This is a genomic window from Klebsiella sp. LTGPAF-6F (assembly GCF_001753185.1).
In the GTDB taxonomy this organism is placed as follows: domain Bacteria; phylum Pseudomonadota; class Gammaproteobacteria; order Enterobacterales; family Enterobacteriaceae; genus Klebsiella; species Klebsiella michiganensis.
The window spans coordinates 5,051,877-5,277,668 of record NZ_CP017450.1 but is presented as its reverse complement, the minus strand read 5'-3'; the positions used below and the strand labels follow the sequence as shown (position 1 = coordinate 5,277,668).

The 225,792-nt window shown below is 56.1% G+C and carries 222 protein-coding genes, 4 tRNA genes, 2 pseudogenes and 1 riboswitch (2 of these 229 running past the window's edge); of the genes and pseudogenes, 116 read left to right on the top strand and 112 right to left on the bottom strand.

All coding sequences use genetic code 11. The annotated features are described in order from the left end of the window. Positions 1-1,654 carry the 3' portion of an aminomethyl-transferring glycine dehydrogenase gene (gene gcvP, locus BJF97_RS24665; protein ID WP_032693813.1) on the top strand. It extends 1,220 nt beyond the left edge of the window, so the window shows 1,654 of its 2,874 coding nt (coding positions 1,221-2,874); its start codon lies off the left edge, out of view; the stop codon is at positions 1,652-1,654. Between the two features lie 60 nt (positions 1,655-1,714). Next, positions 1,715-2,458 (top strand): SDR family oxidoreductase, encoded by a 744-nt coding sequence (locus tag BJF97_RS24660; protein WP_032693812.1) that lies wholly within the window; start codon positions 1,715-1,717, stop codon positions 2,456-2,458. Between the two features lie 108 nt (positions 2,459-2,566). Here BJF97_RS24660 and BJF97_RS24655 read toward each other — a convergent pair whose 3' ends face one another. From BJF97_RS24655 to BJF97_RS24645, 3 genes are all read right to left on the bottom strand, one after another. Beyond that, positions 2,567-3,058 (bottom strand): protein disulfide oxidoreductase, encoded by a 492-nt coding sequence (locus BJF97_RS24655; protein WP_004854083.1) that lies wholly within the window; start codon positions 3,056-3,058, stop codon positions 2,567-2,569. A 190-nt stretch (positions 3,059-3,248) separates the two neighbouring features. Beyond that, entirely contained in the window at positions 3,249-4,682 is a 1,434-nt protein-coding gene (gene bglA / locus BJF97_RS24650) for a 6-phospho-beta-glucosidase BglA (protein ID WP_025105966.1), read from the bottom strand. A 121-nt stretch (positions 4,683-4,803) separates the two neighbouring features. Beyond that, complete coding sequence (locus tag BJF97_RS24645) at positions 4,804-5,532, bottom strand: MurR/RpiR family transcriptional regulator (protein ID WP_025105967.1); 729 nt, start codon at positions 5,530-5,532, stop codon at positions 4,804-4,806. 50 nt (positions 5,533-5,582) lie between these two features. On the opposite strand from BJF97_RS24645, the gene yqfB reads away from it, so the two are divergent. Together yqfB and trhA are read left to right on the top strand one after the other, a co-directional pair. After that, the gene (gene yqfB, locus BJF97_RS24640; RefSeq protein WP_014839510.1) at positions 5,583-5,894 is read left to right on the top strand and encodes a N(4)-acetylcytidine aminohydrolase; all 312 of its coding nucleotides are present in this window, start codon (positions 5,583-5,585) and stop codon (positions 5,892-5,894) included. A gap of 161 nt (positions 5,895-6,055) precedes the next feature. Then, positions 6,056-6,715, top strand: coding sequence for a PAQR family membrane homeostasis protein TrhA (gene trhA, locus BJF97_RS24635; RefSeq protein WP_014839509.1), 660 nt, complete (start codon positions 6,056-6,058; stop codon positions 6,713-6,715). 159 nt (positions 6,716-6,874) lie between these two features. On the opposite strand, the gene dagF is transcribed toward trhA, so the two are convergent. The 8 genes from dagF to ygfZ form a co-directional block, all read right to left on the bottom strand. Beyond that, positions 6,875-7,618 (bottom strand): 2-dehydro-3-deoxy-phosphogluconate aldolase, encoded by a 744-nt coding sequence (dagF, locus tag BJF97_RS24630; protein ID WP_032693811.1) that lies wholly within the window; start codon positions 7,616-7,618, stop codon positions 6,875-6,877. Beyond that, the gene (gene dgaE / locus BJF97_RS24625; protein ID WP_032693810.1) at positions 7,605-8,714 is read right to left on the bottom strand and encodes a D-glucosaminate-6-phosphate ammonia lyase; all 1,110 of its coding nucleotides are present in this window, start codon (positions 8,712-8,714) and stop codon (positions 7,605-7,607) included. The genes dagF and dgaE overlap by 14 nt, the downstream gene beginning before the upstream one ends. Positions 8,715-8,717: 3 nt before the next feature. After that, the gene (locus BJF97_RS24620; protein ID WP_014839507.1) at positions 8,718-9,578 is read right to left on the bottom strand and encodes a PTS system mannose/fructose/sorbose family transporter subunit IID; all 861 of its coding nucleotides are present in this window, start codon (positions 9,576-9,578) and stop codon (positions 8,718-8,720) included. Then, the gene (locus BJF97_RS24615; RefSeq protein ID WP_032693809.1) at positions 9,575-10,330 is read right to left on the bottom strand and encodes a PTS mannose/fructose/sorbose/N-acetylgalactosamine transporter subunit IIC; all 756 of its coding nucleotides are present in this window, start codon (positions 10,328-10,330) and stop codon (positions 9,575-9,577) included. Before BJF97_RS24615 ends, BJF97_RS24620 begins: the two co-directional genes overlap by 4 nt. Positions 10,331-10,355: 25 nt before the next feature. Next, complete coding sequence (locus tag BJF97_RS24610) at positions 10,356-10,841, bottom strand: PTS system mannose/fructose/N-acetylgalactosamine-transporter subunit IIB (protein WP_032693808.1); 486 nt, start codon at positions 10,839-10,841, stop codon at positions 10,356-10,358. A gap of 12 nt (positions 10,842-10,853) precedes the next feature. Further along, positions 10,854-11,279: a PTS sugar transporter subunit IIA gene (locus BJF97_RS24605; RefSeq protein WP_004854067.1), complete on the bottom strand. Its 426-nt coding sequence runs from the start codon at positions 11,277-11,279 to the stop codon at positions 10,854-10,856. A gap of 120 nt (positions 11,280-11,399) precedes the next feature. Beyond that, positions 11,400-14,198: a transcriptional regulator DagR gene (dagR, locus tag BJF97_RS24600; RefSeq protein WP_014226794.1), complete on the bottom strand. Its 2,799-nt coding sequence runs from the start codon at positions 14,196-14,198 to the stop codon at positions 11,400-11,402. A gap of 193 nt (positions 14,199-14,391) precedes the next feature. Next, positions 14,392-15,375, bottom strand: a complete 984-nt coding sequence (gene ygfZ, locus BJF97_RS24595) for a tRNA-modifying protein YgfZ (protein WP_014226793.1) — start codon at positions 15,373-15,375, stop codon at positions 14,392-14,394. Positions 15,376-15,619: 244 nt separating this feature from the next. Here ygfZ and sdhE point away from each other — a divergent pair, with 244 nt between their 5' ends. Then, complete coding sequence (gene sdhE / locus BJF97_RS24590) at positions 15,620-15,886, top strand: FAD assembly factor SdhE (protein ID WP_004124953.1); 267 nt, start codon at positions 15,620-15,622, stop codon at positions 15,884-15,886. Then, on the top strand, positions 15,867-16,277 hold the full coding sequence (locus tag BJF97_RS24585; protein WP_004854060.1) for a protein YgfX: 411 nt from the start codon (positions 15,867-15,869) through the stop codon (positions 16,275-16,277). Before sdhE ends, BJF97_RS24585 begins: the two co-directional genes overlap by 20 nt. 8 nt (positions 16,278-16,285) lie before the next feature. Here BJF97_RS24585 and fldB read toward each other — a convergent pair whose 3' ends face one another. Further along, a complete protein-coding gene (fldB, locus tag BJF97_RS24580) occupies positions 16,286-16,807 on the bottom strand; it encodes a flavodoxin FldB (RefSeq protein ID WP_014226792.1) in 522 nt (173 codons plus the stop codon). A gap of 121 nt (positions 16,808-16,928) precedes the next feature. Here fldB and xerD point away from each other — a divergent pair, with 121 nt between their 5' ends. The 5 genes from xerD (at position 16,929) to lysS (ending at position 23,011) form a co-directional block, all read left to right on the top strand. Next, positions 16,929-17,825 carry a site-specific tyrosine recombinase XerD gene (gene xerD / locus BJF97_RS24575; protein WP_004105555.1) on the top strand — a complete coding sequence of 299 codons (897 nt, stop codon included), beginning with the start codon at positions 16,929-16,931 and terminating at the stop codon, positions 17,823-17,825. A 22-nt stretch (positions 17,826-17,847) separates the two neighbouring features. Then, on the top strand, positions 17,848-18,561 hold the full coding sequence (gene dsbC / locus BJF97_RS24570) for a bifunctional protein-disulfide isomerase/oxidoreductase DsbC (RefSeq protein WP_032693807.1): 714 nt from the start codon (positions 17,848-17,850) through the stop codon (positions 18,559-18,561). Between the two features lie 5 nt (positions 18,562-18,566). Next, positions 18,567-20,300 carry a single-stranded-DNA-specific exonuclease RecJ gene (recJ, locus tag BJF97_RS24565; RefSeq protein WP_032693806.1) on the top strand — a complete coding sequence of 578 codons (1,734 nt, stop codon included), beginning with the start codon at positions 18,567-18,569 and terminating at the stop codon, positions 20,298-20,300. An 85-nt stretch (positions 20,301-20,385) separates the two neighbouring features. Further along, positions 20,386-21,484 (top strand): peptide chain release factor 2 gene (prfB, locus tag BJF97_RS24560; protein ID WP_100248296.1). Its coding sequence is split into 2 segments (ribosomal slippage): positions 20,386-20,460 and positions 20,462-21,484, totalling 1,098 coding nucleotides; the frame shifts between segments, so codons are not numbered across the junction. Positions 21,485-21,493: 9 nt separating this feature from the next. Next, positions 21,494-23,011: a lysine--tRNA ligase gene (lysS, locus tag BJF97_RS24555; protein ID WP_004134430.1), complete on the top strand. Its 1,518-nt coding sequence runs from the start codon at positions 21,494-21,496 to the stop codon at positions 23,009-23,011. Positions 23,012-23,051: 40 nt separating this feature from the next. Here lysS and idi read toward each other — a convergent pair whose 3' ends face one another. From idi to BJF97_RS24535, 4 genes are read right to left on the bottom strand one after another with little or no spacing between them, the layout of a single operon-like run. Further along, positions 23,052-23,600 carry an isopentenyl-diphosphate Delta-isomerase gene (gene idi / locus BJF97_RS24550; RefSeq protein WP_032693804.1) on the bottom strand — a complete coding sequence of 183 codons (549 nt, stop codon included), beginning with the start codon at positions 23,598-23,600 and terminating at the stop codon, positions 23,052-23,054. Between the two features lie 52 nt (positions 23,601-23,652). Continuing rightward, on the bottom strand, positions 23,653-24,369 hold the full coding sequence (locus tag BJF97_RS24545; protein WP_032693803.1) for a DUF554 domain-containing protein: 717 nt from the start codon (positions 24,367-24,369) through the stop codon (positions 23,653-23,655). A gap of 14 nt (positions 24,370-24,383) precedes the next feature. Then, a complete protein-coding gene (locus BJF97_RS24540; RefSeq protein WP_032693802.1) occupies positions 24,384-24,962 on the bottom strand; it encodes a UbiX family flavin prenyltransferase in 579 nt (192 codons plus the stop codon). 12 nt (positions 24,963-24,974) lie between these two features. Continuing rightward, positions 24,975-26,468 (bottom strand): UbiD family decarboxylase, encoded by a 1,494-nt coding sequence (locus BJF97_RS24535; RefSeq protein WP_032693801.1) that lies wholly within the window; start codon positions 26,466-26,468, stop codon positions 24,975-24,977. 216 nt (positions 26,469-26,684) lie between these two features. Between BJF97_RS24535 and BJF97_RS24530 the strand changes: the two genes are divergently transcribed. From BJF97_RS24530 to BJF97_RS24520, 3 genes are all read left to right on the top strand, one after another. Beyond that, a complete protein-coding gene (locus tag BJF97_RS24530; RefSeq protein WP_032693800.1) occupies positions 26,685-27,581 on the top strand; it encodes a LysR family transcriptional regulator in 897 nt (298 codons plus the stop codon). Positions 27,582-27,669: 88 nt separating this feature from the next. After that, positions 27,670-28,395, top strand: coding sequence for an amidase activator ActS (gene actS, locus BJF97_RS24525; RefSeq protein WP_004854045.1), 726 nt, complete (start codon positions 27,670-27,672; stop codon positions 28,393-28,395). An 80-nt stretch (positions 28,396-28,475) separates the two neighbouring features. Further along, a tRNA-Gly gene (locus BJF97_RS24520) sits at positions 28,476-28,549 on the top strand. Between the two features lie 581 nt (positions 28,550-29,130). Here BJF97_RS24520 and BJF97_RS24515 read toward each other — a convergent pair. Both BJF97_RS24515 and BJF97_RS35235 read right to left on the bottom strand, forming a co-directional pair. After that, a complete protein-coding gene (locus BJF97_RS24515) occupies positions 29,131-29,406 on the bottom strand; it encodes a hypothetical protein (protein ID WP_032693793.1) in 276 nt (91 codons plus the stop codon). Between the two features lie 75 nt (positions 29,407-29,481). Next, positions 29,482-29,724, bottom strand: a complete 243-nt coding sequence (locus BJF97_RS35235) for a hypothetical protein (RefSeq protein ID WP_050595134.1) — start codon at positions 29,722-29,724, stop codon at positions 29,482-29,484. Between the two features lie 1,872 nt (positions 29,725-31,596). On the opposite strand from BJF97_RS35235, the gene BJF97_RS24505 reads away from it, so the two are divergent. The 6 genes from BJF97_RS24505 to BJF97_RS34815 are packed head-to-tail and all read left to right on the top strand — an operon-like array spanning position 31,597 to position 34,074. After that, positions 31,597-31,785, top strand: coding sequence for a hypothetical protein (locus BJF97_RS24505; protein ID WP_032693792.1), 189 nt, complete (start codon positions 31,597-31,599; stop codon positions 31,783-31,785). A gap of 10 nt (positions 31,786-31,795) precedes the next feature. Further along, complete coding sequence (locus tag BJF97_RS34820) at positions 31,796-31,960, top strand: hypothetical protein (protein WP_165456066.1); 165 nt, start codon at positions 31,796-31,798, stop codon at positions 31,958-31,960. Continuing rightward, on the top strand, positions 31,923-33,389 hold the full coding sequence (locus BJF97_RS24500; RefSeq protein ID WP_070083014.1) for a DEAD/DEAH box helicase family protein: 1,467 nt from the start codon (positions 31,923-31,925) through the stop codon (positions 33,387-33,389). Before BJF97_RS34820 ends, BJF97_RS24500 begins: the two co-directional genes overlap by 38 nt. A 10-nt stretch (positions 33,390-33,399) precedes the next feature. Next, positions 33,400-33,717 (top strand): hypothetical protein, encoded by a 318-nt coding sequence (locus BJF97_RS24495; protein WP_070083013.1) that lies wholly within the window; start codon positions 33,400-33,402, stop codon positions 33,715-33,717. Continuing rightward, positions 33,718-33,921, top strand: coding sequence for a hypothetical protein (locus tag BJF97_RS24490; protein ID WP_032694002.1), 204 nt, complete (start codon positions 33,718-33,720; stop codon positions 33,919-33,921). A gap of 3 nt (positions 33,922-33,924) precedes the next feature. Next, entirely contained in the window at positions 33,925-34,074 is a 150-nt protein-coding gene (locus BJF97_RS34815; protein ID WP_187418269.1) for a hypothetical protein, read from the top strand. On the opposite strand, the gene BJF97_RS24485 is transcribed toward BJF97_RS34815, so the two are convergent. Beyond that, positions 34,068-34,765 (bottom strand): IS1-like element IS1B family transposase gene (locus BJF97_RS24485; RefSeq protein ID WP_095033700.1). Its coding sequence is split into 2 segments (ribosomal slippage): positions 34,068-34,516 and positions 34,516-34,765, totalling 699 coding nucleotides; the frame shifts between segments, so codons are not numbered across the junction. The genes BJF97_RS34815 and BJF97_RS24485 overlap by 7 nt on opposite strands. Positions 34,766-34,853: 88 nt before the next feature. On the opposite strand from BJF97_RS24485, the gene BJF97_RS24480 reads away from it, so the two are divergent. From BJF97_RS24480 to BJF97_RS24445, 8 genes are all read left to right on the top strand, one after another. Further along, positions 34,854-35,489 carry a phage baseplate protein gene (locus tag BJF97_RS24480; protein WP_050595140.1) on the top strand — a complete coding sequence of 212 codons (636 nt, stop codon included), beginning with the start codon at positions 34,854-34,856 and terminating at the stop codon, positions 35,487-35,489. 122 nt (positions 35,490-35,611) lie between these two features. Further along, entirely contained in the window at positions 35,612-35,989 is a 378-nt protein-coding gene (locus BJF97_RS24475) for a hypothetical protein (protein WP_032694003.1), read from the top strand. A 278-nt stretch (positions 35,990-36,267) separates the two neighbouring features. Beyond that, positions 36,268-36,714, top strand: coding sequence for a hypothetical protein (locus tag BJF97_RS24470; RefSeq protein WP_032694004.1), 447 nt, complete (start codon positions 36,268-36,270; stop codon positions 36,712-36,714). Positions 36,715-37,591: 877 nt separating this feature from the next. Next, on the top strand, positions 37,592-37,834 hold the full coding sequence (locus tag BJF97_RS24465; RefSeq protein ID WP_032694006.1) for a hypothetical protein: 243 nt from the start codon (positions 37,592-37,594) through the stop codon (positions 37,832-37,834). Further along, positions 37,835-38,206, top strand: coding sequence for a hypothetical protein (locus tag BJF97_RS24460; RefSeq protein WP_050595141.1), 372 nt, complete (start codon positions 37,835-37,837; stop codon positions 38,204-38,206). It abuts the gene before it with no gap. A gap of 18 nt (positions 38,207-38,224) precedes the next feature. Then, the gene (locus tag BJF97_RS24455) at positions 38,225-39,265 is read left to right on the top strand and encodes a hypothetical protein (protein ID WP_032694008.1); all 1,041 of its coding nucleotides are present in this window, start codon (positions 38,225-38,227) and stop codon (positions 39,263-39,265) included. A 102-nt stretch (positions 39,266-39,367) separates the two neighbouring features. Next, positions 39,368-39,556: a hypothetical protein gene (locus BJF97_RS24450; protein WP_032694009.1), complete on the top strand. Its 189-nt coding sequence runs from the start codon at positions 39,368-39,370 to the stop codon at positions 39,554-39,556. 4 nt (positions 39,557-39,560) lie between these two features. Beyond that, positions 39,561-41,348, top strand: coding sequence for a hypothetical protein (locus BJF97_RS24445; protein WP_032694010.1), 1,788 nt, complete (start codon positions 39,561-39,563; stop codon positions 41,346-41,348). A 12-nt stretch (positions 41,349-41,360) separates the two neighbouring features. Here the strand turns inward: BJF97_RS24445 and BJF97_RS24440 are convergent, their stop codons facing one another. Further along, the gene (locus BJF97_RS24440) at positions 41,361-42,566 is read right to left on the bottom strand and encodes a tyrosine-type recombinase/integrase (RefSeq protein WP_032694011.1); all 1,206 of its coding nucleotides are present in this window, start codon (positions 42,564-42,566) and stop codon (positions 41,361-41,363) included. A 282-nt stretch (positions 42,567-42,848) separates the two neighbouring features. Here BJF97_RS24440 and BJF97_RS24435 point away from each other — a divergent pair, with 282 nt between their 5' ends. The 4 genes from BJF97_RS24435 to BJF97_RS35225 all read left to right on the top strand — a co-directional run bounded on the left by BJF97_RS24435 (position 42,849) and on the right by BJF97_RS35225 (position 46,225). Beyond that, on the top strand, positions 42,849-44,033 hold the full coding sequence (locus tag BJF97_RS24435) for a tyrosine-type recombinase/integrase (RefSeq protein WP_032694052.1): 1,185 nt from the start codon (positions 42,849-42,851) through the stop codon (positions 44,031-44,033). A gap of 107 nt (positions 44,034-44,140) precedes the next feature. Next, positions 44,141-45,382 carry a DUF3644 domain-containing protein gene (locus BJF97_RS24430; RefSeq protein ID WP_032694012.1) on the top strand — a complete coding sequence of 414 codons (1,242 nt, stop codon included), beginning with the start codon at positions 44,141-44,143 and terminating at the stop codon, positions 45,380-45,382. A 52-nt stretch (positions 45,383-45,434) separates the two neighbouring features. Beyond that, positions 45,435-45,869: a hypothetical protein gene (locus tag BJF97_RS35230; RefSeq protein ID WP_224255754.1), complete on the top strand. Its 435-nt coding sequence runs from the start codon at positions 45,435-45,437 to the stop codon at positions 45,867-45,869. A gap of 101 nt (positions 45,870-45,970) precedes the next feature. Then, a complete protein-coding gene (locus BJF97_RS35225; RefSeq protein WP_224255753.1) occupies positions 45,971-46,225 on the top strand; it encodes a hypothetical protein in 255 nt (84 codons plus the stop codon). A gap of 8 nt (positions 46,226-46,233) precedes the next feature. Here BJF97_RS35225 and BJF97_RS35730 read toward each other — a convergent pair. From BJF97_RS35730 to BJF97_RS24415, 3 genes and pseudogenes are all read right to left on the bottom strand, one after another. Continuing rightward, positions 46,234-46,376 (bottom strand): annotated as a pseudogene (locus BJF97_RS35730) (DNA-binding transcriptional regulator RamA); the annotation flags it as partial. A gap of 55 nt (positions 46,377-46,431) precedes the next feature. Continuing rightward, positions 46,432-46,683, bottom strand: coding sequence for a DUF1471 domain-containing protein (locus BJF97_RS24420; RefSeq protein WP_032694013.1), 252 nt, complete (start codon positions 46,681-46,683; stop codon positions 46,432-46,434). Positions 46,684-46,807: 124 nt separating this feature from the next. Next, entirely contained in the window at positions 46,808-47,596 is a 789-nt protein-coding gene (locus tag BJF97_RS24415; protein WP_032694014.1) for an SDR family oxidoreductase, read from the bottom strand. Between the two features lie 148 nt (positions 47,597-47,744). On the opposite strand from BJF97_RS24415, the gene BJF97_RS24410 reads away from it, so the two are divergent. Further along, positions 47,745-48,638, top strand: coding sequence for a LysR family transcriptional regulator (locus tag BJF97_RS24410; protein WP_032694015.1), 894 nt, complete (start codon positions 47,745-47,747; stop codon positions 48,636-48,638). 35 nt (positions 48,639-48,673) lie between these two features. Here BJF97_RS24410 and BJF97_RS24405 read toward each other — a convergent pair whose 3' ends face one another. Then, positions 48,674-49,663, bottom strand: a complete 990-nt coding sequence (locus BJF97_RS24405) for an aldo/keto reductase (protein ID WP_032694016.1) — start codon at positions 49,661-49,663, stop codon at positions 48,674-48,676. A 26-nt stretch (positions 49,664-49,689) separates the two neighbouring features. After that, on the bottom strand, positions 49,690-50,541 hold the full coding sequence (locus tag BJF97_RS24400; RefSeq protein WP_032694017.1) for an aldo/keto reductase: 852 nt from the start codon (positions 50,539-50,541) through the stop codon (positions 49,690-49,692). Between the two features lie 598 nt (positions 50,542-51,139). Here BJF97_RS24400 and BJF97_RS24395 point away from each other — a divergent pair. Then, a complete protein-coding gene (locus tag BJF97_RS24395) occupies positions 51,140-52,123 on the top strand; it encodes a DUF6896 domain-containing protein (protein WP_032694018.1) in 984 nt (327 codons plus the stop codon). 201 nt (positions 52,124-52,324) lie between these two features. On the opposite strand, the gene BJF97_RS24390 is transcribed toward BJF97_RS24395, so the two are convergent. From BJF97_RS24390 to BJF97_RS24360, 7 genes are all read right to left on the bottom strand, one after another. After that, positions 52,325-53,389, bottom strand: coding sequence for an alpha/beta hydrolase (locus BJF97_RS24390; protein ID WP_070083012.1), 1,065 nt, complete (start codon positions 53,387-53,389; stop codon positions 52,325-52,327). 107 nt (positions 53,390-53,496) lie between these two features. Beyond that, positions 53,497-54,081: a flavodoxin gene (locus BJF97_RS24385; protein WP_032694020.1), complete on the bottom strand. Its 585-nt coding sequence runs from the start codon at positions 54,079-54,081 to the stop codon at positions 53,497-53,499. Between the two features lie 9 nt (positions 54,082-54,090). Beyond that, a complete protein-coding gene (locus tag BJF97_RS24380; RefSeq protein WP_032694021.1) occupies positions 54,091-54,852 on the bottom strand; it encodes a carboxymuconolactone decarboxylase family protein in 762 nt (253 codons plus the stop codon). Further along, positions 54,830-55,306, bottom strand: a complete 477-nt coding sequence (locus BJF97_RS24375; protein WP_032694022.1) for a (R)-mandelonitrile lyase — start codon at positions 55,304-55,306, stop codon at positions 54,830-54,832. The genes BJF97_RS24380 and BJF97_RS24375 overlap by 23 nt, the downstream gene beginning before the upstream one ends. Positions 55,307-55,370: 64 nt before the next feature. After that, positions 55,371-56,828, bottom strand: a complete 1,458-nt coding sequence (locus BJF97_RS24370) for a heavy metal sensor histidine kinase (RefSeq protein ID WP_032694023.1) — start codon at positions 56,826-56,828, stop codon at positions 55,371-55,373. Between the two features lie 15 nt (positions 56,829-56,843). Beyond that, entirely contained in the window at positions 56,844-57,524 is a 681-nt protein-coding gene (locus BJF97_RS24365; protein WP_032694024.1) for a heavy metal response regulator transcription factor, read from the bottom strand. 14 nt (positions 57,525-57,538) lie between these two features. Further along, positions 57,539-58,705: an aldo/keto reductase gene (locus BJF97_RS24360; RefSeq protein WP_177938858.1), complete on the bottom strand. Its 1,167-nt coding sequence runs from the start codon at positions 58,703-58,705 to the stop codon at positions 57,539-57,541. A gap of 274 nt (positions 58,706-58,979) precedes the next feature. Between BJF97_RS24360 and BJF97_RS24355 the strand changes: the two genes are divergently transcribed. After that, entirely contained in the window at positions 58,980-60,005 is a 1,026-nt protein-coding gene (locus BJF97_RS24355) for an alpha/beta hydrolase (RefSeq protein WP_223163989.1), read from the top strand. A 259-nt stretch (positions 60,006-60,264) separates the two neighbouring features. Further along, the gene (locus tag BJF97_RS24350) at positions 60,265-60,945 is read left to right on the top strand and encodes a nitroreductase (RefSeq protein ID WP_032694025.1); all 681 of its coding nucleotides are present in this window, start codon (positions 60,265-60,267) and stop codon (positions 60,943-60,945) included. 7 nt (positions 60,946-60,952) lie between these two features. Here the strand turns inward: BJF97_RS24350 and BJF97_RS24345 are convergent, their stop codons facing one another. Both BJF97_RS24345 and BJF97_RS33020 read right to left on the bottom strand, forming a co-directional pair. Continuing rightward, positions 60,953-62,155 (bottom strand): multidrug effflux MFS transporter, encoded by a 1,203-nt coding sequence (locus tag BJF97_RS24345; protein WP_070083011.1) that lies wholly within the window; start codon positions 62,153-62,155, stop codon positions 60,953-60,955. 148 nt (positions 62,156-62,303) lie between these two features. After that, entirely contained in the window at positions 62,304-62,588 is a 285-nt protein-coding gene (locus tag BJF97_RS33020) for a zinc-ribbon domain-containing protein (RefSeq protein WP_232393358.1), read from the bottom strand. Positions 62,589-62,814: 226 nt separating this feature from the next. Between BJF97_RS33020 and BJF97_RS24340 the strand changes: the two genes are divergently transcribed. The 3 genes from BJF97_RS24340 to arsC are packed head-to-tail and all read left to right on the top strand — an operon-like array spanning position 62,815 to position 64,949. After that, positions 62,815-63,165 (top strand): transcriptional regulator, encoded by a 351-nt coding sequence (locus BJF97_RS24340; RefSeq protein WP_014839483.1) that lies wholly within the window; start codon positions 62,815-62,817, stop codon positions 63,163-63,165. Between the two features lie 52 nt (positions 63,166-63,217). Then, positions 63,218-64,510 carry an arsenite efflux transporter membrane subunit ArsB gene (arsB, locus tag BJF97_RS24335; RefSeq protein ID WP_014839482.1) on the top strand — a complete coding sequence of 431 codons (1,293 nt, stop codon included), beginning with the start codon at positions 63,218-63,220 and terminating at the stop codon, positions 64,508-64,510. Between the two features lie 13 nt (positions 64,511-64,523). Beyond that, on the top strand, positions 64,524-64,949 hold the full coding sequence (gene arsC, locus BJF97_RS24330; RefSeq protein WP_014839481.1) for a glutaredoxin-dependent arsenate reductase: 426 nt from the start codon (positions 64,524-64,526) through the stop codon (positions 64,947-64,949). A 17-nt stretch (positions 64,950-64,966) separates the two neighbouring features. On the opposite strand, the gene BJF97_RS24325 is transcribed toward arsC, so the two are convergent. Beyond that, the gene (locus tag BJF97_RS24325) at positions 64,967-66,235 is read right to left on the bottom strand and encodes an MFS transporter (protein WP_014839480.1); all 1,269 of its coding nucleotides are present in this window, start codon (positions 66,233-66,235) and stop codon (positions 64,967-64,969) included. 213 nt (positions 66,236-66,448) lie between these two features. On the opposite strand from BJF97_RS24325, the gene BJF97_RS24320 reads away from it, so the two are divergent. Then, positions 66,449-66,979, top strand: a complete 531-nt coding sequence (locus BJF97_RS24320; protein ID WP_014226732.1) for an AAA family ATPase — start codon at positions 66,449-66,451, stop codon at positions 66,977-66,979. Positions 66,980-67,007: 28 nt separating this feature from the next. Here BJF97_RS24320 and BJF97_RS24315 read toward each other — a convergent pair whose 3' ends face one another. The 15 genes from BJF97_RS24315 to BJF97_RS24245 form a co-directional block, all read right to left on the bottom strand. Beyond that, positions 67,008-68,657 (bottom strand): OFA family MFS transporter, encoded by a 1,650-nt coding sequence (locus BJF97_RS24315; RefSeq protein WP_014226731.1) that lies wholly within the window; start codon positions 68,655-68,657, stop codon positions 67,008-67,010. A gap of 280 nt (positions 68,658-68,937) precedes the next feature. Then, the gene (locus BJF97_RS24310) at positions 68,938-70,095 is read right to left on the bottom strand and encodes a CdaR family transcriptional regulator (RefSeq protein WP_032694027.1); all 1,158 of its coding nucleotides are present in this window, start codon (positions 70,093-70,095) and stop codon (positions 68,938-68,940) included. Then, on the bottom strand, positions 70,092-71,267 hold the full coding sequence (locus tag BJF97_RS24305) for a glycerate kinase (RefSeq protein WP_032694028.1): 1,176 nt from the start codon (positions 71,265-71,267) through the stop codon (positions 70,092-70,094). Before BJF97_RS24305 ends, BJF97_RS24310 begins: the two co-directional genes overlap by 4 nt. A gap of 13 nt (positions 71,268-71,280) precedes the next feature. After that, complete coding sequence (locus BJF97_RS24300; RefSeq protein ID WP_023321586.1) at positions 71,281-72,651, bottom strand: MFS transporter; 1,371 nt, start codon at positions 72,649-72,651, stop codon at positions 71,281-71,283. A gap of 76 nt (positions 72,652-72,727) precedes the next feature. Next, entirely contained in the window at positions 72,728-73,606 is an 879-nt protein-coding gene (locus tag BJF97_RS24295; RefSeq protein WP_032694029.1) for an SMP-30/gluconolactonase/LRE family protein, read from the bottom strand. A gap of 13 nt (positions 73,607-73,619) precedes the next feature. Beyond that, positions 73,620-74,957, bottom strand: coding sequence for an MFS transporter (locus BJF97_RS24290; protein ID WP_014226725.1), 1,338 nt, complete (start codon positions 74,955-74,957; stop codon positions 73,620-73,622). Positions 74,958-75,092: 135 nt separating this feature from the next. Further along, positions 75,093-76,283, bottom strand: a complete 1,191-nt coding sequence (locus BJF97_RS24285; protein WP_032694030.1) for a thiolase family protein — start codon at positions 76,281-76,283, stop codon at positions 75,093-75,095. 11 nt (positions 76,284-76,294) lie between these two features. After that, positions 76,295-77,029, bottom strand: coding sequence for a 3-oxoacyl-ACP reductase FabG (gene fabG / locus BJF97_RS24280; RefSeq protein ID WP_032694031.1), 735 nt, complete (start codon positions 77,027-77,029; stop codon positions 76,295-76,297). A gap of 11 nt (positions 77,030-77,040) precedes the next feature. Next, a complete protein-coding gene (locus tag BJF97_RS24275) occupies positions 77,041-78,633 on the bottom strand; it encodes an acyl CoA:acetate/3-ketoacid CoA transferase (protein WP_032694033.1) in 1,593 nt (530 codons plus the stop codon). Next, the gene (locus tag BJF97_RS24270; protein WP_014226721.1) at positions 78,630-80,186 is read right to left on the bottom strand and encodes a class I adenylate-forming enzyme family protein; all 1,557 of its coding nucleotides are present in this window, start codon (positions 80,184-80,186) and stop codon (positions 78,630-78,632) included. Before BJF97_RS24270 ends, BJF97_RS24275 begins: the two co-directional genes overlap by 4 nt. Before the next feature lie 250 nt (positions 80,187-80,436). After that, the gene (locus tag BJF97_RS24265; RefSeq protein WP_032694034.1) at positions 80,437-80,826 is read right to left on the bottom strand and encodes a VOC family protein; all 390 of its coding nucleotides are present in this window, start codon (positions 80,824-80,826) and stop codon (positions 80,437-80,439) included. 1 nt (position 80,827) lies between these two features. Beyond that, complete coding sequence (fucP, locus tag BJF97_RS24260) at positions 80,828-82,162, bottom strand: L-fucose:H+ symporter permease (RefSeq protein ID WP_014839471.1); 1,335 nt, start codon at positions 82,160-82,162, stop codon at positions 80,828-80,830. 36 nt (positions 82,163-82,198) lie between these two features. After that, positions 82,199-83,140 carry a ribokinase gene (locus BJF97_RS24255; RefSeq protein WP_032694035.1) on the bottom strand — a complete coding sequence of 314 codons (942 nt, stop codon included), beginning with the start codon at positions 83,138-83,140 and terminating at the stop codon, positions 82,199-82,201. Between the two features lie 11 nt (positions 83,141-83,151). Beyond that, positions 83,152-83,841, bottom strand: a complete 690-nt coding sequence (gene alsE, locus BJF97_RS24250) for a D-allulose 6-phosphate 3-epimerase (protein WP_032694037.1) — start codon at positions 83,839-83,841, stop codon at positions 83,152-83,154. Between the two features lie 109 nt (positions 83,842-83,950). Then, the gene (locus BJF97_RS24245; RefSeq protein WP_014226717.1) at positions 83,951-84,751 is read right to left on the bottom strand and encodes a DeoR/GlpR family DNA-binding transcription regulator; all 801 of its coding nucleotides are present in this window, start codon (positions 84,749-84,751) and stop codon (positions 83,951-83,953) included. 363 nt (positions 84,752-85,114) lie between these two features. Here BJF97_RS24245 and deoC point away from each other — a divergent pair, with 363 nt between their 5' ends. The 6 genes from deoC (at position 85,115) to BJF97_RS24215 (ending at position 91,331) form a co-directional block, all read left to right on the top strand. Then, positions 85,115-85,864, top strand: a complete 750-nt coding sequence (gene deoC / locus BJF97_RS24240; protein ID WP_014226716.1) for a deoxyribose-phosphate aldolase — start codon at positions 85,115-85,117, stop codon at positions 85,862-85,864. Between the two features lie 53 nt (positions 85,865-85,917). Beyond that, on the top strand, positions 85,918-87,423 hold the full coding sequence (locus BJF97_RS24235; protein ID WP_032694039.1) for a xylulokinase: 1,506 nt from the start codon (positions 85,918-85,920) through the stop codon (positions 87,421-87,423). A gap of 61 nt (positions 87,424-87,484) precedes the next feature. After that, a complete protein-coding gene (locus BJF97_RS24230; protein WP_009654966.1) occupies positions 87,485-88,258 on the top strand; it encodes a DeoR/GlpR family DNA-binding transcription regulator in 774 nt (257 codons plus the stop codon). Further along, a complete protein-coding gene (locus tag BJF97_RS35725; RefSeq protein WP_014839463.1) occupies positions 88,239-88,469 on the top strand; it encodes a hypothetical protein in 231 nt (76 codons plus the stop codon). The genes BJF97_RS24230 and BJF97_RS35725 overlap by 20 nt, the downstream gene beginning before the upstream one ends. A 388-nt stretch (positions 88,470-88,857) precedes the next feature. Continuing rightward, positions 88,858-89,280, top strand: coding sequence for a hypothetical protein (locus BJF97_RS24220; protein ID WP_014226713.1), 423 nt, complete (start codon positions 88,858-88,860; stop codon positions 89,278-89,280). Positions 89,281-89,777: 497 nt separating this feature from the next. Next, complete coding sequence (locus tag BJF97_RS24215) at positions 89,778-91,331, top strand: peptide MFS transporter (protein ID WP_004124798.1); 1,554 nt, start codon at positions 89,778-89,780, stop codon at positions 91,329-91,331. 40 nt (positions 91,332-91,371) lie between these two features. Here BJF97_RS24215 and BJF97_RS24210 read toward each other — a convergent pair whose 3' ends face one another. Continuing rightward, positions 91,372-92,151 carry an acetoin reductase gene (locus BJF97_RS24210; RefSeq protein ID WP_032694041.1) on the bottom strand — a complete coding sequence of 260 codons (780 nt, stop codon included), beginning with the start codon at positions 92,149-92,151 and terminating at the stop codon, positions 91,372-91,374. A 167-nt stretch (positions 92,152-92,318) separates the two neighbouring features. Here BJF97_RS24210 and BJF97_RS24205 point away from each other — a divergent pair, with 167 nt between their 5' ends. Then, positions 92,319-95,030 (top strand): LuxR C-terminal-related transcriptional regulator, encoded by a 2,712-nt coding sequence (locus BJF97_RS24205; RefSeq protein ID WP_032694042.1) that lies wholly within the window; start codon positions 92,319-92,321, stop codon positions 95,028-95,030. On the opposite strand, the gene BJF97_RS24200 is transcribed toward BJF97_RS24205, so the two are convergent. The 4 genes from BJF97_RS24200 to BJF97_RS24185 are packed head-to-tail and all read right to left on the bottom strand — an operon-like array spanning position 95,027 to position 99,756. Continuing rightward, positions 95,027-96,505 carry an MdtP family multidrug efflux transporter outer membrane subunit gene (locus BJF97_RS24200; RefSeq protein WP_032694044.1) on the bottom strand — a complete coding sequence of 493 codons (1,479 nt, stop codon included), beginning with the start codon at positions 96,503-96,505 and terminating at the stop codon, positions 95,027-95,029. The genes BJF97_RS24205 and BJF97_RS24200 overlap by 4 nt on opposite strands. Beyond that, a complete protein-coding gene (locus BJF97_RS24195) occupies positions 96,502-98,439 on the bottom strand; it encodes an FUSC family protein (RefSeq protein WP_032694046.1) in 1,938 nt (645 codons plus the stop codon). The genes BJF97_RS24200 and BJF97_RS24195 overlap by 4 nt, the downstream gene beginning before the upstream one ends. Before the next feature lie 9 nt (positions 98,440-98,448). Next, on the bottom strand, positions 98,449-99,477 hold the full coding sequence (mdtN, locus tag BJF97_RS24190) for a multidrug transporter subunit MdtN (RefSeq protein WP_032694047.1): 1,029 nt from the start codon (positions 99,475-99,477) through the stop codon (positions 98,449-98,451). Between the two features lie 6 nt (positions 99,478-99,483). After that, positions 99,484-99,756, bottom strand: a complete 273-nt coding sequence (locus BJF97_RS24185) for a YtcA family lipoprotein (RefSeq protein WP_014226707.1) — start codon at positions 99,754-99,756, stop codon at positions 99,484-99,486. 269 nt (positions 99,757-100,025) lie between these two features. Between BJF97_RS24185 and yjdI the strand changes: the two genes are divergently transcribed. After that, positions 100,026-100,256: a 4Fe-4S mono-cluster protein YjdI gene (gene yjdI / locus BJF97_RS24180; RefSeq protein WP_004134525.1), complete on the top strand. Its 231-nt coding sequence runs from the start codon at positions 100,026-100,028 to the stop codon at positions 100,254-100,256. Between the two features lie 11 nt (positions 100,257-100,267). Then, complete coding sequence (locus BJF97_RS24175; RefSeq protein WP_014226706.1) at positions 100,268-100,540, top strand: GNAT family N-acetyltransferase; 273 nt, start codon at positions 100,268-100,270, stop codon at positions 100,538-100,540. 113 nt (positions 100,541-100,653) lie between these two features. Here the strand turns inward: BJF97_RS24175 and BJF97_RS24170 are convergent, their stop codons facing one another. Further along, positions 100,654-101,265 (bottom strand): LysE family translocator, encoded by a 612-nt coding sequence (locus BJF97_RS24170; RefSeq protein ID WP_032694048.1) that lies wholly within the window; start codon positions 101,263-101,265, stop codon positions 100,654-100,656. Between the two features lie 149 nt (positions 101,266-101,414). Between BJF97_RS24170 and BJF97_RS24165 the strand changes: the two genes are divergently transcribed. Continuing rightward, positions 101,415-101,876, top strand: a complete 462-nt coding sequence (locus BJF97_RS24165; protein ID WP_014226704.1) for an Lrp/AsnC family transcriptional regulator — start codon at positions 101,415-101,417, stop codon at positions 101,874-101,876. A 299-nt stretch (positions 101,877-102,175) separates the two neighbouring features. Here the strand turns inward: BJF97_RS24165 and BJF97_RS24160 are convergent, their stop codons facing one another. Next, positions 102,176-102,682 (bottom strand): MarR family winged helix-turn-helix transcriptional regulator, encoded by a 507-nt coding sequence (locus BJF97_RS24160; protein WP_014226703.1) that lies wholly within the window; start codon positions 102,680-102,682, stop codon positions 102,176-102,178. An 80-nt stretch (positions 102,683-102,762) separates the two neighbouring features. On the opposite strand from BJF97_RS24160, the gene BJF97_RS24155 reads away from it, so the two are divergent. Both BJF97_RS24155 and BJF97_RS24150 read left to right on the top strand, forming a co-directional pair. Continuing rightward, entirely contained in the window at positions 102,763-103,647 is an 885-nt protein-coding gene (locus BJF97_RS24155; protein ID WP_032694730.1) for an EamA family transporter, read from the top strand. 13 nt (positions 103,648-103,660) lie between these two features. Then, a complete protein-coding gene (locus BJF97_RS24150) occupies positions 103,661-103,852 on the top strand; it encodes a hypothetical protein (RefSeq protein ID WP_032694728.1) in 192 nt (63 codons plus the stop codon). Between the two features lie 244 nt (positions 103,853-104,096). On the opposite strand, the gene BJF97_RS24145 is transcribed toward BJF97_RS24150, so the two are convergent. Continuing rightward, positions 104,097-104,306, bottom strand: coding sequence for a YdgH/BhsA/McbA-like domain containing protein (locus BJF97_RS24145; RefSeq protein WP_014226701.1), 210 nt, complete (start codon positions 104,304-104,306; stop codon positions 104,097-104,099). Between the two features lie 383 nt (positions 104,307-104,689). Between BJF97_RS24145 and BJF97_RS24140 the strand changes: the two genes are divergently transcribed. The 7 genes from BJF97_RS24140 to BJF97_RS24110 all read left to right on the top strand — a co-directional run bounded on the left by BJF97_RS24140 (position 104,690) and on the right by BJF97_RS24110 (position 111,817). Further along, positions 104,690-104,989 (top strand): antibiotic biosynthesis monooxygenase family protein, encoded by a 300-nt coding sequence (locus BJF97_RS24140; protein ID WP_014226700.1) that lies wholly within the window; start codon positions 104,690-104,692, stop codon positions 104,987-104,989. 59 nt (positions 104,990-105,048) lie between these two features. Further along, a complete protein-coding gene (locus BJF97_RS24135) occupies positions 105,049-105,762 on the top strand; it encodes an ArsR/SmtB family transcription factor (RefSeq protein ID WP_014226699.1) in 714 nt (237 codons plus the stop codon). 402 nt (positions 105,763-106,164) lie between these two features. Beyond that, positions 106,165-106,773 carry a type 3 fimbria major subunit MrkA gene (gene mrkA / locus BJF97_RS24130; protein WP_001493056.1) on the top strand — a complete coding sequence of 203 codons (609 nt, stop codon included), beginning with the start codon at positions 106,165-106,167 and terminating at the stop codon, positions 106,771-106,773. Positions 106,774-106,966: 193 nt separating this feature from the next. Beyond that, positions 106,967-107,668: a fimbrial biogenesis chaperone gene (locus BJF97_RS24125; RefSeq protein ID WP_000820820.1), complete on the top strand. Its 702-nt coding sequence runs from the start codon at positions 106,967-106,969 to the stop codon at positions 107,666-107,668. A gap of 11 nt (positions 107,669-107,679) precedes the next feature. Then, positions 107,680-110,166, top strand: a complete 2,487-nt coding sequence (locus BJF97_RS24120) for a fimbria/pilus outer membrane usher protein (RefSeq protein ID WP_032694726.1) — start codon at positions 107,680-107,682, stop codon at positions 110,164-110,166. Further along, complete coding sequence (locus BJF97_RS24115; RefSeq protein WP_004124708.1) at positions 110,157-111,152, top strand: fimbrial protein; 996 nt, start codon at positions 110,157-110,159, stop codon at positions 111,150-111,152. Before BJF97_RS24120 ends, BJF97_RS24115 begins: the two co-directional genes overlap by 10 nt. Before the next feature lie 14 nt (positions 111,153-111,166). Continuing rightward, positions 111,167-111,817 (top strand): fimbrial protein, encoded by a 651-nt coding sequence (locus BJF97_RS24110; RefSeq protein ID WP_014226696.1) that lies wholly within the window; start codon positions 111,167-111,169, stop codon positions 111,815-111,817. Positions 111,818-111,874: 57 nt separating this feature from the next. On the opposite strand, the gene mrkJ is transcribed toward BJF97_RS24110, so the two are convergent. The 6 genes from mrkJ to BJF97_RS24080 form a co-directional block, all read right to left on the bottom strand. After that, positions 111,875-112,591 (bottom strand): cyclic-di-GMP phosphodiesterase MrkJ, encoded by a 717-nt coding sequence (mrkJ, locus tag BJF97_RS24105; RefSeq protein ID WP_032694725.1) that lies wholly within the window; start codon positions 112,589-112,591, stop codon positions 111,875-111,877. A 138-nt stretch (positions 112,592-112,729) separates the two neighbouring features. Then, positions 112,730-113,314 (bottom strand): helix-turn-helix transcriptional regulator, encoded by a 585-nt coding sequence (locus BJF97_RS24100; RefSeq protein WP_032694724.1) that lies wholly within the window; start codon positions 113,312-113,314, stop codon positions 112,730-112,732. A 4-nt stretch (positions 113,315-113,318) separates the two neighbouring features. Next, positions 113,319-114,020, bottom strand: a complete 702-nt coding sequence (locus BJF97_RS24095) for a flagellar brake protein (protein WP_014226694.1) — start codon at positions 114,018-114,020, stop codon at positions 113,319-113,321. A 388-nt stretch (positions 114,021-114,408) separates the two neighbouring features. Beyond that, entirely contained in the window at positions 114,409-115,281 is an 873-nt protein-coding gene (locus BJF97_RS24090; RefSeq protein ID WP_032694723.1) for an aldo/keto reductase family oxidoreductase, read from the bottom strand. Between the two features lie 116 nt (positions 115,282-115,397). Continuing rightward, on the bottom strand, positions 115,398-116,627 hold the full coding sequence (locus tag BJF97_RS24085) for an amino acid permease (RefSeq protein WP_032694722.1): 1,230 nt from the start codon (positions 116,625-116,627) through the stop codon (positions 115,398-115,400). A 136-nt stretch (positions 116,628-116,763) separates the two neighbouring features. Further along, entirely contained in the window at positions 116,764-117,225 is a 462-nt protein-coding gene (locus tag BJF97_RS24080; protein ID WP_009651689.1) for a multidrug/biocide efflux PACE transporter, read from the bottom strand. A 96-nt stretch (positions 117,226-117,321) separates the two neighbouring features. Here BJF97_RS24080 and BJF97_RS24075 point away from each other — a divergent pair, with 96 nt between their 5' ends. From BJF97_RS24075 to BJF97_RS24065, 3 genes are all read left to right on the top strand, one after another. Beyond that, complete coding sequence (locus BJF97_RS24075) at positions 117,322-118,194, top strand: LysR family transcriptional regulator (RefSeq protein WP_032694721.1); 873 nt, start codon at positions 117,322-117,324, stop codon at positions 118,192-118,194. A gap of 130 nt (positions 118,195-118,324) precedes the next feature. Further along, the gene (locus BJF97_RS24070; protein ID WP_014226690.1) at positions 118,325-119,503 is read left to right on the top strand and encodes an acetyl-CoA C-acetyltransferase; all 1,179 of its coding nucleotides are present in this window, start codon (positions 118,325-118,327) and stop codon (positions 119,501-119,503) included. A 242-nt stretch (positions 119,504-119,745) separates the two neighbouring features. Then, positions 119,746-120,441, top strand: coding sequence for a porin (locus BJF97_RS24065; RefSeq protein ID WP_032694720.1), 696 nt, complete (start codon positions 119,746-119,748; stop codon positions 120,439-120,441). A 216-nt stretch (positions 120,442-120,657) separates the two neighbouring features. On the opposite strand, the gene BJF97_RS24060 is transcribed toward BJF97_RS24065, so the two are convergent. Beyond that, on the bottom strand, positions 120,658-121,833 hold the full coding sequence (locus BJF97_RS24060; RefSeq protein WP_032694719.1) for an oligogalacturonate lyase family protein: 1,176 nt from the start codon (positions 121,831-121,833) through the stop codon (positions 120,658-120,660). Positions 121,834-122,375: 542 nt separating this feature from the next. Between BJF97_RS24060 and kduD the strand changes: the two genes are divergently transcribed. Further along, on the top strand, positions 122,376-123,137 hold the full coding sequence (gene kduD / locus BJF97_RS24055) for a 2-dehydro-3-deoxy-D-gluconate 5-dehydrogenase KduD (protein ID WP_004124661.1): 762 nt from the start codon (positions 122,376-122,378) through the stop codon (positions 123,135-123,137). Between the two features lie 311 nt (positions 123,138-123,448). Further along, entirely contained in the window at positions 123,449-124,867 is a 1,419-nt protein-coding gene (araE, locus tag BJF97_RS24050; protein WP_014226687.1) for an arabinose-proton symporter AraE, read from the top strand. Here araE and BJF97_RS24045 read toward each other — a convergent pair whose 3' ends face one another. After that, on the bottom strand, positions 124,868-125,863 hold the full coding sequence (locus BJF97_RS24045; RefSeq protein WP_014226686.1) for a LacI family DNA-binding transcriptional regulator: 996 nt from the start codon (positions 125,861-125,863) through the stop codon (positions 124,868-124,870). 240 nt (positions 125,864-126,103) lie between these two features. Here BJF97_RS24045 and BJF97_RS24040 point away from each other — a divergent pair, with 240 nt between their 5' ends. The 3 genes from BJF97_RS24040 to BJF97_RS24030 all read left to right on the top strand — a co-directional run bounded on the left by BJF97_RS24040 (position 126,104) and on the right by BJF97_RS24030 (position 130,266). Further along, positions 126,104-127,345 carry an MFS transporter gene (locus tag BJF97_RS24040; RefSeq protein WP_014226685.1) on the top strand — a complete coding sequence of 414 codons (1,242 nt, stop codon included), beginning with the start codon at positions 126,104-126,106 and terminating at the stop codon, positions 127,343-127,345. Between the two features lie 18 nt (positions 127,346-127,363). Then, positions 127,364-128,797 (top strand): glycoside hydrolase family 32 protein, encoded by a 1,434-nt coding sequence (locus BJF97_RS24035; RefSeq protein ID WP_032694718.1) that lies wholly within the window; start codon positions 127,364-127,366, stop codon positions 128,795-128,797. Between the two features lie 122 nt (positions 128,798-128,919). Then, positions 128,920-130,266, top strand: coding sequence for a carbohydrate porin (locus tag BJF97_RS24030; protein WP_014226683.1), 1,347 nt, complete (start codon positions 128,920-128,922; stop codon positions 130,264-130,266). 179 nt (positions 130,267-130,445) lie between these two features. Here BJF97_RS24030 and BJF97_RS24025 read toward each other — a convergent pair whose 3' ends face one another. The 6 genes from BJF97_RS24025 to BJF97_RS24000 form a co-directional block, all read right to left on the bottom strand. Continuing rightward, positions 130,446-131,573: an oligogalacturonate lyase family protein gene (locus BJF97_RS24025; protein ID WP_077253372.1), complete on the bottom strand. Its 1,128-nt coding sequence runs from the start codon at positions 131,571-131,573 to the stop codon at positions 130,446-130,448. Between the two features lie 70 nt (positions 131,574-131,643). Next, positions 131,644-132,930 carry an ABC transporter substrate-binding protein gene (locus BJF97_RS24020; RefSeq protein WP_004105307.1) on the bottom strand — a complete coding sequence of 429 codons (1,287 nt, stop codon included), beginning with the start codon at positions 132,928-132,930 and terminating at the stop codon, positions 131,644-131,646. 16 nt (positions 132,931-132,946) lie between these two features. Further along, positions 132,947-134,074 carry an ABC transporter ATP-binding protein gene (locus tag BJF97_RS24015; RefSeq protein WP_014226681.1) on the bottom strand — a complete coding sequence of 376 codons (1,128 nt, stop codon included), beginning with the start codon at positions 134,072-134,074 and terminating at the stop codon, positions 132,947-132,949. 12 nt (positions 134,075-134,086) lie between these two features. After that, positions 134,087-134,989 (bottom strand): carbohydrate ABC transporter permease, encoded by a 903-nt coding sequence (locus tag BJF97_RS24010; protein WP_014226680.1) that lies wholly within the window; start codon positions 134,987-134,989, stop codon positions 134,087-134,089. Further along, positions 134,982-135,872: a carbohydrate ABC transporter permease gene (locus BJF97_RS24005; protein ID WP_014226679.1), complete on the bottom strand. Its 891-nt coding sequence runs from the start codon at positions 135,870-135,872 to the stop codon at positions 134,982-134,984. The genes BJF97_RS24010 and BJF97_RS24005 overlap by 8 nt, the downstream gene beginning before the upstream one ends. Positions 135,873-136,367: 495 nt before the next feature. Then, positions 136,368-136,694: a cupin domain-containing protein gene (locus tag BJF97_RS24000; RefSeq protein WP_004853896.1), complete on the bottom strand. Its 327-nt coding sequence runs from the start codon at positions 136,692-136,694 to the stop codon at positions 136,368-136,370. A 136-nt stretch (positions 136,695-136,830) separates the two neighbouring features. On the opposite strand from BJF97_RS24000, the gene BJF97_RS23995 reads away from it, so the two are divergent. Next, entirely contained in the window at positions 136,831-137,523 is a 693-nt protein-coding gene (locus tag BJF97_RS23995; protein ID WP_014226678.1) for an aspartate/glutamate racemase, read from the top strand. A 100-nt stretch (positions 137,524-137,623) separates the two neighbouring features. On the opposite strand, the gene BJF97_RS23990 is transcribed toward BJF97_RS23995, so the two are convergent. From BJF97_RS23990 to BJF97_RS23965, 6 genes are all read right to left on the bottom strand, one after another. After that, a complete protein-coding gene (locus BJF97_RS23990; RefSeq protein WP_305956135.1) occupies positions 137,624-138,193 on the bottom strand; it encodes a hypothetical protein in 570 nt (189 codons plus the stop codon). Further along, complete coding sequence (locus BJF97_RS23985; protein ID WP_032694715.1) at positions 138,190-140,586, bottom strand: fimbrial biogenesis usher protein; 2,397 nt, start codon at positions 140,584-140,586, stop codon at positions 138,190-138,192. Before BJF97_RS23985 ends, BJF97_RS23990 begins: the two co-directional genes overlap by 4 nt. Before the next feature lie 11 nt (positions 140,587-140,597). After that, entirely contained in the window at positions 140,598-141,275 is a 678-nt protein-coding gene (locus BJF97_RS23980) for a fimbria/pilus chaperone family protein (RefSeq protein WP_032694735.1), read from the bottom strand. A gap of 122 nt (positions 141,276-141,397) precedes the next feature. After that, positions 141,398-142,087 carry a DUF1120 domain-containing protein gene (locus BJF97_RS23975; RefSeq protein ID WP_032694714.1) on the bottom strand — a complete coding sequence of 230 codons (690 nt, stop codon included), beginning with the start codon at positions 142,085-142,087 and terminating at the stop codon, positions 141,398-141,400. A 39-nt stretch (positions 142,088-142,126) separates the two neighbouring features. Beyond that, the gene (locus tag BJF97_RS23970; RefSeq protein ID WP_032694713.1) at positions 142,127-142,798 is read right to left on the bottom strand and encodes a DUF1120 domain-containing protein; all 672 of its coding nucleotides are present in this window, start codon (positions 142,796-142,798) and stop codon (positions 142,127-142,129) included. A 308-nt stretch (positions 142,799-143,106) separates the two neighbouring features. After that, positions 143,107-144,033 (bottom strand): LysR family transcriptional regulator, encoded by a 927-nt coding sequence (locus tag BJF97_RS23965; protein WP_032694712.1) that lies wholly within the window; start codon positions 144,031-144,033, stop codon positions 143,107-143,109. Between the two features lie 133 nt (positions 144,034-144,166). Here BJF97_RS23965 and lysA point away from each other — a divergent pair, with 133 nt between their 5' ends. Then, the gene (gene lysA / locus BJF97_RS23960; RefSeq protein WP_032694711.1) at positions 144,167-145,429 is read left to right on the top strand and encodes a diaminopimelate decarboxylase; all 1,263 of its coding nucleotides are present in this window, start codon (positions 144,167-144,169) and stop codon (positions 145,427-145,429) included. Positions 145,430-145,468: 39 nt separating this feature from the next. Here the strand turns inward: lysA and BJF97_RS23955 are convergent, their stop codons facing one another. After that, positions 145,469-146,470, bottom strand: coding sequence for a LacI family DNA-binding transcriptional regulator (locus BJF97_RS23955; RefSeq protein ID WP_162097180.1), 1,002 nt, complete (start codon positions 146,468-146,470; stop codon positions 145,469-145,471). Between the two features lie 303 nt (positions 146,471-146,773). On the opposite strand from BJF97_RS23955, the gene BJF97_RS23950 reads away from it, so the two are divergent. The 4 genes from BJF97_RS23950 to BJF97_RS23935 all read left to right on the top strand — a co-directional run bounded on the left by BJF97_RS23950 (position 146,774) and on the right by BJF97_RS23935 (position 150,864). Continuing rightward, positions 146,774-148,111: a PTS sugar transporter subunit IIC gene (locus BJF97_RS23950; RefSeq protein WP_032694710.1), complete on the top strand. Its 1,338-nt coding sequence runs from the start codon at positions 146,774-146,776 to the stop codon at positions 148,109-148,111. Positions 148,112-148,118: 7 nt separating this feature from the next. Beyond that, the gene (locus tag BJF97_RS23945; RefSeq protein ID WP_032694709.1) at positions 148,119-149,546 is read left to right on the top strand and encodes a glycoside hydrolase family 1 protein; all 1,428 of its coding nucleotides are present in this window, start codon (positions 148,119-148,121) and stop codon (positions 149,544-149,546) included. Between the two features lie 68 nt (positions 149,547-149,614). Next, the gene (locus BJF97_RS23940) at positions 149,615-150,388 is read left to right on the top strand and encodes a GntR family transcriptional regulator (RefSeq protein ID WP_004105268.1); all 774 of its coding nucleotides are present in this window, start codon (positions 149,615-149,617) and stop codon (positions 150,386-150,388) included. Then, on the top strand, positions 150,385-150,864 hold the full coding sequence (locus BJF97_RS23935; protein ID WP_032694708.1) for a GNAT family N-acetyltransferase: 480 nt from the start codon (positions 150,385-150,387) through the stop codon (positions 150,862-150,864). Before BJF97_RS23940 ends, BJF97_RS23935 begins: the two co-directional genes overlap by 4 nt. Here the strand turns inward: BJF97_RS23935 and galR are convergent. Continuing rightward, complete coding sequence (galR, locus tag BJF97_RS23930) at positions 150,825-151,841, bottom strand: HTH-type transcriptional regulator GalR (RefSeq protein WP_014226665.1); 1,017 nt, start codon at positions 151,839-151,841, stop codon at positions 150,825-150,827. The genes BJF97_RS23935 and galR overlap by 40 nt on opposite strands. 622 nt (positions 151,842-152,463) lie before the next feature. Here galR and aas point away from each other — a divergent pair. Both aas and lplT read left to right on the top strand, forming a co-directional pair. Then, complete coding sequence (aas, locus tag BJF97_RS23925) at positions 152,464-154,623, top strand: bifunctional acyl-ACP--phospholipid O-acyltransferase/long-chain-fatty-acid--ACP ligase (protein ID WP_032694707.1); 2,160 nt, start codon at positions 152,464-152,466, stop codon at positions 154,621-154,623. Next, positions 154,616-155,809 carry a lysophospholipid transporter LplT gene (gene lplT / locus BJF97_RS23920; protein ID WP_032694706.1) on the top strand — a complete coding sequence of 398 codons (1,194 nt, stop codon included), beginning with the start codon at positions 154,616-154,618 and terminating at the stop codon, positions 155,807-155,809. The genes aas and lplT overlap by 8 nt, the downstream gene beginning before the upstream one ends. A gap of 99 nt (positions 155,810-155,908) precedes the next feature. Here the strand turns inward: lplT and BJF97_RS23915 are convergent, their stop codons facing one another. From BJF97_RS23915 to BJF97_RS35545, 5 genes and pseudogenes are all read right to left on the bottom strand, one after another. Continuing rightward, entirely contained in the window at positions 155,909-156,949 is a 1,041-nt protein-coding gene (locus BJF97_RS23915; RefSeq protein ID WP_014226662.1) for an NADP(H)-dependent aldo-keto reductase, read from the bottom strand. 237 nt (positions 156,950-157,186) lie between these two features. Continuing rightward, entirely contained in the window at positions 157,187-157,405 is a 219-nt protein-coding gene (locus tag BJF97_RS23910) for a YgdI/YgdR family lipoprotein (RefSeq protein WP_004105255.1), read from the bottom strand. Between the two features lie 124 nt (positions 157,406-157,529). Beyond that, a complete protein-coding gene (locus BJF97_RS23905) occupies positions 157,530-158,243 on the bottom strand; it encodes a TerC family protein (protein ID WP_004105253.1) in 714 nt (237 codons plus the stop codon). An 81-nt stretch (positions 158,244-158,324) separates the two neighbouring features. Continuing rightward, positions 158,325-159,020: a DNA mismatch repair endonuclease MutH gene (gene mutH / locus BJF97_RS23900; RefSeq protein WP_014226661.1), complete on the bottom strand. Its 696-nt coding sequence runs from the start codon at positions 159,018-159,020 to the stop codon at positions 158,325-158,327. An 88-nt stretch (positions 159,021-159,108) separates the two neighbouring features. Further along, positions 159,109-159,249: pseudogene (locus BJF97_RS35545) on the bottom strand (hypothetical protein); the annotation flags it as partial. A gap of 453 nt (positions 159,250-159,702) precedes the next feature. On the opposite strand from BJF97_RS35545, the gene rppH reads away from it, so the two are divergent. The 12 genes from rppH to recD all read left to right on the top strand — a co-directional run bounded on the left by rppH (position 159,703) and on the right by recD (position 178,198). Further along, entirely contained in the window at positions 159,703-160,233 is a 531-nt protein-coding gene (rppH, locus tag BJF97_RS23895; RefSeq protein ID WP_004124593.1) for an RNA pyrophosphohydrolase, read from the top strand. A 12-nt stretch (positions 160,234-160,245) separates the two neighbouring features. Further along, positions 160,246-162,492 (top strand): phosphoenolpyruvate--protein phosphotransferase, encoded by a 2,247-nt coding sequence (gene ptsP, locus BJF97_RS23890; RefSeq protein ID WP_014226660.1) that lies wholly within the window; start codon positions 160,246-160,248, stop codon positions 162,490-162,492. 295 nt (positions 162,493-162,787) lie between these two features. Then, entirely contained in the window at positions 162,788-163,663 is an 876-nt protein-coding gene (lgt, locus tag BJF97_RS34425; RefSeq protein WP_014226659.1) for a prolipoprotein diacylglyceryl transferase, read from the top strand. 6 nt (positions 163,664-163,669) lie between these two features. After that, the gene (gene thyA / locus BJF97_RS34420; RefSeq protein WP_004124584.1) at positions 163,670-164,464 is read left to right on the top strand and encodes a thymidylate synthase; all 795 of its coding nucleotides are present in this window, start codon (positions 163,670-163,672) and stop codon (positions 164,462-164,464) included. A 220-nt stretch (positions 164,465-164,684) separates the two neighbouring features. Next, on the top strand, positions 164,685-165,152 hold the full coding sequence (locus tag BJF97_RS23870; RefSeq protein WP_032694704.1) for a prepilin peptidase-dependent protein: 468 nt from the start codon (positions 164,685-164,687) through the stop codon (positions 165,150-165,152). Continuing rightward, positions 165,143-165,706 (top strand): prepilin peptidase-dependent protein, encoded by a 564-nt coding sequence (locus BJF97_RS23865; RefSeq protein WP_032694703.1) that lies wholly within the window; start codon positions 165,143-165,145, stop codon positions 165,704-165,706. The genes BJF97_RS23870 and BJF97_RS23865 overlap by 10 nt, the downstream gene beginning before the upstream one ends. Beyond that, positions 165,703-166,116, top strand: a complete 414-nt coding sequence (locus tag BJF97_RS23860) for a DUF2509 family protein (RefSeq protein ID WP_032694702.1) — start codon at positions 165,703-165,705, stop codon at positions 166,114-166,116. Before BJF97_RS23865 ends, BJF97_RS23860 begins: the two co-directional genes overlap by 4 nt. Further along, positions 166,101-166,424, top strand: coding sequence for a prepilin-type N-terminal cleavage/methylation domain-containing protein (locus tag BJF97_RS23855; protein WP_032694701.1), 324 nt, complete (start codon positions 166,101-166,103; stop codon positions 166,422-166,424). The genes BJF97_RS23860 and BJF97_RS23855 overlap by 16 nt, the downstream gene beginning before the upstream one ends. Positions 166,425-166,436: 12 nt before the next feature. Further along, complete coding sequence (recC, locus tag BJF97_RS23850; RefSeq protein WP_032694700.1) at positions 166,437-169,811, top strand: exodeoxyribonuclease V subunit gamma; 3,375 nt, start codon at positions 166,437-166,439, stop codon at positions 169,809-169,811. Positions 169,812-169,938: 127 nt separating this feature from the next. Then, entirely contained in the window at positions 169,939-172,824 is a 2,886-nt protein-coding gene (gene ptrA / locus BJF97_RS23845; RefSeq protein WP_032694699.1) for a pitrilysin, read from the top strand. Then, entirely contained in the window at positions 172,821-176,366 is a 3,546-nt protein-coding gene (gene recB, locus BJF97_RS23840; RefSeq protein WP_064388452.1) for an exodeoxyribonuclease V subunit beta, read from the top strand. The genes ptrA and recB overlap by 4 nt, the downstream gene beginning before the upstream one ends. Further along, positions 176,363-178,198: an exodeoxyribonuclease V subunit alpha gene (gene recD / locus BJF97_RS23835; protein WP_014839419.1), complete on the top strand. Its 1,836-nt coding sequence runs from the start codon at positions 176,363-176,365 to the stop codon at positions 178,196-178,198. Before recB ends, recD begins: the two co-directional genes overlap by 4 nt. Before the next feature lie 41 nt (positions 178,199-178,239). On the opposite strand, the gene argA is transcribed toward recD, so the two are convergent. Continuing rightward, complete coding sequence (argA, locus tag BJF97_RS23830; protein ID WP_004853841.1) at positions 178,240-179,571, bottom strand: amino-acid N-acetyltransferase; 1,332 nt, start codon at positions 179,569-179,571, stop codon at positions 178,240-178,242. Between the two features lie 227 nt (positions 179,572-179,798). Here argA and amiC point away from each other — a divergent pair, with 227 nt between their 5' ends. Beyond that, positions 179,799-181,052, top strand: a complete 1,254-nt coding sequence (gene amiC / locus BJF97_RS23825) for an N-acetylmuramoyl-L-alanine amidase AmiC (RefSeq protein ID WP_014226651.1) — start codon at positions 179,799-179,801, stop codon at positions 181,050-181,052. 17 nt (positions 181,053-181,069) lie between these two features. Further along, positions 181,070-182,149 carry a threonine-phosphate decarboxylase CobD gene (cobD, locus tag BJF97_RS23820; RefSeq protein ID WP_032694697.1) on the top strand — a complete coding sequence of 360 codons (1,080 nt, stop codon included), beginning with the start codon at positions 181,070-181,072 and terminating at the stop codon, positions 182,147-182,149. Between the two features lie 745 nt (positions 182,150-182,894). Here cobD and BJF97_RS23815 read toward each other — a convergent pair. From BJF97_RS23815 to pduA, 21 genes are all read right to left on the bottom strand, one after another. Continuing rightward, positions 182,895-183,761 carry a GHMP family kinase ATP-binding protein gene (locus BJF97_RS23815; protein ID WP_032694696.1) on the bottom strand — a complete coding sequence of 289 codons (867 nt, stop codon included), beginning with the start codon at positions 183,759-183,761 and terminating at the stop codon, positions 182,895-182,897. 350 nt (positions 183,762-184,111) lie between these two features. Then, positions 184,112-185,326 carry an acetate/propionate family kinase gene (locus tag BJF97_RS23810; protein ID WP_004853834.1) on the bottom strand — a complete coding sequence of 405 codons (1,215 nt, stop codon included), beginning with the start codon at positions 185,324-185,326 and terminating at the stop codon, positions 184,112-184,114. Continuing rightward, a complete protein-coding gene (gene pduV, locus BJF97_RS23805; protein WP_032694695.1) occupies positions 185,311-185,763 on the bottom strand; it encodes a propanediol utilization protein PduV in 453 nt (150 codons plus the stop codon). The genes BJF97_RS23810 and pduV overlap by 16 nt, the downstream gene beginning before the upstream one ends. Positions 185,764-185,767: 4 nt before the next feature. After that, on the bottom strand, positions 185,768-186,118 hold the full coding sequence (pduU, locus tag BJF97_RS23800) for a propanediol utilization microcompartment protein PduU (RefSeq protein ID WP_000441103.1): 351 nt from the start codon (positions 186,116-186,118) through the stop codon (positions 185,768-185,770). After that, positions 186,118-186,672 carry a propanediol utilization microcompartment protein PduT gene (gene pduT / locus BJF97_RS23795; protein ID WP_004124543.1) on the bottom strand — a complete coding sequence of 185 codons (555 nt, stop codon included), beginning with the start codon at positions 186,670-186,672 and terminating at the stop codon, positions 186,118-186,120. Before pduT ends, pduU begins: the two co-directional genes overlap by 1 nt. A 2-nt stretch (positions 186,673-186,674) precedes the next feature. Continuing rightward, positions 186,675-188,030, bottom strand: coding sequence for a cobalamin reductase PduS (pduS, locus tag BJF97_RS23790; RefSeq protein WP_032694694.1), 1,356 nt, complete (start codon positions 188,028-188,030; stop codon positions 186,675-186,677). Continuing rightward, positions 188,027-189,139 carry a 1-propanol dehydrogenase PduQ gene (pduQ, locus tag BJF97_RS23785; protein WP_032694693.1) on the bottom strand — a complete coding sequence of 371 codons (1,113 nt, stop codon included), beginning with the start codon at positions 189,137-189,139 and terminating at the stop codon, positions 188,027-188,029. The genes pduS and pduQ overlap by 4 nt, the downstream gene beginning before the upstream one ends. Before the next feature lie 11 nt (positions 189,140-189,150). After that, complete coding sequence (gene pduP, locus BJF97_RS23780) at positions 189,151-190,542, bottom strand: CoA-acylating propionaldehyde dehydrogenase PduP (RefSeq protein ID WP_032694692.1); 1,392 nt, start codon at positions 190,540-190,542, stop codon at positions 189,151-189,153. Beyond that, a complete protein-coding gene (gene pduO, locus BJF97_RS23775; protein ID WP_032694691.1) occupies positions 190,539-191,549 on the bottom strand; it encodes a two-domain cob(I)yrinic acid a,c-diamide adenosyltransferase PduO in 1,011 nt (336 codons plus the stop codon). The genes pduP and pduO overlap by 4 nt, the downstream gene beginning before the upstream one ends. A gap of 9 nt (positions 191,550-191,558) precedes the next feature. Further along, positions 191,559-191,834, bottom strand: a complete 276-nt coding sequence (gene pduN / locus BJF97_RS23770) for a propanediol utilization microcompartment protein PduN (protein ID WP_004133641.1) — start codon at positions 191,832-191,834, stop codon at positions 191,559-191,561. A 3-nt stretch (positions 191,835-191,837) separates the two neighbouring features. Further along, positions 191,838-192,329 (bottom strand): microcompartment protein PduM, encoded by a 492-nt coding sequence (gene pduM / locus BJF97_RS23765; protein ID WP_032694690.1) that lies wholly within the window; start codon positions 192,327-192,329, stop codon positions 191,838-191,840. Continuing rightward, the gene (locus BJF97_RS23760; RefSeq protein WP_032694689.1) at positions 192,326-192,958 is read right to left on the bottom strand and encodes a phosphate propanoyltransferase; all 633 of its coding nucleotides are present in this window, start codon (positions 192,956-192,958) and stop codon (positions 192,326-192,328) included. The genes pduM and BJF97_RS23760 overlap by 4 nt, the downstream gene beginning before the upstream one ends. Beyond that, positions 192,958-193,440 (bottom strand): BMC domain-containing protein, encoded by a 483-nt coding sequence (locus tag BJF97_RS23755; RefSeq protein WP_088167888.1) that lies wholly within the window; start codon positions 193,438-193,440, stop codon positions 192,958-192,960. The genes BJF97_RS23760 and BJF97_RS23755 overlap by 1 nt, the downstream gene beginning before the upstream one ends. 3 nt (positions 193,441-193,443) lie before the next feature. Beyond that, positions 193,444-193,719, bottom strand: coding sequence for a propanediol utilization microcompartment protein PduJ (gene pduJ / locus BJF97_RS23750; protein ID WP_004853788.1), 276 nt, complete (start codon positions 193,717-193,719; stop codon positions 193,444-193,446). Continuing rightward, positions 193,712-194,089 carry a propanediol dehydratase reactivase beta subunit PduH gene (gene pduH, locus BJF97_RS23745; RefSeq protein ID WP_014226639.1) on the bottom strand — a complete coding sequence of 126 codons (378 nt, stop codon included), beginning with the start codon at positions 194,087-194,089 and terminating at the stop codon, positions 193,712-193,714. Before pduH ends, pduJ begins: the two co-directional genes overlap by 8 nt. Next, positions 194,079-195,911 (bottom strand): propanediol dehydratase reactivase alpha subunit PduG, encoded by a 1,833-nt coding sequence (gene pduG / locus BJF97_RS23740; protein ID WP_014226638.1) that lies wholly within the window; start codon positions 195,909-195,911, stop codon positions 194,079-194,081. The genes pduH and pduG overlap by 11 nt, the downstream gene beginning before the upstream one ends. 205 nt (positions 195,912-196,116) lie before the next feature. Next, a complete protein-coding gene (gene pduE / locus BJF97_RS23735) occupies positions 196,117-196,638 on the bottom strand; it encodes a propanediol dehydratase small subunit PduE (RefSeq protein ID WP_004133648.1) in 522 nt (173 codons plus the stop codon). A 14-nt stretch (positions 196,639-196,652) separates the two neighbouring features. Then, positions 196,653-197,327, bottom strand: a complete 675-nt coding sequence (pduD, locus tag BJF97_RS23730; protein WP_004853784.1) for a propanediol dehydratase medium subunit PduD — start codon at positions 197,325-197,327, stop codon at positions 196,653-196,655. A 10-nt stretch (positions 197,328-197,337) separates the two neighbouring features. Continuing rightward, positions 197,338-199,002, bottom strand: a complete 1,665-nt coding sequence (gene pduC / locus BJF97_RS23725) for a propanediol dehydratase large subunit PduC (RefSeq protein ID WP_004105132.1) — start codon at positions 199,000-199,002, stop codon at positions 197,338-197,340. An 18-nt stretch (positions 199,003-199,020) separates the two neighbouring features. Continuing rightward, the gene (gene pduB / locus BJF97_RS23720; protein ID WP_004205485.1) at positions 199,021-199,833 is read right to left on the bottom strand and encodes a propanediol utilization microcompartment protein PduB; all 813 of its coding nucleotides are present in this window, start codon (positions 199,831-199,833) and stop codon (positions 199,021-199,023) included. Beyond that, the gene (gene pduA / locus BJF97_RS23715) at positions 199,830-200,114 is read right to left on the bottom strand and encodes a propanediol utilization microcompartment protein PduA (RefSeq protein ID WP_001183618.1); all 285 of its coding nucleotides are present in this window, start codon (positions 200,112-200,114) and stop codon (positions 199,830-199,832) included. The genes pduB and pduA overlap by 4 nt, the downstream gene beginning before the upstream one ends. A 523-nt stretch (positions 200,115-200,637) precedes the next feature. On the opposite strand from pduA, the gene pduF reads away from it, so the two are divergent. From pduF to cobT, 21 genes are all read left to right on the top strand, one after another. After that, positions 200,638-201,438 (top strand): propanediol diffusion facilitator PduF, encoded by an 801-nt coding sequence (gene pduF, locus BJF97_RS23710; RefSeq protein WP_004105118.1) that lies wholly within the window; start codon positions 200,638-200,640, stop codon positions 201,436-201,438. A gap of 188 nt (positions 201,439-201,626) precedes the next feature. After that, a complete protein-coding gene (gene pocR, locus BJF97_RS23705) occupies positions 201,627-202,538 on the top strand; it encodes a transcriptional regulator PocR (RefSeq protein ID WP_014226637.1) in 912 nt (303 codons plus the stop codon). 300 nt (positions 202,539-202,838) lie between these two features. Next, positions 202,839-203,129: riboswitch (cobalamin riboswitch) on the top strand. Positions 203,130-203,217: 88 nt separating this feature from the next. Next, entirely contained in the window at positions 203,218-204,597 is a 1,380-nt protein-coding gene (locus BJF97_RS23700; protein WP_032694687.1) for a cobyrinate a,c-diamide synthase, read from the top strand. Then, positions 204,594-205,553, top strand: coding sequence for an adenosylcobinamide-phosphate synthase CbiB (gene cbiB / locus BJF97_RS23695; RefSeq protein WP_014839404.1), 960 nt, complete (start codon positions 204,594-204,596; stop codon positions 205,551-205,553). Before BJF97_RS23700 ends, cbiB begins: the two co-directional genes overlap by 4 nt. 10 nt (positions 205,554-205,563) lie before the next feature. Continuing rightward, positions 205,564-206,196: a cobalt-precorrin-8 methylmutase gene (locus tag BJF97_RS23690; protein ID WP_004133657.1), complete on the top strand. Its 633-nt coding sequence runs from the start codon at positions 205,564-205,566 to the stop codon at positions 206,194-206,196. Then, a complete protein-coding gene (cbiD, locus tag BJF97_RS23685) occupies positions 206,193-207,332 on the top strand; it encodes a cobalt-precorrin-5B (C(1))-methyltransferase CbiD (protein ID WP_032694686.1) in 1,140 nt (379 codons plus the stop codon). Before BJF97_RS23690 ends, cbiD begins: the two co-directional genes overlap by 4 nt. Beyond that, complete coding sequence (locus BJF97_RS23680) at positions 207,326-207,931, top strand: cobalt-precorrin-7 (C(5))-methyltransferase (RefSeq protein ID WP_025107434.1); 606 nt, start codon at positions 207,326-207,328, stop codon at positions 207,929-207,931. Before cbiD ends, BJF97_RS23680 begins: the two co-directional genes overlap by 7 nt. After that, positions 207,921-208,490 (top strand): decarboxylating cobalt-precorrin-6B (C(15))-methyltransferase, encoded by a 570-nt coding sequence (locus BJF97_RS23675; protein WP_032694685.1) that lies wholly within the window; start codon positions 207,921-207,923, stop codon positions 208,488-208,490. The genes BJF97_RS23680 and BJF97_RS23675 overlap by 11 nt, the downstream gene beginning before the upstream one ends. After that, positions 208,483-209,256 (top strand): cobalt-precorrin-4 methyltransferase, encoded by a 774-nt coding sequence (locus tag BJF97_RS23670; protein WP_014226631.1) that lies wholly within the window; start codon positions 208,483-208,485, stop codon positions 209,254-209,256. Before BJF97_RS23675 ends, BJF97_RS23670 begins: the two co-directional genes overlap by 8 nt. Beyond that, complete coding sequence (gene cbiG, locus BJF97_RS23665) at positions 209,237-210,292, top strand: cobalt-precorrin 5A hydrolase (protein WP_032694684.1); 1,056 nt, start codon at positions 209,237-209,239, stop codon at positions 210,290-210,292. Before BJF97_RS23670 ends, cbiG begins: the two co-directional genes overlap by 20 nt. After that, a complete protein-coding gene (locus tag BJF97_RS23660) occupies positions 210,292-211,017 on the top strand; it encodes a precorrin-3B C(17)-methyltransferase (RefSeq protein ID WP_004105101.1) in 726 nt (241 codons plus the stop codon). The genes cbiG and BJF97_RS23660 overlap by 1 nt, the downstream gene beginning before the upstream one ends. Further along, on the top strand, positions 211,014-211,799 hold the full coding sequence (locus BJF97_RS23655; protein WP_032694683.1) for a cobalt-precorrin-6A reductase: 786 nt from the start codon (positions 211,014-211,016) through the stop codon (positions 211,797-211,799). Before BJF97_RS23660 ends, BJF97_RS23655 begins: the two co-directional genes overlap by 4 nt. A gap of 10 nt (positions 211,800-211,809) precedes the next feature. Beyond that, positions 211,810-212,604: a sirohydrochlorin cobaltochelatase gene (cbiK, locus tag BJF97_RS23650; protein WP_032694682.1), complete on the top strand. Its 795-nt coding sequence runs from the start codon at positions 211,810-211,812 to the stop codon at positions 212,602-212,604. Beyond that, positions 212,601-213,314: a cobalt-factor II C(20)-methyltransferase gene (locus BJF97_RS23645; protein WP_032694681.1), complete on the top strand. Its 714-nt coding sequence runs from the start codon at positions 212,601-212,603 to the stop codon at positions 213,312-213,314. The genes cbiK and BJF97_RS23645 overlap by 4 nt, the downstream gene beginning before the upstream one ends. Continuing rightward, positions 213,311-214,048 (top strand): cobalt ECF transporter S component CbiM, encoded by a 738-nt coding sequence (gene cbiM / locus BJF97_RS23640; protein WP_004124457.1) that lies wholly within the window; start codon positions 213,311-213,313, stop codon positions 214,046-214,048. The genes BJF97_RS23645 and cbiM overlap by 4 nt, the downstream gene beginning before the upstream one ends. 1 nt (position 214,049) lies before the next feature. Next, entirely contained in the window at positions 214,050-214,331 is a 282-nt protein-coding gene (locus BJF97_RS23635) for an energy-coupling factor ABC transporter substrate-binding protein (protein WP_004133685.1), read from the top strand. Then, entirely contained in the window at positions 214,318-214,995 is a 678-nt protein-coding gene (locus BJF97_RS23630; RefSeq protein WP_014226626.1) for an energy-coupling factor ABC transporter transmembrane protein, read from the top strand. The genes BJF97_RS23635 and BJF97_RS23630 overlap by 14 nt, the downstream gene beginning before the upstream one ends. An 8-nt stretch (positions 214,996-215,003) precedes the next feature. Further along, entirely contained in the window at positions 215,004-215,819 is an 816-nt protein-coding gene (locus BJF97_RS23625; RefSeq protein WP_014226625.1) for an energy-coupling factor ABC transporter ATP-binding protein, read from the top strand. Then, a complete protein-coding gene (locus BJF97_RS23620) occupies positions 215,816-217,339 on the top strand; it encodes a cobyric acid synthase (RefSeq protein ID WP_014226624.1) in 1,524 nt (507 codons plus the stop codon). Before BJF97_RS23625 ends, BJF97_RS23620 begins: the two co-directional genes overlap by 4 nt. Then, positions 217,333-217,878, top strand: coding sequence for a bifunctional adenosylcobinamide kinase/adenosylcobinamide-phosphate guanylyltransferase (gene cobU / locus BJF97_RS23615; protein ID WP_004853703.1), 546 nt, complete (start codon positions 217,333-217,335; stop codon positions 217,876-217,878). Before BJF97_RS23620 ends, cobU begins: the two co-directional genes overlap by 7 nt. A gap of 74 nt (positions 217,879-217,952) precedes the next feature. After that, on the top strand, positions 217,953-219,008 hold the full coding sequence (gene cobT / locus BJF97_RS23610) for a nicotinate-nucleotide--dimethylbenzimidazole phosphoribosyltransferase (RefSeq protein ID WP_032694680.1): 1,056 nt from the start codon (positions 217,953-217,955) through the stop codon (positions 219,006-219,008). Positions 219,009-219,107: 99 nt separating this feature from the next. Here the strand turns inward: cobT and BJF97_RS23605 are convergent. From BJF97_RS23605 to BJF97_RS23595, 3 genes are all read right to left on the bottom strand, one after another. Then, a tRNA-Met gene (locus BJF97_RS23605) sits at positions 219,108-219,184 on the bottom strand. A gap of 44 nt (positions 219,185-219,228) precedes the next feature. Further along, a tRNA-Met gene (locus tag BJF97_RS23600) sits at positions 219,229-219,305 on the bottom strand. A gap of 47 nt (positions 219,306-219,352) precedes the next feature. Then, positions 219,353-219,429: transfer RNA gene (locus tag BJF97_RS23595), tRNA-Met, on the bottom strand. A gap of 211 nt (positions 219,430-219,640) precedes the next feature. Between BJF97_RS23595 and mltA the strand changes: the two genes are divergently transcribed. Beyond that, positions 219,641-220,738 (top strand): murein transglycosylase A, encoded by a 1,098-nt coding sequence (mltA, locus tag BJF97_RS23590; protein ID WP_004124438.1) that lies wholly within the window; start codon positions 219,641-219,643, stop codon positions 220,736-220,738. A 114-nt stretch (positions 220,739-220,852) separates the two neighbouring features. Further along, a complete protein-coding gene (tcdA, locus tag BJF97_RS23585) occupies positions 220,853-221,662 on the top strand; it encodes a tRNA cyclic N6-threonylcarbamoyladenosine(37) synthase TcdA (protein WP_009651598.1) in 810 nt (269 codons plus the stop codon). Positions 221,663-221,784: 122 nt separating this feature from the next. Here the strand turns inward: tcdA and csdE are convergent, their stop codons facing one another. Then, on the bottom strand, positions 221,785-222,222 hold the full coding sequence (gene csdE / locus BJF97_RS23580) for a cysteine desulfurase sulfur acceptor subunit CsdE (protein ID WP_014839393.1): 438 nt from the start codon (positions 222,220-222,222) through the stop codon (positions 221,785-221,787). Further along, the gene (gene csdA, locus BJF97_RS23575; RefSeq protein ID WP_014226621.1) at positions 222,222-223,427 is read right to left on the bottom strand and encodes a cysteine desulfurase CsdA; all 1,206 of its coding nucleotides are present in this window, start codon (positions 223,425-223,427) and stop codon (positions 222,222-222,224) included. The genes csdE and csdA overlap by 1 nt, the downstream gene beginning before the upstream one ends. Before the next feature lie 198 nt (positions 223,428-223,625). Here csdA and BJF97_RS23570 point away from each other — a divergent pair, with 198 nt between their 5' ends. From BJF97_RS23570 to rlmM, 4 genes are all read left to right on the top strand, one after another. Continuing rightward, positions 223,626-223,850: a YgdI/YgdR family lipoprotein gene (locus BJF97_RS23570; RefSeq protein ID WP_014226620.1), complete on the top strand. Its 225-nt coding sequence runs from the start codon at positions 223,626-223,628 to the stop codon at positions 223,848-223,850. 353 nt (positions 223,851-224,203) lie between these two features. Further along, positions 224,204-225,121 carry a glycine cleavage system transcriptional regulator GcvA gene (gene gcvA / locus BJF97_RS23565; RefSeq protein WP_004114967.1) on the top strand — a complete coding sequence of 306 codons (918 nt, stop codon included), beginning with the start codon at positions 224,204-224,206 and terminating at the stop codon, positions 225,119-225,121. Between the two features lie 19 nt (positions 225,122-225,140). Continuing rightward, on the top strand, positions 225,141-225,536 hold the full coding sequence (locus BJF97_RS23560) for a DUF423 domain-containing protein (RefSeq protein ID WP_004853688.1): 396 nt from the start codon (positions 225,141-225,143) through the stop codon (positions 225,534-225,536). Then, positions 225,529-225,792: the beginning of a 23S rRNA (cytidine(2498)-2'-O)-methyltransferase RlmM gene (gene rlmM, locus BJF97_RS23555; protein WP_014226619.1), read on the top strand. It continues 837 nt past the right edge of the window; only the first 264 of its 1,101 coding nucleotides appear in the window; it begins with the start codon at positions 225,529-225,531; its stop codon lies off the right edge, out of view. Before BJF97_RS23560 ends, rlmM begins: the two co-directional genes overlap by 8 nt.

Sequence of the window (225,792 nt, the reverse complement as noted above, 5' to 3'; positions counted from 1 at the left end):
GCTGCAGATCAACCTGCGCAGCGATATTCATCACGCCATCGGGATCACGCTCGATGAAGCCACCACGCGCGAAGACGTCCTGAACCTGTTCCGCGCCATCGTGGGCGACGATCACGGCCTGGATATCGACACGCTGGATAAAGACGTGGCCCTGGACAGCCGTTCGATCCCGGCCAGCATGCTGCGTGACGATGCGATCCTCACTCATCCGGTGTTCAACCGCTACCACAGCGAAACCGAGATGATGCGCTATATGCACGCGCTGGAGCGTAAGGATCTGGCGCTGAATCAGGCGATGATCCCGCTGGGCTCCTGCACCATGAAGCTGAATGCCGCCGCCGAGATGATCCCGATCACCTGGCCGGAATTCGCCGAACTGCATCCGTTCTGCCCGGTTGACCAGGCCGAAGGCTATCATCAGATGATTGCCCAGCTCTCCGACTGGCTGGTTAAGCTGACCGGCTATGATGCGGTCTGCATGCAGCCGAACTCCGGCGCGCAGGGCGAATACGCGGGCCTGCTGGCGATTCGCCATTACCACGAGAGCCGCAACGAAGGGCATCGCGATATCTGCCTGATCCCAAGCTCTGCGCACGGCACCAACCCGGCTTCCGCGCAGATGGCGGGAATGCAGGTGGTGGTGGTCGCCTGCGATAAAAATGGCAACATCGATCTGGCGGATCTGCGGGCGAAAGCCGAGCAGCATGCGGCGAACCTCTCCTGCATTATGGTCACCTATCCGTCCACCCACGGCGTTTATGAAGAGACTATTCGCGAAGTGTGCGAAGTGGTGCATCAGTTTGGCGGCCAGGTTTACCTTGACGGCGCGAACATGAACGCCCAGGTCGGCATTACCTCTCCGGGCTTTATCGGCGCGGACGTCTCGCACCTCAACCTGCATAAAACCTTCTGCATTCCGCACGGCGGCGGCGGCCCGGGTATGGGGCCGATCGGCGTGAAATCGCACCTCGCGCCGTTTGTGCCGGGCCACAGCGTGGTGCAAATTGAAGGCATGCTGACCCGCCAGGGCGCGGTTTCCGCCGCGCCGTTCGGCAGCGCCTCCATTCTGCCGATCAGCTGGATGTATATCCGTATGATGGGCGCAGAGGGGCTGAAACAGGCGAGCCAGATGGCGATTCTGAACGCCAACTACATCGCTACCCGGCTGAAAGACGCGTTCCCGGTGCTGTATACCGGCCGCGACGGTCGCGTGGCGCACGAATGTATTCTGGATATTCGTCCGCTGAAAGAAGAGACCGGCATCAGCGAGCTGGATATTGCCAAGCGACTGATTGATTTTGGTTTCCACGCTCCGACCATGTCCTTCCCGGTTGCCGGCACGCTGATGGTGGAACCGACCGAATCGGAAAGCAAAGTGGAGCTGGACCGCTTTATCGATGCGATGCTGGCGATTCGCGGCGAGATCGACCGCGTGAAAGGCGGTGAATGGCCGCTGGAGGATAACCCGCTGGTGAACGCGCCGCATACTCAGGGTGAACTGGTGAGCGAGTGGAACCATCCGTACACCCGTGAACTGGCGGTCTTCCCGGCGGGGCTGAACAACAAGTACTGGCCGACCGTTAAGCGTCTGGACGATGTTTACGGCGACCGTAACCTGTTCTGCTCCTGCGTGCCGATGAGCGAATACCAGTAATTTGCTGATTAGACTATCTTTTAAAGGCGCTGCGGCGCCTTTATTTTTTGGGAGAATGGCATGACGATAGCTTTGGTGACGGGCGGCAGCCGGGGAATAGGTAAAGCGACGGCGCTGCTGCTGGCGCAGGAAGGCTATACCGTGGCGGTGAATTACCACCAAAATAGCGCTGCCGCGACCGGCGTGGTGAACGAAATTATCGCCAGCGGTGGCAAAGCCGTTGCGCTACGGGCGGACGTCAGCGATGAAGCGCAGGTGATGGCGATGTTTACCGCTATCGATCGCCTCGGCGAACCGCTCGCCGCGCTGGTCAATAACGCCGGCATTTTATTTACCCAGGGGACGATTGAAAGCCTTTGCGCGGAGCGGATTAACCGGGTGCTGGCCACCAACGTGACCGGTTACTTCCTCTGCTGCCGGGAGGCGGTAAAGCGGATGTCGCACAAGCACGGCGGTAATGGCGGGGCGATTGTGAATGTGTCGTCCGCGGCATCGCGCCTCGGGGCGCCGGGGGAGTATGTGGATTATGCCGCGTCAAAGGGCGCGGTTGATACTCTGACCACCGGCCTGTCGCTGGAGGTGGCGGCGCAGGGGATTCGGGTTAACGGCGTGCGTCCCGGCTTAATTTATACCGACATGCACGCCAGCGGCGGTGAGCCGGGACGCGTGGATCGCGTGAAGTCGATGCTGCCCATGCGGCGCGGCGGGCAGCCGGAGGAGGTGGCTCAGGCCATCGTCTGGCTGCTGAGTGAGAAGGCTTCCTACGTGACCGGCAGCTTTCTGGAGCTGGCGGGCGGGAGATAATCGGCAACTCGTTTCCGGGGGGTGGCTAACGCCTTGCCCGGGATACAACATCTGTTTACCTCACCCCATCCCTGGCCCTGCTAAGCGCAGCGCAAGCAGGGAAATGCGCTACGACGCCAGCCACAGCCGCAGGCGCATCCCCCAGCCGCTGGTCCAGCCGGTGGTGACTGACTTCACCTCGCCGCGCGAGATAACGATAAGGGTCGGCGTGACCTGCACCTCCCACCGTTGGGATAGCTGACCGCTGGCGTCATTGATCGTCGGCAGCGCCATTTTTTTATGCGCCAGCCATCGTGCCAGAGCGGCGTTGTCGCCGGAGCGTAGCGCTACCGTCATCACATTGCCGCCATCGTTGGCTAAAGCGGCCACCGACGGGGTGGTATAGCGGCAAACGCCGCACCAGGTGGCCCAGACGTACAGCAGCAAAGGGCGCTCGTGGCTCATTGCCGCCAGATCGACCGTTCGGCCATCAAGCGTTTGCAGCGGCATGCTGGAGAAATTCTGCGGCAGCGCGGGCCTGCGCAGGTAATCCACCGCCAGGCTGACGGCGGCGACAATCAGCAGCCATATCAGGATCTGTCTGAAGACGTTTAGCATCATTTTTCTACATTGTGATGCGCCGGAAAGGCCGGCAGCGTGCGGCGTTGATTCACGAAGTCAGCGTCAGCGACTCAACGATTGATGTGGTTTATCTTATCGGCTGAGCGTGGGTTAGCAATGCTAAAGCTGTAAAGAAGTGTCTGTTTTGTGGGAAGTTTTGCCCCCTTCCGGCTGGAAAGGGGCAAGATGATTACAGTTTCTCGCCGTTGCTGGCGATAACCTCTTTGTACCAGTTAAAGCTCTTCTTGCGCGAGCGGGACATATCGCCGGTACCATCGTCATGTTTGTTGACGTAGATAAAGCCGTAGCGCTTGCTGTACTGACCGGTCGTGAAGGAGACGCAGTCGATGCAGCCCCACGGGGTATAGCCCATTAGCTCAACGCCGTCGTAAGTCACCGCTTTGATCATCTCTTCGACGTGAGCGCGCAGATAGTCGATGCGATAGTCGTCGTTGATGCTGCCGTCTTCCTCGACTTTATCGTACGCGCCGAAGCCGTTTTCGACGATAAACAGCGGCTTCTGGTAGCGCTCATACAGTTCACACAGCGCATAGCGCAGGCCGACCGGGTCAATCTGCCAGCCCCAGTCGGAGGCTTTGACGTGCGGGTTGGGCACGCTGCCTTCAAAGCCGGAGATCGCGTCGCCGGTGCCGCCTTCCGCTTTCACCGCGTTGGTCATGTAGTAGCTGAAGCCGAGATACGCGCAGGTGCCTTCGCGCAGGATTTGCGCATCGCCGTCCTCCATGTTGATATTGAAGCCGCGGCGTTCCCATTCGTTCAGGACGTAGCTCGGGTAGTAGCCGCGCAGCTGGACGTCGGTAAAGACGTAGCGTTCACGCATTGATTCCTGGGCAAACATCACGTCTTCCGGCTTGCAGGAGAACGGATAGAGGGCGACCATTGCCAGCATGCAGCCCACCTGCATCTCCGGATTGATTTGACGCGCTGCCTTCACCGCCAGCGCGCTGGCGACAAACTGATGGTGCAGCACCTGGTACATGGTCTCTTCCGGGTTTTCATGCTCGGTATAGACCACGCCGGAGCAGCAGTAGCCAAACAGCGGCGCGCGCCAGTTACGCTGGTTGTTGATCTCGTTAAAGGTCATCCAGTATTTCACTTTGTGCTTATAGCGCTCGAAGACCACTTCGGCGAAGCGCACAAAGAAATCGACCACTTTGCGGTTGGTCCAGCCGCCGTACTGCTGAACCAGATGCAGCGGCATCTCAAAGTGGGAGAGGGTAATAACCGGTTCGATGTTGTACTTCAGCAGTTCATCGAACATGTCATCGTAGAATTTCAGCCCTTCTTCATTCGGCTGGCTTTCGTCGCCCAGCGGGAAGATGCGCGTCCAGGCGATAGAGGTGCGGAAGCACTTGAAGCCCATCTCGGCGAACAGCTTGATGTCTTCTTTGTAGCGGCCGTGGAAATCGATGGCTTCGTGGTTCGGATAGTACTTGCCCGGCTCTACCTGCTGGGTTATCTCGCGCGGCACGCCGTGCGCGCCGCCGGTAAGCACGTCGCAGATGCTCGGGCCTTTGCCGTCTTTATTCCAGCCGCCTTCAACCTGGTGCGCGGCGACGGCGCCACCCCATAAAAAGTCTTTTGGTAAAGGAATTTTCTTCATCTTTGCTCATCTCGTCTTAATGACTTGTTGGCTGCGAGTCTAACAAAGGGAATATAAATGTCACGATATAACAATTTGCCCGGAATGGAATTTGTTACATCGAAAAAACACCCTGTTATTTTCAGGCGAGTTTGCGCGCTAATTTACGCCCAAGCGTTTCCAGAATATAAATGACCGGGATCTGGGTGGTAATGTCATAGACGCCGCCGATGCGCGTTTGCGGAACGTGCCAGGAGAGATTAAAGTCGGCAAGCTTTGCCAGCCGCGAGTGCTCGTGGCTGGTGATGGACATCACTTTACAGCGATGCAGGCTGAACTGGCTGGCGAAGCGCAGGATCTCTTCGGTTTCGCCGGAGACCGACAGCACGATGGCCAGCGCATTACGCGCCATATCATTGGTCACCGGAAAATAAGGGTCGTCGATATGGTTACTGAATTTTCCGACGTTAGAAAAGAAACGCGCGCCATATTTTGCCAGCGCGCCGGAGGTGCCGGCGCCAACAAAAATAATACGTTCTGAAGACAGAATAATATCGACCGCCTGCTCGAGCAGCTGGTCAAATTCATCGTTATTAACGCTTTTAAAAAAGCTCATTATTTCGCTGGCGCCGATATTTGCCTGTTGAGGCTCATTCTGCTCCAGATATAATTTAAAGCGTACGCGAAACTCCGAGTAGCCTTCGCACTGCAGCTTGCGGCAGAAGCGCAAAACGGTAGTCGTGGAGACTCCGGCCGCTTCCGCCAGCTCGCGGATGGTCATGTACATCACTTTGTCGCGATTTTTAATGACGTAGTGATAGACCATCATCTCAAGGTTATTGAGACTGGCGATAGCGGCGTGGGAGAAGATACTCACAGTGGCGAACTCACAATTCATAATGACCAGGACGGAATGATATCATGCAGCCAAATGACATAACCTTTTTTCAGCGTTTTCAGGACGACATCCTCGCCGGACGCAAAACCATTACCCTCCGCGATGCGGCTGAATCACACTTTAAAGCAGGCGATGTGCTGCGCGTTGGCCGCTATGAAGATGACGGCTATTTTTGCACCATTCGCGTGGTGGCCACCTCAACGGTGACGCTGGATACGCTGAGTGAACTGCACGCGCAGCAGGAGAATATGACCCTGGCGCAGCTGCGTGAGGTGATTGCGGAGATCTATCCTGAAGAAAAGCAGTTTTATGTTATTGAATTCGAAAAGCTTTAATTAAATAGTGAACGTCTGTTAGTTGAAATTTTTATGTAACATATTGATTTTATACTGTTCATAAATATTCATCTTTTTATTTTAGCGAACAGGTGTTCACTGGAATCATTCTCAGTTAACCTAAGTGTGCATTGAAAGCGTACTTGTTTTCGGAGTCAAATATGGTTCGCAAATCGTTAATCACACAGGGATATTCTCTGGCAGAGGAAATTGCCAACAGCGTCAGTCACGGGATTGGGCTGGTGTTTGGTATCGTCGGTCTGGTGCTGCTGCTGGTGCAGGCGGTGGACAGCAACGCCGGCGCCACGGCCATTACCAGCTACAGCCTGTACGGCGGCAGCATGATTTTGCTGTTCCTCGCCTCGACCCTCTATCACGCGATTCCGCATCAGCGGGCTAAGCTGTGGCTGAAAAAATTCGACCACTGCGCCATCTATTTGCTGATTGCCGGGACCTACACGCCGTTTCTGCTGGTGGGGCTAAATTCGCCGCTATCGCGCGGGCTGATGATCGTCATCTGGAGCCTGGCGCTGCTGGGGATCCTGTTTAAGCTGACCATTGCGCATCGTTTTAAGATCCTCTCTTTAGTGACCTACCTGACCATGGGCTGGCTGTCGCTGATCGTCGTTTATCAGCTGGCGATTAAGCTGGCGGTGGGCGGCGTGACGCTGCTTGCCGTGGGTGGCGTGGTCTATTCGCTGGGGGTTATATTCTACGTCTGCAAACGTATTCCGTACAACCACGCTATCTGGCACGGTTTTGTCCTGGGCGGCAGCGTGTGCCACTTCCTGGCCATTTATTTGTACGTCGGGCAGGTTTAAATTTCGCGAAATCTCCCGGCTCGCGCTACGTTTAGCCGGGCTACAGGTTCACCGTCGTCTGAGGGCTGGTAGCCCGGACATGGCGCGCCAGCGCCGCCTCCGGGACATTCTTCGTTGGTGATGGCCTGCCTGCCCGGGCTACGGCCTGGTGTTTTTTATTCAGACCACGGCTTTCACGATATCCATTAATCTGCGGATATCTTCTGGCCGGGTATTGCCGGTTTGCGGGTCGATTATCGAGCTGTAAACATGGGGCATCACGCGAGGTACGCCTGCTTCCAGACAGCTTTGCAAAATAATGCCAAAGTTATCGAGATCGATTCCGCCGGTTGGTTCGATTAACGTCATCCCGTTACGGGCTGCCGTGGTCGCCAGCATATACAGCTCCGGTAGCGACTTTTCGCCGCCCATGGGGAAAAACTTCGCCGCATGGGCCCCCATGTCCTGCATCATGCGTACCGCCGCATCGCAGGAGACGCGGGCCGGCGTGCCCTGACAGCTGCTGACGCCGGTGGAGATAAGAACCTCGCCAGGGGTTCCCGTCGGGCTGACCAGCGCGTTAATGCAGGTCTGCTGCCCCCCCGTAGCCGCCAGCGCCCCTGCGGCAAACCCGCTGCCGGTAAAGGTCTGATTAACGTGCGCCGGGTGAAGCGCTGACGCGATCATCGCCGCTTTGTAATATTGCGCAGGATCGCCGGCGCCCAGGCCTACGGAGATGGAGGGTATCTCCGCCATCCAGCGTTTTACCTCCTGAACACCTTCTTCCACGGAGGCAAACTGTGCCGAGAGGACGCCAATCGCCGCATGGCCTTCGGCGGCATCATAAATGTCCCGGGCGTTGGCGATATCTTTCGCCAGCACGTTAATCGCGACGCGTTGACGGTAAAAATTAATTTGCTGCATGGTTGGCAATCTCCTTTAAGCGCGCCACGATCAGGCTCATTTCACCCTCGGCTACCGTTCGTGGGTCCAGGCTAAAAACCCCCTGATGGAGGTTATAGCGCCGGGCGTAAATGGCGATATCGCCGTTGCGCAGCTGTGCTTCGACTTCGCGGGCATCCAGGCCGAGTTCCTGGGCATTCACCTGAATGCGGATACGCCAGATAGCGCGTCCGGCTTCATCCTGCTCAATATCGGCTTGTAAGCCGTTTATCGCTGAGATCGCTTTCGCGACGGGCAGGAGTTCCTCGGCAGTGACCCCCTTCTGCCCCTGATGATAGTGTTCCAGCGCATAAACCAGACCGACCATATTCTCCTTGCCGATTTTCATCGCCCGGGCAATACCGTGATGCTGCGCCTTACACGCCGCTATCCACTGTTTTTTCCCGGTGATGAATCCGGAGGTGGGCGCGTTAAACGCTTTTGCCCCGCTATAGATAACCATGTCCGCTCCGCTCGCCGCCCAGACGCGTAAATCCTCCTCGGCGGCGGCATCGACAATCAGCGGCAGGTTGTGAGTCTGTGCGACCTGCACGAAATCCTCGATACTCAACATCCCTTTTTGCACGCAGTGGTGTGATTTCACATACAGCAGGGCGGCGGTGCTGGCAGAGATCGCGCTCTCCAGCTGCCAGCGCGCCGCCAGATTGCTTGAACCGACCTCCACAACGCGCCCACCGCCTAAGCGAATCGCGCTGGTGATGGGCGCGCCGTAATCGACGTTATGCCCGCGGAGCATGACGACTTCGTTGGCCATACCGCGACTGTCCGGCATCTGCATCACTCGCGCCTGGTCGCCATGGGTAATCGCGGCGGCCACGGCGATGGCGATTCCCGCCGAGGCGCAGGAGGTGATATAGCTGTCCTCCGCGCCGGTAAAGCGGGAGACCCGCTCGCCGGTTCGGTCTACCAGCCTGTCGATTTCCACAAAGGCCGATGCCGCCCGCGCCGTTGCCTGCATCACCTCCGGCGCCACGCTGGAAACGCCCAGAATCGTCATTTTGCCGCAGGCGTTAATCACCTGTTTTAACCCCAGCTGTTGATAGATATTCTGCGTCATGGTTTACAGCACTCCCAGCAGCGAACAGACCACGCTGAGCGCGACAATTGACAGCAGAATGGTGGTGTAGCGCGGCCCTTTCTTCACCAGATAGAAGTAGATGGCAAACACCGCCGCCAGCGGCAACAGGCCGGGCGCGATAGAGTCGAGGATTTGCTGGACCACCACCTCCGAGCCCTTCAGCGCGCTGAGCTTTAAGGGGGTCGTTATTTTGACGTAGCTTGCGGAGAGCGCGCCCATCATTATCAGGCCCAGCACGTTCGCGCCGTAGATAAGCTCCTTAATTCGCCCTCCCTGGAGCAGGCCGATGATTGAGTCGCGTCCCAGCGTGTAGCCTTTGTGCACCATGCCGTAGCTGATCGCCAGCGTAATGGCCGGATAGAGAATTAAGGGCACAATGCCGCCCATCGCGCTGCCGCTGGCGGCGAACGGGATGAAAATCGCAATCAGCAACGGCATGACGGCCGCCCAGATGATGGAGTCCCCCATTCCGGCCAGCGGCCCCATCAGCCCTGTTTTAATCCCGGTGATAGACGCGTCGCTAATCGGTTCACCGCGCGTTTTCTGCTCCTCCATCGCAATTGAGATCCCCTGAATCACCGCGCCAAAGGTCTGCTCAGAGTTGAAGAAGTTCAGATGGCGTTTTAGCGCCTCCACCTGCTCTTCTTTTTGCGGGTAGAGTTTTTTGATAATCGGCGTCATTGAGGCGCAGAAAATCAGGCTTTGTAAACGCTCATAGGAGCTGGAAACTTCCGCGCCCAGCCAGTAAATAAACCAGGCTTTGGTGATGTCCGCTTTGGTCAGCGTGCCGTTCTCCCGCGCGCGCTCCACCAGTTCATGCTGCATTACATCGCTGCTCATCATGCTGCTCCTTCATTTTTCGCCAGGCCCTTAATCAGGAAGGCCACGCAGGTACCAAAGATTGCCATCGCCATAATGTCCACCTTCAGGTACAGCACCGCAAAGAATCCGCCGATAAACCACGGCAGCAGGCTCTTCTTACCGATCACCATGATGGTGATGGCAAAGCCCAGCGCCGGCAGAATTCCGCCCATAATTTCAAAGGAGTGGGTCAACCAGTGCGGCATCAGCTTAAGGAAGCTCTCTACCACGTCCTGGCCAAAATAGTTGGCAGCAAACACCACCGGGAAACGCAGCACCAGGCCGAGCAACGCCGGGTAGAGGAACGCGCAGCGCATAATACCGCCCATGTTGGCCGTTTCCGCGTGTTTATCCGCCATATGCACATGCACCCACGCGGCGTTCAGCGTGCGTCTGAGCTGGTCAAGGAAAACGCCGATCACGCCAAACGGGATGGCCAGCGCGATGGCCAGGTTCGGGTCCATCCCGGCTTTTACGGCGATAGGAATCGAGATACAGGCCGCCAGCGCCGGATCTGACGGCACGTTACCCCCGGGCGTTGAGGTCACGCCGAGGTAAACCAGCTGCATACCTGCGCCAATAATCATTGCTGTTTCCATATTGCCCAACAGCAGGCCGACAAAAACGGCGATTACAACAGGTTGTAACAGCATGGCGGAGAAGGTGTAGCCAAGGCGTAAGCGGGCAAACCAGTAATACAACCCCATCAGGCTTGCGAAGACTAAAGTATCCATAGTTATTTACCCTGTAATCAGAGGATTAGAATTTTTTCAGGATATCGTCCAGCGACTGCGGCTTATCTTCCGGGATAGTCTGGAAGACCGCCTTAATCCCTCGACTTTTCAGGTCGAGAAGAATGCCAACGTCTTTTTCATCCAACGTGATGTTCTGGAAAACGACCTTGCGGTTCGGCCCGCCGCCTAAGCCGCCAACCTGAATGGCGGAAACATCAAACCCGAGCTGTACGGCTTCCTGAATCGCCGCGAGAGAGGGGAACAGCACCAGCACGCTGCCGTCGCCAAGCTGGTTTTCTTTCCACGATGCGGCAAAGCTCTGATTGCTGTAGCAATCCACTTTGATGTTTGGCGGTGCCGCCATCAGATAGATATTTTTCATAAACGGATCGGCGTCCAGCTCATCACTCACTACCGCAATCCGGTTGGCCTGGGATTGTCCAACCCACTTCGTCACCACTTGTCCATGAATGAGGCGACTGTCGATGCGACATAACACGATGTTAGCCATGATATTTTTTCCTTATTGTGATTGTTGTAATTGCCGAACGTGGGCGACAACGTCCAGACAGCTGCTGCGCGCGGCTTCCACTAATTCAGCTACGCAGGCGGATAGCGGCCCCTGTTCCCGCTTGTCCAGGGCCTCCAGCAGCAGCGAGGCATTCAGTCCGGAAATCACCGCCACCGGATAATCGGCGCTTAGCCGCGCGGCCACGTTAGAGGTGGTCCCGCCAATAAAATCGGTCAGAATAAGCGAGCCTTCGGGCAGGGTTTTCACGACGGCTTCTACGCGCTGATAAAACTCGCCCAATGTATCGACGGGCATCAGGGCGATTTCCGTTACGCCTTTAATTTCGCCCGTCACCATGCACAGGCTGTTGCAGAGCTGTTGTCCCCAGCCGCCATGGGTCAGCAGCAGGATCTGGGACAAAGGTTCAGTGGTAATCAAAATGGCCTCCTGGCGCTATTACGTTGATATACGTAATAAGAGCAAAGGCTGTGCCAGAATTTGTGTCACATGGGGGGCGAAGAGGGGCAGGCGTGGCGTAAAGCCACGCCAGTTAAGGGATCAGCGATACAGCAGTTCGTAGATATAAAAATATTCCGCGTCGGATAAACGAATGGCATAAGCCTCTTCGATCGGCTGGAAGGCGGATTTAATGACACTAAACGCGCGGACGTCCAGCGCGGGCTGGCTCTCCAGCGACATCTGTAACGGTTTCCGGTTAATTACGATACGCTCGACCATGCAACAGCAGTGGATCAGGAAGCGCAGTGTCACCTGGCGACTGGGTTTCAGCGAAAGCGAGGTGGTTAAATGGTTAAACACTCCCTCCATCTCTTTGAGAATGCGCTGGGGATTGAGTACCGAAATATGGTTGATGATGCTTTCCATGGTCAGCGCGCTGATGAAGCGCATCGCGCTGCGCTCCATCTCCAGACGGCGCTCACTGCTTGAGAGGTCCGGCGTGAGCAGGCTGAGCACCAGTTCCGGCCCCTGCTCGGAGAACAGCTCTTCAAGTGAGATAAACGGAATATCCGGCAGCCCCGGCTGGAAGGTGCCGACAATCCCCGCCAGTCGCTCACCGGCCAGCAGCGACTGCTGAACGCGCTCCAGGCTGCGAACCTCGTTGTAATCGAGGATCACCATTCGCGTATCCTGCGACATCAGCTCGCCAAAACTTTCCTCCAGCACTTTTTTGATTTTCTCTGCGGTTCCCATGCCGGTAATGCAGGAGATCACCAGCACCTTACCGCCGTTCTCCTGCTGCGGAGTACAGAGCTGACAGGGGATATTTTTACTCTGCAGTAATTCCGCTAACTGCGGTAGCTCGCTGGTTTCATAGCTTAAATCCAGACCCAGCTCCAGCAGACTGGTCAGCGTAATATTGGGCATTAACAGGACGTCAATCTGGAATAGCTTGCTGATGGTGCTGCCAAAATGCACCAGCGAGCCGATATCCACCATCAGAATCAGCCGCCGGTAGCGTTGGCTCTGGATCCGCTGGGTTAGCGTTTCCAGCGTGTCATGCACCGACTGCTCAAAGGGCATATCGATGGCGCTGAACAGCTCGCGCTCCAGCACCCGGTTGACGTACTGCGCCTGACTGGTCGCCGTCGTCGCGCCGTGGGCGATTAAAATGACGCCGCAGTCGGGGCTGGCGTCGATCCGCTGGCGATAATGGCGGCACTCTTTCAGGAACAGACATAGCCAGACGACCTCCGTCGCCGGGCACTGAATATGCAGCAGCTCGTTGATTTTCCGGCACAGCAGAGTCGCGTTTTCATACTCGTCTTTGCAGCGGTCGAGGATCAGGCTGGAGGAGTAGAGCTGTGGGATCAGCCCGCGCTGCACGTAGCCAATCAGCGCCAGAAAGTGTTTACGCAGCGGATTCATCAGGTTTTCTGGCAGCGTAAAGCCCAGCACCTGTTCCACACAGCCAATTAGCAGGGTCACCCGCTCTTCAATCCGATCGCCATAGCGCGGCGGATGGGCCACGCTGTCGCGGCTGTAGAGACCATATTCAAAGATAGAACTGAGTTTGTTTTTGAGGATCGCCAGCGTCTCAGCCGGTGGGACGTTGCTGTTGCGCAGGTTGACGTATTCGCGGGTCAGGAAGCTGTAAAACAGATCGCTTTCTTCGATCTCCGCTCCTGTCGCCAGAGAGGTTTTCAATGCGGGTAACGTGCGCGCATCGACGCTTAGCCGATCCTGGCCGTCAAACAAGGTATCGACCAGCAGACGCTGTTCCGGGGTGGCGTTGAACGGCACTTCTACCAGCCGTTTATCCAGCTGGAGCGTGTCGTTATGCTCGGTCATTCCCGCGGCCCACGCCTGGGCGCAAAGAAACTGGATATCGCTTTTGAGCTGGCCGATATTGCCTTCCAGCGGTTTATTCAGCAGCCAGAGCAACAGCGTTTTGTCGATACTGACCGTACGCTCAATTTTGCGGCTCTCGCGCTGGAGAAAACCGACAATAAGTTCCACCTGTTCTTCCACCGAGCGCTGACGGATCCCGGGGAGATCGATACAGACCTGGATGCGCCTCTGGAACGTTCGCAGCAGGGCTGAGCTGACCGGTTCGGTGGTGGCGCAAATCAAGCGCACCGTGATGGACCGCGCCGTGGCGCTTGAACCGAGCGGGCGATATTGGCCTTTGTCGAGAATGGAGAAGAGTTTTTCCTGTCCTTCATACGGCAGGCGGTGCACCTCATCAAGCAGCAGATATCCGCCGTCCGCCTGCTCCACCAGACCGGCTTTATTCTCACTGGCGCCGGTAAATGCGCCCTGCCGATGGCCGAACAAATGCGAAGAGAGTAGCTCCGGGTTATGCGCATACTCGGCGCAGTTAAAGTAGACCAGCGGCGGGGGAGAACCCGCCGCATGCTCGCAGGCAAAACGGTGCATCAGCTCGGCAAAGAAAGTTTTACCTACTCCGGAGGGGCCGGTCAGCAATACGTGGAGCCCGTGAGGATAAAGCACCGCTGCGCGGCCTTTTTCCACCGCATCACGGAGGCTGCGATCGTAGCCAATCAGGCCGCTGAAGGGGTCATCCGTTGAGCAACCTTCCTGATGCGGCAGAAGGTCGGCAACCGTGCGCACTTCACATTCGGTATCATTCAGTCTGCGCCCCAGCAGCGTTTCCATTGCCTGGCGGTGCCAAAAGAACACGGGGCGTCCTCTGCTCTTAATCGCCAGGCCGTCGTTCCATAACTGATTGAGGTCTTTGCTGACCGAGTTGCGCGCAAGCCCGAGGTTAAAGCCGATGGCTTCCGCCGTAAATGCCGTTTCCTGTTCCAGATCCGCAAGATTCAGCCCGCGAGTTAACCGCTCCAGCTCTCCCAGTATGACCTCAATCCGTCTCATCTCTTTTACCGCTTAAGAAATAAATGATTGTTCAGAACATACACTATTCTTCTACGCAAGAAAGTGGCCTGGGCCAGAGATGGCGCATTTGCGCAAAGCGCGCGGCCGCGGGTGTTTCGTGGTTTGCGGGTGGGGTAGCCCAGACAGGCGCGGGATTGCCGCCTCCGGGGAGAAGGCGGCAGGGAATATCGCTTTAACTCTCTTCCAGCGAATACGGCAGCGGCTCGATGCTCAGGCTACCGGCATCATCGCGTACGCGAAACACGCTGTCCGGCTCCATATCGTTATTCATCACCACCTGTACCAGCAGGCGACCGTCGTCCAGCTGCACGGCCGCTAAAACGGTGCCGGTTCGGCGCCAGTTTTCACCCATCTTCAGCTCCAGGTCTTCCCCGGCCTCAGGCACGCGGCTGGCTGTTCCCGCCAGATACCACAGGGCGCGCTTGTTGGCGCCGCGGAATTTAGCGCGGGCAACCATCTCCTGGCCGGTATAGCAGCCTTTCTTAAAGCTGATGCCGCCCAGCGCCTGTAGGTTGGTGGCCTGCGGAATAAACTGCGCGCTGTTGGCGCTGTCGATAACCGGCAGCCCGGCTTCAATATTCAGCGCCAGCCACTGCTGGCTGTTGTTGAGCTGCGCTTCACCGCGTAGCGCATCGGTGATGCGGGTGGCGGTTGCCACATCGGTCACCAGCAGGAAACGCTCGGCCGGATGCGCAAACCACAGCACGCTGGTGGCACCTTCGCTGACAACCTGTTTCTCGGCGTTCGGCAGCTCACTAAACAGCGGCGACAGCGCAGCGCGCGCCTGAAACCCGGCAACGCCCAGCAGTACGGATTCATCATCGGCGGCGATGGTCACTTTAGAGAACACCGCGTATTTTTTCAGTTCGGTCAGCTGCGCATCGCGCAGGCTGCGGCGCTCAATCCACGCAAAACCCTCGTTGCGGCGGAAAACGCGCAGATTGCTCCACATCTTGCCCTTGGCGTCACAATGCGCGGCAAGCAGATGCTGCTCGTCGGTCAGGTGGCTGACGTCGGCGGTAATCTGCCCCTGCAGATATTTTTCGCCATCCGGACCGGTAATCGTCGCCAGCGCCCAGTCGTCCAGCGTCATCAGCGTTAACGGCAGACGAGCGGAAGAGGAAGGCTGACGCGGAGGAAAAGGTGTAAAAGCCATAGTCATATCCTGAATAGCTTAACGCAGAGTGTGTGACTAATGGTAAAAGAGCTATGGTGCAATGCAAGCGCTTTTGACAGGCCATTCGTGCCCTCAAAGACGGGGCGCTGAAACCAGCGAAATAATAAATGGCCTGATTATTTTAGGGTTTTCATGGAATAGCGCTCGCGAAACTTGATATTCCAGTGAAGTCAGCGCCGAAAACGGGTTAAACTAAGAGATATTTATAAGCAGGAAGTAAAACATGGACATTAACAATAAAGCCCGCATCCACTGGGCATGCCGTCGAGGTATGCGTGAACTCGATATCTCCATCATGCCGTTTTTCGAGCATGAGTACGACACGCTCAGCGATGGCGATAAAGCGTTATTCATCCGCCTGCTGGAAAACGACGATCCGGATCTGTTCAACTGGTTGATGAATCATGGCGAGCCGGCTGATGCAGAACTGCAGCGGATGGTAAAATTAATTCAGACACGGAATCGGGAACGTGGTCCTGTGGCAATCTGATTTACGCATCTCGTGGCGAGCGCAGTGGTTTTCGCTGCTGATGCACGGCGTGGTGGCGGCGCTTGTGCTGCTGATGCCCTGGCCGCTGAGCTATACCCCGCTGTGGCTGATACTGCTGTCGCTGGTGGTGTTCGACTGCGTGCGCAGCCAGCGGCGGATCCATGCCCGTCAGGGAGAAATCAAGCTGCTGATCGACTCCCGTCTGCGCTGGCAAAAGGCGGAGTGGGATATCATCGGCACCCCGTGGGTGATTAACAGCGGAATGCTGCTGCGCCTGCGGAATACGGAAAACCAACGAACCCAGCATTTGTGGGTCGCGGCGGATAGCATGGACGCGGGAGAATGGCGAGACCTGCGTCGGCTGGTGTTGCTAAAACCGACGCAAGAGTAGGCAAGGACTCAGGAGAACTGCTCAGCCATTTCACCGAGGATTTGCTCGCACCAGTTCTGAATGCGCTCATCGCTCAGGTCGTACTGGTTCGTTTCATCAAGCGCCAGGCCAACGAACAGCTGCCCATCGGCAATGACCGGTTTCGGGCTGGTGAATTCATAGCCTTCAGTAGGCCAGTAGCCGATAAACTTAACCCCTTTGGTCGCCAGCTTATCGTGCAGCATGCCGAGCGCATCAAGGAACCATTCGCCGTAGCCTAGCTGGTCGCCCATGCCGTACAGCGCGACGATTTTACCCTGCAGATCCAGCGTATCGAGCTGCTGCCAGACCGCCTCCCAGTCCTCCTGGATCTCGCCGAAATCCCAGGTTGGAATGCCGAGGATCAGCACATCGTATTGCGTCATCAGGGCAGGGGAATCATCTTTCAGGTTGTGCAGCGTGACCAGTTCAGGGCCGATAATATCGCGGATTTTTTCCGCCGCCATTTCGGTGTAGCAGGTGCTGGAACCGTAAAAAAGACCTATGTTCATCGCGGAAACGTCTCAATTCTTGCTGTGACTTTGCGTTTAGTGTACCAGAAAGGCCGCGCCCGCCTGCAACTCGAATTATTTAGGGTATAATGGCGCCGTTTTAATAAGCAAAGAGGCCAGAGTGGAACAGGATCTCGCACAAATCGAGCAGTTTCTTGATGCCTTATGGCTGGAGCGGAATCTGGCGGAGAACACGCTAAGCGCCTACCGCCGGGACCTGACGATGGTGGTCGAATGGCTGCATCATCGTGGCCTGTCGCTTGCCAGCGTCAGCGGCGAAGATCTCCAGTCGCTGCTGGCGGAGCGGCAAACCGGCGGCTATAAAGCCACCAGCACCGCGCGCCTGCTAAGCGCCGTGCGCCGTTTCTTCCAGCATCTTTACCGGGAGAAAATTCGCCCGGACGATCCCAGCGCGCTGTTGGCCTCGCCAAAGCTGCCGCAGAGGCTGCCGAAGGATCTGAGCGAGGCGCAGGTGGAACGCCTGCTCCAGGCGCCGCTGGTTGAACAACCGCTGGAGCTGCGCGATAAAGCGATGCTGGAAGTGCTGTACGCCACCGGTCTGCGCGTTTCCGAGCTGGTGGGCCTGACCATGAGCGACATTAGCCTGCGACAGGGCGTGCTGCGCGTGATTGGTAAAGGAAATAAAGAACGTCTGGTACCGCTGGGTGAAGAGGCGGTGCTGTGGGTTGAGAATTACCTTGAATACGGGCGCCCCTGGCTGCTGAACGGCGTGGCGTCCGATGTGCTTTTTCCCAGCCAGCGCGCGCAGCAGATGACGCGCCAGACGTTCTGGCATCGAATTAAGCACTATGCCGTACTGGCGGGGATTGACAGCGAAAAGCTCTCCCCGCACGTGTTACGCCATGCGTTCGCGACGCATTTACTTAACCATGGCGCCGACTTACGCGTGGTGCAGATGCTGTTAGGACACAGCGATCTCTCCACGACGCAGATCTACACCCACGTGGCGACCGAGCGTCTGCGACAACTCCATCAACAGCATCACCCGCGTGCGTGAGTGCTGAAAAAAAGGACTGAGTATGAAAAAAGGTTTACTGATGTTCACTCTGCTGGCGACCACCTTATCCGGTGCGGCGCATGCCGATAGCGCGGCGATCAAGCAACTGCTGGCGAAGCTGGGCGTGCAGAGTTCGGACGTGCAACCTTCGCCGATCAAAGGCATCAGCACCGTATTGACGGACAGCGGCGTGATATACGTTACCGATGACGGTAAGCACATTATCCAGGGGCCGATGTACGACGTCAGCGGCGCGCAGCCGGTAAACGTCACCAATACGCTGCTGGCCGGTAAGCTGAACGCGCTGGAAAAAGAGATGATCGTCTATAAAGCGCCGCAGGAAAAACACGTCATCACCGTCTTCACCGATATTACCTGTGGTTATTGCCAGAAATTGCATGAGCAGATGAGCGACTATAACGCGCTGGGTATTACCGTGCGCTATCTGGCCTTCCCGCGCCAGGGGCTGCAAAGCGAAACCGAGCAGAATATGAAGGCTATCTGGTGCGCTAAAGATCGTAACAAAGCGCTGGATGACGCGATGAGCGGTAAGGGCGTGCAGCCGGCCAGCTGCGATGTTGATATCGCTAAACACTACATGCTGGGCGTGCAGCTTGGCGTTAACGGCACGCCGGCGATGGTGCTGAGCGACGGCACGCTGATGCCCGGCTATCGCGATCCTAAAGACCTGAAAGCGCTCCTTGATGAGCATCAAAAACAGACAAGCGGTAACTGATTCGCGTGAAACAACAGATACAACTACGCCGCCGCGAGGCGGCTGACGGCGTCGATTTACCTGCCGATCTCCCACCGCTGCTGCAGCGGCTGTACGCCAGCCGCGGCGTGCGTAGCGCGCAGGAGCTGGAACGCGGCGTGAAAGGCATGCTGCCGTGGTCGCAGCTGACCGGCGTCGAAAAAGCGGTAGAGATGCTCTACGGCGCATTTCAGCAGGGGCTGCATATTGTGGTGGTCGGCGATTTTGACGCCGACGGCGCCACCAGCACCGCGCTGAGCGTTCTGGCCCTGCGGGCGCTGGGCTACGGCAACGTCTCGTACCTGGTGCCAAACCGTTTTGAAGATGGCTACGGCCTGAGCCCGGAAGTGGTCGATCAGGCTCACGCCCGCGGCGCGCAGATGATTATGACCGTGGATAACGGTATTTCTTCGCACGCTGGCGTCGAACGCGCCCATGCGCTGGGTATTCCGGTGCTGGTGACCGATCACCACCTGCCGGGGGATTCGCTGCCCGCGGCGGAAGCGATTATTAACCCGAACCTGCGCGACTGTGAGTTTCCGTCGAAATCGCTGGCCGGGGTGGGCGTGGCCTTTTATCTGATGCTGGCGCTGCGCACTTTTCTGCGCGATAAAGGCTGGTTTGAGGAGCGCGGCATTGCGCCGCCGAATCTGGCTGACCTCCTCGACCTGGTGGCGCTCGGCACCGTGGCGGACGTCGTACCGCTGGATGCCAACAACCGTATTCTGACCTGGCAGGGGCTGAGCCGCATCCGGGCGGGGAAATGCCGTCCGGGCATTAAGGCTCTGCTGGAGATCGCCAACCGCGACCCGCAAAAGCTGGCGGCAAGCGATCTCGGCTTCGCGCTCGGTCCGCGGCTTAACGCGGCTGGGCGGCTGGACGATATGTCCGTCGGCGTGGCGCTGCTGCTGTGCGACAACACCGGCGAAGCGCGGGTGCTGGCCAATGAGCTGGACGCGTTGAACCAGACGCGCAAAGAGATAGAGCAGGGGATGCAGGCGGAAGCCCTGACCCTGTGTGAGAAGCTGGAGCGCAGCGGTGAGACGCTGCCCGGCGGCCTGGCGATGTACCATCCGCAGTGGCACCAGGGCGTCGTTGGCATTCTGGCCTCGCGTATCAAAGAGCGTTTCCATCGTCCGGTTATCGCCTTTGCGCCCACCGGCGACGGTACGCTCAAAGGCTCCGGTCGGTCGATTCAGGGGCTGCATATGCGCGATGCGCTGGAGCGTCTGGATACGCTCTATCCCGGGCTGATTCTGAAGTTTGGCGGCCATGCCATGGCGGCGGGGCTATCGCTGGAAGAGGCGCGCTTTGAAGAGTTCCAGCAGCGCTTCGGCGAGCTGGTGACCGAGTGGCTCGATCCTGCGCTGCTGCAGGGGGAAGTGGTCTCCGACGGTCCGCTGGCGGCGGCAGAAATGAGCATGGAGGTCGCGCAGATGCTGCGCGACGCCGGACCGTGGGGGCAGATGTTCCCGGAGCCGCTGTTTGACGGCCGTTTCCGTCTGCTACAGCAGCGCCTGGTCGGCGAGCGTCATCTGAAGGTGATGGTTGAGCCGGTCGGCGGCGGCCCGCTGCTGGACGGTATCGCGTTCAATGTTGATACTTCCCTTTGGCCGGATAACGGCGTTCGCGAAGTTCAGCTTGCCTATAAGCTTGATATCAATGAGTTCCGCGGCAACCGCAGCCTGCAGCTGATCATTGACCACCTCTGGCCAAATTGAGAACAGTATATTAATGAGGGCGCGAATCCGGTAGAATTCCGCTCTTATCACCGCATTTTGACGAATCCATTAAAAGAAACCGACCATGTTTGAAATAAATCCGGTAAAAAACCGTATTCAGGACCTCACGGAGCGCTCGGACGTTCTTAGGGGGTATCTTTGACTACGATGCTAAGAAAGAGCGTCTCGAAGAAGTAAACGCCGAGCTGGAGCAGCCTGACGTCTGGAACGAACCAGAGCGCGCGCAGGCGCTGGGTAAAGAGCGTTCCTCGCTGGAAGCCATCGTTGATACGCTGGATCAGATGTCTCAGGGGCTGGAGGACGTTTCCGGCCTGCTGGAGCTGGCCGTTGAAGCCGAAGACGAAGAGACCTTCAACGAAGCCGTCGCCGAGCTCGATGTGCTGGAAGAGAAGCTGGCGCAGCTGGAATTCCGCCGGATGTTCTCCGGTGAATACGACAGCGCCGATTGCTACCTCGATATCCAGGCCGGTTCCGGCGGAACGGAAGCGCAGGACTGGGCCAGCATGCTGATGCGCATGTATCTGCGCTGGGCCGAAGCGCGCGGCTTCAAGACCGAGATCATCGAAGAGTCTGAAGGCGAAGTGGCGGGCATTAAGTCTGTGACCATCAAGATTATCGGCGACTACGCCTACGGCTGGCTGCGTACCGAAACCGGCGTTCATCGCCTGGTGCGTAAGAGCCCGTTCGATTCCGGCGGCCGCCGCCACACCTCTTTCAGCTCCGCGTTCGTTTATCCGGAAGTGGATGACGATATTGATATCGACATCAACCCGGCGGATCTGCGCATTGACGTTTATCGCGCATCCGGCGCGGGCGGTCAGCACGTTAACCGTACGGAATCCGCGGTGCGTATTACCCACATTCCGACCGGCTTAGTGACCCAGTGCCAGAACGACCGTTCACAGCACAAGAACAAAGACCAGGCCATGAAGCAGATGAAAGCGAAGCTTTATGAGCTGGAAATGCAGAAGAAAAATGCCGAGAAGCAGGCGATGGAAGATACCAAATCCGACATCGGCTGGGGCAGCCAGATCCGTTCTTACGTGCTGGATGACTCCCGCATTAAAGATCTGCGCACCGGGGTGGAAACCCGCAACACTCAGGCGGTGCTGGACGGCAGCCTGGATCAATTTATCGAAGCAAGTTTGAAAGCAGGGTTATGAGGAACCAACATGTCTGAACAACAAGCACAGGGCGCTGACGCGGCAATTGACCTTAATAATGAACTGAAAGCCCGTCGTGAGAAGCTGGCCGCGCTGCGTGAGCAGGGTATCCCGTTCCCGAATGATTTCCGTCGTGACCATACCTCTGACCAACTGCACGCTGACTTCGATGGCAAAGAAAACGAAGAGCTGGAAGCGCTGAACGTTGAAGTCGCCGTCGCTGGCCGCATGATGACCCGTCGTATCATGGGTAAAGCCTCCTTCGTTACGCTGCAGGACGTTGGCGGCCGCATTCAGCTGTACGTCGCCCGCGACGATCTGGCGGAAGGCGTCTACAACGAGCAGTTCAAAAAATGGGACCTCGGGGACATCATCGCGGCGCGCGGTAAGCTGTTCAAAACCAAGACCGGTGAACTCTCCATCCATTGCACCGAGCTGCGCCTGCTGACCAAAGCCCTGCGCCCGCTGCCGGACAAATTCCACGGCCTGCAGGATCAGGAAGCGCGCTATCGTCAGCGCTACCTGGATCTGATCTCCAACGATGAATCGCGCAACACCTTTAAAGTGCGTTCGCAGATCCTGGCGGGCATTCGCCAGTTCATGGTCGGCCGCGGCTTTATGGAAGTTGAAACCCCGATGATGCAGGTGATCCCCGGCGGCGCGTCCGCGCGTCCGTTCATCACCCATCACAACGCGCTGGATCTGGACATGTACCTGCGTATTGCGCCGGAACTGTACCTGAAGCGTCTGGTGGTTGGCGGCTTTGAGCGCGTGTTCGAAATCAACCGTAACTTCCGTAACGAAGGTATCTCCGTTCGCCACAACCCTGAGTTCACCATGATGGAACTCTATATGGCGTATGCGGATTACAAAGATCTGATCGAACTGACCGAATCCCTGTTCCGCACTCTGGCGCAGGACGTTCTGGGCCATACTGAAGTGCCTTACGGCGATCAGACTTTTGATTTCGGCAAGCCGTTTGAAAAGCTGACCATGCGCGAAGCGATCAAGAAGTATCGTCCGGAAACCGAGATGGCCGATCTGGATAACTTCGATTCTGCAAAAGCCATTGCGGAAAGCATCGGTATCCACGTTGAGAAGAGCTGGGGTCTGGGCCGCATCGTGACCGAGATCTTCGAAGAAGTGGCGGAAGCGCACCTGATTCAGCCGACTTTCATTACCGAATATCCGGCAGAAGTCTCTCCGCTGGCGCGTCGTAACGACGAGAACCCGGAAATCACCGACCGCTTTGAATTCTTCATCGGCGGGCGTGAAATCGGTAACGGCTTTAGCGAGCTGAACGATGCGGAAGACCAGGCGCAGCGTTTCCTCGATCAGGTTAACGCGAAAGCCGCCGGTGACGACGAAGCGATGTTCTATGACGAAGACTACGTTACCGCGCTGGAGCACGGCCTGCCGCCGACCGCGGGCCTGGGTATCGGTATCGACCGTATGGTGATGCTGTTTACCAACAGCCACACCATCCGCGACGTGATCCTGTTCCCGGCGATGCGTCCGGTAAAATAAGCATTACGCGAATAAAAAAACCCAGCAGAGCTGGGTTTTTTTATGCCTGATTGCTAAAGCTGATTAATGCGTTACGCGCATTATCGTCCGCTGCCTGCAGCACCATCCACGGACTAAAAGCCCAGGGCGTCGCGCGAATCCCGCTTAACACATCCGCAAGATTGCTCCACTGAAAATCCATCACTTCGTCAGGATTTATCCGTAACGCGCTGGCTACTCGTGCCGCATAGACCGGACAGACCTCGTTTTCGACAATGCCATTCGGCGCGACGGCCCGGTAACGGAACCCCGGAAAGACCGGGACGATGCGGGTTATCTCGACGCCGAGCTCAAAGCGGCAGCGGCGCTCAACGGCCTGTTCAAAGGTTTCGCCGGTTTGCGGATGCCCGCAGACTGAGTTCGTCCATACGCCTGGCCAGGCTTTTTTGCCCAGCGAGCGGCGCGTGACCAGCAGTTGGCCTTGTTCATTGAACAGCCAGCTGGAAAACGCGAGATGCAGAGGGGTGTTGAGGGTGTGGGCGGCATACTTCTCCAGCATACCTGTAGGCTTATCTTGCTCGTCCAGCAAAATGACATGTTCCCCGGCCATGACAACTCCTGAAATAAAAAATGACCCGGCACAAACCCGCCGGGTCATGTACTCAGGCCACTAGGGTAGCCCATAAATGGGACAAAGGCATTACCAAAACAAGCCCTGGCAGCATGTTGGCTACCGGAAAGAGCTTAATGTTACAGATACGCAATCCGGTCGCCACCATCAGCAGCCCGCCGGCGCAGGAGAAATCCGCCATCATGTCAGGCGAGATCGATGGCAGAATAACCACCGCCAGCATCGCAAGCGCCACCTGAATAATGACCTGCGGGACAGCAATGGTCATTACCGCGTAGCCCAGCAGCGTCGCAAAGATCCCGGAGGTAAATAGATCGAGAATCGTTTTGATATACAGAATCGACGGATCGCCGCTCATGCCTTCGGTCATCGCGCCGAAAATGCCGGTGCCGCTAGCGCAAAAAAGAACCAGGATAGCGACGAATTTCTCGGTAAACTCTTCGTGGCCGAGGCCATTGACCGGCGGCAGCACCTTGTTGATCAAGCCGCGCGTGGAGCCTGCGGCTTTACCGATGCCTTTTTCCAGATGCAGCAGTTCGCCGAGGATGGCGCCAATCACCATGGCCAGCACGACGGCGGGCATATATTTCACTTTGAGCACCAGCGTGATGCCAAGACCAACGGAGCACAGGCCGAAGGTCATCGGCAGCGCCGTTTTTACGCGCTCGGGGAGCTTGCCGCCCGCCGCAGCGCCGATGAGTCCGCCGATAATCACGGCGGCTCCGTTTACATATGGGCCAATTAACATTGAGTCATTTCCGGTTAATTAATACGTAGCTCGCCTTCACCCCAGCGGGGGATGTTGTTGACCTGCAGGTCAAACAGATCGAGCGCGCGATTGACGCTATGGGTAACGATGTCGTCCGCCGTTTGCGGACGCTGGTAAAGCGCCGGGACCGGCGGAAAGATAATTCCGCCCATTTCGGTTACGGCGGCCATATTGCGGATATGGCCAAGGTTCAGCGGTGTTTCCCGGGCCAGCAGCACCAGGCGGCGACGCTCTTTCAGCACCACGTCCGCAGCGCGGGTGAGCAGGTTGTCGGTCAGGCAGTGGGCGATGGCGCCTAAAGAACGCATTGAACACGGCGCGATCAACATTCCCAGCGTTTTAAACGAACCGCTGGAGATAGCCGCCCCAAGATTGGCGATGGGATACACCACGTCGGCCAGCGCCATCACGTCGTCCAGGCGGTAATCCGTCTCCAGCTCGCAGGTTTTTTCCGCGCCTTTAGAGACGACCAGATGGACCTCAACGGGATGCGGGCGCAGCAGCTCCAGCGCCTTAACGCCGTACTGAAACCCGGATGCGCCGCTGATACCAATGATGATGCGTGTCGCCATGGTGTTCTCCTTTTATTCGAAATCCGGCAGGAAGCGCTTCACGTCTACTTCTTTAAATCTGGATCGCTGGAAGTTGTGCTTCAGATGGAACGGCACCGTGCAGTCGAATATCGTTTTGCAGGACATTCCCTGCTGCAGGATGCTCGGGCTGTATTCCGGTACCTGCGACGGATCGAGCGGATGGCAGCGAACGCCGGGAATAGTGATTGTATCGACATCGCCCTGGTAGCGGGTTTGCATGGCCCAAAGTACGTCATCGCTATCGAAAATATCGACGTCTTCATCGACCAGAATCACGTGCTTCAGTTCCGGGAAGGCAGAGAACGCCAGCAGGGCTGCCTGACGCTGACGCCCTTCGTCCGCCGGGGAGGATTTTTTAAACTGCAGCACCGCCAGCAGTTTGCCGCCTCCCGCCGAATGGGCGAAGACGTTCAGCAACTTGCCGGGCATCGCGCGCTCGACCATATCCAGAATGCTGGCTTCGGTCGGGATACCGGCCATATTGACGTGTTCTTCGCCTGGCCCTACGGTGGTGCGCCAGATAGGATTGATACGGTGAGTGACGGCTTTCACTTTGATGACCGGGATCGCCTCTTTAGCTTCGCCGGTGTAGCCCGGAAACTCAGGCATCGCGCGGCCGGTATGGGTGTTCTGATCTTCTCGTACGCGCGCGTTGGGCAGCAGTTCGCCTTCAATCACGATCTCAGCGTGGGCGATCGCTTTCTCGTTAATAGTTTTACACTGCGTCATCTCCACCGCTTTGCCGCGCAGCGCGCCGGCGATGCTTAACTCATTGAAGCCCAGCGGGGTGGTCGGCGGCTCAAAACAGGCGGCAATTTCAATGGCCGGATCGACGCCGATGCTGATTGAAATCGGCAGCGGCTGGCCTGCCGCTTCCGCCTTCATGCGAAAAGCATCGATATGGCGGCCGGGCGTTAGCCACATGGAGAGCTCGTCGCGGCTCTGGACGCACAGGCGATGAATGGTGATATCGGACTCATGGGTTTCTGGATCGGAGGCGTAGCACAGGCCCATCGTAATATAGGGGCCGGCGTCTTCTTCAGTATTCGTCGGCGCCGGCAGCAGCTTGCGCAGATCGAAATCGGCATCGCTCGCCAGGTGGACCACTTGCTGGCAGACCGCTGCGCCCTGGGCCATCACCGGCGCTATCGCATTCTCCACCGAATCCTTCAGCAGATGCCCCAGTTTAGCCGATTCACACTGGAGGAAATGGCTGACGCGCTGGCGGGAGCCATTCAGGCCAATCGCCACGCTGATATCTTTAAAGCCTTTGATTTTGTTGAAGACCATGACCGGGCCATTTTTGCGGGTCGGACGCTGGCAGGTCCCGCCGGCGCCTACGTAACGATAGACGCCGGAGAGTTCAGCATGCGGGTCGACTTCGGTATCGGTTTCAACATACTCGCCGGGAAGCGTTTTCAGCAGTTCCAGCGCGGAGCGTAAATCATGTACCGATGAGGGGGTTTTGTTATCACTATTTGCCATGGGATGTTTCCTTCGGAAAAGAAGTTTTGCTCCCGGCACAATATTTTCCCTGGCGCGGATAAACAAATACCGTTTACCGGATGGTCAGTAGATCAAAAAAGTTTATTTTAACAAGGTGTTAAATAATGATTAATTAATATGAGGAGCAACGCTGCGGCTTTTTATTTCTCCGACTAAGTGTGATACTGGTGATAAATTACACTGCGGATAATGATGATGGATTTAAAGCGCTTACGCTATTTTTGTCGGGTGGTGGAACAAGGTTCGGTGAGCCAGGCGGCGAAGTCGCTGAACATGGCGCAGCCGCCGCTCAGCAAGCGAATTCAGGAGCTGGAAGAGGAGCTTCAGGTATCGCTTTTTGTTCGCCGGGGAAACCGCATTGAGCCTACGGAAGCCGGTTTTTTTCTCTATCGAAAAGCGTGTGAAATATTACGCCAGGTAGAGGATACGGCGCGGGAAACGACGGATATTGCGCACAAAAACAGAACTGAATTGAGAATCGGCTTAACTCATCTCTATCAGAATTATTTTAAAGCGTTGCTGATGGAGGTATATCGACGTCATCCGGATACCTCAATAAATATTTCCGTTACTGACTCCAGCCATCTCGAAACGTTATTAACCGAGGGCGCAATTGATTTCGCCTTAATCCAGCGCCCCTACCGTAGCGAAGGCTTTGATTATGTCTCTTTTGACCCGATTAAGCTGGTCGCGGTGATCAATAAAAGATGCCTGCCGGGGCCGCCGTCTAATCCGTATAGCTACACATCGCTGGCGGCGCTGCCGCTGGTGCTGCTCCATAGAGCAAAGGATTCAGGGACTTATGAGATGCTTATGGAGCTGTTTCGTAAGTCCGGAATCAACGCGAAGGTGATTATGCATATTACGCAGCCGGGCGTGATCCTCGACTGGCTGGAGTCAGGACTTCAGGCGGCGACGCTGCTACCTTCTTCTGAAGTGGAAGCCGATAAACTTAGCCAGTGTTACGTAGTCGATGTTTTCCCCTCGCCGCAAATATTCTACCCGGCGCTGGTCAAATTGCCGTCTATGCCTTATCTGCCCGCGTTGATGGATATTATTACGCATGGCTATCCGTTTAATACTTCTGTATGACGGGTAGCGATTGGGGAATGCCCTGGGGACTGGTATGATAATCGCCCTGGTTTTGAGGTGAATGTTAGTGTTAAGCGCAGGACGCCTGATGAGAAAACGCTTTGTTATTGCAATAATGTTGCTGAGCAGCCTGATCGTCGCGGGGTGTTCCAGCTCATCCGATTCCGGTTCAACCTACACCGTGAAGCGCGGCGATACGCTGTACGCTATCTCACGTTCCACTGGCACCAGCGTCAGGGATCTCGCCCGTCTCAATAATATTTCACCTCCTTATACCATCGAAGTCGGGCAAAAGCTGAAGCTAAACAGCGGTTCCGGGACCACGGCGAAGGCGGGGGCATCCGGCAAGAAATCGTCGACGAAACGTACCGCCGCCGTGACGCCATCTTCGGCGGTGCCGCAATCCTCCTGGCCGCCGGTCGGGCAACGCTGCTGGCGCTGGCCAACCAGCGGTAAAGTAGTGCTGCCATACTCCACCAGCGATGGCGGCAATAAAGGTATCGATATCGCCGGTAAGCGCGGCCAGCCGGTGTATGCGGCAGGGGCGGGCAAAGTGGTCTACGTGGGCAACCAGCTGCGCGGCTACGGCAACCTGATTATGATTAAGCATAATGAGGACTATATCAGCGCCTACGCGCACAACGACAAGCTAATGGTGAATAACGGCCAGAGCGTGAAGATTGGCCAGCAGATTGCCACCATGGGCAGCTCGGATGCGGACTCCGTGCGCCTGCACTTCCAGATTCGCTACCGGGCGACGGCGATCGACCCGCTGCGCTATTTGCCGCCGCAGGGCAGTAAGCCTAAGTGCTAAAAGGTTATTTTATCGACAGTTAGCCTGTTATGGGCTTGTCAGCGGGTGCGTAAGGTCTATAATGGCCCTCGCACCTCTTCGCGGGCGTAGTTCAATGGTAGAACGAGAGCTTCCCAAGCTCTATACGAGGGTTCGATTCCCTTCGCCCGCTCCAGTAATCTCCCCAGGTGGAGAAGCCTTAAAAAGCCTTCTCTTTCAGCATGTTAGACAGATGCCTATCTAAAATGCTTCCTGTGTTCTACCATTGAAACTGCCCTAAGTAACTGCTACGAAATGTTATCAGGCAAGGTGAGATTATAACGCTTCGTTGGCAGTAGTTCCACCGTTCATACTGCGATAGCCCAACATGAACAAGAAGCCTCTCCTGTGGCATAGATACATCTCATCGACAGACTGATCACACGCATTTAAGCCCGATGTGCGGCCCTGTGGCTGCGTAAACAGGTTTATGGTGATATTGGTACTTGCACACCACATGCAAGCTCTATCAGCGTTTCAGCCACGCTCCGAAAGGTACACGGTTATCCTGATAAGGTGTGATCCTTCTGACAACCTGATGAAGTCGCTATGCTCCGCTTGTTGCTGTATCACCAACGGGGCTTTATGGCTCCTATTGTCCAATGCCTCTAAAACGCTCTGTAACGCATTCTGAGAGGTTTTATTGTTAAGCTGTAGGGTAGTTGCTTTAAATAGATAAAGGGGCTTAAAAGCCCCTATGTACCGCTTATATTTGATTTATAGTGTTGCTCTCAGCACTGACAGCCATTCCAGCAATAGTTTTAGCTCTTTCCCGGTTAAACGGGGGATTGTCACCCGGCTATTTGTTCCGGCGTTGCACAGCGCGAGCGCTAACGCCATAATGTGATTGTTCTCCATTTCCTTCTCTCCGTTGGGAATGTTGAATACGGCGGGGGCGGGCTTCTTGGTGGTTGGCTGCCCCTGCCACTTGTTGATCAACTGCTTTTCTAAGATTGGTTGGTAACAGGTGACGCTGTATTGTCGTCCCTGCAAACTTCACTACCTGCGTATAAACGCACACCGTAACCCCACACCACATAAAGCAGGTGATCGGCTCTTCCTCCTTTTTCACTCTTCTGAATCCTCTGTATTGAAGGTTTTCGCATAGGGACATTTCCCCTTAGTTACGTAGGTGAACAGGTAATTGCTGTTCTGATACGTGCATAGCGTTTTCCCGTTCTCCGTCTGTTCCTCCTGTGGGTTGGTTAGGGTTATCTGTCCTGCTTTAGCATTAATGCAATAGAGAACCCCTAGCACAAATACAACTGGTATAAGTAGTTTAAGTAATATGTCTCTCCCGGTTCTTTTCATGACGCCTCCATGTAGCTAATGTTGAGGAATCGTACACTTACGTACAGTTTTCTAAAATGCAAGCTTTTATGAAAATACATTACCGGGGTTAAACACAGAGAATCGACGCCCTTCATTTGAAAATTTCAGAATTTCAAAATATCTGGCATGGATGTTGCATATCGATTGATTGAAATTATCTATTGAACTTTGCATATTGATAGATGAATAAAGAATCTCTTTATAAATCAATCTAATAACATTTATAAACTAGTGTTTGGAAAGTGTTATGTTATGGAGGGATTGAACATAATCATTATAAATCAATGAGTTAAGTGTTTGTTTACTCTTGCACATGAATAGTATTAGGCTGGTACCCTCACAAGAATTTCACTCTTTAATAATCAATAACTTACGTTTAAATAATTCTTGTCATGAAAGATAGTGCACTTAAATCAATAACTTACGTTAATCATCCAATTTAACATAATGAGTCTTCTGCGCACTAGGGTGAGCCTCCTTGCATTCTGTCATGACAACTAGGGCAACGCCCCTCAGATTTCACCAGAATACATCTGTCATAACACTTCAATATGTTAATAGTTTCACTAAGTTATTATTAGAATTTAAATGATGTTTTTATTAAAATTTATTTGATAAATTCAAATTTATTTTATATTGCACAATAATACGTGAAAACTCGTTCAACAACATCCCCACCTGTCATTGCACATTACATACCTCTAAGCCCTGCTACGCCTGGCTTTGTCTCTCTTTGCACATAATACACTATTGCACATTATTCCTTTAAAATAGCTTAAACAGCTATTCTTTTCATTGATTAAAGGGGGTATTAAGAGGGGTATTAATCAGTATTAAACGTTAATTAAATTGTATTTAAATCCGGCTTAACTTGAGAAACATTATTGCACAAAGATATATTGCACGTAATCGTCTTTTATTCAGATAAATTTTATTGTAGGTGATATATAGCGATAGTGCTATGCACTCCCTTCGGGTATCGCTCATTACATTCTCTCTTTTTGCATGTAATCAATTGTAGAGATGTTTCTTTATGCAACTAATGTTATTAACAAAAGACTTTTCTTTTTTAGTGAGAGTGAGAGTTAGTCTGACAGTGGTCAGCCTCCGAACGGAGAATACTTGAGCTTTAGCGATAGTATGACACTAAGTAGAATGTCCTTTATATAGATAGTTGTTATGAGTCAGCGAAGCGTAGAGGTTATCGCAGATTGCCGACACTCATTTGAAACGTGTCATAACACTTCAAGAATCACTATCTACTATGCAAAAGGAAAAAGCACCTTTCACATAGACTCTTCGAGAGATATCCCCCGTTCACTAACGAGGGGAAGCACTAACTCCTACAACTACCACTCAATAAAAGGAAAAAGCCCTTTTATTTCATGCTAGCTGTTTGAGTAAGTCTATCTACACTCATCACTTCCACTCATTAACTCGTGCAAGCTCTTCATTTAGATAGATATTTACTATAACTATTAGTATGCAAAACTAAAAAGGTATCAAAATTTAATTACAAAGGGGCTTATGTAAATATAAAATGATACCTTTATAGAATGTGTCTGATAATATATCAATGCATACTGAAGCCGGATTTCTACCCTTTATCTATATAAATCAACTATGTAACATTTTTAAACCCTGTTGACTTTTCGTAAGCTGCTAAAAATAGTACACTTTTTTGCATTCAGGTCTTGACAATATAGTGATAGCATGTTAGGATGGTTTATATAATGATGAGTTAAAACAAATAAGCATTCACTACAAAGACGTTAACCGCAACGCACTGTGAGCCTTCGGGCGGCACGGTGTTTTTTATATGTAACCATAATAGAAGGAGCCAATATAATAATGGCAAATACAAAATACCCTGATGTTCAAGCAATCCTTGATGCGCTGCTTAGTGGTGAACTCAGTCGAGCACAGGCACAGCGAAGTAAAAATGTTGCAAAATCTTTAGGACATACCGAACGATATGAACGTTACCGCAAAGCGGTCGCACTATACGATCAGATTGTTGCGATTAAGAAAATTAAATAAAGAGGTAATAATGAATATCAATTTTGATTCTGATATGTATAAAAAACTTCAAGCAAAAGCAACTGAACAACACACTACGATTCCTGCTCTTATTAAAGAGTTAGTGATTAAACATGTCCTTGTCGATGAGGAAAAGAATGAAACAAAAAAGACTAAAGCAGTTTCCAGTAATTAAATATGTAGATGCGATTTGCGGTAGCGGTAAAAGTCACAGACTGAAAGAATACATCTTAGGTAATCCTGATAAACTTTCCCTCATTGTCGTTCCTACTCATAACTTAGCAGAACAATTCCAGAACAGTCTAAACGAGATACTCAAAAGAAAAGTATTCCGTGTTATGGGTGAACCAGCAGTCAAAACACTCTCTGATGCTCTCGAAGATACTTTTAAATACAAAGTTATCATTTGCACTCATGAATGCTATAAACAGTATTGTTATAAAGCAGCGTTTGATAATGAGATGCAAGACAAGCTATCACAGTTTGACGTTTATGTAGATGAAATACCAGCGGCCTCATTCGGTGGATGGATTAAAGTAGACTTTAAAAAGAATGCTGATGAAAACTACCCCTTTCTAAACTGGATAGAAGAAAATGAATCACTCTTCTATATAAAGGAAGAGAACAGAGAGGAGTTTGAAAAGTATTACAGAGAGAAGAACGCTAACAGCAGAGATTTAAAACAACTACTATGGGCTATGTTACACGGCGCCGGGTTGATGTTTGATGAAGAGAAACACTTCTTCTGTTATGGAATCTCTCCGATACTCATTAGCGTTAACTGGTGCAAAAGCTTTGTGATTATGGGCGCTGGTGTGAGCCGTAGTGAGTTTTTATGGTGGGCTAAAGAGGTTGCACACTTCATCTGTATACCTGCTCCTGAATACCTACAGCCTCATACAGAGCGTAGACAGCATAAGCTTGTGCCTATTGAGATAAAAGCCCTCACAGATAAGAACGCTACACAGGAATCATTAGCATATACCCTTAACAATTTTAATAAAGAAGTGAGAACATTGTTAGGTGATGGCTACATCTTTGCAACTAATAAAGATAAGTCAGTATGCAACTTTGAATCTTATGGAGATGAAATCTTTGGGGAGTCTAACAGGGTTAGCATGGCAAGTTACGGATTGAACAACTACCAACACACAACAAAAGCTGCTTTCATTGGATGCTCAAACTTCCATCCTTCTGTAACAGGTAAATGGAAATTGTATGCAGAACTAAACGGATGGGATGCAAATGAATTAGCAAGCAGACGTAAAGCCGCAATGAATTATGAGCAATGCTATCAGTTTGTTTCACGGTGTTCTATAAGAGACTTTGAATCTAATAGACCTCAATTATACATTGTTCCTGATTTAGCTACTGCTAACTATCTGCAATCTTATTACTTTCCTGGTGCAAAGATAGAGAGTCTAGGCTTTGACCTTCCAGTGAAAGAAAGGAAAGCGAGAGAAGTAGTTAAACCATACAATACAACAAAAGGGAATGAGACAAGGGAAATGGTCCAAATGTATAAAGCACAAGGGATGAAACAGAAAGATGTAGTGAAACTATTAGATTTAGGTATTGCCACAGTAAAAAGAAATTGGAAATAGGAGGAATAATATGAATAAACAAGTGAACTTTAATATTCTAAGTATTATTATTGAAGAAGTAGGGGTGAAGGGAAAATCTTACATCCGTATAGAAGATTTCATACGTGCAGTGGTAGAATCTCTAGACTATAAAGAGATTACAGCTCGCCGGGCTATAGATAGCTTCTACAAAGATGATATTACATACCCATATGAATGTGGTGGGAGGGTGGTAGTATTACGGCCTTCATTCTACAAAGAGTATTATACGTCAATTACCCCTGAAAGAATCTATAAATATAAACTACAACTTGCTAAAGCTGAGTTGAAACGAAATATAGGAGAATAAATGACGAATATCGATGCTGTATACAGGCATTTATTGTGCTCTCATACACGTAAACTAAAACAGATTCAGGAAGATTTAGGTCTAACACGCGAGGATGTATTATGGAGCATCAAGAGTCTCATTGAAGAGGGCATTCTCCACACTAAATCCCCAGCCTTGAAAGGCTTTAATAAAAACCTAATCAGAGAAATCACTCAGGAGTAAATAATGCAGGAATACGAATATACAGAAAATGAAAAGGCGCTCTTTAGAAGTATAGCTGAAGGCCTTAACCTAACATACGAAGAACTCGAATCTAAAATTATCAAGGAATATCTGGAAAACCTCCTCGATAGGGTAATGACTCCAACTTATTGATAGTGTTTTATGTTCAGATAATGCCCGATGACTTTGTCATGCAGCTCCACCGATTTTGAGAACGACAGCGACTTCCGTCCCAGCCGTGCCAGGTGCTGCCTCAGATTCAGGTTATGCCGCTCAATTCGCTGCGTATATCGCTTGCTGATTACGTGCAGCTTTCCCTTCAGGCGGGATTCATACAGCGGCCAGCCATCCGTCATCCATATCACCACGTCAAAGGGTGACAGCAGGCTCATAAGACGCCCCAGCGTCGCCATAGTGCGTTCACCGAATACGTGCGCAACAACCGTCTTCCGGAGCCTGTCATACGCGTAAAACAGCCAGCGCTGGCGCGATTTAGCCCCGACGTATCCCCACTGTTCGTCCATTTCCGCGCAGACGATGACGTCACTGCCCGGCTGTATGCGCGAGGTTACCGACTGCGGCCTGAGTTTTTTAAATGGCGGAAAATCGTGTTGAGGCCAACGCCCATAATGCGGGCGGTTGCCCGGCATCCAACGCCATTCATGGCCATATCAATGATTTTCTGGTGCGTACCGGGTTGAGAAGCGGTGTAAGTGAACTGCAGTTGCCATGTTTTACGGCAGTGAGAGCAGAGATAGCGCTGATGTCCGGCAGTGCTTTTGCCGTTACGCACCACCCCGTCAGTAGCTGAACAGGAGGGACAGCTGATAGAAACAGAAGCCACTGGAGCACCTCAAAAACACCATCATACACTAAATCAGTAAGTTGGCAGCATCACCCCTCGATAGAATCAAATATAACAGAGGGGAATAATGGCGACAATTAACGACACAACCTCCACCAAATCGACTAGTAAAACTAAATCAGAGAACGGATTTTGCGTAATAGCGAGCATGAGCAACGACTCCTCTGCGAGCTATATTCAGGAATATAGTGCTCTATCATTTGATAGCGTCCCTCAAATTGGTGTAAAGCGTAGAGCAGACGTCTCTAGCTATGCAATAGAATCTGGTAGTGAGGTGAGCGACCATATTCAGATTAAAAACGATTCAATCAATATATCAGGCTGGATTACTGAGTCTCCTATTGAATTACGGGGAGATATCATCTCCTCCAGTGGTGCTAACGGGACAAGGGTAAAACAGGCTATTGATTGGCTTAACGCCACATTCGAAGCACGTAGAACCATCTCGTTAGTCACCCGCGATTCTGTATTAGAGAACGTTGTTTTAACAGGTGTCAGTTATAACTACGATGATGCACTGGATGCAATGCAATTTGATTTGAGTTTTGAGAGAGTGAGGCTAGTGTCCTCTAAAACCGTCGATGTAATCGCCACCAAAACAAAATCTACTACGAATAAAGGAAAAACAGTTAAAACTAAGGCCAATACAGCTACTAAAAAGGACACTACTGTTTCAGATATTTCATCTAAATACAATTCCTAAATAAATACATCGGAGCTACCAATATGCAATATGCAGAAGCTATTATAAGTTTTGCCTTATGGGGCATTTTAATATCAGAAGTAACACATACACTAAAATAAAATATAAAAACTGGAGGAACGTTGAGTAAGAATAGAAATATATTGAATGTTAACAAATTACAGCTTAGAGCAGTAGGCAGAAGTAAAAGAAAATCTAAAGAGAAGAGCGTCCCTAAGTGGGATGCAATACCAGAATATAAAGACTCTCCGCCTCTAACAGAAGAAGAGCAGGAAATAATTGATAGTATTTGTGATAACAATAATGTTTATTTTAATCCTCGTAAGCGAATGACCACTAAATTTAACGATGAGATCGAGAGATGGCAGGCATTAGGATTTAAAAGTGAAGATGAGCACATTGCTTGGAAGAGGCTGAATAACAGGGATGAGGCGTCTAGCACCTATACAGACCTTGCAGACACTATCCTAAAAATTACACAAGGCCAGAAAATTGACTGAATATAATACAATATATGAAATGTGTCAGGCATACGCCGATTGGTGTAATGAGAATGACCATTTGCACGGTAGAACAAATAGCGATGATTACTACTTGTATTTTGTGTCTAAGAAAATTTCTGGAAAAGATACAAAAGACACAGTGACATTTTGCTTCACAGGAGCAACAAGACCCGACGGAAGCCATCCAGGCTACCTGATTCAAACATCATAAACAACAATTCAAATATAAGGCCCCTGTAAGGGGCTACAATCAACTTTAAATAAAAAGAGGTATAATGAGTAATATTAATAGTATGAGCCGTGGCAAGGGCAGAGAAGCATTAGAGGCGTATAATCAACAACAAGCTATCCTGGAAACTCCTGTAGGGACCTCAGAAGAAGCAGAAGCCTATAATCATGTTAAGAATAATAAAATAACTTATCTGGATATCTTTTCTGCATACAACGATGAATTAAATGGAAGTATCTTAATCAACCTCACAACAGCCATTGATAATTTCTATAACACCCCTACAGCTAATAATTTGAATAATGTCAGTGAAGAGATTAAGCTTGCTAACAAATTCATTAAAGAGGCTTCTGGAGTTCTGGAAGTTTGTATTGCTAGCTACCCTGATAATCCAGAATTAGCTACAGAAATTGATATTTATCAAAGTGCTACAGATTGTATTCTGGGTGAAATTGCACAATTAGCAGAGAATATGACAGGAGAGGAGGCTTAAGCCTCTTCTTATTTATGGGGCATCTTCAGGTGCCACTTGAAATAAAACTCGTTACAAGATGATTCTCACTTTAATACAATTTTAATTGTCACTTGAGCGTATTTTATTTCACTTTTCTATTGACAAATATATATTTTCATGTTACTATTATCTTAAGGGTAAGATATTTCAGAGAAGACACTACCTCCTTATAGATTCTTCATTCTTCTGATATTAATATTTTTCGTTTTGTTAATTGGTTATTGACTCCAAATCAGAAACGTTTACTTTCCAAGGGTTTTGTTTCTGATGGGAATTAGGCTGCTTTATATTGCAATCACAGTATAAACGCTTTTAGCCTTCTTCTCTGAACTATTTTTCCCCATCATTTATTAGAATATACTAATAAATACTACCAAACCGCACATCTTTTTATTTATTTATTTTTATCAAAGGTAGGTGAATGGAAGTCCTCTAATTTAAGTGGATGGTAGTATTTTTAGTGTATATCTAGATAGATTGCACATTTTTGTTATTGACAATAGTCAGTAGCTTTTATTTTATTATCTATTACGGATAGATAGTTTAACAACAGGTTAAGAATTAAGCCCTCTGGCATGTTGGGAAGCATTACTTTGTCATTATCAAAAAGCATCATTGGGTAGCTCCGATGAAAAACAGGAGACAGAAAAACTCCTCTTATCAACTGAATTAGGAAGCGGTTGGATAGGTTAATAATGTTGGAACATTTATTTTCTACTCAAAGAAAGGCACCTATTGGTGCCTTCTTTTTTACCTCACTTGAAATAAATCTATTTCAATAAAAATAGCACTTTAAAAGTGACTTTTAAACAATTAGATAGTTACTTTTAAAGACCTATTACATAGAGAATATAATATGAAAACAATCAATAACAAATCTATGTCCCTTTCTGATTTTACCAGCACCTGTGAACAGGTAGCAGAGGTTATGAAATGTGACGTAAATACTGTTATGCGGGAAGCCGCTAAACGACTTCTTGATGAAGAGCAAACTTTAGTGAAGGGGTTAAATTACTCTGAATTAGAAAATCTCTCTCAAGAAGAAAAGACTAATGCATTCATTGAAAAGATGAAGAAACATAAAAACAGGAATAAATAAATGGCAAATTTTGGTAAAGTTTATGGTGGCACTAAGCTAGATAATAGCGTTATTGCATACACCGCTGATCATGTTCTACAAGATATGAAAATTAGCGTCCCTGATGGCATCCCTGCTGATTTGGTAGCTGGCTCTGTTGTCTCCCTGAGTTCAGGCGCAATGGCAACCTCTACAGACAATATTGGCGTAGTCGTCTCTCCCTCTGTAGCAGGTCAGAAATTCCTCCGTGTAGCTCGCACCCCGTTCGCTATGCTGATTAAAGAAGCTCTCGTTATCGATAGCTCTCTTACTCTTGATGAGGTTGTAGCAGCTCTGACAGCACAAGGCTTTGCATTCACTGATTACGACACAGTAGCCCTTCGCACCACCTAATATGGAGAATAATAATAAATGTCTGAACTAATGAATCTATTTACTGGACAAAATGCCAGTTTTGCATCTCCTTTTGAGTTTGCTAATAAACAAAATAAAATCATCACCTCTCTCGGTTTATTCCGTAGTGAAAACCACGATGTGAATAAAATTGCTCTTGACCGTATCGTTGATGAGAAGATGCTAAAAGGTCTGGAACGTGCAATGCATGTTCAATCTGACTGGAACAGTGCAAGCCTTCCAGAATTTGGAACATTCCTCTATCAGATGAAATACTCTAACTCTTTGAATAGTGTTACTTCACGTGAAGTAGAAGAGTATCGCCGCCGTGGGGCTATTGTAGAAGATAGTATTGCTGCTGTTCTCTCAGATTTCTCTGATGCACAATATGATCAGATGGCGAACACTGTAGAAGCTGATTTGATTAGCGCTCTGCTGGCTCTGAAAGTTGAATCTCAGTATGCAGGACAAGGTGATTTAGATTTCCTTGAAATGGCTGGAGCCACTAAAACAGGCTTTGCTCTGGACACCTCCAGCTCTGCTAACGTATTCCAGCAATTGTCTGCAATCAACCGTGTAGTGAATGTGAAGCTGGGAACCAGTCTTGCACAGCAACGCACAGGAACAATTATCCTTGCTGCTGGCACTGCTGCTGATGCTCTCCATTATCACACCAGTATTAAGGACTTCCTTCTTTACACTATGCCAATGGGAAGCGATGCCAATCTGTTTACTCAGGTTCAGGGTGCTAATCCTGCATATGAAAGCTGGATGCTGAAAGGTAATATCGTTATCGATGTCACTGGATATACTCAAATCACTGATGTAATCGGTGAGAATGGATTTGTTGTTATTCCTAAAATGGCTGAAAATTCAAATGCATATGTTCTTCATCAAGGGATTGGCACACGTCATGCCACGCTGGGTAAAGAAAGTGGATTGTATCACCAGTATATCACCACTGACCCACAGTGGAACTATCCAAGTATTGCAACTGAAACGGCCTATCTGCCGATTGTAAATATTCCAGATGCAATCGTATTTGGTGGAGTGGCCTAATAGCTACTGAGTAAAATATAAGCCTGTAGGGGTGAGGGAGACAACCGAAAGCAAATCGGCCCCGCTCCTATGGGCTTTTCTTGTTTTAAGAGGATAGAGAGTATGAAATTTATAATGAAAGCGGCTAATTTAGCATTGAAAGGTGAAGATGCAGAGAAGCTCATTAATGTGTCAGAGTTATGCAGGCAGTTTAATTTAAACGTGAACACATTCAACACAATGAGATTTAGATATGGCTGGAGCATTGAGCAAACTCTGTGCGTAATGTTAGTAGATAATAAAGAGGGATAATATTATGATGGATATCACCGTGTCTCGCGTGAGGAACGTCGTAGATTTTAAAGTCGATCATGAATCATTACGTAAAGCTAAAAACAGCATTAAAGGGATTAAAGAGTTTGCAGAGAGTCAGAAAATAGCAATTAAGCCCTTCGTAGACCAGCGAGCGCTCAATAAGAGTATGAAGCAAGCTATTAAACAAGCAAGAGCTAATAACGTTATTATGCAGAACGCACAGAATAAAGCTAATAATAGGGGGAATGGAACGAACACCCCTAATAATAATACTCAAGCTAAACAACAAGCAAGAGCACAGGCTGCTGCTAATAAAAGACAAGACCAGGCTGATTTAAAAATGAGGGCTACACGCTTACAGCTAGGCGGAATCATTGGAAGAACAGCAGAGGAGGAAGCCAGAGTATTACGAGAAGCACAGGCCATTACAGACCAATATAAAGCTGGCACAATATCAATGGCCAGACAGAACCAATTAATAAAAGAACAAATCACCCTGTTACGTAGAGCAGCCAGAACGAGACAGGCTGGAGCTAATGCACATACTACAGGTGGATTTGGTAAACGCTTAGGAAGCCTCGCCAATGGCGCTACAGGCGGATTAGCTACCGGAGGTGTGTTAGGTATGGCTGGAGGTATGTTAGGGCCTCTTGCTGGCGCTGCGGTCGTTGCAGGTGGCATGGCTGGAGTCGCTAACAGTGCCAGCGAAACACGTATGATTGTTCAAGGTGCTAAGGCTGTAGGGGTCGATCCTAATTTACTCTTAGCAATGTCTCAATGGGGACAGAGTAATGGTGTAGACTCTGCATCACCTGATAAAATTCAGGATAACCTCAAAGATATTAGGGAACGTTTAGGAGACACTGCTGCTAATTCCACATTTGATAAAAAATCAGGAAAATGGAAAGGTGGTGATCAGGGTGTGAATAGCATAATGAATGCTACTGGAATGAGCCTCAATGAAGTGAAACAGTATCAGGATAGTCCTGCTGATTTCTTAAATGTTGCTATTAAGAAGATGCAGACTAAAGGGATGAGTGATGCTGAAATCGGACACCAGATTGAAGATTTAGGGGATGACCTTCTCTACTACCTGCCACTATTTAAGGATAATGCTAAAGCCCTCTCGGACCAGTTTGCACAGATGAAACAAGATGGCTCCCTATTGACAGAAGAACAGAAAAACTCTGCTGTTGTATTAGGAGACGCTCTGAGTAGAGCTAGCGGATCATTAGATGGTGCATGGCGTGAAGCTCTCGTAGGATTTGTTGCCGCTATGGGTGGCCCTGATGGCATGGCTAAAACTATCGAGGGACTCACACCATTATTTAAAGTGCTAGGGGCTGGCCTAGGGCTTCTGGTGAATATAGTCTCTTCTGTAACTCAGGCTATGACAGCATTGGTAACGTGGGTAGCTGATTTATTACATCTTCCTGAACTATCCGCTAATGTGAATAAGCAGACTCAAATAGCAGATTCACAGCCCACTCCTTCATATTGGGGAATTAACAGAGATAGTGGTGATAATAGTGGATATAAGCCTAATGTTCCTGTAGCAAATGACCTTGTATCAGGTGCCAAAGCCAGTATCGTTAATCAGCCTGTCCAGGTGGCATTAGCTCCAGTAATTAATGTTGCTCCTGCTACAGTTCAGCAAACTATCGAACTCAAGCCGGATACATCAAGCATTGGTCCATTCGTAGATTTCCAGGTGACATCAAAGCTTCAACAGCAGGCTAATCAACTAGCAATTGATATTCAAGGCGCTACGAGTGCAAGTGGTAACTAAAAAAAGAGGGGCTTACGCCCCTTTTTCTATTTCTGGATATGACACAAGCTCTACAATCCCTTTTAATTCCTTCATTAATGGCCCAGCGCTATATGTCCTGAATGCCTCTGTTTTAGCCTTTTTCTCAACCTGACCTGTGATAGTGCCGATTCTCGTTTCTTCTATGCCTTTTCTGTCCAGGCACGTGATAAAATGCCCCCTCAAACTATGGAAACATTGCCTGTTAGTTGCAGTAGGGATCACTTTATTCCTCAGTCGTGTAAATGCCTGGGAGTAAAACGGGCCTTTCTTACCGTCCGCACGTTGAATTCTGTTAGCCGTTGGCAGGAGATACTCACCAGATTTTAAAGAGAGCCACCTGTCAACGATGGGAAGCACTTTAGAATGTATAGGAACGCACCTTATGCCAGCCTTCGTCTTTGATTTTGTTACGCTGAACACTCTGATCCCGTCTATCTCTACAATATCGTCCCGCTTGAGGGATGCTATTTCGTCCAGTCTCATTCCACTGTATAGCCCAATCAGGATCACGCCTTGTAATTCATCCTCTGCATTCTCTACAAGAGTTACAAGCTGTTTTGTGGTGAATGGCTGGTAACTCTCTATCGTGCGCCGTGCTTCTAGGTTATGACCGTGGAAGGGGTTTCCCTCCGGTATATTGTCATAACGCCTTTTAGCATATTCATAGAGGGAACCTAAACACGTTAACCAGTTCTGTAGCGTCTGACCTGAAACCCCTCTACCACCTTGCACCTCTAGGAAGTCACTAACAAGCCTTCTCCCTATTTTAGTTATATGTATATCTGTTTTATTAAGGCTCTCCAGAAATATCTCTACAGACCGTGCTGATTTACTCAGAGTGGACAGAGAACGTCTCTCTCTATATGCCTCCGCATACTCCTTACACACTGCACGTAAAGCAGGGGCTGTTCTGGTATGCAATGAAGGAGGGGAATTAACAGCACGTTTATGCAATGACTCAATGGCACTGGTTATATATTTATCAGGATTTGCAGGGCGATATTTCCGTTTAAGCTCCTCCCACTCAAGCAGGAGATGATTTCTAAACCTCCTCGCCTCTGTTATGTCCCGTGTCCCTGTGCTCTTTCTCCACATCCTGTTAGGGTATAGATGTCTCATGTAGAGAGGGACGAATATCTGAAACTGCCAGTATCCGTCCTGCCGCTTAAATAGGTATGAATTATTCTTGATCGACACTGTAATGATCCCCTATTATCTATCCACCAGTTACTAATAACAGATGACAATTTCTATAGGTAATAATTACTTAGAGTGTGTTGATGAAATCTTATTCGATTCCCTTCGCCCGCTCCAAACTCAAGTTTCCTGAAGTCTACCAAACTCAATTTTCCCTTGATAAATCAGCAGTTATAGCATTCTATTAGTCTATTGAACTCAATTGTACTCCCCCAGGGTCAAGCTCAATGTGGGGGTATGGATGGGGGTATAATTGTACCCCCTGCTGAGAGATACCCCCCAATGAAGCTGACTGCTCGTCAGGTTGAAACTGCGAAACCCAAAGAGAAGCCCTACAAACTCGCTGATGGTGGAGGTCTTTACCTGCTGGTTAATCCCAACGGCAAAAGATACTGGCGTCTCAAATACCGTTCACTAGGTAAAGAGAAGCTGCTCGCTATTGGCGTTTACCCCGATGTTTCTTTAGCTGAAGCCAGAAGCAAGCGAGAGGATGCTAAAAGGACATTAGCGGCTGGCAACGATCCTTCTCTTGAACGGAAAATTGAGAAACTTAGTCGTCAACAAGACGCTGAAAACTCGTTTGAGGCTCTCACGCGGGAGTGGTATCAGCGTCGCTATGACCGCTGGTCTGTGTCCTATCGTGAAGAGATGATGAGAACCTTTGAGAAAGATGTATTTCCTTATATCGGTCACCGGCCAATCAAAGATATCAAGCCGATGGAGTTGCTTGCAGTTCTTTCAAAGATAGAAGCACGAGGGGCAACAGAGAAAGTCCGCAAGGTTCGTCAGCGTTGTGGAGAGGTCTGGAAGTATGCCGTTGTGACTGGGAGGGCTGAGTACAATCCAGCTCCTGATCTAGCCAGCGCCGTGACTCCTCATGAGAAAGAGTATTATGCATTTTTAACCCAGGATGAATTGCCTGAGTTTCTTCAAACTCTGAACACCTATGCCGGTAGTGTGCTTGTTAAGATTGCGATGCAATTGCTTATTTTAACGGGAGTAAGGCCTGGAGAGTTGAGGCAAGCGGAGTGGCAGGAGTTTGATTTTGAGAAAAAGGTTTGGAATGTACCAGCGGAACGCATGAAAATGCGCCGCCCTCATCTGGTCCCATTATCAAGCCAGGCAATTGACCTGCTTAATCAGCTTAAGCCCATGACGGGAGCAGGAGCGTTGTTGTTCCCTGGACGTAATGATCCTAAGAAACCGATGAGTGATATGGCATTGACTGTGTTGGTCAGGCGTATCGGCTATGCCGGGCGCGTTACAGGGCATGGATTCCGCCACACGATGAGTACCATTTTGCATGAGCAGGGTTTCAATTCGGCCTGGATTGAGTTACAGCTTGCACATGTCGATAAGAACGCGATTCGTGGGACGTACAACCATGCGCAGTATCTGGACGGGAGGAGGGAGATGATGCAGTGGTATGGCGAGTTGTTATCTTTTATGTGTGATGTAAGTACATAAAAATAATATATTTAGAATGTACAATGTCTTTTTATTTGTCTGCGAAAAAATTTTCGCAGACAAATAAAAAAGGATATTCATCTTTAAGAGTTAAATAGGGATGTTGTATGAAAAAATATGATCAGGTTGATAAGGCTTTTGATTTTTTAGTAGGAAAGGAAAATCGGCAAGAATTTTTTACTATTGCTGATTTAGCAGTGGCTACTGGTTGGAAAGTTCAGACATGTAAAACATATCCAACTAAAAGATGGAGTAAATATATATCAAGGGATGGCGCTCAATATACCACACTTGGATTAAAATACTTAAGTAAGGAAGACTTCAGAAATCTTCATAGTCAGAAGAGCGTTGAACCGGCCAAAAGTGAGCGAAGCATTAATTTAAAAAAAGCAAGAGAGTTCGCTATGCTTGCTGTTTCTGTTTACAATAATCCATTTACAGAGTTTAAAACTCATGGTTTTATAGTTAATGTAGTTATAGCATATACATCATTATTTCATGCTATATTCGCAAAAAGAGGTGTTGATTATTTTTACTTGAATGATGATGGCTCTCATAAAATTGTTGATGGTGACAAAAAAGCGTGGGAACTGAAAACCTGCTGTGAAAAATATTGGCTTGGAAGAAATACCCCAGAAAAATCGAATGTATTTTTTTTAATAGGTTTACGTAATATCATTGAACACCGAGGTCTCCCTGAAATAGATACACTAACTTTTGGTGAGTGCCAGGCTTCAATAAATAACTTTGAAGATATTCTCATTAACGAATTTGGTGATGAAAATGCTTTAATGGTAAACTTATCTCTTGCAATGCAACTTACAAGGATGTCTCAGCAAGCGCAGATCGACGCTTTGAAGAAAGTCCAATCAAAAAATTTCACTATTGTTAAGAAATATATCGAGGATTATAAAAGAGACTTGGAGCAAGAAATATTAGAAAGTCAACAATATCGACTCAGAGCTTTGTTAGTCCCCTTGATTGGTAAAAAGGCATCAAGTTCTGATATTTCTATAGAGTTTATCAACGTTAATAATCTCACCGAAGATGAACTTGAGAAATTTGATACTGGAATTGCTTTCATCAAAGGAGTGGAAAATCAATTTAAGTTGAAACCTAAAAAGGTAGTTGAGTTGGTTCAAAAAAAACATAAGTCTTTTAATCTTAGTACTCATGCAAAGTTTTGGAAGCATTTTGATGTCAGACCATCTCATGTAGATAAAACTCTAAAAGGGAAGTACTGTGGTTATATCGAAGGTTTTGATGGGTATTTATATAATCAGGAATGGGTGCGTAAAATACTAAGTGTTTATTCTGATAGTAAAGAGTTGGATAAGGTTTTAGGCTGACATTAAAATAATATTTTTTTGGATTTTGCATTTAACTTCAGCGAGGCTTTTTATGAAAGATGATTATTATTGGTGGGATCTGGAGGGGACTGCTTTCAAAGGGGTACTTTATGATTCGATTAATACATATTTTCTGTATGATCATTCCTACGCTGATTGGAATGAGTTCTCTAAAGCAGATCCCCATATGGCATATGCGCATTTGACCTATATTAGATTTAACGCATTAGAACAACAATTCGTAGATTTAAGAGTCATCCCTCAAATGCTAGGGGTTAATAATTTGCCATTGGTTTCAAAAGTAAGAGATATAAATCGATATGATTGGCTTAAGGCAATTGTTGATTTGGCATTATTTAGATTTTCAAGCCTTCGCGATATAACCTTTCATTTTGTTAATGAGGTTTTAGAACTTAATATCCCAGATTACTCTTTGAATATTAAACAATTCGTAAGATTATTAAAGACACTCATTCTGATATTTTGAGTAACTTAAAAATAATTGATTCCTCTGGTGGTCCTCTACGTACAGATAGAAATACAAGAGCTCATAAGGGATTCTGTAATTTATACACCGATGATGATGAGATGTTTAAGAATATGTCGTGGATAGAGGGCTATGGTTCACACTTAGAAGGATATGATTTAAATGTAATATATGAAAAATCAAGAGATAAAATATACGATCTTGTAGTTAATGAAATACAAAGCGCTCTCTCTTCTTGTAAAAATATTGTCGATGAGCTTTATTTTTATTATAGAGATAGGCATGAAGAGCTATCTATAAATTCCAGGAGTGGTGTATCTGCACATTTCTATAATTATCATGGAAAGAAGGAGTAAATAAATTATTTCACCTGCACAAAAATCCGCTGAAGATGCCACCTGGAGTATCCTACCCGCGCAGCAACATCCTCTATCTTCAGCGGTTTATGTGTAAGTTTGAATCAATCCATTGAGTTATCTCATCGATGATGTCTTCTGTTCTGAACATAAATCGACGCTCACTATAAGAGGGTTGAGACACATCCTGTCGGGATGCTAATGATTTACTTATAGATTTCAGCAACTCCGTGCAGCCGGTTATTCCCCGTGGTTGACAGAATTTTGAATGATGTTGCTCCTTGCTCATCAGCCTTACGAGAGAGCGCATCCGATAACTCATCAAGTGTATAGGCATTGCTGGCTGAGACTACACCCATCTTTTCTTTCCCATCTGCGTGGTTAATTTCCTGAGCGGCAGATGCGGCATTCATTGCAATAAATCCCATGACCAATGAAGTAATAAGTAGTGATTTCATATCTAATACCTCTTTTAAACTTTATGTTTGAAACTGGACTCGTATCAGGGGAACTACCCCTCTCTGTACATTCAAATATACAGACCTAAGCTGTTATGAGGCTGACCGCTATATGACAAAATTGTCAGGGTTGTAGATTGTTTACTTTTGAATACAGGTTTAGCTCGTTAATAATGCACTCAGGTTCTTCACGCAGAGGCATATTGTCTATGTCCAGAACCCCATCATTTTTTTGTGGATCATCAGACTGCAGGTTTGCAAACAGTGGGGTAAGATCCTGCTGTGCTTCACCTCGTTCAGCCACCAGCTCGAAAGTTTTATTTTTTGCCTCTTCGTTGGTCAGGGCACTGACCAGAACCTGGGCGATTTGCTCCCGGGATATCACACCATCTTCCGGTGTTCCTGCATGGCGACGATCTCCCTGAAGCATAACGATTCTGTGTTCATCATCATTGTTGTAATCAAACCAGCCGGGCCTGACGATGGTATAGGGGTGATCGCTGGCCCTGACCAGACGCTCGGCACGTCTTTTCCAGTCATGAACTTCGGTGCGTTGATTCCAGGTGCTGAGTCGTTCAGTCACACCAATTGTGGTCATTAAGCTGATGCGAACAGGCGTATCTCTGAATAGGCGTAAAATATTACGCACGCCGCCGTAATCAATTGCTCTGGCACCAATACGACCCTGACCATCGGAACCGAGAGTGAAGATGATGGCATCAATATCTTTCGGTAATTCGGTGAGTGTTTCAGGCATTGAAACATCGCCGTAAAAAACATCTGTTCCACGAGGAAGCAATTTTACTTTGCGTTTATTTCTGACCAGCGCTACAGGCTGATGGCCCATTTTGATAGCAGTGTTGACGACATGAAGGCCAATACTTCCTGTCGCCCCTGCAACAAGTATTCTCATGATAAACCTACTGATAATTCAGACTTATTTTTGATACGGTCAGAATATCAATTATCATTAATGTCAGTAATGGGGCTAAAATGATTGTGTCTATGAACACCCTTCATGAGTACGCGATGAAGGGAATGCCCCCATAAGGAAATCGCCGATGCTCAAAGAAAATTTCAACGAACTGCAAATCTTTCTTGTGGTGGCAAGGGAGCGAAGTTTTACCAAAGCAGCGGGTAAACTGGGCGTTTCTCAGTCTGCACTCAGCCACGCGATGAAGTCCCTGGAGGAAAGGCTGAATATTCGCCTTCTGACCCGCACGACCCGAAGCGTTGCCCCCACGGAAGCCGGTGAGAGAATTATTGCCTGCCTTGAACCGCGTATTGCCGATCTTGAGCAGGAACTTGAATCGCTCGTTCAGCTGAACGGCACCGCCTCTGGCAATATTCGTTTATCAGCCGGGGAGCATGCCGCGCGAAGTCTGGTATGGCCGAAGCTAAAACCCTTCCTCAGGGAATATCCGGAAATTAATCTCGAACTGGTGGTGGATAACGGCTTTGTCGATATTGTTGAGGGGCGTTTTGATGCCGGGATCCGTCTAGGCGAAAGCGTGGATAAGGACATGATTGCGGTAAGAATTGGCCCGGACATGAGAATGGCTGTGGTGGGAGCACCGTCTTATTTCTCTACAAACCCTGCACCAGAAACGCCGCACGAGCTACAAAATCATCGGTGTATCAATATGCGCCTGCCGACAGCCGGTGGGCTTTACCACTGGGAGTTTGAGAAGGAAGGGAAACCGTTACGGGTCAGAGTGGAAGGGCAGGTAACGTTTAATCTGCAGGCAGAAAGGATTGATGCTGCTTTATCTGGTTTTGGTATCGCCTGCATACCTGAAGACAGGGTGCAGGATTATATAAAGTCAGGAGAGCTTATTCAGATTTTGCAGGACTGGTGCCCATCTTTCCCCGGGTATTATCTTTACTACCCGAGCCGCAAGCAGCATCCACCCGCTTTTGCACTGATGATCGATGCACTTCGCTACCAGGAATAACGGGTCCCCCCATTCGCAGAGGGCCCGTTCGAGTGTTAACGGCCCACGCGGGCCTGATGTTCAGGGGAGTAACGCTCGCCGACGATTTTAATCGTTTCAAGCGCCTGTGTTATCTGCCGTGAGTCATCCTGCGAAAGAATGATGTCGGCAGCCCCCAGGTTTTCCTCCAGCCGGTGCAGTTTGGTAGTACCAGGGATAGGAACAATCCATGGCTTTTGTGCCAGCAACCATGCCAGCGCGATTTGTGCAGACGTCACACCTTTCTCTGCCGCCAGTTCACCCAGCAATGAGACCAGCTTTTCATTGGCCTCAATCGCTTGCTCGGCGAAACGCGGCACCGTGCTGCGGTAATCATCCTTCCCAAAAGTGGTTCCTGGCTTAATCGAGCCCGTCAGGAAGCCCTTGCCTAATGGGCTGAAGGGCACAAAACCAATACCCAGTTCCTCCAGCAACGGCAGGATCTCCTGCTCAGGCTCGCGCCACCACATTGAATATTCGCTTTGCAGGGCAGTGACAGGTTGTACGGCATGCGCACGACGAATGGTTTGCGCGCCCGCTTCGGACAGACCGAAATGTTTAACTTTACCTTCAGCGATCAGGTCCTTCACTGTTCCCGCAACATCTTCAATCGGGACATCCGGATCGACACGGTGTTGATATAGCAGGTCAATGACACCCGTCTTAAGACGGCGTAATGATCCTTCCACAGCTTCACGGATATGCTCCGGACGGCTGTTTAAAATCTGCTGCTTGTTGTCGTCGCCAAAAGTAAAACCAAACTTAGTGGCAATGACCACACGGTCACGAAATGGTTTTAAGGCTTCGCCGATAACTTCTTCATTGAGGAAGGGGCCATACACTTCAGCGGTATCGAAGAAGGTGACGCCACGTTCAACCGCTGCGCGAATGAGTTCGATAGCCTGACGAGTATCGGTCGCCGGGCCGTAGCCGTGGCTTAACCCCATGCAGCCGAGCCCAAGTGCGGAGACTTCGAGTCGGGATTGGCCCAGATAACGTTTTTGCATTGAATGAATACCTCTTTTATCGCGACTTAAACATCAAGTTTACGGCCTGCCAACCATTCAACTCTGGCTGGATCGCGGTGGGAGAAGAAAGCGCTGGTTGCGGTATCAATAGCTGTAATTTGCAGCATATCGTCAGAGCTGAGATCAAAATCGAGAATGTTGATGTTCTCTTCCATACGTTCTTTTCGCACCGATTTCGCCAGTGAAATGATGCCTCGCTGGAAGATCCAACGCAGCACAACCTGGCCCACGCTTTTGCCGTATTTCTGCCCAATTTCCGTTAACACGGGATGCTGGAAGAGGCCATTTTTACCCTCTGCAAACGGTGCCCAGGCTTCCGGCTGAATGCCACGGCTTTGATTCCATGGAACGGCATGCAGCTGCTGGTTGAAGGGGTTAACTTCAATCTGGTTCACCGCAGGGGCCACGTTGTTAAAGGCGATAAGGTCGGCCAGTCGGTCTGGATGGAAGTTGCTGACGCCAATGGCGCGAATTTTGCCTGCCTTCTGCAGTTCTTCCATGGCACGCCAGGCTCCATGGACATCGCCGTAAGGTTGATGAATCAGATAAAGGTCAACGTAATCAAGTTGCAGCCGATTCAGGGAGCGTTCGAATTGGGCTTTAGCGCCTTCGTAATTCGTATCCTGTAGCCAGAGTTTGGTCGTCACAAAGAGCTCATTACGGGCGATATCGGTCTGTTTCAGGGCATTCCCGACCTGGGTTTCATTCTGGTAAGACGCGGCGGTATCGATTAGGCGGTATCCCGTATCGATGGCATCAATAACGGCTCTTTCGCATTCAGCGGGATCAGACATCTGAAACACACCGAAGCCCAGCAGGGGCATTTCAATACCGTTGTTCAGTTTTACAGTTTGCATGACGTTATCCTTCAGCTGTTGTGTTGGAAAAGCATAACGCAAAGTGATTTATTCGATTAGATGGGGTAATTAGCTAGGGTTTATTAGATGTGTTCATTAATTGAGAGAGACTGATGGTCGGCTTTGTACCAAAAGATGATATTGTTCACATAATAGTCTAGTAGTCGCTATCCACCTCCCATCTGAGCTTGATAATTCCTACTACTCCCCTTATATCCATACTGAGGAATAACCTCGGACATGGCAAAGGAATACGATTATGGGGCTTAAACCTGGTCCAAAACCAATTGCAAAATCAACAGGAAAACCTGATCAACGCAGACGTGATAATAAGGATACCCCCGGCAATACCCCTGGGCTGAAACCAAGCAAATCAACTGGGAAGTAATAGTTCAAGGGTATGGAGAATTTATCCATGCCCTTATCTCGTGAAATCTGTCTGCTCAAGCCCGCTTAGTGCCAGAAATTTAAGTTGAGAATGTGTCATATGAAAATCGTTCATGAGGGGATGGAATGTTCATAATTTGACTATTGTTTTTTTAGGGGAGGGATGGTTTAAGATACTATTATTTTAAATAATGGAATATGGGCTGCTGCGATGAATGAAAAACTTGCTCGTTTGATTTTTGATTTTCAAGAAAAGATCTTGGTCGCGCTAAAAATAATGCATCGTTCTGGTATACCAATGCCATTGAGTTGTAATCATTGGATTGAATTAGATATACCAATTTCTGGTGAGTTAGATGATGGCGTTAAATACCATAAGCATGGTGCTGGTTGTCTGGTAAGGCTTAGTTCTGGGGATATTGATTTTGATTTTGGTGCTCAGGGGGAGGTTGGAGGGTTTAATTTATGGAGGCTAACCCTTTTTGCAGGAGAGAATCTGAGTTCTTATGGCTTCAAGAATAAGGATGAAGTTGCAGACTGTTTGAATAATGCATTAGATAAAGAACAATTGGTTTGTATTGATTATGACCTTTATTATATTGCTAATGCTCCATTTTTCTACGCTGTAGATATAGACAGCAGACATCCTGGAGATAAGCTTCCTAACCGGAATCAAGACCGTGTGTTGGTTCTTCTTACTCATTATTTTCAGTCAGCTGAGCTTATGTTTAAGAATTACGAAAAACTTAGACAAAAATCGCATGTCAATGGTCATTTAAACGAGCGTGATGAAATAGATATAAGAATTTATCTTTCTACCTGGTTGGGTTTTCTGGGAGTGGTTTGCGAGGGTGTTCGTAAGCTAAACCTGCGGATCTTGCTTAACAATGAGCGTCCTGATGATTTTAAGGAATTGCTACCGATTTCAAATAATATAGGGAGGTTAATGAAAGAACACGCGGATTCTCTCAGGACGTTTAGAAATAATGTTTTCCATCTCAGGGAAAATACGGAATATGTATATGATTTTTTTGATGTGAATTTTGAGCGCCTTCCATGGGCACGTGAATTACATATGGCGCTTTCTGATTTTTTTACACAGTATAGAATTTATTGTGAAGTGCATTATGTCATTAATGGACGTAAAGGTGAGAGTAATTTGATAAATAAAAAGGGAGCGCGGCGTAAAAGATAATAGCGAGATAAGGTTGCATATGTATCGCTAAATCTAGCTAGACATTTGACCTAACAGCAACACTCCTCTTCGATTAAGGATAGAGGTGCATCGACCCATTGAAATCGCAGTTCAACGCAGACTGTCAAGTTTCCATTTATTTTTTATAATGCAGATGGTTGTATTGAGCCCTCATTATTGAGGGCTCAATACTGGATCTTTCTACTGCAGATTTTTTTCTTTCAGGAACTGACTCACCAAATCAGCAATCTGCACATTATTGAGATCAGAGAACGGGAAGTGGGTATTCCCTTTGATTCCCACTTCAGGCAGATGCGTCACCGTCACATCCCCGCCATGCTTGTTCACCACATCACGCCATTCGCGAGCCATCGCCAGACGTACGCGCCAGCTGTCCTGCGCGGGCATGGCGACAGGTTTATCCGGTATGTTATCGCCGTAAATAATCAGAATCGGCATTTTGGTCAGAGCCATAAACTGCTCCATCGGCACCGGCTCACCCTTCAGCGTGTCGAACGCGCTTGGCATAGGGGCTGGGAGTTCTTTTTCCGGGAAGACAAAGCTGCTGCCGGGCTCGAAGGCGGCAATGGCTTTGACCTTGTCATTTTTCATCGCCGTGTACCAGCCTGGCCCGCCACCCTGAGAGTGGGTGAAGAGGATAGCGGGGCCGGATTTATCCACTACGGCGGACATCGCATCAGAGATGACATTGATATCAAACGGCCCGGTATTCGGGGTCATCTGACGGAAATACTGATTCAGTGCTTCTTTGTCGTGAGAGAACTGAACACCTTTAAAATACTCTGGCCACACGCCAACGCGGAACTGGTTGAACCACATCTGTTCATCCGGTTTTGGCGTAACAGTACCTTCTACAGTCGTGCGTCCGGCGCTGCCCCGACGCGGCTGATCGACAAGATAAGTTGAGAACCCGCGACGCAGGAATATATTCTGGAACCCTTCGCGCCCATCCGGGGTACTTTCCCAGGTACGGGAGAACTGACCTGCGCCGTGCAGCATGACGATAGGGTATTTATGCGGATTCTCCGGGATTTGGTAGAACACTGAGGCATGATCGCCATGCCAGGTTTGGCCAGCAGAGTCCAGCGGCTTTTTCGCGTCAAATTTTCCTGGTGCGGTGATGATGGTGCCACCAGCAGAAAAGCTTCCCTGTTCCTGAATGACCAGCGGCTCGGCATAGACCGACTGAGCCACCAGACCACCCGCCATTACGCAGATGGCCAGCGTTTTTAAGATTGTCTTCAAGATTACATCCTCTGTTATGTTTGCCGTTCAATCATATCTGAGTTGTCAGCGTTAATTATTTAGTACCGCTGATTGCCCTTATTTGGCAGACTCATGAATGCGGACGATTAAATGCGTATTGTCTCTAACCAGCTGGTGACCGTTTCAGTGGTTCTTCGCTCTTGGTCGCATTCAATGACCAGCGGTTTTTCCCGACGTGCAGTCGGAGCAAGACGGGTAAGGATGTCGTCGCTGTCTCCTTTACCGTAGCCACCGTGAGTAATGAAGGGGATGAGTAATTTGCCCGCAAGGTTGTGGCTGCTGAGAAATGCTTGCACAACAGGCGGCACGCTGGTCCCCCAGATCGGAAAGCCTAAATACAGGGTCTCGTAGCGTGAAATATCTGCGACGCTATTTTTCAATGCGGGTTTGACTCCCCGCTCACGCTCATTTTTCGCCTGTTCAACGGTCTGAAAATAGTCTTCCGGATAAGGCGTAGCCGGTTCGATTTCAAACAGATCGGTATTCAGGCTGCGGTGAATGACGCCCGCAATCACCCGTGTATTTCCGCTGCGGGAAAAGTACGCCACCAGAACACGGCTTTTACCCTGCACGTTTGCGGTTCCGGTCGCAGCTGATGCAAAGGAAACGTTCGCCAGCGTCAGCCCGGCAAGTGCGGTGATTAACATTCTGCGGTTGGGATCATGCTCCATAATCCACTCCTAATTGTTTGCGAGCGCCTGCTGCAGCGCCTTTTCAGCTCGCGTTGCTGCATCATTTTCGCCATGTTCACGCAGAACCTGTGCCAGCTGGCGCAGCTGCGACGCCGTCAGGCCGACCCGCATGCTTGCTCGCGTATGCGACAGCAGTTGTGATTCGACGCCCGGCGTGGCCGCTAATGCGCCAACCGTTGCCAGCTCGCGGCTTTGCCAGTCAATGTTATCGCGGGCGAAAATGTCGCCGAAAAGATGCGTTTGCAGAAACTGGTTAATGACCGGGGCAAAATCAAATAGCGGACCCTGCACGGGAGCTCCTGAGATTTTTGTCTGGTTTGCGGTACCGACACGGCGAAGCTCATCCCCGGCAGGGATCGGGGCAACCGGTTCTTTACCCTCAACGTCTTTGATACCACGTTGTTTACGTGCTTCGACGACTTTCATCAGTTCATTAAGCGCATTCAGGCTACGAGGGAAGCCCGTATAGGCATAAAGCTGGACGAGAATCTCTTTGGCTTCGTTTATCGTGAGTCCGGCGTCAAGACCCTGATTCAGGGCGGCATTCAGCTTATCCATCTGGCTGCTGGCCATCGATGCCGCAATCAACGGGATGGCCTGTTGGCTGGCTGACAGCGTATCTGAAACCCTTTGTTCGTGGTTCATTTCTGAGGCTCCTTTATTGACGGGCGCAGCATGTGCCGCGAGACCAAAACCAAAGGTCAGCAGTACCGCTGCCGCTAATGCTTTAATGGGCGTGGTATTGTTCATCTGTCACTAACTCCTTCCAGTTAACGCTTTTGCCATCCACAATCCCGGTTATCGCCAGATGCGTCATCGCGCTGCCGGGTGCCGCCCCGTGCCAGTGTTTGACGCCCGCCGGGCAAGAGACAATGTCACCGGCGCGGATAACCTGCACCGGCTGGCCTTCTTGCTGGGTGAGCCCAACACCTGAGGTCACAATCAGCCGCTGACCTGCCGGATGCGTATGCCAGGCGGAACGAGCGCCGGGTTCAAACGTGACATAAGCCCCGGAAACACTGATGTCGTTATCCGATTTGAAGAGAGGATCAACCCTGACACGACCGGTAAAGTTCTCGGCTGGCCCGAACACCGCGTTCTGACTTCCTGCTGGGGCGATATGGACAGCGGGATTTTGTTCCGCTGCCCAGGATGAAAATGTAATAGGCAGTAACAGCCCGAGGTAACGTAAATTTCCGATCATGCAAAGCGTCCTTATCAATGAAGAGGGGATTGCCTGCGATGATTTTATCGAGGGGGTAATGACGTCAGGCTGACGCCCCCCTGACAATTCTGTCAGCTAACCCGGGTTCCGGCTCAGCGCCGGAGTGAGCATTGCCCGCCGCTTTATCCGCTTGTAGCGCAAAGGTGAGGCCAAATGTATTGATGCCACCTTCACTACGGGCAAAGACATCTCCCCGGTGCATAATGGCGACGGCACGCACGATCGACAGGCCCAGCCCATGATGGGTATCACTCCTGGCTCGGGAGGTATCAACGCGATAGAACCGCTCGAAAAGCCGGTGTAAGTGCTCTGGCGCTATCGGCTCGCCAGGGTTTGAAACTTCAACACAGGCTTGATTACCGGTTTCGCTTAACCGCACCGTAACCGTGCTGTTGGAGGGGGAGTGTCTTGCGCTGTTTTCCAGTAAATTGGCCAGTGAACGGTGGAACAGTCGTCGGTCGATGTCCGCGGTGACGTCGCCCTGAACATCGAGAGAGAGCTGTTTTTCAGCAAAAGAGGGTTCCACATACTCCGCTGTTTTTAGGGTTTCTTCGCGCAGGGACACCTGCGTAAGCTGGGAAGCATGTTCACCCGCATGGGCATGGGACAGGAACAGCATGTCGTTAACGATAGACGTCATGCGTTCAAGTTCTTCCAGATTGGAACCCAGTAACTCTTCCAGTTCATCCTGCGAGCGTCGGCGCGAAAGCCCCAGCTGCGTCTGGCCGATCAGGTTAGTCAGCGGAGTCCGGAGTTCATGCGCAACATCGGCATTAAAGCTTTCGAGCTGCCGCCAGGCGACCTCCTGCCGTTCCAGCACGCCATTAAAAGATGATGCTAACTGCTGTAATTCGTCAGGTAATGCTTCGGTATTCAGGCGCTGACCATGGTCCCCGGGAGCGAGTTGCCGGGCCTGTTTACTGAGCGCCCCAACGGGACGAAGACCAATCCTTGACACGACGTATCCCAGTAAGGCGACAATCACGACGCCCAGTGCGGTAATGATCAGCAATGTCCGCGTGAACGCATCGAGTGTGCCCATGTACGGCGTGGAGTCGATGGCAACCACATAGCGCAGCTCAGGCCGCTCACCGTTGGCGGGGATCGTTTTCACTAACAGAAACAGCGAGCATGCACCTTCTGATGCGCCGGGCACTTTATTAAAGCCTTCCCGCAAAGAAGACCACTGAACACCTACCGGTGGTGTTCCCCCCATGCTAAAGCGTGGGTTATCGCTCACTATCCAGTAGCGAACGCGTTCACCTTCAGAATTGGTTAATACGGTAAATTTATTGGCAAGCAGTGACCAGCCGTCAGCAGAGGTTCGTGCGGTGATCCACGGACTCATTAATGATTCGCGGAACAGCAGCTCGTTGTGCATCTGCTTTTGCAAAGAGTCATGCAAGGAGCTTCTGAGCAGGATGCCGATAACGGAAACAATCAGTAGCGCGGATAAGGCAAACATCAGCGCCAGGTGAACGGAGATGGAACGCTTAAGCATGCTTATCCCCTTCATTTATTCGGACCGGACTTCGAGGACATACCCCATGCCACGAACGGTATGTAACAGCTTGATATCGAACGGCGCATCCACTTTGGCCCGAAGTCGTTTAATGGCCACTTCAACCACGTTGGCATCGCTGTCGAAATTCATGTCCCATATCTGCTCAGCAATCATCATTTTTGACAGAATCTCTCCCTGATGCCGGGCCAAAAGGCTCAACAGGGAAAACTCTTTCGCGGTCAGCTCCAGCCGTGTTCCGGCGCGAAATACGCGACGAGCCAGCAGGTCGAGATGCAGATCGTGAATTTGCAGCTGGGTGATGTCTGCGCCATCCGTAGCGCGGCGGCGCACCAGTGCCTGAATACGCGCCACCAGCTCAATAAGGGAAAAGGGCTTAGGGAGATAATCATCCGCGCCAAGGCGAAGCCCTTTAACGCGTTCATCGACCGAACCCCGTGCCGAGAGCATCAGCACCGGCGTCTGTTTGGCTGCTCGCACACCCTCGAGCACCCCGTAGCCATCCATCCCCGGCAGCATTACATCCAGTATTATCGCGTCGTAGTCGAACTCCAGCGCGTAATGAAGTCCTTCCGCGCCATCTGCAGAGACATCTACCGTAAACCCGGACTCACCCAGCGCACGGGAGAGATAGGTTGACGTTTTTTCTTCATCTTCGACTAACAACAGGCGCATAACGGGACTTCCTCTTAACTTTTCAACGGTGCTTCAACATCAGAATAAACCTGCACAGCATCCGGCAGACGTTGACCCTGGATAGTGATGGCATCCAGTGAGCGGGTGAGCTCGGTCATCTCAGCGGAAGTCAGCGACACGGTGGTAGCCGCTGTGTTTTGCAGCATATGGTCTTTATTGGTGGTGCCAGGGATGGGAACAATCCAGGGTTTACGCGCAAGGAGCCATGCCAGAGCAATCTGTCCCGGTGCGGCATTTTTTCGTATTGCCCAGGATTTCAGTAGTTCAACCAGCTGTAAGTTGTGTGGCAAGTTTTCAGGCGAGAAACGCGTTTCTGTCGCGCGGAAATCACCGGCAGCGAACCGGGTATTCTCATCAATCCAGCCCGTTAAAAATTGCACGCCGAGTGGACTCCATGGCACGAACCCAATGCCCAGCTCTTCACACACCGGAAGCACCTGCTTTTCAGGGCCGCGCCAGAGCATGGAGTATTCACTTTGTACAGCGGTAACGGGTAATGCTGCATGGGCGCGTCTCAACGTGTTGATGCCCATTTCAGACAGACCCCAGTGCAGGACTTTCCCTTGCTCCATTAAATCTTTCACCACACCGGCGACATCTTCGATCGGGATCTGTGGATCAACCCGGTGTTGATACAGTAAATCAATACGATCGGTACGCAGGCGTTTGAGCATGTTTTCGACGACCTGCCTGATATGCTCCGGCCTGCTGTTAAGGCCCGGCAGACGCTTTCCCGTCTGTTGGTCAATGTACCAGCCAAACTTGGTGGCGATAACGATTTTGTCCCTGAACGGGGCGACGCCTTCCCCGAGAATTTTTTCGACTTCAAACGGGCCGTAGGCTTCAGCAGCGTCGAAGAACGTTACCCCTTCATCAAATGCCCGGTGGATAACATTGATCATCTCGGGACGCCAGGGAACGGAGGTGTCGTATTTGCGACTCATGTTCTGCACGCCCAGACCGACGGCAGAAACTTCCAGCTTCCCGAGTTTACGCTTGCCAGGAGCTGAAGGGCGTTGGCTGGGTTGTCTGGATGAATCGACCTGAGAGGATTGGCTCGCCGCTGATACGTGGGGAATCAGCGAGGCGGCGGCAATACCGGCCCCGGCGACTAATAGCTTGCGCCGCTCTGGCATTGTTGGGGCATTCTGGCTTTTCATTGATCGCTCCGTTTCTCAGAAAATTAAACATGACTCTCATTTAGGCGGGACCATTCTGCGTTGTGATTGCCAACATAAAGCTGACGGCTACCTGACAGCGCTGTCAGAAATGCTTTCCCATCCCAGCCTGTTTCCTGACAAAAATGTTATTTCCCTGTCACGATGCTGACAGCCCTCTCCGCCTACTCTGAGCCTGCAAATTTGATTCTGCGAGCCTGTATAACCAGGCCGACACTCATCGGGAGAGACCATGAAATTCACGCTTATTAGTGCAATGCTACTCACGGCTATGGCCGGAGTGACCTCAGTCAATGCGGCTGATTACAAAAAAAATCCATTCACTCTCGTCTATGACGGAGCCATCACCGAGAACGTCAAAGGCAAGGTCAACATTCACCCAGTGAAATACGATCTTCATGGCATCCAGATTGCTGCGAATGTCTATACCCCTGCTAACTACGATCCCGCCAAAAAATATCCGGCCGTGGTGGTTGCACATCCTAATGGCGGCGTAAAAGAACAGGTCGCCGGGTTGTATGCTCAGCGTCTCGCCGAGCAGGGCTACATCACGATTACCGCCGATGCGGCGTATCAGGGCGCTAGCGGTGGGATGCCGCGCAGCGTGGATAAACCTGCTAATCGTATTGAGGACATTCACGGCATGGCTGACTACATCAGCCAGTATCCTGGTGTCGATACCGCCCGCCTCGGTCTGCTTGGCATTTGCGGTGGTGGTGGCTATTCACTGGTTGCTGCCGAGACGGACAAACGGTTTAAATCGATTGCAACCATCAGCATGTTTAATTCAGGTCTTGTGCGCCGTAACGGTATGCAGGATTCACAGCTGGATACTATCCAGCAGCGTCTTCAGCAGGCTTCTGACGCTCGAGCTCAGGAAGCAGCCGGAGGAGAAGTGCTTTACTCCGGCGATGCCAACCTGACTGATGAACAGATTGCTAAATTACCTTTTGCCTTGTATCGCCAGGGCTACGAGTACTACTGGAAAACCCACGCGCACCCGAACTCCACGTTTAAATACACCACCAGCAGTCTTCTGGATTTAATGAGCTTTGACGTAACGGACCATATCAATCTCATCAATAAACCACTGCTGATGATTGCCGGGACAAAAGCGGATACGCTCTATATGACTGAAGACGCGTTCGCGAAAGCCACCGGTACGAAGGACAAAGAACTCTTCCTGATCGATGGCGCTACCCATATCGAGACGTATTGGGTGCCAAAATACGTTGACCAGGCAATGCAAAAGTTAGATGTTTTCTTCGATAAGAATATTTAGTTAGCCTCCGATGACGCCCCAGCCGCGCAGGCTGGGGTATATCCATCAGCTATAGCCATTTTCCGCTTGCGTGTTCACGCGATAGACCCAGATTAACGAAGTTGCGGTTAAAGATAATTACGCTGCTTAAATAGACGCTATGAATGGAATTCATAGACCTAATCTGGAACCGGGAATGAAAACGATGGGCCTGATGTGACAGGATGGATCGGGAGAGAGTGAATCATTCACTTCAAATTACTTTCAGGCGGAGAAGCAAATGAGTACGCAAGAGCCAACATTTAGTGAGGTAGTAAAAAACAGATACTCGGCTAGAGCCTTTCTTCCATCTCCCATCCCCAGCGATATCCTCAAAGACATTTTGCTCGAAGCGCAATGCGCACCATCCAACTGCAATACTCAACCCTGGACCCTGCATATTGTTGCAGGAGATAAACTTCGTGAATTAAGCCACGCACTGACGGAAGATCTGAGGGCTGGGAACTACAGCCTTGATTTTACGTTTGATAAAGAAGCTTATCCCGAGCCATTCAGGCAACGGGCTTCGGAGCAGGGGCGCTCGTACTATCAGGCACTGGGCGTTGCGCGGGGGGATAACTTAAGTCGCTCAGAAGTGGTCGAGCGTAATGTGAGATTTTTCGGCGCGCCTCATGTTGCCCTGCTATTCATTCCTGCTGTAGGGGACAACGTTCGCGTAGCCTCAGACGCCGGTATGTATGCGCAGACATTCCTGCTTTCTCTGGCAGCTCGCGGTTACGCAGGTGTTCCACAGGTAGTACTGAGCTATTTTGCCCAAACGGTGCGTAGGCTATTGAATGTTCCTGAAGGTTTCAGGCTGCTTTACGGTATTTCTTTTGGGATCCCAGATAAAACGCATCCCTCCCTGAGTTACAGGGAAGGGCGGGTATCTCTGGACGAAAGTGTCGTCTGGCATCAATAACGACGTTTTATTTTTTTAGCTGAACGGTCAGTGCCATCAGGGCGCTGGCTGCTGTAAACAACGCAATTATCCAGCCCATCGTCCATGGTGTGCCATCACTGAACAGGGCAAGAAGAAGTGAAGAGATGATGCCGCTGCCGTATTGTAACGCGCCCATTAGCGCCGATGCGGAGCCAGCCACATTAGGCACTGCGTCCAGAGCGCAAGCCGTGGATGTCGCCGCGATGATGCCATTCATAGAGAAGAACACGAACACAGCGCCGACAATCACGGTAATTCCACCTACGCCCAGGCCGGTGGTGACTGCCAGCACTATTGCCGCAATAGCGGCGATGAATACGGCATTCCTGAGCAACGCTTCCAGTGGATAGCGGTGAACCAGACGTCTATTGACCATGCTCACCGCCATCAGTCCAACAATGTTTACTGCAAACAGCCAACCGTAATGCTGCGGGTCGACGCCGAAGTACGTGATGTACACAAACGGGGAACCGGTGATAAAGGCGTAGGCTGCAACGTAGTAGAACGTCAGGCACAAAGTAAATCGCATGTATCTGGCGTTGGTGAGCAAGGCACAGTAGTTGTGAAATGCTCTGGTTACGGAGGCGTGCGAGCGTTTTTCAGCAGGTAATGTCTCCGGTAGCCAGAATAAAGACATCAGCATTAATGCTCCGATAATCGCCAGCAGCCAGAAAATGGCATGCCACGAGGTGACTTTAATCATCTGCCCACCGATCAGGGGCCCGGCAATCGGCGCGATGGCCATGATGATCATCAGTGTCGAAAGCATTTGTGCTGCACGAGTGCGGCTAAACAGGTCACGGATCATTGCTCGAGCCAGCATCGGCCCGGTACAGGCACCTAACGCCTGAAAAACACGCCAGAAGACTATTTGCACGATATCCGTTGATAACGCGCAGCCCACCGAGCCGACGATGAATAGACCTAAACCGATAAACAGCGGCAGTCGACGACCATAACGATCGCTAATCGGTCCCCAAATCAGTTGTGCAATGCAAAAGCCGATAAGAAACCCTGTGATTGTCAGCTCTGCGTCACCCTGTAAATCCTTTGCCATGACGGGCATAGCCGGAAGATAGATGTCGGTTGATAAAGAGGTTACAGCCATCAGGGCGCTCAGAATGAGCAAAAATGATAGACCAGTTTTTTTTACTGTAGTTGAGTGAGTTCGTGCCTGTTGATTAAGCATGGTGATCCGTTGAGCATGAAGAGATAGGGGGATGTTAACGGGTTTGTGCTCGCTGATAATCACAGGCAGGAGGATTGGGACTATGAGTGATATTCATTAATCGAAAAGTTCGGTGCAGGTTTTGTGAAGTCAACGATAAGCAGCATTCTCATCGTGAGGCCTCTTCCGGCATATGGCTTAAGTCGCCAGTACCACATGCCACGCAATAACGTTCACCGTGGTAATTGTTGCCGCAGCCGCTACAGTGCCAGTCAGTCCTGAGTATCACGGGTTGAGCATCCGCCACGTAACGGCGTAACTTAAGAATTCGTCTTACTTCCTTTTCCACTGGATTTACATACGGGCAGTGCTGTCGCCCGTTCTCCGTCAACGTATCGTGCCGGGGTTCAAACCACGGGCGTTCGGTGATGTATTCAGGATGGTATTGCAGCACGCTACCGCAGAGGTGGCAGGTATAGCTGATTTACCATCGCTCTTTCGAAATGATTAAATAAAAAGAAGTTCTGATACCCTCTGTCAGTTGTATTTAAGTGACCTGATTAACCCGCCAGGCATACTTGCCTCTTGTTTTTTGTTACTTAATACATCTGTTTTTTCATATGTGATATTGAACTTATATCTCTGTGGAGTATCCTGTCCGTCGACGATTGGGAGGAATGATGTCATTAACACCCTTACAGCTTTTTAAAAATCTGTCCGATGAAACCCGTCTGGGTATTGTGCTGCTGCTTAAAGAGATGGGGGAGCTGTGCGTGTGCGATCTCTGCGCGGCGTTGGATCAGTCGCAGCCCAAAATCTCCCGTCACCTTGCTATGCTGCGGGAAAGCGGATTGTTGCTGGATCGCAAGCAGGGTAAGTGGGTGCACTATCGCTTATCACCGCATATGCCTGCATGGGCGGCACAGGTAATAGAGCAGGCCTGGTTAAGCCAACAGGAGATCGTACAGGCCATCGCCCGCAAGCTGGCATCAGCAAACTGTTCTGGAAGCGGTAAAGCGTTCTGCCTTTAAAAATTTGCCTTAACATATATGTTTTTTCGAATGTGATTTTCAGGGAGGGGGTATGCTACTGGCAGGTGCTATTTTTGTCCTGACCATTGTTCTGGTTATCTGGCAGCCGAAGGGATTAGGCATCGGCTGGAGCGCGACGCTGGGCGCGGTACTGGCTTTAATTGCTGGCGTCGTACATGTAGGTGATATTCCGGTGGTGTGGAATATCGTCTGGAACGCGACGGCGACCTTTATTGCGGTGATTATTATCAGCCTGCTGCTCGATGAGTCCGGCTTTTTTGAATGGGCTGCGCTGCACGTATCTCGTTGGGGAAACGGTCGTGGCCGTTTGCTGTTTACGTATATCATTCTGCTCGGCGCAGCGGTGGCGGCGTTGTTTGCCAACGATGGTGCGGCATTAATATTGACGCCCATCGTGATTGCCATGCTGCTGGCACTAGGATTCAGCAAGGGTACGACGCTGGCCTTTGTGATGGCTGCCGGGTTTATTGCCGATACTGCCAGCCTGCCGCTTATTGTGTCGAATCTGGTGAACATCGTCTCGGCGGATTTCTTTGGGCTGGGATTCACCGAATATGCGTCGGTAATGGTACCGGTCGATATTGCCGCCATTGGCGCCACGCTAGTGATGCTGCACCTGTTCTTTCGCAAAGATATCCCGCCGGCCTACGATCTGGCCCTGCTTAAATCACCGGCAAACGCAATTAAAGATCCGGCTACGTTCCGCACCGGCTGGATAGTATTGATTGTGCTGCTGGTAGGTTTTTTCGTCCTCGAGCCGCCTGGCATTCCGGTCAGCGCGATTGCCGCGGTAGGGGCGGTAATACTGTTTACCGTGGCGAAACGAGGCCATGCCATTAACACCGGCAAAGTGTTACGCGGTGCGCCCTGGCAGATCGTGATTTTCTCGCTGGGAATGTATCTGGTGGTATATGGTCTGCGCAACGCCGGGCTAACCGAATACCTTTCAGGGGTGCTGAACGTGCTGGCGGATAAAGGACTCTGGGCCGCGACGCTGGGTACTGGCTTCCTGATGGCTTTCCTGTCTTCCATCATGAACAACATGCCTTCCGTGCTGGTTGGTGCGCTCTCTATTGATGGAAGCACCGCAACCGGCGTTATTAAAGAGGCGATGATCTACGCTAACGTAATTGGCTGCGATCTGGGCCCGAAAATTACACCAATCGGTAGCCTGGCAACGCTGCTCTGGCTGCACGTACTTTCACAGAAGAATATGACCATCACCTGGGGCTACTATTTCCGCACCGGGATCGTCATGACTCTGCCTGTGCTGTTTGTAACGCTGGCCGCGCTGGCGCTACGTCTCTCTTTCACTTTGTCATGAGATACTGCTATCTATGAGCAACGTCACCATTTATCACAATCCGGCCTGCGGCACCTCGCGTAATACGCTGGAGTTGATCCGCAATAGCGGTACTGAACCCACCGTTATTCATTACCTTGAAAATCCACCGTCACGCGATGAGCTGGTCAAACTCATTGCCGATATGGGGATCGCGGTGCGGGCGCTGCTGCGTAAAAATGTTGAGCCTTATGAAGAGCTGGGCCTCGCAGAAGAGAGATTTACTGACGATCGGTTAATCGACTTTATGCTGCAGCATCCGATCCTGATTAACCGCCCGATTGTGGTGACAGCGTTGGGAACGCGTCTGTGCCGTCCTTCTGAAGTTGTTCTGGAAATTCTTCCCGATGCTCAGCAAGGAGCTTTCGCTAAGGAAGATGGCGAGAAAGTGGTGGATGACGCGGGTAAACGGCTGAAATAAAAAAATCCGGGGCGATCTCATTCTTTATGAACATTGCCGTGGAGGTGACGATTATCTGTTGATGCCTCCTGATGCCGCTTACGCAGTTCCAGCAGCCGGGAAACCAGTATTACCACGGCGATACCGGCCATCAGCGCCGCGCAGTGGAAGGCGATTCTGCCTCCGGCATGGAAGTAGATCCAACGGGTTGCCTCAATGGAAGCGGCAAACGCGCTCAGGGCCAGAATATTCAGCGTGGCGGACACGGTACCTTTTGGCAGATGATGGGAAAAGAGCGTGAAGCGGAACAGCACCGGGTAGAGTAGCCCAATCCCCAGCGCATAAATGCTGGTACCCAGCACCGACCAGAACCAGACATGCGGCCACAGAAGATTACCGACCAGCAGGATCAGCAGGCCGGTCAGCTGTATCGGAACGGTACGCCAGATAAAGCGCGGTGAAGTTGGGTCTTTTACCACGTTCGCCACGATCGCGCTGGCGATAATCAGCCCACTGAACACCGGCACCTGAGTCCAGGCATATGCCGCAGGAGACAGGCCGCCGTGTTCAATCAGAATCACCGGAGAGAGCGCCACCCAGGTGATCATCGGCACGTTGCCAAAGGCCACCGCCAGCGAACCGGTCAGCACCACGGGATGACGAAACGCCGCGATGAAATCAGCCAGCACTTCCCCCGGTTTAAATCCCCGTCCCTGAGAGATAACGGTTTCCGGCATTTTAAAAAGCAGCAGGGCCCAGGCCACCAGGCCCAGCGCGCCAATAATGGCAAACAGCAGTTTCCAGTGCATCACCGTCATTAGCGTCGCGCCCGCCAGCGGTCCGATAACTGGCGCAAGCAGGACGATAGAGGTTAGCGCAGCCATGATTCTGATCGAATCGGTTTCCCCAAACGCTTCCTGAATCGACACATAGCCCACGGTTGAGATAAAGCAGATGCTTGTTCCCTGGATAAAACGGGCGACGAAGTATTGCGCGATCGAAGCGACAAACAGCATGCTCAGGCAGGAGAGAGCAAAAATCAGGGCGCCGGTGAGCAGAACGGGGCGGCGGCCGATACGATCTGACAGAGGGCCCAGCAGCCACTGCAGCGCCAGGCCTCCAGCCATATACAGGCTGACCGATACCGGAGCCAGGGTGACATCAGCCTGAAGCTCGTTGATGATATGGATAATGCCTGGCTGAATAAGATCCGTGGTCAGGTAAGCCGAAAAATCATAAATAATCATCGCCAGCGGAAACAACATGACGCTGCCGTACTGGATTAAACGCCGTGGCGGGGTATTCATGCGGGCTCCGGGGAATCTGCCATCCTGCATCTTAGTATCTGTAAACAAACTCAACAGACCCTAAATGGAGATAAATTAACCATGTTTTTTTGTGGTTTTTTGACCTTATCCCACATGCGCGCATCAGCGCTGGACGTGAGGCGATCGGCGCTCTATTGTCATCAACGTCCGGAAGTTGTCATTCATTAAAGGCGCTTAAATAACGGGATATCTATGTTACTGATCTTTGGCGGTCTGCCCGGTACCGGGAAATCAACCATCGCTCGCCTGCTTGCCGCCAGGCTGGGGGCCGTCTGGTTACGGATTGATTCAATTGAACAGGCGCTGATCCGCGCCGAAACCGTCACCCGGCACGATATAGGACCGGCCGGATATCTGGCGGCGTACGCCATTGCTGCGGATAACCTCAGGCTGGGCAACGTGGTGATTGCCGACTCAGTTAACCCTATAGCCATTACCCGCCAGGCCTGGAGAGCGGTCGCGACCGAGAATGCCGCGCCTTATCTGGAGATAGAACTGACCTGCTCCGACCAAATGCAGCATCGGTATCGCGTGGAAAACCGAGTGGCGGATATTCGCGGTCATATTCTGCCGGACTGGCAAAAGGTTATCACCCGTGAGTACGAACCCTGGCGCACCGCCAGCCTGACTCTGGATACCTCGGTGCTGACCGCAGAAGAGGCGGTAGAGCGGATCGTTGAGCATATTGCGTCACGCGATCGCCACGCGCCGGTAGGTTCGTAGAAGCCGCCGGGCCATCGGCGGCAACAACCTACATAAAGAATTTCACGGCCTGCTGGAGGGTGGTACCGACGCCCCATAACAGCGGCACGCTCACCGCCAGCCAGCTTACGGTTAACAGCAGCGTGGACGGGCGGGGCTCCCACGTGAGCTGGGCATCCTTGTTGATGGTATACAGTCCTTTCGCCTGCTGCTGCTGTTCCGCGGTCATCGCATGCTCTTCCGTCAGCGGACGCACCAGCTGATTACAGATAAAACCCAATACCAGCAGGCCGGTCAGGACCATCAGCGTAATATCGTAGACGCGCTCGGGCGAGACCCCGTGCGTCAGCTGATACTCGCGCAGATAGTTCACCAGAACCGGGCCGCTGATCCCCGCCGCCGACCAGGCGGTTAACAAGCGTCCATGAATCGCGCCCACCATTTGTGAGCCAAAGACGTCGGCCAGATAGGCGGGAATACTGGCAAAGCCTCCGCCGTACATCGAAATGATAATGCACATCGCGCAGACATACAGCGCGATATAGCCGCCGTGATTCACCAGCGGCAACGTGCCGTACAGCACGGCGCCCAGGCAGAAAATGATCGCAAAGGTCATTTTGCGCCCGCACAGGTCGGATACCGATGCCCAGAAAAAACGTCCCAGGATGTTAAACAGGCTGAGCAGGCCGGTAAATCCTGCGGCCATGGTTGCAATGCGTTTCAGCTGCTCGCCGTTCAGCTCATGCCAGCTGAGATCGAGCGACAGCAGTTTACCGGCAAAGATCTCCTGCAGCATCGGCGAGGCCATACCGAGAATGCCGATCCCCGCGGTGACGTTGAGCCACAGCACCATCCACAGCAGCCAGAACTGCGGAGTGCGGCAGGCAACGCGGACGTGCACCTGGATCGTGGGATTATTGCGAATCGTTTTTTGCGCCTTCTCACCCGAAGGATGCCAGCCCATGGGCGGCAGGCGATAGCCAAAGGTACCGGCGAGCATAAACAGCGCATAAATCGCCGCCAGCGCCAGAATGCTTTGCCATACCCCGTTGCCGGCCGGACCGGCGAAGTAATTCATCAGACCGTTTGCCAGCGGCGCGCCCACCAGCGCTCCCCCGCCAAAACCCATAATCGCCATCCCGGCCGCCATTCCGCGCTTGTCAGGAAACCAGCGCAGCAGCGTCGAAACCGGTGAAATATAGCCCAGTCCGAGACCGATTCCGCCGATGACCCCGGCCCCCAGCCACAGCAGCCACAGCTGATGGAAATAGATAGCGACGCTGGATAGCAGCAGGCCGCCGCACCAGCACAAGGTGGCAATAAAGCTCACCAGCCGCGGTCCAACCTTCTCAAGCCAGCTGCCCCACAGCGCCGCCGAACAGCCGAGAAAAACAAAAAATAGCGTGTAGGTCCAGCCCAGCATGGAGATTTTCCAGTCGCAATCGCGGGTAAACAGCTGCTGCCAGAACGACATCGTGGCGGGGCATTGCAAGGACGCGCTTCCTCCTATGAGCTGCGACATAGGCAGCCAGTAAACGGAAAACCCATAGGCCATACCTATACAGAGATGAACCGCCAGCGCGGCCGGTGGCACCAGCCAGCGGTTAAAGCCGGGCCTGGCGATGATACGGGGTTTCGCGAAAAAATCGCGGAGGGGAGAGACCGGTGCGGTCGCGATGTTTTCATTCATTTGCGCCATTTTCCTGTCCTTTTTATCGATATTGGCCGACGAATGCTGCGGTCGGGGAACGTAGATAAAAGGCAAGAACGGTGCCATTTGATTAAATTGTGTACAAAAATGGCGACTGAAGCGAGCAAGCTCCGCCGAACGGCTGAGGCGAAAAGCCCGCCACCGGCGACGGAGGCACCGCCTGCGATAAAATCGCCGGGCGCGCTATTATTTTGATAAACGGCGATCTCAGAGTGATACGCGGTGCCGGGTGGCGAGGGCGCGTACCGGCCTGCTCGCCCGCCGCACGTTAGCTTAAGGTATCAATCCATTCGCTCTGGCGCGGGTTCTGCCGACGATAGCAGTGTACCGACACCGCCAGCTGCGTCAGGTCGGTGAAGACCATCGGATCGAGCTGAATATGCTTTTTAATCTGCTGCAGCCGGTAGGTGAGCGTATTGCGATGAATCCCCAACAGCAGCGACGTTTTGCCCGGCTCGGCGTTATTGGCAATAAAGCTGCTGAGGGTATCCAGCAGCACTTCGCCGGAATCATGCTCAAGCAGCTGGCGTACGTTATTGATGAAAAAATTGACCATATAGCTGTCTTCCAGCACCCGGAACAGGCAGAGCATCGCCATTTCGCGAAAGTAGTAGATCTGCCGCTGCGGCTGCACTTTGCTCCCCACCTCAATCACCGACCTGGCGAATCGGATGGCCTCGCGAATATCCGGAGCGCTGTCCGCCTGCACGCCAATACCGATATGGTAATGGCTGATCTGATTGCTGAGGACAAACTCGATGCCCCGCAGCAGCGTTTCCTGGGGGTCGCTCAGCGTATTGAGGAGCAATATTTCATTACTGCCCAGCAAAATCACGTCTCTTACCCCGGACAGCTGCGAGAATTCCCGCAGCAGCGTACTCAGTATTTCGCTTAGCTGGTGCTGTTCGACCTGGACGGTTACCACGACCGGCACCAGCGGCGCATCAAAAGCGAAGCCAAGCTCCACCAGGCGATGCAGCGCTTCCTGTCCGGCGGGCGAAGCGCCTTGATCAAGATATTGACCAAACAGGGTATCGCGCAGACGCTGTCGCCAGTTGGTTTCCCGCATCTCTATGGCCTGGCGGACCAGCAGCTCGGCGGTGAGTACCGCCAGTTCAGCATAGCGGCTGATCGCCGCGGGATCGCCGCTGATACCCACCACCATCACCACGCGATCGTCATACATAATGGGATGATTAATACCGGGATGCACATTCTGAAAACGCGCGGCTTCCGCGGTGTTATTAATACAAATGCGTTTACCGGTGCGTATCACCTCACGGGCGATCTCATGCTGCTCGCCGATACGATGCCGTTCACCTGAGGCAATGATCTGTCCATGATGGTCAATCACGTTCACGTTATGATGAATTATCGCCATTGCCCGGGCGACAATTTCATTAGCCAGCGCCGTCGTAATAATCATACAGTTATCCGCTTATGTGCCTCTCCGCGCCGCCCGCTCAGAAAGGTTCGTAGAACATTCTCCGCTGCGTCGGCGAGGAGCTGTTCGCATGTGTTCATCGACTCCGCCAGCGGCATAGGGCGCTGGCAGATAGACCACATCGCGTCAATATGGTGTTGATACAATTGCCGACTGCTCTCATCGCGTCCGCCGCAAAGGGCCACAACCGGTACGCCGTGGCGCGCCGCTTTGCCCGCCACGCCCACCGGGGCTTTACCAAAGGCGCTCTGACGATCGAGCCAGCCTTCCCCGACGATGGTCAGTGCGGCATCGCTAAGATGACGGTCGGCGTTAAGCAGTTCGAGCACCAGGTCAATGCCCGGGCGCAGCGTGGCGCCCGCATAGGCGATCAGCGCGGCCCCCATACCGCCCGCGGCCCCGGCGCCGGGCCGTTCGCTGACGTCGTAGCCGAGCGTTTGCGTAAGTTGCCGACTGTAGTGCGCCATACCCGCCTCCAGCTCCCTGAGCGCCGCCTCATCCGCGCCTTTCTGCGCGCCATACACCCAGGTGGCGCCATCTTCCCCAAGCAGAGGATTTGTGACGTCGCAGGAGGCCTGTATTTCGGCCTGTCGTAAGCGCGGGTCCATGGCGCTTAAATCGATGCGCTGAATATGCGCTAGGTCCTTGCCCGCCGCGGGAACCGGCAGCAGCGTGCCGTCCTCGCGCCAGAAGCGGGCGCCAAGCGCCTGGGCAAAACCGATGCCGCCATCGTTGGTCGCGCTGCCGCCCAGCCCGATAATCAAACGCCGACACCCGGCATCCAGCGCCGCTTTTACCTGCTCACCCAGGCCAAAGCTGCTGGCCTGGCGCACATCCCGCTGCGCTTTCGGCGTGAGCTCCAGCCCACAGCTTTGCGCCATCTCGATAATGGCCCGTTCGCCGGGCAGGATCAGAAACGCGGCCTGTACGGAGAGACCGTAAGGCGAGGCGCAACGCTGCTGCTGCCACCTCGCGCCCTTCAGCTGCGGACTTTCCGCAAGGGCCGAGAGCAGCCCCTCTCCGCCGTCCGACACGGGCATTTCGACCAGCTCCAGCTCCTCGTCAACCCGGCGCAACCCCTGTGCTACCGCTGTGCAAGCGGCCTGCGCGCTACAGCTACCCTTAAACGAATCCAGCGCGATAACAATCTTCATGCGTTCTCCTGCGTTAATGCGCTTTGCGCGGCGTTTTATCGGTGGTCATGAGCTGCAATAACATCCCCAGCAGCGCGCATCCCGCCATGGTAAAGAAGGCGTAGATATAACCCGCCGGATTTTCCCACCCCCCACCGAACTGGATGAGCCAGCCCATAAGCAATGGCGAAATGCCGCCGCCGATAAACATCGCCGTGGTGATAATGCCGTTGGCGGTAGAGGTGGCGCGTTCTTCGGCGGAGTCCGAAGCCATGGCGTAGTAGATAGGCCACACGGCGTTGGCCACCAGGCCAAAAAATAGCTGAATGGCGATAAGGCGCGGCATATTGGTGGCGAAATAGAACAGCGCAATGCCGATACTCATCCACAGACCGCAGACGATCAGAGTACGTTTACGGCCAAAGCTATCGGACAGCCAGGGCCAAATTATCTGGCCCAGGGTACCGGTAAGCGTGAAGATAATACTTAGCCCGGCGGATGCCGCCAGCGACAGGCCGGAGACGTGATAAAGGTACGGCGGCAGCACAACGTTAATGCCCATATAGACTATTTGCGTCAGCAGGGTATTGCCCGCCGTTAGCGAAATATTGCGGTTGCGCAGGGTGCGTAAAAAGGTCTTCATCCCTTCGCCTTTGGCAACATGGCTGCTTTCCTGGGTCGCCGGGCGCGTCATCCCCTGGCTATCGATATGCAGATAAAGCGTGTTGATGCGATCGGCGGTGGAATATTTCGCCCAGAAAATCATCAGCGGGATGGCGACGATCAGCGCCAGCAGGAAGCAGTAGCGCCAGCTGCCTTCGCCAAATGCGGAAAGCACCAGACTTGCCACCACGCCGCTCAGCAGCGCGCCAATCGGATAGCCGGTATGATGCACCCCCAGCGCGAAGCCGCGTTTCTCTTTCGGCCACCACTCTGCGGTGTTGCTGACGCCGACGGGCTCGCCCCAGCCGGCCCCGAGGTTGACGCCAACGCGCAGCAGCACAAAAGCCGTCAGCCCGTGGCTGATCGCTTTAATTCCGGAAAGAAAAGAGAGGGCGGTATAGCCCAGCACCAGCGGTACCTGAAAGCGCGCTCGCTTCCAGCCTGAACCGTAGCGATCGCTCCAGATGGAGCCGGGGATATCCAGCACCGCAAGGGCAACCATAATCAGGGCGACGACGTTGCCCCACTGTTCCGGCGAGAGCGAAAACTCTTTAGAGATGACCGGGCCAAGGCGCAGGATCATCTCGCGATCGTAGGCGTTAAGCACCCAGATTAGCCAGCAAACCAGCAGCGAAACCCAGGAGAAACGATGTATCAGCCGCTTTTTTCCACCTTGTTCGCCGGCAGGCGTGTGATTGATTGTTGTCATAGTCGTGTTTACTCCGCGGCGTCGCGACAGCATGATGCGCGCCGCCTGGTGTCAGGGTCAGAGTCAGTTCGCCGGGTATTATTGTTATCGCGGCGAGCCGGAGGTTGGCTTAGCCGGCAAAACGCCGTTCCGCTACGCCGGTCACGCCCAGGTCGTATAGGGCGAACAGGCTGCCGCGCAGCTGATTATCTTCCGGGAAGCGCGGGAGGGGCGGCTGCGCCATTGAGGTGACGTACAGCACGTCGAGGTTTTCGCCGCCGAACATGACGCTGGTCACTTTTTTCACCGGCATCTCAATGATGCGATCGACCTTGCCCTCCGGCGTGTAGCGCACCAGCTTGCCCGCGTAGACCAGCGCGTTCCACAGATAGCCTTCGCTGTCCACGGTGGCGCCATCCGCCGCGCCGCCTTCGCTGCTATCGACACGGCAAAAGACTCGTTCTCCGGAGAGATCGCCGGTCGCGGTGTTGTAGTCCCAGGCGCAGATTTCGCCCGTCCAGGTATCGGCAAAATAGAACGTCTCGCCGGAGGGGCTCCAGCAGGGGGCGTTAGAGACGATGATATTTTTCTTCAGCACGTGCAGCGACAGATCGGCGTCCAGGCGATATAGCGCGCCGCTCGGCTCCTCTTCACGCATATCCATCGATCCAAACAGAAAACGTCCCTGACGATCGACTTTGCCGTCGTTGAGCCGGTTAAAGGGTCGGTCCGCTTCCGGATGGTGCAGTAGCGTCAGCTCGCCGCTGGCGAAGTCGAGCAGATGCACGCCATTCTCTAGCGCCACCACCGCGCCTTCGCCGTTCTGGCGCAGGGCGAACGAGCCAATTTTCTGCCGCACGTCCCAGCTCTTAATCGCGCCGCCCTGCGCGTTACAGGCGAACAGGCGCCCGTCGAGGCTGTCCACCCACCAAAGACGCTGCTGTTCAACATCCCAGACCGGGCTTTCGCCGAGTCGAGTTTTTAAATCCAGTAAGACTTCGATGCGCATAAGAACCTCCTGATTACGCTTTTTCACCGTCGGCTTGTTTTGCCGATGCACTGCCGGGGGATGACGAACTTTTGATGAACAGAGACACCAGCGCGCCGACGATCAGTAGCGCGACGGCGAACCATAAGCCGGACGTTGCCGCGCCGGTGCGGTCCTCAAACGCGCCGAGGATAAACGGCCCGAGAAAGCCGCCGCACAGCCCGAGGCAGTTAAGCAAGCCGAAGCTGCCCGCCAGCATATGCCCGCTCATGATCGAGGGGAGCCAGTTAAAGATGATGGATTGCATGGCGAAGAACATGAAAGCGGCCAGCGAGAAGCCAAGCAGCGCCACGCCGTGGCCGGCAATCGCGCCAATGGCCATGCCGGTCGCCATGACCAGATATCCAGCCATCAGCATGCTGCGCGAACGCTGCTCCGTCCGGGCGAAACGCGGCAGCAGGATCCCGCCAGCGGCGGCTGCGATCCACGGGATGGCGGTCAGCAGACCGATCTGCAGCGGAGTAAGCTGGCCCCAGCTACCGATGATCCCCGGCAGGAAATAACTCAGGCCGTAAACTGAAAACTGATGGGTAAAGTAAATCAGCACCAGCAACAAAAACACCCGGGTGGTGAGCGCGGTTTTCAGGGAAAAACGGCTCGGCGTATGGCGCGTCTCCTTGGCTTCTTTCTCCAGCACCGCGTTGATTGCCTCCACGTCGTTGCTGTCCAGCCAGCGGGCGTCGGCAGGTTTATCCGGCAGCCTGCGCCAGACGACGAACGCCAGCGCTATCGCAGGCAGCCCTTCGATAAAGAACATCCACTGCCAGCCGTGCCAGCCGGACATTCCATCAAGGCTTAATAACAATCCGCCCAGCGGCGCGCCGATAATATTGGCCAGGCAGACTCCCAGCAGGAACAGACCGGTGGCTTTAGCGCGCTCTTCGCGGCCAAACCAGAGGGTCAGGTAGTAAATAATGCCCGGATAGAGCCCTGCTTCGGCGGCGCCGAGCAAAAGGCGCATCACGTAAAAGGACGTAGGCCCGGTGACAAACGCCATGCCGCAGGAGATGATCCCCCAGGTGATCATGATGCGGGCGATCCAGCGCCGTGCGCCAATCCGGGTTAAAAACAGGTTGCTGGGGATCTCCAGCACCGCGTAGGTGAGAAAAAACAACCCGGCCCCGAGGCCGAATGCGGTTGCGGAAAGGCCGATATCCACCGACATGGTCGCTTTCGCCATGCCAATATTGGTACGATCAATAAAGCTGATGATGTACGCCACGATAAGCAACGGCATCAAATGGCGGTAGATCTTTTTATGGGTGCGCTGTAGCTGCGCCCCGTTTACCGCCTTTTCATTTATTGCGGACATGGTTATTATTTCCCCGTATTCGTGGTCAGAAGCCTTGCCGGGATCGCGTCGATCCCGTTCGTCAGCTCACAGGTTGTCGCCGGGTGCTGACCCGAACGACGCCCGGCCCGAAGCCCCACTTCGGGCCGTCTTTTCCTAAGCGCCTTCGCGCTCGAACAGCATAGAAATCCCCTGGCCGCCGCCAATGCACATGGTGACCAGACCGGTGCGTGCGCCGCTGCGCGCCATTTCATACATCAGTTTGATCGGCAGGATCGCACCGCTGGCGCCCACCGGGTGGCCGAGGGCGATCGCGCCGCCGTTGACGTTAACGCGGGCTGGATCGAGACGCAGATCGTTCATCACCGCCAGCGCCTGGGCGGCGAAGGCCTCATTGAGTTCAATTAAATCGATGGCGTGAACATCCATATTGAGACGGTCCATCAGGCGTCGGGTAGCGGGAGAGGGGCCAAACCCCATAATCTCCGCGCCGCAGCCGGCGACCGCCCAGCCGCGAATCCGCATGCGCGGGGTTAAGCCGCGCTGTTCCGCCTGCTGGCGGGTCATCATCACCAGCGCGGCCGCGCCGTCGTTAATGCCGGAGGAGTTGGCCGCCGTCACCACGCCGTCGGCTTTAAATGCCGGACGCAGCGCGGCGAGCTTTTCGCGCGGGGTGTCGCGCGGGTGTTCATCGGTCGCGAACAGGCGGGTCGCTTTTTTGCCGTCCGGTACCTCAAGGGCCAGAATCTGCTCGCGGAAGCGATCCTCAGCGATCGCCTTCAGCGCCTTCTGCTGGCTCGACCAGGCGAAATCGTCCATCGCTTCGCGGGTAATACCGAAGCGTTGCGCGACGTTTTCCGCCGTGATGCCGTTGTGATAAGGCCCTTCTGGCCAGGTAAGGATGGAGATCAGTCCATCTTCCAGCTCGCCGTGGCCCATGCGATAGCCATCGCGCGCTTTGCGCAGGTAGTAGGGCAGCTGGGTCATATTTTCCGTTCCGCAGGCGACGACCACCTCGGCCTGGCCGCTTTGCAGCTGCATCATGCCGTCCGCCAGGGCCTGAAGCCCGGAGCCGCACTGGCGGTTAACCGAATACGCGGTGCTCTCCTGCGGGATCCCCGCCCGCAGCTGGCAGATGCGGGCGATAAAACCGCTTTCGGCGATTTGCCCGACGTTGCCGACGATCGTTTCATCGATATCCTGCGGCGCAAGCCCGGCGCGGGCGATCGCTTCGCGAATAACCGCTGCCCCGAGATCGTGCTGGTGGGTATGCTTAAGACTGCCGTTAAACGTGCCAATAGCGGTACGCACGCCGCTGACAACCACAATATCATTAGCCTGTGTCATCGTTTTTCTCCTTACAGCACCATGCCGCCGCCGACGTTAATGACTTCCCCGTTGATATAGCGCGCGGCGTCGGACGCCAGAAACGCCACGCACTCGCCAACGTCTTTCGCCTCCCCCGCGTAGCCCGCAGGGATCTTGTTGATCATGATTTGCCAGACGTTTTCCGGGACGCCGCGCGTCATATCGGTATCGATAAAGCCCGGGCAGATGGCATTAACCGTGACGCCTTTTTTCGCCAGTTCGCGGCAGGCGGTTTTGGTCATCCCCACCACGCCGGCTTTTGACGCCGAATAGTTGGTTTGTCCGACGTTGCCAAGCCAGCTGGCGGAAGCGATATTGATAATGCGGCCCGCGCCGCGCTCGCGCATGCGGATGGCGGCCTGCTGCATACAGAGAAAAGTGCCCTTCAGATTGACAGCGATCACCGTGTCCCAGTCCGCTTCGGAGAGTTTGTGCAGCATGGCGTCGCGGTTGATTCCGGCGTTATTCACCACAATATCCACCGGGCCAAACGCCTCTTCGGCCTGGGAAAACAGCGCTTCGACCTGCGCTTTTTCACCGATATTGCAGCTGATAAACAGCGCCTGTGCGCCCGATTCGCGCAGGGACGCGGCGGCGGCTTCGCCGTGCGTGTCGCGATCGGCGATGATCACGCGCGCGCCTTCCCTCGCAAGCACCTGGGCAATGCCAAAGCCGATACCGCGCGCGGCGCCGGTAACAATGGCGGTTTTACTGGCAAGTTTCATAGCTAATTTCCTTATGAGTCAGAGGATGAATTCCGGGACAGATGTTCCGCGAGGCCGCAGGGCTGCGGGGTGAACAAGCGGCTGTCCATAACCTGAAGATCCGCGGCGATCGCCGGACGAAAATCCATATGCGCCAGGATGTCGCGCTCAAGATCGATACCGGGGGCGATTTCCGTCAGCACCGGCCCCTCCGGGCGCAGTTCGAAAACCGCCCGTTCGGTGACGTAATGCATGGTTTGTCCTTTGGCGCGGGCCAGCTCGCCGTTGTAGGAAACCTGATTCACCCCGGCGACCAATTTGCGTACCTCGCCTTCGCGGCGGATATGCAGGGCCCCTTGTTCACAGGCGATCTCCAGCCCTTTGGCGGTAAAAGAGGAGCAGAACACGACGTGGCGGGCATTCTGGGTGATATCGATAAAACCGCCCGCGCCGGGGCAGGATGCGCCGAGCCGCGTGGCGTTGACGTGGCCGTGCGGGTCCATCTCGCCGGCGCCCATAAAGGTGATATCGACCCCCGCGCCGTTGTAATAGAGCATTTGATCCTGGTGGCTTATCATCGCGCTCAGGTTACGACCGATGCCGAAATCAACGCCGCCCGCCTGCTGCCCGCCGTAGATCCCAGACTCCACGGTGATGGTGACCTGCTCGCCGAGCCGTTCTTCGTGAATGATGGCGCCAATAACGTCGTTAGGAATGCCGGTGCCGAGATTGATGACGCAGCCGGGCGTCAGATAGCGGCAGGCAATCCGCCCGATAAGCTTGCGCAGGTCGAGCGGCAGCGGCGCGTTCTGCGCGGCGGGCAGCTGGATATCGCCGCACAGCGCCGGATCGAAGTCCCAGCTGGAGGTCTGGCGGTGATCCATCTGCGGCTCTTCGCACACCACAATGGCGTCGATCAGGTTGCCGGGAACGATGATGCTTTTCGGATGCAGCGAGCCTTTCGCCACGCGATATTTCACCTGCGCCAGCACCTGCGCCCCATAGCGTCTGGCGGCGAGAACCGCGTGCAGAACTTCCAGCTTCATCACCTCTTCATCGGTCGTGAGGTTGCCCTCTTCATCAGCATGGGTGCCGCGCACAATGACCACGTCCAGAGGAATGGCCGGGTAGAACAGATATTCGTCGCCGCGAAACGTCACGTGCTCGATCAGATCGGGCCGTTCGCGGGTGCGGGCGTTCATCCGCCCGCCTTCCATGCGCGGATCGACAAAGGTACCGAGCCCGACGGGGGAAAGCCGCCCGGTAAGCCCGGCGGCCATCGCGCTATAGAGATGGACGATCTGCCCCTGCGGCAGGCACCAGGCTTCCACTTCGTTGTTGTTGATCATCGCCATCCAGCGCGGCGCCAGGCCCCAGTGCGAGCCGATAAGCCGCGTTACCATACCCGGGTGGGCGAAGTGCTGGATGCCGCGCTGGCGATCGCTTTGCCCAGCGGCATGCAGCAGCGTCAGGTCGCGCGGTTCGCCAGCAGTCAGAAAGCGCGCTTCGATAGCGCTTAAAATGGACTCCGCCGCGCCGATAAGCGTCATCCCGACGGTGCAGACGGTGTCGCCGCTGGCGACCCGCTGGGCCGCTTGATGGGCGTCGATAAATTTGCTGCTCACTTTTTATCCTCCGTTGATAGCGTGATGATGGATTCCGCGAGGCGCGTTTTGAGCTGTTGTTTGCTCACTTTTCCGTTATGGGTGCGCGGTAAAACGCGGGTGAAAATAATGCGCGCCGGCAGCTTAAAGCGGGCGATTTTGACCTTCAGCCAGCCGAGGATCTCTTCGCTGGTCAGGTGGTGCTGGCCGTCCGGCACGATAAACGCCACCGGCTCTTCGCCATAGATCGGGCTGGGGGTCGGGATGACGGCAACTTCCCGCACTCCCCGATAGGTAGAGAGAATGTTTTCCAGCTCCAGCGAGTAAATCTTCTCTCCGCCGCGATTGATCATGTCCTTGCTGCGGTCTTTTATGTACAACCAGCCTTCATCGTCGAGATAGCCCAGGTCGCCGGTACAAAACCAGCCCTGCGCATCGCAGCTCGGGCGTCGTTCGCTGTGCTGCCAGTACTCGCGGATCACCACGTCGCCTTTTAGCCAGATATGCCCGATTTGCCCGGCGGGGAGGAGCTGCTGGCGATCGTTGCGGATCGTAATGGCGAGGCCGGGGATCGCCTGGCCCGAACTGCCGCATTTATCGCTGCCCCAGACGTCGCCCGGAAAAATCGTCGCGGGTGAGGTCGTTTCGGTGAGCCCGTAGATCGGCTGAATCGCCGTATGCGGGAACAGCGTTTTTAACTCGTTGATCAGTCCATCGCTCAGGTGGCCCGCGCCGCAGGCAATCGTGCGTAACGCGGGGAAATCGCCAGGATGACTGGCGCTCTGCTCGCGTGCCGCCTGGCAGAGAAGGATAAAGATGGTTGGCGAGCCGTGCAGAAAGGTAATGTTCTGTTCGCGCAGGGTGCCGATCACCTGCGGGGCGTTGAATCGGTGCTGCAGCCAGATGCTCGCGCCGAGGCTAATAAACAGTGCCAGCAGCGCCGACAGGCCGGTGATGTGATAGATAGGTACCGCCAGAATGGTGCTATCCGCGGCGGTGAGATTCAGTTTTTGCGTATAGGCGTCAATCGCGCAGAGCAGGTTATTGTGCGTGATAATCGCCCCTTTCGGCTCTCCGGTGGTACCGGAGGTGAACATCATCACCGCCGTATCGTCGCGGTTAACCGGGACCGGCTGGCGGGTCAGCGGTTCGGGAAGGGGGAGCGCCTGCCATTCGCTGAGCGAAACCGCGCGCGCGTCGGGGGTGTTTTTCAGCCAGTCCTGCACGGTCGCATCGAACAGTACGACCCGCGGGGCGATATGGCCCACCAGCTCCTCGCTTTCGGCCTGCTTAAGCTTCGTGCTGAAAGGCACCACTTCGATGCCCAGACCAAGCGCGGCAAAAAGGACTTCGCAAAATGCGGGATGATTCCCCCAGGCCAGCAGGATTCGATCGCCTTTGCGCAGCGACCAGACCTGGTCAAGCTGCGCCATCGCTCGCTGTACCCGCAGGTGAAAATCGCGGTACAGATAGCGCCGATCCTCAAACGCCAGCGCCAGGGCATCCGGGCTGCGGGCGGCGCTGTGTCTCAGGGCCTGGTACAGATTCTGGAAGTCGGCGGAGGTGCTGCTCATTTGTCTCTCCTGATATTGCGTATTGACTGGAAGTAGTCTGGGGAAATTCAGAAGAGGAAATTGCCGAATGGCTCACAATAGAAAATCAACAAAACAGAAGCAATTTTGTAACATTGCACAATAGGCAGGAGAGGTCGGGTGGGGGGGGCGAAAATCTGGAAGCAGGCAGGCTTTTGTAAAGCCTGAGGAAGCCCGCTTTTAGACCCGTGTTAACCGGGCCTAAAAGGGAGAAGAGGATCAGGCCGGCCGCTTAGCGCTTAAAGGCATCGAACTCGAGCCGTTCGCCATCGGGGCCGCGAATAAGCAGGAAGCGCACATTTTCTTCTTCAATCGGCCCTTCATCGAGCGGATAACCGAGCGCCGCCAGCCGCTGCTGCACCGCATCCAGGTCGCTGACTTCCAGCGCCAGATGATCGATACCGCAGCGAGGGGCGTCAAAAGGCGTTCCTTCGGGAAGCTGGTACAGCTCGAGGACGGCGCCCGCCATTTCAAGAAACGCGACTTCAATAGCGCCCTGCGGCGACGGTTTGCTAAACCGCTGCTGGCGCTGAAAGCCCAGCGGTTCATAGAAGGCTAGCGAACGCGTTAAGTCGCTGACCTGATAGCCAATATGAGCAATCGTGTTGATCAGTTCGCGCATGTTATACCCCCTTACGCACGCACCAGAAACCGTAGAAAGCGACATACACAAAGCACACAAGTGGGGCGATAAAGGCGATTTGCATATTGCCGCCGTTCATATCCGAGATAATGCCCATCACCAGCGGAATAACGGCCCCGCCGATAATCGACATCACCACGATCGAGCCTGCGGTCTGGGTATCTTTCCCCATCCCTTTGATGACCAGACCAAAGTTTGTCGGCCAGCATGGCGCCATACAGAAGCTGACCAGAATGAGCGCATAGACCGCCAGCATTGAACTGCTGAATACGGCAACCAGTAAAAGGGCGGTGGCGGCCAGGGCAAAGGTACCGAGCAGCAGCGCCGGATTCAGGCGGTTCATCAACCAGGTGGCCACCGTTTTACCCACGGCGTAAATCACCAGAGAAGCCAGCAGCCAGTAGGTTGCGGAGTGCTCGCTGGTGCCCTGCTGCACGAGCTGCACAAAGCGAATCGTGAAGCTCCATACGCCAACCTGGGCGCCGACGTACAAAAACTGCGACAGGATCCCGAGGCGAAAGCGCGGGATGGCAAACAGGCGTTTCAGCGTAGGCCCCATGCTTTCCGTCGGGAGCTGCTGCTGCTGAGAGGGCGTGCCCTTGCACGACGGGAATTTAATAAACACGAACACCAGCGCCAGCACCACCAGCACGGAGCCGATAATCAGATAGGGCCCGACCACCTGGCCGACCATCTGATGGCGCGCGGCGTCCGCGGCGGCGGCGGGCATCGCCAGCAGCTGTTCATGGCTCGGATCGTTTTCGCCGAAGACCATCACCTGGCCAATCAGCACGCCGGAAATCACGCCCAGCGAGTTGAAGATCTGCGAAAAGTTAATGCGCTGGGTGGAGGAGTGGATCGGGCCCAGCAGGCTGGAGTAGGTGTTTGCCGAGGTTTCCAGAAAAGAGAGTCCGCAGGCGATCACCCCCAGGCAGGCGAGGAACGCGCCGTAGGTCATGATCTGCGCGGCCGGGACGAACAGGAAACAGCCGAGGGCGTACAGGCACAGCCCAATAATAATCGCCGCTTTATAGGAATAACGCTTAATCAGCGCCGCCGCAGGCAGGGCGACAAAGAAGTAGCCGAGGAAAAAAATCGACTGCACCAGCGCCGTCTGGGTATCCGTTAAATCGAAGCCCTTTTTAAACTGGGCGATCAAAATATCATTCAGGTTGCCCGCCATCCCCCAGAGCGCAAACAGGCAACAGACCAGTAAAAATTGCAGCCAGGGGGTGTGCGGTAAATACGCGCTGGCGTCCAGTTTTTCATTGTGGACCGCCGCTTTATCGACCTTATCCGTGATTAGCGTACTCATTGAGCTATCCTCTTAATGGTTTTTATACAGTAGGGTTTAAGCCATTTCATAATCAGAGGCGGCACGTAAAAGCCGTTCTCGTGCCTCCTGGTAATCCGGTAAAGATGATGCGCCCTGCTTTTCGACGCTGACGGCGGCGTAGGCCGCCGCAAATCGGGCCGCGCTATGCAGCGGCTCGCCGCAGGCCAGACGCGCCGCTAGCGCGCCGTTAAAGGCATCGCCCGCGCCGGTGGTATCGCGGGGATGAGAAGGAAAGCACGGAATAGGGGATTTCACGCCCTGCTCGCTCAGCAGGGCGCCCTTTGCGCCGAGGGTGATAATGACATTGCGCGCGCCCTGAGCATGCAGCGCATCGGCGGCCTCGGCCGCGGCCGCCAGAGAGTCAACCCGGCGCCCGGTCATTAACCCGGCCTCCGTCGCGTTCGGCGTGAGCAAATCCACTTTGCTTAGAAAGGCGTGCTCAACGGGCTGCCAGGGAGCGGGATTAAGCACCACGAAGGCCCCGGCTGCTTTCGCGGCGTCAACGACCTGTTCAATGGCGGAAAGATTATTCTCCAGCTGAACCAGCACCACATCTGCGCAGCCGATAGCGGGAATGCAGCCGGCGATTTCATCATCGGTCACCGTCATATTCGCGCCGGGGTCGACGGCAATCATGTTTTCGGCATCGTTGCCGGCCACATAAATCAGCGCATTGCCGGTGGGGACCTCTTCGGCGACCAGCAGCGTCACGGCGTTAAACCCCACGCTCTTCAGATGACGACGGGCAAAATGGCCGAAGGTATCATTGCCAATCTTGCCGATATAGTGGACATTCGCCCCCGCTTTTAGCGCGGCGGTGGCCTGGTTCGCCCCTTTTCCGCCGGCGCTGGTCATGCTCCCGCAGGCCACTAACGACTCGCCCGGCACCGGGAAGCGCTCCACTCTGGCCACCATGTCGAAATTGAATGAACCAAAAACACAGACTTTTCCTGACATCATTCGCTCCTTTATACGTGCTCGGGGGAGTGCAGCGCGGCGGACAGATCGCGGGACATTTTTTCCCAGGCCTGCTCGAGCGGCATATCCGGGCGGAATAAACCGCTGCTGCCCATCACTAATACCTGCGCCCCGGCTCCCAGCAGCTCACGGTAGGTGTTGCGGTTGCATGAGCCGTCGACTTCCAGCAAGAAGTTGAGGCTGCGGCTCTCTTTTAGCTGATGAAGCTGCGCGATTTTGGCGGTCATTTCGGGAATAAACGGCTGACCGGCATAGCCCGGATCGACGGTCATCACCGTGACCTTATCGAGCAGATGCAGATAGTGCTGGATGCTCTCAACCGGCGTGGCGGGATTAAGCACCATCCCCACCTCTTTCCCCGCCTGGCGAAGCATATTGATGACCCGAAAAGCTTCGCGGCAGATGGTTTCCGGATGCAGGGAAATGGCGTCTGCTCCGGCTTCTATCAGCGCCGGGATAAACGGGGCGGGCTCTTCGACCATCAGGTGGACATCGATGGGAAGCGACGTATAGGGCCGAATCTGCGCCACAAAGCTGGCCGATAGCGCCAGGTTTTTCACATAGTGCCCGTCCATCACGTCGACGTGCAGCCTGTCGGCTTTGCCGTTTAAAAAGCGCAGCTGTTCCGCCAGCTTCATCATGTCCATACACATGAGCGAGGGAGAAAGGTAATAACGCATAAGGCCTCTTTTATTCCGGTAGTGGCTGATTTCAGGCAAAGTCTGGCCCTGCCGCGGGAAGCAGCGTTTCGACAATGCGCGTAGTCACCGTCACGTCATGACGGCGTACTCAGGCGATCTGTAGCCCGACGTTATGCCAGGTCATCTCTTTTTCCAGCAGCGGATCGACAAACTTTTCGGTGATTAAACAGTCCAGCTCGCCCAATCCGCCGATCCGCGCGACGCCTGTTCGCCCCAGCTTGCTGCCGTCGACCAATGCCACGGTCTGACGGGCGGCCAGCATCATCTGTTTCAACAGGGCGGCGTGGGCTTCCGTACCCGCATATAAACCGCTATCGCGCTCCAGCCCCTGGCAGGAGAAAAAGAGCGTATCGACGGCGTACTCGCGCAGCGTTCGTGAGGCGGTTTCACCGAAGAATGCCTCCTCGGTCGGGGAAAAATCGCCCCCCAGTCCCACGAGATGCAACGAGCGTCTGCTCATCAGCGTTTGCAAGATGCGGATAGAGGGCGTGATAACCGTTAGCGTCATCTCCGGCATCTGCCGGGCCAAAAACCAGCTGGTGCTGCTGCCGTCCAGGACGATGGTCTGTCCCGGCTGGAGACACTGCAGCGCTTTGCGGGCAACGCGCATTTTTCCTTCGCTGTGCAGCAGCGTTCTCTGCTGAAAGCTTCCCTGGCTATCTTCGACCGGCAGGGCGGGCGACGCCGCTCGGATCGCCGGCAGCGGGTTCTCCGCCGCCAGCGCTCCGCCATGGCTCCGATTTAAAATCCCTTTCCGTTCCAGCTCGCTCAGATCGCGGCGAATCGTTTCCCTGGAGACCCGAGTCGCTTGCGCAATCTCATTCACCCGCATCACGCCGCGTTGGCCCAGCAGTTCAACAATCAAACGATGACGTTCCAGCGGCAACATAGCTCTCTCCTGAAGTACATAATCAGATTACCTTTCCCTTGCGTAGGGCGTTGAGACCTCCGGAATATCCGGCGAAGGCGACCTTTTTGTCGCTGGCCAATGTGACAGCGTACGCATTTTGGCGTCATATCCGGCAGCGGTTTCGCTCTCTCGCCCGTTATTCAGGCATAAACAAAAACAAACAAAAATAAATGCAATATTGCCTTTGCGCCCGTTTATGCCCGTTTACGCCCGTTCATCAAGGGCATCGCTCATTTCTCGTCTGCTAATTAAAAGCAAATGAAAATAAAAAAATGCTAATTTGATCACGTTATTTTCATTTTATGCGTTTTTAAATGGATTTAAGCCGTTTAAGAGCATTAAATGAAAGCAACTAAAAACAAAGAGCAGGATAAAACCATGAATGAAACAACCCGTCGTTTTGCACGTTTAGTCGACCTGAGCGCAGTCCAGGCCACCAGTACCGAGGCGGACGTTCGCGCCTGCGCCGAGCTGGCAGCCCGATACAACATTATTTCCGTCCACGTTCTGCCCTGCTGGACGCGTTTTCTCAGTACGTTGCTGCCGCAGCAGGGGACGGGAGAGGTGATGATTGGCGGGCCGGTCGGCTTTCCCGGCGGCGGGCATGCGACTGACACCAAGGTTCAGGAAGTGCGGCAGCTGATTGCCGATGGCGCCCGCGAAGTGGATATGGTGGTGAATATCGGCAAAGTGTTATCCGGCGATTATGACTATGTGCGCGAAGATTTGCGCCGTGTGGTGGACGCCGCCGCGCCGGTACCGGCGAAGGTGATCCTCGAAACGCACTATCTCAATGAGGAGCAGATCCGCCGCGTGTGCGATATCGCCGTAGAGGTGGGGATGAAGTGGGTCAAAACCTCCACCGGCTGGGCGCCGACCGGCGCGACGGTGGAAAAAGTCAGCATTATTGCCGACCAGCTTAAAGGACGAATCGATATCAAAGGCGCCGGGGGGATCCGCGATCTGGCAACGGTGCGCGCCCTGTACCAGCTTGGCGTCCGCCGCTTTGGCATGAGCCATGGCGCGGTCACCAAGGTGCTGGCTGAACTGGAGCAGCACCCGGAACGCTTTCCCGAGCTGAACGCCGATTAAACTGAGAGACCGCGGGCCTGATGGCCCGCCTTAAGACGTCACCGGAGTCAGTGATGAAAGATAAAATACTCACGATTGATGTTGGCACTGGCAGTACCCGCGCCGCTCTTTTGCGCGTTGACGGCACGATGGTAGGCTTTGCGCAAAGAGAGTATGAACAGACCACGCCGCGTGCGGGTTGGTCAGAACAGGCCCCGTCTTTATGGTGGCAGGCCGCCTGCGACTGCATACGCGAGGTGCTTTACCGCTATCCTGAAACGGCTGCGCAGATTGCGGTTATTGGCGCCTGCGGGCAGATGCACGGCACCGTCCTGCTGGACGATCGCGGCGAGCTGGTGGAGGACAGGGCGCTGCTGTGGAATGACAAGCGCAGCCAGCCGCAGGTGGAAGCTTTTACCGCGCGCGAAGGGCGGGAAACGTGGCTGGCGCATTTAAATAATCCGCCCGCGGCGGCCTGGCCCGCTTTCAAATTAGCCTGGTGGCGTGAACATCATCCGGAGCGCTGGCCAAAGCTCGCCAAGGTGTTGATGCCGAAGGACTATATTAATTTCATGCTGACCGGCGCCCTGGCGACCGACTATAGCGAGGCGTCCTGCTATTTCCTGATGGACAGCGAAACCCGCGCCTGGTCTTCGCAAGCCTGCGAAACGTTTGGCCTGCGGGTCGATCAGCTACCGGACCTCAAACTTTCCAGCGACATTATCGGCCAGGTAACCCCACGCGCCGCCGGCCTGACGGGCCTGCCGCCAGGGATCCCGGTGGTTGCCGGTACGTCGGACATGGCTGCCTCTCTGCTGGGCTCGGGAGTATATGAGCCGGGGATGGCGTCCGACTCCACCGGCACGTCGACGCTGATCACCGTAGTGTCGCCGCGGCCGTTACGCCACCCGCTGGTCAATAACCTTCATCTGGCTAACGCGGCCTGGGGCGGATTTACGATTCTCGACGCCGGCGGCGATGCCGTCCGCTGGGCGCGGCTGGCGCTTGCCGATAACCAGATTACCCACCCGCAGCTTTTGCAGGAAGCTGCGGCGGTGCCGGCCGGTGCGGAAGAGCTGCTCTTTCTTCCCTATCTGACGGGAGAGCGTCTGGCCGAACACACGAACTCGCGGGCGCAGTTCTTCGGCCTGCAGCGCAAGCATCGCCGCGGTCATTTATTCCGCGCGATCCTGGAAGGGGTGGCCTTTGCGTCCTGGCGCAATCTGCGCCAGCTGCAGGCGTGCGGGCAATATCCGCAACAAATGATCGCTTCCGGCGGCGGCGCGCGCAGCCCGCTGTGGCTTGAAATCAAAGCCGCGGCGTACAATCTTCCGATATTATCTACGCGCAATCAGGAGAATGGCGTCACCGGATGCGGTATTATCGCCGGGGTTGGCGCGGGGCTGTACGCGGATTTTGCCAGCGGCGTGAGGCAGACGGTGCAGTTCGATAAGCTGATTTCGCCGGATCCCCGTCTGCGGGATTATTACCACGCCTGCAGCGAGCTTTTTGATACGCTCTACCGGCAATCCGCCGCCTTATACGACAGGCTGGATGCCCTGAGCGCAGGACCCGACTGATAAGCAACGGTAAGCCAGCGCCGCGTCGCGCGTAACGTGCCGTAAATAAGAGAGAGGCAGAATGTTTGCAGAAGAAAGACAGGAGAAGTTGCTCAGTATTCTCAGGGAAAAACGCAAAGTGGCTGTTTCTGAGATGTGTGACGTCTTTAATGTATCTGGCGCCACCATTCGTGCCGATCTCCGCCAGCTGGAAGAGGAGGGACTGCTGACCCGTACCCACGGCGGCGCCGTTCTTCGCACGCGGGCGAGCTTTGAACAGGCGTCGGATGCGCGTGAAATTGTCAACCTCAGCGCGAAAGAGCGGATCGGCCAGCGCGCGGCGGCGCTGGTTGAGGATGGCGACATTATCGTGCTGGATACCGGCACGACGACCCTGCATATCGCGCGCAATATTCGCGACCGACAAAACGTCACGGTGGTCACCAACGATTACCAAATCGCCCGCGAGCTGGAAGCCAGCCCCTCTATTCAAACCATTCTGCTGGGCGGGATCGTGAAGAAGGGGTACCACTGCGTGGTGGCGATCAACGGACGCTCCATTCTTGATACCCTGAACGTCGATAAAGCGTTTATGGGCGCCAATTCGCTGTCGCTGAAACACGGCGCCTGCGTGGCCGATATCATGCTGGCAGAAACGAAACGCGGCATGGTTGAACACGCCAGCCAGGTGATTATCGTCTGCGACTACAGCAAGCTGAATAATACCTCGCTTGCCCAGTTTACCGCTGCGGATCGGATTGATACCGTGGTGGTCGATCGTCTGCCCGATGACGTTCAGGCGTATCGTAATGCCGGCATTCAGGTGATCTCCCTGGATGAAGAGGCGCACCTCTAGCGTTCTGTTCCGGCAGCGGCGCACCGATCCGGAGTACTACGGTAAAGGGCTCGGTATTGCGCCGCGTATCAACCCGGCGCTGGAGAAAGTGACGGCTTCTCCCGAATATAGCGCAATTAAAGCGCGCTGGATTAAAGCGTCGTTGATAGTGGCGTACAGGAAAGATACCCCCGAAGGGTATAACCCCTCAAACGTTCCTCTATGCCATTAGGGATCATCGGCTTATCCGTCAACGGACAAACGGGTCGCTGGTTTCCCTCATTTTTAAAAGTTTTCAATACATTATGCGCGTAGCTAATATAATTCTTAGTACCCGCACATTTAAAATGTAACGCGAAACTTCTGAAAAACATGTCCAATGAAATAAAAAGTGGATTTTATTTCAATCTTTATGTCAGAATCGCGTTATGACAGTAAAAACCATATTTTATATATTGTCATTATGCAAGCCATAATGAGCGGATACTACCGAACGCTACAGAAATAACATTCTGAGGCGTTGTCTGATTATTCGCATGGAGAATTATCGTGATGCTATCCTGTCTTAAAAACCTCGCTGGTGATTATATAGGATATAAATCATATGGCAGGAAGAATAAATGAGTTCGATGACAAATAGCCTGGAAAGATTAAGGAAGGAAAAGGAGAAAATAAAGCGACAGCGGCGTGAGTTTAAAATAAAATTCGTGTGCTTATATGTCTCAATATTGTCACATCTAAAAGCAAATCCTGATAATAAAGTTACCAAGGGTTCTTTTGGCGATGCCAAAAAAATCACCGTGGCAAACGATGGTTTCTTTTTTGATATTAGTTTCAAATATGACTACGCAAGAAATAAAGTGCGGATTATTGTATCTGAAGAAAGCCTGTCGCTGAAAGTCAGGCTCACCCTGCGGCTGACGGCATCAAAAGCGAAATGGCGCATTGTAAAAATATCCCATAAAAAGTTTAAGTATATTTTTAGAGTCATGAAGCCACAGCTGATTGAGGAGCTTATCGTCTTTTTGATCCGCTATCTGTAGACATCTCCTCTCCGTTAATGGGCCAATGAGCCGGGATGCTCGCTTCGATCGTTCTTCCGGCTGCAGGTTGGAATATTTCCTGCCGCGAGTTCCCCCTGGTTTGAGTCGATGAGAATGTCATTAAACGGCATTACTCAATAAAGCCCCCATTAATGCTGTTTTTTCCCGCTTTTACCCCTTTTATCGCCCGGGTTTTCTGGCGGGATGAAGTTGCCAGTGTGATTTCTTAACTCATTGTAAATAAATGAAAAAGTATCATTTTTGTCATGAATGCCTCTGTCAATCACATTTCCTCTCTCGCCAACTTTAAATCTGTAAAAGTAGACGTTTGTCGACTTTTCATCTAAAAAGTTGGGGGAAGGGACTAGACAGGACCATTATTAGGTTATCAAATGGTTAAATTACGTCACATTAAATGTGAATGATTGGCCTTGTGTATAAAAGGCCAACACGCTTTCCGCTGCGTTAAAGCGCTGCGGACATCTTTGGGAGAAGTTATGCATTCCTCTGTTAATAAAAATGAAACTCGGACCTTTTTTGGTCATCCTTACCCCCTCGGTTCGCTGTTTTTCACCGAAATGTGGGAACGGTTCTCGTTTTACGGTATTCGACCATTACTGATCCTGTTTATGGCGGCCACCGTCTATGACGGCGGGATGGGGCTGGCGCGCGAGAACGCGTCGGCCATTGTCGGGATCTTTGCCGGGACCATGTATCTTGCCGCGCTGCCCGGCGGCTGGCTGGCGGATAACTGGCTCGGGCAACAAAAGGCGGTCTGGTACGGCTCGATTCTGATCGCCCTCGGCCATCTCTCCATCGCGCTGTCGGCGGTGATGGGGGATAGCCTGTTCTTTATCGGCCTGATGTTTATCGTGCTCGGTTCCGGCCTGTTCAAAACCTGTATTTCGGTGATGGTCGGTACGCTGTACAAGAAAGGCGATGCGCGCCGGGACGGCGGCTTCTCGCTGTTCTATATGGGCATCAACATGGGGTCGTTTATCGCCCCGCTGATCTCCGGCTGGCTGATTAAATCTCACGGCTGGCACTGGGGCTTCGGCATCGGCGGTATCGGGATGCTGGTGGCGCTGATTATCTTCCGCGTCTTTGCCGTTCCGGCGATGAAACGCTACGACAGCGAAGTCGGCCTCGACTCCACCTGGAACAGCCCGGTAGTGAAACGAAACGGCGTCGGCGCATGGCTGCTGGCGCTGACGGTCGGCGTGGCGGTTATCATCGCGTTGATTGCCCAGGGCGTTATCGTGATTAACCCGGTGGCGGTCGCCAGCGTGCTGGTCTACGTGATTGCGGCGTCGGTGGTGCTCTATTTTATCTACCTGTTCGTCTTCGCCGGACTGAGCCGCAAAGAGCGCGCCCGCCTGCTGGTATGCTTTATCCTGCTCATCTCCGCCGCTTTTTTCTGGTCGGCGTTTGAGCAGAAACCGACCTCGTTTAACCTGTTCGCTAACGACTATACCAACCGTATGCTCGGCTCCTTCGAGATCCCGGCGGTGTGGTTCCAGTCGATCAACGCCCTGTTTATTATTTTGCTGGCGCCGGTATTCAGCTGGGCATGGCCTGCGCTGGCGCGCAAAAACGTCCGTCCGAGCAGCATCACTAAGTTTGTTATCGGTATTTTATGCGCGGCGGCGGGCTTTGGCCTGATGATGCTGGCGGCGCAAAACGTCCTGAGCAACAACGGCGCGGGCGTTTCGCCGATGTGGCTGGTGGGCAGTATTCTGATGCTGACGCTGGGGGAGCTGTGCCTTAGCCCGATTGGCCTGGCGACCATGACCCTGCTGGCGCCGGAAAGAATGCGCGGCCAGATGATGGGGCTGTGGTTCTGCGCCAGCGCCCTGGGTAACCTGGCGGCGGGCCTGATTGGCGGCCACGTGAAGGCCGATCAGCTGGATATGCTGCCTGACCTGTTCGCACGCTGCTCCATTGCGCTGCTGATCTGCGCCGCGGTGCTGTGCCTGCTGATTGTTCCGGTTCGCCGGATGCTGGAAAACACCCGCAGCGACAAGCCGCAGGAGCCCGCGGCTAACGCGTAATCCCGCAAAAACCCGGCGCGTTCTGCGCCGGGTTTATCCCTTAACGGTAAACAATACCGCCATCGATCAGAATCGACTGACCGGTAACATAATCGGAGTCCGGGCCTGCCAGATAAGAGACCAGGCTTGCCACATCGTCCGGCGTTTCGGCGCGGCCAAGGGCGATACCTTCCACGTATTTTTTATAGGTTTCGCCCACCGGCGCACCGGTAATGTCGGCGAAGCGCTTATCGATCTCGGTCCACATTCCGGTTCCCACAATCCCCGGACAGTAGGCGTTTACCGTGATGCCGCGGCTGGCGTACTCTTTCGCCGCTGCCTGCGTCAGGGCGCGTACGGCAAATTTGGTGGCGGAATAGACGCCCAGCAGCGCGAAACCATCATGACCGGCGATAGAGCAGGCGTTGATGATTTTCCCTTTCTGCTGACGATCGATGAATTTTTTCGCCGCCGCCTGAATGCCCCACAGGGTTCCCTGAACGTTGATGCGCATGATGCGGTCCACTTCTTCAGGCGTCACATCGGCCAGCGCCTGAACCTGGGCGATCCCGGCGTTGTTCACGATAATATCAAAGCCGCCGAGCTGTTTTTCCGCTTCATCAATGGCGGCGTACACCTGCGCGCGGTCGGCGATGTTAGCGACGAAGGTGGCCGCTTTGCGCCCCAGCGCTTCCACTTCGGCGGCGACGGCGGCAATCCCTTCCGGGTTCACGTCGACCAGCATCAGCGACGCGCCGTTTTTAGCCAGACGCAACGCGATACCGCGACCAATGCCCTGACCGGCGCCGGTCACCAGCGCAACTTTATTTTCGATAGCCATGTCTGTACTCACCTTGTACTGATTAATAAACCAGGGAGGCCCGCGGCCGATGTCGTCGTAGCCGCTGCGGCGAATGGCACTACTCTATCGGGCGCAATAAGCGTGGCCTACCCCCCTGATGGGGGGGATAATGAGCGTACGGACTGGATTTAAGGAGTAATCGCGGTATGGCTTTTTTACCCTCGGCGGATGATTCACTGACAGCGTTTGTTCATCAGGAACCTTTACGTTTCACCGGGACGCTGCCGCTTATTTCCACGCGCTTTACGCCGCCCCGTACGCCGGAAAGCCTGCTGTCGCGGGAGCGCCTGCTGCAGCGCCTCGACGGCGCCGTCTCCCGCCGTTTAACCCTGCTGCGCGCGCCCGCCGGGTTTGGCAAAACCACCCTGCTGGCGCAGTGGTACCGGCACCGCCTTCGACAAGGGGATGCGCTGGCCTGGCTGAGCCTTGAAGAGGAAGACAACGCGCCGCTGCTGTTTATGCGCTATCTACAGGAGGCGCTGCGGCCGCTGTGGCAGGGGTGGAGCCCGTCGTTTCTGCATCTGTTACAAGGCGAGCTTCCGGCCGAGCTCCCCCTGTTCTTTGCTGAGCTCGTTAATCAGCTTAATCAGTGCCCGCACCCGCTGTACCTGATCCTCGACGACTATCAGTGCATCAGCGACCCGGCGATTCATCAGGGAATGAGCTGGCTGCTGCACCATGCGCCGCCGGCGCTGCATCTGCTTATCGGTAGCCGTAGTCAGCCGCCTTTAGCCCTGAGCCGTCTGCATATGCAGGACCAGCTGCTGGAGGTCTATGATCCGGAGCTGCGCTTTAACCCCAGCGAAGCCCGCGCTTATTTCGCTGGCGCGTCGGGGCTGGATCCGCAGGCGATCCCCCGGCTTATCGCGCTCACACAAGGGTGGGTCGCGGGAATGAAAATGGCCGCGCTCTCCCCGGACGCGTCTACGGCGATGGGCTTCGGCGCCGGCTCGCGGTCAATCTCCCGCTATCTGGATGAAGTGATTTTCGCGCCGCTGCCGCCCGAAGTATTCGACTTCCTGCTGCATACCTCCGTGCTTAATCGCCTGCATCCGGATCTGTGCGATGCCGTCTGCGGCCGCCATAACGGCGGCGAGATGCTGAGGTGGATAGCGCAGCACAATCTGTTTCTTTCCGCGCTGGACGACAGCGGCCGCTGGTTTCGCTATCACCCGCTGATGCGCGACGCGCTGCTGCATCGGCTGCGCCACGGCGGGGATATTGATATTCGCCAGCTGCACGATCGCGCCAGCGCCTGGTTCGCCTCGCAGCAGCTGTGGGCCGAGGCGATACGTCATGCGCTGGCCGCCGGAAAATCGGCGGCCAGGGATGCGGAAGCGGGCGCGCAGTCTCTGGCGGAGGAGGGGGATATCGATACCCTGGTGCAGTGGATACGCTACCTGCCAGCCAATCTCGACCCGTCGCGCATCGAGCTTCAGCTTAACCTGGCCTGGGCGTTAGCCCACCGCTTCCGGTTTAGCGACGCTCGCCAACTGCTCGACGCCATTGAGACGCAATCGGCGGCGCATGGCGGGGCGCTGGCCCACAGCTCGTGGGTGAAGCTGCGGGTCGTTCGCGCGATCTGCGAAGCCTTTGCTGACAATATTGCCCGCAGTATCGCTATTGTCGAACCGCTGCTGCGCGAGGTGCCCTGCGGCGATATCTGGGTTGATGGCCTGGTGTGCAACATCCTCAGCTACTGCCATCTTGCGGACTCCCGGCCGCAGCAGGCGCTGGAGGTACAGCAGCGGGTATCCGGCGTCAGCGTTGCTAACCGCAACCTGTTCGTGACGGTCTACCGGGCCTTTGTCATGGCGCAGAGCTATTTGCGCCAGGGGAATCTCGCCGAAGCGGAACGTCAGGCCGCGGGGGCGCTGCGCTATGCGGAGCAGCATACCGGCGAGAACGCCAGCAGCGGCGCTACCCTGGCGCCCATTCTCGCCGAGATCGCCTGGGAGCAGGGGAAGGGCGAGCAGGCGCAAAGCCTGCTGGTTCCGCGTCTGGAGACCATCGACAACTTCTGTCCGCCCGACGGCCTTAGCCGCGGCTATATCATCCTGGCCCGTCAGGCCCGTGAAATGGGGAGACTGGCGGAAGCCGAATCACTATTACTGCACGCCGAAGGGCTGGCGGCCCAGCGCGGCTGGCTGCGGGCACAGGCTCCGCTGCTGGCGGAGCGGATTGCCGTTGCCCTTCACGCGGGCGACAAACTGGCCGCCGACGCGCTGCTGCTTCGCCTGCAGGCCCTTAGCCAGACGGAGGCTGGCGGCGGATATATCGCGCTCAGCCAGAGCCGTCTCCTTATCGCCGCCGGCGAACCGCAGGCCGCCGCCCGGCTGTTGGATACGCTGGCCGGCGTGCGGGAAACCAGCGGCGAGTGGCTGTTCGCCGTGCGTTTGCGGCTCAAACAGGCGCTTGCCCTCTGGCGTGCCGGCGAGCGGGAGCAGGCGATGGCTGTCTGCCGACCGGCGCTTGCGCGCGCGCTGCGTCAGGGGCTGTGGCGCAGCCTGCTGGAGGGGAGGGAAGAGATGGCTGCGCTGCTGGCGGAGATGCACAAGCGCGGCGCGGCGGATGATGCGCTGACCGCCGATATCGTCGCTTTGCTGTCCCGCTTCGCCGCCGCCGGGATCGTGATTGATACGGCGCGTCCGCAGCCGCCCGCGCTGCGGCTGACCGAACGGGAGCAGCAGACCCTGCGTTTAATTGCCAGCGGCCATTCCAACAAGGGCGTCGCGCGCGAGCTGGGCATTTCGGCGGAAACCGTCAAATGGCACCTTAAGCAGCTGTATGAAAAGCTGCAGGTGAAGGGGCGCATCCAGGCGGTAAACCAGGCGCGCGAATGGCGCCTGTTAAGCTAGCGCGATGGGGCGTTCTCGCTCAGCGCCGGGCCGCGATAATCGCCGCCCAGCGCTTTAATCAAGGTGATATCGGTGCTGAGCCGCTGGGCCTGGATATCCAGCAGCAAAAGCTGCTGCGCGATGGCCGGGCGACGCGCCTCCTGCGCCGCATAGTAGCTGACCAGCCCGCGCTGATGGTGCGCGCTGGCGCTGCGGGTGGTCACCATCGCCGCCGTCACTTTCTGCTGCTGCAGGGCGGCCTGCTGGTTCAAATCGTTCAGCTGGCTCGAGCTAATCGCCACGTCGCGCACCGCGTCCAGCACCGCCTGGTTGTACTGCTTAATCAAAATATTGCTCGCCGTACGCGTCGATTTCAGGTTGGCGTTTAAGCGCCCGCCGTCAAACAGCGGTAAATAGAGCCCCGGCAGTATATTGATCTGCTGGAATGAGGACTTAAACAGATCGCCGACGCTCAGCGCGTTGTAGCCCCAGAAGGCCTTGATATCAAAGTGCGGGTAAAAGGCCGCTTTTGCCGCGTCCACCTGGCTCATGGAAGCGCTAACGTAGCCGCGCAGCGCCTGCAGGTCCGGGCGGCGGGCCAGCAGCTCAAACGAGAGCGAGTCCGGGAGCGTTTCCTGCAGCGTCGGCAGCGCCACGGGGTGAATCTCCGGCATGCTATGCGCATCGGCGCCGATCAGCGCCCGCAGGGTTTCCCGGTACTGCGTCAGCGTCCCCTGCGCCGTAATCACCTGCTGCTGCGCCGCCAGCAGCTCCGCCTGGGCATTGGCGACATCGACGCTATCCTCGACGCCGCGCGCGGTACGATGCTCGTGCGCCTGCACCGAGAGGCGGGCGATAGCCTCCAGCTGGTTGAGTAATTCGATTTTCTGAAAAGTTGCCTGCATCGCGAAATAGAGCTGAGCCACGCTGCTGGCGAGATCCAGCTCGATACCGGCGGTCTCCGCCTGGCGGGCATTCTTTTCGCCAATCGCGGCGGCGACGCGGGCGCGGTCGGCGCCCCATAAATCGATATTCAGCGTCGCTCCGACGCCGACCGTATTCAGCGTGTACCAGGGGCCGTTTTTATCCACCGGCAGGGAGAAGGAGTAGGGCCAGGTAAACTGTTTATTGGTCACCCGTAGGCGGTTTTGCGCCGCCACGGCGGTGGCCTGAATGCCCATTGCCGACTGCGCCAGCTCAACCGTGGACTGCGATTGCGAAATACGCAGCCGCGCCGCCTGCATAGTAGGAGAGTTCTGCAGCGCGCGATTAACCAGCATATTGAGCTGGGGATCCTGATAGCCTTCCCACCACCGCGCCGTCGGCCAGCCGCTGTTCGCCAGGTGGATCACCTGCGCCAGCTCGGCCTGCTGCGGGTTGACCAGCGGTACCTGGCCAGGATCGTCCTGAATTAACGCGCAGCCGGCTAATTGCGTGAGGGCGAAGGCAAGCGCCAGGGAGCGCCAGACGCGCGGAAGAGGAGTGGTTTTCGTCATGATCGGGTTGCCTGTCGCGGAATAACGGAAGACGCAAGCGGCCACGTGGGCAGCGCGGCCAGCGCATTGACCAGCGGCGCGCCGAACGGATTCGCCGGATCCGGCTGCGGCGCCTGAACGCGCTCAACGGTATTTTGCTGCGCATCGATATCGCTGGCGTAGGCTTCAAGCCGCCGGGCGCAGCGGGCTAAAAAAGTATCTTCCGGCGCGGCGTAGAGGCGATAGCCTTCGCTGAGGCGCAGGATCTCCTCTGCCTGACGAAAGGTTGCCCGCGCCGGCCAGCTTTTGGCTTCCGGCCACGGGTGCGCATAGGTTCCCAGCGGCTCGGCGGCCACCCGGTTGATTAAGGTTTCGCTCTCGGTCAGCGCGGCAAACAGCGGTACCTGCTGAACCTCATTGTCGCGGGCGGCGAGGGTTTGCGCCAGCTGGCGATAAAGCTGGGCCAGACGCGCTTTCAGCTGCGGCGCTTCGCTATCGGGCCATAAATAGAGATGCACAATGGAGGAAACCAGCACGCCGAGCAGGATGCCGATAACCCGGTCGCGCAGCTCGGTAAGGTTGCTGAGTGGGCCAAACCAGCTCAGGAACGCCAGCGCGAAGGTAAAGCCTATCTGAATGCCGGCGTAGGCGATGCGCTCTGACCCCGCCGCAATCCACGCCGCCAGCGCGAAGACCGGCAGGGTCATCGCCAGCAGGCCGCTCAGCGAATCGGTCCAGGGCTGCACAAAGACGATCAGAAGCAGCGCAATCAGCGTGGCCAGCAGCGCGCCGCCGATGCGTAGCCACGTTTTCTGCATGGTGGCGCCCAGCCCCGGCTGGGCGACGATCACGCAGCTCAGCATGATGGTGTGGATGCCCTGCCAGTCGGCGGCGGTGTAAAAAACGTAGCACAGCAGCGTCGCCAGCAGCGTTTTCAGGGCAAAGTGCAGATAGGCCGGATTGGACCACGCGTCCGGCAAAAGCAGCGGCGCTTTTTCCACTTCGCCCTGCGGCAGCGGGATGGTTTCGCCGCGCGCCAGCCGCGCCAGAACCTCGGCGATCTCCTGCAAAATGGCGCTGTTGGCGCCGTCGCGCGGGACAATCAGCGGCTGGACCTCCGCCGCCGCGGGCAGATTATCCGCCAGCGCGTTAAGCTGGCTGGCTATCCGCCGACGCGCATCGGGATGGTCGTCGCCCGGCAGGAGCTGCGCCGTCAAATGAGAGCAGCTCAGCGCGGCGGCCATCAGCGACTGCCAGGCCTGCGGGCTGGCGGCAATCTCCGGCGTGGCGCGCGCGGCCTGCTGATACAGGGACCGCAGTTGGTTAAACTGCCCGGCAATCTCGGTAACGGTGGGCGGCGGCGTGCCATCGTCCGGCTGGCTCAGGCGCCGCGCCGTCTGGCGGAGCATCACCACCAGCCGGGCTTTAAACTGATAGCCGGGAAAGGCCTGCTGGAAACAGGCGTTGACCAGCAGGGTCACCAGAATCGCGGTGTTGATCGCCACCCATAGCCACAGCAGCAGGCGCACCAGAATTTCGCTCTGGCTGGTCATCGACGGGAAGGTCTGGGCGTAGATGACCGCCAGCGCCACCACGAAAAACGCCAGCCCGAGCTTGCCGAGCACCCGCATCAGGTAAATGGCGCAGAAGAACAGGATCACCGAGGCGACCAGGCGGATCAGCGGATAGTCATAGGTCCACTTGATAATCAGCAGCACGCCGCCCAGCGCGACGCTGACGGTCACCACGAAAACCACGCTTACCAGTTTGATCATCAGGACGTTCGGCTGGCTGACGTAAAACACCACGATCAGCGCGACGGCGAGGAAGGGAATATGCAGCGTCATAAACAGCACAATCAGCACCGCGCAGCTGAGCGTCAGGCGCAGGGTGTAGTTCGCCCGCCCCGGCGCATCGCGGAGTTCCCGGGTCAGAAAGGGCCACAAGCTCTGCATGCCGTCTCCTTATTGCGGCTGCAGAACGGCGCTGGCGGAGGCGCCCATACGAAACAGGTTCGGGTCGGGGTCTTTAACGGCGATTTTGACCGGGAAGCGCTGGGAGACGTGGACCCAGTTGATACTCTTCTGGATCACCGGCAGGCCTTCAATCACGCTGCCGCCGTCGGGCAGAACGCCGGTGCCGACCGAGTCGACTACGCCCTCGAAGGCGCGACTGTGGTTGGTCATCACGGTGATTCTGGCCGGAACGCCGGGCCGCACGTTTTTTAAATCGGTTTCGCGGAAGTTCGCCACCACGTACCAGTGGTCGTCATCAAGCAGGGTAAAGACCGGCTTCAGGGCCGAGGCGTACTGGCCGATCGTGGTTTTCAGCGCCACCACCACGCCGTTAAACGGCGCGCGGACTTCGGTAAATTCGAGGTGCAGCTCGGCCAGCGCAATTTGCGCGAGGATGCCCGCCCGCTGCGCCACCATGGCATCGACGCCGGTCACGGCGGCGGAAGCCTGTTTGGCCTGCAGCAGGGTGGCTTCCAGCTCGGCGCGCGCCGCTTTTTCTGCCGTTCGCGCCTGATCAAGATCCTCCTGGGAGGCAAACCCTTGCGGTACCAGCGGCTCAAGGCGAATGCGTGAAGAGGTGGTCTGCTTAACCAGCGCCTTAGCCCGTTCAACGGCGGCGCTGACCGACTGCGCGTTATATTCCTGCGCTTTAATCGTGCGCTGGGTCAGCATAATCTGCGCATCAAGCGTGGTCAGCCGCGCTTTGGCATCATCAAGCATCGCCTGGTAGGGGCGCGGGTCGATGCGGAACAGCAGGTCGCCTTTTTTTACCCGCTGATTATCGCGAATCGGCATCTCGACTATCCGCCCGCTCACTTCCGGCACCACGTCGATGGTGTCGGCATAGACATAGGCATCGTTGGTTTCCGGCGAGGTTTGCAGCTGCCAGATAACCAGAATCAGCGCCACGATAGCGGTGAGAACGAGCGCCAGCAGGGGCCATTTTTTGCGGATAACGCTTGAGCGGGATGAGGTCATAGGTATCTAGTTTACGAAGAGCAGGAACCACAGAATCGTGGCGAACAGGAACATCAGCGCCAGATAGCTGAAGACCAGCGGAGAAAATCGCGACTGCCATCCTTTACGCACAATCAGGATATGGCAGGGAATAAGTAACAGCGCGGCGCCTGTTAAGCAGAAAAACCAGCCCGGGAATGCGGCGCCTAATACCGGAATCGCCGGGGATAATGAGCAGCCGGAGAGCGTAAATAGCAAGAATAAGAGCGTAGGGCGCGGCAGCTTTACAATGCGATTCAAGACTGAATACCTGAGTGCTCGGGTTAAGGTGAAATGAGTGTAATCTCCCTACCGGGGAAATAAAAGATAGATATAACCGAAGCGTCTGTATTTCATCGATAAACAGAACATTTTCTTTGGATAACGAGTGCATAGAAAATCATTCATTCTGCATTAATGGCGTGAGGCCGCTGGAATATAAATTTCGCCCGTCGCCGATAGTCAGCGGTTGTTGGCAGGGCTATGCTTAGAGCCAAAGCTAAAAAAATAGTCAGAACTGAGGCAATGTCATGGATAAAGAACTACTGGAAGCGGGCTATCGCGCCTATACCGGCGAGAAAATCGATGTCTATTTTAACACCGATATCTGTCAGCACTCGGGTAACTGCGTGCGCGGTAGCGCGAAGCTTTTCAACCTGAAACGCAAACCGTGGATCGTCCCGGATGAAGTGGACGTGGCCACGGTGGTTAAGGTTATTGATACCTGCCCGAGCGGCGCACTAAAGTATCGCCAAAAATAAGCGAGGAAATGATGGAAATACTGGAAGGTCATAACAAGTTTTACGTCAATGACGCCGACGGGAAGCAGGTGGCGGAAATTGTTTTTGTGCCCACGGGCGAGCACCTCAGCATTATTGAACACACCGACGTCGACCCCAGCCTGAAAGGTCAGGGGGTGGGGAAAAAGCTGGTGGCGAAAGTGGTGGAAAAAATGCGCGGCGAGCAGCGCAAAATTATTCCGCTGTGCCCGTTTGCCAAACATGAATTTGATAATACTCGCGAGTACGACGATATTCGCGCCTGAATAAATGCGCCAGCATGCTGGCGCAACCACGTTTAATAAGGCAACGGTGAATTTAATGCCACTGAGTCGTTGCCTGAACAGATAGCCGTTAAATTGCGAACGTTCCCCGCCCCCTACCTCAGCTGCTCCAGAAACAGCAGGGCGGCTATGGCGACCATTATCACCCCGGAAGCGATGCTGACCTTTTGCGCGATTTGGGGCCGGGTCGCTAACAGCGCTTTGGCGCCGTAGCCGACAAGTAAATAGACCAGCGTGCAGGTTACCAGATGAATACCGCCTAGCGCCGACATCTGCTGGGCTAGCGACCAGCTTCCCCGTGGGTCGGTAAACTGCGGCAGCAGGGCCAGAAACAGAAGAAAGACTTTTGGATTCAGGCCGCTAATGCATAACCCCTTAATCGCCCAGCGATTCCAGCTGCCCGCGCTGTTCTGCTGTGCACCTGGCGTTGGCGGATGGCGCAAAATAGCGATCCCCAGCCACATCAGATAGCCTGCGCCCAGCAGCGTGAGCGTCGACAGCGCCAGCGGATGATTGGCGATTAACACGCCGATTCCGGCGACGACGATCAGCGTGGCCAGCAGGTGGCCAGACATGAGCCCGGCGACGGCGGGTATCACGCGCCGTCCGTTGATCCCCGCGCTGATGGTATAGGCCCAGTCAGCGCCCGGCGTGATGATCAGCAGAAAGGAGACCAGCCAAAAGCTGGCGATAAAGCTCATTTCCATGGACGGCCCGCCTCTGCGTGCTGACAACAATTTTCCATCATTTTCCCTCGTTAAGCGGCGGTTGTTTGAGGGAAAGAATATCGAGTTTATTGCGCAATGAGCTTTCAATGTTATGCTTTAAGGCGTTCTTCTTAGGAAAAATCTTCTAAATGGATAGCATCGATCGAAAAATTCTTGCTGAGCTACAGGCTGACGGGCGGCTGTCGATAACCGAGCTGGCCGAGCGGGTGAATCTTAGCCTTTCGCCCTGTCATCGACGGCTGCGGACGCTGGAGCAGGAAGGCGTGATTACCGGCTATCGGGCCAATCTGGATCCGGCCAAAATGGGCTTTAACTTTTTGGCGATCGTCTTCGCGACGCTAAAAGAGGGCGATAAGAAAGCGGTAAGCGCGTTTGAGGAGGCGGTGGAAGAGATACCGCAAATCGTGCTGGCGCAGCGCCTGTTTGGCGATCCGGACTACCTGATGCACGTGGTAACCCGCGATCTCCCGGCGTTCCAGAAGCTGTATGATGACAAACTCTCGGCAATGCCCGGCGTGCAGCACCTGCGGTCGACGCTGGTGATGAAAACGGTTGTGCAGGATCGCCCGTTTCCGCTCGGTAAGGGGTGATTATGCCACTCTGCGCTCAGCTCCCCGGTCGCGGCTAACGCCTTACCGGGGCTACGGGTTCACCGCCGTCTGCGGGCCGGTAGCACGGACAGATGCGCGGCATCGCCTCCGGGAAATTCAGCTACTCTGCGCCCGGCTCCCCGGTCGCGGCTAACGCCTTACCGGGGCTACGGGTTCACCGCCGTCTGCGGGCCGGTAGCCCGGACAGATGCGCAGCATCGCCTCCGGGAAATAACGGTGGTGCTTCGTCAACCGCCATCCGGCAACAAGGTAAGCGCCTTATTCAAAGCGGGTGGGTATTACTCTTTTTCCAGCAGGCGCATAAAAACCGTCAGCGCTTCATCGAGCTGCTGGCGCTGCGCCGCGGAGAGCCCACTTAGCAACTCCCGCTCATTCGCCACATGACTTTCCACCGCCCTGTCGATTAACTCTCGCCCCTCTGGGGTAAGCGCGACCAGCATGCTGCGCGCATCGTCCGGGTTTGGCAGACGGCGAATAAACCCCCGTTTTTCCAGAGCCTTCAGACGATGGGTCATGGTGCCGGAGGTGATCATTAACGTTGAAAAGAGCTGGGTGGGCGACAGCACGAACGGCTCGCCCGCCCGCCGCAAAGTCGCCAGCATATCAAACTCCCAGCGCACTAAATCATGACGAAGAAAAGCCGCTTCAATGCGCGGCTCCAGCAGCAGCGCGCAGCGTTTCAGGCGGCCAAATGGCCCCATCGGACTGCAATCGAGATCGGGGCGTTCCCGTTTCCACTGTTCAAGAATGCGATCCACGGCGTCGGTCTGCGGTGATTTGTCCATTAATGCTCACTTGTCTTGATATCAAGATAAATATCGATACATACTTAGGCCACAATTTACCTTGATGTGAAGATAAAATCATGGCCTTTGTTTCGCGCAATTTGATGGTTGATCTGTTTTTAACCGCGCTGGCCCCCGCCATCTGGGGTAGCACCTATATTGTGACCTCGCAGTTTCTGCCGCCGGATCGTCCGTTTATCGCCGCGCTGCTGCGGGTGCTGCCGGCCGGGATCGCTCTGTTGATCTGGAGTCGCCGTTTCCCGCTGCGCGCCGAGTGGTGGAAGCTGATCGTTACCGGGATCCTGAATATCGGCGCGTTTCAGGCGCTGCTGTTTATTGCCGCCTATCGGCTGCCGGGCGGCCTGGCGGCGGTGATTGGCGCTATCCAGCCGCTGCTGGTTATGCTGTTGGCCTGGTGCGTCGATCGTCAGCGATCGCCCTGGCTGGCGGTGCTCTCGGCATTTATGGGGATCGCGGGAATGGCGATGCTGCTGCTGTCGCCGCAAACCACGCTCGAACCGCTGGGGATCGCCGCGGCGTTTCTGGGGGCGATGAGCATGGCGCTGGGAACCTGGCTGTCGCGTCGCTGGGCGATCGCTTTGCCGGTTATAGCGCTGACCGGCTGGCAGCTGCTGATTGGCGGTATCGTACTGGCACCGATTGCGTTACTGGTCGATCCGCCTCTGCATCAGGTGACGCTGACTCAGGCGGCGGGCTATCTGTGGCTGTGCGTTGCCGGGGCGATGCTGGCATACGGCCTGTGGTTTCGCGGTATCAGCCGCCTTTCCCCGGTAGCGGTGTCGGCGATGAGCCTGCTGAGTCCGGTGACGGCGGTGCTATTAGGCTGGGTTTTCCTCGGGCAAAAGATCGAGGGGCTGGCGCTGGTGGGGCTGGTGATTGTGCTGTTCAGCGTGCTGTCGATTCAGCGTGCGTTATCGAATAAGAGCGCCGTAGCGGGCCGATAACATCCCGGAGGCGATGCTGCGCATCTGGCCGCGCTACCGGATTGCAGACGGTAGTGAACCTGTAGCCCGGGCAAGGCGCATTAAGCGCCGCCCCCGGGAGCAGCGCGCAGAGTGGCTGAATTTCCCGGAGGCGATGCTGACGCATCTGTCGGTGCTACCGGCCCGCAGACGGCTGTTAACCTGTAGCCCGGGCAAGGCGCATTAAGCGCCGCCCCCGGGAGCAGCGCGCAGAGTGGCTGAATTTCCCGGGGGCGATGCTGCGCATCTGTCCGGGCTACGGCACCGCAGACGGCGGTGAACCCGTAGCCCGGGCAGTGGGTTCACGGTTCGCCAGAAACAAAAAAAGCCCCATCAAGGGGCTCGACATTGCTGTGTGCTTATTATGTGGCGGGAGCCAGACCAGCCGCCGTCAGGCGACCTGTCCGGCAGCTCCCTCTGCAACCATTCGGTTATTTAGACAGCTCGGCGGTCATATGAACCTGGTTACCGGTATACGCTTCGGTAATGTGATAAGACTGGCCCTGGTCTTTAGCAATGGCGGCGATTTTGGCTTCGGCGTTGTCCAGCGTATCAGCGGTTACGCTAACAGGCTGAGCGAAGCTAGCGAAAGAGACCAGAGACAGCATACCGGCAGCGGCAAGTAATTTTACGTTTTTCATGGTGTTTGTCCTTTTAACTTTTATGGTGGAAAGCGTTGTTGCTTTCGATGGACTTATAATAAGTCTGCTAACTATAACGCGCGTTGCAAAAAGTGCGATTTAGATCACACTTTTGTGACGGTATGATGACGAATACCTAAATTTTAATTTTTTATTTCCAAGAAAAACAAACAGATAATTTATTCTGCAGCGTCTCTTTCGCCGTGGAAAACGATCTCAACAGCCGCGCAGTTTTCTCGCCTCGCGTGATTAATCATTTTTAATGTGAATGCATTGGCTGTTTTTTGAGCAAGTAAAGCGGCGATATTTCGCCCGTCAACGAAGCATTGAGCCAGGGTGAAAAGATACAGTGACCCTCACACAGATTGCGTGAGGACAATGGGATGATTGCCGTACTCTTTGAAGCCGAGGTCACTCCGGCGAGTCAGGAACGTTACTTAGCGCTGGCGGCGGAGCTGAAGCCGCTGCTGAACAATATTGACGGTTTTATTGCCATTGAGCGTTTCCAAAGCCTGACCACACCGGGGAAAATTTTGTCGCTCTCCTGGTGGCGGGATGAGGAAGCGGTGCAGGCGTGGAAACGCAACCTTTGCCATCAGGCTGCGCAGAAAGAGGGGCGGGAGAGCATTTTCGCCTGTTATCACATTCGGGTGGCTCAGGTGCTGCGCGAATATCGTGCTTAACCTGCCCATCCCCGGTACTCTGGCTGCTGTTTGTGGTTAGGGAAAATAAGCGAGGCACTATGTTAAAACCTGTTGAGCTAATTGAAGACGATGAGTCCCTGGCCGAAGCGATGGCGGCAGTGGCGTCGGCGATGGCGGATGCCTCGCGCCTGAAGATACTGTGCGCCTTAATGGACGGCCGGGCGTGGACGGCGACCGAGCTTTCTGCCGTCGCCGATATTTCCCCTTCGACCGCCAGCGCGCATCTTAGCCGCCTGGTCAACAGCGGTTTATTAATCTGCCTTGCTCAGGGCCGGCATCGCTACTACCGCCTCGCCGGTAGCGATGTCGCCGGTTTGCTGGAGAATATGATGACCATGGCCGGCAAGCGCGCGGTGGCGCTCGCAACCAGCACGCCGGTCAATTTGCGCCTGGCGCGCACCTGTTACGATCATCTGGCCGGAGAAGTGGCGGTATCGCTGTATGATTTTCTGCAGCGTGAAGCGTGGATAACGCCTGACGGAACGGCGCTGACGCTCGCCGGGGAAGCGCACTTTGCCCGGCTGGGAGTGGTGGTGAAGCGCGGCTCCCGGCGCAAAGCCTGCTGCGGCTGTCTGGACTGGAGCGAACGACGCTTTCATCTTGGGGGAGCGGCGGGCGCGGCGCTGCTGCAGCACGGTCTGGAGAACGGCTGGTTTAGCACTACCGCGGGATTTCGCGAAGTGACGATTACGCCGGCAGGGTGGCGCGCGTTGTATCTGCATTTTCAACTGACGAAAAAGGGGGATTGCTGACGGATTAGGATTGTTCTCTCTGTAGAGAAATAACCTTTTATGCAACTATAGGTTGCTATCTTGTTAATTCCATATCGTCTTTTCCCCTTCAGTGTAAATAACAATAGCTTTGTTTCTTGCTATCAATCCCCAGTAATTAATAGTTGTGAGCTATCTGTTACATTGATTAACAGCTCGTGAACATATGTATATTTGTCAGCGAAAAATAGCATTCTTTGACGCCGACAGCCTTGACGAATTCTTTTATCGGGTTCGTTCCTGACGCCTTAAATATTGCGGCTTCCGGTCAGTCGAAGTTTCTATTAACAGTTGCAAAAGTGAGCATCGCAAATCGCTTCTGACTTTTGTGCGTATTAACTGTTTGCTCATTGATACTTAATTCACTCTGACAAGGAAATGGCAATGAAAAAGGTTCTTCTCTCTGCTGCAATGGCAACTGCGTTTTTTGGTATGGCTGCGGCAAATGCTGCTGATACCAATGTAGGCGGCGGTCAGGTTAATTTCTTCGGTAAAGTTACCGACGTATCTTGTACTGTTTCCGTAAACGGCCAGGGCAGCGATGCGAACGTTTATCTGTCACCAGTGACTTTAACGGAAGTTAAAGCTGCCGCGGCGGATACCTATCTGAAACCGAAATCTTTCACCATCGATGTTTCTGACTGCCAGGCGGCTGATGGCACCAAACAGGATGATGTGAGCAAACTGGGCGTGAACTGGACCGGCGGTAACCTGCTGGCGGGCGCAACCGCTAAACAGCAGGGCTACCTGGCTAACACCGAAGCCGCCGGCGCGCAGAATATCCAGCTGGTTCTCTCCACCGATAACGCCACCGCGCTGACCAACAAAATCATCCCGGGCGACAGCACCCAGCCTAAAGCGGCCGGTGATGCCTCTGCCGTTCAGGATGGCGCGCGCTTCACTTACTACGTCGGCTACGCGACCAGCACCCCGACCACGGTTACCACCGGTGTGGTTAACAGCTACGCGACTTACGAAATTACTTATCAGTAATATCGACTGAGAGATAAAGCCGCCTCGCGCCGGGGCGGTCTATACCCGTCATACTTCGAATGGCACAGGCGTTGGCGACGTTTGCTCACCCCAGTCACTCTCTGGCCGCCTTTCTGCAATTCGAATTATTCAGGGTATACAACAATAATAAAGCGGCCACTGCTGCCGCTTATTTTTTTATTCTGAGGTCAGCATGAAGCGTATTGCCCTTTTTTTCTGTTTCATTTTTAGTTTTGCGGCCCATGCCAATAATATTATTGTTAACGGTACCCGCTTTATTTATCCAGGAAATGAAAAAGAAATAACGGTGCAGCTCTCTAACACCGCCGACCGTCCGGCGCTGGCGCAAGCCTGGCTGGATAACGGTAATGCCGACGCGACGCCGGATACCATTACGACCCCCTTTATTATCACGCCGCCTATTTCCCGCGTTGATGCGAAAAGCGGTCAAACCCTGCGTATTAAGCTCGGCAGTAATGCAGGGCTGGCTAAAGATAAAGAGACGCTGTGGTGGCTGAACCTTCTGGAAATACCGCCGGTTGAGGCCAGCCAGAAAAACGAAGGGCAAAATATTCTGCAGCTGGCGATTCGTTCGCGCTTTAAGTTTATTTATCGCCCTGCCGGGCTAGGCAATCGCGACGCTGCGGCAGAAAAACTGGCGCTCTCCGCTAACGGCAGCAGCCTGTCCGTCAGTAACCCAACGCCCTTTTATATCACCGTAAGCCGTATCTCCCGTAACGGCGGCAAAGCGCTCAACAGCAAAACGGTCATGTTTGCCCCGCAGTCCAGCCAGACCATCGCCCTCTCTTCAGCGGTGAGCAAAGGCGAGACCCTGACCGTTAACAACATTAATGATTATGGTGCAGATGTCGCAGTGAAAGTTACCGTCAAATAAGGGAAACGATCATGAAGCAGAGGTCAATCTGCCCGGGAAGATTAAGCACGGCTATTGCGGTTGCGCTGTGCTGCTTTCCGCCATTTTCCAGCGGACAGGAAAACCCGGGAACGATCTATCAATTTAACGATGGTTTTATCGTCGGCAGTCGCGAAAAGGTCGACCTGTCGCGCTTCTCGACCAGCGCTATCAGCGAGGGCGTCTACTCCCTTGATGTCTATACTAACGGCGAATGGAAAGGGCGCTACGACCTGAAAATCACCGCCGGTAAAGACGGCAAAATGGGCGTCTGCTATACCAAAGCGATGCTGATGCAGTATGGGATTTCGCCGGAAAAATTAAATCTGCAGCTCAGCGAAAAAGAGGGCTTCTGCGGACGCCTGCAGGAGTGGCGTCACGAAGATAACGTCAAAGACACGCTGATTCAGTCCTCCCTGAGACTGGATATTGCCGTACCGCAAATCTACGAAGATCAGCGCCTGAAAAACTTTGTCAGCCCGCAATTCTGGGATAAAGGCGTTGCGGCGCTGAATTTAGGCTGGATGGCCAACGCCTGGAACAGCCATATCTCCTCGGCCAACGGTTCCGATAACAGCAGCGCGTATCTTGGCGTTAACGCGGGCCTGTCGTGGGACGGCTGGCTGCTCAAGCATATCGGTAACCTGAACTGGCAGCAGCAGCAGGGGAAAGCGCACTGGAACAGCAACCAGACCTATCTGCAGCGGCCGATTCCGCAGATTAACTCGATAGTCAGCGGCGGGCAGATTTTTACCAACGGCGAGTTCTTTGACACCATCGGCCTGCGCGGGGTTAACCTGGCGACCGATGACAATATGTTTCCCGACGGCATGCGCTCCTACGCCCCTGAAATTCGCGGCGTGGCGCAAAGCAACGCCCTGGTGACGGTGCGCCAGGGCAGCAATATTATCTATCAGACCACGGTGCCGCCGGGGCCGTTTACCCTGCAGGATGTCTATCCTTCCGGCTACGGTAGCGACCTTGAAGTGTCGGTTAAAGAGGCCGATGGTTCGGTCGAGGTATTCAGCGTACCTTACGCCTCGGTAGCGCAGCTGCTGCGTCCGGGGATGACCCGCTACGCGCTCTCCGCCGGTAAAGTCGACGATAGTTCGCTGCGTAATAAACCGATGCTCTACCAGGGAACCTGGCAGCATGGTTTAAATAACCTGTTTACCGGCTATACCGGCGTCACCGGATTTGATGACTATCAGGCGTTCCTGCTGGGGACCGGGATGAATACCGGCATCGGCGCGCTCTCATTCGACGTGACTCACTCGCGGCTGAAGAGCGATACCCTTGACGAGCACGGTCAAAGCTATCGCGCCACCTTTAACCGCATGTTTACCGAAACCCAGACCAGCATCGTGCTGGCGGCGTATCGCTACTCCACCAAAGGCTACTACAACCTGAACGACGCCCTCTACGCCGTCGATCGGGAGAAGAACTACAACAGCAACTACACCGTGTGGCGCCAGAAAAACGGGATGACCTTTACCGTCAACCAGAACCTGCCGGACGGCTGGGGCGGTTTTTATCTGAGCGGCCGGGTGGCGGATTACTGGAACCGTTCGGGAACGGAGAAGCAGTACCAGTTTAGTTACAACAACATGTACGGTCGGCTCTCGTGGTCGGTCAGCGCCCAGCGCGTCTATACCCCGGATAGCTCCGGCCACCGTCGCGACGATCGCGTGTCACTCAACTTTAGCTACCCGCTGTGGTTCGGTGAAAACCGTACGGCTAACCTGACGTCGAATACCGCGTTTAATAACTCACGCTTCGCCAGTTCGCAGATTGGCGTCAACGGTTCGCTGGATAGTGAAAACAACCTCAACTACGGCGTGTCGACCACGACCTCGACCGGCGGCCAGCACGATGTGGCGCTGAACGGCAGCTACCGTACCCCGTGGACCACGCTGAACGGCAGCTATAGCCAGGGCGAAGGCTATCGCCAGAGCGGCGTAGGCGCCAGCGGGACGCTGATCGCGCATCAGCACGGCGTCGTATTCTCGCCGGAAAGCGGCACCACCATGGCGCTGATCGAAGCGAAAGACGCCGCGGGCGCGATGTTGCCCGGCTCGCCGGGTACCCGCATCGACAGCAACGGCTACGCCATTCTGCCGTATCTGCGGCCTTACCGGATAAATTCCGTTGAAATTGACCCGAAAGGCAGCAACGACGATGTCGCCTTCGGCAGTACCGTGGCGCAGGTGGTGCCGTGGGAAGGGAGCGTGGTCAAGGTCTCCTTCGATACCACGCTGCAGAACAACGTCACTCTGCAGGCGCGTCAGGCAAACGGTCTGCCGCTACCGTTCGCCGCCACGATTTACAACCCCTCCGGGAAAGAGATCGGCGTGGTGGGCCAGGGCAGCATGATGTTTATCAGCGACGCCAGCGCGCCGAAGGCCACGGTTAAGTGGAGCGGCGGACAGTGCTCGGTGGAATTAAGTCAGGAAAAAACAAAGGAAACGCTATGTCGCTAATGAAAAAACTGACGCTTTTTATTGGCTTAATGGCGATGGGGACCACGTCGGCATGGGCGTACTGTACGCGCCTGTCGCAGCCGACGGTTAGCCTCGACATGGTTGTGGGCCGGGTGGTGGTTCCGCCGGATCTGCCGGTAGGCTCGGTGATCGTGTCCCGGGACTGGACCATGTCGGCGCCGGGCGGGGCCAGCTATAGCTGCAGCAGCGGCACTAACCGCTTTGTGGCCAAAATCGTCGCCCCCGGGGCGACCGATCTGGGAAATAAAATTTATTCCACCAACGTGCCCGGGATCGGCCTGCGGTTCAGCCGCGGCGGGGCGACGGTCAATATTATCTACCCTGACACGTTCTCCAGCTACGTCAGCCGGACCACGAATTACTCGCTGGAAGGCTCCCGCTTTACGCTGGAGGTGATTAAAACCGCGAGCGTGACCGGCAGCGGAACCCTGGCGGCAGGTAAGTACACCTCTTACGACTGGGAGAACGGCAATAACCCGATCCTCGAAACCCGCCTGAGCGCCAACGCCATCACCGTGGTATCGCCCTCATGTACCATCCTGAGCGGCAAAAATATGAACGTCGATGTCGGCACCATCAAGCGCAGCGATCTCAACGGCGTCGGCACCACCGCGGGCGGAAAGGATTTTAATATTGAGCTGCAGTGCAGCGGCGGGTTAAGCGAGTCGGGATACGCCAATATCCAGACCTCTTTCTCCGGCACGCTGGCTACCGGCACCACGGTGAGCCGAGGCGCGCTGCTGAACGAAAAATCCGGCTCCTCGTTGGCGAAAGGAATTGGTATCCAGGTCCTGAAAGAGGGCGTACCGCTGGAATTCAACAAGAAATACAGCGTCGGTACGCTGCGCACGCAAGAAACCCGATACATCACCCTGCCTCTGCATGCGCGTTTCTATCAATATGCGCCGACCACCAGTACCGGTGAGGTGGAGTCGCACATGATCTTTAACCTGACGTACGATTAATTCGGGAGGCGGGTATGCGTGATTCAGCACAATATAAAAATAGCAAACGACTCATTCAGCTGGCGCTGATCGGCGGGATGCTGATGGCCTCCCCGGCGTCGGGTTTTGAGACCAACTACGATCGAGGGCGGGTGGATTTTGCCGGACGGGTGACGGATATCTCCTGTAGCGTGGCGCTGAACGGCGGCAACAACGCGGGGAGCGGCAGCGTCTGGCTGGCGCCGGTCAGCCTGGCCGAAGTACACGATCGCGGCGCCGGGGCATTTATGAAGCCGCAGCCTTTTACGCTGGAACTCTCGAACTGCCAGCTGCGTCACGACGGCGGCGCGGCGGATAAAGACGAGATCCGCCTGGTTAACGTCCGCTGGGTTGACGGCTTTACGGTCAATGCGGTGGGCAATGAAAATGCTGGCTATCTGAGGAATACGCGGGCGGACGGCGCCAGCCATATTTTCCTCGCGCTGTCGACCAATGATAATAATACCCTCGATAAAAGTAATAAAATCGTCCCGGCCGACCCCTTGCAAAACCGGGTGCCGCTGGTCGAAAAAGCGGTCGATGGCGGCGTATTTACCTATTACATCGGCTACGTGACCCCCGCGCCGGAAAAAGCAACCAGCGGCCCGTTGACCAGTTGGGCAACATGGGAGCTCGTTTATAATTGAAGGGGAGAGGGTATTGCGCGAGTATGACATTTGATGCCGGAGTTATCCGGCATTTATTTATGCGGTGATATCTTCCTGGACCAATTGTTCAATGCTCACTTCCTTCCAGTAGTGTCCCTGAATAGCAAACCATTCCATGCCCTGCAACCAGGCCTTATGCGCTTCGCTTTCTACACCTTCAATAATCACATTATGGTGGTTGCGGGAAAGGAAAGTGACGAGGGCATCCATTAACGGACGACCGGAATCTTTTTGCATTAAAAGCCAGAAGAAGTCTTTATCGATTTTGACATAATCGAAGTGATAGTCGCGAATAGCGTGAATACCGGCGTTGCCAGAGCCAAAATCATCGAGCCAGAGCGTAGTGCTTTGCGGGTTATTCCAGGTTGCGAGAGCATTATTCAAAAGATTATGGGAATTCTCGGTCACTTCAAAATGGACGCAGCCGATTTGGTCGACGAGCGCTTTAATCTCCGGGCGTTGCAATACGTTAAGTATATGGTCATCAACATTAATCGTCGCCGAGATAGCATTTTGCTTAAACCACTGTTTATGTTTTTCAATAAGCGCCAGCTGTTCCATAAAAATGCTTTCGCGTAGTCCCGTATTGGCGTAGCGAAAGAAGTTTTCCGGCGATATAGAGAGGTGGTCAAAGCGGCTCAGGCACTCAACGGCGACGAGCGTACCTTTTGGGGAAAACATTTTTTGAAAGACATAACGAACGGATATATCGCTACGTGATAAATTATGCCTGGAAAAAAGAGTTGCGTTCATTATCTCTCGTCAAAAATCAGGTCAGAGGTAAAGAGAGGAGAATATTATAGGTGACCTTTCTACCTATGGGAATGATTATTAATGGCTTATCGCCAATAAATTATCGGGTTTTGATTGGTCACCCACATATTTTTGGTTTTAGCACTGGTACATATTGACTATGCTTTTGTTCATTGTTCGCGAGTTATTCATCCCGAGTTTCTTCATAATATGTACCTTATGGCTGTGGACCGTTTTATGATCAATGTCGAGAAGCACCGCAATCCTTTTACTGTTATTGCAGGCAATAATTAACTCCAGCACCTGAAGTTCCCTGGCGGTCAGCTTGCGGCGGGTGCATAGCCCCTGGCAGCCCTCGGCGGTTAAGGGCCTGCTGATGATGGCTGAGTAATCTGCCAGCGAGGATTTTTCGGTCAGAATCAACAGGTTTTCCAGATCAAGCAGCTCCCGGAACAGGCTGGACAGCTCGCTTTTGACGATCAGCACCAGCAGCGCGCAATGCGTCAGGCGCTTGCGCAAAGTGTTCAGTAATGCGACCGTTGTGGCCGCAGAGATATCTTTGTGGATGATATTGATAATAACGGTGGCTGCCGGGGAGGCGCTGACCCCTTTCACAATATCCTGAAATTTCAGGGTGGTGATATCCCTGGCGCGATCAATCATATAATCATGGATTGATTGCCCGATGATATTGTCATCAGTGTAAAGTAATATACTGTCCAATGGTTCAGACTCTCTTTTTTCTCTTGGCTTCCATAATCAAGTCGAGCAGCACTTTTTCTATTCGCTTCTTGTTATCAAGATGGCGAAATTTAAACTGACAGGAGATCTGGTAGTAGCTATCTGACTTCTCGTTATCATCTAAAGTCACCATAACAACATTTTTTATAACTAAATCTACGGTGATTTCGCCATATTCAGCGAGGGCGAGGATAGCGTTCTTGAGGATGGCGTTATGGCTGAGGAATTTCAGATTGGGGCTCCTGGTCATCAGCGCGCAACCGCCGTCCGAAATGTCTTTGATTTCGAATAGATAGTTTTCTCCGTTTTTGTGTCGGCCGTGACAGAAGAATTCGTGCTCGTGGCGCAGACGGAATCGGGGATCGCGCCGGCGTTGTACCACCTGGATACACTCCGGTAAGGTAAATGCGACCTTCCTGCATTTCCCTTCACCGCCGGCATAGCTTTTCTTTAGCGTAGAGCAAAACTCGATTTTCCCTGAATCGCTATGCAGAATAAATTTAACTTTATGCCCCGCGGGGATTTTGCTGGTGGTGGAGATATGAAACTCGGCAAAATCTACCCGCGTTAGCTGGGTAATAGTGCTTTTGTTATTAACAAAAACTTCTATCTCCGCCTGCTTTCGGAGCTCTTCCCTGAAAATAGCAATAATTTCATACTTACTCGTCTTTATCGTTCCCTCTGTCATGTGAAATCCTTGTAAATTGTTATTGTGTGTGGTCGATTTTTTATATAGCAATACAAACATTCTGATTGTGTTAACCAGATGTTTTTATGAGCATTTGATGTTGTTAGCTATCTTTGCAGCTAAATTGATTTGTATAAACTTTGAATGAGATATTGTTTTTCCTGTAATCAAGAGTTCGAAAATTTTGGCGAGACAAAAACGACAGAAGCCTCCATTTAGGAGGCCAGTCGAAAAAGTTTAAATCTATGCTTTGCATAGGGTTATCCGTAAGAGAATAAAGCGGATAACGCCTAATTTGTAGGATGTATAGTGCCAGTGGCGTTAAGGTAATTCCAGGCAAATATTGAGGAGAAGGCTTCTGCGAATATCGATCCGCAGAAGCCTGAAATCAGGAGTGGGGCTGGAGATTATCCAGAATGGCTAACGCTTCTGGTGGAAGCGTTAATTGCGCGGCGGCCAGATTCTCGTGCAGATGCTGTAGCGAGGAGGTGCCCGGAATGAGCAGGATATTCGGCGAGCGCTGGAGCAGCCAGGCCAGCGCCACCTGCATCGGCGTGGCGTCAAGCGAAGCGGCGACGTCGTTAAGCTCCCGGGCCTGAAGCGGGGTAAAACCGCCGAGGGGGAAAAAGGGCACCCAGGCGATATTTTGCGCCGCCAGCTCGTCGATCAGCGGATCATCCTGACGGTTCGCCACGTTATATTGGTTCTGAACGCAGACGATTGGCGTCAGTTTTTGCGCATCGCTCATCTGTCTGGCGGTGACGTTACTCAGCCCGATATGGCGAATCAACCCGCGTTCTTTCAGCTCCAGAAGGGTGGTTAAGGGCCCCTCCAGCGAACCTTCAACCGGGCCATGCGTGCCGAGCATACTGCGCAGGTTCACCACCTCAAGCACGTCGAGGCCCAGATTGCGCAGATTGTCCTCCACCGCCGCAGTGAGCTCCGCGGGCGACATCGCGGGCAGCCAGTTGCCTTTATCGTCGCGGCGAGCGCTGACTTTGGTGACGATGCACAGATCGGCGGAATAGGGATGCAGCGCCTGGCGAATGAGCTGATTAGTCACGTGTGGACCGTAAAAATCGGAGGTATCAATATGATTGACGCCCGACTCGACCGCTTCCTGCAGTACGCGGATAGCGGTTTGCGGATCTTTTGGCGGGCCGAAGACGCCGGGCCCCGCAAGCTGCATCGCCCCGTATCCCAGACGATAAACCTGACGATCGCCTAACGTCGCAGTACCGGATAATTTTACGCTGGACATATAAACCCCTGCTTTCTTGGTGTGCAAGGGATAAGTGTATGTCCGTCAGGGAGATTGGTGGGGGGAGAATGTTGGCAGAACGTGCGGCGAGGAAAAGACTCGCCGCACGGAGAGGATTAGCTAAAAAACATCACCGACACGCAGAGCAAACCGACAACCAGGGTAATAAAGCTACCTACCGAGCGGTAGGGCTTCAGCGCCGGAATAAGATACGTCGAGAGGGTTGGCATGATGAACAGGATCATCGCGATAAGCGGGCCGCTGACGGCGTAAATCATTGAGATAGCGTTGGGATTGATAAAGCACACCACGAAGGTCAGCGTCGAAACCAGCAGGATCGACATCGCCCGGTTAAACGCGCGGCTTTTACGAATCCCCGCCTGGGCGAGGGACGTTTTGACGATTTCACTGGCCCCTTCAATCACGCCAAAATAGGTGCCAAGGAACGATTTCGACATCGCCACCACCGCCACAATAATCCCGGTGATCGCCAGCCACGCCGGCGACCCCGGCATCATCGACAGGGCGGAAAGAATAGTGACCCCTTGATGGCGGGCGGTTTCAATATAGCCCGCCGGTATCGACAGCAGGCAGCTGAAGACGAAAAACAGCACGCTGGCGCAGATGAGGGTGTAGGCCACCTTCATGATTTTTTTGCATTTACCCATGGCCTGCTCGCCGTATTTCTCCTGCTGATCGATAGCAAAAGTCGATATGATCGGCGTATGGCTAAAAGCGAAAACCATCACGGGAATCGAGATCCAGATTTGGTGGAACGTATGCGGGGTCAGCTGCATCTGGCTGGTCAGATAAGCCGGCTGCCAGCTCCCCATTAAATAGATGGAGAGGAACAGGAAACAGGCGATCAGCGGGAAGACTAAAAAGCCCATGACTTTAATCGTGACGTGGCGGCCCATTAAAAAGATCAGATTCAGCACCAGCACCACGCCCAGGCTGAGCAGCGCCCTGACCTGAGAAGTGATGGGCACATGTCTGGAGAGCTGCTCCGCGAGCGAGTTCGTAATGGCGACAGCGTAGATCAGCACCACCACGAAAAAGGCGAGGAAATAGAGGCCGGTAATCAGGTTACCGATCTTTTTACCGTAATAGTGATTAACGGCGCCGGTGATCCCTGCGCCCGGGGCGATGTTGGCGGAGAGAATAAACTGGCTCAGCGCTTTATGCGGCCAGTAGGTTAACGGCCAGGCGACCAGCGCGGTGATGAACAGAACGATAGCGCCCGCGGATCCCAGTTGGATCGGCAAGAATAACGTGCCAGCGCCTACAGCAGTGCCATATAAGGCGAAACTCCAGAGAGTTTCTTCTTTAGACCAAATTTTAGACATTATGCGACTTTATCAACCAGAAAACGAACAAAAAGGAGTGCAATTTAGCACATTTATGCGTGGGCTGTGGCGATAGTTTCTGGCGAAGAAATGAAGCCGCGGAGCGCCCGTTACCGGCCGGGCGCTTTGCTAAAGATTACTGGCGGGCGGCGATCCGCTGCTGGCGAACCTTGATGACCCGCTCGCGCAGCATATCCCAGACCCAGTTAAAGGCCATGGTGTAGGGCAGGAAGAACAGCATAAAGCCGATTTCCAGCATAAACGCCTGCATCAGCGAAACGCCCAGCACCAGCGCGACCATCGTGACGCCGATAATAATAAAGCCTGACTCGAAGCCGATCGCGTGCAGCGCGCGGACCCGCAGGGTACGGACGACCCGGGTTACCGGCCACAGCCGGTCGAAGAGGGCGTTATAGATAATGTTCCAGACCATCGCCAGCGTCGCGAGCAGGATACTGAGCCCGCCCATTTCAACGACCGAACGCTGCATGAGCCATGCGGCGGTTGGGGCGAGGATTAGCGTCGCCAGACCTTCAAAGCTTATCGCGTGGATTACCCGTTCCGTCAGCGTTTTGCGCTGGGCGTTGACTTGTTGCATGGCTTGTTGCCTCCGGTCTTTATATGAAATTACCCGGCATTTTATGGATAAATGTGATAAACAAAAGATAGTATCCATCGATAAAGTAGATAGTTCATGCGCTATTCTCCCGAAGCTTTAACCGCGTTTGTCGAATCCGTGGCCTGCGGTTCATTCTCTGCCGCGGCGCGGCGGCTGCGCAAAAGCCAGTCCGCCATCAGCACCGCAATCGCCAACCTGGAAGCCGATCTTGGCGTGACGTTGTTCGATCGCACCTCCAGACAGCCGACGCTCACGCCGCAGGGCGAACAGGTGTTGAGCTACGTGAAGGCGATTCTGGCGGCCAGCGACAGGCTGGATGAGCTGGCCATTTCGCTGTCTGGCAACACCGAAGCGCGTCTGACCTTTGTGCTCTCCGATACGCTGCATCCCGATGTGCTGGAAGATCTGCTGGCGCAGTTCGATCGTCGTTTTCCGCACACCGAATTTGAGTGCCTGATTGGTGAAGACGACGACGTTATCGATCTGCTGCAAAAGGAGCGGGCGCAGGTGGGGCTGATTGAGGCCAGGGACAGCTACCCGACAGAGATAGGCAGTATCCGGCTGCCGATGCAAACCGAAATGGCTATCTTCGTGGCGCCCCGGCACCCGCTGGCGGCCCAGGGCAGCGTCACCCGCGATGAGCTGTTCAGCTGGCGCGAGCTGCGCCTGAGCACCTATCTGGAAAATACGGCGGAACCGGCGCGCGGTCTGGTATGGTCGGCGCCTAACTATCTGCTGCTGTTCAGCATGGCGGCGCAGGGGTTGGGATGGTGTATTTTGCCCAGCGCGCTGGTGGAGGAGTTCGCCGGGAGCGGAAGCCTGGTGGCGCTGGATATTGCCGGCTGGCCGCGGATGATCTCCACCGATTTGCTGTGGAATAAAAAGGCGCCGCCGGGAGAAGCGGGAAGCTGGCTGCGTCAGCATCTGCAGGGGCACGGGCGCGAATAGGGGCCATTTTTGCCATCGCCGACGATCTTTGTGATTCCCCTCACTTTTTTTAAACAATTGCGAAAATTTTTGATAACAATTCACTACTATGATGCTGTTTCTTTGCGCAGAGGCGGAGCAGAGGTAGAGGATGAAAGATGTCGTAATCGTCGGCGCGTTGCGAACGCCAATCGGCTGTTTTCAGGGCGCGCTGTCGCGTCATTCGGCGGTGGAGCTGGGCAGCGTGGTGGTGAAGGCGCTTGTTGAGCGCAGCGGCGTCGATCCGCAAAGTATTGATGAGGTGATCCTCGGCCAGGTGCTGACGGCAGGAACCGGACAGAATCCGGCGCGTCAGTCGGCGATCCGCGGCGGGCTGCCTAATACCGTTTCTGCTATTACCATCAACGACGTCTGCGGTTCCGGACTGAAGGCGCTGCACCTGGCGACCCAGGCGATTCAGTGCGGCGAAGCGGACGTAGTGATCGCCGGCGGGCAGGAGAATATGAGCCGCGCCCCTCACGTGCTGACCGACAGCCGTACCGGCGCCCAGTTGGGCAATAGCCAGCTTATCGACAGCCTTGTCCACGATGGCCTGTGGGATGCGTTTAACGACTACCATATGGGCGTGACGGCGGAGAACCTGGCGCGAGAGTATGGCATCAGCCGTGAACTGCAGGATGCGTGGGCGCTTAGCTCGCAGCACAAAGCGCGGCGGGCGATTGATTCCGGACGCTTTCGCGATGAAATCGTGCCGGTGACCAGCGAACTCAACGGTACTCCGCGCCTGGTGGATACCGATGAGCAGCCGCGCGTCGACCCCAGCGCAGAAGCGCTGGCCAGCCTGCTGCCGACCTTTGACCAGCAGGGCTCGGTCACCGCCGGCAATGCCTCAAGCATTAACGATGGCGCGGCGGCGGTGATGATGATGAGCGAAGCTAAAGCCGAGGAGCTGGGGCTGCCGATTCTGGCGCGGATCCGCGCTTTTGCCAGCGTGGGCGTCGATCCGGCGCTGATGGGGATCGCGCCGGTCCATGCCACCCGTCGCTGCCTTGAACGCGCGGGCTGGAAGCTGGATGAAGTCGACCTTATCGAAGCCAACGAAGCCTTTGCCGCTCAGGCCATTTCGGTGGGCAGGGTACTGGAATGGGACGAACGGCGGGTGAACGTGAACGGCGGCGCCATTGCGCTGGGCCACCCGATTGGCGCTTCCGGCTGCCGCATTCTGGTTTCCCTGGTGCACGAGATGATTAAACGCGATGCCCGCAAAGGGCTGGCCACGCTATGCATCGGCGGCGGCCAGGGCGTGGCGCTGGCGGTTGAACGCGAATAGGCCCTTTCTGATATATGCGTTAACTGAGCCTCCCTGTGGAGGCTTTTTTTTGCTTCCCGCCAGGCGTTACCCTGCCAAAAATTCCTTTCTGACGCGCTATTTTGTTGAGCGTTGTCACGTCTTTCTGTGCCACCTTTTTTGAAACAAATATTTACGATCGCGATCACTAAAACATTATTGCCTAAAAAATAAAATACGGTTTTATAAAAACGAAACGATATTTTAATTATGAGGGGTAATTTATGTTCGCAAGATCTCTGGCCCTTGCTGCACTCTGTGGCATGTCTTTCGCGGCTTCAGCCGTCACGGTAGATTTACGTCACGAATTCATTGACGGCGGCAAATCGGATAAGAGCAACGCCGACCGCGTCTCCGTCTCCCATCGTTTCGCTAACGGCTTTGGCTTCTCCGTTGAGGCGAAGTGGAAGTCGGGCGGCGATAACACCAGCCAGCCTTATTCAGATTTCGTCGGTAATGGTCATGAAGAGAGCATTACCTGGCAGTGGAAGGCGAATAAAAACTTCTCGGTCACGCCGGGGTTCAATATTGAAAGTAACGATAGCCGCTCGATCTACAAGCCAAACCTGCGCGTGCAGTACAGCTTCGATAATGGCTTCTACGTCGCCGCCCGCTATCGTTACGACTATACCCGCTACCCGGCGAATGCAGGGAAAGAGGATGACAAAGTTAACCGCGGCGATGCGTGGGCCGGTTACGTCTTCGGCGACTGGCGTACGGAGCTGAACTACGTTTATGCGCGCAGTACCGAAGGGGTTAAGCGCAACGACAACAAACCGTACTCGCAGGAGTACAACCTCAAGGTTGCCTACAAGCTGGATAAAAACTGGGCGCCGTACGGCGAGCTCGGCAACGTTGGCGTCAACGATCGCAGCGACCGCCAGACCCGTTTCCGCGTAGGTGTTGCCTACTCGTTCTAACTTAAAAAATGTCCTCATCGTTTACCCCGGAGCGGTCAGCCGGGGTTTTCCGTTGGTATTAATCCCTCTTCCCGGAACGGCGCAGTGCGCCCCATCGGCACGGAATGTAGCCCGGATAAGCGCAGCGCGATCCGGGGAAAACGCCGGGCATAAAAAAGCCCTCCGAAAGGAGGGCAAGGCCAGTTACAGAAACACTAACTCAAACAGTGGCTAACGCTATGCCTTCAGCATCTCAGGCTGGGGCGGCAGCTTCGCGATATACACGGCAGGTTTGCCGTCTTTATCGGAGCTGAACAAAATGGCGCTATCGTCCGGAGTAAAGGACGGGTGCGGGTGGGTAACCTGGCGACTATTGGCCACGGTTGCCCAGGAGGTATCGTGACGCGCAACGCGAAAATAGGCCTGCTTCGCGACATCGAAAGCGTACAGATACGGGTCGTTATCAATGGTGTAGCCGCTGGTGTCTTTGACGTCCACCGGGGTACCGGAACCATCGCCAACCAGCATCGTGCCGTCAAAGTTACTCATCAGATGCGAACAGGCCGGCATCTGCATCACCGCTTCATTAACGCCGGTATCCGGGTTGAAGCTGTAAATTGTCCGGCCCTGCTGGCCCTTCAGATAAGAGACGTACACCAGCGCGGAGCCGTTCGGTACCCAGAATTCGTGGGTGCAGCTTTCGCCTTCCGCATGCGCTTTGACTTTACGCACGTTGCTACCGTCTTCATTTACCATCCACATCCGCGCATCGACCAGGTCATGCGGCCCTTCATGGCAGAAGGCGACGGTATGGTCATCAAACGGACGATAAATCGGATGGCCCAGCCATTTCCTCTCTTCGTGGATCACGCTGCTTTCGCCGGTTTGCAGGTCGACGCGCAGCAGGCGGCAGTGGGGGCCTTTGTGGAAGAAATCGTGGAAAATCTGCCAGTCGTTGAGCGGCGTCCAGTCGTTTTTGGCAATCTCGATGCCAACCAGTTTGGTGCAATCGCTGTTGGCCACCCAGGTACCGTAGCCCACCCAGTCATCGGCGACGCGATACACTTCACGCTCTTGCAGCGTGGTGAGGTTAACCTCCAGCAGCGTACGGTCGTTCTTCACGTAATAAAGGGATTTATCATCCGGAGAAAGGAAACCACCAAACGTGTTATCACCGGCGCCTTCCGTTAGCTGTACCGCCTCGGCCTTTGCGAGGTCCAGCAGATAGTAGTTCCAGTTGCCGTCGAATTCGCCGGCAAACAGCAGGTGGCTGCCATCGTTAAAAAAACACTTCTGATAGAAATAGTTACGATGACAGGTCACTTCCGGTGGGGTTAAGCGGGTGATCTCCGCGCCGGTGTCCGGATCGCGGCTGACGTCATAATTCAGTTTAACCCGCATGCCTTTAGCCATGATGTACTCCTTTTCCTTCCTGAGATGTCGCCCGCCTGCGTTGACCGGCCAGTGGAAGTAGATTTAAAAGATGGGTGTTAATTTATCAAAACATCGTTTCATTATTTGTGATGACGGACGCAATTCGCAACAACTTCTTGCTATAGATCGCGCTTTTTTGCTGACAGTACGGCCGGCATCCCCGCGCTCTTTGTTTTCCTGCCGTTTTTTTTCGATCCGCCGTCTTTTTTTAAAGTTTGAATAACTCATTGTATTTTATTGAATTAAATAGGAATTTCACGGTTTATCAATCACCGCTTCGTGATCTGTTTTGCATTTTTAACATTTAACAGCCTTAAAATTGAAACGATGTTTTAATAATAATTGAAAATGAATTTAGCCAGGGCTAAGATGTCCTCACTGTAAAACGGAACTCTGTTTTATTTTTAGAAGGGGCAATCCCTGCGAGTTCTTCAAACCATAAGGGTCTGCACAAGCCGCAGGCTGGACTATCAGAACCTTGCCTGTACCTACACAGGCTCTGAAAGATTAAGGAACCAAGTATGATTCTCGACGCATTCTCCCTGCAGGGCAAAGTAGCCGTGGTGAGCGGTTGTGATACGGGTCTGGGCCAGGGCATGGCGGTGGGCCTGGCGGAAGCCGGTTGCGATATCGTGGGTATCAATATTGTTGAACCGACGGAAACTATTGAGCGCGTCACGGCGCTGGGCCGTCGTTTTCTCAGCCTGACCGCCGATCTGCGCCAGATTGACGGTATCCCGCAGCTGCTGGAGCGCGCGGTGGCGGAGTTCGGCCATATCGACATCCTGGTTAACAACGCCGGCCTGATCCGTCGCGAAGACGCGATCGAATTCAGCGAGAAAAACTGGGACGACGTGATGAACCTGAACATTAAGAGCGTGTTCTTTATGTCTCAGGCGGCGGCGAAGCACTTTATTGCCCAGGGTACCGGCGGCAAGATTATCAATATTGCCTCGATGCTCTCTTTTCAGGGCGGGATCCGCGTACCTTCCTACACGGCGTCAAAAAGCGCGGTGATGGGCGTGACTCGTCTGCTGGCGAACGAGTGGGCGAAGCACGGCATCAACGTCAACGCGCTGGCGCCGGGCTATATGGCGACCAACAATACCCAGCAGCTGCGCGCCGACGAACAGCGCAGCAGCGAGATCCTCGACCGTATCCCGGCGGGACGCTGGGGTCTGCCGAGCGACCTGATGGGGCCGGTGGTCTTCCTGGCCTCCAGCGCTTCTGACTACATCAATGGCTACACCGTCGCGGTGGATGGCGGCTGGCTGGCGCGCTAATATTTGCCGCGTTATCAGCGCAAAATAGAACCCTGCTTCGGCAGGGTTTTTTTATGTCTGAATAACAATTGTCCATATGATGAAACTGAAATAGTCCATATGGTTTATTTGTTTTTGAGGTAAGTATCTATATGTAACAGGGGTTGTTGAAGATGAAATGCTTATTTTCTGCTCTTCTGAAAGTTGAATGTCCATCACAAAACCATTGCCTGTAGCAACTTAATCCATATCTTTGGCGTGTCCTGCCTGACACCTTACGCCGCCGATCCCGTAGTTTCATCGTATGTCTTACTTCGTCTGGCAGGAAAAAAATGACCACTCTCAGTCACGACTCTACAACCATGCCGCGTACGCAGCGCGATACCCGGCGCATGAATCAGTTTGTCTCCATTGCCGCCGCGGTGGCAGGGTTGCTGTTTGGCCTCGATATCGGGGTGATTGCCGGGGCGCTGCCCTTTATTACCGACCATTTTGTTTTATCCAGCCGCCTGCAGGAGTGGGTGGTGAGCAGCATGATGCTGGGAGCCGCCATCGGCGCGTTATTTAACGGCTGGCTCTCTTTCCGCCTCGGGCGCAAATACAGCCTGATGGTGGGCGCGGTGCTGTTCGTTGCCGGCTCCGTGGGCTCCGCGTTTGCGACCAGCGTCGAAATGCTGCTGGTGGCAAGGATCGTTCTCGGGGTCGCCGTGGGGATCGCCTCTTATACCGCGCCGCTGTACCTGTCGGAAATGGCGAGCGAAAACGTGCGCGGCAAGATGATCAGCATGTATCAGCTGATGGTGACGCTGGGTATCGTGATGGCGTTTCTCTCCGACACCGCGTTCAGCTACAGCGGCAACTGGCGGGCGATGCTTGGCGTACTGGCGCTGCCGGCGGTGGTGCTGATTATTCTGGTGATCTTCCTGCCGAACAGCCCGCGCTGGCTGGCGGAAAAAGGGCGTCACGTGGAAGCGGAAGAGGTGCTGCGGATGCTGCGCGACACGTCAGAAAAAGCCCGTGACGAGCTCAACGAGATCCGCGAAAGCCTGAAGCTGAAGCAGGGCGGCTGGGCGCTGTTTAAGGTCAACCGCAACGTGCGGCGGGCGGTATTCCTCGGCATGCTGTTGCAGGCGATGCAGCAGTTTACCGGTATGAATATCATCATGTACTACGCGCCGCGCATCTTTAAAATGGCGGGCTTCACCACCACCGAACAGCAGATGGTCGCGACCCTGGTGGTTGGCCTGACCTTTATGTTCGCCACCTTTATCGCCGTCTTTACCGTCGATAAGGCCGGACGTAAGCCGGCGCTGAAAATCGGTTTTAGCGTGATGGCCATCGGCACGCTGGTGCTGGGCTACTGTCTGATGCAGTTTGATAACGGCACCGCCTCCAGCGGTCTCTCCTGGCTGTCGGTGGGGATGACCATGATGTGTATCGCCGGCTATGCGATGAGCGCCGCGCCGGTGGTGTGGATCCTGTGTTCGGAAATTCAGCCGCTGAAGTGCCGCGATTTCGGTATCACCTGCTCAACCACCACCAACTGGGTGTCGAACATGATTATCGGCGCGACCTTCCTGACGCTGCTGGACGCGATCGGAGCGGCAGGAACCTTCTGGCTTTACACCGCGCTGAACGTCGCCTTTATCGGCGTGACGTTCTGGCTGATCCCGGAAACCAAAAACGTCACCCTGGAGCATATTGAACGCAGGCTGATGTCCGGCGAGAAGCTGCGCAATATCGGCAATTAATTACAACGACTCGCGCGGCAGCCACGGGCTGGCTACTTTTACCGTCTCCCGATGGCTGTCGCCGTTAATAATGTGCTGGGCGCTCAGGCGCCCGATATCATAGTGCGGTAGCTGCACCGTTGAGAGCGACGGGAAAAACAGATCGCCAATCCCCACCATATTGTCATAACCCACCACCGCCACATCCTGCGGAATGCGCAGCCCGCGCGCCAGCAGCGTCTGATAGACCATAAACGCGATGCGGTCGTTGCCGCAAATCACCGAGTCGAACTGCGGCTTGCGCTGCTGAATATGGGCCAGCACGACAGCGGGAATATCGCGATAGTGCTCATCGCCGTAGGCCATATAGCAGTGAGCAAGCGTATCCGGGTCAACACCTGCTTCCCGGCAGGCGCGTTCCAGCCCCTGACGGCGGCGGACGGTCGCCAGATGATTCGCCGGCAGATGCAGGCACAGCGGCCGGCGATAGCCCGCGGCCAGCAGAGCCTGTACCGCCGTATACTGACCCTGTTCGTCGTCCGGGATATAGCTGGCCACCGGGTCGTGCAGGCTTTCGCAGTTGGCCAGCACGCAGGGGAGGGTTAACAGCTTGGCCGGTAGCGGTACCTGACGCAGACCCATCGTGGTGTAGATAATGCCGTCCGGACGATGGGAGAGCAGCAGGTCGACGATAGCGTCCGGGCTATCGTCAGAGAACATGTTGACCACGAAGCTGTTCCAGCCGTGCGCCCGCGCGGTCTCTTCGATGGAGAGCGTAATCTCCACCGAGAACGGCGTGGTGACGGTATCCAGCGCCAGTACTCCGATGGTGTTTGGCGTCGCGTGAGCGCCGCGGATTTTCTTCGCCGACAGGTCGGGGACGTAGTTGGTCTCTTCGATAGCCGCCTGGACCCGAGCCAGGGTCTCCGGCTTGAGCCTTTCCGGGCTATTAAGCGCCCGGGAGACCGTCATTAGCGAGACATTCGCCAGCTTTGCTACATCCTTCAGAGATGCCATATTAAGTGCTCCACCCTTGCCGCCAGCAGCGGGGTCAACTAAGTTACTGATGTAAAAGGATCATACAATATTCTATCGTACACGTAGCGCGAGCGAAGAAGATGAATATTTGATCGAGATCTCATCCCTTTTATGTTAACGTTAACTTTTGTGATTAACATCATGAATCTCAACAAAACGAAGTGAGTTTCGCTTTTTGTTAACGTTACCATAATAGCATTACTCCAACATGAGAATGTCATGATGAAAGCGCATCACTCTCACAGCTATCCGTTACTCAGTGCGTTACTCTTTTTCTTTTTCGTGACCTGGTCCTCTTCAGGTTCGCTGCTCTCTATCTGGCTACATCAGGAAGTGGGACTTAAGCCGGGGGATACGGGAATTATCTTCTCAGTGCTTTCCGTCTCCGCGCTTTTCGCCCAGGTGTGCTACGGCTTTATTCAGGACAAACTCGGCCTGCGTAAAAATTTGCTCTGGTACATCACCGTACTGCTGATCCTCTCCGGCCCGGCCTATATGGCGTTTGGCTACCTCCTCAAAATTAACGTCTTACTCGGCAGCATCTTCGGCGGGATTTATATCGGACTGACCTTCAACGGCGGTATCGGCGTGCTGGAATCCTACACCGAGCGCGTCGCGCGCCAGAGCCAGTTTGAATTCGGCAAGGCGCGGATGTGGGGCTCGCTGGGCTGGGCGGTGGCGACCTTCTTCGCCGGTTTGTTGTTCAACATTAACCCGCACTTAAACTTCGCGGTGGCCAGCTGCTCCGGACTGGTCTTTTTTTTCCTACTGGCGCGACTGCGGGTCTCTTCCGCGCCGCATGCCATGCAGGAGGCGGTATCCGGCGGTAAAGTCACGCTGGAAGACGCCCTGCGTCTGCTGACCCTGCCGCGCTTTTGGGCGCTGGTCTTCTTCGTCATCGGCACCTGCATCTACGGCGTTTATGACCAGCAGTTCCCGGTCTACTTCTCTTCCCAGTTCCCGACCCTGCAGGAAGGCAACGCGATGTACGGCTACCTGAACTCGTTCCAGGTGTTCCTGGAAGCCGCCGGTATGTTCTGCGCGCCGTGGCTGGTTAACCGCGTCGGCGCGAAAAACGGCCTGATCTTCGCCGGAATGGTGATGGCCATGCGTATGGTGGCTTCCGGGCTGGTGGAGGGGCCGCTGCTGATCTCCATCACCAAGCTGCTCCACGCCGTCGAGCTGCCGGTACTGCTGGTATCTATCTTTAAATACAACAGCTTAAACTTCGACAAGCGTCTTTCATCCACGCTGTATCTGGTCGGCTTTGCCTGCACCAGCTCGGTTATCGCGACGGTTCTGTCGCCGCTCGCTGGCTATAGCTATGAGAAATACGGCTTCGCCCAGTCCTATCTGATTATGGGACTGCTGGTGTTCTGCACCACCTTTATCTCCATCTTCTTGTTGCGCTCCAGTAAGTCCTCTTCGGACCCGCTAATGCCGCAAACTTCCGCTATCTGAATCAAAAGAGTAATGAATATGACGTATTCAATTTCCCGGGCTGAGCAAGAACTGCAGGCTAAACATGAACAGCTGAACCTGCGCTGGTATCCGCGCTATCACCTGGCCGCCCGTGCGGGCTGGATCAACGATCCCAATGGCCTGGTCTGGTTTGACGGCTGGTACCACGCGTTTTACCAGCACCATCCGTACTCCACCAAATGGGGGCCGATGCACTGGGGTCACGCGCGCAGTAAAGATCTGGTGCACTGGGAACATCTGCCGGTGGCGCTGGCCCCGGAAGGCCCCGAGGATAAAGACGGCTGCTTCTCCGGCTCCGCGGTGGTGGATGGCGATACGCTGGCATTGATTTATACCGGGCATAAATTTCATGGCGATCCCAGCGATGAAGCCAACCTTTATCAGGTGCAATGTCTGGCCACCAGCCGCGACGGGATTCACTTCGAGCGGCAGGGGATCGTGGTCGACACTCCGCCGGGCATGCACCATTTCCGCGACCCGAAAGTGTGGCGAGAAGGGGACAGCTGGTACATGATCGTCGGCGCTCGCGATGGCGACACCGGCCAGGTGCGGCTGTATCGTTCCGCCGATCTGCGCCAGTGGCAGGACGCCGGCGTCCTTGACGAGGCGGAAAAAGAGATGGGCTACATGTGGGAATGCCCGGATTTCTTCGCCCTCAACGGCAAGCATATTCTGATGTTCTCTCCGCAGGGGCTGGCGGCTAAAGGCTATCAAAACCGCAACCTGTTCCAGAGCGGCTATCTGCTCGGTGAATGGCGGCCGGGGCAGGCGTTTGTGCGTGAGGGCGAGTTTGTGGAAATGGATCACGGCCACGACTTTTATGCCCCGCAAAGCTTCCTCACTCCCGACGGCCGCCGCATTGTCATCGGCTGGCTGGATATGTGGGAGTCGCCGCTGCCGGAGCAGCAGGACGGCTGGGCAGGCATGTTGTCGCTGCCGCGTGAACTGAGCCTGAGCGCGGATAATCGACTGCAGATGCGTCCGGCGAAAGAGGTCGAGAGCATGCGCGGCGCCAGCTTCCCGTGGCCGGTGACGACCCTGAAAAACCAGCAGACCACGATGGTGGAGAACTGCGAAGCGATGGAGGTGATCCTGCACTGGGATGGCCTGAACAGCAGCGCCGAGCAGTATGGCCTCAGCTTCGGCGAAGGTCTGCGCGTTTACGTGGATGCGCAGATGCAGCGCCTGGTGCTCGAGCGGCACTATCCGCAGTATGGCCTGTGCGGCACCCGCAGCGTCCCGTTGAACGAAGGCGCCGATCTGAAGCTAAGGATATTCTTCGATAGCTCTTCCGTCGAAGTGTTTGTTAATGATGGCGAGGCCTGTCTTAGCAGCCGTATATATCCGGATGCCGATCGTCGCGAATTGTCTTTATTTGCCTGGAACGGTTCGGCTTATTTAACCGAAGCCGGCGCCTGGCAGCTGGAATAAGTTTTACTGAATAGTTGTTAATAACCCGTCTTCGACGATGGGCGGGTTATTATTGTCACTGTCGTCGAGCTTTACCCATAAATAAAAAATACTATTTAACTAAATAATAAAGGGTTATTCCGATGAATAAAATCTGGGTCGGGTGTGTTCTGACGTCTTTATTTACCCCTCTGGCTAATGCTCAGGCGCCGTTATCCCTTGAGGAGCGGCTGGCGCAAATGGAACAACGGCTAAAGGCGACAGAGCAGCGGGCGGCCAGCGCGGAGGCGGAAATCCGCGCGCTAAAAAAACAGGAGGCGCCAGCGACGACGGTGGCCAGCGCCGCACCGGCTAAACCCGCTTTACAACTTAATGATTATGGTGAATTAAAATTCTATGGCGATGTTGAGTTTAATATGGACGGCGCCAGCCGCACCGGTAGCCTGACGTCGGTGAAAACCAGCGCCAATAAAAACTGGGCGCCGGGAGATAAAGAGCGCTGGGATATTAACGGCCGTATTCTTCTGGGCTTTGATGGATTACGCAAAGGGGCTAACGGTAAATATGCCGGATTCAGCGTGCAGCCGCTGGCGGATATGAACGGTAAAATGAATCTTGATGATGCGGCCTTTTTCTTTGGTCAGCAGGATGACTGGAAAATTAAAATCGGTCGCTTCGAAGCCTACGATATGTTCCCGCTAAATCAGGATACGTTTGTTGAATATTCCGGCAACACGGCGAACGATCTGTATAGCGACGGCTACGGCTATATTTATATGATGAAAGAGGGGCGCGGACGCAGCAGCAGCGGCGGCAACTTCCTGCTGAGTAAAAATCTCGATAACTGGTATTTTGAGGTGAATACGCTGGTGGAGGACGGCAGCTCGCTGTTCGTGGACCAGAATTATCACGGCAACGCGCTGGATAACCGTAAAAATGTGGTTTACGTGCGTCCGGTCGCGGCCTGGCAATCCGGCGCCTGGTCGGTGGCGGCAGCGATGGAGAGTAACCTCGTTAATAATGCTTACGGTTATGAGAATCAGAATGGACGTTGGGTCGATCAGTCCAGCCGCACCGGCTACGGCATGACGATGAGCTGGAACACGCTGAAAACCGATGCCGAGGACGGGGCGGTGGTGAACTTAAGCACCGCGTATCTGGACGCGGCGGATGAAAAGGATTTCAGCGCCGGTATCAATGCGTTATGGCATCGCGTGGAGCTGGGCTATATCTATGCGCATAACAAAATCGACCAGTTTAATATGTCCGGCGTCAACGCGGAGTGTGATAGCGACTGCGCGATTCTGGCGCCGGGGCGCTACGACATTCACACCATTCATACCTCATGGCATTTGCCGAATATTATGGATATGCCGAACTTTAATATTTATCTCGGGGCCTATGCGTCATGGCTCGATTCATCGGCGATGAAAAGCGGCAACACCGATGAACGCTACGGTGCGCGGGTGCGGTTTAAATATTTCTTCTGACGGTCTTCCCGGGTCGCAGACGGCTGTAGCCCGGGCAGGCGCTTTGCGCCGCCCCCGGGAGCAGCGCGCAGAGAGGCATAATGTCCCGGAGGCGATGCTTGCGCATCTGTCCGGGCTACCGGCCCGCAGAGAGCGGTAGCCCGGCTAAGCACCGCGCGAGCCGGGACGTTGCCGAATCACTACACCTCTGCCAGATACAGCGCCGGCATACCCTCTTTATCGGAGGTAAACAGCACCCAGCGGTTATCCGGTGAAAATGACGGATGTGGATGCGTCGCCTGGCGCTCGCCTTCAATCACTTTCCAGGTGGAGTCGTGGCGGCACACCGCAGTCTGCTTATCGGCGGCAATATCAAACACCCAGATAAACGGATCGTTAAGCTGTATATCGCCGGTGCTGTGCGGCGCGCCGTCGCCGACTACCAGGGTGCCATCGTGATTGCTCATCAGATGTGAGCAGGGAGGAATGGACATCAGCTGGCGATTTTCCAGCGTTGCCGGGTCGGCGCTATACAGATAGCGATGCGGATCGTTTTCCTGATGCGCGACATAGTAAAGCGCGGATCCATCCGGCACCCAGAATTCGTGGGTAAAGCTCTCTCCCGACCGGTGCTGGCGAACCTTGCGCATATGGCTGCCGTCAGCGTTGATAAGCCACATTCGGGCATCGATAGCATCGCGCGGGCCTTCGTGGCAGAAGGCGATGGTGCCGTCATCAAACGGGCGGTAAATCGGGTGGCCGAGCCAGCGTTTTTCCTGCAATACCACGCGCTGCTCGCCGCTGCGCAGGTCGATATTAATCAGCCGGCACTCCGGCTCGGTGAAGTAGAATGCGCGGAACTTGCCCCAGTCGGTCAGCGGCTGCCAGTCGCTTTTTTTGATTTCGATACCCACCATCTGGCTGCAATCGCTATTGGCGACCCAGGTCCCGTAGGCCACCCATTGGTCATCCACTTGATACACCACCTGCTCCTCCAGCGAGGCCAGATCCACGCGGCGCAGCTGCTGGTTGTTTTTCACGTACCACAGCGACCGGTCGTCGGCGGAAAGGAAACCGCCAAAGGTGTTATCGCCCGGCCCGTCGGTGAGCTGGGTGGCCTGCTGGCCGGCGATATCGAGTAAATAGTAGTTCCAGTGGCCTTCAAACGCGCCGCCGAAAATCAGCTTGCTGCCGTCCCGGGTAAAGCATTTTTGATAGAAGTAGTTGCGGTGGCAGATAACATGCGGTGGCGTCATCCGGATCACCTGGTGACCGGTTTCGCTGTCCTGCGTATGCAGAAAGCTCAGCGGGATGATTTTGCCTTTCATGATTCATTCACTCCTTGCTAAAAAAATACCCCGCAGCCGGAGCTGCGGGGTAGGGACCGATAACGGGTTGTTAGCGCATCGCGCGGCGCAGGATGCGGTCAGACTGACGCTGGAAGTCAATTGCCGTCTCTTCTACGGTTTTCTGCCCGTAGTCGATGTACTGCAGAGAGGTGCCAAACTGGGCGACGATCTGCGGGTCATCAAAGTATGGCGACACCGAGAGTTTGGCCGGTAGGGACTGCGCCAGGCGCAGGCCAGATACCGCCGGATCGTCCTCTTTGATCGCGCCGTTTTCGGTCAGGTATTGCACCGCGACTTTGCTCAGCGGCACGCCGCGCTCAAGTCCCAGCGTCTCAACGCCTTCTTTGCTGTTCAGCAGGAAGTTGATCACCTTCGCCGCCGCTTCCGGATTTTTGGTGGATTTACCAATGGAGAGCATCTGCGCAGGTTTAAAGAACAGACCCGCGTCGGTGGCGCCCGGCAGCATCGGATAGCTGCCCAGCTCCAGCTTCGCCGGCGGCTTCAGGTTGTCGGAGTATTTGTTTATGGTGGAGTTCCACATATAGGTCCCCGCCCACTCGCCCTGAATCCACGGCTTCATTTCATACATATTGCTCTTACCGAACGAGGCATAGTACTTGGTGTCCGGCATGACGTGGCTGTCGATAAGCTTTTTATACATCTGGAAGAATTCGACCCACTGCTCTTTGCTGTAGGAGAATTTCTTGGTTTTTTCGTCGATAGCCGGCTGGTTGTACTTCTGAATCATATATGAATTGAGCAGCGCCAGGGTGTCCTGGTGCTCCAGCACCACCGGGTAATACTGTTTACCCAGCTTGCTCTCAAAGGTTTTACCCGCCGCCATCAGCTCGTCCCAGGTTTTCGGGTACTCGACGCCGGCTTTTTTCCAGGTCTCGTCGTTGAAGTAGAACACGCGCGCGGTGACGGAAATAGGGATACCGTTAAGTTTGCCGTCCACCGTGGTGGTTTGCAGCTCTTTGGCATCAAACTGGCTCAGGTCGATTACGTCCTTCATCTTATTCAGATCGTAGAAGCCTTCGCCGTTTTTCGAGAAGATCGGCAGCCAGTTCCAGTTAGTTTGCATCACGTCCGGCTCCGTGCCGCCGGCGATTTGCGTGGTCAGGCGCGAAAGGTGGCCATCCCAGCCGGTATATTCCGCTTTAACATTAATATCCGGGTTTTGTTTATGAAACTCTTCCAGCGCCTTCAGGGTCACCTGGTGACGGCCGTTGCCGCCCCACCATGACATACGCAGGTCGACATCCTTCGCCATGGAAGGTAACGCGGTAAGGCCCAAAGTTGCGGAGATTGCGGCGCTTAAAAGCACTTTTTTCATTTTAATACTCCAGGGTTCACAGAGAGATGTTCTGTTCAGTTTTGGCGTCAAAGATATGACATTTGTTGAGATCGAACTTGAAATGCACCGTGCGATGAAGCCCTTTCTCAATCATTGGCTTCGCTTCATCGGAAGGCACGCGGGCGGTCAGTTCATAATCGGCAACCTTCAGGTAGACGAAGAATTCATGGCCCATGTTTTCCACCCGCACCATTTCACCGGCGCAGGAGCCTTCAGCAAACGGTTCATCGGAGATGGAGACGAACTCCGGGCGGACGCCAAAGAACACCTGCTGGTTCTTATGGGTCTCGACCTTACTCTGCAATCTGTCGTTTAGCGGCAGCAGCCCGTCGCCAACGGTCAGATGCAGGCGACCCGCTTGCTCAACCAGCTTGCTGGGACGAATATTCATCTCCGGCGCGCCGATAAACCCGGCCACAAACATGTTTTTCGGCTTGTGATAGAGGTTGTCCGGGGTATCCACCTGCATGATATGGCCTAGCTTCATCACGCAGATGCGGTCGCCCATGGTCATCGCTTCGGTCTGATCGTGGGTAACGTACACGGTGGTCGCCGGTTTACCGGATTTCTTCAGCTGCTTATGCAGATCGGAAATACGGATGCGCATCGAGGCGCGCAGCTTGGCGTCAAGGTTAGAGAGCGGTTCATCGAACAGGAACACATCCGGTTTCTTCACAATCGCGCGGCCAACCGCCACGCGCTGTGCCTGGCCGCCGGAGAGCTGGCGCGGCAGACGATCCAGCAGCTCTTCCAGCTCAAGGATTTTCGCCGCTTCGTTAACCTGGGCCTCAATCTGATCTTTCGGCAGCTTGCTCAGCTTCAGGCCGAAGGCAAGGTTTTCGCGCACCGTCATATGCGGATAGAGCGCGTAGTTCTGGAAGACCATTGCGATACCGCGCGCTTTTGGCGCGAGGTTATTCACGATTTTCTCGCCGATCCGCACTTCGCCGCCGCTGATGGTTTCCAGACCGGCCAGCATGCGCAGGGTAGTGGATTTGGCGCAGCCGGACGGCCCAACGATAACCATAAACTCGCCGTCCGCGATTTTCAGATCGATACCATGTACCGCTTTGAAGCCGTTGGAGTAGACTTTTTCCAGTTTGTTGAAAATAACTTCAGCCATGATATTTCCCTCTTAACCTTTAATTCCGCTGCTGGTAACGCCCTGTACGAAGTAGCGTTGTGCCAGGAAGAACACGATGATGGACGGCAGAATGGAGATGCTCGCCATTGCCAGAATTTCGTTCCACGGAGCGCCTTCCGTGACGTCGATGGACATTTTCAGCGCCAGCGCGATGGGGTATTTATCCACGCTGTAGACGTAAATCAGCGGACCGATAAAGTCGTTCATGGACCACATGAACTGGAACAGCGCCACCGAGATAATCGCCGGTTTCAGAATTGGCACCACCACGTACCACAGCACCTGAATGGAGTTGCAGCCGTCAATCTGCGCCGCTTCTTCCATGTCGCGCGGAACGCCGCGCAGGAACTGAATCAGCATGAAGACGAAGAACCCCTGAGTGGCGAAGGCCAGCGGCAGGTACAGCGGCAGATAGCTGTTCAGCATGCCCATTTCACGGAACATCAGGTACTGCGGGATCAGCAGTACGGTGCTCGGCAGGAGCATGGTGGTGATCAGCGTGGCGAACCAGAATTTCTTCCACGGGATCTCGAAGCGGGCAAAGCCGTAGGCCACGATGGTGGAGGAGATAATGGTCAGCAGCACTTTCGGGATCACATACTTGAAGGTGTTCAGCATGTAGTGGCCGAAGTTGTACTCGGTGCCGGTTTTCCAGCCGTTGATAAAGCCATCCCATGTCGCGTGGGCAGGCCACAGGCTCAGGGTGGTGAAGATCTCGTGGTTCGGTTTGAACGACGCCGAGAACATCCATACCAGCGGGTAGAGCATCAGCAGGCCGACGAACAGCAGGATCACGTAGCGAATCGAGCGGCTGACTTTTTCACGACGCAGCGTCCGCGCGACTTCACGTTCGGCGATGTCCCTTGCTTCAGAGATTTGTTGGATATCAGCCATTTTTGCCTCCCTTATCGGCGGAGTAGAACACCCAATATTTTGAAGACTTAAACGCAATGGCGGCAAAGACCGCGACCACCAGGAACAGCACCCATGCCAGCGCCGCGCCGTAGCCCATATCGAAGTACTTAAAGGCAGTGTCGTAGATATAGAGCGAGAACAGATAGGTGGAGTAGGTAGGGCCGCCGCCGGTGATGACGTACGGGCCGGTAAACTCCTGGAACGCCTGAGTGGTCTGCATGATGAAGTTGAAGAAAATCACCGGCGTGATTAGCGGCACCGTGACCTTCATAAACATCTGCCATTTTGACGCGCCATCGATCATCGCCGCTTCATATTGTGATTGCGGAACGTTCTGTAGCGCCGCAAGGAAGATGACCATCGCCGAACCGAACTGCCAGACGCGCAGCAGGGTGACGGACATCAGCGCCAGCGAGGGCTCGCCGAGCCAGTTGACCGGGTCGAAGCCAAGTACGCCGATAAAGCTGTTCAGCAGGCCGTCGATAGCAAACAGCGCGCGCCACAGAACGGCGATCGCCACCGAGCTACCGAGAATGGACGGGATATAGTAGGCGGTACGGAAAAAACCGATGCCGCGCAGCTTAAAGTTGAGGACAAAAGCGATCCCCAGCGCGAAAGCCAGTTTTAACGGGATGGTTAAAAAGACATACGCAAACGTCACGCCCATCGATTTCCAGAAGAGGCCATCTTCGGTCAGCATGTAGCGATAGTTTTCGATGCCGTTAAACACCGGTGGACTCATCAAATCGTACTCAGTGAAACTGAGGAAGAAAGATGAAACAAAGGGAAAGGCGGTAAAGACTATCAACCCTATGATATAGGGGGATATCCATGCCAATCCCAGCATTCTGTTTTCATTCATACATACCTACCTGGCTTACGAGTTTGTAATACGGATTCGGGGTTACTGCCTTTCCCGCGGCCCATGCCGCCGGAAAGTTAATGCGTTCCTGGTATGTCAGCGGTGAATCATTCCTTGTTAACGGTGCGTGTGTTGAGCGTTTTTGCGCGCTTGTCGTCCCTGGAGAACATCTGTTTTTTGATTTTGTCTTACCCAGCGTCCTGATTTTGTAAAACGCCGTTTTAATTTTATTTTATTGCTATTTATTACGGAGTCATTCGGTTGATCGCGGAAATGTGATCAAAGTCGAAACGATGTTTCAAAAAGGTGCTGGCGCGCGCATTTTGCAGGAGGCCAGGTCATAGAAAAGGATGAGCGGCAGGCGCAGTGAGGCTATTCAGGCGGGATTAATTGCTCTGCTAATCATTATGCTACGACATACTTTATGACAATTATTATTAGCGGAAAAGTTCAGAAAATGGTGGGCATGCCTGGCATGCCCTGGGGCAGGAGAGATTACTTTTGCAGAAAATCCTGACGAACGGGGGTAAAGGTATCAAGAAGCGTGCCCGGCTTAAGGCAGACGCAGCCGTGCATAATTTCCGGCTTCTTATAGAGCGTATCGCCGGCGCTGACTACGTGCTTTTCATCACCGATGGTGAACTCAAACTCGCCGGAGAGCACATAGGTGAGCTGCTCGTGCGGGTGATTATGCATCGGCCCGATAGCGCCCGCTTCGAAGTTCACTTCAACCGCCATCATCTTGCCATCGTGCGCAAGGATGCGGCGGGTGACGCCATTGCCCAGATCTTCAAGGGTGGTCTCTTTATGAAAAATAAACATCCTCTGGTCCTGTAATTAAATGAAACAATGTTTCATTTAATCTATCGCATAATCTTCTAAAAGGAAACGATCGTCGGGAGAAGTGGAAAGTCGATCACAACTTTGTTTTACTGAAAACCTCACACAAGGAGGGATGATGAAAACGATTGGTCTGTTAGGCGGCATGAGCTGGGAATCGACGATTCCTTACTACCGGCTGATTAACGAAGGTATTAAAGCGCGCCTCGGCGGCCTGCACTCCGCCAGCCTGCTGCTGCACAGCGTGGATTTCCACGAAATTGAAGCCTGCCAGTCAAGCGGCGACTGGCAGCGCGCGGGCGAGATCCTCGCCCAGGCGGCGGCCGGCCTGCAGCAGGCGGGCGCCGAGGGGATCGTCCTGTGTACCAACACCATGCATAAAGTCGCGCAGGCGATAGAAACGCGCTGCGACGTGCCGTTTTTGCATATTGCCGACGCTACCGGACGAGCGATTATCGCAAAGGGCCAGCGCCGCGTTGCGCTATTAGGCACGCGCTATACCATGGAACAGGATTTTTATCGCGGCCGCCTGCAGCAGCAGTTTGCTATTGATACGCTGATTCCGGAAGCTGACGATCGCACGCGGATTAACCAGATCATTTTTGATGAACTGTGCCTCGGCGTCTTTAGCGAGCATTCACGCGACTACTATCTTCAGGTCATCGAGGCCCTGGCGGAGCAGGGGGCGGAAGGGGTGATTTTCGGCTGTACCGAAATCGGCCTGCTGGTGCCGGAAGAGAGCAGCCCGCTGCCGGTGTTTGATACGGCCGCGATCCACGCGGCGGACGCGGTGGAGTTTATGCTGTCGTGATGGGGGGGGGGCCGGATGTGGCTTAGCGCTTGTCCGGCCTGTGAGTGCAAGGTCGTGGATCGATAAGACGTGCGAGCGCCGTCATCCAACACTACCCGCGCTATTTTTGCCGCGTCAGCAGCTGCCAGGTGATATCCGACTCCAGCTGCGTTTCATCGTTATTTCCGCTAAATGCTGCCTCGCTGAGAACAGGAAACAGCGTCACGGTAAAGCTTATCTGCTTACCCGTTGGCACGGCGTTGTTGTCCACCGCCACCACGGTATCGTTATTGTGGATATACAGTGAGGCGGCAGACCCGCTCTCCGGCGTGAGGTTAATTTGATCGACGGTTTTACCGACGCGGTACGGTTTGCCGTCAACCATGACCTCGCTGACTTTAAAGGCAATACCGCCTTTCTGACCAAACTGAAAACGGCCTTTTTCGCCGGCCATGCCCAGCGCCTGAACCCCCATCTGCCGCTGATCCGGGCATGATGCGCTGATGGTCAGTTCACGCTCGGGCATTTTGTTCCAGCTTTGCTGCGTGGTGACAATATCTTCGCGGCGAAGTCGGGAGTAGTTTATCTCGGTCTGAGAAACGGTTATCTGGCAGTCGTTATCTTCCGCGCGGGCAAATGCGCACACCGCCAGCCCGCTGCCGATAAGCAGATATTTGATACAGTTTTTCATCGGCATTCTCCGTTGACCTCTTCGTAAAACGCCTCTTCATCGTGTTTATCACTCAAGGTCCAGGCAATCTTACAAATTCGATTGTTGTCATTGTCCATGGCGTACAGGGTGCTAACTTGCTCTACGTCGTTAAGGAAAACGTGGCCGTCATCGACGCTGGTGACGATGTAGTTGCCTTTTTCATCCACAATGGACAACCCTTTTGGCAGCGCGCTTCCATCGGCCTTTTTAACCCGAAGCATGACGCGCCGGCTGTTTAGCACCTTAAAGTTCACTTCGCTCACCGAAGCATGCGCAGCGGCAAGGTACTTGGTGCCGTTGGCCAGCGTCATACTTTGCGGCAGCTTGTTGGCATCAATCTCAATGCGTGAATTGCGCCACTCATTAAGCCCCGGGATCACTGCCTGGCCCCACTTATCGGTCCAGACGGTGCCCTGCGGCGTATTGATTTCCACCCCGGCTTTGTCTTCGCTCAGCTTTGCAATGGCAAAGGTGTCGTGAATGGGGTATGGCGTAAAGGTTACGCCGTTTTTGTGTACCGCAATACCGCCCGTCAGTGCGGCGTTATAGTTGCGCTGGTTATTACCGTTACTGCCGCCGCCCACGCTGAGCTGCGTGTAGTGAAGATTGCTACTGATGTTGCCGTTAAAACTGTTCTCGTTGCTGTCGTTGTCGCGATCGGCTGAGATGTAGTAATTGGTACGCGCTGACAGGGCCCCGGAATTCTGCACGCCGTAGCTGGTGCGGTTGCCCTGATTGCGCATATAGGAACTGATGCTCTGAGAGCCGCCGAGCGGAATGCTCAGGTTAACGTAAAGCATATCGTCGTCCTGGGCATCGTTGCTATTGCCGACCGAGCGTTGCCAGTTGACTGACACCGAGGCATATTTAAATGTTTTACCCCACGAAGCCAGCACGTAGCGGGAGTCTTCACCGTCGCTACTGGTCTGGTTATAGTTGAAACCGATGCTGAAGGTACCGAATAACCCGGAGGACCAGTTCAGGTTGGTAGAGTAGCTATTGTCGTAAGGCTGGAAATCATCGTTGAGCGCGTCAGCCAGTTCACGATAGCCGCCGCTGTAGTGGGCGATGCTATTCGATAAGTTCAGCGTGTCGCTCAAAGAGAGGGCGCTTTGTATTTCGGTTTTGAGACCGCTGTAGTTATCGCCAAACTGCGCCCGGCTTCCGGCAAGGCTGGTGGAGACACTCCAGCTATCGGTCAGCAGAATTTCTGCCCGCGCGCCGGTCGCCTGATAATCCTGAGCCAGTGCGCCTGAGGCATAAACGTTCAGGCGGGGTAGCATTCGCCAGCCATCGGAAATGTTGAACACCCAAGGGTCATCATAATCACCTTCAATATTCCGTACCCGACCCACAGACGCGGAAAGCCCCTGGGGACGGGCCAGCTGCTGCGCCCTCACGGCGGAGGCCGGTACGATAAAGCGGTTGGATGCGCCATCAGATTCAATGATGGTGACTTCAAGGTCGACGTTGCTGCGTACCGCCGGCACATCGTCCAGCGTGAAGGGGCCGGCAGGTACCAGGGTGTTAAATACCAGGCGGCCATTCTGACGGATTTCGACGCGCGCCTGGGAGGTTCGGGCGATACCTGAAACGCTCACGCCATTGCCGCTGCTCAGCAGAGCGCTGGTTGGCGTGAGCTGAACGCCCGTTATTGGCATGCCGCTCAGAACGTCAGAGCTGGCGTTGATTTCGCCGACCTGCATGGTCATTTTCTGCGCCGCGAAAACGTGCTCGGCGTAGGTGTAAATGCTTTCGGCGTTTTTATCGCCGTTGTCGTCGGTCATGATGTAGCGGCTGCGCAGCGCCCAGTCGGCAACGTTAAACCCGCCTTCGAGGCTGGCCTGCGAATAGCTGTTGCTTTCGCTGCCCTGATATTCATTGCGCGTGCTAAACAGTGAATAGTTGAGCATGCCCGCGCTGCCGCCGTGCTGGAAGTTTTTAATCTCGCCGTTCAGGCCATTAAGCGCTTCCGGCGGCAGATAGAGCTCAACGCTGTTCTGCCCGGGCAGGGCGTTCACCACGGCCTGTGCGTAGTCATCGTGAATATTGTGGCAGGCTTCAGCCGCTTTTAGCGGTACGGGCATTAGCCCGGCAAAATCAAGAAAGTCATTATCAATGCATAGCGTACCGTCTTCCCCAAATCGCACCGCGGCGGTGCCGCGATTTTTGCTATTGACCACCACCTGTACGGAGTGCACGCCCGGTAAATAGCGGGGCGTTTCGGCAAAGTAACGGTTGAGATCGGTGCTGAGACCGCGTGATTGCAGGATATCGGTATCGAACGTGACCTCACGGGCGCTGGCGTGGGAGGTATACATAAGTGCCAGCGCGCTCGCGACAAAATAGCTGAGGAGGCTTTTTTTATGCATCACTCAGTAACCTACTTTGCATTGAAATCGGCGACAAAGCTCGGTACTTCAACACCATAGCGGCTGGCCGGGAAGAATTTCACCTTGTTACTGCCGCTAACGCTTTTGGTCAGCGCAATATTCAGCGATTCGCCGGGCAGGATATAGGTTTTATTAATATTCCCCGCGATACCTGAGGGCTGGAAGATCACGTTCTGTGCCAGCCTGACCACGTATTTGCTCGGGTTAGTGACTTTTGCCGTCGTACCGGAACCGGACCATTGAAGGGTTTTCCAGGCATCGGTGACCACGGGAAGTTTTGCCGGACGAATTAATACTGGGATATCCTGGCGTATATTGATCCCAATTTTAACTTTCTTATCGTCACTTTTCGGTGGAATACCTTCAAAGGTGACGCGCTTATAATGTTCCACGTCGAGAGGCGCGTCGTTTTGCAAAATAAAACGCAGCTGCTGGGTCTGCCCCGGCTCCAGGCGGACTACCGGCTGGGTTGGAATAAGTTTTATGCCATTATCGTCGTCGGGAAGATTAACCACCGTCGTATATAATAGCGCGGGTGTATTATCGGTGTTTTTAACGTTTATCGTGCCGCTATGGGTGGCTTCGTCAATCACCAGCAAGCTGGTTTCCGGAACCATACCTGCGGCATTAACAGTTAAAGGAAGAGAAAGCGTTAATGCCAGGAACATAGCCGTACGTGAAAAAATACTTAACCGATTCATAATTTTCATCCTGAATGTAAAAGACACTCCGTGTCCGTTGATTTTTAACGGGTGGAATAGCGTTATTCCACCCTGATGGCAATAAAAGATTATAAATAATGCAAAGTAATGGTCGCCTGCCCTTTCAGCTCGGTATCATCCTTAATATTTAACGAGGCAGTGTCTTTTATCGACAGTGAAGTGGACAGTTTAAAAACCGCGCGACTAAAAGCGATAGGTTCTAAAGCGCCTGAAGATGCAACGGACACCAATGTGTAATCGTCATTTCTTTGCGAGGAGGGACCCGCAACCCATCTCCCCGGGCCCCAGTCAGCGTCCCAGTTAGAATGGTGATAAATAATACTGCCGACTTTACCATCGTAAGTTGGGCTCTGATCCATGAAAATAGCGTAGTTACCAATAGCTACACCATCATCAGTTTTACCCACCCCAAAGCTCTGATAGGTTGGAGGCGTTGCCATTGTACCTCCGCCAATGTCGACGGCTATCGGTGGGGAGGGCTGGCTGTCAGTTTCATTGTCAGTTGACGTCCAGGCGACCCTGGTCGGCGCTGTGCAATTGATGGTTAATTCAATAGCTTTAAAGCCCAGCGGGTTAACTTCTGTAGCAGAAAGCGCGCCCAGGTAAATATAGCCATAATCAACTTCGCCCCCGTTGCTTAATTCCGGCGTACAGGAAGCTGCGGTCAGCTTCCCCTGAACCTGTAATACCGCATTCTGTTCTGCCAGCGCGGAGCCGGTAAACAGCACCAGCGCGGCGGCAATCAGCGTTTTTTTCATCAGTTATTCCTTAACGTAATTCATGGATTCCGGAGAGCCTTACAGATAGCGCAGGCTGATCGTCAGCTGGCCGCTGAGGTCGGTATCGTCGGTGATGGCGAGGGTTTTGGTGTCCTGAATCGCCAGCGAGGTGACCAGCGGGAAGGTGGCGCTGGTAAAGGCCAGCGGCTCGACGCTGCCGGCAGTGGCGACGGTGAAATCGCGGCTGTTCAGGCCGGCGGTTAAGCCGTCGGTGCTTTTGGTCCACACGCTGTTGTTGCCGTCCATCACGATGGCGTCAACTTTGTTGGTATCGGCCACCACGCTGCCGACGTTGACGAACAAGGAATAGTTACCAATAGCGACATCTTTCGCTTTACCGACGCCGTAAGTCTGGCTGGCGTCAGATACGGCGCCGCCGGTGGCGTTACCGTTGTTGACGGTAATGCCGGCGCGGCTGTCCACGCGGTCATCGACAAGGTTCCAGGAGACTTTGGTGGCCGCGTCGCAGGTGATGGTGAGATCGATGGTTTTCTGCCCCAGCTGGTTAACGGCGGAGTCAGAGAGCTCGGAGGTGTGAATGGTGCCATAGTCAACGACACCGCCCTGGCTGAGTTCAGGGGAGCAGGCGGCATTGGTTAATACACCTTTGACTTTTAATACGGCCGTGGGGGCGGCAAGCGCGGAGGACGCGCAGGCCGCGAGAATAAAGGCCAGAAGAGTCTTTTTCATTTGTTAGTCCTTAACATAATAATGATCGACGCATTCATGCATCACGAAAGGTTTTCATTCAGGCGGCGGAAGATGATTATTCGTCAACGAGTCTGTTGAGATGCCTTATGAATGTGGCAGAAGTATATATCAGGAGGTATGGACTAGTGGACTTAGAAAATATTAAATAGACATTTACTATTTTTAAAATAGTTTCCGCGAATGATTTTGCTGTCATTTTACATGACAATCATCTTATTGTGCCGTGCGGCTTAATTTAATCAATACACATATATAATCTCTAATCTATTTATGTTATTGGCGTTATTTTAGGATTTGTTGATTAAGTTATTAAATGAGGAAACGATATGTGGAATTTCACTGATTAAATGGCGGCTGAAGACTTCAACCAGGGCTGAAGTCGGACGATGCTGCGGGTGAATCAGGCTAACGGTGAAGGGGACTGAAAGGCTAAAAGGACGAATAGCTATTCCGCTATGAGCATAGTCCAGCGCGGTCAGTGGGTTAACAACAGAAATACCTAACCCGGCACGCACCATGGCGCAAATAGAGGCTGCGCTGTGTGTTTCAATAACCATTCGGCGTTTGACCTGATGTTCGTTGAAGAGCGTGTCGAGTAACTGGCGGTAGCTATCGGTTCGCGACAGGCTGATATAGTTTTCTCCCTGAAAATCCTGCGGCGTTAACAGGCTTTTCCCGCATAGCGGATGGTTTTGAGGAAGTACGCAAACTTCATTGAGAGAAAGCAGTTCCGTCCTTTGAGTCCCCGCCGGCGTATGCAGCGTTTCCGTGATCCCTAAGTCGTGGCGCTGGGCCGACAACCACTCCTCCAGTAGCGGCGACTCTTGCGGCACAATTTGAATATTCACCTGCGGATAGCGCGCTAAAAACGGCGCCAGCAGCAGCGGCAATAGCGATTGCGAAAAGACCGGCAGACAGGCTATCGACAGCTCGCCCTGGCGGAACTCGCGCAGGCTTTCCGCGGCGCTGACGATTCTGTCCAGACCGTACCAGGAGCGCTGGACCTCTTCAAACAGACGTAACCCCTGGACCGTGGGCTGCAGGCGCCCGCGCGTCCGGGAAAACAGCGTCAACCCCAGCACCTTTTCAAAACGCGCCAGCTCGCGGCTGACGGTGGGCTGCGAGGTATGCAGCATGCGTGCGGCCTCGGTCAGATTGCCGGTGGTCATCACCGCATGAAAGATTTCAATATGACGCAGGTTGACGGCGGGCATGGGGGTTCCTTAAGTGGCGCAAGCCATATCATTTTTGCATAGACTGGCAATAAAACGATATTTTTTATTGCGTACGCGCTGTGGCGTAATCGTAAAAAACAGAAATAACGCACACACAGCACCGGAGTTCCTTATGCCACACTCGCTTTACGCTACCGATACCGACCTGAGCGCAGAAAACCTGCTGCGTCTGCCCGCCGAATTCGGCTGCCCGGTTTGGGTTTACGACGCGCAGATTATCCGCCGCCAGATTGCCCAATTGAGCCAGTTCGACGTGGTGCGTTTTGCGCAGAAGGCCTGCTCCAATATCCACATTCTGCGCCTGATGCGCGAGCAGGGCGTGAAGGTGGATTCGGTGTCGCTGGGCGAGATTGAGCGCGCGCTGGCGGCCGGGTACGATCCGCATCAGCATCCGGACGATATCGTCTTTACCGCCGATCTGATCGACGATGCAACCCTGGCGCGGGTGAAAGAGCTGCAGATCCCGGTCAACGCCGGCTCAATTGATATGCTGAGCCAGCTGGGCGAAGTCTCTCCGGGTCACCGCGTCTGGCTGCGCGTTAACCCGGGCTTCGGCCACGGCCACAGCCAAAAAACCAATACCGGCGGCGAGAACAGCAAGCACGGGATCTGGCACAGCCATTTAACGGCGGCGCTGGAAGTGATGCGTCGCTATCAGCTCCAGCTGGTGGGGATTCACATGCATATCGGTTCTGGGGTCGACTATGGTCACCTGGAACAGGTCTGCGGCGCGATGGTGCGTCAGGTTGTTGAATTCGGGCAGGATCTGCAGGCGATCTCCGCCGGCGGCGGACTGTCGATCCCGTATCACGAAGATGAAGAGGCGATCGATACCGATCACTACTTCGGCCTGTGGAACGCGGCGCGCGAGCAGATCGCTAAGCATCTGGGCCGTCCGGTCGCGCTTGAGATCGAACCGGGTCGCTTCCTGGTGGCGGAGTCCGGCGTGCTGGTTTCTCAGGTTCGCAGCGTGAAGGAGATGGGCAGCCGCCACTTCGTGCTGATTGACGCCGGTTTTAATGATTTGATGCGCCCGGCGATGTACGGCAGCTATCACCATATTACCGCTCTCGCCGCGGACGGCCGCGATCTGCGCGCCGCGGCGGAGGTTGAAACCGTGGTGGCCGGGCCGCTGTGCGAATCGGGCGATGTCTTTACCCAGCAGGAGGGGGGGAAAGTGGAAACCCGCCTGCTGCCTGCGGTGGCGCCGGGGGATTATCTGGTGCTGCACGATACCGGCGCTTACGGCGCGTCGATGTCTTCTAACTACAACAGCCGTCCGCTGCTGCCGGAAGTGCTGTTCGACAACGGCAAAGCGCGGCTGATCCGCCGTCGCCAGACCATTGAAGAGCTGCTCGCGCTCGAGCTGCTGTAAGGCGCTGCCCGATGGCGCTTCGCTTATCGGGCCCGCTAATTATGCGTAATACGGCCCGGTGGTGACCGACTCGCGCAGCACCAGCTTGCCGGTAAACGGCGGTATGGTCTCGATCGGCTGGCCGTTGGCCAGCTTGATGGCCTGATCGATAGCGGTGGTGATCATGTTATCGATCGGCAGATAGACCGTCGATAGCCCCGGCTCCAGCCATTTCGCGCTCGGCGCGTCATCAAAACCAAACAGCGAAATATCCTGCGGGATCCGCAGCCCTGCCTGATGCAGCGCTTTCGACGCGCCCAGCGCCATATCATCGTTACAGGAAAACAGCGCGCTAAACGGCGTTTTCTCTTCCAGCAGCTCGCAGCAGAGTTCATAGCCGCGGCTCATGGTGGAGTCGCCGTATTTCACCTTCGCCGGATCCCACTTGATGCCGTGCTTCTTCAGCGCGTTGCGATAGCCTTCCAGGCGAGCTTTACCCGTCGGCGTGTGCATCGGCACGGTCAAACAGGCAATATCGCGATGGCCCTGGGTAATGAGGTACTCAACCGCCTGAAACGCCGCGTCCTGCTGTTCGAAAAACACGCAGCGCTCCCGGGCCTGGCTAACGTCGCGGTTGATCACCACCAGCGGCATGGCGATAGACTCAATCAGCGACATAATCTTCTTTTCGCTCATATGGCGCGTGTAGAGCACGATGGCATCGCACTGGCGATCGGCCAGCATCTGCACCGCCTCTTCTTCACGCTCCGGCGCATCGTGGCCGTCGGTGACGATCAGCTGTTTGCCCCAGGCTTCCGTCTGGCGAGAAGCCTGCTGCAGCAGGCGGCCAAAATAGAAGCCGTCAAAGGTGGAAACCACCAGACCGATGCTGTTGCTCGTGCGGTTTGCCAGCGAGCGGGCGAGAAAGTTAGGCCGATAGCCCAGCTCTTCCATCGCCTTAAAAACCTGTTGGCGGGTACTCTCTTTCACCTGACCTGTGCCGTTCAACACGCGGGAAACCGTCGCTTTAGAGACGCCTGCGCGAATTGAGACATCCAGCATTGTAGCCATTCATCCGATTCCTGATATCACGTGGTGAACCGCAGTTTATCACAGACATTCAGGGGGATATGGCTTCATGGCGCGGTAAAAAACCATCGCGATCACGCTTTTACAGGAATTGATCGCAGGGAAAAGAAAACCGCAAATGCGGTATGCCAATTATCGCCTTTCTGGAATGCCAATGAACGGGTTGGGAGCTTAATCACAGAACTTATTCTCCTCAGTGGCTATTTTTTGGTATGCCAATAGGTGTTTGGCTGTACACCTGGTGCGCTAAAAGCCCTTAAACCTGAGGTATCCTCTATGGCATTGCAGGACAAACTGATCGACTCACTGGGGAGTTTCGCCACGAAATTCAACAGCTACCGCTACATCATGGCGATAAAATCCGCTTTTATTACCCTGATGCCGGTGATCATCGTCGGCGCCTTTTCGGTGCTGATCTCCAATATGGTGCTGGATCCGAAAAACGGACTCGCCAGCTTTCAGGCGCTCTCTTTTCTGGCGGCGCTGAAACCTATTACCAGCGCGATCAACTACGCCACCCTTAACTTTCTCAATATTGGCGCGGTCTTTCTTATCGGCATCGAGCTGGGGCGGATTAACGGCATCAAGAGCCTGTTCCCCGGTCTGCTGGCGGTGATCTGCTTTATCTGCGTGACGCCGACCACCGTCGAAATGATGGTCGACGGGCAAATGCATGAAGTGAAAGATGTGCTGCTGCGCCAGTTTTCCGATACCCGTAGCCTGTTCCTCGGTATGTTTATCGCCATTCTGTCGGTGGAGATTTACTGCTGGCTGGAGGGCCGCAAGGGGCTGAAGATCAAGATGCCGGATACCGTACCGCCCAACGTATCGGCGTCGTTCTCCGCCCTGATCCCGGCCATTATCACCACCACGGTGATTGCCACCTTTGGCTTTATTTTCCATCAGGCCACCGGCATGTACCTGTATGACGCGGTCTATCAGGTGGTGCAGCAGCCGCTGGAGCGGGTGGTGCAAAGCCTGCCGGGGATCCTGCTGCTGATGTTTGTCGCGCAGCTGTTCTGGGTTATCGGCATCCACGGCAACCAGATGATCAAACCGATCCGCGAACCGCTGCTGCTGGGAGCCATCACCGTCAATATGAGCGCCTTTGAGCAGGGCAAAGAGGTGCCGAATATCATCACCATGCCGTTCTGGGACGTTTATATGAGCATCGGCGGATCGGGACTGACGATTGGCCTGCTGATCGCGGTCATGATCGCCACCAAACGCAAAGAGATGAAAGAGATCGCCAAGCTGTCGATTGGGCCGGGTCTGTTCAATATTAACGAACCGGTGATTTTCGGCATGCCGATCATGCTCAATCCGATCCTTGCGATCCCTTTTATCATCACGCCGCTGGTGACCGGCAGCATTGGCTACTTCGCGACCGCCGCCGGCTTTGCCGGTAAAGCGGTGGTGATGGTGCCGTGGACCACCCCGCCGCTGATCAACGCCTGGCTCTCTACGGCGGGTTCGATGGGGGCGGTGGTGACGCAGCTTATCTGCATCCTGACCGCGGTGCTGATCTATCTGCCGTTCGTCAAAATAGCCTCCCGCCGCGCGGAAAACGCTCAGCGCCAGGCGGAGAACGGGCAGGCCAGCCAACAGATATGAGGACACAATGACGACAGTAAAGATGGCGATCCCCCACGACTTTATCCTCGGTGCCGCCGCTTCCGCGTGGCAAACCGAGGGCTGGAGCGGTAAGAAAGCGGGCCAGGATTCCTGGCCGGATCTCTGGTACAAGAACGACCGCCGCGTCTGGCATAACGGCTACGGCCCGGCGGTGGCGACCGATTTTATCAACCGCTTCCGCGAAGACGTGCAGTTGATGAAGCTGGCGGGGCTGACACACTACCGCACGTCGATTAACTGGTCGCGCTTTCTCACCGATTATGAAAACGTCACGGTCGATGAAGACTATGCGGCGTACTACGACCAGCTCTTCGATGAACTGCTGGCCAACGGCATCGAGCCGATGATCTGTCTTGAGCACTATGAACTCCCCGGCTATCTGCTGGAGCAGTACGGCGGCTGGGCGTCGAAAAAGGTGGTTGAGCTGTTTGTGCAGTACGCGGAGAAAGTGTTCGCCCGCTATCACCACAAAGTCACGCGCTGGTTCACCTTCAATGAACCGATCGTGGTGCAGACCCGCGTTTATCTGGATGCGCTGCGCTGGCCTTACGAGCAGAACACCGGCACCTGGATGCAGTGGAATCACCACAAGGTGCTGGCGACGGCAAAAGTGGTCCGGCTGTTTCGCGAGAAAGGCTATCGCGGCACGGTAGGCTGCATTCTTAACCCGGAGGTCACCTATCCGCGCTCAAAAGCGTCGCACGATGTACGCGCCGCCGAACGCTACGATCTGTTTTATAACCGGGTTTTCCTCGATCCGCTGGTCCACGGCCTCTACCCGCCCGAGCTACTGGCTCTGCTCGAACAGCACGGGGTCTCCTGGGATTATGACGCGGAGGAGCTGGCGATAATCCGCGACAACACCGTTGATGAGCTGGGGATTAACCTCTACTACCCGCATCGGGTTAAGGCTCCATCGCGCGCCTGGCATCCGCAGACGCCGTTCCATCCGGCTTACTACTATGAGCCCTTTGAGCTACCGGGGCGGCGGATGAACCACTCCCGCGGCTGGGAGATTTATCCGCAAATCGTTTTTGATATGGCGATGCGGATCAAGCAGGACTACCGCAATATTCCGTGGTTCGTGGCGGAAAGCGGCATGGGCGTGGAAAACGAAGGGCAGTTTCGCAATGGCGAAGGTACCATCGCTGACGACTACCGGATCCGTTTTATCAGCGAGCATCTGTGGCAAACGCTGCGCGCGCGGGAAGCGGGGGCCAACTGTCACGGCTACATGCTGTGGGCGTTTACCGACAACGTTTCGCCGATGAACGCCTTTAAAAATCGCTACGGGCTGATTGAAATCGATCTGCAAAATAATCGTGCGCGGCGGCCCAAGGCGTCCGCCAGCTGGTTCCGTAAGCTAGGCGAGAGCCGGGAATTGACGCTGGATATTGACGATGAGTGGCGCTAGCCGGGCTGAAATTTTGCTAAGATAGCGGCCGATATTGACTCGCAGGCTCATAACGCACAGGTGATATTGTGGAGAAGGCTATCATTCCGCCGGAAAAGAAACCCTACCAGGAAATAGGTGATGATTTACGCGCACAGATTGCGCAGGGGCGCTATCCCATCGGGTCGCGCCTGCCGCCGGAACGCAATATCGCCGAGACCTACGGCGTGAGCCGGACCATCGTCCGCGAAGCGCTGCTGATGCTGGAGCTGCAGGGGACGGTCGACATTCGCCAGGGCTCCGGGGTGTACGTGATGCGCATCCCGCACGAGGACGATAGCGAGGAAGAACAGATGTTGAGCAGCGACGTCGGGCCGTTCGAGATCCTGCAGGCCCGCCAGCTGCTGGAGAGCAATATCGCCGCTTTTGCCGCCAAAATGGCCACCCGCGCCGATATCGATAACCTGAAGCGGATTATTGAGCAGGAACAGCGGGCGATTGCCGCCAACGATACCAGCCAGGATAACGCCCGGCTGTTTCACCTGGTGCTGGCCGGCGCGACGCAAAATCAGATGCTGCTGGCGACGGTTGAGCGCATCTGGCTGCAGATGGACAGCAGCCCGCTGTGGCAGCAGTTCAACGTGCATATCGCCAGCCGGGCGTACCGGCTGAAGTGGCTCGGGGACCGGCAAACGCTGCTCGCCGCCCTGCGCCGACGCGATGTGATGGGGGCCTGGCAGGCAATGTGGCAGCATCTTGAAAATGTCAAAAACAGCCTGCTGGAGCTCTCCGATGAAGACGCGCCGGACTTTGACGGCTATCTCTTTGAATCGGTACCGATTTTTCAGGGAAAGCTGGTATGATTATTCACCCCCTCTACGCTGCGCCGCAGCACGCTTCATGCGTAACGGAGTGGCTCTGGCGAGCGTTTGGCGCTGACGCGCTGCCGCGGGCGTTCTTCGCCAGCATTGTCGAACATAGCCAGACGCCGGGAGCGCTGCCCATTACCTTTGTGGCCGTGGAGGGCGAGAGGCTGCTGGGCACCGTCGGCCTGTGGCGCTGCGATTTAATCAGCCGTCAGGATCTCTATCCGTGGATGGCGGCGCTCTACGTGGCGCCTGAGGCGCGCGGGCAGGGACTGGCGGGAAAACTACAGCAGCACGTCATCGGATATGCCAGAGCGCAGGGCTATACCGAGCTATTTCTCTACTCCGCCTGCCGCGATTTTTATGAGCATTTTGGCTGGCAGTATATCGGCGAAGGCCTGGATTATCCGGCCAGCGCCGTCAGTTTATACCGCTACGATTTATCGCTGTCGAGGGGCGCAATCACCGAGTGACGGCGGACCAGCGTGGGGCTGAAAAGGTGGGTAATCTCCGGCGTCGGGCGATGCTCCGCCAGCGCTAACGCCAGCTCCGCGGCCTGCGTCGCCATGGTGACAATCGGATAGCGTACGGTGGTCAGACGCGGGCGCACGTAGCGCGAAATCAGCACGTCATCAAAGCCAATCAGCGAAATCTCACGCGGCACATCAATCCCGTTATCGTTTAATACGCCCATCGCGCCGGCGGCCATCGAGTCGTTATAGCAGGCGACGGCGCTGAAGTTCCTGCCGCGGCCCAGCAGCTCGGTTATCGCCTGTTCTCCGCCGCTCTCATCGGGCTCGGCAAAGGTCACCAGGCGATCGTTGCACGGCAGATCGCTCTCTTTTAACGCTGCCCAGTAGCCCTGCAGCCGGTCTTCAGCATCGGAAATAGCGTGATTAGAGCAGAGGTAGCCGATGCGGGTGTGCCCCTGCTGAATCAGGTGGCGGGTCGCGAGCCATGCGCCGTAGCGGTCATCCAGCGCCACGCAGCGCTGCTCGAAGCCGGGCAGGATGCGGTTGATCAGCACCATGCCGGGGATTTGCTGCATCAGCGAGGCCAGTTCGTCATCGGGGATCATTTTGGCGTGGACCACCAGCGCCGCGCAGCGGTGGCGAATCAGCTGTTCAATCGCCTGGCGCTCTTTATGGAGGTTGTGATAGCCGTTACCGATCAGTAAAAAATTGCCGGTATTGTAGGCGACCTGCTCGACGGCTTTCACCATCGCGCCGAAGAAGGGGTCGGAGACATCGCCCACCACCAGGCCGACGGTTTCCGTTGACTGCTGCGCCAGCGCGCGGGCGTTGGCGTTGGGGTGATAATTTAGCGTTTCCATCGCGGCGCCCACCGACTGGCGCGAGGCTTCGCTGGCTTTCGGTGAATTGTTAATAACGCGGGAGACGGTAGCGACGGAGACTCCTGCGAGCCGGGCTACATCCTTAATAGTCGCCATACCAGGCCTTTTTTAGGGTAAGCGTTTACATGGCATTTATGTTACGGGAAAGCGCGGCAGATTCAAGGGTTGGTACTTTTGGGTTAATGCAATTGTGACGCAGATTAGCGTTGCGGGTGAAATAGTTACCCACAGGGGAGCGGAGAATGATTCCGGGAACGGACAATTCACACCTTTGCTTACACTTTGCGATTGGCTGTTGCGAATGTTCGCTGGTTTACCCATTCATTGCATTGATACTCTGGCTATCCCAGAGGTATTGATAGGTGGAGTCAACTTCAGGTTGACCACTTAATTACACCAGCCTGCGCAGATGCGCAGGTTTTTTTTTGCCCGCCGTTAGCCGTTGTTACAGTTCACGAAAAAAGTAATAACTGGTTGCACTTAGGCTCATTCCCTTGCGTTTTATGGCTGGCGCCGGCGGCGGGAAAAACGAGACAATCAGGATCCCAGAGGTATTGATTGGTGAGTTTTTTAAGTACGCTTTTCGTACTGATTATCTTGCACCGACCTGCGCGGATGCGCAGGTTTTTTTTGTCCTGAATTCCGCTCCTCCTGGTGCATTTTCCGTCCCTTCTCATGTAACCTGCTTTGACTGATTAACCGGTCAAACGGAGTTGTTATGCTTTTGGGATTTTTCAGACTACTTTTCAAAGGATTGTACCGGGTCAAGTTAACCGGTGACCCCCAGGCGCTGCACCAGCACAAGGTGCTGATCACGCCAAACCATGTCTCCTTTATTGACGGCGTACTGCTGGCGCTTTTCCTGCCGGTGCGCCCGGTGTTTGCGGTCTATTCCTCAATCAGCGATCGCTGGTTTATGCGCGCGCTAAAGCCGATTATTGATTTTGTGCCGCTGGACCCGACCAAACCGATGTCGATAAAACATCTGGTCCGCCTGATTGAGCAGGGGCGCCCGGTGGTGATTTTCCCGGAAGGGCGGATCTCGGTGAGCGGTTCGCTGATGAAAATTTACGACGGCGCCGCCTTTGTGGCGGCGAAGTCGCAGGCGACCATCGTGCCGCTGAGAATCGAAGGCGCTGAACTAACCCACTTTAGCCGCCTGAAGGGGCTGGTCAAGCGCCGCCTGTTCCCGCGCATTCAGCTGCATCTGCTGCCGCCGACGCATCTGCCGATGCCCGATGCGCCGCGCGCCCGCGACCGGCGTAAAATTGCCGGTGAAATGCTGCATCAGATCATGATGGAGGCGCGGATGGCGGTGCGCCCGCGCGAAACGCTGTATGAGTCGCTGCTGGCGGCCCAGGACCGCTTCGGCGCGCGCAAACGCTGCGTGGAAGATATCAATTTTCAGCCGGACACCTACCGTAAGCTGCTGACCAAAACTCTCTTCGTGGCGCGCATTCTGGAAAAATACAGCGCCCAGGGCGAAAAAATCGGCCTGATGCTGCCGAACGCCGGAATAAGCGCGGCGGTGATTTTTGGCGCGATTGCCCGCGGACGAATCCCGGCGATGATGAACTATACCGCCGGGGTCAAAGGCCTGAGCAGCGCCATTACCGCGGCGGAAATCAAAACCATCTTTACCTCCCGCACCTTCCTCGATAAAGGCAAGCTCTGGCACCTGCCGGAGCAGTTGACGCAGGTACGCTGGGTATTTCTCGAAGATTTAAAAGGCGAGGTTACCGCCGCCGATAAGCTGTGGATTTTTGGCCATCTGCTGATGCCGAAGCTGGCGCAGGTTACGCAGCAGCCGGAAGACGCGGCGATGATTCTGTTTACCTCCGGCTCGGAAGGTAATCCGAAAGGGGTCGTGCATAGCCATAAAAGCCTGTTGGCCAACGTCGAGCAGATTAAAACCATTGCCGACTTTACCGCCAACGACCGCTTTATGTCGGCGCTGCCGCTGTTTCACTCCTTTGGCCTGACGGTCGGCCTGCTGACGCCGCTGTTTACCGGCGCGGAGGTCTTTCTCTATCCCAGCCCGCTGCACTACCGCGTGGTGCCGGAGCTGGTATATGACCGCAACTGTACCGTGCTGTTCGGCACCTCCACCTTCCTTGGCAACTACGCCCGCTTTGCGAATCCGTATGATTTTTATCGCCTGCGTTACGTTGTCGCCGGGGCGGAGAAGCTGCAGGAAAGCACAAAGCAGATCTGGCAGGACAAGTTTGGCCTGCGCATTCTTGAAGGCTACGGCGTCACCGAATGCGCGCCGGTGGTATCGATCAACGTGCCGATGGCGGCGAAAGTGGGCACCGTTGGCCGCATTTTGCCGGGGATGGACGCGCGTCTGCTGGCCATGCCCGGTATTGAAGAGGGGGGCCGTTTACAGCTTAAAGGGCCGAACATCATGAACGGCTATCTGCGGGTGGAAAATCCCGGCGTGCTGGAAGCGCCCGCGGCGGAAAATCAGCACGGCGTAGTCGAAGCCGGCTGGTATGACACCGGGGATATCGTCAGCTTTGACGAACAGGGCTATGTGCGGATTCAGGGCCGCGCGAAGCGCTTTGCTAAAATCGCCGGTGAGATGGTGTCGCTGGAGATGGTCGAGCAGGTGGCGCTGGCGGTTTCGCCGGACAAAATGCACGCCACGGCGATTAAACAGGATGCCAGCAAAGGCGAGGCGCTGGTGCTGTTTACCACCGATAATGAACTGAATCGTGAAAAACTGCTGCGCTATGCCCGTGAACACGGCGTACCGGAGCTGGCGGTACCGCGCGACATTCGCTGGCTGAAGCAGCTCCCGGTACTGGGCAGCGGCAAGCCGGACTTTGTCACCCTTAAAGGCATGGTTGAACAGGCGGAAGGTTCGGATGAGTGAGTCAGTACACACTAACACGTCGCTGTATTCGAAAGGGATGATGGCGGTTATCTGCGCCCAGTTTCTTTCGGCGTTTGGCGATAACGCGCTGTTGTTCGCCACCCTGGCGCTGATGAAGCAGCTGTTCTACCCGGAGTGGAGTCAACCGGTATTACAGATGTTGTTTGTGGGCGCTTACATTCTCTTCGCGCCGTTTGTCGGACAGTTTGCCGATAGCTTTGCCAAAGGGCGAGTGATGATGGTGGCGAACGGCCTGAAGCTGATCGGCGCGGGGTGCATCTGCTTTGGCGTGAATCCGTTTATTGGCTATACGCTGGTGGGCATCGGCGCTGCCGCCTATTCTCCGGCTAAATACGGCATTCTCGGCGAGCTGACCACCGGCGATAAGTTAGTGAAAGCGAACGGCCTGATGGAGTCCTCGACCATTGCAGCGATCCTGCTCGGCTCGATGGCGGGCGGTATCCTGGCGGACTGGCATATCATGGCGGCGCTCGGCGTCTGCGCGGTGGTGTACGCCGGCGCGGTGGTTGCCAACCTGTGGATCCCGAAGCTGCCGGCGGCGCGTCCCGGGCAGTCGTGGCGCTTCAGGCCGATGACCCACAGCTTCTTTAGCGCCTGTACGACGCTATGGCGCAACGGTGAGACCCGCTTTTCGTTAGTCGGCACCAGCCTGTTCTGGGGGGCGGGCGTGACGCTGCGCTTCCTGCTGGTGCTGTGGGTGCCGGCGGCGCTGGGCATTACCAGCAACGCCATGCCGACCTACCTTAACGCGATGGTGGCGGTGGGGATTGTGCTGGGGGCCGGCGCGGCGGCGAAGCTGGTGACGCTGGAAACGGTGTCGCGCTGCATGCCCGCCGGGATATTGATTGGCGTGGCGGTCATCTTTTTCGCCATCCAGCAGGCGCTGCTGCCGGCGTTTGCCCTGCTGCTGCTGCTCGGCGCGTTCGGCGGCTTCTTTATCGTGCCGCTTAACGCCCTGCTGCAGGAGCGAGGGAAACATACGGTCGGCGCGGGCAACGCTATCGCGGTGCAGAACCTCGGCGAAAACGTGGCGATGCTGCTGATGCTGGGCCTCTATTCGCTGGCGGTGAGCATCGGTATTCCTGTCGTCGGCGTAGGGATTGGCTTTGGCGTGGTATTCGCCCTGGCGATTACTGCCCTGTGGATTTGGGGACGGCGTAAATAATCTCCTGGAGGCGGCGCGTCGCGCCTGTTCGGGCTACAAACGGCACGAACTTGTAGCCCGGACAGATGCGTAGCATCGCCTCCGGGGGCTTTTACGGCCTTACGGTGCCGGGTAGGTATAAACCTGATGCACCGCTTCAATCTCGGCTAAAACCTCTGCGCTCAGCTCCAGATGCAGGCTTTCGACGTTGGTTTTCAGCTGCTCCATGGTCGTCGCGCCCAGCAGGGTGCTGGCGACAAACGGCTGACGACGTACGAAGGCCAGCGCCATCTGCGCCGGGTCAAGGTTGTGCCGCTTCGCGATATCGACATAGGCCGCCACCGCTTTTTGCGTCTGCTCGCCGCTGTAGCGCGTAAAACGGCTGAACAGCGTATTGCGCGCGCCTGCCGGTTTTGCGCCGTTGAGGTATTTCCCGGTCAGCGTACCGAACGCCAGGCAGGAATAGGCCAGCAGCTCCACGCCTTCATACTGGCTGACTTCCGCCAGGCCCACTTCAAAGCTGCGGTTCACCAGGCTGTACGGGTTCTGGATCGTCACGATGCGCGGCAGGTCGTGCTTGTCCGCCAGATGAAGATAGCGCATCACGCCAAACGCCGTTTCGTTAGAGACCCCGATATAGCGAATCTTGCCGGCGCGCTGGAATTCGGCCAGCGCGTCCAGCGTATCCAGCAGGGTGACGACCGGGGCGGAATCGGCCCAGGTGTAGCCCAGCTTGCCGAAACAGTTGGTCGGGCGCTGCGGCCAGTGTACCTGATAGAGGTCGAGATAATCGGTCTGCAGGCGCTTCAGGCTGTCGTGCAGCGCCTCGCGGATGTTTTTACGATCCAGCTTGTGGTCAGGACGAATGCTGCTGTCGTTATTGCGGGCAGGGCCGCTCACTTTAGAGGCGATAATCAGCTTTTCGCGATTGCCGCGCTTCGCCAGCCAGTTACCGACGTAGGTTTCCGTCAGGCCCTGGGTTTCCGGGCGCGGCGGGACGGGATACATTTCCGCGACGTCAATCAGGTTAATGCCCTGACTCACCGCGTAATCGAGCTGCTCGTGCGCGTCTGCCTCGCTATTCTGCTCACCAAACGTCATTGTGCCCAGCCCCAGCGTGCTGATTTCAAGAGAACTGTGTGGGATACGGTGATACTGCATAGCCGGCTTCCTTTTTTATCAACAAGGTCAGGCGTTCCCCGACAAAGGAATATAAAAATGGCAGAGGGGGAGAAAAAGGGGAAGTAAAAAAATCAAAAAAGCCGGGCTGACGGAATCCGGCCTGATGAATCCTCGCGGACAGATCAGGTGTATCCCGACTTTTCTCTGAATGCTGAAGAATAAAGAACGCTGCTCAACGGTGCGATAAAACGCTAAATCGCGACCTGACGGCGGGACTTAACGTTTAATAATCTGCGAAACGTCGTCACGATTGATCTGCATTTTATTACCCTGCTGATCTTCGTAGCTGATAAGGCCGGTGTCGTCGTCTATGGCGGGTTTGCCGTCAGTCAGAATCATGCGACCATCTTTGGTTGCCATGACGTAATCGCTGCTGCAACCGGAAACCGAGAACGCCAGTCCTACGGCGGAAATCAATACTGCCCATTTTTTCATCGCTATCACCCCTATTATAGCCGCACCTCGTACCAGTATATTAATAGCCTGATTTGTGAGACATAAAAAGCAGTTAAGTCTTAAAAAAGAATTGCAGCCCGTTTCAGGGCTGCATTTTAGCGGGCTACAGCGGATTTTTTTTATTGCGCAGCAGGTTGAGACTTTCAACCGCAATCGAAAAGAACATCGCGAAATAGATGTAGCCTTTCGGCACGTGCACGTCGAAACTTTCGAGCATCAGCGTAAAGCCGACGAGGATCAAAAACGACAGCGCCAGCATTTTCACCGAAGGATGGCGGTCAACAAAATCGCCTATCGAACGGGCGGCAACCATCATCACCAGCACCGCGATAACCACTGCCGCCATCATAATAAACAGATGGTCCGACAGCCCGACGGCGGTGATCACCGAATCGAGGCTGAAAATAATATCCAGCAGCATAATCTGCACGATGGCGCCCATAAATGAATGGACGTTGGTTTTCAGCCCTTCTTCTTCGCCTTCAATGGATTCGTGAATTTCTTTACTCGCCTTCCAGATCAGGAACAGCCCGCCCAGCAGGAGGATCAGATCGCGGAACGAGATCTCCTGGCCTAGCACGGTAAAGAGAGGATTAGTGAGCTTGACGACCCACGCGATTGACGCCAGCAGCGCCAGACGCATGATCATCGCCCCCATCAGCCCAATACGGCGGGCGTGGGCCCGTTGCGCTGTGGGCAGTTTTGCCACCACCAGAGAGAGAAAAATAATATTATCGATCCCGAGCACTATCTCCAGCAGCGTCAGCGTACCAAGCGCCAGCCAGGCGTTAGGATCGGTTACCCATGCAAATAACATCGTTCAAAGTCCTGCAAAATAGAAAGATGCGATTATATGCAACCGCCACGGCAGAACAAAAAATTAATCATCTCCAGGCCGTTATTTCGAGGAGAGAAGGAAATGGCGGGCGAGCAGGGCGGCGGTAAAGTTTTTCTTCAGATAGAAACCGCGCGGTAGGGTGAGGATCGGTTCGCCGCGGGCGCCTACCGCCTCGGTCAGCGCTTTGCTGTTTGCCGCTTTCGGGCGCAGCTGCAGCACTTCGCCGTGGCGGGCGGTGATGCGCTCGACCTGGCCGAGGACGATCAAATCCATCAGCTCTTCCCAATCCATACGCAGCTGGCGATCTTCTTCTTCGCTGGGGCTCCACAGCAGCGGTGCGCCGACGCGGCGTTCGGCCAAAGGAATCGCGCGATCGCCCTCTACCGGTACCCACAGTACCCGCTTGAGCTTATGACGCACGTGGCTGCTCTCCCAGGTGACGCCGCTGTTGCCGGTCAGCGGCGCGACGCAGACGAAGGTGGTTTCCAGCGGGCGACCTGATGAATCGATGGGGATGGTTTTCAGCTCGACGCCGAGGGCGGCGAAATCCTGCTCCGGCTTGCTGCCTGCGCTGGCGCCAAGCCATATCTCCAGCAGGATGCCGATCCAGCCTTTATCACGCTTTAAATCGCGCGGAATCGGAATCCCGGCAAGCTGGGCCAGCTCCCCCAGCGAATATCCTGCCAGCTGCTGCGCCTGGGCCAGAAGCTGCTCCTGGCTTTGCGGGGGGGATAAGAGCGGCGCGATGGTCGGCATAGCGTAAAACCTCTGACTAAAAAGTGAGCAGTAATTTCATCCGTTGTGGATAGAGTTTACCTTTTCTTGAGTAAGTATGACAATTTGATGATTCATATGGTTTTTTTTGCGATTTTTTGCCGCGGTGAAAATGGTGAAACCGGGTTTTCCAGAACTGGTCACCGACAATGAACAGGATCTTACACCCTGTTATCCACAGAAAAATGGGATAACTGGGGAAAAGCCCCACTACTGTTTCCATTTACAGCCTTGACGTGAGATGAAAATCGAGTTTTTAGACAAAATATGCCCAGAGCACATGCGTAATCTGTGGATAAAACCAACATTGCTCGATCTTTCATCAGTTCCAGGATCTCTTATGTGATGATCGTCACGTTATACTGTGAATTATGAAATTTTAACATGCTAACTTTATGAAAATTAGGTCATTATAATCAGGTGCTATCGCTACGCTGTTCGGATGATTCCGGGTTTTCCCTGGTTAATTCCGTACTTCTTCACAACTCTATCCACAGAAAAAGTGAATAAAATCGTCCGGGTATGGCTTTCGCTGTTTATAACTCCGGGTATTACTGTGAGTTATTCAAATGTTATTCGATCTCATCCCCCTCACAGAGTGGTTTACCGTTTCCAACGAGTATGAAACAATCATTCACATTGAAGCTTATTTTGAGGTAGTCCGGTGATTGATGACGATGGCTACCGCCCAAATGTCGGTATTGTAATCTGTAATCGCCAGGGCCAGGTTATGTGGGCCAGGCGCTATGGTCAGCACTCGTGGCAGTTCCCGCAAGGGGGCATAAATCCAGGGGAATCAGCAGAGCAGGCGATGTATCGGGAATTGTTCGAAGAAGTTGGGCTAAGCCGTAAAGATGTGCGGATCCTTGCTTCAACCCGTAACTGGTTGCGTTACAAATTGCCTAAACGTTTGGTGCGTTGGGACACAAAGCCGGTATGTATCGGCCAGAAACAGAAGTGGTTTCTCCTGCAATTGATCGGCAGCGATGCGGATGTCAATATGCAAACCAGCAGTACACCTGAGTTTGATGGCTGGCGATGGGTAAGCTACTGGTACCCGGTGCGTCAGGTGGTGTCGTTTAAGCGCGACGTATACCGCAGGGTGATGAAAGAGTTTGCCAGCGTCACCATGGCGCTGGCGGAAAGCACGCCTAAGCCGCAAAGCGCGCCTGCATATCGACGTAAAAGAGGTTAAGCCACGCACATTATGCTCACTCGGTTGCGAGAAATAGTCGAGAAGGTCGCGAGTGCGCCGCGTTTAAACGAGGCGCTGGATATCCTGGTCACCGATATCTGCGCCGCGATGGAGACGGAAGTCTGTTCGGTTTATCTGGCTGACAATGACCGACGCTGTTATTACCTGATGGCGACGCGCGGGTTGAAAAAGCCGCGCGGGCGCATCGTTGCGCTCGCTTTTGACGAAGGTCTGGTGGGCCTGGTTGGCCGCCTGGCCGAACCCATTAACCTCGCCGACGCGCAAAAGCACCCCAGCTTTAAATATATTCCCGCGGTCAAAGAGGGCCGCTTTCGCGCCTTCCTCGGCGTGCCGATTATCCAGCGGCGTCAGCTGCTCGGCGTGCTGGTTGTGCAGCAGCGCGAACTGCGCCAGTTTGACGAAAGCGAAGAGTCCTTCCTGGTCACCCTGGCCACGCAAATCGCCGGCATTCTCTCTCAATCCCAGCTGAACGCGCTGTTTGGTCAATATCGTCAGACCCGCATCCGCGCGCTGCCCGCCTCGTCAGGCGTGGCGATTGCCGAAGGCTGGATGGACGTCAGCCTGCCGCTGATGGAGCAGGTTTATGAAGCCTCGACGCTCGATACCGCTTCCGAGCGCGAGCGGCTGACCGGCGCGCTGGAAGAGGCGGCGAATGAGTTTCGCCGCTACAGCAAACGCTACGCTGCCGGCGCGCAGAAAGAGACGGCGGCCATCTTTGACCTCTATTCGCACCTGCTTTCCGACGCGCGCCTGCGCCGCGAGCTGTTCGCTGAAGTGGATAAAGGCGCGGTGGCCGAATGGGCGGTGAAGAAGATCATCGAGAAATTCGCCGAACAGTTTGCCGCGCTCAGCGACGGCTATCTGAAAGAGCGCGCGGGCGATCTGCGCACGCTGGGCCAGCGGCTGCTTTTCCATCTCGATGACAGTATCCAGGGGCCCAATACCTGGCCGGAGCGCATCGTGCTGGTGGCGGATGAACTGTCGGCCACCACCTTAGCGGAGGTTCCTCAGGATCGTTTAGCCGGCGTGGTGGTGCGCGATGGCGCGGCGAACTCCCACGCCGCGATTATGGTGCGCGCGCTGGGCATTCCGACGGTGATGGGGGCGGATATTCAGCCTTCGCTGCTGCACGGCCATACGCTGATTGTCGACGGCTATCGCGGCGAGCTGCTGGTGGATCCCGAGCCGGTGCTGCTGCAAGAGTATCAGCGCCTGATCAGCGAAGAGAACGAGCTTAGCCGCCTGGCCGAGGACGATCTTGAACGCGCTTCCGAACTGAAAAGCGGCGAGCGGGTAAAAGTCATGCTCAACGCGGGCCTGAGCCCCGAGCATGAAGAAAAACTCGGCAATTTCGTCGACGGTATCGGTCTTTACCGTACCGAAATCCCCTTTATGCTGCAAAGCGGCTTCCCTTCCGAAGAGGAGCAGGTTGCCCAGTATCAGGGCATGCTGCAGATGTTCAACGAGAAATCGGTGACGCTGCGCACGCTGGACATCGGCGCGGATAAACAGCTGCCGTATATGCCGATCAGCGAAGAGAATCCGTGCCTTGGCTGGCGCGGTATTCGGATCACGCTCGATCAGCCGGAGATCTTTCTGGTACAGGTCCGCGCGATGCTGCGGGCCAACGCGGCAACCGGAAACCTCAGCATCCTGCTACCGATGGTCACCAGCCTGGATGAAGTGGATGAGGCTCGTCGCCTGATCGATCGCGCCAGCCGCGAAGTGGAAGAGATGATCGGCTACGCCATTCCCCGCCCGCGTCTTGGCGTGATGCTGGAAGTGCCGTCGATGGTCTTTATGCTGCCGCAGCTGGCGAACCGCGTTGATTTTATCTCCGTTGGCACCAACGATCTGACCCAGTACATTCTGGCGGTGGATCGCAACAACACCCGGGTCGCCAGTATGTATGACAGCCTGCATCCGGGGGTACTGCGGGCGCTGGCGATGATTGCCCGCGACGCCGAGCGTTTTGGTATCGACCTGCGCCTGTGTGGCGAAATGGCGGGCGATCCGATGTGCGTGACGATCCTGATTGGCATGGGCTATCGTCATCTGTCGATGAACGGTCGTTCGGTGGCGAGAGTGAAGTATTTGCTGCGGCGCATCGATATCAATGAAGCCCAGGAGCTTTCCCAGCGTAGCCTGGAAGCGCAGATGACCGCCGAAGTGCGCCATCAGGTCGCGGCTTTTATGGAGCGACGCGGACTCGGCGGCCTGATTCGCGGCGGCCGCTAGCGCGGGCTACGGTTCATGAATTTGTAGCCCGGGTAAGGCGTTAGCCGTGACCCGGGACTACGCTGACGAGGTTCGGGCGGCCTGAGGGTCAGGTAGCCCGGACAGGCGCAGCGCGCCGCCTCCGGGAATGCTCAGCCGCGAATTCGCATTCGTATACATATCTTTTACATGTCCGGCGCGGATCGCCCTTCGCGCTTATGCTATCATTCGCAGCCTTTGGAGCGCCCGTTTCTGACGCGCGCGAACGATCCCCGCTGTCCACTTTCGGCGGAATAACAAGTGTTTATGGTGACAGATGAATAGTGGCTACCTGCATTTTCCGGAGTTTGATCCGGTAATTTTTTCCATTGGACCGGTCTCCCTGCACTGGTACGGTCTGATGTACCTGGTTGGGTTTGTTTTTGCGATGTGGTTGGCCACCCGTCGGGCCAATCGTCCGGGCAGCGGTTGGACAAAAAACGAAGTTGAAAACCTGCTGTACGCCGGCTTCCTCGGGGTTTTCCTCGGCGGGCGTCTTGGCTATGTCTTCTTCTACAACCTGCCGGTGTTCCTCGACGATCCGCTCTATCTGTTCCGCGTCTGGGACGGCGGTATGTCCTTCCACGGCGGCCTGATCGGCGTGATTCTGGTGATGATCATTTTCGCCAAACGCACGAAGCGTACCTTCTTCCAGGTTTCCGACTTCATTGCGCCGCTGATTCCGTTTGGCCTCGGCGCCGGGCGTCTGGGCAACTTTATCAACGGCGAACTGTGGGGGCGCGTCGATCCGAACTTCCACTACACCATGATTTTCCCCGGCTCTCGGGCGGAAGACCTGGCGCTGCTGCCGTCGCATCCTGAGTGGCAATCGCTGTTCGATACCTACGGCGCGCTGCCGCGTCATGCTTCGCAGCTCTATGAGCTGGCGCTGGAAGGCGTCGTCCTGTTCCTGATCCTGAACCTGTTTATCCGCAAGCCGCGTCCGGCCGGTTCCGTTTCCGGCCTGTTCCTCATTGGCTACGGTCTGTTCCGCATCATCGTGGAGTTCTTCCGTCAGCCCGATGCCCAGTTTACCGGCGGCTGGGTACAGTACATCAGCATGGGGCAGATTCTTTCGATTCCGATGGTGCTTGCGGGTATCATCATGATGGTCTGGGCGTACCGTTGTCGTCCGCAGCAACAAAATTCTTGAGGAACCATGAAACAGTATCTTGATTTGATGCAGAAAGTGCTCGATGAGGGCACGCAAAAAAATGACCGCACCGGTACCGGCACCGTCTCCATCTTCGGTCACCAGATGCGTTTTAACCTGCAGGAAGGATTCCCGTTGGTGACGACCAAGCGCTGTCATTTACGCTCCATCATCCATGAACTGCTGTGGTTCCTGCAGGGTGACACCAACGTGGCGTATCTGCACGAAAACAACGTCACTATCTGGGACGAATGGGCGGATGAAAACGGCGATCTGGGGCCGGTTTACGGTAAGCAGTGGCGCTCCTGGCCCGCGCCGGACGGCCGTCATATCGACCAGATCAGCACGGTGATGGAACAGCTGAAAAACGACCCGGATTCTCGCCGGATTATCGTCTCGGCATGGAACGTCGGCGAGCTGAACAAAATGGCGCTGGCCCCGTGCCACGCGTTCTTCCAGTTCTACGTCGCCGACGGCAAGCTCTCCTGCCAGCTCTATCAGCGCTCGTGCGACGTATTCCTCGGCCTGCCGTTCAATATTGCCAGCTACGCGCTGCTGGTGCATATGGTGGCGCAGCAGTGCGACCTCGAAGTGGGCGATTTTGTCTGGACCGGCGGCGATACGCACCTGTACAGCAACCACATGGAGCAGACGCATCTGCAGCTGAGCCGCGAACCGCGGGCGCTGCCGAAGCTGGTGATCAAACGTAAGCCGGCATCGATTTTCGACTACCGTTTTGAAGACTTCGAAATCGAAGGCTACGACCCGCATCCGGGGATTAAAGCGCCGGTGGCGATTTAATCCGGAAGTGACGACGAAAAACCGGCGCCTGCGAGCGCCGGTTTTTTTATGCCTCAGCCGGGCCGACGGCCAGCTTTATTCCCCCGACGGAACGCTTTTTTGCGAGCAGATTTCCTGCACTGTTGAAACCCGCTGCAACGCCTTTAATACTCTCCGGCGCGCGCCGCAAACCCGTATTTTACCGTTCGAATAAAGCCTCAATGCTCCGCATACTCGACCCATGAACAGAGAACATGGCTATACCCTGATTGAAACCCTGCTCACCATGGTCGTGGTTGTCATTCTCGGCGCCAGCGGGCTGTACGGCTGGCAGAGCTGGCAACGGCAGCAGCGCCTGTGGCAAACCGCCTGCCAGGTCCGCGACTACCTGGTACTGCTACGCGATGACGCCAACTGGCACAACCGCGACAGGGTATTAAGCGTCGGCCAAAGCGCGGAGGGCTGGTGCCTGAGCGCCAGCGGGGCGATGGCCGACTGTCTCCTCAGGGACGCTTTCACGCTGCAACCGCTATGGCCGGAGGTTTCGCTCAGCGCGATGACGCCGGGGCTGGGGTTTTATGGCCTGCGTAATACCGCCTGGGCCGGGCATATCCGCCTGCAAAGCGCGGCGGGCGGCTGGAACATTATCGTTTCTCACTGGGGGCGCATCCGCCTGTGTCGCGGCGAGGAGACGGCATCGTGTCTGTAAAACAGCGCGGCTTTTCCCTGCCGGAAACGCTGATCGCGATGGCCATCAGCTCCGTGCTGCTGCTCGGCAGCGCGCGTTTTCTTCCGGCGCTGCAGTGGGCCGCGCTTCGCCAGACCCGGCAGCAGTCGCTGGAAAATGAGCTCTGGCAGCGAATCTACACCGTCGCGAAGCATCTGCAGCGCGCCGGATACTGCCGCGGCCGCTGTTACGGGCAGGCGCTGTATATCGCAAAGGGCGGTGATTGCCTGCTGGTGAGCTGGGATAGCAACAGCGATGGCGTCTGGAATAGCGCGCCGTCATCGGAATCGGATACCACCGGGTTTCGCCTGCGCGATGGCGCGCTGGAAACCCTGCGCGGCGCAAGCGCCTGCAGCGGCAAAGGCTGGGAGAAAATGACCAACCCGGCGGCGATTCAGATCACCGCGTTTCAGGTTACGCGCCTGGAGAGGGCGGGCTTCGCGCCTGAATTATCGATTACCCTTGCGGCGCACTCGGTCGCCGACCCGCAAATCCGCGCGCGGGCGGAATACGGCGTAACGGGATATAACCTGTGAATCGCCAGCGCGGGCTCTCTTCGCTGCTGATGGTGCTGCTGCTGTTAGCGCTCGGCACGCTATTACTCCAGGGGCTGCACCAGCAGCAGCGTTCGCTGTTAGCGCAGACGGCCAGCGAAACGCGGGCGCTTGGCGATGCCGCTGACGCGCATTCCGCGCTGCAGTGGGGAAAGGGGCTCGTCTGGCCGCTTCAGGAAACGGTTAGCTGCCAGCAGAACGCGGCGCTCGGCTGGCGCGCCTGCCTGCGAGTCTTTAGCGACGCCTCGGTATTGCTGATTGGCGGCAGCGGTGGCGGCGGCATGCTGCTGTGGCAGTCAGGCGCAATCGAACAAAACCGCGTCCGTTTTTCGTCCCACGGCTGGAGCGATTTTTGCCCGTTAAAGGAGGCGAGCCTATGCCAGATGCCCTGAGGTGGCAGAGAGGGTTTAGCCTGCCCGAAACGCTGCTGGCTTTAGTCTTGCTTATCGCAACCGTGACTGCGCTGGCGGGCTATCAGCGTGGGCTGGCCAACGGCTTTATGCAGCTCAACCAGTACCGTCAGCTGTGGCGCGATGCGTGGCGATTCAGTCAGCTTAGCCCACCGGTGATTCCCGAGAATCGCCAGGTATCCCGCATGCAGACATCGGTGCAAAGATGTGTCAGCATCACGGTAACGATCACGATGCCCGCAGCCAGGCGGGCGCAGATGACCCGGCTGCACTGCCCGGTCAGTCAGTAGCCAGGAGCGAATATGTTAAGGGTGTACCACTCAAACCGTCTGGATGTGCTTGAAGCCTTGATGGAGTTCATCGTCGAGCGCCAGCGGCTGGATGACCCTTTTATGCCGGAAATGGTGCTGGTACAGAGTACCGGGATGGCGCAGTGGCTGCAGATGACGCTGGCGCAGCGCTTCGGGATTGCGGCCAACATTGAGTTCCCGCTACCCGCCAGTTTTATCTGGGACATGTTCGTGCGGGTGTTAAAAGATATTCCCGGAGAAAGCGCGTTCAGCAAGCAAAGTATGAGCTGGAAACTCATGACCCTGCTACCGCAGCGGCTGAACGATGAAGCCTTTACGCTACTGCGCCACTATCTGCACGACGATAGCGACAAGCGCAAGCTGTTTCAGCTGGCCGCCAGAGTGGCGGATCTCTATGACCAGTATCTGGTTTATCGCCCCGAGTGGCTGATGCGCTGGGAGGCCGACCAGCGCGTTGACGGGCTTGGAGACGCGCAGGAGTGGCAGGCGCCGCTGTGGAAAGCGCTGGTGGAATATACCGCTGAGCTGGGCCAGCCGCTGTGGCATCGCGCCAATTTATACCAACGCTTTATCAGCGCGCTTGAGGCCGCCGAACAGCCGCCCGCCGGGCTACCGTCGCGGGTGTTTATCTGCGGGATTTCGGCGCTGCCGCCGGTATACCTGCAGGCGCTCCAGGCGCTGGGTAAGCATGTCGATGTATATGTTCTCTTCACTAACCCGTGCCGCTACTACTGGGGCGACATTAAAGATCCGGCATTTCTGGCAAAGCTGCTCTCCCGCCAGCGCCGCCACCACCGCGAAACGACGCGAGAGCTGCCCCTGTTTCGCGATACGCAACAGGCTCCGGGGTTATTCAACGATGCCGGGGAACAGGATGTCGGCAATCCGCTGCTGGCCTCCTGGGGCAAGCTGGGGCGCGACTATATCTACCTGCTGGCGGGTCTTGAGCGCTATGAAGAGCTGGACGCCTTTGTCGATATCGCGCCGGATAACCTGTTGCATAATCTTCAGGCGGATATTCTCGAACTGCGTAATGCGGCGGTGGCCGGGCGCAGCGCCGAGGAGTTTGCCAACAGCCGCAGCAAGCGGCTGCTGGCGGCGGACGACCGCAGCCTGACGATTCATGTCTGCCATAGCCCGCAGCGCGAGGTTGAGGTGCTGCACGACCGGCTGCTGGCGATGCTCGAAGAGAATCCCGAGCTCACGCCGCGCGATATTATCGTCATGGTGGCGGATATCGATAGCTACAGCCCCTATATTCAGGCGGTCTTCGGCAGCGCCAGCGGCGAGCGCTGGCTGCCGTGGGCGATATCCGACCGGCGGGCCCGCGAATCGCATCCGGCGCTGCAGGCGTTTATCACCCTGCTTTCGCTGCCCGACAGCCGCTTTGCCAGCGAAGACGTGCTGGCGCTGCTGGATGTGCCGGTGCTGGCCGCGCGCTTTAACATTAACGAAGAGGGGCTACGCTACCTGCGCCAGTGGGTTAACGAATCCGGCGTACGCTGGGGAATGGATGACGACAACGTGCGTGAACTCGATCTCCCGGCTACCGGCCAGCATACCTGGCGCTTTGGCCTGACGCGTATGCTGTTGGGCTACGCCATGGACAGCAGCGAAGGGGAGTGGCGCTCGGTGCTGCCTTATGATGAGTCGAGCGGGCTTATCGCCGAGCTGGTGGGCAACCTGGCATCGCTGCTGATGCAGCTTAATCTCTGGCGCCGCGGGCTGGCCCAGGATCGCCCATTAGCCGAGTGGCTGCCGGTATGCCGCGACCTGCTGAACGACTTCTTCCTTCCGGACAGCGAAACGGAAGCCGCCCTGGCGCTGATAGAACAGCAGTGGCAGGCGGTGATTGACGGCGGCGTCGACGCGCAGTATGGCGAAACGGTACCGCTCTCTTTGCTGCGCGATGAGCTGTCCCAGAGGCTCGATCAGCAGCGCATCAGCCAGCGCTTTCTCGCCGGCCCGGTTAACATTTGTACCCTGATGCCGATGCGTTCGATTCCTTTCAAGGTGGTCTGCCTGCTGGGGATGAACGACGGCGTTTATCCGCGCACCCTGGCGCCGCTGGGCTTCGATTTAATGAGCCAGAAGCCGCAGCGCGGAGACCGTAGCCGCCGCGACGACGACCGCTATCTGTTCCTTGAAGCCCTGATGTCGGCCGAGCAGAAGCTCTATATCAGCTATATCGGCCGTTCCATTCAGGACAATAGCGAGCGCTATCCCTCCGTTCTGGTTCAGGAGCTGGCGGACTACATCGGCCAGAGCCACTGTCTGGAAGGGGACGAAGAGCTGGACTGCGATGCCAGCGAACGGCGGGTCAAAGAGCACATCACGCATCTGCATACCCGCATGCCTTTCGATGCCGCCAATTTTCTGGCTAATGAAGATCAAAGCTATGCCCGGGAATGGCTGGCGGCCGCCAGCCAGCAGGGGGAAGCGCACGGCGCGTTCATCCAGCCGCTACCGGTACCGGACATCGATCACTTACCGTTCGAACAGCTGCTGCGCTTCTGGCAGCATCCTGTTCGCGCGTTCTTTCAGCAGCGGCTGCGGGTGAATTTCCGCTCGGAGGAGAGCGAGATCCCCGACGATGAACCTTTTACCCTCGAAGGGCTGAGCCGCTATCAGCTGAACCAGCAGCTGCTCAATACGCTGATTGAGCAGCAGGACGCCTCGGCAATGTATCGCCGCTTCCGTGCCGCCGGCGAGCTACCCTATGGCGCGTTCGGCGAACTGGCCTGGGAGACCCAGCGGCAGGAGATGCAAAATCTGGCCGAACGGGTGATCGCCTGCCGCCAGCCGGGGCAGAGCATGGAAATCGATCTGCAATGCAGCGGAGTCAACATCACCGGCTGGCTGCAGCAGGTACAATCCGACGGTTTGCTGCGCTGGCGGCCTTCGCTATTAAGCGTGGCGCAGGGGATGCAACTTTGGCTGGAGCATCTTGTCTATTGTGCTAGCGGCGGAACCGGCGAAAGTCGGCTGTTTGTGCGCAAAGAGGGCGAGTGGCGTTTTCCACCGCTGGCGCAGGAGCAGGCCCAGGGCTACCTCAACGATCTGGTTGACGGTTACCTGCAGGGAATGTCCAAACCGCTGCTGCTGCTGCCGGAAAGCGGCGGCGCATGGCTAAAAGTCTGTTATGACGCCGAAAAGGATGTCATGTTAATGGACGAAGAGACGCAGCAAAAAGCGCGCAGTAAATTTCTTCAGGCTTATGAAGGGAACATGGTGGTCAGCGGCGAAGGTGCCGACGTCTGGTATCAGCGCCTGTGGCGCACGCTGGAAGCGGAATACTATGAAGAGATCCTGACGCAAACGCAGCGTTATTTGCTACCGGTGTTTCGTTTCCATCAGTCCGAATAACATTGTAATAGTATAAAAATTGCGCACTGGATGGCAGTTCATTTATGATGCGCAACGAATCACGGACTGATGTTTATAAAGGCTGCCAATTATGCAGCGCCAGGTTTGTTAATGATGAGGTCCGTGAATGCCCCGCAGTTTATGGTTCAAGGTTATTGTTTTACTGGCCGCCCTTTGGGCGCCGTTAAGTCAGGCAGACACCGGATGGCAACCGATCCAGGAAACCATCCGTAAAAGCGAAAAAGATACCCGTCAATATCAGGCGATCCGCCTCGATAACGGTATGGTAGTGCTGCTGGTTTCCGATCCCCAGGCGGTAAAATCGCTGTCGGCGCTGGTCGTTCCCGTGGGATCGCTGCAGGATCCCGCCGAGCATCAGGGGCTGGCCCACTTCCTGGAGCATATGACGCTGATGGGCTCGAAAAAGTATCCCCAGCCTGACAGCCTCGCCGAGTATCTCAAAATGCACGGCGGCAGCCACAACGCCAGCACCGCGCCGTATCGCACCGCCTTCTATCTCGAAGTGGAAAACGATGCCCTGGACGGCGCGGTCGATCGCCTGGCCGACGCCATCGCCGCGCCGCTGCTGGATAAAAAATATGCCGATCGCGAGCGTAATGCGGTTAACGCCGAGCTCACGATGGCGCGTACCCGGGACGGGATGCGAATGGCGCAGGTTAGCGCGGAAACCATTAACCCGGCGCACCCCGGCTCGCAGTTTTCCGGCGGTAACCTTGAAACGCTGAGCGACAAGCCCGGCAAACCGGTGCTTGACGCCCTGCACGCCTTTCGCGATAGCTGGTATTCCGCCAACCTGATGAAAGCGGTGATCTACAGCAACAAGCCTCTGCCGGAGCTGGCGAGCATCGCGGCGGCCACCTACGGTCGCGTGCCGAACCACGATATCAGCAAACCGGAGATTACCGTCCCGGTGGTGACCGATGCGCAAAAGGGCATCATCATTCACTACGTCCCGGCGATGCCGCGTAAAGTGCTGCGCGTGGAGTTCCGCATTGATAACAATAGCGACCAGTTCCGCAGCAAAACCGACGAGCTGGTGACCTATATGATCGGTAATCGCAGTCCCGGCACGCTCTCAGACTGGCTGCAAAAGCAGGGGCTGGTTGAAGGGATTCGCGCGGACTCCGACCCGGTGGTGAACGGCAACAGCGGGGTGCTGGCTATATCCGCGACCCTGACGGACAAAGGTCTGGCGCACCGCGATGAAGTGACCGCGGCCATCTTCAGCTACCTCAATCTGCTGCGCAGCCAGGGAATCGATAAGCGCTATTTTGATGAGCTGGCCCACGTGCTGGCGCTCGACTTCCGCTACCCGTCCATCAACCGCAATATGGATTACGTCGAATGGCTGGCGGACACCATGATCCGCGTGCCGGTCGAGCATACGCTGGACGTTGTCAACATTGCCGATCGCTACGATCCGCAGGCGATCGAAGACCGCCTGGCGATGATGACGCCGCAAAACGCCCGCATCTGGTACATCAGCCCGAAAGAGCCGCATAACAAGACCGCCTACTTCGTCAATGCGCCCTATCAGGTGGATAAGATCAGCGAGCAGACCTTTGCCGACTGGCAGCAGAAGTCCAGCGCCATCGACCTCAAGCTGCCGGTGCTGAACCCCTATATTCCGGATGATTTCAGCTTAATCAAAAGCGACAAGGCTTACCCGCATCCGCAGCTGATTGTAGATGAACCGACGCTGCGGGTGATTTACGCGCCGAGCCAGTACTTCGCCAGCGAACCGAAAGCGGATATTTCGCTGGTTCTGCGTAACCCGCAGGCAATGGACAGCGCCCGCCGGCAGGTGATGTTTGCGCTCAATGATTATCTGGCGGGCATTGCGCTCGACCAGCTCAGCAACCAGGCGGCGGTCGGGGGGATAAGCTTCTCTACCGGCGCGAATAACGGCCTGATGGTTAACGCCAACGGCTATACGCAGCATCTACCTGAGCTGTTTAACGCCCTGCTCGACGGTTACTTCAGCTATACGCCAACCGAAGAGCAGCTGGAGCAGGCTAAATCCTGGTACGCCCAGATGATGGATTCGGCGGATAAAGGCAAAGCCTACGATCAGGCGATCATGCCGATTCAGATGGTTTCTCAGGTGCCGTACTTCCAGCGCGAAGAGCGTCGGGCGCTGCTGCCATCGATCACCCTGAAAGAGGTGCTGGAATACCGCGATAATCTCAAGGCGAAAGGGCGACCGGAGCTGATGGTCATCGGTAATCTTACCGCCGATCAATCCACCGCCATGGCGCGGCAGATTCAAAAACAGCTGGGCGCCGACGGCAACGAGTGGTGCCGCAACAAAGACGTTCTGGTCGATCGTAAACAGCTGGCGATTTTTGAAAAAGCGGGCAACAGTACCGATTCCGCGCTGGCCGCCGTCTTCGCGCCGCCGGACGTGGACGAATACGCCAGCTCTGCCGCCAGCTCGCTCCTCGGGCAAATCGTACAGCCGTGGTTCTATAACCAGCTACGTACGGAAGAGCAGCTGGGCTACGCGGTCTTCGCCTTCTCGATGAACGTTGGCCGCCAGTGGGGGATGGGCTTCCTGCTGCAAAGCAGCGATAAGCAGCCGGCTTACCTCTGGCAGCGTTTCCAGGCCTTCTTCCCCACGGCGGAAGCCAAACTGCGGGCAATGAAGCCGGAAGAGTTTGCGCAGATTCAGCAGGCGTTGATCGGTCAGATGCTGGAAGCGCCGCAAACGCTGGGCGATGAAGCGTCGAAGCTGAGCAAAGATTTCGATCGCGGTAATATGCGCTTCGATTCACGTGATAAAGTAGTGGCTCAGATTAAACTGCTGACGCCGCAAAAGCTTGCCGACTTCTTCCATCAGACGGTGGTGGATCCGCAGGGCATGGCAATTCTCTCCCAGGTTTCCGGTAGCCAGAATGGCAAGGCGGAATACGCGCATCCGCAGGATGGCAAAGTCTGGGAGAACGTCAGCGCATTGCAGAAATCCTTACCCCTGATGCGAGAGAATGAATGACCGACACCGCCGAGTCTCTTGACCCACTGCGCTTGCCCCTGACGGGCGAGCGCCTGATAGAAGCCTCTGCGGGCACAGGAAAAACCTTTACCATTGCCGCCCTCTATCTGCGGCTGCTGCTGGGGCTGGGCGGGGAATCCGCCTTTCCCCGCCAGGTCAGCGTGGAAGAGCTGCTGGTAGTGACCTTTACCGAAGCGGCGACCGAAGAGCTGCGCGGGCGTATTCGCAGCAATATCCACGAGCTGCGTATCGCCTGCCTGCGCGAAAGTACCGACAATCCCCTCTACGCCGGGCTGCTGGCGGAAATCGCCGATAAAACCCAGGCGGCGCAAACGCTGCTGCTGGCCGAACGGCAGATGGACGAAGCGGCGGTATTTACCATTCACGGCTTCTGCCAGCGGATGCTGAGCCTTAACGCCTTTGAGTCCGGCATGCTGTTCGAACAGCAGCTGATTGAAGATGAATCCCGCCTGCGCTATCAGGCCTGCGCCGACTTCTGGCGTCGCCACTGCTATCCGCTGCCGCGTGACATCGCGGCGGTTATCCACGAAGCGTGGAAAGGGCCGCGCGATCTGCTGAAATCCATCGACCGCTGGCTACAGGGAGAGGCGCCGCAGCTCAAATCGCCGCCGCCGGCTGACGAAACGCTGGCCGAACGCCATCAGCAAATTATCGAACGCATCAACGCGCTGAAGCAGCAGTGGCTGGCACAGGTGGGCGAGGTTGAGGCGGTGCTGGAAAACTCGGGCCTCGACCGGCGCAAGTTTAATCGCGGCAATCAGGGGAAATGGCTGGAGAAAGTGACCGCCTGGGCCCAGGAAGAGACCCTGAGCTACCAGCTTCCGGATGCGCTGGAGAAGTTCTCCCAGGCCTTCTTGCTTGAGCGCACCAAAGCGGACGGCGCGCCGCCGGTACACCCGCTGTTCAGCGCGGTAGAAGCGCTGCTGGCGACACCGTTAACCTTGACCGATCTGGTGATTGCCAGGGCAATGGTTGAAATCCGCGAAGCGGTCGCGCGGGAGAAACGCCGCCGCGGCGAGCTGGGCTTTGACGATATGCTTAGCCGCCTGGATGACGCCCTGCGCGGGGAGAGCGGCGAAGCGCTGGCCAGCGCGATTCGCCAGCGCTTTCCGGTAGCGATGATCGACGAATTTCAGGATACCGACCCCCAGCAGTACCGAATCTTTCGCCGCATCTGGCGGCGTCAGGCAGACACCGCGCTGCTGCTGATTGGTGATCCCAAGCAGGCCATTTACGCCTTCCGCGGCGCGGATATCTTTACCTACATGAAAGCGCGTGGGGACGTCACCGCCCACTATACGCTCGATACCAACTGGCGCTCCGCGCCGGGGATGGTTGATAGCGTCAATCGCCTGTTTAGCCTCAGCGATAACCCCTTTATGTTCCGCGAAATCCCGTTTATGCCGGTGAAGTCGGCCGATAAAAACCAGGGGCTGCGCTTTACCGTCGATGATGCTGCGGTACCGGCGATGAATATCTGGCTGATGTCGGGCGAGGCCGTCGGGGCGGGGGATTACCAGGCGTTTATGGCCCAGCTGTGCGCGGCGCAAATTCGCGACTGGCTCAGCGCGGGCCAGCAGGGCAAGGCGCTGCTGTGGCGCGGTGAAAAAGCTGAACCCGTGCGGGCTTCGGACATCACGGTGCTGGTGCGCAATCGTCAGGAGGCGTCGTTAATTCGCGATGCCCTTCAGCTGCTGTCGATTCCCTCCGTTTATCTCTCCAATCGCGATAGCGTGTTTGAAACCCCCGAGGCGCAGGAGCTGCTGTGGGTGCTGCAGGCGGTGCTGGCCCCCGAGCGGGAAAATACCCTGCGCAGCGCGCTGGCGACCGCAATGTTCGGCCTCAACGCGCAGGACATTGAAAACCTCAACCAGAGCGAACGGGCCTGGGATGAGCTGGTAGAAGAGTTTAGCGGCTACCGGCAAGTCTGGCGGCAGCGCGGCGTGATGCCGATGCTGCGCGCGCTGATGACCGCGCGGCGTATTGCCGAAAACCTGCTGGCGACCAGCGGCGGCGAGCGGCGCCTGACCGATATCCTGCATATCAGCGAGCTGCTACAGGAGGCGGCGAACCAGCTGGAGAGCGAACATGCGCTGGTGCGCTGGCTGGCGCAGCATATCGCCGAGCCGGATAGCAACGCCTCCAGCCAGCAGATGCGCCTGGAGAGCGATAAGCACCTGGTGCAGATCGTCACCATCCATAAATCGAAAGGGCTGGAGTATCCGCTGGTCTGGCTGCCGTTTATTGCGCGTTTCCGTAAACAGGATCAGGCGTTTTATCACGACAGAACTTCCTTTGCCGCCGTTCTCGACCTGGGGCAGGCGGAGGGCAGCATGGAGCTGGCGGAGGCCGAACGCCTGGCCGAAGATCTGCGCCTGCTTTACGTCGCGCTGACCCGTGCGGTCTGGCACTGCAGCCTTGGCGTTGCGCCGCTCAGCACCCGGCGCAGCGACAAGCCCGGCGCCAGCGATTTTCACCACAGCGCGCTGGGCCGCCTGCTGCAGGGCGGGGAAGCGATGGATGCCGCAGGGCTGATGGCCCGCCTGCAGGCGTTCTGCAGCGGGGAGATCGCCCTGCAGCTCCCGTATACGGCTGCGCCAACGCCGTGGCAGGCTCCGCAGGCGGCGCTACCGCCGCTTTCAGCCCGTTTGCTCGCGCGTTCGGTGACCGATGACTGGCGGGTCACCAGCTACTCCGGCCTGCAGCAGAATGGACACAGCGCGGCGCAGGATCTTCTGCCGCGTCTGGATGTCGATGCCGCCGGCGTCGGTGAGGTCGCGGAAGAGCCGCAGCTTACTCCGCACCAGTTCCCCCGCGGCGCGTCGCCGGGGACGTTTCTCCACAGTTTGTTCGAAGATCTCGATTTTACCCAGCCGGTTCCCGCCGACTGGATGGCGGCCAGGCTCCAGCTGAGCGGCTTCGAGGAAAAGTGGACCCCGGTACTGACCGCATGGCTCGACGGCGTGCTGCGTACCCCTCTGCCCGGCGCGGGCATCGCCCTTAATCAGCTGAGCGAAGGCGATAAACAGGTGGAGATGGCGTTTTATCTGCCCATCGAACAGCCGCTGGATCCCCTGCGTCTGGATGCGCTGATTCGTCAGTACGATCCGCTCTCCGTGGATACCCCAACGCTCGATTTCCGCCAGGTGCGTGGGATGCTGAAAGGCTTTATCGACCTGGTGTTTCGCCACAACGGCCGCTATTACCTGCTGGATTACAAATCCAACTGGCTGGGGGAAAATCGCGAGGCCTATACCCAGGACGCGATGCGGCAGGCAATGCGTTCGCACCGTTACGATTTGCAGTATCAGCTCTATAGCCTGGCGCTGCACCGATATTTACGCCACCGCATTGCCGATTATGATTACGAACGCCACTTCGGCGGCGTTATTTATCTCTTTTTACGCGGCATGGACGGGCAGGACGGCGGGCAGGGTATCTTCGCCACCCGGCCGGCGCTGCCGCTGATTAACGGCCTCGATGCGCTGTTTGCCGGGGAAACCCAGGAGGTTGTGCTATGACCATGGATGAACTGTTACTGCAGGCGGTTGAACAGCGCCTGCTGCGCCCGCTGGACGTCCAGTTTGCGCTCATGGTGGCGCAGGAGGCGCATCCGGCGGTGAAGCTCACCGCCGCCATTCTCAGCCGCGATGCCGGTGAAGGCCACGTCTGCCTGCCGATTTCCCGTCTCGCCGAGGATGAGCTGCTGAGCGCAAAAGCGGCAGGCCTGAGTGAGCAGATCCTTGAGCTGACCGGCGCCCCGGACGGCTGGCTGCCGCTGCTTAACGATGCTGAGGCGGTCAGCGGCGGTGAGCGCCCGACGCCGATGATCCTCTGCGGCGAACGGCTTTACCTCAACCGCATGTGGCGCAACGAATTAACCGTCGCGCGCTTTTTCAATGAGGCCAATCAGGTGCTGGAGGTGGATGAAGCCCGGCTGGCTTCGACGCTCGATGCGCTGTTTCCGCCCGCCGAGGAAACGGACTGGCAAAAAGTGGCGGCTGCGGTCGCCCTGACCCGACGGATTTCGGTGATTTCCGGCGGTCCGGGTACCGGTAAAACCACGACCGTCGCTAAACTGCTGGCCGCGCTGATCCAGACATTCTCCAGCCCGCGCTGCCGGATTCGCCTGGCGGCGCCGACCGGTAAAGCCGCGGCGCGCCTGACCGAGTCCCTCGGCGCTGCGCTGCGCCGCCTCCCTCTCAGCGACCAACAAAAGGCGCTGGTGCCCACCGAAGCCAGCACCCTCCATCGCCTGCTGGGCGCGCAGCCCGGCAGCCAGCGGATGCGCTATCACGCCGACAACCCGCTGCATCTTGACGTGCTGGTGGTGGATGAAGCCTCTATGATTGACCTGCCGATGATGTCGCGCCTGATCGACGCGCTGCCTGAGCACGGAAGGGTGATTTTCCTTGGCGACCGCGATCAGCTGGCGTCGGTAGAGGCCGGAGCGGTGCTGGGGGATATTTGCGCCTGGGTTAATGCAGGCTATACCCCGGCGCGGGCGGCACAGCTCGCCCGGTTGACCGGCCAGCCGGTACCGGCGGGCGAGGGCAACGTTGCCGGTGCGCTGCGCGACAGCCTGTGCCTGCTGCAAAAAAGCTACCGTTTTGGTCGCCATTCCGGTATCGGCCATCTGGCGTGGGCGGTGAACAGCGGCGAGCGCAGCGCGGTACGCGCAACGCTGCGTCAGTCGTTCGACGATATCGCCCTGTATCCGCTGAGCGCCACCGAAGAGTATGAAGCGATGCTGAATCAGGCGCAGGCGGGCTACGGCCGTTTCCTGCAGCTGCTGCGCGCGCGGGCTGAGCCCGAGGAGATGATCGCCGCCTTTGGCGAATTCCAGCTGCTGTGCGCGCTGCGCGAGGGGCCGTATGGGGTCAGCGGCGTGAACGAACAGCTGGAGCAGATGCTGAACCGCAAGCGGGCGATCGCGTTACCGCGGCATTCGCGCTGGTATGAAGGACGGCCGGTGATGATCTCCCGCAACGACAGCGCGCTGGGGCTGTTTAACGGCGATATCGGCATCGCGCTGGAAAGAGGCGATGGCCTGCGCGTCTGGTTCCCGATGCCCGACGGCAGCATCAAGTCGGTACAGCCAAGTCGTCTGCCGGAGCACGATACCGCCTGGGCGATGACGGTGCATAAATCGCAGGGATCGGAGTTCGATCACGCGGCGCTGATCCTGCCTTCGCGCAGCGTGCCGCTGGTAACCCGCGAGCTGGTTTATACCGCCATTACGCGTGCGAAACGGCAGCTGTCGATCTATGCCGATGAGCAGGTGCTGACTCAGGCGGTGGCTGCGCGTACCGAACGACGCAGCGGCCTGACGGATATCTTTTCCGCCCAGTGAGGTTTTCCCCGGTCGGCCGCGCGCCTTCCGGGGAGAAGGGATCAGGCCAGGTCTGCCATCAGCACCTTGGAGCGGCGCTGATAGTTGTACATCTCTTTTTTGCTCTCCGGCAGCAGGTCAACGTCGACCGGCGTAAATCCGCGCTCCTGGAACCAGTGAATGCTGCGGGTCGTAAGAACAAACAGCTTGCTGAGGCCCATTTGCTTCGCCTGCGCGGCAATGCGTTCGAGCAGCACTTCGCCGCGCGATGAGCTGCGGTAATCCGGATGCACCGCCACGCAGGCCATTTCGCCGATCTTCTCTTCCGGGAAAGGATAGAGCGCGGCGCAGGCGATGGTGGTGTTGTCGCGCTGAATAATGGTGAATTTATCGATTTCCATCTCCAGCTGTTCGCGCGAACGCCTGACCAGAATGCCCTGCTGCTCCAGAGGGCTAATCAGCTCGAGGATGCCGCCGATATCATTAATGGTGGCGCGGCGGATCTGCTCGGCGCTCTCCATCACTATCTGGGTACCGATACCGTCGCGTGAGAACAGCTCCTGCAGCAGGGTGCCGTTTTCCTGATAGCTGATCAGGTGGCAGCGGCGCACGCCGCTGCGGCAGGCTTTTACCGCGCCGCGCAGAAAGCGCACGGTGCCGGAGCTGTAGTCTTCGTCCGCTTCCATCTCTTCCACCCGCGCCTGGGCTTCGTTGGGGAACAGCTCAGGGACGATCTCGCCATCCTGATTGTGAACCCCCTGCGATGAGCAGAAGCCGATCATCTTTTCGGCTTTCAGCTTAATCGCCAGCTGGGTCGCAATCTCTTCGGAGGTCAGGTTAAAACTTTCGCCGGTGACCGACACCGCAACCGGGCCCATCAGCACAATCGCGCCGTTATCCAGCTGGCGGTGAATGGCTTCTTCATCGATGCGCCGGATGCGCCCGCTGTGGCAGTAGTCTACGCCGTCATCCACGCCTAACGGCTGCGCGATAATGAAGTTGCCGCTGACCACGTTGATATGGGCGCCCTGCAGTGGGGTGTTGTTGAGGCTCATCGACAGGCGAGCGGTAATTTCCAGCTGCAGCATGCCCGCCGCCTGCTTAACCAGCTCGAGCGTTTTGGCGTCAGTCACTCGGGTTTGTTTATGATAAACCGGCTCGTGACGATGCTCCGCAAGGTTGGCATCGATCTGCGGGCGGGCGCCATAGACCACCACCAGACGAATTCCCAGGCTGTGAAGCAGGCCAATGTCATTGACTATACTAGAGAAATTATCATGCTCGATGGCTTCTCCGCCCAGCATGATGACAAACGTTTTACCCCGATGGGCATTAATATAGGGGACAGAATGGCGGAATCCCTCTACCAGTTCGGTGCGACGTTCCTTCACCATGACACAACCTCAATGCATGATTATTCGTAATTACTGTATTTTTATTCTGTTTCGCCGGCAAACGCAAGCCCCAATTTTTGGCTGAGCCGGGAAAACAGTGTGAGCCAAATCAGGGTGTCAAAGATTGTTTACCCTTTTATAGATGACAGGTTATGCGCCTTTCGTTAAAGTTTCCGGTCAATCTGTTTGTTTTAAATACGAATGATTTCTTACTGCTTGGGAGTGGCATGTCGGGATACAAGTCAGGATTAAGCCGCCGCCGATTTTTACAGGGGGCGGGCGCCATGTGGTTAATGAGTGTGAGTCCGGTTGGGTTGGCTGCCGCGGCGCAGGTGGTTGCCGTACGCGTCTGGCCATCATCGACCTACACGCGCGTCACCGTGGAGTCCAACCATATCCTGAAATATCGGCAGTTTGCGCTCAGCAATCCTGAACGTGTGGTGGTGGATCTGGAAGGGGTTAATCTCAACTCCGTACTGAAAGGTATGGGGAGTCAGATTCGCGGTGACGATCCCTATATTCAATCCGCTCGTGTGGGGCAGTTCGATCCGCAAACCGTGCGCATGGTGTTTGAGCTGAAACAGAACGTGAAACCGCAGCTGTTTGCGCTGGCTCCTGTCGCCGGGTTTAAAGAGCGACTGGTCATGGACCTCTATCCCGCTAACGCCACCGACGTGCAGGATCCGCTGCTGGCGCTGCTCGAAGATTACAACAAAGGCGATCTTCAGCGGCAGGTTCCGCCTGCGGAGAGCGGGCCTAAACCGGGTAAAGCCGGGCGCGATCGACCCATTGTTATCATGCTCGATCCCGGCCACGGCGGCGAAGACTCCGGCGCGGTGGGAAAATACCGCACCCGCGAGAAAGACGTGGTGCTGCAGATTGCCCGACGGCTGCGCGCGCTGATCGAGAAAGAGGGCAATATGAAGGTCTATATGACCCGCAACGAGGATGTCTTTATCCCGCTGAAGGTCCGCGTCGCCAAAGCGCAGAAGCAGCGCGCCGACCTGTTTGTCTCTATTCATGCCGACGCGTTTACCAGCCGCCAGCCCAGCGGATCGTCGGTGTTTGCCCTGTCAACCAAAGGGGCCACCAGTACCGCGGCTAAATATCTGGCGCAGACCCAGAACGCCTCTGACCTGATCGGCGGCGTCAGCAAAAGCGGCGATCGCTACGTCGACCACACGATGTTCGACATGGTGCAGTCGCTGACCATCGCCGACAGCCTGAAGTTCGGCAAGGCAGTGCTGGAAAAGATGGGCAACATTAATAACCTGCACAAGAACCGGGTTGAGCAGGCGGGCTTCGCGGTGCTGAAGGCGCCGGATATTCCATCGATTCTGGTGGAAACCGCGTTTATCAGTAACGTCGAAGAAGAGCGTAAATTGAAAACGGCGAAATTCCAGCAGGAAGTTGCAGAGTCGATTCTGGCAGGGATTAAAGCCTACTTCGCCGACGGCGCGACGCTGGCAAGGCGAGGGTAACGCAACAGGAAAGTGAAATGGCTCTATTAAAGAGCGCGCACGGCGGCAATATCCGCGAGGCCGCCGCGCTTATGGGCATCTCTGCGGCGCAGCTGCTGGATTTTAGCGCCAATATTAATCCGCTGGGGATGCCGGAAAGTTTAAAGCGCGCCATCCTCGACAATATGGCCTGCGCCGAGCGCTACCCTGACGTTGAGTATCAGCAGCTGCACCTTGCGCTGGCGGAACACCATCAGATCCCCGCCTCGTGGATCCTCGCCGGAAACGGCGAAACCGAAGCGATTTTTACCCTGGTTCAGGGGCTGAAGCCGCGCCAGGCGATGATCGTCACCCCGGGCTTTGCCGAATACCGCCGGGCGCTGCAGTCGGTGGACTGCGCGGTGCGGGAATTTCTGCTGCGCGAGGAGGATGGCTGGCAGCTCACCGGGGCGATTCTTGACGCCCTGACGCCGGATCTGGACTGCTTATTTCTCTGCACGCCGAACAATCCTACCGGCCTGCTGCCCGAGCGCCGTCTGCTGGAGATGATTGCTGAACGCTGTCAGTCGCTGGGTATTGCCCTGATTCTCGATGAAGCGTTTATCGATTTTATCCCCGACGAGCCGGGATTTATTCCGCTGCTGGGCCACAACCCGCACGTGTGGGTGCTGCGTTCGCTGACCAAATTTTATGCCATTCCCGGCCTGCGTCTGGGGTATCTGGTCAATGGCGATGCGCGGGCGGTGGCGAGAATGCGCGAGCGTCAGATGCCGTGGTCGATAAACGCGTTTGCCGCCCTGGCGGGGGAGATCATTCTCCAGGATAGCGCCTACCAGCAGCAAACCTGGCAGTGGCTGGCGGAGGAGGGGCAGCGCTTTTACCATCAGCTGCGCCATATTCCCGGCCTGACGGTCTATCCCGGGCGGGCAAACTATCTGTTTCTGCGCTGCGACGTGGCGGATCTGGATCTGCAATACGCGATGTTGCAGCAGCACATCCTGATCCGCAGCTGCGCCAATTATCCAGGGCTCGACGGGCGCTACTTCCGCGTCGCGATCCGCAGCCAGCAGGAAAATACCCGGCTGCTGGCGGCCTTCAGGCGGGTATTTAACGAGTAGATGTCTGCCGCCATTGTTCTTCTGCGGTTTTTCCCGGTGGCGCTGTGCTGACCGGGCTACGGGTTTACAGCCGTCTGCGGACCGGTAGCCCGCCTCCGGGGAAGGTGCACAGCATGAGGTTTTGTTGCGGTCTTCTCCCCGGCTCGCGCTACGCTTAGCCGGGCTACGGGTTCATAGCCGTCTGCGGGCCGGTAGCCCGGACAGGCGCGCAGCGCCGCCTCCGGGGAAGGTGCACAGCATGAGGTTTTGTTGCGGTCTTCTCCCCGGCTCGCGCTACGCTTAGCCGGGCTACGGATTCATAGCCGTCTGCGGGCCGGTAGCCCGGACAGGCGCGCAGCGCTGCCTCCGGGGAAGGTGCACAGCATGAGGTTTTGTTGCGGTCTTCTTCCCGGCTCGCGCTACGCTTAGCCGGGCTACGGGTTCATAGCCGTCTGCGGGCCGGTAGCCCGGACAGGCGCGCAGCGCCGCCTCCGGGGAAGGTGCACAGCATGAGGTTTTGTTGCGGTCTTCTCCCCGGCTCGCGCTGCGCTTAGCCGGGCTACGGGGTTACAGCCGTCTGCGGGCCGGTAGCCCGGGTAAGGCGCGCAGCGCCGCCTCCGGGGAAGATGCACAGCATGAGGTTTTGTTGCGGTCTTCTCCCCGGCTCGCGCTGCGCTTATCCGGGCTACGGGTTTACAGCCGTCTGCGGGCCGGTAGCCCGGGTAAGGCGCGCAGCGCCGCAACCCGGGGCATGGCTGCGGAAGCGTTAGCGCAGTTCGACGCCGCCCTGCACCATGCGCAGCAGGTGCTGCCGGGGCCAGAGCTCGCTAAGCCGCGTCTCTCCCAGCCGTCGCTGCAAATACTCAATATCGTGACGCTGACGGTCGAGCATCAGGCCGACCACGCTGCCGCTGTGCGCCACGTTAATACCGTATAAATCGCACTCTTCCACCAGCCCCCGTAGCGTATCAAACCCCGGCTTCGGCAGCAGATGCTGGCTGGCGATGGCGCTGAGCGTCGCGGCCTCTCCCATCCGCCGCGGATTATCCGTCTCGCAGGCCAGCTGAACTTTCTCCCAGGCCTGCTGCAGGGCGGCGGAATGGGCGTGCAGCTGCTCAAGCCGGGGAAGGCGGTGGTAATCGGTGGTCAGCAGCGTGGCGGGGCTTTCCAGCACCAGCAGATCGAGCTGCGGCTGGCTGCCGCAGGCAATCTGCGTGGCGGCGGTGTTGTGGTCGAACAGGGTCAGCTGGCGGAACAGGGTGCTGTCGGTGGGCTCCAGGGAGACGCAGAGCCGGGCGAGGGTGGTTTCATCCAGCGGATGGCCGAGATGATGCGCGGTGGCCACCGCCGTCGCGGCGATATCCGCGGTGCTGCTGGCCATCCCCTTGGCGACCGGAATCGTGGAGCAAATATCGATCCGAATCTCCTTGCTGAGCGCCGGCGGATAGCGCCAGTAGCTCAGCAGCCGGTCGACCATCGCCCGCGCCAGCGGGCGTTCATCCGCCCGAGGCGAACCGTAGTCCACCTCGACGGTGCTGTACCAGTCAACGGGGCAGGAGACCAGCTTCTCGCTGCCGAGGATCCAGCCCTGGATGAGTTCACCGCAGGAGGCGGGGCATTGTGCTACGGCCACGTATTCACCTTTTTACCCGTTATACTTCAAGCTACAGGGGCGTTGGCTGCTCTCATTCACCCCAGTCACTTACTTATGTAAGCTCCTGGGGACTATGAGGGACATCCCTGTCCCTCACTAAAGCCAGCCTTTGGCTGTTCAAATTCGTTCCAGACGAATTTGTCACTCGTTTGCCGCGTTACTCGGCCTGCGGCCTCGCCCCTACGGGGCCAGCGCAAGCGCTGTTCAAAGCACAAGTGCTTTGTCCTGTAACTTGAATTATTTAGGGTAAAGTTTCAGAATTTTAAGCGCATAGTGTCATGCCGATCCCGCTATTACCATGATTCACCGCAACTTGCCGGGCGGCGAGCTCAGGCTGAAACGGTTAACGTCTGCGCTTCGGGAAGCGCCAGGCGCATCACATCGCGGGCAATCATCAGCTCTTCATTGGTATTGATGACCGCCACTTTAACCATCGCATTCTCGGCCTGGATAAAGGTGGCGTTGTGCTGGTTTTTCTCTTCATCGACCGACAGCCCGAGGAAATTCAGGTTATGGCAGATGGCGCTCCTGGCGCGGGCGGAGTTTTCGCCGATGCCGCCGGTAAAGATCAGCGCGTCCAGGCCGCCCATCTGCATAATATAGCTGCCGATGGTGGCGCGGATGCGCTCGGCAAACAGCGAGAGCGCCAGAGCCGCCCGACGATTGCCGCTGTCCGCCGCCTGCTCGACATCGCGATAATCGTGCGACACGCCGGAAACCCCCAGCAAGCCGGATTCGTTATTCAGCAGCTGATTAAGCTGCTCCGGCGTTTGCCCCTCATGCAGCGCCAGCCACGGTAGAATCGACGGATCGATATCGCCGCTGCGGGTGCCCATCATCACGCCGGACTGCGGCGTAAAGCCCATTGAGGTGTTAACCGAGCGCCCGCCTTTGATTGCGCATACGCTGCTGCCGTTGCCGAGATGGCAGCTCACCACGCGCAGGGCGCTCAGCGGCACGCCCAGCTTTTCCGCCAGCGTCGCGCTGACGTACTTATGGCTGGTGCCGTGGAAGCCGTAGCGGCGAATGCCCAGCTCGCTGTAGTAGCGCCACGGCAGCGGATAGATAAAGGCGCGCTCGTCCAGCGTCTGGTGAAAAGCGGTATCAAATACCGCCACCGACGGCGTTTCGGGCAGCAGCTGGCGGAAAACGTTAATGCCCAGCGCGTTGACCGGGTTGTGCAGCGGGGCCAGCTCCGCCAGGCGCTCGATTTCCGCTAAGGTATCATCGGTGACCGGCGTCGAATCTTTAAAGCGCTCTCCGCCGTGCGCCACGCGGTGGCCGACGCCGTCAATATCCTGCAAACTCTGGATAATCCGGTGGTCGAGGAGCTTTTCCAGCAGCAGGGTGACCGCTTCACGGTGATCGGCAATCGGCGCCGTCTCCTGCCATTTTTGCGCCGGCGTTTTGAGGGTCACCTGGGCGTTTGCCATGCCGATACGTTCAATCAATCCCTGGCAGAGCATATCGCCCTGAGGCATCTCCAGCAGCTGGAATTTTAACGATGAGCTGCCGGCATTAATGGCCATTATTTTGTAAGACATAGAGATTCCTTCGAATTCAGAAAATCCAGCACGGCATCAAGACCCAGATTATTCAGCGCGCTGGTGACAAAAATCTGCTGCGCCCCAGCCTGCCGGAGCCACTCCTCGATGAGCGATAACCGCTGCGGGTCGGCCAGGTCGGCTTTGGTGATCAGGCCAATCGTCGGGCGGTTCATCGGGGCGGTAAAACCCGGAGAAAACGGCGACCACTGGGCGTCGGCGTTCAGCACCAGAGCGATAACGTCGGCCTCGCAGGCGCTGGTCAGCAGAGCGCTATAAAGGCAGCGGTTCTCCAGATATTCGCCCGGCGTGTCGATGGCCATCGGCGACCATTCAATCGCCTGGGTTTTCTTGTAATGGAGCGCTTCGCCGCGCAGGCCCTGGGTCAGCGAGGTTTTACCGCACTGGCTGGGGCCGATAAACATCAGACGTTTCATCGCGCTACGTCCGGGTTATTGAGCAGGTAGTAAACTGCATCATCTCGCCCAGGGTGCGCGTCACCTGCTTGAGGGCGTACTCGACGGCGGAAACGTCGCCGGTCAGCACCACGGCGCCGGTAAAGCGGTCAAGAAAACCGATCTCCACCGCGCCGGATTTGGTGGCGATATCGCAGGCGATAATCGACGCCTCGCTGGGCGTAATGGTGAGGATGCCGATGGCGGAAACCGCATCCTGCAGGCCGAGCTTCTTAAAGAGATCTTTCCCGGGGTTGGCTATCAGGTGCGCGAGGGTCACCTGTTTCCCGGGAACGTATTCCTGAATCATGCGATCCGTGGTCGGCTGTCTTTCCATTATCCCTCCACCATCTGTCGCCACATGGCTTCATGCGGGCGCGGGATCACCGAACGGTAAACCAGCAGCCCTTTTTCGCCCGCGCTTTCGCTGGCTACCGTGACCGCGTTGTTGACGTCGGAAACGTCGCCCGCCACCACCATGTAGCATTTACCGCCGATGCCGAAGGCCATATGCACCCGCACCAGCGTGACGTTTGAGCCTTTTACCGCCCGATCGGCGGCGCTGATGCAGGCCGCAACGCTCCAGGTTTCAACGATGCCGACCGCCTGGCGCTTGTCCACGCTGTTCAGGCCGCTGATGGCCGGAAGGACGCTGGGGTGAATATTCGCCAGCACCAGGCTGTCGACGAGCATTTCGCCGGCCTGCGAGGCACCGGTTTCAATAGCCTGCTGGATAGCGCCGATATCCCCGCCGAGCATCAATAAAAACTTACCCGGGCAGATAGTCTTGCTGACCAGCAGATTGACGTTGGCGCTTTTCAGCATCGCATCGCCGAGTTCCATTCCTTTGGCAATGCTGGTGAGTTCTAAAATTCCTATAGCCTGAGACATGGTTAACCTCTTACCACCGTGATGGCCTGTTCGCTGATGGCCGCAACCACGCCGTCGATGCTGGCGTGAATCGGCGCGCCTAATGCGCCCGCCGGGATATCGGCAACGCATTGCCCGCGCGTAACGCGCTCTCCCACCGCAACGTTCGCTACCGCGCTGGCGCCGATATGCTGGCGCAGCGGCAACGTCACGGTTTCTACTGCCGGTTCGTCCTCCACCAGCGGCGCCTCCTGATACCAGGGGCTCAGCCCCAGTTTGGCGATCAGCCGCTTCACCGGCACCAGGCGATATTTCGCCATTTCATCGGCCGGATAGAGCGGCCCTTCGTAGCGCTGGTTTTGCGCCCGCAGCTCGCGTTTGAGCATGCGGTTGATGCGCATCGGCGAGATCCCCACCGGGCAGGCCACGCTTTCGCAGACGTTGCACTCCGAGCAGGTGAGGGCGCTCAGCAGCAGCTGCGGCGTGGCGGCCTGATGAAAGTTCACCGCCCGCACCAGCAGGTGCGGAGAGAGTTCGTGGCCGATCAGATGCCGCGGGCAGAGATCGGTACACAGTCGGCACTGTTCGCAGACGGTACGGGCCACGGAAAGCACCGTGCGCTCGTCCTGCAACCGCCGCTGGATAAGCGGATGGCTTTTCGGCAGCACCAGCAGGCCGCCGGTGGTTTTGGTCACCGGGCTATCGAGGGAGGTAATCAGGCCGCCCATCATCGGGCCGCCGTTAATAAAACCGGGGTCGTCGACCGTCGCGCCGCCCGCCAGCGCCAGCACTTCGCGCAGCGACATGCCGATGGGGACGGTGACGGTCAGCGGCCGGGCGACCGCGCCGTTAACGGTCAGCGTGCGGCGGGTCACCGCAAACTGCTGCTCAACCGCTCGGGCCATGTTGAGGACCGTTTGCACGTTATTCACCACGACCCCGACGCTGGCCGGCAGCGCGGCGGGCGCGACCCGGCGACCGGTAGCCAGCCAGATAGTCAGCACCTCATCGCCTGCGGGATAGACATCCGGCAGAATATGCAGGCGAATACCGGCAGGCAGCAGCGGGGTGAGCGCATCGATAGCCCGGCGGTATTTCTCTTTCAGGGCAATCACCCCTTCGCGCGCGCCGGTTGCCGTCATCGCGTACTGCACGCCGCGGACAAGACGCGCAGCCTGCTGCCACATCAGCTGCTGGTCGACCTTGAGCATCGGTTCGCACTCGGCGGCGTTCACCAGAAAAATCTCTACCTGCGCCTGCAGCTTCACGTGGGCGGGAAACCCCGCGCCCCCCGCGCCGACCACGCCCGCCGCGCGCACGCGCTCGCGGATCTCCTCGGCGCTCCAGGCCATTTCAGCAGCGTTGACGGCGGTACTCATAGCAGATCCTCCAGCAGTTCCTGAATCTCCCCGGCGCTGGCCGGGCGAGGATTGGTGCGTAGCGTCACGTCAGCCAGCGCGGCCTGCACCATTGCCGGAATACGCGCTGAATACTCGGAACGTCCCTCTTTCAGCGCGACCGCCAGTGACGGCAGCGCGCAGCGCTGCTTGAGCCGTTCGATTTGCTGGATCAGCGCATTGATCGCCGTCATATCGCTGGCGTCTGCCGGACAAAAGCCGCAGGCTTTGGCCAGCCGGGCGTAGCGTTTTGCGGCGCGCGGATGACCGGCGTTAAAGCGGATAACCGCGGTTAACAGCAGCGCGTTGGCCAGCCCGTGCGGCAGATGAAACTGCCCGCCAAGCTGGTGGGCGATGGCGTGATTAAGCCCCAGCCCCGCCTGGCTGAACGCCATCCCGGCAAGCGTTGAGGCATTGTGCATTTTCCCGCGCGTCGCCACGCAGTCGCCTTTTTCCACCGCCGTGGGCAGATACTGAAACACCAGCCTGGCGGCTTTTTCCGCCAGCGCGTCGGTAAAGTCGCTGGCGTGCGGAGAGACCCACGCTTCCAGCGCGTGGGTCAGCACGTCCATGCCGGTGTTGGCCGTAATCTGCGGCGGCACGCTGACCACCAGATCCGGGTCAAGGATCGCCATATCGGGATAGAGCGCATTGTCGAACAGTGGATACTTGATGCCTTTATCCGGGTCGCTAATCACGCAGGCGCTGGTCACTTCCGAACCGGTACCGCTGGTGGTTGGTATCGCCACGCAGGTTTCGATATTGATGCCGCTCTGCTGGCTAAACCAGACGATGGCTTTCGCCGCGTCCATCGCCGAGCCGCCGCCGAAGCCGATGACCACCTGCGGCTGCAGGGCCTGCATTTGCGCAATGCCCTGCACCACGGTATGGATAGTGGGGTCCGGGGTTATCTCGCTAAAGACGCTGATGCGGTTATCTGCGGGCAACGCCTGACGCAGGGTTTCCAGCAGCGGCGAGCGCGCAAGAAAGCCATCGCAGATGATCCAGATATGCTTGTGGGTAAAGCGCCTGAGCACCGCCAGGCTACCCTGACCGCTGTACAACCGCGTTTGTAGTGAGAAAGTCTTCATCGCGACCTCGGTTAGCGAATGGAAAAGCCGTTGGTCAGCACGCAGCGACGGGAGCGGGCAAAGGTGCGCGCCGAGGTTGTGCCTTCACCGGTCGGCGTGGCGATAGTAAAGGTGGTAAAGCCTTCGCCGCCGACGCCAATCCCGGCATAAGAGGGGCCGTTCTTAACGAATATCGAGGTTTGCAGAGTGCGGGCCGCGAGGTTCAGGCGCGAGACATTTTGCGAGTGCATAATGGCGGTATGATGCAGCCCCTCTTCAACCTTCAGCGCCAGCGCCAGCGCGCTATCGAAATCGCTGACTTTCACCACCGGCAGCATCGGCATCAGCTGCTCGCTGGTGACCCACGGATCGTCGGCGTTAACCAGCGCTATCAGCAGACGCGGCGCTTTCGCCGGAACGGCGATCCCGGCCGCTTCCAGCATGGCCGATGGGCTTTTGCCGACCAGTTTCTTATTCGCCTGGCCCTCTGGCAGGCAGGCGGCGCGGAGTTTGTCGGTGTCGGCAGGGCTCAGCAGCAGCGCGCCGAAGGTTTGCATTTGCTGCACCAGACGTTCGGCGACGCTTTCCACCACAATCAGGCTCTTCTCGGCAATGCAGGGCAGGTTGTAATCGAACGAGGCGCCGTTGATGATATCTTCCGCCGCTTTGACCAGATCCGCCGTTTCATCGACGATGCAGGGCGGGTTGCCCGCGCCGGCGCCGATCACTTTTTTACCGCTCTTCATGCCCATCGCCACAATGCCGGGGCCGCCGGTGATAGCGAGGACCGCAATGCGCGGATGGGCCATCATCTGCTGGGTGGCTTCAAACGTCGGTTCCGCCACGGTGACCACCAGATTGCGGATGCCGCAGCAGCGGAAGGCAATCTCTTCAATCATGCTAATCAGCTTCAGAGAGACCTTTTTTGCTCCCGGATGCGGGCTGAAATAGACGCTGTTGCCCGCCGCCAGCATGCTGATGCTGTTGTTGATGATGGTTTCCGTCGGGTTGGTGCTCGGCGCGACCGACCCGATAACGCCAAACGGCGAATACTCAAACAGCACCATGCCGCCGTCGCCGGTCAGCGCGGTGGTGGTGAGATCTTCCACGCCCGGCGTGTTGTCCAGCGCAGCCTTGTTTTTCAGGAGTTTATCTTCTTTGTTGCCCATCCCCGTTTCATTGGCGCTCTCTTCCGCCAGCGCGGCCAGGTGCGGCGTCAGCTCCTGACGCATTGCGCTGATGATGGCGCTGCGGGTTTTCAGCGGGCACTGCTGATAACGTAAGAACGCCTGGTGCGCGGCGTCGATAGCCTCGCTGACGGACTGAAAAATCCCTTTGCCCTGCGGCTGGACCGGCGTTTGCCCCGGGGTTAACTGTTCGCTAAGAATGGTGCGAATAAGGGTTTCGAGTTCGGAAGTATTCATTGATGAGTTCCCACGTTAATGGCCGCGATGGCGGCCAGTGCTATGTCCATGTCCTGCTCAACGCTGCCGCCGCTGATGCCAAGACCCCCGATTAATAAGCCGTCGCGCCATAGGGCGTAACCGCCACCAAAGGTGACCACTTTTCCCTGTAAATGCGTTTCGAGGCCATAAAGCGCGGCGCCCGGCTGAACGGCGTCGCTCAGCTCATGGGTCGCCGTTTTCATCGCCACCGCGGTCCAGGCCTTTTTCGGCGCCAGCTCGCTGCTGACCAGCAGAGCGTCCGGCATCCGCCAGGTCACGGTTTCGGTGCCGTGCGCGTCAACGATGCTGATCACCACCGGCACCTTTAGCTGCTGCGCGCGCTCAACGGCGGCGCGGGTGAGCTGGTGCAGATCGTGGAATGAGAGGGCCACGGGCGTCGTCTCCTTGCTGCGGCTCGGCTGGCTGGCGGCCAGATAGCGGCGGCTCACTTCGCGGATGATGTTGTTCTGGTGCGCATCGCTATCTTCCGCGCGCGCCAGGGCGTACAGGCAGTCTGACAAGCGATTGATGTAGCGCATCAGCACCTGGCGCACGGTGACTTCCGCCGCCAGCTCAACCAGCCGGCGTTCGGCCCGGCGGGCCAGCGTGCGGGCAAAATGCAGGCGGCTCGCGGCTTCGCAGCGGCCGGGTAAAATAAAGCTGTGCAGCGGTTCGACGCGGGCCATGGCCCGATCGATAGCGGCTTCCAGAGCGGAAATATCTTCGCTGCTGATGTAGCGCTGTTTCGGCGACGGCCGTTCGCTGTCGCTGGCCAGTTCTGCGCTAAACCAGAAAATTTGCTGCTGGATAGCTTCGAGCAGGGCGCGGTGGTGTTTATCCGCGGCGGCGCAGGCGCACAGGCTCAGCGCGGCGTTCAGCTCATCCAGCGTGCCGTAGGCTTCAACCCGCGGGTGGGTTTTGCTCACCCGCTGGCCGGTAAAGAGTGAGGTGGTGCCAGCGTCGCCCGTTCGGGTATAAATCGCCATAGTCGCTCCTTAACGTGAAAGCGTATCGACAATGCCGACAACGGCGAGGTCGATGGCCTCGTTTGGCCCGGAAAAAACGTGCCTGGCGCTGGAGCCGCCGCTGAGCAGCACCAGCTCGCCAACCCCCGCGCCGACGGAATCCACGGCGACTTCATCGCCGGAGGTCGGCGAGGCGGGGAGCTCGCCATCGGCGCTGACCCGCCGCACCAGCAGCAGCTTTTTGCCGACCAGGGAAGGCGATTTTTGCGTGGAGACAACCGCGCCCGTGACTCGTGCCAGATGCATGATTTACTCCTGCTTAATGAGTTCAATATTCCGCGCCTGCGCCGCGTCGCGCGCCAGCGCGGTCACGAGGCATTTGCGGTGGATAACCAGGCGCCCCTGGCCCAGCGGCGCGACGTCGCGATAGCTCAGCACCGAACCCGCGTGCAGGATCAGCGGCACTCCGCGCTCGTCGGTGAAGTTCACCGGCAGGCGGGCCAGTTTTTTAACCGGGATAACCGGCAGCAGCTGGCGGTGCAGGGTGAGCTGTACGCAGAGGCCAAAAGCCAGCGCGTCGTGAATGTTGCGGGCCGCGGGATCGTCGGTTTCCGCCTCCGTCAGCTGGCCCAGCAGGGGCAGGTCGACGAGCAGAATGCGCAGCGATGCGTGCTGGCAGAACAGGCTCCGGCAGTCGGCATCGCGCAATTGCGCCACGCTCAGCGTCGCCGTGCTATGGGCGCGACGCTGCAGCCGGGAGACAATCACCTCCACGATGCGCTGCAGAACTTCGCCGTTCATCGCGGGCCTACCAGCCGGGCAAAGACCTGCGGGTTATCGGCGCCGGCGGCGTTGGCTTCATCGGTATCGATGTGCATTTCGAGGCGCATATCCGGCGAAACGCGAACCGCCACGTTGTTGAAGATCAGCCCGCGCGCGTCGCCTTCAATGGCCACCGAAACTCTGTCGCCGTGGGCGACCCGCAGGATCAGCGCATCGAGCGGCGACATATGAATATGCCGCTGCGCGACGATAACCCCTGACGCCAGCTCCAGCTCGCCAAAAGGGCTGACCAGGCGGATGCCCGGCGTCCCTTTCAGATCGCCGGACATCCTCAGCGGCGCCGCAACCCCCAGGGTTCGGGCATCGGTACGCGAGATTTCCACCTGGCTTACCGAGCGCAGCGGACCGAGCAGGCGCACATTTTTAAGCTGCCCCTTCGGCCCCACCAGGGTGACGGTTTGCTCCGCAGCGTACTGTCCCGGCTGCAGCAGCGCCTTTTTCTCGCTGATGGGATGGCCGGGGAACAGGCGTTCGTAATCTGGCGCCGACAGGTGGATATGACGATTTGAAACCCCCAGCGGGATGGGCCGTAGCCGCATCTCGTCGAGAACTTTGCTGACCGTTGATTCCAGAAGCTGTTTATCCATTACGCTTCACCTCGCTTGCCGGGATGAATGCAAAGCGAGCGCGGCTCACCCTTCTGGCGTGGACATTTTGGATCGAGGCACAGGTTGCAGCTGACCACGCCGTGTTGCTGGGGAAGCTCTTCTGCTGGCGCTGGCGAAACGACATCAGCCGTCCCTGACGCTTCAGGTTCAGGTTGCATGACGGAGGGCGGGGGAGCCTCCGCGCGCAGGATCCCTTCTCCGGGCCTGGCGATGACTTTGTGGGCCACCAGGCCGTTTCGCTGCCCGGCAAACTGTGCGCCGGTGGTGATGGCCGCCTGCACGGAGGCCACATCACCGGTAATTTTAATCACCGTCCAGCCTGAACCATTGGTCTTTTCGAGGGCGACCAGCGTGATAGAAGCGGATTTCGCCATGATATCGGCGCAGCTGATAGCCAGTGCCAGACCACAAACTTCAAGTAATCCCAGTGATTGCTTCACGCGGTGCTCCTTATTCGCCATCAATCAGGCTGATTTCGGTAAAATGGCCTCAACGTCGCTGTGCGGACGCGGGATCACGTGGCAGGATTTCACTTCGCCCACCGCGCTCGCCGCCGCGCTGCCCGCGTCTACCGCCGCTTTGACCGCGCCGACGTCGCCGCGCACCATCACGGTGACGAGGCCCGAGCCAATTTTTTCGTAGCCGACCAGCTGCACGTTGGCGGATTTCACCATCGCATCGGCGGCCTCAATGGCGCCCACTAACCCTTTTGTTTCAACCAGTCCCAGTGCGTTATTCATCCTGCTGTTCTCCTGTTGCTTCGCTATTCAGATCCCGGAAAGGGATCCCCTTGACCAGCCGTGCCGCGTTATTACCGGTGTTGCGATGGGCCTGACTGTCCTGATGATGCATCAGCGTAAAAAGCGGCGCCGATGCGGGTAAATTCTTGTAGTGCACGACTAGCATATGGCGGTCGCAGGCGATGCCCACCAGCAGCGGCGAGCTGCGCGCCGCCTGCCAGGCGCTGTCCACGACCTCTCCGGCCGGGTGATGCTGGAGCCGGAAAGGGATACCTTCCTCTTCGATACCCAGCAGCACTTCGCGCCACAGGCCGTCGCAGCCGTCGATGACGGCGATCGCGATGGCCGGGGCGCTGTGATTACCGTTCATGCGCAAACTCCTTATGCCAGGAGAGAATCAGGCCGGTGGCCACCGCGTTTCGGGGGCCCTCGCTGCCGCGAATATTTCCCCGTCCGGCAACCAGGCGGTAGTGAGCCAGCGCATCGGTGACCAGCTGCGGGACTTCGAAATCCAGCGACGAACCGCCGACCAGCACCACGAACGGAATATCGCGAATGTTGCCGGTGGGGCTGACCTGACGCAGCGCGCGCAGGGCGTTGGTGACAAAGACCCGCTCTTTGGCGCTGCGGCGAATGGCGCGCACTTTTTCCAGCGCTAAATCGCCGGGCAGCGGCACCAGTTCGTCCGCTTTCACCACGCAGACGCGGGCGAACACGGCGGGCGGCAGCGGCGTGGAGAAGAACTGCACGCTGCCGTCCTCGTGGCGTAAATGGAACAGGCTTTCCACCTTAGCCAGCGGGTACTTCTTGATCTCTTCCGCCAGATAGCGGTCTTCCAGCCCCAGCTCGCGGGCAATAATCATCGTCACCATGTCGCCTGCGCCGGCGAGGTGGGTGGCGATGATGTCGCCTTTGGGGTTGATGATGGAGGCATCGGTGGAGCCCGCGCCGAGGTCGAGGATCGCCAGCGGTCGGGTGGTGCCCGGCGTGGTCAGCGCCCCCAGGATGGCGGCTTCGGCCTCTGCGCCGCCGATCTGCACGTCGATATTGAGCTTCTGCTCGATTTCGCGGGCGATCATTGCCATCTGCAGGCGATCCGATTTCACCATCGAGGCGATGCCCACGGCCTGCTCCAGCGAGAACTCCCCGGCCAGACCGCCGGTGACGCTCACCGGTACCGAGGTATCAACGGCCAGCAGGTCCTGAATAAATATTTCGCTGCTCGGTTTGTTGGTCAGCTCGGCCATGGTCTGGCGCACGTGTTCCAGCATGCCGCCGATATTGGTGCCGGACTCGCCGGTGACGTTATCGAGCCTGCCGCAGCCGTCGACCGCTTTCATGATGGCTTCGGCGCCGGCGGCAACGTCTACGCGTACGCTACGGCCCTGGGCCAGCAGCTCAAGATTACCGGCGGGTATCGCGCGCGCTTTGACGTCGCCGGATGGCGTTTTGACCACCACGGCGGAACGGTTGCCAATCAGCGCCCGGGCCATCGGGACGATGTTCTTCGTCTCCTCGGGGCTGAGGTTAAAGACGGTGGCGATGCCGTAAGGGTTAGAGAGGGTTTCGATGACCTTCCCCGGAACGGCGACCTCAATCGCCGCCAGCATCCCCAGCGGAATGCGGTCGATGTACAGCACTTCGTCAACGATCGGCAGCGGTTTTTCCAGCCGGTTGCTGACCAGCACGCCATCGTCGCGCTGTAAAATGACGCCGGTAATCTGATACCCGGCGCGCAGGGAAGCGTTAATCACGCTGGCGATATCGGCAAAATCGAACGCCGACGATACCACCAGGATATAGGGCGCGTCCGCCGGGCGGGTTAGCAGCTCCTGCGGCGTAATGGTGATGCCTGTGCCAAGCCCCGCGCCGCCGGGCGTTTTCGGGTTATGGCCGATCATGGTCGATTCGGTGATGATGGTTTCGGTAATGGTTTCCATCGCCACATCGCCAATCACCGGCGTCGCTTCGTTGATGCGGATGAGCGAAATATCGCTGACGGCGATCCCGGCGCCTCTGGCGACGAGGGCGAGCGCCTCCTGAATCCCGAACACGTTACGCAACGTGCCTTTGATTCCGGTGGTTTCCGCCAGCGCGCTGTGGGTGATCGTCAGCGCGCCAGCCTCATCCAGGGTCGCCAGGGCGACTTCCGTCGATGAGTTGCCGATATCAATGCCAGCTATATATCGCATCACATGCCCCTTTTCTCGTCGTACTTCAAACTGCCTTTTTGTTGGCTGCGTTCTTTCACCCGAATCACTTACTACAGTAAGCTCATCGGGGTTATGAGGGACATCCCTGTCCCTCACTAAAGCCAGCCTATGGCTGTTCAAATTCGTTCCAGACGAATTTGTCACTCACTTGCCGCCTCAATGCATCTCGAATTACTTAGAGAAGTTAATCGTCGCCTTTGAGTTTTTTACGCTCGACGTACAGCGTGGCCGCTTCGCGAACGAAAGCGGCGCAAATCTTCGCCTGATAGCGGCTTTCGAGATCGTCGGCGATCGCCAGCAGCTCCTCTTTCGTCGAGCGATAGGGGCGGAGGGCGTTGTAGATTTCAAGAATGCGATCGTCCGGTACCGCGGTCAGCTCGGCGGCGCGCTCGAAGTTCATCGCCAGCCGGTCGCGGCCCGCGTCTTTGGCAATAGAAGCCTGTAAGCGCAGGGTTTCCGGGGTAATACGCATATCCTGGGCGGTGACTTTATTGCTCAGCACGTTTTCCAGCGTAAAGTCGTCCAGCGTTTTATTGGTGGCGGTTTTCACCCATTCCGGGTGCTTGTTCGCCAGCGGGTAGTCGCTGACCCTGGCGCTACGGGACGCGCCGCCAGCCGCCGGAGCCGCCGCAGGCGCCTCGCCCTGCAGGCTGTTCATGCGGCTCAATACGTCGCGTACCATCGATTCAATTGCGTCGGTATTCATGGAGTTATCCTTTATCAAAGCGCCACGCGCAGTTCCTGCGGGTTTTTGCCCGTCACCACGTACTTGGTCTCTTTAATGTGCAAAATGGCCGATTTCGCCTGGTACTTCGGCCGCGCCATCTGGTCATTCAGCGTCGGGACCGGCTGCGGCGATTCGCGTTTCGCATAGCGGGCGGCGTTTTTGCCGATCTGGCGATAGGTTTCCAGGGTCAGCAGCGGCGCCTGCGGGAACAGCTCCAGGTTAGAGAGCGGCGGCAGCCCCTGCTGGTGGATCACCGTGGTGCCTTTCGACTGGATGCCGATAGAGATGCCGGAGCCGCTCAGGCGATTGCCTTCAACGGCGACGAAGGCTACGTCGGAGGATTTAAAGCAGCGAATCACGCGCGCCTTAATGCCTTCTTCTTCAATACCGGCAATGACTTCGCGCAAAATGCTCTTATGCGGGATGCCGACGATATTGACGGTCTGCGCCAGGCCGAAAGCCGGGCCGACGGCGATAATCACTTCGTCCTGCTGGGTGCCCTGACGCGCTTCGCCCACTTCCGTCAGGAAGCCGTCGCCGGCGGGCGGCGTGGCCTGGGGCGCCGCGGAGGCCGCCGGCGCATTAAACGAGACCGGTTTATCGCTGCCCTTCATCTCGCTGAGCACGTCTTCAATTATCTGGCGCAGCAATTTTTCATTAATTTCCATTTCTCACCCCTTAATCAATCTCGTTGGGATCAAGAGCGCCAGGGATGTTTTTAATCTCTTCCCAGCGTTCGCCCTGCAGGCGATAGCCCGTTGCCGGACCGGCATAGTCGTTGACATCGTTGACGGCCGACAGTACCTGCCCGTCGCCGACGATAATCGCGGAGGTATGCAGGTAGTCCCCGGTCAGCTTGGCTTTCTGGATGTTGAGCATGTCCTGGGCCACGTCGGTGAATCCGCCCTGCGCCAGCGCTTTCACCACTTCCAGACCGTTGCGGTTTTTATTGATGATTTCCTGGGCGAACTTGATGTCTTCGACGATGTTGCGCTCCGGCATATCTTTCGAACCGTGGGCGTAGGTCGCGGCTTCAACTTCTTCATCGGTAATCGGCGGTAGCCCCATTCCGGCAAACACGGCCTGCAGCGCGCGGGCGGCTTTGTTACGGATGGCGATGACGTCCTCTTCGCGAACCGGACGCAAACCGCCGTCCACCTTCAGGTCGCGCTGGATGACGTTGTAGTCGTCAAAGTCTTCGGCATCTTCGTTGGAGCCGGCGAACATGTTGTCGTAGTTCGGCACCGCGGAATAACCGGAGGAGATAAAGTCGGTGCCCGGCAGGAACTGCATCAGCAGGCGCGCGGTACGACGCATATCGGAGTGGGTGAAGGTCTGGTCGTTACTGGAGGCGCACTCCAGATCCAGCGACGAACAGATCAGGTTTTCCGCCAGCACCGCGCGAATGCCGGAAGGCACCGCAGACGGCACGCCGATGCAGCTGACGGAACCGTTTTGCAGACCCTGTACGCCCGCGGCTTTGGTGATGTAGATGCAGCGCGCTTCCAGATAAAGCATGGATTTGCCTTCGGCGTAGCCCATCTGCACTTCCGAGCCTGAGCCGGAGGTAAAGCGCATTTTCAGCCCGCGAGAGGCGTAGGACGAGGCGAGGAAGCCCTTCGACCACGGGGTGTCGTCGCCGTCGGTAAAGACCGGCTCGGTGCCGTAGACGGAGATGGTTTCGGCGTAGCAGGTGTGGCCCAGCATGCCGAGCTTCAGCTCGGTGGCTTCTTCCAGCGAGCACTGCGTCAGCACGCCCGGACGGCCTACCTGCGAGCCCACCAGCAGCGCGATGGCGTTGAACGGCGCATAGCGCGCTACCGCAACGGTGGTTTCCTGTTCGTCAAATCCGCGCCATGCCCCTTCGGCGGCGTCGGCGGCAATCTGTACCGGGTTATCTTTGACGTTGGTGACGTGCGCCTGCTGGGACGGGGTGCGGCGGGCGCGCATTTTCTGCATCGCCATCATCATCTCGACGACGTTCATATGCGAAACTACTTCGACAATTTTCGCCGGCGTCATCGCGGTGGTCAGCGGGACGATTTCGCTGCGTTTAACGTTCGGATCGCACAGCATGTTGGCCAGCTTGACCGAATCCATCGCCATCACTTCTTCGGCGCGGTTCAGGTTGATACCGTAGCGGGCGATAAAGTGGTCGATCAGGTCAAAATCGCTTACCGGTTTCCCGTCCAGCTCGGTCACCGCGCCGTTAACGATTTTAATCGACGGTTTCGGATCGTTCGGGCTTTCCATCGCGATAAAGCCTTCTTCGATCCACTCCTTAACGAAGCCGTCCTGATTCACAGGGCGTTTCGCCAGTGCTTCAAATCTTTTCGATCTCATGAATCAGCCTCGTGGGTATCAGATGTAGGACGGGCGATCGTTTTTCGGTTCAGCACCGAGGGTCGCAAGGACGGTTTTGCCGATTTCGCGCGCGGAGGTGACCGCCTGGCGGACCGCGCCGGAGTCGCCGGAAATCACCAGAATGGCTTCGTTACTGAAGCTGGTGCCGTGTGCCGGAGAGCTATAGGCCACGACTTCCACGTTGGCTGACTTCAGGGCGGTATCGGCCATCAGCACGCCCACGGAGGCCGGTGCGCCGACGATGATGCCGCAGGCCCGGCCAATCGGCGCGCCGAAGGCTTTTTCCAGCGCGTAGCTGGCGCGAGCGGTGTACTGCAGCTCGATATGCCCGGCTTCGTTGCCGTAAACATCGCCAAAGGTGCGGTCGAGCTCTTTCAGCGCGACTTCGATACCGCGCTTAACGTCGGAAACGTCGTTACCGCCCAAAATAATCAGCGAACCGTGGCCCGCTCCGCCTTTGGTATCGCGCGGCAGCTCAATGCTGACCACTTCGGTATTGGTGGCTTTCACCGCTTCGTCCGCCGCCATAATGTGCGGGCCTGCGCCGGTGCGGGCGCCGAGAATGCCGATGGAGCGATAGCGCTTTTCAAGCTTCATCGCGTCCAGCAGGGCGGTATCGACGTTGGCGATAACCAGACCCAGGGTGTCGCCAATGGCGGTCCCGACAAATTCCGTTAAACTGCAGCTTTTTTCTGCCATAGCCGTCTCTCGTATTGGATGGTTTTCAGTAGGGATGGCCTGCTGTTCCGGCGTTGCCACGCGGGCAATCACCTGAGCCATGATCTGTTCCACCAGCTCATTGCTGCTCATTGGCTAATTCCCTTCGGTAAGATTTTTTCTACATCGGTGTGGGGGCGTGGGATGACGTGTACGGCTTTCACTTCACCCACATTACGTGCGGCGGCGGCCCCCGCATCGGTGGCCGCTTTTACCGCGCCAACGTCGCCGCGTACGATGACGGTCACCAGTCCGGAGCCAATCTTTTCATAGCCCACTAACATCACATTGGCTGACTTAACCATTGCATCAGCGGCCTCTATGGCTGCGGTTAAGCCTTTGGTTTCTACCATTCCTAGTGCTTCTTGTTGCATAAAGACCTCGCATGGAGTGTTCCGATAGTTGGGACTATAAGAAGATGCGAGGAAAAAGAATGGCTGACTTGAATTTGATGGTGAAAAAATAGTGGGTATTGAATAATATAAAATTGCTAAACGTAAATTTAATTTATTGATTTTAATTGTTATTTTTATTTATTGTTATGTGATTATCTTGTTTTGTATATTCCATATTTACAAATTTGTTCATGACGAATTTAATTTTATCTGCTATGCGAGAAAAACTGATTTGTGATGTTTGTTGGAAAACGATGAGTTGGTTTTAGCAATATTTTTGCATGTCATGGCGATGGCGTAATTGCGAAATCCGCGCGTGAGCAATGCTATTCTGAGTTATTCAATGACAATAATTTGTTATTGATGCCCGAATTTTCCGGGGCCGCCGTCAGCAGGTTGCCAACAATTTGCGGAGCGGAGTTCATATAGTGGGCCCGTTGTACTCTACTGCCAGCAGGAGGTTGGCTGGTCAGGACACGAACTCTGCTAAGAAGGTGTCACCATGAATGATTCGTTAAAAGCGCAATGTACCGCCGAGTTTCTGGGCACCGGGCTGTTTTTGTTTTTCGGCATCGGCTGCCTGAGCGCGTTAAAGGTGGCGGGAGCCAGCCTCGGACTGTGGGAGATATGCATTATCTGGGGTCTGGGGATCTCGCTTGCCGTCTATCTGACGTCGGGAATATCCGGCGGCCATCTCAACCCGGCGGTGACCGTTGCGTTATGGCTATTTGCCTGTTTTCCCGGGCGCAAAGTCTTCCCCTATATTGTCTCCCAGGTCGCGGGCGCCTTCGGCGGCGCGGTGCTGGCCTATGTGCTGTACAGCACTATGTTTACCGAGTTTGAATCCGCCCACCATATCGCTCGCGGCAGCGTTGAGAGCCTGCAGCTGGCGAGTATTTTCAGCACCTACCCGGCGGCCTCGCTGAGCATCTGGCACGCGGCGCTGGTCGAAGTTGTGATCACCTCCATGCTGATGGGGATGATTATGGCGCTGACCGACGACGGCAACGGCGTGCCGAAAGGGCCGCTGGCCCCGCTGCTGATCGGCCTGCTGGTGGCGGTGATTGGCGCGTCAACCGGGCCGCTGACCGGCTTTGCGATGAATCCGGCGCGTGATTTTGGGCCGAAGCTGTTTACGTGGATGGCGGGCTGGGGCGATATCGCGATGACCGGCGGAAGGGATATTCCGTACTTTATTGTGCCGATTATTGCGCCGCTGATCGGCGCCTGCCTCGGCGCGGCCATCTATCGTTATCTGATAGGAAATAACTTACCGTGTAATACCTGTAAATTAGAGGATTAATGCATCCGCTGAAATAGCGAAAAATTTTCATGAACCGGTATCACGAACTGGCCAAAAACGTCTCCCACGGATGGGAGACTTTTGCTATCGTAATATTCTTTTATCGTTGGCGTTAAATGATGATGAAAGGAAGTGAATATTAAAGAAATGTTTTATTTATAACAAAAAATTAACTGAGAGGTTTTATCATGATTTCTGCGAGCACACTGAACTCAGAACTCATTAATAAAATCGCACAGGATTTTGCGCAGGCCACCAGTCTGGCGGTTGTGGTTGTCAATATTCACGGTGATGAAATATCTGAACTGTTTAACTTCACTCCTTTCTGCCAGCTGATGCGCCAGCACCCTCAGCACAGCACCCGCTGCCGGATGAGCGACCGCTGCGGCGGCCTCGAGGCGTCAAAAACCGATCAGCTCTGTATCTACCGCTGCCACGCCGGGTTAACCGATTTTTCCATTCCTCTGGTTATCGCCGGGCACCTTGTGGGCTTCGTGCTATGCGGGCAGGTGCGCTTAAGCAACGATGTAGAACTGGTGGATATCCTCAACGTGGACGACGGCTGGCAGGCGGACCCCGAGCTGCTCAACGCGTTCCGCGACGTGCCGGAGATGGACTACTCCAGAGTGATTGCCTCCGCGGATTTACTGAAGCTGATCGTCGAGAACTGCCTGAAAAAGCAGCTCAACTTTGTGGTGATTAAAGATAATCCCCAGCAGCCGGAACCCGCGCGCGCCAGCCGGGTCGCCAGCCCTCACGACAGCAAAATGAAGAAAGCGCTGCGCTACATTGACGCCCATTTATCCGATGAGCTTCGCCTGGAAGACGTCGCCGCCCACGTTTATCTCAGCCCCTATTACTTCAGTAAGCTATTTAAAAAATATCAGGGTATCGGTTTTAACGCGTGGGTGAACCATCAGCGGATGGTGAGCGCCAAAGAGCTGCTTTGCCACAGCGACTGGAGCATCGCCAGCATTGCGCGGAATTTAGGATTTTCGCAAACCAGCTATTTTTGCAAAGTTTTTCGCCAGGCTTATCAGGTCACTCCGCAGGCCTATCGCCAGCAAATTAACGCCAGATCACAAACTGAGTCATTTTAAATGACAATATTTTGTTATTGCCGATTTTTGATATGCCCTTGTATCTGGCTCATTCTAAAATGAAAATATCTCATTCAGAGCAATAAATTGTCATAGCGCAACAAAATAATAATGAGAGAACGATAAGCTGCACCAGTTTTTATTTATTTGATGGGATAGAGTGATATCTGAAATGGCTTTCAGCGCGCCATCGGCGTAATGAAACGGCCTTGGTAATTAAAAATTAAACACGACGGGAGCCATCCAGCTTCCGTAAGATATTCCGGAAATCATGCGAGCCGGGCAGTCCCGCTCGAATCATGACGGACTAAACCGACAGGCGCCAGGGAAGGGGGTGTGAATCCCCCGCAGCCCCCGCTGCTGTGATGCTGACGAACCCATATATACGCTAAATAATTCGCGTTGTAGGAAGGCGGCAAGCGAGTGAATCCCCAGGAGCTTACACAGGTAAGTGACTGGGGTGAACAAGTAAAGCCAACGCACATACAACGTGAAGTATGACGGGTATGACCACTGATCTGCTTAGCGGATTGGGAAGGATGGGAGAGGACGACGCTAAGCCAGAAGACCTGCCTGTCGGTAATAATCAACAACTTCGGTGGGAAGTGGGTTGCTCAGATGCGTACAGTCGAAAGACTGGGAATGCACGCAGCCCTACCACCCGGCACAGGATCGGGGTATGGCAGCCAGGCAGCACGCATTTATTCTCGCAGGTACCGGCAGCGGTTGTGGTAAAACCACCGTTACGCTTGGTCTGCTCAGCCTGTTGAAGCAGCGCGGTATGCGGGTTCAGCCCTGCAAAGTCGGCCCGGACTACCTCGATACCGGCTGGCACACCGCCGTCAGCGGCGTCGCTTCCCGCAACCTCGACAGCTTTATGCTCCCGGAACCGGTGCTCAATGCGCTGTTTTGCGAACGGATGCAGCGGGCGGATATCGCGGTCATTGAGGGCGTGATGGGGCTGTATGACGGCTTCGGTACCGACCCTGACTACTGCAGCACCGCCGCGATGGCTAAACAGCTCGGCTGTCCGGTCATTTTGCTGGTAGATGGCAAAGCGGTTTCCACCTCCATCGCCGCCACGGTGATGGGATTTCAACACTTCGACCCCAGCCTGAATATCGCCGGCGTTATCGTCAATCGCGTCAACAGCGAATCCCATTATCAGCTTCTCAAAGGCGCCATTGAACGCTATTGCGGGCTGCCGGTGCTCGGCTACGTACCACGCGTGGAAGGGGTGGCGTTACCTGAACGCCATCTGGGGCTGGTCACCGCCCGCGAGTCGCTGGTCAATCAGCAGCCGTGGCGCGATTTTGCCCAAACGCTGGCGCAAACGCTGGATATTGAACGGCTCCTGGCTCTTAGCCAGCTCACCGCCCTACCCGCCGGGGAGTGGCCCCCGCTGCCGTCGCCCGACGCCGGCGCGGGCCTGACGCTGGCGCTGGCCGACGACGAAGCCTTCAACTTTTACTACCCGGATAACCTTACGCTGCTTGAGCGCTGCGGGGTGAATATCGTGCGCTTCAGCCCGCTGCGCGATAGCGAGCTTCCGCCGTGCCAGATGATTTGGCTCGGCGGCGGCTATCCGGAAATTCATGCCGTCGGGCTGGCGGCCAATACGTCGATGCTGGCGCAGCTGCGGGAGGCGCACCGGCGCGGGGTGGCGATTTACGCCGAGTGCGGCGGTTTGATGTATCTCGGCAGCACCCTTGAAGACGCCAGCGGCGACATCTATCCGATGGCCAATCTGATTCCCGGCCACAGCAAGATGGGCAAACGGCTTACCCGCTTTGGCTACTGCGAGGCGCGGGCGATGCGGCAAACGCTGCTGGCGGCGCCCGGCGAAACCCTGCGCGGGCATGAGTTTCACTACTCGGATTTTACCCCTGAGATCCCGGCGGTCCTGGCCTGCCGCAAAGTCCGCGACGGTATGACCCTTCAGCAGTGGTCGGGCGGCTGGCAGGTGGGCAACACGTTCGCCAGCTATCTGCACCTGCACTTTGCGCAGCGTCCCATCATGCTTAACCACTGGCTGGCTGCGGCAAGGAGCGCGCTATGACGCTGCTGGCATGGGGCGTTGCCTGGCTCCTCGATTTTATCATCGGCGATCCGCAGAGCTGGCCGCATCCGGTGCGCTGGATAGGCAACCTGATCGCCGCCGTTCAGCGCGGCGTGCGCCGCTATTGCCGCAGCGATGTCGCCCTGCGCGTCGGCGGCGCCGTGATGTGGCTGGTGGTGGTCGGGCTAACGTGGAGCGTCTGCTGGGGCGTGCTGGCGCTGGCGCGGACGATTCATCCGTGGCTTGGCTGGCTGGTTGAGGTATGGATGATTTTCACCGTGCTGGCCGGACGCTGCCTGGCGCAGTCGGCGCGGGACGTCGAGCGCCCGCTGCGCGCGGGGGATCTGGCGGAGAGCCGTATCAAGCTGTCGTGGATCGTCGGGCGCGATACGTCGCAGCTTGCGCCGCAGCAGATTAATCGCGCGGTGGTGGAAACCGTCGCGGAGAACACCGTCGACGGCATTATCGCGCCGCTCTTCTTTCTGCTGCTGGGTGGCGCGCCGCTGGCGATGGCCTATAAAGCGGTCAACACCCTGGATTCGATGGTCGGCTATAAGCACGAAAAATATCGGGCCATCGGCATGGTCAGCGCCCGCCTCGATGATGTCGCCAACTTTATCCCCGCCCGCCTGAGCTGGCTGCTTATCAGCCTCGCCGCTCTCCTCTGCGGTGAAGCGGGCGGCCGCGCGCTGCGCATCGGCTGGCGCGACCGCTACAACCACAGCAGCCCGAACTGCGGCTGGTCGGAAGCGGCGGTCGCCGGGGCGCTCGGCATCCGGCTTGGCGGCCCTAATGATTACTTTGGACAGCGCGTGGAGAAACCGTGGATCGGCGACGCGACGCGCGATATTTCCGTAGACGATATTTCCCGAACGATTCGACTGATGTGGGTGTCTTCGACCCTGGCGCTGGCGCTATTTATGGCGGTCCGGTACTGGCTGGTCGGCGCTGCCTGAGGACAAATGAATGCACTATATCCAGCAACCGCAGGCGATTGAGGCGAAAAGCTTCGACATTATTGGCGATATTATTGCGCAGACCCGCCCGGACTACCGCTTTGCCAGCCCGCTGCACGAAGCCATTATCAAGCGGGTGATCCACACCACCGCTGATTTTGACTGGCTGGATATCCTGTGGTTTTCGCCCGACGTGCTTCCGCGCTTGAGCGCCGCCCTGAGCCAGCCCTGCACGCTTTATACCGATACCACCATGGCCCTGTCCGGGATCAATAAAACCCTGCTGGCGAAATTCGGCGGCGAGTGCCGCTGCTATATCAGCGATCCGCGGGTGGTGGCGGAGGCCAAAGCGCAGGGGATGACCCGCTCGATGGCGGCGGTTGATATCGCGGTCGCCGAAGAGGGCGAGAAGGTGTTTGTTTTCGGCAATGCGCCCACCGCGCTGTTTCGTCTGCTGGAGCATGACGTCGCGGTCAACGGCGTGATTGGCGTGCCGGTCGGTTTCGTCGGCGCGGCGGAGTCGAAAGAGGCCCTGACGCAGAGCGGCCTGCCGGGCATCGCCGCGCTGGGTCGTAAAGGCGGCAGCAACGTCGCCGCCGCCATCGTCAACGCCATTTTGTACCACTTACAGGGGGCGCGATGAGCGAGCAATCCTTTGACGCCCCGGTATGGCACAACGGCAAGGCGCTGCGCAAAGGCTATACCACCGGATCCTGCGCCACGGCGGCAGCAAAGGTCGCGGCGCTGATGGTGATGCGTCAGCATCTGATTCATCAGGTCTCCATTGTCACCCCTTCCGGCGTCACCCTGTGCCTTAACGTCGAGTCGCCGCACGTTGAAGGGCAGCAGGCGATCGCCGCCATCCGTAAAGACGGCGGCGATGACGTTGACGCCACCCACGGGATGCTGATTTTCGCCCGCGTGACGCTCGACGATTCCGGCGAGATTACCCTGCGCGGCGGCGAAGGCGTCGGCACGGTCACCCGCAAAGGGATCGGCCTGCCCATCGGCAGCCCGGCGATTAACCGCACCCCGCGCCACACCATCGAGTCGGCGGTGCGCGAGGCGATTGGCCCGTCGCGCGGGGCGACGGTAGAGATTTTCGCCCCGGAAGGCGAGGCGCGGGCGCAGAAAACCTATAACTCGCGGCTGGGGATCCTGGGCGGCATCTCGATTATCGGCACCACCGGTATCGTGACGCCGATGTCGGAGGAGAGCTGGAAGCGTTCGCTGTCGCTGGAGCTGGAAATTAAGCGCGCGGCGGGGCTGGAGCGGGTGGTGCTGGTGCCGGGCAACCACGGAGAGCGCTTTGTACGCGAGCAGATGGGCATCGACTCGCAGGTGGTGGTCACCATGAGCAACTTCGTCGGCTACATGATTGAAGAGGCCGTGCGCCTGGGGTTCCGCCAGATCGTGCTGATTGGCCATCCCGGCAAGCTGATTAAAGTCGCCGCCGGGATCTTCCACACCCACAGCCATATCGCCGATGCGCGGATGGAAACCCTGGTCGCGCATCTGGCGCTGCTGGGCGCGCCGCTGGCGCTGCTGCAGCTGGTGAGCGAATGCGATACCACCGAAGCGGCGATGGAGCACATCGACGCGTACGGTTTTCAGCATATCTATCATCATCTTGCCGAACGCATCTGCCTGCGGGTGATGCAGATGCTGCGCTTTACCAAAACGCCGCCCGTCTGCGACGCCATCATGTTCTCCTTTGATAACAAGGTCCTCGGCAGCAATCGGCCGATCGTCGAGATTGCGCGGGAGATGTCATGTTAACGGTGGTCGGCATGGGCCCGTCAGGCCTGCATCTGATGACGCCGGCGGCGCGGGACGCGGTCGCCAGCGCGGACGCGCTGGTGGGCGGCAAGCGGCATTTACAGCAGTTCCCAGAGTTTGACGGCGAACGGTTTGCGCTGGGCGCCAATATTGCCGAACTGCTGGTATGGCTCGGCGAACGCGAAGCGCAGAAGGTGGTGGTGCTGGCCTCCGGCGACCCGCTGTTTTACGGCATCGGTACGCGGCTGATCGCCCACTTTGGCATCGAGCGCGTGCGCATTATCCCCGGCATCAGCGCGGTGCAGTATCTCTGCGCGAAGGCCGGTATCGATATGAACGATATCTGGCTGACCAGCAGCCACGGGCGGGACGTCTGTTTTGATGAGCTGGCTCGCCAGCGCAAGGTGGCGATGGTGACCGACGGGCGCTGCGGGCCGCGGGAAATCGCCGCCCAGCTGGCGGCGCGGGGTAAAGGGTATCGCTGGATGGTGATTGGCGAAAATCTGGCGATGGATAACGAGCGGATCCGCTGGCTACCGGTCAGTGAGGTCGACGGCGAATATGAGATGAACGCGGTGGTGATCCTCGATGAAAGATGAGCTTTTTCTGCGCGGCGAGAAGGTGCCGATGACCAAAGAGGCGGTTCGCGCGCTGGCGCTGGCCAAACTTGAGCTACACCGGGCAAGCCACCTGATTGATATCGGCGCCGGTACCGGCAGCGTGTCGATTGAGGCGGCGTTGCAGTACCCCTCGCTGCAGGTAACGGCGGTCGAACGCAATCCCGCGGCCCTGCAGCTGCTGGACGAAAACCGCCAGCATTTCGCCTGCGGCAACATTGAGATCCTGCCCGGCGAAGCGCCGATGGTGATCACCGAGCGGGCCGACGCCATTTTTATGGGCGGCAGCGGCGGCCGCCTCGACGAACTGATTGACTGGTCGTGGCAGCAGCTCTACCCCGGCGGTCGCCTGGTGATGACCTTTATCCTCCAGGAGAACCTGAACGCCGCTCTCGACTATCTGCGGCTGAAGGGAATCGAACAGGTTGATTGCCTGCAGCTGAACGTTTCATCGCTGACCGCGCTGGGCTGCGGCCACTATTTCAAACCGAATAATCCCGTTTTTGTTATCGCCTGTCAGAAGGAAGAAAACCATGGCTGAGACATTTGACCCCCGTTGTGTGTGGTTCGTTGGCGCAGGGCCGGGCGACCGTGAGCTGATTACCCTCAAGGGCTACCGCTTGCTCCAGCAGGCCCAGGTGGTGATCTACGCCGGGTCGCTGATAAACACCGCGCTGCTGGAGTACTGTCCGCCCGGCGCCGAGTGTCACGACAGCGCCGAACTGCATCTGGCGCAAATTCTCGACCTGATGGAAGCCGGCGTTAAAGCCGGGAAAACGGTGGTGCGTTTACAGACCGGGGACGTGTCGCTGTACGGCTCGGTCCGCGAGCAGGGCGAAGAGCTGACCAAACGCGGCATCGACTGGCAGGTGGTGCCGGGCGTCAGCGCGTTTCTGGGCGCCGCGGCGGAGCTGGGCGTCGAATACACCGTCCCGGAAGTCTCCCAGAGCCTGATTATTACCCGCCTCGAAGGGCGCACGCCGGTGCCGGAGCGCGAGCAGCTTGAGTCGTTTGCCAGCCACCAGACCTCGATGGCGATTTACCTTTCCGTACAGCGTATTCACCGGGTGGCGGAGCGCCTGATGGAAGGCGGCTACCCGGCAACCACGCCGGTGGCGGTGATCTACAAAGCGACCTGGCCGGAAAGCCAGACCGTACGCGGTACCCTGGCGGATATCGGCGACAAGGTGCGCGAGGCGGGGATCCGCAAAACGGCGCTCATTCTGGTCGGGAATTTCCTGGGCTCTGAGTATCACTACTCAAAACTCTACGCGGCGGACTTTAGCCATGAATACCGTAAAGCCTGAATCAATCGCGCTTTTCTGCCTGACCCCTGGCGGCGTGCGGCTGGCGAAACGGCTGGCGGCGATGCTGCCGTTAACCTGCTTTACCAGCGAGAAGCTGCTGGAAGAGGGGTTTCTCCCCTTTGAAAACGGTTTTGCCAGCGCCGCGCGCGAGGCCTTCAGCAGCTATTCGGCGCTGATTTTCATCGGCGCCACCGGGATCGCGGTACGCGTGCTGGCCCCGCTGGTGAATGACAAGTTCAGCGACCCGGCGGTAGTGGTGATTGACGAGCGCGGCCAGCACGTTATTAGCCTGCTTTCCGGCCACGCGGGGGGCGCGAATGCCCTCAGCCGCTATCTGGCCGGGATGCTCGGCGCCGACCCGGTGATCACCACCGCCACCGACGTCAACGAGATGGCGGCGCTGGATATCCTGGCATTCCAGCTTAATGCCCGGATGAGCGATTTCCGCGCGGCGGTGAAAACCGTCAACCAGATGCTGGTCAGCCAGCAGCGCGTCGGCCTGTGGTGGGACGACGAACTGGATGAAGACGTCAGCCGCTGCGACCGGCGGGGATTTATCACCGTGACCGATCTGCACCAGCTTCCCGAGCTGGACGCGCTGGTCTGCGTCACGCTGCGCAACGAGCTGCCGGCCATCGCCGTGCCGCACTGGAAGCTGGTGCCGCAGCGGGTGGTCGCCGGAATTGGCTGCCGTCGCGATACGCCATTCCCGCTGTTAGCAGCGCTGCTGGCGCGCCAGCTTGAGGCGCAGCGCCTGGATCCGCTGGCGCTGAAAGCCATCGTCAGCGTGACGCTGAAGAAGCACGAGCAGGGGCTGATTCAGTTGGCCTCCTGCTGTCGCGTACCGTTCGAAACCTTTCCCGCTGATGCGCTGCGCGAGCATGAGCACCATTTTCCCGCCTCATCGTTCGTCAGAAAAACCGTCGGCGTGGGGAGCGTATCCGGCCCGGCGGCCTGGCTGCTGAGCCATGGGCAACTGTTGGGCGAAACCCTGCGCGAACAGGGCGTCACTATCACTTTGGGAGTTTCACACTGATGTTAAGCGTAATCGGAATCGGCCCTGGCTCGCAGTCCATGATGACCATGGAGGCCATTGAAGCGCTGCAGGCGGCGGAAATCGTCGTTGGCTATAAAACTTACACGCACCTGGTGAAAGCCTTTACCGGCGATAAGCAGGTGATCAAAACCGGCATGTGCAAAGAGATTGAGCGCTGCCAGGCGGCGATTGAGCTGGCGCAGGCCGGGCATAACGTGGCGCTGATCAGCAGCGGCGACGCCGGTATTTACGGCATGGCCGGACTGGTGCTTGAGCTGGTCAGCAAGCAGAAGCTGGATGTGGAAGTCCGCCTGATCCCGGGGATGACCGCCAGCATCGCCGCCGCCTCGCTGCTGGGCGCGCCGCTGATGCACGATTTCTGCCATATCAGCCTCAGCGACCTGCTGACACCGTGGCCGGTGATTGAAAAGCGTATTGTCGCCGCCGGTGAAGCCGACTTCGTGATCTGTTTTTACAATCCGCGCAGCCGCGGCCGCGAGGGCCATCTGGCGCGCGCCTTTGAGCTGCTGTCGGCCAGCAAAAGCGCGCAGACTCCGGTGGGGGTCGTGAAGTCCGCCGGACGTAAAAAACAGGAGAAATGGTTGACCACCCTGGGGGAGATGGATTTTGCACCGGTCGATATGACCAGCCTGGTGATCGTTGGCAACAAAGCGACCTATATCCAGGATGGCCTGATGATCACCCCGCGAGGCTACGTGCTGTGAGCCACGGCGAGGTGCTGGTGATGGGCGGAACCAGCGACGCGCGGGCGCTGTGCCAGCAGCTTGACGCGGCGCAGGTTGAATACACCCTGTCGGTGGCGACGCCCACCGGCCAGCAGCTGGCGGGAGACATTCGCGGCCAGGTGCGCTGCGGGCGTCTCGAGCTGGAGGAGATGATCGCCTGGCTGAAGGCTAACCGGACCCGCTGGGTGATCGATGCTTCGCACCCCTACGCCGAAGCGGTGAGCCGCAATATCGTCCGGGCCTGCGAAACCGCCGGCGTGCTGCTGAGCCGCTATCAGCGCCCTGAACAGCTGAGCGGCCTGAGGCATCCGCTGCTCTATACCGTGGAGAGCATTGAACTGGCCTGCGAGGTGGCGCGGCGCTTCGGTCCGCGCGTGCTGCTCACCACCGGAAGCAAAGATCTGGCGCGCTGGCGGGCGGGATTAGGCGAAAAAACGCTGCTGGCCCGGGTGTTGCCGGTCGCCGATGTCATCGCCCAGTGCGCCGGACTGGGGTTCGGCGTTGGCGAGATCTTCGCCCTGTGCGGGCCGTTCAGCGCCGAGTTCAACGCCGCTTTCTACCGCCAGTGCCGGGCCGATGTGGTGATCACCAAGGCCTCCGGCGCCGAAGGCGGCTATCAGGAAAAAGTACAACCCTGTCTGGATGCCGGTATCCCCTGCATCGTGATTACGCGCCCGGCACCGCTGGTGACCGGTGAAGAATTACTGGAAAGTCAGGCTGCCTTTGCCCGGCGCTTAGCGCGCTGGCTGGCCGCTGCTTAAGGAGTCCGAAATGAAAAAAGCGCTTCTGGTGGTCAGTTTTGGCACCAGCTATCCCGACACCTGTGAAAAGAATATCGTCGCCTGCGAGCGCGAGCTGGCGGCCAGCTGCCCGGACCGCGACACCTTTCGCGCCTTCACCTCCGGGATGATTATCCGCAAGCTCAAGCAGCGCGACGGTATCGAGATTGATACGCCGCTACAGGCGCTGCAGAAGCTGGCCGAGCAGGGCTACCAGGATGTGGCGATTCAGTCGCTGCACATTATCAACGGCGATGAATATGAAAAGATCGTCCGCGAAGTGCAAAGCCTGCGCCCGCTGTTCCTCCGCCTGACGCTGGGGGCGCCGCTGCTGAGCAGCCATCACGATTATGTCCAGCTGATGCAGGCGCTGCGCCAGCAGATGCCGCCGATTGCCGCCGATGAAACGGTGGTCTTTATGGGCCACGGCGCCAGCCATCACGCTTTCGCCGCCTACGCCTGTCTGGACCATATGATGACGGCGAAGGGGTTTCCGGCGCGGGTCGGCGCGGTCGAGAGCTATCCGGAAGTCGATATTCTTATCGACAGCCTGCGCCGGCAGGGGGTGAAGGGCGTGCACCTGATGCCGCTGATGCTGGTGGCCGGCGATCACGCCATTAACGATATGGCCTCGGACGAAGAGGACTCCTGGAAAACGCTGTTCAACGCCGCCGGTATCACGGCGACGCCGTGGCTGAACGGGCTGGGAGAGAATCCGGCGGTGCGCGCAATGTTCGTCGCTCACCTGCAGCAGGCGCTGAGCCTGGCGATGGAGGAGGCGGCATGAGCGGCAAACTGTATGCCCTGAGTACCGGCCCTGGCGCCGCTGACCTGATCACCGTGCGCGCGGCGCGGGTGCTGGGCAAGCTGGACATTCTCTACGCGCCCGCCGGACGTAAAGGCGGCGACAGCCTCGCGCTCTCCATCGTGCGGGAGTATATCGGCGAACGGACCGAAGTGCGCTGCTGCCATTTCCCGATGAGCGCCGACAGCGCGGAAAAAGAGGCGGTATGGGATGAGGTCGCCGCCGCGCTGGTGCAGGAAGTGGAGGCGGGCAAGCAGGTCGGGTTTATTACCCTCGGCGACGCCATGCTGTTCAGCACCTGGGTGTTCTTACTCCAGCGTATCGGCAGCCCGGAGTGGCTGGAGATTGTTCCCGGCGTCACCTCTTTCGCCGCCATTGCCGCGCGTTCAAAAACGCCGCTGGCCATGGAGCAGCAGTCGCTGGCGGTGATCTCCTGCACCGCGCCGGAAACGGAAATCGAGCAGGCGCTGCGCCAGCATGAAAGCCTGGTGCTGATGAAAGTGTACGGGCGGTTTCCCCGCATCAAAGCGCTGCTGGCGAAAAACGGTCTGCTGGATGCCGCGCTGATGATGTCCGAAGCCACGCTGCCGGGCGAGCAGTGCTGGCACCATCTCCGTGACGTCAGCGACGACCAGCCGCTGCCCTATTTCTCGACCATTCTGGTCAATAAACAGTGGGAGTATGCAGAATGAAACTTGAACAACAGCTAAAACAGCTGTCTTTCAGCGGGTTAGCTGCGGCGCTATTGCTGATAGTGGTACCCGAAAAGGCTTTCGCGATGCACATTATGGAGGGGTTTTTACCGCCGATGTGGGCCCTGGCATGGTGGCTGCTGTTTTTACCCTGCCTGTGGTACGGGCTGGTGCGCCTGCGCCGCATCGTGCAGGAAGATAACAACCAGAAGGTGCTGCTGGCGCTGTGCGGGGCGTTTATTTTTGTCCTCTCGGCGCTGAAAATTCCTTCCGTGACCGGCAGCTGTTCGCACCCGACCGGCGTCGGCCTGGCGGTGATTCTCTTCGGGCCTGGCGTGGTGGCGATCCTTGGCGCCATCGTGCTGCTGTTCCAGGCGCTGCTGCTGGCGCACGGCGGGCTGACGACGCTCGGCGCGAACGGGATGTCGATGGCGGTCATCGGGCCGGTGGTCGGCTATATGGTGTGGAAAATGGCCTGCCGCGCGGGCATTCGCCGCGATGTCGGGGTGTTTCTCTGCGCGATGCTGGCGGATCTGGTGACCTACTTTGTCACCTCCGTACAGCTCGGCGTGGCCTTCCCGGATCCGACCGCCGGCGCGACCGGATCGATCGTCAAGTTTATGGGGATCTTCTGCCTGACCCAGATCCCGATCGCCATTGCTGAAGGACTGTTAACCGTCATGATCTACGACCAGTTGACCAAACGTCAGCTGATTACCGCACAGGGGCATTAACATGAAAAAGACGCTGATATTGTTAGCCATGGTGGTGGCGCTGGTGATCCTGCCGTTCTTTGTCGATCACGGCGGCGAGTTTGGCGGTTCGGACGGCGAGGCGGAGAGCCAGATTCAGGTGGTCGCACCGCATTATGAGCCGTGGTTCCAGCCGCTGTACGAACCGGCGAGTGGAGAAATTGAGAGCCTGCTGTTTACGCTCCAGGGCTCCCTCGGCGCGGCGGTGATTTTCTATATTCTGGGCTACAGCAAAGGCAGACAGCGCCGTGATGACCGGGTTTGACCGACTTAGCTATCAGAGCCGCTGGTTTCACGTCGCGCCGGAGCGCAAGTTCCTGTTCTGGCTGCTGCTGATGGTGCTGGCCTTTACCCTGCCTCCGCTGGGGCAGGGTATCGAAATGGCGCTGATTGCCGCCTTAACCTGCTGGCTGCTGCGGGTCTCGCCGTGGCGCTGGTGCCGCTGGATGGCGCTGCCGTTTGGCTTCCTGCTGATCGGCGTGCTGACCATTCTGTTTAGCGTCAGCCGCAATCCGCAGGATCTGCTGCTGAGCCTGCCGCTGGGCAGCGTCTGGCTGGGCATCACGTCGGAGGGGCTGACGACCGCCAATCAGACCTTCTGGCGCAGCCTGGCGGCGCTGGCGTCCACCTTCTGGCTGGTGCTGAATCTGCCGTTCCCGCAGCTTATTGTGCTGCTCAAGCGCGGGCGGGTGCCGCGGCTGCTGACCGAGCAAATCCTGCTGACCTGGCGCTTTATTTTTATTCTGTTAGACGAAGCGCTGGCGATTCATCGTGCGCAAACATTACGTTTTGGCTACCGTAGCGTGCCGAAGGGCTATCGTTCGCTGGCGATGCTGGTAGGGCTGCTGTTTACCCGGGTGATGATCCGCTACCAGCAGATGAGCACCACGCTGGATATCAAACTGTATCAGGGTGACTTTCACCTCTAAGGATAAGTATGCTTGCCACGACCGATCTCTGGTTTCGCTATCAGGACGAGCCGGTGCTGAAGGGGCTGACGCTGGATTTTTCCCGTCACGCGGTGACCGGACTGGTGGGGGCGAACGGCTGCGGAAAATCCACGCTGTTTATGAACCTGAGCGGTCTGCTGCGCCCGCAGAGCGGGGCGGTGCTGTGGCAGGGAAAACCGCTGGATTACAGCAAACGCGGCCTGCTGGCGCTGCGTCAGCAGGTGGCGACCGTTTTCCAGGACCCGGACCAGCAGATTTTCTATACCGATATCGACAGCGATATCGCCTTTAGCCTGCGTAACCTGGGGGTTGCGGAAGAGGAAATTGCCCGCCGGGTGGACGATGCCCTGACTCTCGTCGATGCCCAGGGGTTTCGTCACCAGCCGATTCAGTGCCTGAGCCACGGGCAGAAAAAGCGCGTGGCGATAGCCGGCGCGCTGGTGCTGCAGGCGCGCTATTTACTGCTCGACGAGCCGACGGCGGGGCTCGATCCCTCGGGACGCGCGCAGATGATCGACATCATTAAGCGCATTGCCGATCGGGGCAACCACGTGGCGATCTCCAGCCACGATATCGATCTGATCTATGAAATCAGCGATGCGGTTTACGTGTTACGCCGCGGCGAAGTGCTGGCGCATGGCGAACCCGGGGAGGTGTTTGCCCGCAGCGAACTGATGGCCCAGGCCGGGCTCACCCAGCCGTGGCTGGTGAAACTGCACGCGCAGCTCGGGCTGCCGCTGTGTAAAACCGAAGAAGAATTTTTTACGCGGATGCGAAACAACGCGATGAAGGAGGCGTCATGACGCTGGCAATTATGTTACAGGGCACCGCTTCCGACGTCGGCAAAAGCGTGCTGGTCGCGGGGCTGTGCCGCATCTTTTATCAGGACGGGCAGCGCACCGCGCCGTTTAAATCGCAGAATATGGCGCTTAATTCCGGTATCACGCCGGATGGCAAAGAGATGGGCCGCGCGCAAATTTTCCAGGCCGAAGCGGCGGGCACTACCCCGGATGTGCGCATGAACCCGGTGCTGCTTAAGCCAACCAGCGACCGTAAAGCGCAGGTGGTGCTGATGGGCAAAGTGGCGACCGATATGGACGCGGTGAGCTATCACGAATACAAGCCGCGCCTGCGCGAACAGATCCTCGCGGTTTATAACAGCCTGGCCGCCGAACATGATGTGCTGGTGCTGGAAGGGGCGGGCAGTCCGGCGGAGATCAACCTGCGCGATCGCGACATCGTCAATATGGGCATGGCCGAGATGGCCCAGTGCCCGGTGATCCTCGTGGCGGATATCGATCGCGGCGGCGTATTCGCCTCCATCTACGGCACGCTCGCGCTGCTGCATGACCGCGAGCGCGCGCGGGTCAAAGGGGTGATTATCAATAAATTTCGCGGCGACGTGGCGCTGCTGTATTCCGGGATCGAGCAGATAGAAGCGCTCACCGGCGTCCCGGTACTCGGCGTGATGCCGTGGCTGGACGTCGATCTCGAAGATGAGGACGGCGTCGCGCTGCAAAAAGGGAAATATCTGCGTACCGACAGGCGCGATATTGAGATTGCCGTGGTCCAGGTACCGCACATCTCTAATTTCACCGATTTCAACGCGCTGGCGGCGCAGCCGGACGTCCGCGTCCGCTATGTTCGCCAGCCCCAGGAGCTGGCGGGCGTGGATATGATTATCCTGCCGGGCAGTAAAAATACGCTCGGCGACCTGGGCTGGCTGCGCGAGAGCGGCATGGCGCACGCGGTACTGCAGGCCCGGCGTAAGGGCGTACCGGTGCTGGGGATCTGCGGCGGCTACCAGATGCTCGGCGAAACCATTATTGATGAGGTGGAGTCGGGGCTTGGCACCCAGCCGGGGCTGGGGTTGCTCAATACCGTCACCCACTTTGCGCACAGCAAAACGACCACCCAGGTAACGGCGACTCTGGCTCCGGCGCTGCCGGCGTGGCTGGCGGCAACGGCGGGGCTGGCGGTAAGCGGCTACGAAATTCATATGGGCGAAACCGAGCTGCGCGACGGCTGCCGTTCGCTGATGCAATTACATAAAGGCGGCCAGAATGTGGCGGACGGCGCGGTCAGCGATGACGGCCTGGCGTTTGGCACCTATCTGCACGGCCTGTTCGATAGCGATGCATTTACCCGTGCGCTGGTTAACGGCCTGCGCCAGCGTAAAGGGCTGGCGGCGCTGGATAGCGATTTCGAGTATGCGCAGTATAAATCTCGCCAGTTCGATCTGCTGGCGGACGCGATGCGTCAGCATATTGATATCGAAAAAATCTACGCCATCATGCGCCAACATCAGGAGCCCGTATGCTGACTTTAGTGACCGGCGGGGCGCGCAGCGGTAAAAGCCGCCATGCCGAAGCGCTGATCGCCCATGCGCCGCAGGTACTCTATATCGCCACCTCGCAGATCTTTGATGACGAGATGGCGGCGAGGATCCAGCACCACCGCGACGGCAGGCCCGCGCACTGGCGCACCGCCGAGCGCTGGCAGCAGCTTGATGAACTGATCACCCCGGATATCGCCCCGGAGGAGGCGATTTTGCTGGAATGCATCACCACCATGGTAACCAACCTGCTGTTTGCGCTGGGGGGCGACAGCGCGCCGGACGACTGGGATTATGCGGCGATGGAGCGGGCGATCGACGCCGAAATCGCGGTACTGATTGCCGCCTGCCAGCGCTGCCCGGCCCGCGTGGTGCTGGTGACCAACGAAGTGGGGATGGGGATTGTGCCGGAAAACCGTCTGGCCCGCCATTTCCGCGACATCGCCGGACGCGTCAACCAGCGCCTTGCTGCGGCGGCGGACGAGGTGTGGCTGGTGGTGTCGGGCATTGGCGTAAAAATCAAATAGGCCAGGCGCGCCGTACCGGGCGTTATTCTTCCTGCTGGCTCTGCCATGAGCCAGCCAACAAGACGAGAACCTCTATGCAAAGCTTAACCTCTCTACTGGGCGCGATCCCGGCGCCTGATGAAAGCGCGATGGCGCGCGCCCGGCTTCATATCGACGGCCTGCTGAAGCCGCCCGGAAGCCTTGGACGCCTTGAAGATCTTGCCGTACAGCTGGCGGGCATGCCCGGTCTTGACGGCGTGCCGCAGGTGAAAAAGAAGGCGCTGCTGGTGATGTGCGCCGACCACGGCGTGTGGGACGAAGGGGTCGCCATCTCGCCGAAAGCGGTGACCGCCATCCAGGCGGCGAATATGACGCTGGGGAAAACCGGCGTTTGCGTGCTGGCGGCGCAGGCGGGCGCGAAAATGCACGTGATTGATGTCGGGATCGATGCTGAGCTGATACCGGGCGTTATCAACATGCGCGTGGCGCGCGGCTGCGGCAATATCGCCGTCGGTCCGGCAATGCGCCGCGGCCAGGCGGAAGAGCTGCTGCTGGAGGTGATGCGCTATACCCGAGGGCTGGCGCAGGATGGCGTCACCCTGTTTGGCGTCGGGGAGCTCGGAATGGCCAATACCACCCCGGCGGCGGCGATTGTCAGCGTTCTGACCGGAAGCGATGCCCAGGAGGTGGTCGGGATTGGCGCTAATCTGCCGTTGGCGAAGGTCGCTAATAAAGTGGAAGTGGTGCACCGGGCTATCGCCGTCAACCGGCCTGACCCGAACGATGGTCTCGACGTGCTGGCAAAAGTGGGCGGTTTTGATTTATTGGGGATGACGGGCGTGATGCTGGGCGCGGCCTCCTGCGGCCTGCCGGTGGTGCTCGATGGCTTTCTCTCCTACGCGGCGGCGCTGGCGGCGTGCCGAATTGCGCCGGAAGTGAAGCCCTATCTGATCCCGTCCCACTATTCGGCGGAGAAGGGCGCGCGTACGGCGCTGATGCATCTCGAACTGGAGCCCTACCTGAATATGGGGATGCGTCTGGGCGAAGGCAGCGGCGCGGCGCTGGCGATGCCGATCGTGGAAGCGGCCTGCGCGATGTATCACGAGATGGGCATGCTGGCGGCGAGCAATATTGTGTTGCCAAAGGGCTGAGAAAGGGCTGGGGAGCGGCGCTGCGCCGTTCCCTGAATCAGGCATAAGATTTTGCGGAGCGCAGAAACAAAAAAACACCCTTGAGGGTGTTTATGATGTTGGTTGCGGGGGCCGGATTTGAACCGACGACCTTCGGGTTATGAGCCCGACGAGCTACCAGGCTGCTCCACCCCGCGTCCGTCTTTACTCTTCATCGAGTAAACTTGCATCAGATTTTAATTGGTTGCGGGGGCCGGATTTGAACCGACGACCTTCGGGTTATGAGCCCGACGAGCTACCAGGCTGCTCCACCCCGCGTCCGTCATTACTCTTCCATCGAGTAACGTTACTTCTCTGATTTTAATTGGTTGCGGGGGCCAGATTTGAACTGACGACCTTCGGGTTATGAGCCCGACGAGCTACCAGGCTGCTCCACCCCGCGTCCGTGGAAGCGCACTATACTCCGCTAACGTTTTGATGCAACCCTTTTTGGCAGAAATCATCAATTTTGTAAAAAATGGTGCATATAGAATCACTTCCAGCCTATTTTTTGCGCAAAACTGCCTTTGCGGTGCCTAAGCGCATTTCATTAGCCCTGGGGGTTTGTTATCTTCATCACGCACCCGGGCTTAGCAGCATAAAGAAGAGATACCATGAAAGGACGTTGGGCAAAATACGCAGTAACAGGCGCAATGCTGGCAATGCTGGCCGCCTGTTCCTCAAAACCGACCGATCGCGGTCAGCAGTATAATGAAGGTAAACTCACCCAGCCGTTTTCATTGGTTAACCAACCTGATGCGGTCGGCTCGCCGATCAACGCCGGCGATTTCTCCGAGCAGGTGAGACAGATTCGTAGCGCCTCTCCGCGCCTCTACACCAGCCAGAGCAACGTCTACAATGCGATTCAGGAGTGGCTGCGTTCCGGCGGCGACACCCGCACGCTGAGCCAGTTTGGTATTGACGCCTGGCAGATGCAGGGGACGGATAACTACGGTAACGTCCAGTTTACCGGCTACTACACGCCGGTGGTGCAGGCGCGCCATACTCGCCAGGGCGAGTTCCAGTACCCGATTTACCGGATGCCGCCGAAGCGCGGCAAGCTGCCGTCCCGCGCCAGCATCTACGCCGGCGCTCTGAGCGACAACTACATCCTGGCCTACAGCAACTCGCTGATGGATAACTTCATCATGGACGTGCAGGGCAGCGGCTACATTGACTTTGGCGACGGCTCGCCGCTGAACTTCTTCAGCTATGCCGGGAAAAACGGCTGGCCGTACTACAGCATCGGTAAAGTGCTGATCGACCGCGGGGAAGTGAAGCGCGAAGATATGTCGATGCAGGCGATCCGCGAATGGGGCGAAAAACACAGCGAGGCGGAAGTCCGTGAGCTGCTGGAGCAGAACCCGTCGTTCGTCTTCTTTAAACCGCAGTCTTTTGCGCCGGTGAAAGGCGCCAGCGCGGTGCCGTTGATCGGCCGGGCATCGGTGGCTTCCGACCGTTCCATTGTTCCTGCCGGCACCACGCTGCTGGCGGAGGTGCCGCTGCTGGATAATAACGGCAAGTTTAACGGCCAGTACGAGCTGCGTTTAATGGTGGCTCTCGATGTTGGCGGGGCGATTAAAGGCCAGCACTTCGATATTTACCAGGGCATTGGCCCGGATGCCGGGCATCGTGCCGGCTGGTATAACCACTACGGCCGCGTATGGGTGCTGAAAAACGCCCCGGGCGCGGGCAACGTCTTTAGCGGCTAGTACGCCGGTTCTCTTCCCCGGTCGCGCTGCGCTTACCGGGGCTACGGCTGATTTTGTCACCCGGGTAAGGCGCTTGCGCCGCGACCCGGGAATGTCCACTAATTCTGAGGTTTTATGTCTGTTGTAATCAGCGATGCCTGGCGCCAGCGCTTTGGCGGCACGGCGCGTTTATATGGTGAAAAGGCGCTGCAATGTTTTGCCGACGCGCACGTCTGCGTGGTCGGCATCGGCGGCGTAGGCTCATGGGCGGCGGAAGCGCTGGCGAGAACCGGAATTGGCGCGATTACCCTCATCGATATGGATGATGTCTGCGTGACCAACACCAATCGCCAGATCCACGCCCTTGGCGGCAACGTTGGCCTGGCGAAAGCCGAGGTGATGGCGGAGCGTATTCGCCTGATCAACCCCGAGTGCCGGGTCACGGTGGTGGACGATTTTGTCACCCCGGAAAACGTCGCCGAGTATCTTGGCGTTGGCTTTAGCTACGTGATTGACGCCATCGACAGCGTGCGCCCGAAAGCGGCGCTAATCGCTTACTGTCGTCGCCATAAGGTTCCGCTGGTGACCACCGGCGGCGCGGGCGGGCAAATCGATCCGACGCAAATTCAGGTCGCCGATCTGGCGAAAACCATCCAGGATCCGCTGGCGGCAAAGCTGCGTGAGCGTTTGAAGAGCCAGTTTGGGGTGGTGAAGAACAGCAAAGGTAAGCTCGGCGTGGATTGCGTGTTTTCCACCGAAGCGCTGGTTTATCCGCAGGCGGACGGCAGCGTTTGTGCGATGAAAAGCACCGCTGAGGGGCCGAAGCGAATGGATTGCGCATCCGGCTTTGGCGCCGCGACGATGGTGACCGCGACCTTTGGTTTTGTCGCCGTCTCCCACGCGCTGAAGAAAATGCTGGCGAAGGCGGAGCGGCAGACGGCGTAAATTCCCGGGTCGCGGCGCAGGCGCCTTACCCGGGCTACAAAACTGCGCACCTGTCCGGGCGACAAAACCGCATGAACCCGTAGCCCGGGCAAGGCGCGTCAAGCGCCGCCCCCGGGATAAGCTTAAACCTCAACCTCGCGGGCGGCGGCGAGCACCGCTTCGCTCAGGGCGCTGAGCCCCTGACTGCGCGAGGCGCTCAGCTGGCCGCGCAGCCCCAGCGCATCAAATAGCGCCAGCGGATCCTGCGCCAGCAGCTCAGCGGCGCTTTTGCCTTCTATGGCGGTCAACAGCACCGCCAGCATGCCGCGCACGATGCGGCCTTCGCTATCGCCGAAGAAATGCAGCTTGCCCTCGGCGTCAACAACGTGCCCCAGCCAGACGCGGTTTTCACAACCGGCAATCTCTTTGGCTCGCGCTTTCAGGTTGTCCGGCAGCGCGGGAAGCTGCTTACCCAGTAAAATCAGCTGGCGGTATTTATCTTCCCACTGGCTGAGCGGGGTAAAGGTCTGCCGTAGAGATGCCTCGGTGATGCGGGTACCAAAAGGGTGAGAAGTCGTCATTAATCCACCAGTATTTCCAGAGCGCGGTCCACGGCGTGCACCAGCGCGTAGACATCGTCTTGCGTGTTATAAGGCGCGAAGGAGGCCCGTAGCGTGCCGCTGACGCCAAGCGCCGCCAGCAGCGGCTGGGCGCAGTGCTGACCGGCGCGCAGCGCGATCCCCGACTCCGCCAGCAGCGTCACCATATCGCTATGGTGAACGCCGTCAAAATCAAACGCCAGCAGGCTGGCGTCCTGGCAGCGGAAGGAGCGGAAGCCCGGACGTTTCGCCAGCTCGTCTTCCGCCAGCGTCGCCAGGCCGCGGCTCCAGTTTTCCGCCTGCGCGATGTCCGTTTCCTCCAGCCACTCCAGCGCCGCGCTCAGGCCGATCACCCCGGCGATATTGGGCGTTCCCGCCTCGAAGCGCCAGGGGGCGGGCTGGGTTTTGAAGCCATCGAAGGTGACTTCGGTAATCATTTTTCCGCCGCCGAGCCACGGCGACATCTCCGCCAGCCGTTCGCTTTTGCCATACAGCGCGCCGATGCCGGTCGGCCCGTAGAGCTTATGGCCTGAAAAAGCATAAAAGTCGATATCCAGCGCCTGGACGTCCGCCGGGAAATGTACCGCTCCCTGCGCGCCGTCGACCATCACCACCATCCCGGCAGCGCGGGCCTGGCGTATTGCCAGCGTCAGATCCGGACAGCCGCCGGTGACGTTGGACATCTGGCCAATCGCCAGCACCCGGCTGCGCGGCGTGATAAGCGCGCCAAGCGCCGCCACGTCCGGCAGGCGGTTGCCCGCCAGCGGCAGCTTCACCACCCGCGCGCCGGTTTGCCCGGCAACCATTAACCACGGCACCAGGTTGGCGTGATGCTCTGCTTCGCTGACGATAATCTCATCGCCGGGTTTCAGGCGCGGGCGCACGTAGCTCTGCGCCACCATATTAATGGCTTCGGTGGTGCCGCGCGTCCAGACGATATCCTGGCCGGAAGGGGCGTTGAGCAGCGTTGCCACCCGTTCGCGCGCGTTTTCATAGCGTTCGGTTAGCTGACGGGCGGTGGCGAACTGGCTGCGGTGGACGTTACCGGCGCTAAGGCGATAGAACTGGTCGCTGGCCTCAATGACCGCCAGCGGTTTGAGGGTTGTCGCGGCGCTATCAAGATAGACGCCGGCGTCGGCCAGCGCCGGGAACTGGGCGCGAAATTGGACGGGGTTGAATGCGTTCATGAGATTCCTCGTATCGATATCAGGATCGTCGCGCAAATCGGCGGGTGATACAAGGTTTCTGCTAACGACTGGAATTTTCTGAATATGACTTCGGGTGGTTAAAAGATAGTTATGCTGAATAGTGTTGGGTTTGCGTTTTAACCTGGTACAGAACGAATCATAAACAGTATAAATAGTCGAAAGGAGAGAAAGATGAAAATGAATAAGACTGCCGCAATTATTTCTGCCTGTGTGCTGACCTTTGGCCTGAGCGCCTGCTCCTCCAACTACGTGATGCATACCAACGATGGGCGCACCATCGTGACCGACGGCAAACCGCAAACGGATAATGATACTGGCATGATTTCGTACAAAGATGCCTGGGGTAACAAGCAGCAGATTAACCGTTCTGACGTAAAACAGCTGGGCGAACTGGATAAGTGATTTCGGTATAGCAGGCAAAAAAAAGCACCGCGCAGTGCGGTGCTACATTAAATCACTATGGACAGACAGGGTAAATGTACAGGAAGTGAAAAGGGGTAGCTGAGCTACCATGGTCCGCAAACCCGGACCAATTGCAAACACAACAACACAACATCACAACCGTAAGCCAAAAGCTTGTTGGAACACGCATTCCAAAAAAAGCTCTTCGTTCCGGCTCAGGAAGTGCCGCCACTATAGGTATTTGCTGGTAGAAGCTCAACGGACAAATTATAATAGCTCAGATAAAAAAAACTAATAGGTTAACTATTGTTTCCTGTTTGTTAAATTGCCTTAACATCTAAGCCAGAATAACTATGTCCAAGCGTTTGCCACCTCTGAATGCATTACGTGTTTTTGATGCAGCCGCCCGCCATCTTAGCTTCACTCGCGCCGCCGATGAGCTTTTTGTGACGCAGGCCGCAGTCAGCCACCAAATCAAGTCCCTGGAGGATTTCCTCGGCCTCAAGCTGTTCCGTCGACGCAATCGTTCTCTTCTTTTGACGGAGGAGGGGCAGAGCTATTTTCAGGATATCAAAGAGATTTTTTCGCAGCTCACCGAAGCGACCCGCAAGCTTCAGGCCCGAAGCGCAAAAGGGGCCTTAACCGTCAGTATGCTCCCCAGTTTTGCCATTCAGTGGCTGGTGCCAAGGCTCACAAGCTTTAACTCAGCTTATCCGGGAATCGACGTCAGGATCCAGGCCGTGGACCGTCAGGAGGATAAGCTGGCCGACGATGTCGACGTGGCGATTTTTTACGGCCGCGGCAACTGGCCGGGGCTGCGGGTGGAAAAGCTGTACGCCGAATATCTGCTCCCGGTGTGCTCACCGCTGTTGCTCACCGGCGATAAAGCGTTGAAAACGCCTGCCGATCTGGCGCAACATACCCTGTTGCACGATGCTTCCCGCCGCGACTGGCAAACTTATACACGCCAGTTAGGTCTAAACCATATTAATGTTCAACAGGGACCTATATTTAGCCACAGCGCAATGGTGCTGCAGGCGGCAATCCATGGACAGGGGGTCGCGCTGGCCAACAATGTGATGGCGCAGTCCGAGATTGAGGCGGGCCGTTTGGTCTGCCCGTTTAATGATGTTCTGGTCAGTAAGAATGCGTTTTATCTCGTTTGTCATGACAGTCAGGCAGAACTGGGTAAAATAGCCGCCTTCCGCCAGTGGATTCTGGCAAAAGCGGCTAATGAACAAGAAAAATTTCGCTTTCGTTATGAACAATAAATCATCGTAGGGTAAACACATGACCAGCCGTTTTATGCTGATTTTCGCCGCGATAAGCGGTTTTATCTTTGTGGCTTTGGGCGCTTTTGGCGCGCACGTTTTGAGTAAAACGATGGGCGTTGCGGAAATGGGCTGGATCCACACCGGCCTGCAGTATCAGGCATTCCATACGCTGGCTATTTTTGGCCTGGCGGTGGCGATGCAGCGCCGCATCAGCATCTGGTTTTACTGGAGCAGCGTCTTTATGGCGCTCGGTACCGTTCTTTTTAGCGGCAGCCTCTACTGTCTGGCGCTCTCGCATTTACGCCTGTGGGCGTTCGTTACGCCGGTTGGGGGCGTCTGCTTCCTTGCCGGTTGGATATTAATGTTAATTGGTGCAATTCGTCTGAAACGTAAGGGCGTTGTTCATGAATAAAGTTGTCCTCTATTGTCGCCCTGGGTTTGAGAAAGAGTGCGCAGCAGAAATTACCGATAAGGCCTCGCGCCTTGAGGTGTTTGGTTTTGCCCGGGTAAAAGACGACTCCGGCTATGTGATTTTTGAGTGCTACCAGGCCGAAGATGGCGAAAAGCTGGTGCGCGAACTGCCGTTCAGCTCGCTGGTGTTTGCCCGCCAGATGTTTGTGGTTGGCGAACTGCTGCGCGACCTGCCGCCGGAAGACCGGATTTCCCCG

What these genes read in the sequence shown, in the direction of transcription:
- BJF97_RS23935 (WP_032694708.1), top strand. Translation starts at nt 150,385, where the DNA reads ATGATTATTCACCCCCTCTACGCTGCGCCGCAGCACGCTTCATGCGTA.
- ptrA (WP_032694699.1), top strand. Translation starts at nt 169,939, where the DNA reads ATGCCCCGCAGTTTATGGTTCAAGGTTATTGTTTTACTGGCCGCCCTT.
- BJF97_RS24205 (WP_032694042.1), top strand. Translation starts at nt 92,319, where the DNA reads ATGGCTTTTTTACCCTCGGCGGATGATTCACTGACAGCGTTTGTTCAT.
- deoC (WP_014226716.1), top strand. Translation starts at nt 85,115, where the DNA reads ATGAAAGCAACTAAAAACAAAGAGCAGGATAAAACCATGAATGAAACA.
- BJF97_RS24295 (WP_032694029.1), bottom strand. Translation starts at nt 73,606, where the DNA reads ATGCGCATCGAAGTCTTACTGGATTTAAAAACTCGACTCGGCGAAAGC.
- BJF97_RS23810 (WP_004853834.1), bottom strand. Translation starts at nt 185,326, where the DNA reads ATGTCTTACAAAATAATGGCCATTAATGCCGGCAGCTCATCGTTAAAA.
- yqfB (WP_014839510.1), top strand. Translation starts at nt 5,583, where the DNA reads ATGCAGCCAAATGACATAACCTTTTTTCAGCGTTTTCAGGACGACATC.
- BJF97_RS24480 (WP_050595140.1), top strand. Translation starts at nt 34,854, where the DNA reads ATGGCGACAATTAACGACACAACCTCCACCAAATCGACTAGTAAAACT.
- BJF97_RS24325 (WP_014839480.1), bottom strand. Translation starts at nt 66,235, where the DNA reads ATGAATACCCCGCCACGGCGTTTAATCCAGTACGGCAGCGTCATGTTG.
- BJF97_RS24165 (WP_014226704.1), top strand. Translation starts at nt 101,415, where the DNA reads ATGGATAGCATCGATCGAAAAATTCTTGCTGAGCTACAGGCTGACGGG.
- BJF97_RS24160 (WP_014226703.1), bottom strand. Translation starts at nt 102,682, where the DNA reads ATGGACAAATCACCGCAGACCGACGCCGTGGATCGCATTCTTGAACAG.
- BJF97_RS24145 (WP_014226701.1), bottom strand. Translation starts at nt 104,306, where the DNA reads ATGAAAAACGTAAAATTACTTGCCGCTGCCGGTATGCTGTCTCTGGTC.
- BJF97_RS24410 (WP_032694015.1), top strand. Translation starts at nt 47,745, where the DNA reads ATGCTCAAAGAAAATTTCAACGAACTGCAAATCTTTCTTGTGGTGGCA.
- BJF97_RS24305 (WP_032694028.1), bottom strand. Translation starts at nt 71,267, where the DNA reads ATGAAGATTGTTATCGCGCTGGATTCGTTTAAGGGTAGCTGTAGCGCG.
- BJF97_RS24000 (WP_004853896.1), bottom strand. Translation starts at nt 136,694, where the DNA reads ATGTTTATTTTTCATAAAGAGACCACCCTTGAAGATCTGGGCAATGGC.
- BJF97_RS23870 (WP_032694704.1), top strand. Translation starts at nt 164,685, where the DNA reads ATGAACAGAGAACATGGCTATACCCTGATTGAAACCCTGCTCACCATG.
- BJF97_RS35230 (WP_224255754.1), top strand. Translation starts at nt 45,435, where the DNA reads ATGAAAGATGATTATTATTGGTGGGATCTGGAGGGGACTGCTTTCAAA.
- BJF97_RS24615 (WP_032693809.1), bottom strand. Translation starts at nt 10,330, where the DNA reads ATGGATACTTTAGTCTTCGCAAGCCTGATGGGGTTGTATTACTGGTTT.
- recD (WP_014839419.1), top strand. Translation starts at nt 176,363, where the DNA reads ATGACCATGGATGAACTGTTACTGCAGGCGGTTGAACAGCGCCTGCTG.
- lysS (WP_004134430.1), top strand. Translation starts at nt 21,494, where the DNA reads ATGTCTGAACAACAAGCACAGGGCGCTGACGCGGCAATTGACCTTAAT.
- BJF97_RS24040 (WP_014226685.1), top strand. Translation starts at nt 126,104, where the DNA reads ATGATGAAAGCGCATCACTCTCACAGCTATCCGTTACTCAGTGCGTTA.
- csdA (WP_014226621.1), bottom strand. Translation starts at nt 223,427, where the DNA reads ATGAACGCATTCAACCCCGTCCAATTTCGCGCCCAGTTCCCGGCGCTG.
- pduE (WP_004133648.1), bottom strand. Translation starts at nt 196,638, where the DNA reads ATGAATACCGACGCAATTGAATCGATGGTACGCGACGTATTGAGCCGC.
- BJF97_RS34820 (WP_165456066.1), top strand. Translation starts at nt 31,796, where the DNA reads ATGAATATCAATTTTGATTCTGATATGTATAAAAAACTTCAAGCAAAA.
- lplT (WP_032694706.1), top strand. Translation starts at nt 154,616, where the DNA reads ATGAGTGAGTCAGTACACACTAACACGTCGCTGTATTCGAAAGGGATG.
- fabG (WP_032694031.1), bottom strand. Translation starts at nt 77,029, where the DNA reads ATGAAACTTGCCAGTAAAACCGCCATTGTTACCGGCGCCGCGCGCGGT.
- BJF97_RS23670 (WP_014226631.1), top strand. Translation starts at nt 208,483, where the DNA reads ATGGCTGAGACATTTGACCCCCGTTGTGTGTGGTTCGTTGGCGCAGGG.
- BJF97_RS24015 (WP_014226681.1), bottom strand. Translation starts at nt 134,074, where the DNA reads ATGGCTGAAGTTATTTTCAACAAACTGGAAAAAGTCTACTCCAACGGC.
- BJF97_RS23680 (WP_025107434.1), top strand. Translation starts at nt 207,326, where the DNA reads ATGTTAACGGTGGTCGGCATGGGCCCGTCAGGCCTGCATCTGATGACG.
- pduJ (WP_004853788.1), bottom strand. Translation starts at nt 193,719, where the DNA reads ATGAATAACGCACTGGGACTGGTTGAAACAAAAGGGTTAGTGGGCGCC.
- BJF97_RS24265 (WP_032694034.1), bottom strand. Translation starts at nt 80,826, where the DNA reads ATGCGCGAACTGATCAACACGATTGCTCATATTGGCTATCAGGTCAGC.
- BJF97_RS24245 (WP_014226717.1), bottom strand. Translation starts at nt 84,751, where the DNA reads ATGTTGCCGCTGGAACGTCATCGTTTGATTGTTGAACTGCTGGGCCAA.
- BJF97_RS24170 (WP_032694048.1), bottom strand. Translation starts at nt 101,265, where the DNA reads ATGGAAATGAGCTTTATCGCCAGCTTTTGGCTGGTCTCCTTTCTGCTG.
- BJF97_RS24110 (WP_014226696.1), top strand. Translation starts at nt 111,167, where the DNA reads ATGCGTGATTCAGCACAATATAAAAATAGCAAACGACTCATTCAGCTG.
- BJF97_RS24010 (WP_014226680.1), bottom strand. Translation starts at nt 134,989, where the DNA reads ATGGCTGATATCCAACAAATCTCTGAAGCAAGGGACATCGCCGAACGT.
- BJF97_RS24235 (WP_032694039.1), top strand. Translation starts at nt 85,918, where the DNA reads ATGAAAGATAAAATACTCACGATTGATGTTGGCACTGGCAGTACCCGC.
- cbiD (WP_032694686.1), top strand. Translation starts at nt 206,193, where the DNA reads ATGAGCGAGCAATCCTTTGACGCCCCGGTATGGCACAACGGCAAGGCG.
- BJF97_RS23965 (WP_032694712.1), bottom strand. Translation starts at nt 144,033, where the DNA reads ATGCCCGCCGTCAACCTGCGTCATATTGAAATCTTTCATGCGGTGATG.
- BJF97_RS23945 (WP_032694709.1), top strand. Translation starts at nt 148,119, where the DNA reads ATGACGACAGTAAAGATGGCGATCCCCCACGACTTTATCCTCGGTGCC.
- BJF97_RS24340 (WP_014839483.1), top strand. Translation starts at nt 62,815, where the DNA reads ATGTCATTAACACCCTTACAGCTTTTTAAAAATCTGTCCGATGAAACC.
- BJF97_RS23690 (WP_004133657.1), top strand. Translation starts at nt 205,564, where the DNA reads ATGCACTATATCCAGCAACCGCAGGCGATTGAGGCGAAAAGCTTCGAC.
- BJF97_RS24465 (WP_032694006.1), top strand. Translation starts at nt 37,592, where the DNA reads ATGAAAACAATCAATAACAAATCTATGTCCCTTTCTGATTTTACCAGC.
- actS (WP_004854045.1), top strand. Translation starts at nt 27,670, where the DNA reads ATGAGAAAACGCTTTGTTATTGCAATAATGTTGCTGAGCAGCCTGATC.
- BJF97_RS24500 (WP_070083014.1), top strand. Translation starts at nt 31,923, where the DNA reads ATGAAACAAAAAAGACTAAAGCAGTTTCCAGTAATTAAATATGTAGAT.
- idi (WP_032693804.1), bottom strand. Translation starts at nt 23,600, where the DNA reads ATGGCCGGGGAACATGTCATTTTGCTGGACGAGCAAGATAAGCCTACA.
- pduC (WP_004105132.1), bottom strand. Translation starts at nt 199,002, where the DNA reads ATGAGATCGAAAAGATTTGAAGCACTGGCGAAACGCCCTGTGAATCAG.
- BJF97_RS24045 (WP_014226686.1), bottom strand. Translation starts at nt 125,863, where the DNA reads ATGGCATCTCTGAAGGATGTAGCAAAGCTGGCGAATGTCTCGCTAATG.
- BJF97_RS24255 (WP_032694035.1), bottom strand. Translation starts at nt 83,140, where the DNA reads ATGTCAGGAAAAGTCTGTGTTTTTGGTTCATTCAATTTCGACATGGTG.
- BJF97_RS24365 (WP_032694024.1), bottom strand. Translation starts at nt 57,524, where the DNA reads ATGCGCCTGTTGTTAGTCGAAGATGAAGAAAAAACGTCAACCTATCTC.
- pduN (WP_004133641.1), bottom strand. Translation starts at nt 191,834, where the DNA reads ATGCATCTGGCACGAGTCACGGGCGCGGTTGTCTCCACGCAAAAATCG.
- pduV (WP_032694695.1), bottom strand. Translation starts at nt 185,763, where the DNA reads ATGAAACGTCTGATGTTTATCGGCCCCAGCCAGTGCGGTAAAACCTCG.
- BJF97_RS24290 (WP_014226725.1), bottom strand. Translation starts at nt 74,957, where the DNA reads ATGTCCGCAATAAATGAAAAGGCGGTAAACGGGGCGCAGCTACAGCGC.
- BJF97_RS24070 (WP_014226690.1), top strand. Translation starts at nt 118,325, where the DNA reads ATGAAAGATGTCGTAATCGTCGGCGCGTTGCGAACGCCAATCGGCTGT.
- BJF97_RS23970 (WP_032694713.1), bottom strand. Translation starts at nt 142,798, where the DNA reads ATGAAAAAGACTCTTCTGGCCTTTATTCTCGCGGCCTGCGCGTCCTCC.
- trhA (WP_014839509.1), top strand. Translation starts at nt 6,056, where the DNA reads ATGGTTCGCAAATCGTTAATCACACAGGGATATTCTCTGGCAGAGGAA.
- BJF97_RS24155 (WP_032694730.1), top strand. Translation starts at nt 102,763, where the DNA reads ATGGCCTTTGTTTCGCGCAATTTGATGGTTGATCTGTTTTTAACCGCG.
- dgaE (WP_032693810.1), bottom strand. Translation starts at nt 8,714, where the DNA reads ATGACGCAGAATATCTATCAACAGCTGGGGTTAAAACAGGTGATTAAC.
- BJF97_RS23700 (WP_032694687.1), top strand. Translation starts at nt 203,218, where the DNA reads ATGGCAGCCAGGCAGCACGCATTTATTCTCGCAGGTACCGGCAGCGGT.
- cbiM (WP_004124457.1), top strand. Translation starts at nt 213,311, where the DNA reads ATGAAACTTGAACAACAGCTAAAACAGCTGTCTTTCAGCGGGTTAGCT.
- pduP (WP_032694692.1), bottom strand. Translation starts at nt 190,542, where the DNA reads ATGAATACTTCCGAACTCGAAACCCTTATTCGCACCATTCTTAGCGAA.
- BJF97_RS24120 (WP_032694726.1), top strand. Translation starts at nt 107,680, where the DNA reads ATGAAGCAGAGGTCAATCTGCCCGGGAAGATTAAGCACGGCTATTGCG.
- bglA (WP_025105966.1), bottom strand. Translation starts at nt 4,682, where the DNA reads ATGAAGAAAATTCCTTTACCAAAAGACTTTTTATGGGGTGGCGCCGTC.
- BJF97_RS24490 (WP_032694002.1), top strand. Translation starts at nt 33,718, where the DNA reads ATGACGAATATCGATGCTGTATACAGGCATTTATTGTGCTCTCATACA.
- recB (WP_064388452.1), top strand. Translation starts at nt 172,821, where the DNA reads ATGACCGACACCGCCGAGTCTCTTGACCCACTGCGCTTGCCCCTGACG.
- pduF (WP_004105118.1), top strand. Translation starts at nt 200,638, where the DNA reads ATGAATGATTCGTTAAAAGCGCAATGTACCGCCGAGTTTCTGGGCACC.
- BJF97_RS24420 (WP_032694013.1), bottom strand. Translation starts at nt 46,683, where the DNA reads ATGAAATCACTACTTATTACTTCATTGGTCATGGGATTTATTGCAATG.
- cobD (WP_032694697.1), top strand. Translation starts at nt 181,070, where the DNA reads ATGGCTCTATTAAAGAGCGCGCACGGCGGCAATATCCGCGAGGCCGCC.
- fldB (WP_014226792.1), bottom strand. Translation starts at nt 16,807, where the DNA reads ATGAACATAGGTCTTTTTTACGGTTCCAGCACCTGCTACACCGAAATG.
- BJF97_RS23625 (WP_014226625.1), top strand. Translation starts at nt 215,004, where the DNA reads ATGCTTGCCACGACCGATCTCTGGTTTCGCTATCAGGACGAGCCGGTG.
- BJF97_RS23915 (WP_014226662.1), bottom strand. Translation starts at nt 156,949, where the DNA reads ATGCAGTATCACCGTATCCCACACAGTTCTCTTGAAATCAGCACGCTG.
- csdE (WP_014839393.1), bottom strand. Translation starts at nt 222,222, where the DNA reads ATGACGACTTCTCACCCTTTTGGTACCCGCATCACCGAGGCATCTCTA.
- BJF97_RS24430 (WP_032694012.1), top strand. Translation starts at nt 44,141, where the DNA reads ATGAAAAAATATGATCAGGTTGATAAGGCTTTTGATTTTTTAGTAGGA.
- BJF97_RS23975 (WP_032694714.1), bottom strand. Translation starts at nt 142,087, where the DNA reads ATGAAAAAAACGCTGATTGCCGCCGCGCTGGTGCTGTTTACCGGCTCC.
- BJF97_RS24085 (WP_032694722.1), bottom strand. Translation starts at nt 116,627, where the DNA reads ATGTCTAAAATTTGGTCTAAAGAAGAAACTCTCTGGAGTTTCGCCTTA.
- dagR (WP_014226794.1), bottom strand. Translation starts at nt 14,198, where the DNA reads ATGAGACGGATTGAGGTCATACTGGGAGAGCTGGAGCGGTTAACTCGC.
- cobU (WP_004853703.1), top strand. Translation starts at nt 217,333, where the DNA reads ATGCTGACTTTAGTGACCGGCGGGGCGCGCAGCGGTAAAAGCCGCCAT.
- BJF97_RS23660 (WP_004105101.1), top strand. Translation starts at nt 210,292, where the DNA reads ATGTTAAGCGTAATCGGAATCGGCCCTGGCTCGCAGTCCATGATGACC.
- galR (WP_014226665.1), bottom strand. Translation starts at nt 151,841, where the DNA reads ATGGCGACTATTAAGGATGTAGCCCGGCTCGCAGGAGTCTCCGTCGCT.
- cbiG (WP_032694684.1), top strand. Translation starts at nt 209,237, where the DNA reads ATGAATACCGTAAAGCCTGAATCAATCGCGCTTTTCTGCCTGACCCCT.
- BJF97_RS24065 (WP_032694720.1), top strand. Translation starts at nt 119,746, where the DNA reads ATGTTCGCAAGATCTCTGGCCCTTGCTGCACTCTGTGGCATGTCTTTC.
- BJF97_RS23675 (WP_032694685.1), top strand. Translation starts at nt 207,921, where the DNA reads ATGAAAGATGAGCTTTTTCTGCGCGGCGAGAAGGTGCCGATGACCAAA.
- pduG (WP_014226638.1), bottom strand. Translation starts at nt 195,911, where the DNA reads ATGCGATATATAGCTGGCATTGATATCGGCAACTCATCGACGGAAGTC.
- BJF97_RS24380 (WP_032694021.1), bottom strand. Translation starts at nt 54,852, where the DNA reads ATGAACAATACCACGCCCATTAAAGCATTAGCGGCAGCGGTACTGCTG.
- lgt (WP_014226659.1), top strand. Translation starts at nt 162,788, where the DNA reads ATGAATAGTGGCTACCTGCATTTTCCGGAGTTTGATCCGGTAATTTTT.
- BJF97_RS24005 (WP_014226679.1), bottom strand. Translation starts at nt 135,872, where the DNA reads ATGAATGAAAACAGAATGCTGGGATTGGCATGGATATCCCCCTATATC.
- BJF97_RS24445 (WP_032694010.1), top strand. Translation starts at nt 39,561, where the DNA reads ATGATGGATATCACCGTGTCTCGCGTGAGGAACGTCGTAGATTTTAAA.
- sdhE (WP_004124953.1), top strand. Translation starts at nt 15,620, where the DNA reads ATGGACATTAACAATAAAGCCCGCATCCACTGGGCATGCCGTCGAGGT.
- BJF97_RS23570 (WP_014226620.1), top strand. Translation starts at nt 223,626, where the DNA reads ATGAATAAGACTGCCGCAATTATTTCTGCCTGTGTGCTGACCTTTGGC.
- BJF97_RS24020 (WP_004105307.1), bottom strand. Translation starts at nt 132,930, where the DNA reads ATGAAAAAAGTGCTTTTAAGCGCCGCAATCTCCGCAACTTTGGGCCTT.
- thyA (WP_004124584.1), top strand. Translation starts at nt 163,670, where the DNA reads ATGAAACAGTATCTTGATTTGATGCAGAAAGTGCTCGATGAGGGCACG.
- arsB (WP_014839482.1), top strand. Translation starts at nt 63,218, where the DNA reads ATGCTACTGGCAGGTGCTATTTTTGTCCTGACCATTGTTCTGGTTATC.
- BJF97_RS23990 (WP_305956135.1), bottom strand. Translation starts at nt 138,193, where the DNA reads ATGAAAAACTGTATCAAATATCTGCTTATCGGCAGCGGGCTGGCGGTG.
- BJF97_RS24435 (WP_032694052.1), top strand. Translation starts at nt 42,849, where the DNA reads ATGAAGCTGACTGCTCGTCAGGTTGAAACTGCGAAACCCAAAGAGAAG.
- BJF97_RS24470 (WP_032694004.1), top strand. Translation starts at nt 36,268, where the DNA reads ATGAGTAATATTAATAGTATGAGCCGTGGCAAGGGCAGAGAAGCATTA.
- pduQ (WP_032694693.1), bottom strand. Translation starts at nt 189,139, where the DNA reads ATGAAGACTTTCTCACTACAAACGCGGTTGTACAGCGGTCAGGGTAGC.
- BJF97_RS24195 (WP_032694046.1), bottom strand. Translation starts at nt 98,439, where the DNA reads ATGCAGAGCTTGTGGCCCTTTCTGACCCGGGAACTCCGCGATGCGCCG.
- amiC (WP_014226651.1), top strand. Translation starts at nt 179,799, where the DNA reads ATGTCGGGATACAAGTCAGGATTAAGCCGCCGCCGATTTTTACAGGGG.
- BJF97_RS24025 (WP_077253372.1), bottom strand. Translation starts at nt 131,573, where the DNA reads ATGAAAGGCAAAATCATCCCGCTGAGCTTTCTGCATACGCAGGACAGC.
- BJF97_RS24375 (WP_032694022.1), bottom strand. Translation starts at nt 55,306, where the DNA reads ATGATCGGAAATTTACGTTACCTCGGGCTGTTACTGCCTATTACATTT.
- BJF97_RS24455 (WP_032694008.1), top strand. Translation starts at nt 38,225, where the DNA reads ATGTCTGAACTAATGAATCTATTTACTGGACAAAATGCCAGTTTTGCA.
- BJF97_RS23760 (WP_032694689.1), bottom strand. Translation starts at nt 192,958, where the DNA reads ATGGATAAACAGCTTCTGGAATCAACGGTCAGCAAAGTTCTCGACGAG.
- aas (WP_032694707.1), top strand. Translation starts at nt 152,464, where the DNA reads ATGCTTTTGGGATTTTTCAGACTACTTTTCAAAGGATTGTACCGGGTC.
- BJF97_RS24370 (WP_032694023.1), bottom strand. Translation starts at nt 56,828, where the DNA reads ATGCTTAAGCGTTCCATCTCCGTTCACCTGGCGCTGATGTTTGCCTTA.
- pduT (WP_004124543.1), bottom strand. Translation starts at nt 186,672, where the DNA reads ATGTCTCAGGCTATAGGAATTTTAGAACTCACCAGCATTGCCAAAGGA.
- mrkJ (WP_032694725.1), bottom strand. Translation starts at nt 112,591, where the DNA reads ATGAACGCAACTCTTTTTTCCAGGCATAATTTATCACGTAGCGATATA.
- BJF97_RS24610 (WP_032693808.1), bottom strand. Translation starts at nt 10,841, where the DNA reads ATGGCTAACATCGTGTTATGTCGCATCGACAGTCGCCTCATTCATGGA.
- BJF97_RS24060 (WP_032694719.1), bottom strand. Translation starts at nt 121,833, where the DNA reads ATGGCTAAAGGCATGCGGGTTAAACTGAATTATGACGTCAGCCGCGAT.
- BJF97_RS24495 (WP_070083013.1), top strand. Translation starts at nt 33,400, where the DNA reads ATGAATAAACAAGTGAACTTTAATATTCTAAGTATTATTATTGAAGAA.
- arsC (WP_014839481.1), top strand. Translation starts at nt 64,524, where the DNA reads ATGAGCAACGTCACCATTTATCACAATCCGGCCTGCGGCACCTCGCGT.
- BJF97_RS24285 (WP_032694030.1), bottom strand. Translation starts at nt 76,283, where the DNA reads ATGACACAGGCTAATGATATTGTGGTTGTCAGCGGCGTGCGTACCGCT.
- BJF97_RS24300 (WP_023321586.1), bottom strand. Translation starts at nt 72,651, where the DNA reads ATGCTGTCGCGACGCCGCGGAGTAAACACGACTATGACAACAATCAAT.
- BJF97_RS23950 (WP_032694710.1), top strand. Translation starts at nt 146,774, where the DNA reads ATGGCATTGCAGGACAAACTGATCGACTCACTGGGGAGTTTCGCCACG.
- BJF97_RS35235 (WP_050595134.1), bottom strand. Translation starts at nt 29,724, where the DNA reads ATGAAAAGAACCGGGAGAGACATATTACTTAAACTACTTATACCAGTT.
- BJF97_RS24210 (WP_032694041.1), bottom strand. Translation starts at nt 92,151, where the DNA reads ATGGCTATCGAAAATAAAGTTGCGCTGGTGACCGGCGCCGGTCAGGGC.
- pduM (WP_032694690.1), bottom strand. Translation starts at nt 192,329, where the DNA reads ATGAACGGCGAAGTTCTGCAGCGCATCGTGGAGGTGATTGTCTCCCGG.
- dagF (WP_032693811.1), bottom strand. Translation starts at nt 7,618, where the DNA reads ATGCAGCAAATTAATTTTTACCGTCAACGCGTCGCGATTAACGTGCTG.
- BJF97_RS24355 (WP_223163989.1), top strand. Translation starts at nt 58,980, where the DNA reads ATGCTACTCACGGCTATGGCCGGAGTGACCTCAGTCAATGCGGCTGAT.
- BJF97_RS24315 (WP_014226731.1), bottom strand. Translation starts at nt 68,657, where the DNA reads ATGGCGCAAATGAATGAAAACATCGCGACCGCACCGGTCTCTCCCCTC.
- BJF97_RS24035 (WP_032694718.1), top strand. Translation starts at nt 127,364, where the DNA reads ATGACGTATTCAATTTCCCGGGCTGAGCAAGAACTGCAGGCTAAACAT.
- BJF97_RS23855 (WP_032694701.1), top strand. Translation starts at nt 166,101, where the DNA reads ATGCCAGATGCCCTGAGGTGGCAGAGAGGGTTTAGCCTGCCCGAAACG.
- kduD (WP_004124661.1), top strand. Translation starts at nt 122,376, where the DNA reads ATGATTCTCGACGCATTCTCCCTGCAGGGCAAAGTAGCCGTGGTGAGC.
- BJF97_RS24125 (WP_000820820.1), top strand. Translation starts at nt 106,967, where the DNA reads ATGAAGCGTATTGCCCTTTTTTTCTGTTTCATTTTTAGTTTTGCGGCC.
- pduU (WP_000441103.1), bottom strand. Translation starts at nt 186,118, where the DNA reads ATGGAAAGACAGCCGACCACGGATCGCATGATTCAGGAATACGTTCCC.
- cbiB (WP_014839404.1), top strand. Translation starts at nt 204,594, where the DNA reads ATGACGCTGCTGGCATGGGGCGTTGCCTGGCTCCTCGATTTTATCATC.
- BJF97_RS24415 (WP_032694014.1), bottom strand. Translation starts at nt 47,596, where the DNA reads ATGAGAATACTTGTTGCAGGGGCGACAGGAAGTATTGGCCTTCATGTC.
- BJF97_RS24215 (WP_004124798.1), top strand. Translation starts at nt 89,778, where the DNA reads ATGCATTCCTCTGTTAATAAAAATGAAACTCGGACCTTTTTTGGTCAT.
- BJF97_RS24505 (WP_032693792.1), top strand. Translation starts at nt 31,597, where the DNA reads ATGGCAAATACAAAATACCCTGATGTTCAAGCAATCCTTGATGCGCTG.
- BJF97_RS24540 (WP_032693802.1), bottom strand. Translation starts at nt 24,962, where the DNA reads ATGGCGACACGCATCATCATTGGTATCAGCGGCGCATCCGGGTTTCAG.
- tcdA (WP_009651598.1), top strand. Translation starts at nt 220,853, where the DNA reads ATGTCTGTTGTAATCAGCGATGCCTGGCGCCAGCGCTTTGGCGGCACG.
- BJF97_RS24140 (WP_014226700.1), top strand. Translation starts at nt 104,690, where the DNA reads ATGATTGCCGTACTCTTTGAAGCCGAGGTCACTCCGGCGAGTCAGGAA.
- ptsP (WP_014226660.1), top strand. Translation starts at nt 160,246, where the DNA reads ATGCTCACTCGGTTGCGAGAAATAGTCGAGAAGGTCGCGAGTGCGCCG.
- BJF97_RS23645 (WP_032694681.1), top strand. Translation starts at nt 212,601, where the DNA reads ATGAGCGGCAAACTGTATGCCCTGAGTACCGGCCCTGGCGCCGCTGAC.
- BJF97_RS24115 (WP_004124708.1), top strand. Translation starts at nt 110,157, where the DNA reads ATGTCGCTAATGAAAAAACTGACGCTTTTTATTGGCTTAATGGCGATG.
- BJF97_RS24310 (WP_032694027.1), bottom strand. Translation starts at nt 70,095, where the DNA reads ATGATTATTACGACGGCGCTGGCTAATGAAATTGTCGCCCGGGCAATG.
- mltA (WP_004124438.1), top strand. Translation starts at nt 219,641, where the DNA reads ATGAAAGGACGTTGGGCAAAATACGCAGTAACAGGCGCAATGCTGGCA.
- dsbC (WP_032693807.1), top strand. Translation starts at nt 17,848, where the DNA reads ATGAAAAAAGGTTTACTGATGTTCACTCTGCTGGCGACCACCTTATCC.
- BJF97_RS23620 (WP_014226624.1), top strand. Translation starts at nt 215,816, where the DNA reads ATGACGCTGGCAATTATGTTACAGGGCACCGCTTCCGACGTCGGCAAA.
- BJF97_RS23755 (WP_088167888.1), bottom strand. Translation starts at nt 193,440, where the DNA reads ATGGCGAATAAGGAGCACCGCGTGAAGCAATCACTGGGATTACTTGAA.
- BJF97_RS23995 (WP_014226678.1), top strand. Translation starts at nt 136,831, where the DNA reads ATGAAAACGATTGGTCTGTTAGGCGGCATGAGCTGGGAATCGACGATT.
- cbiK (WP_032694682.1), top strand. Translation starts at nt 211,810, where the DNA reads ATGAAAAAAGCGCTTCTGGTGGTCAGTTTTGGCACCAGCTATCCCGAC.
- mutH (WP_014226661.1), bottom strand. Translation starts at nt 159,020, where the DNA reads ATGCCGACCATCGCGCCGCTCTTATCCCCCCCGCAAAGCCAGGAGCAG.
- BJF97_RS24530 (WP_032693800.1), top strand. Translation starts at nt 26,685, where the DNA reads ATGGATTTAAAGCGCTTACGCTATTTTTGTCGGGTGGTGGAACAAGGT.
- BJF97_RS24405 (WP_032694016.1), bottom strand. Translation starts at nt 49,663, where the DNA reads ATGCAAAAACGTTATCTGGGCCAATCCCGACTCGAAGTCTCCGCACTT.
- pduS (WP_032694694.1), bottom strand. Translation starts at nt 188,030, where the DNA reads ATGAGTACCGCCGTCAACGCTGCTGAAATGGCCTGGAGCGCCGAGGAG.
- cobT (WP_032694680.1), top strand. Translation starts at nt 217,953, where the DNA reads ATGCAAAGCTTAACCTCTCTACTGGGCGCGATCCCGGCGCCTGATGAA.
- BJF97_RS23955 (WP_162097180.1), bottom strand. Translation starts at nt 146,470, where the DNA reads ATGCTGGATGTCTCAATTCGCGCAGGCGTCTCTAAAGCGACGGTTTCC.
- BJF97_RS24535 (WP_032693801.1), bottom strand. Translation starts at nt 26,468, where the DNA reads ATGGCAAATAGTGATAACAAAACCCCCTCATCGGTACATGATTTACGC.
- BJF97_RS24350 (WP_032694025.1), top strand. Translation starts at nt 60,265, where the DNA reads ATGAGTACGCAAGAGCCAACATTTAGTGAGGTAGTAAAAAACAGATAC.
- BJF97_RS24620 (WP_014839507.1), bottom strand. Translation starts at nt 9,578, where the DNA reads ATGATGAGCAGCGATGTAATGCAGCATGAACTGGTGGAGCGCGCGCGG.
- lysA (WP_032694711.1), top strand. Translation starts at nt 144,167, where the DNA reads ATGCCACACTCGCTTTACGCTACCGATACCGACCTGAGCGCAGAAAAC.
- ygfZ (WP_014226793.1), bottom strand. Translation starts at nt 15,375, where the DNA reads ATGGCTTTTACACCTTTTCCTCCGCGTCAGCCTTCCTCTTCCGCTCGT.
- BJF97_RS24075 (WP_032694721.1), top strand. Translation starts at nt 117,322, where the DNA reads ATGCGCTATTCTCCCGAAGCTTTAACCGCGTTTGTCGAATCCGTGGCC.
- fucP (WP_014839471.1), bottom strand. Translation starts at nt 82,162, where the DNA reads ATGAGTACGCTAATCACGGATAAGGTCGATAAAGCGGCGGTCCACAAT.
- yjdI (WP_004134525.1), top strand. Translation starts at nt 100,026, where the DNA reads ATGGATAAAGAACTACTGGAAGCGGGCTATCGCGCCTATACCGGCGAG.
- BJF97_RS24200 (WP_032694044.1), bottom strand. Translation starts at nt 96,505, where the DNA reads ATGACGAAAACCACTCCTCTTCCGCGCGTCTGGCGCTCCCTGGCGCTT.
- BJF97_RS23985 (WP_032694715.1), bottom strand. Translation starts at nt 140,586, where the DNA reads ATGCATAAAAAAAGCCTCCTCAGCTATTTTGTCGCGAGCGCGCTGGCA.
- BJF97_RS24090 (WP_032694723.1), bottom strand. Translation starts at nt 115,281, where the DNA reads ATGTCCAGCGTAAAATTATCCGGTACTGCGACGTTAGGCGATCGTCAG.
- mdtN (WP_032694047.1), bottom strand. Translation starts at nt 99,477, where the DNA reads ATGACCTCATCCCGCTCAAGCGTTATCCGCAAAAAATGGCCCCTGCTG.
- BJF97_RS24080 (WP_009651689.1), bottom strand. Translation starts at nt 117,225, where the DNA reads ATGCAACAAGTCAACGCCCAGCGCAAAACGCTGACGGAACGGGTAATC.
- BJF97_RS23905 (WP_004105253.1), bottom strand. Translation starts at nt 158,243, where the DNA reads ATGTTATTTGCATGGGTAACCGATCCTAACGCCTGGCTGGCGCTTGGT.
- BJF97_RS24095 (WP_014226694.1), bottom strand. Translation starts at nt 114,020, where the DNA reads ATGACAGAGGGAACGATAAAGACGAGTAAGTATGAAATTATTGCTATT.
- BJF97_RS23635 (WP_004133685.1), top strand. Translation starts at nt 214,050, where the DNA reads ATGAAAAAGACGCTGATATTGTTAGCCATGGTGGTGGCGCTGGTGATC.
- araE (WP_014226687.1), top strand. Translation starts at nt 123,449, where the DNA reads ATGACCACTCTCAGTCACGACTCTACAACCATGCCGCGTACGCAGCGC.
- BJF97_RS24320 (WP_014226732.1), top strand. Translation starts at nt 66,449, where the DNA reads ATGTTACTGATCTTTGGCGGTCTGCCCGGTACCGGGAAATCAACCATC.
- BJF97_RS35725 (WP_014839463.1), top strand. Translation starts at nt 88,239, where the DNA reads ATGAAGAGGCGCACCTCTAGCGTTCTGTTCCGGCAGCGGCGCACCGAT.
- argA (WP_004853841.1), bottom strand. Translation starts at nt 179,571, where the DNA reads ATGGTGAAGGAACGTCGCACCGAACTGGTAGAGGGATTCCGCCATTCT.
- gcvA (WP_004114967.1), top strand. Translation starts at nt 224,204, where the DNA reads ATGTCCAAGCGTTTGCCACCTCTGAATGCATTACGTGTTTTTGATGCA.
- BJF97_RS24450 (WP_032694009.1), top strand. Translation starts at nt 39,368, where the DNA reads ATGAAATTTATAATGAAAGCGGCTAATTTAGCATTGAAAGGTGAAGAT.
- BJF97_RS24545 (WP_032693803.1), bottom strand. Translation starts at nt 24,369, where the DNA reads ATGTTAATTGGCCCATATGTAAACGGAGCCGCCGTGATTATCGGCGGA.
- BJF97_RS24230 (WP_009654966.1), top strand. Translation starts at nt 87,485, where the DNA reads ATGTTTGCAGAAGAAAGACAGGAGAAGTTGCTCAGTATTCTCAGGGAA.
- pduH (WP_014226639.1), bottom strand. Translation starts at nt 194,089, where the DNA reads ATGAACGGTAATCACAGCGCCCCGGCCATCGCGATCGCCGTCATCGAC.
- BJF97_RS24175 (WP_014226706.1), top strand. Translation starts at nt 100,268, where the DNA reads ATGGAAATACTGGAAGGTCATAACAAGTTTTACGTCAATGACGCCGAC.
- BJF97_RS24385 (WP_032694020.1), bottom strand. Translation starts at nt 54,081, where the DNA reads ATGGAGCATGATCCCAACCGCAGAATGTTAATCACCGCACTTGCCGGG.
- BJF97_RS24270 (WP_014226721.1), bottom strand. Translation starts at nt 80,186, where the DNA reads ATGAGCAGCACCTCCGCCGACTTCCAGAATCTGTACCAGGCCCTGAGA.
- BJF97_RS35225 (WP_224255753.1), top strand. Translation starts at nt 45,971, where the DNA reads ATGTTTAAGAATATGTCGTGGATAGAGGGCTATGGTTCACACTTAGAA.
- BJF97_RS24655 (WP_004854083.1), bottom strand. Translation starts at nt 3,058, where the DNA reads ATGATGCTAAACGTCTTCAGACAGATCCTGATATGGCTGCTGATTGTC.
- BJF97_RS24660 (WP_032693812.1), top strand. Translation starts at nt 1,715, where the DNA reads ATGACGATAGCTTTGGTGACGGGCGGCAGCCGGGGAATAGGTAAAGCG.
- BJF97_RS24030 (WP_014226683.1), top strand. Translation starts at nt 128,920, where the DNA reads ATGAATAAAATCTGGGTCGGGTGTGTTCTGACGTCTTTATTTACCCCT.
- pduA (WP_001183618.1), bottom strand. Translation starts at nt 200,114, where the DNA reads ATGCAACAAGAAGCACTAGGAATGGTAGAAACCAAAGGCTTAACCGCA.
- BJF97_RS34815 (WP_187418269.1), top strand. Translation starts at nt 33,925, where the DNA reads ATGCAGGAATACGAATATACAGAAAATGAAAAGGCGCTCTTTAGAAGT.
- BJF97_RS23630 (WP_014226626.1), top strand. Translation starts at nt 214,318, where the DNA reads ATGACCGGGTTTGACCGACTTAGCTATCAGAGCCGCTGGTTTCACGTC.
- BJF97_RS24395 (WP_032694018.1), top strand. Translation starts at nt 51,140, where the DNA reads ATGAATGAAAAACTTGCTCGTTTGATTTTTGATTTTCAAGAAAAGATC.
- BJF97_RS23910 (WP_004105255.1), bottom strand. Translation starts at nt 157,405, where the DNA reads ATGAAAAAATGGGCAGTATTGATTTCCGCCGTAGGACTGGCGTTCTCG.
- recC (WP_032694700.1), top strand. Translation starts at nt 166,437, where the DNA reads ATGTTAAGGGTGTACCACTCAAACCGTCTGGATGTGCTTGAAGCCTTG.
- BJF97_RS24400 (WP_032694017.1), bottom strand. Translation starts at nt 50,541, where the DNA reads ATGCAAACTGTAAAACTGAACAACGGTATTGAAATGCCCCTGCTGGGC.
- BJF97_RS23980 (WP_032694735.1), bottom strand. Translation starts at nt 141,275, where the DNA reads ATGTTCCTGGCATTAACGCTTTCTCTTCCTTTAACTGTTAATGCCGCA.
- pduB (WP_004205485.1), bottom strand. Translation starts at nt 199,833, where the DNA reads ATGAGCAGCAATGAGCTGGTGGAACAGATCATGGCTCAGGTGATTGCC.
- pduD (WP_004853784.1), bottom strand. Translation starts at nt 197,327, where the DNA reads ATGGAAATTAATGAAAAATTGCTGCGCCAGATAATTGAAGACGTGCTC.
- pocR (WP_014226637.1), top strand. Translation starts at nt 201,627, where the DNA reads ATGATTTCTGCGAGCACACTGAACTCAGAACTCATTAATAAAATCGCA.
- BJF97_RS24460 (WP_050595141.1), top strand. Translation starts at nt 37,835, where the DNA reads ATGGCAAATTTTGGTAAAGTTTATGGTGGCACTAAGCTAGATAATAGC.
- BJF97_RS23560 (WP_004853688.1), top strand. Translation starts at nt 225,141, where the DNA reads ATGACCAGCCGTTTTATGCTGATTTTCGCCGCGATAAGCGGTTTTATC.
- BJF97_RS24135 (WP_014226699.1), top strand. Translation starts at nt 105,049, where the DNA reads ATGTTAAAACCTGTTGAGCTAATTGAAGACGATGAGTCCCTGGCCGAA.
- pduO (WP_032694691.1), bottom strand. Translation starts at nt 191,549, where the DNA reads ATGGCGATTTATACCCGAACGGGCGACGCTGGCACCACCTCACTCTTT.
- mrkA (WP_001493056.1), top strand. Translation starts at nt 106,165, where the DNA reads ATGAAAAAGGTTCTTCTCTCTGCTGCAATGGCAACTGCGTTTTTTGGT.
- BJF97_RS24360 (WP_177938858.1), bottom strand. Translation starts at nt 58,705, where the DNA reads ATGAAAAGCCAGAATGCCCCAACAATGCCAGAGCGGCGCAAGCTATTA.
- BJF97_RS24220 (WP_014226713.1), top strand. Translation starts at nt 88,858, where the DNA reads ATGAGTTCGATGACAAATAGCCTGGAAAGATTAAGGAAGGAAAAGGAG.
- BJF97_RS24150 (WP_032694728.1), top strand. Translation starts at nt 103,661, where the DNA reads ATGCTGCGCATCTGGCCGCGCTACCGGATTGCAGACGGTAGTGAACCT.
- BJF97_RS24345 (WP_070083011.1), bottom strand. Translation starts at nt 62,155, where the DNA reads ATGCTTAATCAACAGGCACGAACTCACTCAACTACAGTAAAAAAAACT.
- alsE (WP_032694037.1), bottom strand. Translation starts at nt 83,841, where the DNA reads ATGCGTTATTACCTTTCTCCCTCGCTCATGTGTATGGACATGATGAAG.